Consider the following 230,184-nt stretch of genomic DNA (forward strand, 5'->3'; position numbering starts at 1 on the left):
GCGGCTGCAACGCTGGATCGAGGGCGGCGGCGTGCTGATCCGCTTCGCCGGCCCGCGCCTCGCCAACGGCTCGGACGACCTCGTCCCGGTGACGCTGCGCCGCGGCGGCCGCGTACTCGGCGGCTCGCTGTCCTGGGAGCAACCGCAGTCGCTGGGCGGCTTCAACCCCGACGGCCCGTTCCGCGACGTGCCGGTGCCGAACGACGTCACCGTCGGCCGGCAGGTGCTCGCCGAGCCCGACGGCCTGCTCGCCACCCGCACCTGGGCGACGCTCACCGACGGCACGCCGCTGGTCACCGGCGAGAAGCGCGGCGCCGGCATGGTGGTGCTGTTCCACGTCACCGCCGACACCTCCTGGTCGAACCTGCCGCTGTCCGGCGCCTTCGTCGACATGCTCAGGCGGGTGGTGGCGCTCGGCGGTTCCAGCGCGGCCGAGGCTGCGGCCGGCGACGGCGTCGCCATCGGTGATGCCGCGCCGACCGGCGAGACGGTGCCGCCAAGCCGGCTGCTCGACGGCTTCGGCGCCTTCCGGCCGGTCACGCCGACCGCCCGCGCCATTCCGGTCGGCTTCAACGGCCGCGCCAGCGCCGAGCACCCGCCCGGCTTCTACGGCCCGCCGGAAGGGCTGGTGGCGGTCAACGCGCTGCTGCCCGCCGACCGGCTGGCGCCGCTCGACCTCTCGGCCCTCGGCCGCGTCGAGCCCTATCGCGACGCCGCTCCGCGCGACCTGCGCGCGCCGCTGCTGCTCGCGTTGCTCGCTCTCCTGCTGGTGGATGCCATGATCGTGTTCCTGCTCGCCGGCGGCCTGTCCCGCCTGACGCCGCGCCGGACCTCCACCGCCGCGAGCCTTCTGCTGGCCGTCGCGCTGGCCGGATTGCTTGGCCTGCTCGCCGGCGCCCCGGCCCACGCCCAGACCGCGCCGGCGGCCAAGGCTCAGGCCCAAGCTCCGGCACAGGCTCAAGCCCCTGCCCAGGCGCAGGCTCCCGTCCCCGGCGCCGTACCCGCCGCCCGCCCGGACAAGCCGATGACGCCGGCGGAGATCGACTTCGCGGTGAAGGCGACCAACGCGACCCGCCTCGCCTATGTCGTCACCGGCGACGCCGAGACCGACGAGGTCAGCGCCTCCGGCCTCAAGGCGCTCACCGACTTCCTCGGCGAGCGCACCGCGCTGGAGGCCGGTGAGCCGATGGGCGTCGACCTCTCCCGCGACGAGCTGTCCTTCTTCCCGCTGCTCTACTGGCCGGTTTTGCCGACCGCCGCGAAGCCCTCGCCGGAGACGCTGGCGCGCGTCGACGCTTTCATGAAGCAGGGCGGCACCATCGTCTTCGACACCCGCGACGCCGAGACCACCATCCCCGGTGTCGGCGGCGCCACGCCGACCAATCCGGCGCTACGCCAGATCCTCGACGGGCTCGACATCCCCGAGCTGGAGCCGGTGCCGCGCGACCACGTGCTCACCAAGGCGTTCTATTTGCTGCGCGATTTCCCCGGCCGCTTCACCGGCGGCACCACCTGGGTGGAGGCGCTGCCCCCGGCCGAGGAGGGCGAGGAGCGTCCGGCCCGCGCCGGCGACGGCGTCTCGCCGGTGGTGATCACCTCCAACGACCTCGCCGGCGCCTGGGCGACCGCGCCGGATGGCGGCCCGCTGCTGCCGCTCTCGGAAGGCGGCGCCCGCCAGCGCGAGCTCGCCTTCCGCTCCGGCGCCAACCTGGTGATGTACGTGCTGACCGGCAACTACAAGGCCGACCAGGTGCATGTCCCGGCGCTGCTCGAAAGGCTGGGGCAATGACGATCCCGCATGATGGCCGCGCCCTTTCCCGGACAAGCTGCGCGCAGCGCGGTGCCGACCAAGAGCTCGATCGTGACCTGCGCACCCTCTTGCTCCCTCTCCCCGTGGGAGAGAGGCGTGGGGTGAGGGGGCGCGACGCGTCCCAATGTCATCCCCCCTCCCCCGGCGCTGCGCGCCGACCTCTCCCCCTCGGGGAGAGGTGGAAGTCCGCGCACCCCACACCTGACGGAGGCCCCGCACGATGAATCTCGGCCTCGCCTTCGATCCGCTGATCCCGCTGCCCTTCCTGATCGCCGCCGCCGCGATCACCGCCGCCGTCGCCATCCTGCTCATCGTCGCCCGCTCGCGCGGCGCGCTGCTGCGCAGCCTCGCCCTCGCGCTCGCGGTGCTGGCGCTGGCCAATCCCTCGCTTACCCGCGAGGAACGCGAGCCGCTCTCCACCGTGGTCGCCGTCGTCGTCGACAAGAGCGCCAGCCAGGATTTCGGTGATCGCCGCCAGATGACCGAGGCCGCCCGCGCCGAGCTGGAGACCCGCCTCGCCCGGCTGAAGGATCAGGGCGCCGAGATCCGCTTCGTCGATGCCGGCGCCGGTGCCGGCGAAGTCGACGGCACCCGCCTGTTCACCGCGCTGTCCGCCGCGCTGGCCGACGTGCCGCCCGAGCGGGTCGCCGGCGCCATCTTCCTCACCGACGGCCGCGTCCACGACATCCCCGCCTCGATGGCGGCGCTCGGCTTCCGCGCGCCCGTGCATGCCATCGTCTCCGGCCAGGCCGGCGAGCGCGACCGCCGGGTGGCGCTCACCGCCACGCCGCGTTTCGGCATCGTCGGCCAGAACCAGACCATCGGCTACCGGGTGGTGGACGAGGGCGCCCCGGCCGGGGCCCGCGTCGGCGTCACCGTGCGCCGCGACGGCGAGGTGGTGGCACGCCCCATCGTCACCGCCGGGCAGGAGGCGAAGGTCGATGTCGAGATCACCCATGCCGGCGCCAACATCGTCGAGATCGAGGCCGCCGGGCTCGAGGGCGAGCTCACCCCGGTGAACAACCGCGCCGCCGTCTCCATCGACGGGGTGCGCGACAAGCTGCGCGTGCTGCTGGTCTCCGGCGAGCCGCATGTCGGCGAGCGCACCTGGCGCAACCTGCTGAAGTCCGACGCCAACGTCGACCTCGTGCACTTCACCATCCTGCGCCCGCCGGAGAAGCAGGACGGCACGCCGATCAACGAACTCTCGCTGATCGCCTTCCCGACCCGTGAGCTGTTCCAGCAGAAGATCAAGGACTTCGACCTGATCATCTTCGACCGCTACTCCCAGCAGGGCGTGCTGCCGATGATCTATTTCGACAACATCGTGCGCTATGTCGAGGAAGGCGGCGCGCTCCTGGTCGCCGCCGGCACCGACTACATCTCGGACGGCTCAGTGTTCAACACCCCGCTGGAGGCGATCCTGCCGGCCGCTCCCGCCGGCCACATGACCGAGACGCCGTTCCGCGCCGCGCTCACCGATGCCGGCCGTCGCCATCCGGTGACGCGCGCCTTGCCCGGCTCGGAGAGCAATCCCCCGGCCTGGGCGCGCTTCTTCCGCATCGTCGACACGCAAGGAGCCCGCGGCACCAGCGTGATGGACGGGCCGGACGGCAAGCCGATCCTGTTGCTCGACCGCGTCGGCGAGGGCCGCGTGGCGCTGCTGCTGTCGGATCATTTCTGGTTGTGGGCGCGCGGCTTCGAGGGTGGCGGGCCCTATATCGACCTGCTCCGCCGCCTGTCCCACTGGCTGATGAAGGAACCGGACCTCGAGGAGGAGCGCCTGCGCCTGCTGGCTCACGGCCCCGATCTCGTGGTCGAGCGCCAGACCATGGGCGACAGCGCCCCCACCGTCGTCGTCACCAACCCGACCGGCCAGACCCGCACCCTGACGCTGGCCTCGGTCGAGCCCGGCCTGTTCCGTGCCACCTTCCCGGCCGACATGCTCGGCCTGTGGCGGGCGACCGACGGCACCCACACCGCGCTGGTCAATGTCGGCCCGCTCAATCCGCGCGAATTTTCCGAGGTGACCTCGACCACCGAGACGCTGCGCGCGCCGCTGGCGACCACCGGCGGCGGCGTCTGGCGCATGGCGGACCTTGCCGGCGGCGTGCCGCGCGTGGTGGCGGTGCGCTCGGGCGAGCGCTATGCCGGCGAGGACTGGATGGGCCTCGCTCTGCGCGACGTGTCGGTGGTGCGCGGGCTCGGCCTGTTCCCGCTGTTCGCCGGGCTGACCGGGCTGTTGATCCTGATGGCCGGCATCGCCGCCGCCTGGGCCCGCGAGGGGCGCTAGAGCCTTTCCGTTGAACTCCGGTTCGCCGGAAAGGCTTCAGGGTCTTGTTCGGCCGCGTTTTCTTCACGCGAACCGGATTCCACTTCGCTCGAAAACGCTCTAGGCGGCCGGCGTCCGCCTAGGCCCAGAAGGCCTTTATCTTGGGCGCTTCGGTTTGCGAGCGCTCATATCCGGCCTTGAGGGCGGGCTCGATTTGCTTGGGGTCGAGAAGATTGAGCCCGGGCGGCGTGCCGGCGATGATAAGCATCGCTTTCGTCCCAGTCGCTTCCAGCGCGGCGATCTCCTTGTGGATGTCGTGGGGTATCCCGCTGAGCAGGCTGCCCTCATAGCCATTGGTGAGCGTGATGACGATCGCGCGCTTGGAACCGGCGACGAGATCGGTGTGCGCCCAGGCCTTGGAAATACCGCCATCCATGCAGAAGCGCTGGCCCACCAGCGTCGGCCCCATCACGCCGGGCAAGGACGAGCTGGCCGCAGCCGCGCGCGCAAGGGGAATGCCGTTGCGGCGCGCGACGTCCTGGTGCACCACCAGACGCTCGCCGGTGTAGCAGTCATTGGCGGTGGTGAACATTTTTGCCGTCGGCCAGTCGGTCCGGCTGTCTCCGGTCAGCAGCCAGGCCAGGCGAGCCACGCCATCGCCGTTGAGATGGTTGTCGGCGGCAAGGGAGGCGTGGCCGATCGCCCGGATCGTCTCCGGCTCCCCGTCCTTGACGCTGAAATTGATCTCCTGCGCCCGCTTCTGGCTCGCATTGGGGGCCGTGACCGGCGCCAGCTTGGCGAACAGGCCGGGGAAATGACCGAAAAACGCGAACTCGGTGCGGAGCTGCTGAAACCGGCCGGACAGCAGCGACGAACCGGCATAGGAGCCGGCCGAGGTGCCGACGACCATCTCCGCGATGGTCGGATCGACGCCCTGTTCGAGCAGGCCGTGGAAGAAGCCGCAATACCAGGCCACGTAGTATTCGCCACCACCGCCGAGCACGAGCGTGCGATCGAGACCGCTCGCCAGGTTGGAAACGACCGGCTGGTCCGGCACCGGCCGGGCCAGACCGTCGTCATCGAACAGCTTGTCCGATATGGTGGCCGCGAGCTGCGCCACGCCGGTCGCGGGCACGTCGGCTTCGGCGGCCAAGGTGGGTTCGATTGCGGGAAGCATGGTGGCAGCGGCGATGCCGGTGGTGCCCTGGATCAGATGTCTGCGAGAAAGCATCGTGTTCCCGTCTTCTGAGTGGTACTCCGGGGGTAGGCATAGCGCTTGGGACTTTCGGTGTCGATCTCGCTCAAGCGGCCGTGATCGATACGTCCCGAGCTCTGGCGGCGCCGCTGCGTGAGGTTCATGCTCGCGCTGATTCCGCACGGTAGGACACACGCGATGGCGAGCATCTGCGGCTACATGGCCACCAGCCTCGACGGCTACATCGCCGATGCCGGCGGCGGCATTAGCTGGCTCAAACCCTTTGACAGCGTCGAGTTCGGCTATGAGCGCTTCATCGCCGGTATCGACACGGTGGTGATGGGGCGAGGAACCTTCGACCAGCTCCTGTCCTTCGATGCTGGCTGGCTCTATGCCGGCAAGCGCGGCCTCATCGTCACCTCGCGCCCGCTCGCGGCGGCGCCCGCCGGGGTCACGGCATGGCGGCACGGCGTCCCCGCGCTCATTGCCGAACTCCGTGCACGCGATGGCGCGGCCTGGGTGGTCGGCGGTGCCGGGCTTCAGGCCGATTTCCTCGCCGCCGGCGCCATCGACCGGCTCGAGCTGTTCATCATCCCGGTGCTGCTGGGAAATGGCGTTCGGCTGTTCCCGCCCGACAGCCTCGATCCCCTGCAGCTCGTGCTGCGTGAGAGCGAGGCGCTGCCGCTCGGCATGGTCCGCCTCGCCTATGAGGTCACCGGCCCGCTCACGCTTGCCGGCTGACCGGCCGCCTCACTCCGCCGCGATCGACGCCGGCATGCCGAAGGCCTTGCGCGCCGGGCCACGCACCGCTTCCGGCGGCGTGTCGTCGAGCGGGCACACCAGCACCCGCGCCGGATCGACCGGGCCCGGCAGGCTCACCTGTGCGGGCGGCACCCGCTTGAAGCCCATGCGGCCGTAATAGGGTTCGTCGCCGACCAGCAGCACCAGCCGCGCGGCGCCGGCCTCGTCGAGCGCCGCCTTCGACGCCAGCTCGGCCTTCGCCGCCTCCAGGCAGCGCTCCACCAGCCGCCGGCCGATGCCGTGCGAGCGGAACGGCGGCTCGACGGTGAGCGGGCCGAGCAGCAGCGCCGCGTCCTCGCCGATGAGGATCGGGGTGAGCCGCACCGAGCCGACCAGCATGGTGCCGATATAGGCGGTGAAGGAGAGGTCGCGCCGATGCGGGTTGCCCTCGCGCAGCCGGTAGGCGGTGCGGGCATATCGGCCGGGCCCGAAGGTGCGGGCCACCAGCCGCTCGATGGCGGCGTCGTCGGCGGGCGTCTCGGTGAGGACGGTGATGGAAAGTTCGGTCATGTCGCGCTCGGAAGGCTCAGGGTCGGCACATCGCCGCGCCGCGCGACCGTCTGTTCACGGCCGCCGGCACCGGCGAGCGAAATCGTCCGCGCACGGAAAGCTCTCCGCGCGGGTCGCCTCGTCTCGTCGTCGCTGCATCGGCCTCGGGGCCATCGCCGTCTTTCCCGAAAAAGGTCCGGCCGGATAGCACAGGCCGGGACGCAGGTCGAGGGGCAGATGGAGAGCGCGGCGAAAGGCTCATATGGGAGGCCCCGAAACCCTGCCCAAAAGCATGGCCGGAAAGAGCGCGCCGGAAGCGCCCGCCGGATATGGCGACCACCGCGCCCCGCCCACGCGCCATTGCTTGATCGCCTCACGCTCGTCTCCTATAAGAGACGTATGTCTAGTTTAATTGACGACACAGAGGCCCGCCTCGCCCGCCGCCTCAAGCTGGAGCGCGAGGCGCGAGGCTGGTCGCTGGCCGATCTCGCCGCCCGCGCCGAGGTCGGCAAGGCGACGATCAGCAAGATCGAGCGCGGCGAGATCAGCCCGACGGCGGTGACCCTGGTGCGTCTCGCCAATGCCTTCGGCCTCACCCTCGCCGGGCTGCTGTTGCGCGCCGAGGGCGGCGACCGGCTGGTGCGCGCCACCGACCAGCCGCTGTGGCGCGATCCCGCCACCGCCTATCTGCGCCGGCAGATCTTCGCCCGGCCGGACCATCCGGTCGAGCTGGTCGAGGTCGAGCTGCCGCCCGGCGCCCGCGTCACCCTGCCCGCCTCCTCCTATGCGCCGATCCGCCAGGTGCTGCAGCTGCGCCGGGGCGAGCTGACCCTGATCGAGGACGGCACCCGCCACGAGCTGAAGCCCGGCGACGCGCTCGGATTCGGCCCGCCGGCGGAGGTCACCTTCGCCAATGAGGGTGCCGCGCCCTGCCGCTACATCGTCGCTCTCACCCGTCTCTGAGAACCGCCATGAACGTCCCCGCGCCACGTCTTCCCGATCTCACCATCCGCCCGCTCGCCGACGACGAGCCGACCGTGACCGCCCTCGCGGCGCTGCTGGTCGACACCGTGGCCGGCGGCGGCTCGGTCAGCTTCATGCACCCGCTCGACGTCGAGAAGGCGGCCGACTTCTGGCGCGGTTCGCTGGCGGCGGCCGGGCGCGGCGAGCGCGTGGTGCTCGGCGCCTTCGTCGGCGACACGCTGGCCGGCACGGTGACGCTGCAGCTCGCTCTGCCGGAAAACCAGCCGCACCGCGCCGAGATCGCCAAGATGATGACCCTGCCCGCCTTGCGCGGTCGCGGCATCGCCAGCGCCCTGCTCGCCGCCGCCGAGGCCGTCGCCCGCGACAGGGGCCGCACGCATCTCGTCCTCGACACCGCCAGCGACGGCGGCGCCGCCGGCCTCTATGAGCGGCACGGCTTCGTGTTCTGCGGCGAGATCCCGGAATTCGCGCTGAAGCCGCATGGCGGCCTCACCGGCACGCGGCTCTACATTAAGCGGCTGTAGCGGCCGCGCCTCTGGTCACCCGGGCATTCCCGCAATCCGTCCTTCTCGCCGCCGCCCTCAAGGACGGCGTGCCATCGTCGCGGTTTCGTCCTAGCTTCGCGCTCGATCCAGAGGGAGAAACGCGATGGGACTGCTGGTCGACGGCAAATGGGCCGACACCTGGTACGATACCAAGAGCACCGGCGGGCGCTTCGAGCGCACCGTCACCCGCTTCCGCAACTGGATCACCCCGGACGGCGCCCCCGGCCCCACCGGCGAGGGCGACTTTGCCGCCGAGCCCGACCGCTACCATCTCTATGTCTCCTATGCCTGCCCGTGGGCGCATCGCACGCTGATCTTCCGCCAGCTGAAGCGGCTGCAGGACCTCATCGACGTCGACGTGGTCGATCCGCATATGGGCGAGGAAGGCTGGGTGTTCGCCGGCCACGCCGAGCGCCCCACCCTTGGCGCCACCGCTGACACGGTGCTCGGCAAGCAGCGTCTTTACGAGGTCTATCTCGAGGCCGACCCGCATTTCTCCGGCCGCGTCACCGTGCCGGTGCTGTGGGACAAGAAGCGCGGCACCATCGTCAGCAACGAATCGGCGGAGATCATCCGCATGTTCAATTCGGCCTTCGGCGCCTTCACGCAGGACCGGCACGACTATTATCCCGAGCCGCTGCGGGCGGAGATCGACGCGCTCAACGCCCGCATCTACGACGCGGTGAACAACGGCGTCTACAAGGCCGGCTTCGCCACGAAGCAGGAGGCGTATGAGGAGGCGGTGCGCGCCTTGTTCGCCATGCTGGACGAGTTGGAGGCGCGCCTCGCCGATGGCCCCTTTCTGTTCGGCGCGACGCAGACCGAGGCCGACTGGCGGCTGTTCACCACGCTGATCCGCTTCGACGCCGTCTATGTCGGCCACTTCAAGTGCAACATCCGCCGCATCGCCGACTACCCCAACCTGTCGCGCTACCTGAAGGCGCTCTACGAGACGCCCGGCGTCGCCGGCACGGTGAACCTCACCCATATCAAGCGGCACTATTACGAGAGCCACAAGACCATCAACCCGACCGGCATCGTCCCGGTGGGGCCGGATCTCGCCTGGGCCAAATGAGCGCGGGTGGCACGACGCCTCGCCGCATTGCCGGGCGCGCCGGGGAGGCCTAGCTTCCCGCGCCACGCCCTCTCCCAGGGCGACAGCAGGGGGCGACGATGGACCAGGCGCGACAGGACGACAGCGGCGGGCAGCCCCGTGCGCTGGACATCTCCGGCACCGAGCTCGCCGGCCTCCTCGACACCGCCGCCCGGCTCGCCGCCGAATACTGGGCCGGGCTCGACGCCCGCCCGGCCTGCCCGGACAGTCGCGCCGTCGAGACCACCAGCCTGTTCGCCCGGCCCTGGGCCGAGGCGGGGCGCGGCGCCGCCGTGCTGGACGACTTCACGACGATCGCCGCGCATTCCCGTCCCTCCGGCGGCCGGTTCTTCGGCTATGTGTTCGGCTCCGGCGAGCCGGTCGGCGCGCTCGGCGATCTGCTCGCCTCGGTGCTGAACCAGAATGTCGGCGCCTGGCGCTCCGCCCCGGCGGCGGTCGCCGTCGAGCAGGCGGTGATCGGCTGGCTCGGCGACGCCATCGGCTGCACCGGCTTCACCGGCTCGCTGTGCGGCGGCGGCTCCTCGGCCAATCTGATGGCGCTCGCCATGGCGCGCGAGGCCAAGTTGCCGGCCAATGAGGACGGCGCCCGCCCCGGCATCGTCTACGCTTCCGAGCAGGTGCACATGTCCGTGCCGAAAGCGGTGGCGCTGATCGGCCTCGGCCGCCGCAACCTGCGGCTCATCCCGGTCGATGCCGACAGGCGGATGCGCCTCGACGCGCTGGAGGCCGCCATTGCCGAGGACCGCGCCGCCGGCCGCACGCCCATCGCCATCGTCGCCACCGCCGGCACCGTGGCGACCGGCGCCATCGATCCGCTGCCCGCCATCGCGGAAATCGCCCGACGCGAGGAGCTGTGGATGCATGTCGACGGCGCCTTCGGCGTGCTGGCGGCACTCGCCGCGCCCGAGCTGTTCGAGGGCCTGTCGCTCGCCGATTCGGTCTCGCTCGACGCGCATAAATGGCTGTACCAGCCGGTCGATTGCGGCTGCCTGCTGCACCGCCACGCAGATGTCGCGCGAAAGACCTTCTCGCATAGCGGCGATTATGTGCGGGCGCTGAACACCGATCCCGGCGAAACCTTCGCCTATTTCGACGAGAGCCTGGAACTGTCCCGCCGCTTCCGCGCGCTCAAGCTGTGGATGTCGCTCGGCTATCATGGCCGGAGCGCCTTCCGCGCCTCCATCGCCCGCGACCTCGCCCATGCCCGGCTGCTGGAGCGCGCCGTCGCCGCGCGTCCGGAGCTGGAGCTGATGTCGTCCGGTTCGCTCAGCGCGGTGTGCTTCCGCCACCGGGAGCGGGACAACGAGGCGCTGCTGCGCCGGCTCCTCGCCCGCCGCCGGGTCTATCTGTCCAACGCCACGCTGGATGGCCGCTTCGCCCTGCGCGCCTGCTTCGTCAACCACCGCACCACGGAAGACGACGTGCACGAGATCGTCGCCGAGGTGATCGCGGCGGCGGGGGAAATCAACGACTGAGGAAGTAGGCCGGCGACGCCGGACCGGCGGGTTACCCCGCCAGCGCCACCTTGCCGGTCTCCGCCTGGGCCGCCTGCTCGGCGACGCTGCGCTTGCGGAAGCGCACCAGCGTGTACATGCCGAGCCCGACATCCTTGGCGACCGGCAGGTCGACCGTGCCGTTCTGCAGCGCCCAGTTGCGCAGCCGGGCGAACTGGAATTCCGGCCGCCAGCCGAGCTTGCGCGCCTTGCGGGCGAACCAGCGCTCGAACACCGCGCGCGGCCCGTCCTCGGCGCCGAGATGGTTGACCAGGATGATCTCGCCGCCCGGCTTCAGCACGCGGGCCATCTCGTCCAGTGTTTCCTCGGGATGCGGCACCACGGTGATGACGAACTGGGCGATCACCACGTCGAAGCTGTCGTCCTTGAAGCCGAGATGCGCGCCGTCCATCAGGCACAGCCCCTCGACATGGCGCAGATGCTCCTTCTTCACCCGCTCGCGGGCTTTGTGGAGCATGGGTTCGGAGATGTCGACGCCGACCATGCGGTTCGAGCGCTTATACAGGGGCAGCGCGATGCCGGTGCCGACGCCGAATTCGAGGATGCGCCCGCCGATCTTCTCCGCCGCCTTGATGGCCGCCTTGCGGCCGGCGTCGAACACCGCGCCGAACACCACGTCGTAAACCGGCGCCCAGCGGGCATAGGCTTCTTCAACGGTGGCGCGGTCGAGATCGGTCGTCATGCTTTCCCCCAACAAGTCCGGTCCGGCCTTTGCCGCCGGTCCCGGTGCGACGCCCGACTCACGCGGTACGGACGTTCGCCAACATCTCCTGACCGCGTGTCAGCGCTGTGAACGTATTCGGCGCGCGGCGAATCACCCCGCCGCCCAGCAGCCGCGCCCCCGACGCGGCATCGGCATAGAAGACGCAAGCCTGTCCCGGCGCCACCCCTTCCTCCGCGGCGGCGAGCCGCACCACCGGAGCCCCGTCGCCGGCGCGGCCGAGCTGGCCGGGCACCGGCGCGCGGGTCGAGCGCACCTTCACATAGATCTCGCGGCCGGCATCGAGCGCCGCGTCGAGGCTCTCATCGCCGAGCCAGTTTACCTCGTCGACGCGCACCTCGGTGACCCCGAGCGCCGCGCGCGGCCCCACCAGCACCCGGCGCTGGCGGGCATCGATGCCCACCACGTAGAGCGGCTCGGACGAAGCGATGCCGAGGCCCTTTCGTTGGCCGATCGTGTAGCGCATCACGCCGGAATGCTGCCCGAGCACCCTGCCGTCGAGATGCACGATCTCGCCCGGCTCGCCGGCCTCGGGGCGCAGCTTCTCGACGATGTCGGTGTAATGCCCGTTAGGCACGAAGCAGATGTCCTGGCTGTCCGGCTTGTCGGCCACCTTCAGCCCGAAGCCTTCCGCAAGCGCCCGCACTTCCGGCTTGGTGGTCTCGCCGAGCGGGAAGCGCAGCATGTCGATCTGCGCCTGCGTGGTCGCATAGAGGAAGTAGCTCTGGTCGCGGCTCTCGTCGAGCGGGCGGTAGAGCGCCCGCGTGCCGTCGGGCAGGCCGCGGCTGGTGACGTAGTGGCCGGTGGCGAGGATGTCGGCGCCGAGGTCCTTCGCCGTCTCCATCAGGTCGCGGAACTTGACGGTGCGGTTGCAGTCGACGCAGGGAATCGGCGTCTCGCCCGCCGCATAGGCGTCGGCGAAGCGCTCGATCACCGCGTCGCGGAACCGGCTTTCATAATCGAGCACGTAATGCGGGATGCCGAGCTTCTCGCACACCATGCGGGCGTCGTAGATGTCCTGCCCGGCGCAGCAGGCACCGGGGCGGTGGTGCATCGCCTCGCCATGGTCGTAGAGCTGCAGCGTGACGCCGATCACCTCGTAGCCGGCCTGCGCGTAGAGCGCGGCGACCACCGAGGAATCCACCCCGCCGGACATCGCCACCACCACGCGGATGTCCTTCGGAGCACGGCCTGTGTCGTCGAGGCGGATCATGGCGAACAGCGGGTCAGAGACATCAAAAGGTAACGACTGCGGAGTCCCTATATAGGGTGTCGGCGCCGTTCGGCGAACCCGTTTCTACGCAATCAGGCCCCTGCCGCGCAACCCGCCCCGTATCCGGCATTCCCGGCGTCTCTACCAGTCAAAACGGGCACGGCGAAGATTCCGCAAGGTAAACAAAAAGTTTCGTGGATGTTAAGAAGGCCTTAACCTTGGTGAACTCACCGGCTCGTGATTCGTTTAGGAAAATATTTATCGCTGTCAGGATACCATCATCTCATAAGTTCGGGTGTCATGAGTGAGCGTACAATGACCGAGGCCTACCGCCCCAGGGTGAAATACGTGATCGGACCGGACGGCAGTCCGCTGACCATTGCCGATCTTCCCCCGCCGGACACTCGCCGCTGGGTCATTCGCCGCAAGGCCGAGGTGGTCGCTGCCGTGCGCGGCGGACTGCTGAGCCTTGAGGAAGCCTGCAAGCGCTACACGCTCACCACCGAGGAATTCCTGTCCTGGCAGGCCTCGATCGACCGCCACGGCCTCGCCGGCCTGCGCACCACCCGCATCCAGCAATACCGGCAGTAGACGCCGCGCCGCATGACCTCACCGCTTCACGGCCGGGCCTCGTCCCGGCCGTTGTCATGTCGGGCGGTCGGCACCGCGCAGGCGCACCCACGCGGCGACGCCAGCCGGGGCATGCCCGACCAGCCGCCTGCGAAGGAGATCGCGGGGATCGTCCCCGTATATTGAAAGGCTTCGGAGGCTTCGGGCCGCCCCCCGATAAAGCGCGGCACGCTCCACGGGAGCGGCAGGCTTGCCTCTCGCTACGCTCCCGCCAGTCGCTCCAGGAAAGCCACCAGCCGTTCGCCTGCCACCTCGGGCGGGCCGTCATTGACGAGGGTGAGCGCCGGCGCCATCTCCAGCGCCGGCTCGCGCTTCAGCCGCCGCGCCGCGTCCTCGGCGCTCTCGCGTCCACGCGCTGCGATGCGCGTAGCCAGCACCTCGGGTGGCGCCGTCACCAGCACCAGCCGCACATCGGCGAAGCGCCGCCGCGCCTCGCGCACCGCCGCCCGCGAGCCGTTCGCCACCACGATGCGGCCGGCGCGGATCGCTTCCGCCACTTCCGGCCCCAGCCCGTAGGACAGCCCATTGGCCCGCCAATGCAGCGGGTAATCGCCGGCCGCCACCGCGCGCGCAAATGACGCGGCGTCGAGGCTGATATGGTCCTCGGTCGCGTCGGTCGGCCGGGTGATGCGGCGACGGGCGAAAGCGAGGCCCGCCCGTCCGTCAAGTTGCGCCCGCGCGAGGCCGATCAACGTATCCTTGCCGGCGCCGGAGGGGCCGACCACCAGCACCAGCGTGCCGGGGCCGAGACGGGCCGCGCCCGCTTCGGCATCCGCGCCGGCTCCCGGCAAGGTGTCCGCCTCGGTCTCGCCGCTCACGCCCGCAACTCCCGTCTCGTCCCTGCCACCGTCATAGGCCGCCCCGCCGCCTCACGCCACCCGCTCGCCCTGCCGCCACACCGTGCGCACCACCGGCGCCGGCCCGGCGAGCGAGACGCGCAGCACGTCAGCGCGCAGCCCCGGCTTCAGCCGCCCGCGATCGCTCATGCTGGCGGCGTCGGCGGGATTGGCGCTCACCATCGCCACCGCCTGCGGCAAGGTGATTCCCTCCACCAGCGTTGGCAGCGCGAAGGCGGCGAGCAGCAGGCTGCCCGGCACATAGTCGGAGCTCATGATGTCGAGCACGCCGCGCCCGGCGAGGTCGCCGGCAGCGACATTGCCGGTATGCGAACCGCCGCGCACCACATTCGGCGCGCCCATCAGCACGCGGATGCCGGCCTTGTGCGAGCCCTCCGCCGCCGCCACCGTGGTGGGGAATTCGGCGATGGCGACGCCGTCGGTCACCGCCTCGGCGACATGCGCCGGGGTGGCGTCGTCATGGCTCGCCAGCACGATGCCGCGCTGGCGGGCGATCGCCACCAGCCGCTCGCGATTGGCGCGGGCGTGCTTCTCATGGGCGAGCAGCCGGTCGGCGACGATCACGTCCATCTCGGCGTCGGTCAGCCCGCTCTTCTTCTTGTAGTAGCTGCGGAAATGCTCCTCGGTGAGGAATTGCCGCTGGCCGGGCGTGTGGTCCATCAGCGAGACGAGGCGCACGTCGCAGGCCTCCATCAGCGCCTGCGCGTCCTCCACTACGCCGTCGGCCGCCACCTCGCAGCGCAGATGCACATGGTGCTCGGCGCGCAGGAGCCCGGCCTCGGAGGCCTGGCGAATCGTCGCGGCGAGCAGCGGCGCGTCGCCGTCCATGCCCACCGCCTTCTTGTCCGGCCACACCCGCAGCGAATCGAACACCGTGGTGATGCCGGCGCTGGCGATCTGCGCGTCATAGGCGGTCACGGCGGCAAACGCGTTCCACATCACCCGCGGGCGCGGATAGAGATGGCCCTCGACATGGTCGGTGTGCAACTCGACGAAGCCGGGCAGCAAATGGTCGCCGCCGACATCGATGGCCCCGCGCGGCACGGTACCCTCGCCGATCTCGGCGATCTTCCCGTCGCGGATCACCAGGTGGCCGTGGCGCACCTCATCTTCCAGCACCAGCTGGGCATTCGCCAGAACAATCTCGTCCATCTCGTCCTCACGCGGCCGTCCGCCGCCCCGTCGCCTCGCCCGCGCCATCGCCGCTCTCACGCGGCTCATTCACGCGGCCCGGTCACGCTGCCTTTGCGAATTCCGTCACGTCGATCACCCGGTCGCACACCGCCTCGCGCACTTCCGCGTCGTGGAAGATGCCGAGAATGGCGACGCCGGCCCGCTTCTTCTCCTCGATCAGGCCAATCACCACCTGCCGGTTGGCGGCATCGAGCGAGGCGGTCGGCTCGTCCATCAGCAGCAGCGGGCGATGGGCGATCAGCCCGCGGGCAATGTTCACCCGCTGCTGCTCGCCGCCGGAGAAGGTGGCCGGCGGCAGGCTCCACAGCCGCTCCGGCAGGTTCAGCCTGGCGAGCAGCGCTCCGGCCCGGCCCGTCGCCTCCTCGCGCGGGATGCCGTCGCCGATGAGCGGCTCGGCCACCACGTCGAGCGCGCCGACGCGCGGGATCACCCGCAGGAACTGGCTGACATAGCCCATGGTGGTCGCCCGCAGCTTCATCAGCCGGCGCGGCGCGCAGCTGGCGACGTCGATGCTCTCGTCGCCGTCACGCACCACTATGTGCCCGGCATCGATGCGGTAATTGCCGTAGACCATCTTGAGCAGCGAGCTCTTGCCGGCGCCGGACGGCCCGCCCAGCGCCACGCATTCGCCGGGATGGAGCTCGAAGCCGGCGCCGGACACTACCGGCAGCCGCGCTCCGTCGCGCAGATGCAGCACGAAGCTCTTCTCGACGCTGGAAACGGAAAGGATGGGTTCGCTCATCATCATCCCCCTCACGCCGCCAGCACCGAGGAGACCAGCAGCTGGGTATAGGGCTCGCGCGGGTCGTCGAGCACCTGGTCGGTCAGCCCGGTCTCGATCACCCGTCCGTGGCGCATCACCACCATGCGGTGCGACAGCAGCCGCGCCACCGCGAGGTCATGGGTAACGATCACCACCGCCAGCCCCATCTCGCTGACCAGCGAGCGGATCAGGTCGAGCAGCCGCGCCTGCACGGAGACGTCGAGCCCGCCGGTCGGTTCGTCCATGAAGACGAGGCGCGGCTTGGTGACGAGGTTGCGGGCGATCTGCAGCCGCTGGCGCATGCCGCCGGAGAACGCGCGCGGATCATCGTCGATACGATCCGCCGCGATCTCGACCCGGCCGAGCCAGTCGGTGGCCTCCTCACGGATCTTGCCATAGTGGCGCCAGCCCACCGCCATCAGCCGCTCGCCGACATTGCCGCCGGCCGAAACCGCCATGCGCAGCCCGTCCGCCGGGTTCTGCCGCACGAAGCCCCAGTCGGTGCGCATCAAGAGCCGCCGTTCCGCCGGGCCGAGGCCGGCGAGGTCGCGCAACTCACCGTCGCGCATGCGGTAGCTGACGCGCCCGGCGCTGGCCGCCAGCTCGGTGGAGAGCAGGCCGAGCAGCGTCGACTTGCCCGAGCCGCTCTCCCCCACCACCGCCAGCACCTCGCCGGGGAACACCTCCAGCGACACGTCGCGGCAGCCGATGCGGGTGCCGTAATTCTTGCCGAGCCCCTCGGCGACGAGCAGCGGGGCGTCATCGGACGCAAGCCGGTCGCTCATATGTGCGTTCATGCCGCCTCCCCGGAAGCCGGGGCCTCCTGAAGATCGGTGTAGAAGCTGAAGCCGTGCCGGCGGAAGCCGAGGCTCTCATAGAAGGCGTGCGCCCGCTCGCGCGCCATGCGGGTGGAGAGCGCCGCCTTGTAGCAGCCCTTCTCGCGCGCCATGTCGAGCGCCACACCCATCATGGCGCGGCCGATGCCCTGCCCCTGCGCGGCACCGCTCACCGCCACCGCCTCGATGATGCCGGTGCGCGAGCCCCTATGGGCGATGTTCTCCATCACCAGCAGGGTGAAGGTGCCGAGCACGGCACCATCGACCTCGGCGACATAGAGCGCGTAGTCGGGATAGCGGGCCATGCGGTCGAACACGGCGCGCGCCTCGGCGAGGTCATGCACATCCTCGGCGTCGAGCTCGCGATAGAGCCCCAGCACCACCGGCAGGTCGGCCGGCCCGGCCGGGCGCACGGAGACGTCGGTCGCGCTCATGCCGCCTCTCCCGCCGGCGCCGCCATCTCGCCGCGATGCCCCTGTTCCTGTCGGTCGTTGCAGAAATCCGTGTCGGAGCAGACGAACATCCGCCCGCCCCGGTCGTCGAGGATCACCTCGTCGAGATAGACCCCGGTCGCCGCGCACAGCGCGCACGGCTTGGCGAAGCGCTGCACCTTAAACGGGTGGTCCTCGAAATCCAGCGAACGCACACTAGTGTAGGGCGGGATGGCGTAGATGCGCTTCTCGCGCCCGGCGCCGAATAGCTGCAACGCCGGGCAGTCGTCCATCTTCGGGTTGTCGAATTTGGGGATCGGCGAGGGATCCATCACATAGCGGCCGGCCACCTCCACCGGATAGGCATAGGTGGTGGCGATGTGCCCGTGCCGGGCGATGTCCTCATACAGCTTCACATGCATGAGGCCGTATTCGGCGAGCGCGTGCAGCTGCCGCGTCTCGGTCTCGCGCGGCTCCAGAAACCGCAGCGGCTCGGGGATCGGCACCTGGTAGACGAGGATCTGGTTCTCGGTGAGCGCCGTCTCCGGGATGCGGTGCCGGGTCTGGATGATGCTCGCCTCGGTGGTCGCGGTGGTGGTCGCCACCCCCGCCGTCTTCTCGAAGAAGCCGCGGATCGCCACCGCATTGGTGGTGTCGTCGGCGCCCTGGTCGATCACCTTGAGCACGTCGTCCGGGCCGAGCACGGCGGCGGTCACCTGCACGCCGCCGGTGCCCCAGCCATAGGGCATCGGCATTTCGCGCGCCGCGAACGGCACCTGATAGCCGGGAATGGCGATCGCCTTCAGGATCGCCCGGCGGATCATCCGCTTGGTCTGCTCGTCGAGATAGGCGAAGTTGTAGGAAATTTCCGGCATCGCGCTCATTCCGCCGCCTCCTTCATCTCGTCGGCAGCCGACTTTGCTGAAGCCTCGGCACGCATGCGCCGCACCAGGTCCAGCTCCGCCTGGAAGTCGACATAGTGCGGCAGCTTCAGATGCTCGACGAAGCCGGTCGCCTGCACGTTGTCGCAGTGGGAGAGCACGAATTCCTCGTCCTGCGCCGGCGCGCCCGGCTCCTCGCCGAGCTCGGCCCAGCGCAGCGCCCGCTCGACCAGCGCCATCGACATCGCCTTGCGCTCGCATTGCCCGAAGACGAGGCCATAGCCGCGAGTGAACTGCGGCGGCTCGGTGGCCGAGCCCTTGAACTGGTTCACCATCTGGCACTCAGTGACCTGCACCTCGCCGATGGAGACCGGAAAGCCCAGTTCCGGCACGTCGAGGATCACCTCGACATCGCCGAAGCGGATCTCGCCGACGAAGGGATGCGAGCGGGCATAGCCGCGCTGGGTGGAATAGCCGAGCGCGAGGAGATAGCCCTCGTCGCCGCGCGCCAGCGTCTGGAGCCGGGTGGCGCGGTCGACCGGGAAGCTCACCGGCGCGCGGGTGATGTCGAACGGCTCCTCGCCGAGATCGGCGGGAGAGGCCTCGATCAGCCCCTCGGCGCCGATCAGATCGGTCACGCGCGGCATTTTTGACGCCGCATCGACCGCATCGGACAGCGCCGGCGCGGCGTTGGCCTCATCGTCCACCTCACCGGCCTGATCGGCCACCGCCAGCGAGGTATCCAGCAACCGATGAGTATAGTCGAAGGTCGGCCCGAGCAGTTGCCCGCCCGGCAGGTCCTTGAAGGTCGCCGACACCCGCCGCCGCACCAGCATCTCGCCGGTATCGAGCGGCTGCGAAGCGCCGAAGCGCGGCAGCGTGGTGCGGAAAGCGCGGATCAGGAAGATCGCCTCGATCAAGTCGCCGCGCGCCTGCTTGATGGCCAGCGCCGCCAGATGCGTGTCGTAGAGCGAACCCTCCGCCATCACCCGGTCGACGGCAAGCGAGAGCTGGGAGGCGATCTGCTCCAGCGTGACCGAAGGCAAATTCTCGTTGCCGCGCCGCCGCTTAGCCAGCAGCTTGTGCGCGTTGCGGATGGCCTTCTCGCCACCTTTGGCCGCCACATACATCGCTCAAGCCCCCTTTATCGCGACCGAGCGCGGCAGCCCGGCGACCTGTCCGGCGCCGGCCAGCAGCAGGTCGATGCCGCGCGGAAACAGCGCCCGGTTCGCCGCCATCCATGCCGGGAAGTCGCCCGGCAGCGGCGTCGCCCCGAAGCCGATGCGCCCCTTGATGCCCGGCCCTTCCAGCATGAAGCCGTGATCGGCGAAGCCCGCGACCTGCAGGATCAGCGTCGTCGAGGCGTCGGGAAAGTCGGGGGAGCCCTGGGCGAACGCCGAAAATCCCCGCAATTCCATGGGACTGGCGATGATGGCGAAACGCGCCTCGCCCGGATCTTCCGTGATCGGCGCCCCGGTATGGAAGCGCAGAAAGTCCGCCACCGCCCGCTCCGCCGCCAGCGCCGCGTCGAGGAAAACCGGCGTCTCATAGTCGCAAAGCGCCAGCGCCAGCGCCGCCGCCTCCGGCGACAGCGGCGCCGGTGGCACGAGATCCACCGTCAGTTCCTGCGGCTGGCCGGGCCGGGAGAGCGCCCACATGGCGGCGCGAAACACCCCCTGCGCCTCGAGGACCGGATCGGCGAAGCCGCGTGCAAGTTCTTGCGTCTGCACGATTAATCCTCTCCGCGCACCAGAGTGAAGAAGTCGACCTTGGTCGCCGCCGTCTCAGCCCGCACCGTGCGCGCCTCGGCGGCGAGCCGCGCCCGCACCGGGGCGAGCGCCGCCTCCACCGCGCCCCGCCGCCCCGCGTCCTGCCACAGCGCATCGATCAGCGCCCCGTGACGGGCGGCGGCGACGTCGCGCCCGAGCCGGTAGCCGAACCCCGTCGCCCCGCCCTCGACGCGGATAGCGGCGCGGCTGACGGTCGCCTCGCCGAGGTTGAACGGCGCTCCGTCGCCCCCAGTCCGCCCCCGCAGCATCACCAGCCCGACCTCCGCCGGCCGCAGATCGCCGGCCACTGGCAGCGGCGCCAGGTGCGCGAGCATCGATTCCAGCTCGTCGCGCCGGGCACAGGCCAGCGTCGCCAGCGCGGCCTGGCGCGCTGCTATCTCGTTATGATCGTTTGAATTTTTTGAATCGTTCGGCATCGGTTCGATCCGGCCTCGCCTTCAGCATATGGTTTACAACCACGCCGACTTTGTATATTAATCTATACAAATGCGCAATAGCCGTTCGCGACGGAACACGCCCTTGATGACCGATACCGACGACACGCCGATGACGCCCCCCTCCGACGAGGCACCCTCCGATGTCGCGCGCGGCAGCGGCGTCGCCCTGTGGAAGCAGATCGCCGAGCGCATCGAGGCGGATATTTCCGAGGGCCGGCTGAAGCCCGGCGCCCGCCTGCCCACCGAGGCGGAACTCGCCGAGCGCTTCGGCGTCAACCGCCACACCCTGCGCCGGGCGCTGGCAACGCTGACGGATCAAGGGCTTGTCGAGGCGACCCCCGGTCGCGGCACCTTCGTGAAGGAGCCGCCGCTGCGCTATCCGATCAGCCCGCGCACCCGCTTCTCCGAGATCGTCTCCGGCGAGGGCCGCGCGCCCGGCGGACGGGTGATCGCCTCGCAGGTCGAAGCGGCCTCGTCCGACATCGCCGCCGCGCTGCGGGTTGCCCCCGGCACGCAGGTGCTGCGGCTCGACATGCTCCGCGAGGCCGACAATGTGCCGCTAACCATCGGCACGCATTGGTATATTGCCGATCGCTGCCGCGACCTCGACCTGATCGCCGCCGCGACCGGCTCGGTCACTCGCGCGCTGGAAGCGCTCGGCCTCGGCGATTACCGGCGGCTGGAGACCCGCATCACCGCCCGTCTCGCCGATGAGGAGGAGCGCAGCCTGCTCGCCCTCCCCCCCGGCCGCGCGGTGATGGTGGTGGAGAGTATCAATGGCGACCCGCAGCGCCGGCCGATCCAGTTCACCCGTGCCCGTTTTTCCGCCGACCGTGTACAGCTGATCGTCAAGAACTGAGCCAAGAACTGAAAGAGGAGACGCCGATGGCCCGCATCACCAGCCCCGAGGAACTGCGCGCCATCTATGGCGAGGCGCGTGAACGCAGCCGGCGCAAGGTATTGCCGGCGCTCGATATTCACTGCCGGCGCCTGATCGCCATCTCGCCGCTGGTGATGGTGGGCAGCTACGGCGCCGATGGCCGCGCCGACGTCACCCCGCGCGGCGACGCGCCCGGCTTCGTGGTGGCGGAAGACGAGACGACGCTGCTGATCCCCGACCGCCCCGGCAACAACCGACTGGATACGCTGACGAATCTCCTCACCAACCCGGCGATTGGCCTGCTTTTCCTGGTGCCGGGGGTCGACGAGACCCTGCGGGTGAACGGCCGCGCCGCGATCCATGACGATGCCGATCTGCGCGCCCGCTTCGAAGTGGACGGGCGCCAGCCGGCCACCGTGCTGCGCGTCGCGGTCGAGGAGGCCTATCTGCACTGCGCCAAGGCCTTCATGCGCTCGCATGCCTGGGACCCGGCGCATTTCGTTCCCCGCGACAGCCTGCCCAGTATGGGCGAGATGCTACGCGACCAGCTCCTCCTCGCCACCGCCGAGACCCAGGCGGAAATGCTCCGGCGCTACCACGAGACGCTCTACTAGAGCCCCCCGCTACATCGGCGGAAAGCGACGATAAATCATGTACCTGCGTCCCACAGCACCTGCGGGCCGATCTCGTCGAGCCGGCTGCAGCCTGTCATAACCATGGCGATCTCCAGCTCGCAGCGTAGGAGATGCAGCACATGGGCGACACCGGCCGGCCCGGCCACCGCCAGCCCGTAGAGCACCGGCCGGCCGACCATCACCGCGCTCGCCCCCAGCGCCAGCGCCTTCAGCACGTCGGTGCCGCGCCGGATGCCGCCATCCATCAGCACCGGCACCCGGCCGCCGACCGCCTTCGCCACCCGTGGCAGCGCCTCGATGCTGGCCGGCAGCGTGTCCAGCACCCGGCCGCCATGGTTGGAGACGACGAGGCCGTCCGCGCCGGCGCCGATCGCCCGCTCGGTATCCTCCTCGCAGAGTATCCCCTTGAGGATGATCGGCAATTTCGTAGCCGCGCGCAGCCGCTCAATGTCGGCCCAACCAGCCGCCACATCCATGAAGCCGCCGAACATCAGGCTCTCGCCGAGCTCGGCATGGGCGAAATAGCTGGTGTGCAGGTCGGCAAGGTTGGCATGCTGCGAGAGCTTGGGCGGCTTGTAGCCGGCCCGCTGCTCGGTGTTGCGCATGCCGAACACCGGCGCGTCCACCGTCACCACCAGCACGCCATAGCCGGCCGCCTCGGCGCGGCGCACCAGTTCCAGCGTGAAGCCGCGATCGTGCTGGATGTAGAGCTGGAACCATAGCGGGGTACGCGCCGCCGCCGCGATCTCCTCCAGTGTCACGTCGGCCTCGGTGCTCACCACCATGCCGGCCTTGGCGCCGCCGGCCCCCACCAGTGTGGCCAGTTCGCCCGCGGGATCGGCGAGCCGGTGATGCGCGGTCGGCGCGACGAGGATCGGATGCGCGAAATCCTGCCCGAACAGCCGCAGCCCGGTGCCGCCGCCGGCGATCTCCGGCAAGGCGCGGCTCTTCAGCCGCAGGCGCGCGAAGGCCTCGCGGTTCCAGCGCAGCGTCGTCTCGTCGGCGGCACCGCCGGAATAATAGCCCCAGGCCTCCCGCCCCAGCCGCTCGCGGGCGACCGGCTCGTAGTCCTCCACCGCCACCACGCCCTCGGGAATTTCGAACCGTGCCATATCCGCTCCGCTACCGCTCCCATCCGCCTTAATGCAGGCCATCTATTAACCCAAGAGGAGCATAGTCGGAGCCTGCGTATGGCAGGCGCCCGAGTTGCCGGCTAGTCTCGCAGGCGATGAGCGGGGGATCCATGGAAGAAGGCCGCCACCAGCGGGACGACGCGTCCGGTCTGTCGCTGCGCGAGGCGATCCGCGCCGCGCGGGTGGAGGCTGCCGAGCAGGCCGGCGTCATCGTCGAGCTGCGCGACGCCAGCCTCGCCCGCCTGTCCATGCTCAACGAGATTCTCGACCCGGTCTTCTCCGAGGTGCCGCTGGAACATGCCGACCTGTTCGATCGCGGGCTGATGCCGGGCGAGACCCCGCGCCTGTTCGTCGACATGGTCGCGCATGTGACGCTGGGACGCGACCGGCGCACCTTCCGCTTCCTGCAGGACACCCGCTCCGGCCGGCGGGTGCTGGCCGAAAGCACCAATCCGAACGACATCGCCGATGCGGTGACGCGCTATGTCGCCCGCCGGCTTATCGCCCGCGAGCAGGCTATCGCCACCAGCACGCCGCCCGAACCCGAGGCGCCGCGCCCGCTGCCGCACCATCCCCCGGCACCGTCCGCGGCCCCGGCCGGCGAGCCGCGGCGGGGCGGGGCCGGCGCCTTCCTCATCGGCCTGCTCGCCGGCATCGCCGCGACCGTCGCCGGCTGGCTGCTGCTGCAGGGGCACTGACCGGCGCGAGGCCCGCGCCGGCTGGTTCACGGTGCGTAGCGGGTGAAGACGTAGTCGTGGTCCTTCACCAATGCCTCATGGCAGGCGAAGCAGGTCTCGTGCTGGGCACGGTCGACCGGCTTGCCGTCGATGAAGCGCCCGAAGCCCCAGCCTCCCGTGTCGGGGTATTTCTTCGAATCCTTCACCATCACCTGCACCGTGGTGGCCATGCCCGGCACTGTCGCCGAGGCGAATTCCGGCGACGGCGTGCGCTTCCAGGCCAGCTTCACCAGCACCGTGCCGTCCGGGAACGGCAAGGTGCCGGCGCGATAGGCATCGACCGCCGTCTGGTTGCCGACCACCGCGCGTAGTTCGTTGAGCGGCACGTCCTCCAGCGCCGGGGCTATCAGCTCCCATTGCCGATAGCCCGGCGGGATGGTGACGCCGAAGATCGGCGAGGCGTTGTCCGGCACGGTGCCGCTGAACGAAACGCCGCTGGACGAGGCGCTACCTTGCGCCTCGCCATCCGCCCGGCTCACCGCCGCCAGCGCGCAGGAGGTCAGGATCGCGCCGACGCCGGCGAGCAGATAAAGCCGCTTCATCTGTCGTCTCCCGCGGCTCACAGCCTGTCGACGTCGATCACCGCCTTGGCGAAGGCTTCCGGCGCCTCCTGCGGCAGGTTGTGGCCGATGCCGCCGGTGACCAGCCGGAACTCGTATTTGCCGATGAAGCGCTTCGCATAGGCCTCGGGGGCGGGATGCGGCGCGCCATTGGCGTCGCCTTCCATGGTGATGGTCGGCACGCCGATGCTCGGCAGCGCGGCGAGCCGCTTCTCGAGCGCGTCATACTTCGCCTGCCCCGGCGCCAGACCCAGCCGCCAGCGATAATTGTCGATGCTGATGGCGACATGGTCGGGATTGTCGAAGGCGGCGGCGGAGCGGTTGAAGGTGGCGTCGTCGAACGCCCATTTCGGCGAGGCCAGTTCCCAGATCAGCCGGGCGAAGTCGTTCGTGTACTTGCGATAGCCGAGCTCGCCGCGCTCGGTGGCGAAATAGTACTGGTACCACCATTGCAGCTCTGCCTTGGGCGGCAGCGGCGCGCGGTTGGCCTCCTGGCTGCCGATCAGATAGCCGCTGACCGACACCATACCCTTGCAGCGCTCCGGCCACAGGGCGGCGACGATGTTGACCGTGCGCGCGCCCCAGTCGAAGCCGCCGAGCAGCGCCGTCTTGATGTTCAGCGCGTCCATGAAGGCGATGGTGTCGACCGCCAACGCCGCCTGCTGGGCATTGCGCGGTGCCTCCTCGGAGCGGAAGCGCGTCCCGCCATAGCCGCGAAGATAGGGAACGAGCACCCGATAGCCGGCGGCGGCGAGGATCGGCGCCACATCGACATAGGCGTGGATGTCATAGGGCCAGCCGTGCAGCAGCAGCACCGGCGGCCCGTCCGCCGGGCCGGCTTCGGCATAGGCGACGTTGAGCTCGCCGGCATCGACATGCTTGAGCGCGCCGAAGGAGGTGTGCGAGCCGCGCGCGCCACCGGCAGAAGAACTCGCCGGCACCGGGGTCGCGGCATCCGGGCTCGATTGCGCGGAGGCCACCGAGATGGTGGCGAAGGGAGAGGCGGCAAGCCCCAGCGCGGCCATGCCGAGCATGGTGCGGCGCTGCTGGTTGATCGGGTCTGACATGGGATGTTCTCGCCTGCTGAGGGACGGCCAAAGATGACGGCCGCCCTGTATCTGCGCTGTGTGGGATCGGACCGGATTTGAAAGCCCGTGTAGGATCCCGGCGAGGCGACACACTGCAATACAACGCGCGCGCCGGATGCCGGAAATGCACGTCCCGCCGCCGTCCCTTCCTCAATGCACGCCGGCGCGTGCCAGCTCCGCACACCCGCGTATCCGAATGTAACGAACCGGGGGCGGGACACGCCGGAAGACGCAGCGTGCCAATCCGCACACATGCCGGACATGCCTGCCTGCAATGTGCCGTCCATCCGCCGCCACCGTGCGGCGCGAACCAACGGAGCGTACCCATGACGACGATCGACAAGGTGCTGTACACCGGCAAGACCCACACGACGGGCGGCCGCGACGGCCTCTCGCGCAGCACCGACGGCCGGCTCGACATCAAGCTGTCGCCGCCCGGCAGCACCGGCGGCGGCACCAACCCCGAGCAGCTCTTCGCCGCCGGCTGGTCGGCCTGCTTCATCGGCGCCATCGGCATCGCCGCTGGCAAGCGCAAGGTCGCCCTGCCGGCGGATCTCGCCGTCGATGCCGAGGTCGATCTCGGCACCACGGACGGCGCCTATTTCCTGCGCGCGCGCCTCAACGTGCAGCTGCCGGGGCTCGATGCCGACCTCGCCCGCAGCCTGGTCGAAGAGGCGCACCAGACCTGCCCCTATTCGAAGGCGACGCGCGGCAATATCGACGTGACCCTCAATGTGATCTGACGCCGACCGCCACGACGTAAAGGGGGCCGGGATCCGACACGCCGTCGGGTCCCGGCCCTTATTTTGTCGGCCGCGGCGTCAGCGACCAGCCGGCGCGGCGAGAATGGCCAGCACCGGCGGCGCCTCGCGCGGATTGGTGTCCCACGCACAGGGAAAGGCGGCCAGCGCCAGCACGGTCGCGGCAATGACAAAGCTGCGCATCGGTTTCTTCCTTGGCTGCGGAACCCGGTTCATGCCGGCACCGGCATGAAGACCGCCTTGGTCTCGAGGAAGGCTTCCAGCCCCTCCGGGCCCCCCTCGCGGCCGAGGCCGGACGATTTGTAGCCGCCGAAGGGCACCGAGGGCGCCAGCTCCATGCCGTTGATGCCGACCTGCCCGGTGCGGATCCGGCAGGCGATCTCATAGGCATGCTCAACATCGCGGCCATAGACGCTGCCGCTGAGGCCGAGCTCGCTGTCATTGGCGATCTGAATCGCCTCCTCCTCGTCGGCATAGCCCTGCACGGTCACCACCGGGCCGAAGATCTCCTCGCGGGCAATCGCCATCTGCGGCGTCACATCGACGAAGACGGTCGGCTCGATGAAATAGCCCCGGTTGAAACCGGCGGGCTGGCCGCCGCCGAGCACGATGCGCGCGCCCTCGTCCCGGCCTTCGGCGATATAGCCGAGGACGCGGTCGCGCTGGCGGGCGTTCAGCACCGGGCCGACCTGCGTCTGTCGGTCCCACGGATCGCCGAGCCGGAGCGTGCCGACGATGCCGGCATAGGCCGCGACCACTTCGTCGAGACGCGACTGCGGCGCGAGGATGCGGGTCTGCGCGAAGCAGATCTGCCCGGCGAACGGCATGGTGAAGGGCGCGAGCGCCGGCAACGCCGCCGCGAGATCGACATCCTCCAAGAAGATGGCCGCCGACTTGCCGCCCAGTTCCAGCGTCACCCGTGCCATGCGGTCGGCGGCGCTGAGGCCGATCTGCCGGCCGGCGGCGACGCTGCCGGTGAAGCTGATCTTGTCGACCTCCGGCGAGGCGACGAGATAGGCGCTCTCCGGACGGTCGGCGGTCACCACATTGAGGACGCCCGGGGGCAACCCGGCCTCCATCGCGCATTCGGCGAGGATCAGCCCCTCGACCGGGCTTTCCACCGGCGATTTGACGATGCAGGTGCAGCCGGCCGCCAGCGCGGCACCCACCTTTTGCGCGGTGACCGGAAAGGCCGCGTTCCACGGCGCGATCAGCGCCGCCACGCCCACCGGCTCGCGCCGGACGCGGGCATGGCCGCGCGCCGTCGGGCGGCGATCCTCGAAGGCATAGCTGGCCGCGAGTTCGGCATAGTAGCGATAGCGGGCAAGGCCGGCCTGCACGAGGATCTCGGCGAAGCTGATGGGCATGCCGACCTGCGCGGTGGCGAGGCGCGCCAGCAGGTCGGAACGCAGCGCCAGCCGGTCGGCGAGCCGCGCCAGCAGCTGTGCCCGCTCGCCAGCGCTCATGGTCGGCCAGGGGCCGTGGTCGAAGGCGTGGCGGGCGGCGGCGATGGCACGATCCATGTCGGACGTATCCGCCAGCGCGACCTCGAAGACCGTCGCCTCGGTGGCAGGATGGATAACGGCGGCGCGGCGCCCGCTATGGCCGGCGACCCAGGCGCCGTTGATGAAGAAGCACTCGAGCAGTTTGGGGGTCAGTTCGTCGGTGATGTCAGGCATGGTCAGCCTCCTCTGGCATGCGGGAAGGCTGGCGGACCGGCGTATCGGCGATGTGTGCGGCAGGCGGCGGAATTGTTTGCGATTGTAACGGAAAGGCCGCCGGGGCATCCCGGCGACCTCGTCTGCGCGGATCATGCGGCCTAGCCGAAGGTGAAGGCGTAGGCCTCGGCGCCGGGATCGAGGAAGCGGATCTCGAAGCGCCGCTCCCGCACCGGCCCGCTCTGGCGCACCAGCTGGTAGAGCCGCGTCTCCGACACCGTGCCCTCGCCGTCGGGCCCGACATCCGCGCCGTGATCCGCGCCGGGCGCCGCGCCGTCGACGCTCACCCGGAAGCGCACCGGCCGCGACGCCTCGCCGGGACCGAGCACGAGGTTCAGGTCCCGCGCGCTGAATCGGTAGACGATCCCGCCATCGGGCGTGTCGAGCACCGCGCGCTCGGCGCCGACGGTCCAGTTGCCGGCAAGGCTCCATTGGTTGAGACGCGGCGCGCCAGGCGTGTAGTCGCGCGGCCGGTCGGCACCGACGCCTTCCGGCGACGCGAAGCCGGTGGCCTGTTCATAGCCGACATAAGTCTCGCGCGAGCCCATGCCGGCGAGATCGGGCGCCGCCTGAATGCCGGCCGCCCGCGGGGCGACCAGAGCGCCTTCGGCGCGCGGCTTGCCCGCCGCTTCGGCCAGCAAGTCCTGGATCACCCGCTCGGAACGCGCATAGCCGCCCTCGCCGAACTGGTGGTAGCGGATCCGCCCCTCGGCATCGACGACGTACAGCGCCGGCCAGTAATTGTTGCCGAAGGCGCGCCAGATGTTGAAATCGCTGTCGACCGCCACCGGATAGGTGATGCCGAAATCGCGCACCGCCTCCTTCACATTGTCGAGCTTCTTCTCGAAGGCGAATTCCGGCGAGTGCACGCCGATCACCACCAGCCCCTGGTCCTTGTACTTGTCGGCCCAGGCGCGGATGTAGGGCAGCGTGCGGATGCAGTTGATGCAGGAATAGGTCCAGAAATCGACCAGCACGACCTTGCCGCGCAACGCCTCGGCGCTGAGCGGCGCGCTGTTGAGCCAGCTCACCGCCCCACCCAGCGACGGCAGGGTGCCTTCGACCGGCAGGCTGCTACGATAGGGCTCCGTGCGTCCATCCGCGACGATGGTGGCGCCGGCGCTGGCAAGCCGGGACGGCTCGCCGGAAGGCGTGCGACCGAAGCGATCGAGCAGCGACTGCTCGATGCCGGCCGTGCTCGCATAGGACAGCCGCGCCAGCAGGGTGGTGTCGAGCCCGAGCGCGATCACCGCGACGCCGGCGAGGACGGCGATGCCGAGCCCCTGCCGGACGCGCTCGCCCACGCCGAGCGCACGCTTCATCAGCCCCAGCACGCGGCCGCCCGCCAGCATGGCGAGGCCGAGCGAGGTGGCGGCGCCGGCGGCATAGGCGGCGAGCAGCAGCGTCGTCTCGACGCTCGCGCCCTTGAGCGCCGCACCGGTGAGGATCACCCCGAGGATCGGCCCGGCGCAGGGCGCCCACAACAGCCCGGTCGCCATGCCCAGCAGCAGCGAGCCGCCGATGCCGGCACCGCCATCCTCGACGCCGCGCGACAGCCGGTCGCCGAGCGCGACGGCCGGCGCCGACACGCGCGCCGCCAGCGACGGCGACAGCAGCGTGAGACCGAACAGCGCGAGCAGCACCAGCGCGGCGGCGCGGCCGACATCATTGGCGTGGACGGCCCAGTTGCCGCCCACGGCGGCAAGCGTCGCCACCGCCGCGAAGGTCACCGCCATGCCGGCGAGCATCGGCAGCACGCCGCGCAGGAAGGAGGTCCCCGCCCGTGCGAACACGAAAGGCAGGATGGGCAGGATGCAGGGGCTGACGATGGTCAGCACGCCCGCCAGATAGGAAACGACGAGAAGGGTCATGGCCGATCCTTTCGGACGAGCCGGCACCGGGACGGCGCCAGCGCGTGGAATGGCGGCTCATGTCGCCGGCGCAGATGTCGCCGATGTTTTCAGTGCGGCGGGATTTGTAACGGCGTGTAGCAACGCCGCCCCCTGCCCCGGCCCAAAGGGCGACGGATGGCGGCGCCGGCTCCCGCAGCCGGCACGGCCCGCTACACGCGGGTACAATTCCAGGGAATCGCCGCCCGGCGGAAAATGCTAGGCAGGGGCGTCATCATCGGAGCCTGGGGCGGATGGATCATATCGACCACATCTTGATCGTCGACGACGACCGCGAGATCCGCGACCTGGTGTCCAGCTATCTGAAGAAGAACGGCCTGCGCGTGACCGTCGCGGCGGATGGCCGGCAGATGCGCCATTTCCTCGACGCCGACCGCGTCGACCTCGTCGTGCTCGACGTCATGATGCCCGGCGATGACGGGCTGGTGCTGTGCCGCGAGCTGCGCGCCGGCCGGCACAAGGCCACGCCGATCCTGATGCTCACCGCCCGCACCGATGAGACCGACCGCATCGTCGGCCTTGAAATGGGCGCCGACGACTACCTCGCCAAGCCCTTCGCGGCGCGCGAACTGCTCGCCCGCATCAAGGCGGTGCTCCGCCGCACCCGCATGCTGCCGCCGAATTTGCAGGTCACCGAGCTCGGCCAGTTGCTGACCTTCGGCGAGTGGCAGCTCGACACCGTCGCCCGTCATCTCCTCGACAGGGAGGGCACGGTGGTGGCGTTGAGCGGCGCCGAATACCGGCTGCTGCGGGTGTTTCTCGACCATCCGCAGCGCGTGCTGTCGCGCGACCAGTTGCTCAACCTCACTCAAGGCCGCGAGGCCGAGCTGTTCGAACGCTCCATCGACCTCTTGGTCAGCCGCCTGCGCCAGCGCCTGCGCGACGACGCCCGCGAGCCCGCCTACATCAAGACCGTGCGCAGCGAAGGCTATGTGCTCGCCATGCCGGTCGAGATCACGACGGCAAGGCAATGAACGGTCCGGCGATGAGCGGCCTCACCAGACTGCGCGCCGTCTTCCACCTGCCACGCACCCTGCGCTGGCGGCTGTTCCTCATCCTGTTCGCCGGCCTCGCCGCCGCGCATGCGCTGTCCTTCGCCGTGCTGTTCGCCGAGCGTAGTATGAGCGCCAAGGCGACGATGCTGACGACGCTGGAATACGACGTCGCCACCTCCATCGCCCTGCTCGACCGGCTGCCGGCGGCGGAGCGGCCGCAGTGGCTGCCGATGCTCGCCCGCCGCAACTACCGCTACGAGCTGGGATCCGGCCAGCCCGGCATGCCGGAGCTCAGCGCCCGCGCCACCGAGATCGCCGAGACCATCAACGCCGCGGCAGGCAGCCGCTTTCCCGTCCGGGTCGAGACCATTCCCGGGCAGCGCGAGCATCTCCAGGCGCATGTCACGCTGAGCGACGGCTCGCAGGTGACCATCGACATCCTGCCGCAGCTGATGCCGCTGGCGAGCTGGCTCCCCTATGTGCTGGCCCTCCAGCTGGGGTTGGTGCTGTTGTTCACCTGGCTCGCGGTGCGCCTCGCCATCCGGCCGCTGCTGCGCTTCGCCGGCGCCGCCGAGGCGCTGGAGCCCGGCAAGACCGCCGGCCGGCTGGATGAGAGCGGACCGGCGGAGGTGGCCTATGCCGCCAGCGCCTTCAACGCCATGCGCGACCGGATCGCCCATTATCTGCAGGAACGCGTGCAGATCCTCGCCGCCATCTCGCACGATCTCCAGACCCCCATCACCCGCATGAAGCTGCGGGCGGAAATGGCCGAGGACGGGCCGGAGAAGGACAAGCTGACCGCCGACCTCTCCGAGATCGAGCGGCTGGTACGCGAGGGGGTGGCCTATGCCCGCAGCGCCCATGGCGATGTCGAGAAGCCCGCCCGCATCGATATCGGCTCCTTCGTCGCCAGCCTCGCCTTCGACTATCAGGACACCGGCAAGCCGGTTTCCTACGCCGGCAACCTTGATGCAGTAGTGACCACGCGGCCGCACGCGCTGCGGCGCATCCTCACCAACCTCGTCGACAACGCGCTGAAATTCGCCGGCGCGGCCGAGATCGAGATCGACCGCACGGCGGAGGGCGTCGTCGCCATCGCCGTGCTGGACGATGGGCCGGGCATCCCGCCCGATCAGCTCGACGCGGTGCTGCAACCCTTCTACCGGCTGGAGCAGTCCCGCAGTCGCGATACCGGCGGCACCGGCCTCGGCCTCGCCATCGCCCAGCAGCTGGCGGGGGCGATCGGCGGCAAGCTGACGCTTTCCAACCGGCCGCAGGGCGGCCTGCGGGCCGAGGTCAGGCTCGGCTGATCCTCGCCGGGCGCGCCACCGTCGACAGCCGCCCGAGCCCCCCTGCCCGGTTGACCGTCGGACGCCCGCCTTACGGCAGCAGCAGCAGCTTGCCGGTGGTGGCGCGGCTCTCCATGTCGCGATGCGCGCCGGCGGCGGCGGCGAGCGGATAGGTGGCGCCGACCGTCACCTTCAGCGCCCCCGAGGCGATCCATTCGAACAACTGCCCGGCGCGGGCCCGCAGCAGGTCGGGCGTGTGGATGTGGTCGAAGAAGGCCGCGTAGCCGATCTTGATGCTCTTCGGCAGGCTCATGATGTCCAGCGGCCCCGGCCCGCCCAGCACCGGGCCGTACCAGCAGAAGGTGCCGGAGCGCCGCAGCGAATCGAGCGAGCCCTGGAACGTCGCCGGACCTGAGCCGTCATAGACGACATGCACCCCCTCCCCGCCGGACAGCCGCACCACCTCGGCGGCGAAGTCGCCCCCGGTCGCGACGATCACATGGTCGGCGCCGGCATTGCGGACGGCCGCGACCTTGTCCGGCGAGGAGACCCGGCCGATGACATGCCCGCCGCGCAGCCTGACGATCTGGGTGAGCAGCAGCCCGAGCCCGCCGGCCGCCGCATGCACCAGCGCGATGTCGCCCGGCTGCACCGGATAGAAATCGGTCGCGAAATGGCTGGCGGTCAGCCCCTGCATCATCACGGCAGCGGCGGTGCGGTCGTCGATGGCGTCCGGCACGGCGACGAGGGCATCGGCCGGCACCGCGAGGCGCTCGGCATAGCTCCCCGGCGCATAGACCCAGGCGACCCGGTCGCCCGGCCGGAAGCGGCTGACACCCTCGCCGACGGCCAACACCCGGCCCGCCCCCTCGACACCGAGCACCTTGGGATTGGGCTCGGGCGCCCAGGCGAGCCCCCGGCGCACGCCGGTATCCATGAAATTCACACCGGCAGCCGCCAGCTCCACCAGCACCTGCCCGGCGGCCGGCACGGGCTCGGGCCGCTCCACCACTTCCAGCACCTCCGGCCCGCCCGCGCGGGTCATCACCACCGTCTTCATGCCACTCTCCTTTATTGACTGATCATTCCATAATTCGGCAAAAAAAGCGCCGCCTCACCGCAGCGCGCGCAGAGCGAGCCGGCCGAGCGCCGCCAGATGGGCGTCGTCGGCGCCGCCGCGCGCCGCGAGGCGGATGGCGGCGACATTGCCGAGCAGGAAGCCGGCGGCCTCCTGCGGGTCGAGATCCGGCCGCACATCGCCGGCCGCCTGCGCCTCGCCCACCCGCCGGACGATGGCGGCCTGAAGCGAAGCGTGGGCGGCATCGTGAATGGCGGATAATTCGCCGCTGCGCCGGCCGAACTCGCAGATCGAGCCGATGCCGAGACAGGGACGCCGGGCCTCGACGACCACCCGCTGCATCATGTCGCCAAGACCGTCGATGGCGCGAGACGCGCCGCGCAAGGCGGAAAGATGCGCCCGCGTCTCCACCTCGACATAGCGCGCGACCGCCGCGCAATAGAGCCGCCACTTGTCGCCGAAGGTGTCGTAAAGGCTCTGCCGGCCGATCTTCATCGCCTCGGTCAGCATGCCCGCCGACGTGCCCTCGAAGCCGTGCTCGCGGAACACGCCGATCGCGGCATCCAGCGCCAGCTCCTTGTCGAATTCCTTGGGTCTCGCCATGGCCCAGCGATAGCCATTATGGAACGATCAGTCAATAATGGACGCGCCAGTTCCCAACACTGTGATCCGCACGCGCAAGCGAGCCGACGGATCCATGCCGGAGCACATACGCGGAATGCATGAAAACGAGATCGGCGCCGTCGTCAGCGCGGTCGGTCACGTGATGGGTGGGGACACATCGGCCGCCTCCCTTGGGAGGCGATGGTAGCGGAGGAGGGACTCGAACCCCCGACCCCAGGATTATGATTCCCGTGCTCTAACCAGCTGAGCTACTCCGCCATCGGAAGCGACCGTGTCGGGCCGCCTCGCGAGGTGCGCGGATATAAGGAAGCTCGCCGAAGGGTGTCAAGCGCCGCTGTGCATGCTTCGCACAGCCGAAACGCCTTCCGGCCTACCAAAGTGCGGCCGGCGGGCGTTTCTCGACGATCTCGGCGATGCGCCGCCGCGTCGCCGGCGTGGTCGCCGCGGGCATATCCTGCGGTGGGAAGAAGCCGGTCTCGGCGATTTCGCGATTGGGATGCACCGGCGGGCCGATGTCGAAGCCGCGCGAGACGAACACCGCGACATGATCGCGCGAGCCGAGATGGGCGTTGAGGAACAGCCCATGCAGCAGCGGCGGCTCGGTGAGACGGATCGCCGCTTCCTCCATCAATTCGCGGCGCGCCGCCTCCTCCGCCGTCTCGCCGGGATCGACGCCGCCGCCGGGCAGATGCCAGCCGGCGACATAAGTGTGACGCACCAGCAGGATATGCCCCTGTGGATCGATGACGGCGGCGCGCACGCCCAGCGTCACGCCGCGCGTCAGCCGGCCCCACAGATGCAGCAGGCGCGACAGGCGGAACGACGGCAGCCCGGTTCGACTTGGCGTGGACGCGATGTCCGGCCCCTCGGCCCGGCTTCCCATCCGCATGTCGGCGCTGCTATGGAGGGCCCCGTGTTCGTGCTCGCTCATCTCACCGACCCCCATCTCGGTCCGCTGCCGCGGGCGCGGCTCCTCGAGCTCGCCGGCAAGCGGGCGCTCGGCGTCATCAACTGGCGCCGCGGACGGCGGCGGCGCTTCTCGGAAGACACCATCGATCTCCTCCTCGCCGACATCAAGGCGACGGCGCCGGACCATATCGCGGTGACCGGCGATCTGGTGAATGTCGGCCTGCCGGCGGAATACCGCACCGGCCTCGACTTCCTGCAGGAACTCGGCCCCGGCCACTATGTGACGGTCGTGCCGGGCAATCACGACGCCTATGTGCGCTCCACCGCCCATCACGCGCTGCTCAACTGGGGCAACTACATGCGCGGCGACGGCGCCGAAGGAGGCGACGCGGAGGGCGTGGTCGCCGAATTCCCCTTCCCCTTCGTGCGCCGGCGTGGCGACGTCGCGCTGATCGGCGTCTCGACAGCGGTGCCTACCCAACCCTTCATGGCGACCGGCAAGGTCGGACGCGGGCAGATCGAGCGGCTGGCCGGGGTGCTGAAGGAACTCGGCGAGCAGAAACTGTTCCGAGTGGTGCTGATCCATCACCCGCCCTGCGGCCACCGTTCGGCGCATAAGCGGCTCCTCGATGCCGAGGCGGTGCGGGCCTGCCTCGCCGCCCATGGCGCCGAGCTGGTGATCTGCGGCCACGACCACCGGCCGATGGTGGAAATGCTGGCCGGCCCCTCCGGCGGGCTGGTGCCGGTCGTCGAGGCGCCGTCCTTCGCCGCCGGGCCGGAGGACAGCCATTGGCCGGGCGGCTACCACCTCTACCGGATCGAGCGCCTGCCCGGCGCCGAATTCCCCTGGCGCTGCACGCTGGAGGCCCGCGGCTTCGCCCGCGGCGAGGCCGCGACGGTCGCCACCCGCACCATGCGGGTGCTGATGGCGGCGAAAAGCGCCTAGCGCTTCCGTTCGTCAGCCCTTCCGGCCGTCCTTGCCGGCCTCCTTGCTGTCGTCCCGCTTCCGCGCCGCCTTCTGCTCCTCATTGGGCCGCGCGCGATTGGTGAAGCGCGCATTGCCGAGGCCGGTGCCGATGGTCAGCACGCCCCAGCGCGCGACGTCCTGCATGAAGGGGATTTCGCTCAAGCCCTGCACGACGGCGTCATTGTGCATCGTCACCGTCGTCTCGTGCCCGCCGATGGAAGGAATCGCCTCCCATAGCCTTGTCGGCAGGTTGAACCCCGCGCTTTCCCAATTGCCCGGCAGGTTCTGGGCGCCGGTCTCGATCGAGCCGTCGGCGGCGATCGAGCCGGGGCAGCCGACGCCGATGAAGGGCGCGAGCCGCAATCCCTCCTTATCGGCCTTGCGGATGAGCCCTTCCAGCATCCCGACCAGCCGGGCGACGGCGGCGTCGCGCCCGAGCTTCTCCTCCGCATGCTGCCACAGCTCGAGGTCGCGGACCCGCGCCTTGGACAGGTCGTCGGCCTTGTCGAGATTGAGCCTCACGATGCCGCAGCGGATGTTGGTGCCGCCGATGTCTATGGCGAGGATGTTGTCGTAGCTGGCGAACATCCAGCTCGGCGCCAGATGGGCGCTGCCGATCAGCCCCGCCTCGTCCGGGTCGTTGTGGATGGGGCGCAGCTCGATGTCGATCTTGTCCGCCCGAGCCAGCAGCTCTGTCCGGGCAATCGCGATCTCGGCGAAGCGGCTGGTCTTCAGCCCGCCACCAATCGCGATGCGCTGGGTGTCGTGCCATGTCTCGCTTCGTAGCAGGCGCCGGATCACGGCGAGCAATTCGCGGGCATAGTCCTCGATGGCGCTATGAACCAGCGCCTGCTCCTGCGGCCTGCCTTCCGCCAGCGCCTCGTCGACCCGCGATTTAGACAATTCGTCGGGTGCCACGTCGTCGAGCAGCGGCAACTTGCGCTCCGCCAGCTTACGCCAGCGCTCGAAAATCTCGAAGAACGCGGCACGGCGGGCGCGGTCGCCCACGAAGCCGTCGCCCTCGCGCAGCTGCGCGTTGAACCCGTCCACGGTCACCGCGGCGAGGGTAGCAGCACCATGGACGGTGACGTCGGGCGGCGTCGCGTTCGACTTTCTTGCAGTCTTTCTGGGCATTCGCTCCCCCTGAACCGAGACGTCGGCACCCCCTCGCGCACCGCGCGAACCGTGGCCGGTAGGATGCAACGGCTCCGGACGCGATGAAGTTCCGGCGGGCCGAACATGGAACGGCCGGCCGCGATGGAAGGAGGGCGTCGGCACGAGTTCGGCGGTCGCCATATGCGTCTCCGTCGAGCCCGCACGACGTTACGGAAATTGACGGCCAGCTGATTTTTGCCATTAACTGCAGGCGTATTGTCTATTCACGCCGATTTCATCGAAGTTTGGCAGTATCTGCGGATTGATCGAGATTGCGATACGATGCGCGTTTCAGTTGTAATTCCTGCCTATAACGAAGCCGGCAATATCGGTCGTCTCGTTACGGAAACCTTTAGCGTCCTGCCCGAGGACATTCTCGGCGAAGTGGTCGTCGTCGACGATTGCAGCGACGACGGCACGCGCGCCGAGATCCGTGGGCTCATGGCGCAGTATCCGCGCCTGCGCTACCTCCGGCATGCCCATAGGGCCGGCCAGAGCGCCGGCCTGCGCACCGGCATCTTCGCCGCTGGATTTCCCGTCATCGCCACCATGGACGGCGATGGCCAGAACGATCCCGCCGACATACCCGCCCTGCTCGCCCGCATCGCTCCGCCGGGAGGCGAAGGGCCCGCGCTGGTCGGCGGCCTGCGTGCGCGGCGGCTCGCCACCGGCTCGCGCCGCTGGGCGTCGCGTTTCGCCAACGGGTTGCGGGCCCGGCTGCTCAAGGACGAGTGCCCCGATACTGGCTGCGGCATCAAGGTCTATTGGCGCGAGGCCTTCCTCCGCCTGCCCTATTTCTCCAGCATGCATCGCTACTTGCCCGCGCTGTTCATCAGCTACGGGCATGCGGTCGCCTATGAGCCGGTCGGCGACCGGCCGCGCCTTGCCGGCAGCTCGAAATACACCAATTTCGGGCGCGCCCTTGTCGGCATCTACGATTTGTTCGGCGTGGTCTGGCTGAGACGTCGCACCATCGTGCCACCGATCGCCGAGGACAGTGGCGCTGCCATCCCGCTACGGCCGGTGGCGCCGGCTCACTCGGCCGGCAGGATCGACGCCGACACCGCCAGGCTCTGAGCCACCGGCCGACGGCCTTCGCCGCCGGAACGTGCCAGCCTTCCACGGATGAAGCCGGACATCGCCTCGAGATCGCCCCGCACCTTCGTCTGCGCGGCGAGGCCGAGCCGGGTCAGTTCCCCGTCGAGGCGTTCATCCTCGAACAATGCGGCGTGGCTGACATAGAAGACCTGCCGCAGCGCGACCGCGATCGTCAGCACCAGCGCGATGGCGACGGTGATGTCGGAGAGGAAATGCCCTCCGAAGGCCACGCGGTTCAACGACACCAGCGCAACGAGCATAGCAAGCATGGCCGCCACCCGCCCGCGCCAGGGGCGCGGCACGAACAGCGCCAGCGGCAGCAAGCAGGCGATGGTCGCCGCCTCGCCGGAGGCGAAGGAGCGGTGGGTGAAGCTCTCGCCCAGCGACCAGGCGTCGAGGAAGGGAACCGAGCCGCCGAACTCCTCCACCTTCACCGGACGCGGGCGCCCCCAGAAGGTCTTGAGCACCCCGTTCACCAGCAGCACCGGTCCGAGCAGGTAGAGACTGGCGAAATACAGCGCGAAGCGGGGCGGCAGGAGGCAGGGGCGCAGCGGGTGCAGCAGCTTGAGCACCAGCGCGGCGAACACCACCACCGCCACCGTGACGGGAATGTTGCTGCCGGCCATGCGGAAGTCCTGCAGCAGGCCGCTATGCGCCAGCGGGAAGCCGATGCCGGGCACATAGAATTGCCGGCTGATCGCCAGGTCGATGCCGGGAAACAGGATGAACGCCGACGACAGCAGCAAGGTGCCGAGAAGGCAGGCGATCACCCGGTTCTCCGCGCAGAATGCCTTGAATCGCCTCACCGTCCCGTCCCCCTCGCTGCGATGCGGGGGACTCAACAGGGGGTCGGTGTAGCCTCTATGAAGCCTCGGTGACGTGTTGGCGAAAGCTGGGGATAGTTGGCATTATGACACAGGCTCAAGCGGCCGTGTCGGAACCGCGTCCGCCCTCGGCAGGCACCACCACCGGGGTCCGCCCCAGCCGCTCGCGGATCACGAAATAGAGGTTGCGGGCATAGATGAGCAGCCCCGCCGCCTGTCCGAAGATGAAGACCGGGTCCTCGCGATAGATCGCATAGGCCAATAGCGTGACACCGCCGGCGATGGAGAACACCCAGAAGGTCAGCGGCACCACGCTGCGCCGCGCCCGTTCGCTGGCGATCCACTGCACCACGAAACGGCCGGTGAACAGCACCTGCCCGACGAAGCCAATGATCAGCCACGGCGTGATAGTCAGCGACATCATGCTCATGATCCCTTTGCCTCAGCCGCCGCGGGGGTGGTGAGGATTTGCAGCGTCATCGCGCGTCCATTGCCGAGATTGAAGCCGGACACGGTATCGATCAGGGTCGGCTTCAGCCCAAGTTCCGCCTGGCGCGCCTCGAAGGCGGCGCGCTGGCGATCCGTCACCGCTGCCACCCGGCAGCCCGGTCCATTGAGAAAATCGGCCGCCTCGGTACCGGTGCCGTGGCGGGTTTCGGTGCCCAGCACGAACAGCGTGCTGGCCTCGTCGAAGCCGGACACCAGGATCTGCGGATTGGCGCAGGAGACATGGGCGGCGATGGAGCGGGCGATCTGCGGCGAAACCCACAGCGCCTCGACGCGCGGCGCCGCCACCCCGAAGCCGAGGCCGTAGAGCACCACCGCCTGGGCGATCAGCGGGACATAGGTAGCCTCGAGCGTCGAGCGCAGCGCCCTGAAGGCCGCCCATCCGCCGAGGACGGTCGCGAGCGCGGCGAGAACCACCGCCTCGACCGGCAGTTGCCCCGCCAACAGGTGCAGCCCGACGACGAGGCCTATGCCGGCGAACACGCCCCCGGTCGCGGCGGCCAGCGCCAGCACGCGCGCCCACCCGGCCGGCGGGGTCAGCCGGCCGGAGGCCAGCGCCGCGCCGGCGAGCAGCGCGATGGCCGGATAGGCCGGCAGCGTGTAGTGCGGCAGCTTGGTGGCGAACAGTTCGAAGGCGATCCAGAACGGCACGATCCAGCACAGGGCGAAGCGCACCGCCGGCATCGACCGGTTCGACCACACCCACGGCGCCGCGATCGCCGCCAGCGCCGCTCCCGGCCAGAAGATGACGAAGAAGGCCAGCAGATGCGCGCCGGGCGGCGCACCATGCGATTCCTGCCCCGCCGCCACCTTGCCGAGCAGGTCGTTGCCGACCGCCTCGTGGAAGAAGGCCATGCCGGTGTTCATGAAGATGGCGATCAGCCAGGGCAGCACGATCAGCAGCATGAAGGGGACGCCGATCAGCGGCCGCAGCGGCTTCAGCCAGGCTGCCCGGCGTTCCCAGGCGAGCAGGCCGAGCACGGTGAAGCCGGCCAGCATCGGCACGATCGGCCCCTTGATCAAGATGCCGCCACCCATCGCGCCCCAGAACAGCAGCGCCCAGCCAAGCGGCACCGGCTCGTCCGCACGGGCAGTGTAGAGCCGGGCCAGCACCATCTGCCCGGTTACCGCGAAGGCGAGCAGCGTCGCGTCGGTCTTGGCCAGCCGGGCCTCGGCCCCGAGGATCAGCGAGGCCGCGAGCAGCGCCGCGCCAATGAAGGCCGCGCGCGGATTGAACAGCCGCAGCCCGACAGCATGCGTCACCAGCACCGCGATCAGCGCGGCGAACAGTGAGGGCAGCCGGTAGGCCCAGATGGGCGCTTCAGGCGCCAGACCGGTGAGCTTCACCGCCGCCGTCTGCAGCCAGTAGATGCCGATCGGCTTCTTGAAACGGTACTCGTCGCCCAGCCGAGGTGCGACATAGTCGCCGCTCGCCACCATCTGCCGCGACGCCTGCGCGAAACGCGCCTCGTCGCGGTCGATCACCGGCAAGGTGAAGAAGCCCGGCAGCACGCAGGCGAAGAACAGCAGCACCAGGGCGAGCCGCGCATGGCGCTCGGCGAGGCCGGCAAGGGAAAAAGCTCCGAGACGGCCGTCCGGCACGGTCCTCGCTGCATCACTCATCGTCGGCTCGATCCCTTCGGTCCGGCACAGCCGGCCACGCGGCCGCTTTCCTAGCTACTAGCACGTGACGTTCGTGTGATCGATTTAAGGCGGAACGGCCTTCGTCCCCCGCAAGCGCCGTGCCGCATTCCCGCCCGCATGGCTGGGCAAGACACGCAAACGAGACAAGAGCGGCAAACACGGCTATTGAGCGGCCGCGGCGCGGACACCGTCCTCCCGCCGGCCCGCCGTGCGCCGGCCGCGCAAATCGGATAGGAAGACGGGATGACCGTGAAACGCCTCATGGTGAGTCGATGCTGAACAGGACCCTTCCGGCCGAACGGACCGACAGCCCCGGCGTCGCCTCGTTGCGGCGCACCCTGCAAAAGGCTTCCGAGGCGGTCGAGGCCCTCACCGACCTCGCGCGCGGCGACGAGTCCCTGCGCGCCGCCTTCGACGCCGCGGTGGAACTGGTGGCGGGCCGCAAGGGCCGGCTGATCATCTCCGGCGTCGGCAAGAGCGGGCATATCGGCCGCAAGATCGCCGCCACCATGGCCTCCACCGGCACGCCGGCCTTCTTCGTGCACCCGACCGAGGCGAGCCATGGCGATCTCGGCATGATCGCCGCCGACGATACGCTGCTGCTGCTGTCCTGGTCCGGCGAGACCGCCGAGCTCGCCAATGTGCTGGCCTATGCCAAGCGCTTCGACATTCCGCTCATCGCCCTCACCTCACGCGAGGACAGCGCGCTCGGCCGCAACGCCAATGTGATGTTATGCCTGCCGCAGGTCGCGGAAGCCTGCCCGCACGGCCTCGCGCCGACCACCTCGACGCTGCTCCAGCTGCTCGTCGGCGATGCACTCGCCATCGCGCTGCTGGAACATCGTGGCTTCACCCCGCAGGATTTCGGCGTCTTCCATCCCGGCGGCAAGCTCGGCTCGCAGCTGCGCCCGGTCGGCGAAATCGCTCACATCGGCGAGGAGATGCCGATCATCCCCACCGGCACGCGGATGAGCGAAGCGCTGCTGGTGATGTCCAGCAAGGGCTTCGGCGTGATCGGCATCGTCGACGCTTCCGGCGCCCTTGTCGGCGTCATCACCGATGGCGACCTGCGCCGTCACATGGCGCCCGACCTGCTGCAGCAATCGGTCGAGACGGTGATGTCGAAGCGTCCCCGCGTGGTGGACGAGGCGATGCTGGCGGCACGGGTCCTGCTGCTCATGCAGTCGGAGAAAATCACCGTCGCCTTCGTGGTGGACTCCCGGCGCCGCCCGCAGGGCATCATCCACATCCACGACCTCCTGCGCGCAGGCGTCGCATGAAGAGCGAGACGCTGGTGCTCATTCCGGCGCGGATGGCCTCCACCCGCCTGCCGGGCAAGCCGCTCGCCGACATTGCTGGGGCGCCGATGATCGTGCAGGTCGCCCGCCGGGCGGCGGAGGCCGATATCGGCCGCGTCGTCGTCGCCGTCGACCATGCAGACACCTTCGCCGCCGTCACCGCCGCCGGCTTCGAGGCGGTGATGACCAAGGTCGAGCATCCCTCCGGCTCCGACCGCATCTTCGAGGCGCTGGAGCGCGTCGACCCGCAGGCCCGCGCGCGCTACGTGGTGAACGTGCAGGGCGACCTGCCGACCATCGAGCCGGACACGGTGCGCGCCGCCCTCGCCCCGCTCGAAGACGCCCGCGTCGACATCGCCACGCTGTGCGTCGAGATCGTCCGCGAGGAAGAGCGCACCAATCCGAACGTGGTGAAGGTGGTCGGCTCGCCCCTGTCGGACAGCCGCCTGCGCGCGCTGTACTTCACCCGCGCCACCGCCCCCCATGGCGACGGGCCGCTCTATCACCATATCGGGCTCTACGCCTATAAGCGCGCGGCGCTGGAACGCTTCGTGGCGCTGCCCCCGTCCCCGCTGGAGCAGCGCGAGAAGCTGGAACAGCTGCGGGCGCTGGAGGCCGGCATGCGCATCGATGTCGAGATCGTCGCCTCGGTGCCGCTTGGCGTCGACACGCCGGAAGACCTCGAACGCGCGCGCCACATGCTGGCCGCATCCGCCTGACGGCTGCGGGACGAAAAGCGCCGCCGGCCACTATCGCCGCAAGGCCAGGAGTTCACGACGTGAGCATCGAACCGACCACCAACGCCACCATTCAGGTCGGCTCCGGCGACCGGCAGGTCACCTTCGCCAACAAGGCGCCGCTGGCGCTGATCGCCGGCCCCTGCCAGATGGAGGGCCGCGACCACGCCTTCATGATGGCCGAGCGGCTGACCGAGATCTGCGACCGGGCGGGCATCCGCTTCGTCTACAAGTCGTCCTTCGACAAGGCGAACCGCACCTCGCTGTCCGGCAAGCGCGGCATTGGCCTGGAAAAGGCGATGGAGATCTTTGCCGAGCTGAAGCAGCAATTCGGTTTCCCGGTGCTCACCGACGTCCACACCGAGGAGCAATGCGCCCAGGTCGCGCCGGTGGTGGACGTGCTGCAGATCCCCGCCTTCCTCTCGCGCCAGACCGACCTGCTGATCGCCGCGGCGAAGACCGGACGGGCGATCAATGTAAAGAAGGGCCAGTTCCTCGCCCCCTGGGACATGCGCAACGTGCTGGCCAAGATCGCCGAGAGCGGCAACCCGAACACGCTGCTGTGCGAGCGCGGCACCAGCTTCGGCTACAACACCCTGGTCTCCGACATGCGCTCGCTGCCGATCATGGCTGATCTCGGCGCGCCGGTGATCTTCGACGCCACCCATTCGGTGCAGCAGCCCGGCGGCCAGGGCGGCTCCTCCGGCGGCCAGCGCGAATATGTCGAGACGCTAGCCCGCGCCGCGGTCGCCATCGGCGTCGCCGGGGTGTTCATCGAGACCCATGAGGATCCCGATCACGCGCCGTCGGACGGCCCCAACATGATCCAGATCGACAATATGCCGGCGCTTATCGCCCGGCTGCAGGCCTTCGACGCCGTCGCCAAATCCTGACGACCCGATCCCGACGAGCAAGTCCTCCCGGCGACGGCGCCCCCTGCCTGAACGGCGAGGATCAATCCTCGCCGGGATCGCCGACGAGACCGGCCGCCGCGATGCCGGCCAACGCCGCCGCCTCGTCATTGTCCGAGGTATCGCCGGAAATGCCGACGACGCCGACCAGCGCGCCGGCCGCATCGCGGATCAGCACGCCGCCGGGCACCGGCACCAGCGCACCATCAGCCACATGAGTCACCGAGGCGATGAAGTAGGGCTGCTCCTTGGCGCGCTTGAACAGCGTGCGCGAGCCGAGGCCGAGCGAAAGCGCGCCATAGGCCTTGCCATGCGCCACCCCGGCCCGCTTCAGGCTGGTGCCGTCCTCCGACGCCGCCGCCTTCAACGCCCCGCGCGCATCGAGCACGACGACGGACATCGGCTTGAAATTGCCCTTGCGGCAATGGTCGAGCGCCGTGGCGACGATGGTCTGGGCGGCAGCGAGGGTCAGTTCGGTCATGGACGCACCTTCATCGGAGATTTCAGCCGGAAAATCGGACATCTCCGATAGGCCCGCTCGGCGCGCCGCCGTCAAGCCAGCCCAAAAGCACGAAAGCCCGGCCGAGGCCGGGCTTTCGCTTTTCGAATGCAGGACGGTGTCAGTAGGGCGAGACGCACTGCTGGCGCGGCCCGTTATAGGGCTGGAACGTGTTGTCCGAGGCCCGGTAGGAGCGGTACTGGCTCGCGCACCACTGCACATGTCCGTTGCCGCCGCCGCTATAGCTCGGCTGTGCGGCAATGGCGCCGCCGATCAGCGCGCCGGTGGCGAAGGCGGCGGCAGGGTACCACCAGCCATTGTAGCTACGATAACCGGGCCGGTAGTAATTATAGCCGCGATGGCCATTGTAGTAGTGGCGACCACCCCGGTTGTAGTAACCGCGCGACGACCCAGCGTAATGGCGCGACTGGTAATTCGGCCGGGGGCCGACGCCGGGACGCGCCCCCATATTGGGACGTGGGCGCGGCTGGTATTGCACCTGCTCGATTTGCTGAGCCGGGGCCTGTAGGCCACTCGGGTTCCATGGCACGGCCGCAGCGGGAACAATGCCGGCGCTGGCAAAGGCGGCGATCGCCGCAACTGCGAAAGAAATCTTCTTTATCATCGGATTACTCCTGCTATGCCATTCCTGCTACGAACTTTACTTGTCACGCATGAATGCAGCCTGAACAAATTCGTCAGCATTCGGATAAACGGGTGAACGCGTGTTTTGTTCCGATTTCCGATGACCAATAAAAAACCGGCTCACCCTCTCGGGGAGCCGGCTCCGTTCGTTGGCGCTGCCGTCGAGGTCAGCGGATCGGCGGCGCGTACTGGATGCCGCCCTGGCTCCACAGCTGGTTGATGCCGCGGGGAATGCCGAGCTTGGAACCGGTGCCGACATTGCGCTCGAACACCTCGCCGTAATTGCCGACCGCCTTCACGATCCGCACCGCCCAGTCCTTGGAGAGGCCGAGATCCTCGCCATAAGTGCCGTCGGCGCCGACGAAGCGCTTCACGTCCGGCTTCTGCGAGGCCAGCGCCTTGTCGAGGGTGGTGGTGCCGATGCCGAGCTCCTCGGCATTGACCAGCGCGTAGAAGCTCCACTTCACCACGTTCAGCCACACGTCGTCGCCCTGGCGCACCACCGGGCCGAGCGGCTCCTTGGAGATGACGTCGGGCAGCACGATGCTGTCGGCCGGCTTGGCGAGCTTGAGGCGCAGCGCGTAGAGCTGGGACACGTCGGTCGTCAGCACGTCGCACTTGCCCTCGTCATAGGCCTTGACCAGCTCGTCGACGCCCGGCTGCTGGATCAGCTCCAGCTTCATGTTGTTCTGCTGGAAATAGTCCTGCGCGTTGAGCGCGCTCGTGGTGCCGCTCTGGACGCAGACCTTGGAGCCGTCGAGCTCCAGCGCGCTGGTCTTGTTCGCCGCCGCCGGGATCATGAAGCCCTGGCCGTCATAATAGGACACGCCGGCGAACAGCAGCTTCAGCCCCGCCTCGCGCGACAGGGTCCAGGTGGAGTTGCGCACGAGGACATCGACCTCGCCCTTGGAGAGAGCGGGAAAGCGCGCCTCCGCCGAGAGCGGGACATACTCGACCTTGGCGGGATCGTTGAAGATGGCGGCGGCGATGCCCTTGCACAGGTCGACGTCGAAGCCGCTCCACGTGCCGTCCGCGCCCTTCGCCGAGAAGCCGGCGAGCCCCTGATTGACGCCACATTTCAGCGTGCCGCGCGCCTTGACGTCGGCGAGCGTGTCGGCCTGCGCGAACCCGGTCGCGAACAGGACGCCGGCAGCCGCCAGCGCCATTCCCAGATGTTTCATGCGTTCCCCCTGCGGCCGCTGCCGCATGTCGCCTTGTTCAGAGAGCCGGCGTCTGCCGGATGATGACCTTGGTGCCGACCGGCACGCGGGTGAACAGGTCGTGCACGTCGCTGTTCACCAGCCGGAAGCAGCCGGAGGAGACGGCGTAGCCGATGGTCTGCGGCTGGTTGGTGCCGTGGATGCGATAGACGGTCTGGCCGAGATACAGCGCCGCCGCGCCCATCGGGTTGCCGGGGCCGCCGGCCATGAAGCGCGGCAGATAGGGCTGGCGCTGGATCATTTCCGGCGGCGGCGTCCAGTCCGGCCACTCGGCCTTGCGGGAGATCTTCTGCAGACCCGACCACTGGAAGCCGTCGCGGCCGACGCCGATGCCGTAGCGCATCGCCCGGTTGTCGCCGAGCACCAGATAGAGGAAGCGCTCATCGGTATGGATGATGATGGTGCCGGCGGGCTCGTTGGTGCGGAAATACACCGGCTGCCGGCGGAAGGTCGGATCGAGCTGCTCCTCGTCCGGCGAGGGCACCCGGCCGGGCTCCTCCTGCACGTCGAGCAGTATGCTGTTAAGGCCCGCGGGCGGCCGCGCCTGTGCCTGCGCCTCGCTGGCGGCTCCACCGGCAAGGGCGGCTGTCATGGCCAGCGCGCCCAGAATGCTCCAACGCATACTTATCCCTCCTCAGATCGCCACGCCTCTGAAGGGCGGGACATCGGCACGAGTCACGGTCGCTCCCGGATACCGATCGAAGGGATTTATTCACCACAAGTCAATGACGAGTGGTTAATTTCAAGGCTTGGAAGATCAAAAACGTAGCAGCTGAGACCCTGAGATTTCCTCATTTTTCAATGGGTTTGTCTCATGTTCGTCCGCCGCCAACTGGGCGGCCGCTGCGGCCCGGCAGACGGCCGCCAGCGCGCCGAGATCTTCCGGCGTTCCTACCACCCTGTTGGGCTCGCCCGCGCCGCGATGTCGCGGGCGGCGGCCGGGCGGCGGCAAAGAAAAAAGGGAGCGCGTCCTCGCGGGAGAGAGGACGCGCTCCCTTTACGTGCCCGGGCGCGGCCGGGCACGGAAGGAACCGTCTCAGCGCAGATAGCTGACCGCCAGCGCCTCCAGCCGCTCCTGCCGGCCGGAACGCGGCTGCGGGTCGAGCGCGTCGGCCTCCACCCGCGCCGCGATGGCGTCGAGCGAGGAACCGGGGGCGAGCATCGCCTTCGCCGCCGGCGACTGCCAGCCGGCATAGCGCTCGGATACCGCCCGCTGAAGCGCGCCGTCCTCCACCATGTCGGCGGCGATCAGCAAAGCGCGGGCGCACACGTCCATCGCCGACGCATGGGCGAGGACGAGGTCCTCCGGGTCGATCGACTGGCGGCGGATCTTGGCGTCGAAATTGGTACCGCCGGTGGTGTAGCCGCCCGCCTTCAGGATCTCGTACATGGCGAGCGCGGTGTCCTCGACATTGGTCGGGAACTGGTCGGTGTCCCAGCCGGACTGCGCGTCGCCCTTGTTCATGTCGATCGAGCCGAACACGCCGAGCGCCGCCGCCATGGCGATCTCGTGCTCGAAGCTGTGGCCGGCCAGCGTGGCGTGGTTGGCCTCGAGGTTGAGCTTCACCTCCTTCTCGAGGCCGGCGCGGCAGAGCAGGCCGTACACCGTGCCGACGTCGAAGTCGTACTGGTGCTTGGTCGGCTCCTGCGGCTTCGGCTCGATCAGGATGGTGCCCTTGAAGCCGATCTTGTGCTTGTGCTCGACCACCAGGTTGAGGAAGCGGCCCATCTGGTCGAGCTCGCTCTTGAGATCCGTGTTGAGCAGGGTCTCGTAGCCCTCGCGGCCGCCCCACAGCACATAGTTCTCGCCGCCGAGCTCATGGGTGACCTCCAGCACGTTCTTCACCTGCGCGGCGGCATAGGCGAACACGTCCGGATCCGGGTTGGTGGCGGCGCCCGCCATGAAGCGGCGGTTGGAGAACAGGTTCGCCGTGCCCCACAAGAGCTTCACCTTCGACGTCTCCATCTTCTTGGCGAAGATGTCGGCGATGGCGCGGACATTGGCGTTCGATTCCTTCAGGCTCTTGCCCTCGGGAGCGATGTCGCGGTCGTGGAAGGCGAAATACGGCACGTCGAGAATGCGGAACAGCTCGAAGGCGACGTCCGCCTTGGCGCGGGCGAGGTCCATCTCGTCGGCGCCGTGCATCCACGGGCGCAGGAAGGTCTCGCCGCCGAAGGGATCGCCGCCCGGCCAGGTGAAGCTGTGCCAGTACGCCACCGCGAAGCGCAGATGGTCTTCCATCCGCTTGCCCAGCACCACCCGGTCCTTGTCGTACCAGCGGAAGGCGAAGGGGTTCCGGCTCTCCGGCCCCTCATAGGCCAGCGGCGCGGTCGGCTCGAAGAAACGAGCGGGGGCATTCATGACATCACTCCCTTCAATGCGGGGTACAGCGCGCGGTAGCGGGCATGCTTTTCCGCATAGGCTTGTTGAAGCGCCGGGGTCGGCGCGATGGTCTCGATGCGGCGCGGCGGCAGGCAGATGGCGGTCGGGCTCTCGCCGGTCGCCGCCATGCGCGCCAGCCGGGCGGCGCCGAACGCCCCGCCCCGCTCGCCATCCTCGATGCGGTTGATCGGCAGGCCGAGCACGTTGGCGATGACCGCGGTCCAGTAGCGCGAGCGCGAGCCGCCGCCGATGATGTCGGCGCTGGCCAGCGTGGTGCCGGCGGCGTTCAGCGCGTCGAGGCAGTCCTTGAAGGCGAAGGCGACGCCTTCGAGCACGGCTTGGGTGAGCCCTTCGCGCGTGGTCTCGTGGTCGAGCCCGATGAAGGCGCCGCGAATGGTGGTGTCGTTGTGCGGCGTGCGCTCGCCGGAAAGGTAAGGCAGGAACACCGCCCGCGACGGCGCGACCGGCGCGTCGCCGAGCGGCTTCAGGAGGTCGCCGGGCGAGATGCCCTCGCTCTGCGCCCACCAGCCGAGCGCCGAGGCGGCCGAGAGGATCACCCCCATCTGGTGCCAGGTGGCGGGAATGGCGTGGCAGAAGGCGTGCACGCTCGACTGCGGGTTCGGCGCGAAGCGGTCGGTGGTCGCCCACAGCACGCCGGAAGTGCCGAGCGAGACGAAGGCGTCGCCGGCATGGATGGCGCCGAGGCCGACGGCGCCGGCGGCGTTGTCGCCCGCCCCGCCCGCCAGCACCGGCGGCGTCGCCATGCCCCAGCGGGCAGCAAGCTCCGGCTTGATGCGGGCCGCCACTTCGCTGCCCTCGACAAGGCGCGGCATGTGCGAGCGGTCGAGGCCGGTAGCGGCCAGCGCCGCGTCCGACCAGTCGCGCTTGCCGACGTCGAGCCACAGCGTGCCGGAGGCGTCGGACATCTCCTCGACCATCTCGCCGGTCAGGCGGTAGCCGACATAGGCCTTGGGCAGCAGCACCTTGGCGGTGCGGGCGAAGATGTCCGGCTCGTGCTTGCGCACCCAGATCAGTTTCGGCGCGGTGAAGCCGGGAAAAGCGAGATTGCCGGTCACCTGATGCAGGCTCGGAAAGGCGGCCTCAAGCTCCACACACTCGGCGGCCGAGCGGCCGTCGTTCCACAGGATCGCCGGCCGCAGCACCGTGCCGGAGGCGTCGAGCAGCACCGCGCCGTGCATCTGGCCGGACAGGCCGATACCCTTCACCGCCGCCAGTTCCGCCGGCCGCGCCGCCTTGAGCTGGTCGAGGCTGGCGAGCGTCGCCTGCCACCAGTCTTCCGGGTTCTGCTCGCTATGCCCGGGCTGCGGCCGGGACACCGACAGCGGCACTTCGGCAGTGGCCAGCACCGCCTGGTTCTCGTCGACGAGCACCGCCTTGATGGCGGACGTGCCTATATCGAGGCCGACAAACATGCCTCACTTCCTTTCATTCACCGTGATTCCACACCGCATTAGCGCGTTGGCGTATCACGGCAGATTATCCCGCACGAAGATGTCGATGCGGATGCGCTCCTGCTCGTCGAACAGCGGCTCGCCCGAGCAATGGGCGAGCAGCACCCGCGCCGCCGAGCGCGACTGGTGGCCGGCATCCTGGTTGATCACCGCGTCCATCACCCCGCGCAGCAGGAAGCGGCGGGTGTCGTCGGTGAGGTCGTGGCCGACGAAGATCAGCTCGCCGGCCTGCCCCGCCGCTGCCAGCGCGGCGGCGATGCCGCTATTGCCGGCCCCGACATTGTAGATCCCGACCAAATCGGGCACGTCGCGCAGCATCTGCTCGACGATCGCCTGCGTCCGGGCGTCCTCGTCGAGGCTCTCCTGCACCGCCAGCAGCTTCAGCGCCGGGTATTCGCCGGACAGCACCTGGGTGAAGCCGAATTGCCGCTCGGCATGGTCACGCAGCGCCGGCGTGCCGACGATCAGTCCGACCGAGCCCTGCCGGCCACCGGAGAAACGACCGATCAGCGTGCCCGCGGTGCGGCCGGCGGCAATGTTGTCGACACCGACATAATGGCGGCGATGCGAGGACGGCACGTCCGACACCAGCGTCACCACCACCGTGCCGGCGGCGGTGAGATCGTCGATGGCCGAGCGCACCCGCGGATGATCGAGCGCCACCACCGCCACGCCGTCATAGCGGCCGATCAGCCCTTCCAGCGCCGAGGCCAGCTCTTCCGGGGCGAAGACGTCGACGCGCGTGAGGTCGATGAAGGCATTGTGGGTCGACAGCCATTCGGCGGTGTTGGTCACCTGCTCGGCGAGCTGGCGCATGAAGACGTTCGGCCCCGAGGGCAGCACGAAGCAGAAGCGGTAGGTCTCCCCCCGCGCCAGCCGCGCCGCCGCGGCGTTCGGCCGGTAGCCGAGCCGGGCGACAACGTCGCGCACCCGTTCGGCCGTGACACCGCGCACGCCGGCGCGCCCGTTCAGCACGCGGTCGGCGGTCGCCAGCGACACGCCGGCCTCGCGGGCGACGTCCTGAAGGGTGATGCGTGAGGAAACTCTCGACATGGCGAAAGGTTGCCCTCAAAATCTGACGTGCGCAACTCATGAATGAGATGTCCACCAATTAGACAAGAGGTAAAAACTCGTGGTGGAATTGTTCAGCCATGGGGCGATGAAGGCTCGACGAAGGCCTTCAACCTGTGCAAAGTCGACGCCTGATTGCAGAGGAGGGTAAAACCCGTCATCTAGTTTGAGGTTCGAACATCAAAAAGAGGCCGCCGACGGCCCGCCCCTCAGCTGAGGTCCCTGCACCGATCACCACGCATCCTTTTGGGAGGAACGCATGAAGTCCAAGCTTACCGTCACCGTGGCGGCCTTCGCGATGCTCGTCGCGACCGGCGCCGCCCGCGCCGCCGACACCGTCGTCGGCGTCTCCTGGTCGAACTTCCAGGAAGAGCGCTGGAAGACCGACGAGGCGGCGATCAAGAAGGCGCTCGCCGCCGCCGGCGCCAAGTACATCTCGGCGGACGCGCAGTCCTCCGCCTCCAAGCAGCTCTCCGACGTCGAGGCGCTGATCGCGCAGGGCGCCAATGTGCTGATCATCCTCGCGCAGGATTCCGACGCCATCGCCCCGGCCATCACCAAGGCGCAGAGCGAGGGCATCCCGGTCGTCGGCTACGACCGGCTGATCGAGAACCCCTACGCCTACTACATCACCTTCGATAACAAGGAGGTGGGTCGCCTGCAGGCCGCCGAGGTGCAGAAGATCAAGCCGAAGGGCAACTACCTCTTCATCAAGGGCTCGGCCTCCGACCCGAACGCCGACTTCCTGTTCTCCGGCCAGATGGAAGTGCTGAAGCCCGCCATCGACAAGGGCGACATCAAGAATGTCGGCGAGGCCTATACCGACTCGTGGCTGCCGGCCAACGCCCAGCGCAACACCGAGCAGATGCTGACCGCCAACAACAACAAGGTCGACGCCGTCGTCGCCTCCAATGACGGCACCGCCGGCGGCGCCGTGGCCGCGCTCGCCGCCCAGGGCCTCGCCGGCACGGTGCCGGTCTCCGGCCAGGACGCCGATTTCGCCGCGCTGAACCGCGTCGCGCTCGGCACCCAGACCGTGTCGGTGTGGAAGGACAGCCGCGAGCTCGGCAAGCGCGCCGCGGAGATCGCCCTCGACCTCGCCAAGGGCACCGAGCCCGCCAAGGTCGCCGGCACCGCCACCTTCACCGGCGGCCCGAAGAAGGTGCCGATGAACTCCACCTTCCTGAAGCCGATCCCGATCACCAAGGACAATCTCGGCGTGATCATCGAGGCCGGCTGGGTGCCGAAGGCCACCGTGTGCCAGGGCGTGAAGGCCGGCACCGTGAAGGCCTGCGACTGAGCACCGTTCAACAGGGCGGCGAGGTTTGCGCCCCGCCGCCCGCCCGTCAACGGGTCGGCTGAGGAGTACGCCCCATGAGCCAGTCCACGAGCCATTCCACCATCGCACCCGCTCCCGCGCGCCCGGCCTCGCCGCCGCAGGCGCCCGCGCCGTCGCTCATCGGCGCGCTGGAGCTCGACGTGCGCTTCCTCGGCATGGTCGGCGCGCTGGCCGTCATCTGGATCGTCTTCGACTTCCTCGCCGACGGCACGTTCCTGACCCCGCGCAATCTCTGGAACCTCTCGGTCCAGACCGCCTCCATCGCGGTGATGTCGACCGGCATGGTCCTCGTCATCGTGATGCGCCACATCGATCTGTCGGTGGGTTCGATCCTCGGCGTCACCGGCATGATCATGGCGGTGTTCCAGGCCAGCACGCTGATGCCGACCTTCGGCTTCAACCACCCGGCCGTGGTGGTGCTCACCCTCGTCTCCGGCGTCGCCATCGGCGCGCTGATCGGCACGCTGCACGGCTTCGTCATCGCCTATCTCGGCGTGCCCGCCTTCATCGTCACCCTCGGTGGCCTGCTGGTGTGGCGCGGCGCCGCCTGGGCGGTGGCGGAAGGCAAGACCATCCCGCTCGTCGACGACCACTTCAAGCTGCTCGGCGGCGGTGCCGACGGCTCGATCGGCGCCTTCTGGAGCTGGGTGGTGGCGGCAATGGCCTGCATCGTCATCGTGCTCGCCACCGTGCAGGCCCGCCGCCAGCGCCAGCGCTTCCGCTTCCCGCTGAAGCCGGTCTGGGCCGAGCTGGTCACCGCCGGCGCCGGCTGCCTCGCGGTGATCGCCGCCACGCTGGTGGTCAATGCCTACACGCTGCCCGCCGCGCTCGCCCGCCGCTACGCCGAGGCCAACGGCCTGACCGTGCCGCCGGAGGGTCTCGCCATCTCCTTCGGCTTCGCGGTGCCGGTGCTGGTCGCGCTCGCCATCGGCGTGATCATGACCTTCGTCACCACCCGCACCCGCTTCGGCCGCTACGTGTTCGCCATCGGCGGCAATCCGGAGGCGGCCGAGCTGGCCGGCATCAACACCAAGCGGGTGACGCTGATGGTGTTCGCGCTGATGGGCGCCCTCGCCGCCATCGGCGCCGCCATTTCCACCGCCCGGCTGAATTCGGCGACCAACGCGCAGGGCACGTTGGATGAGCTCTACGTCATCGCCGCGGCGGTGATCGGCGGCACCTCGCTGGCCGGCGGCGCGGGCACCGTGGCCGGCGCCATGCTCGGCGCCCTCGTCATGCAGAGCCTGCAGTCGGGCATGGTGCTGATGCGGGTCGACACTCCCTACCAGAACATCGTGGTCGGCATCGTGCTGGTGGTCGCCGTCTGGGTCGACACCCTCTACCGCAAGCGCTTCAAGTGAGAGGAGGCGACATCATGGCAACCCAAGGTTCGACGTCCCCTACCGCCTCCGCCCCGCTCGTCGACATGCGCGACATCTCCATCGCCTTTGGCGGCATCCGTGCCGTCGACGGGGTGAATGTCGATCTCTATCCCGGCGAAGTGGTCGGCCTGCTCGGCCATAACGGCGCCGGCAAGTCGACGCTGATCAAGATCCTCGCCGGCGCCTACCGGCCGGATTCCGGCGAGATCCGCATCAATGGCGAGAAGGCCGAGATCGGCAATCCGCGCGATGCCAAGCGCTACGGCATCGAGACGATCTACCAGACGCTGGCGCTGGCCGATAATGTCGACGCCGCCGCCAATTTGTTCCTTGGCCGCGAGATCATGACGCCGTGGGGCACATTGGACGACGTCGCCATGGAGGCGGCGGCGCGCGAGGTGATGGGCCGGCTCAACCCGAACTTCCGCAAGTTCAAGGAACCGGTGCGCGGCCTCTCCGGCGGCCAGCGTCAGTCGGTCGCCATCGCCCGCGCCATCCACTTCAACGCCAAGATCCTGATCATGGACGAGCCGACCGCCGCGCTCGGCCCGCAGGAGACCGCGCAGGTGGCGGAGCTGATCAAGCAGTTGAAGGCCGAGGGCATCGGCATCTTCCTGATCAGCCACGACATCCACGATGTCTTCGATCTCGCCGACCGCGTCAGCGTGATGAAGAACGGCAAGCTGGTCGGCACCGCCCGCACCACCGACGTCACCAAGGACGAGGTGCTCGGCATGATCATCATGGGCAAGAGTCCGCCCGGCGCCATCGCCGGTCCGGGTGCCGTGCACTAGGGCCCTTTCCGATCAGGTGGAAACCTGATCGACAGGAAAGTGCTCTGGATTCAATAAGCTAGAGCCTGTTGCGCGAAGGCCTTTCAGCTCTCGCGGAACAGGCTCTAGCCCTCGCATCCGGGACGGGGCGAAGAAAACGCTGCCCCGTGCGCGAAGATCGGAAGCTTTTCCCGGCCGGCCGATGCTATCGCTACGTCAGGAGACGCTTCGGCGCCTAGGGCGGCATCCGGTCGCTTGGTCGTCCGCTCTCGGGCGTGCTACGTCCTGGGCTGAAGCAAGGCAGCGCGACGGACGGCATGAGCAACCGCGTACGACAGATGGGCCTGATGGCGGCGAGCCTCGTCGTCGCCTATCTGCTCGTCCTCAATGTCGTGCTCGGCGGCCTCGCCATGGGCACGCATGCCGGCATGGGCGTGGCGCTCGGCCCGTCCGGCGAGGTCATCTGTCTCGCCGCGCCGACGCAAGATGGCCCGGGCGACAAGGCCGGCCATCTGCTTGATTGCTGCACCGCCGGCTGCCGGGTCGGCATGCTGGCCTCGCTGCCGCCGCCGGATCTCTCCGCCCTCCCCGCGCCGCTCGTCCTGCCGGCGCTGGCGCTCGTCGCCGCTCCCGCCGACGACGCGCCGGCCGGCACCGGCCGTCTCCCGCACAATGCCCGCGCCCCTCCCCTGGCCTGACGCAGACCCGCCTCGTCGCCTCTGTCGTCATTCGGCCGGGATTCGTCCCGTGCCGGCCCACGGGAATTCAGCATGTCCGCCCTGCTTCACAGCTTCCGCGATTCCACCCAGCGCCTCGCCTTCGCCCTCATCGCCCTCGCGCTGCTGCTCTTTGCCTTCGATAGCGCCCATGCGCATGGCTACAAGGCCGGCGCGCTCGAGATCGGCCATCCCTGGGCGCGGATGACGCCGCCCGGCGCCAAGGTCGGCGGCGCCTATCTCTCCATCGAGAACACCGGTTCGACGCCCGACCGGCTCGTCTCGGTCACCGTCGCGCCCGACATCGCCGGCCGCGCCGAGATCCACGAGATGAGCGTCACCGATGGGGTGATGAAGATGCAGATGCTGCCCGACGGCGTCGCTATTCCCGCCGGCGGCAAGGTGGCGCTGGCGCCCGGCGGCTATCACCTGATGCTGCAGGACCTCAAGCAGCCGCTGAAGGAAGGCGCCAGCTTCAAGGGCACGCTGACCTTCGAGAAGGCCGGCACCATCGCCGTCGACTTCAAGGTCGAGGGCATGGCCGGCCCGAAGGGCGCCGCGCCGCAGGCGGGCGACCCGCATGCCGGCCACGACATGAGCACCATGCCGGCGGGCGCTGCCCCGTCGAACTGAAGCCGAGCCCGAGCCCACCCGCAACGGCCGGATGAACGCCGGCGCGGGAACGCTCCTGTCCTTCATCGCCTGACGCCTCGCCGCGAACCTCCCGACCGCCCCGGCTCTCACATCCGGTAGGGCGCAGGATTTTCGCGCGCCGTGTGTCGGCCCTTTCCGGATACGATCCGATGAACGCTACTCCCATGTCCAACGAAACGCCGTCCGCCGGCGACGTGCCCTCCTCCCGCGAGGCGGGCGGGATCGACCTGTACCGCGCCGTCTGGCGCTGGCACTTCTATGCCGGCCTGCTGGTGCTGCCCTTCCTGGTTTTGCTCGCCGTCACCGGCGGCGCCTTCCTGTTCCACACCGAGATCGACAATCTCTGGCATCGCGACCTCAAGGTCGTGGAGATCCGCCAGACCGCGCCGCTCCCCGCCAGCGCGCAAATCGAGGCGGCGCTCGCCGCCCGGCCCGGCACCGCGCTGAAGATCATCACCCCCGCGACGCCGGACGCCTCGACGGAGATCGTGGTGAAGGCCGCCGACGGCGCCCGCCGCTCGGTCTATGTCGATCCCTATGACGGCCGTGTGCTCGGCGAGCTCGCCGACAGGGGCACGCTGATGTGGACCATCCGCCGGCTGCACAGCCTCGTCGAGTTCGGCACCATCGCCAATGGCGTCATCGAGATCGTCGCCGGCTGGTCGATCCTGCTGGTCGGCACCGGCTTTTATCTGTGGTGGCCGCGCAAACAGCGTGGTGGCGTGGTGAGCGTGCGGGGCACGCCGGGCAAGCGCGTGTTCTGGCGCGACCTGCACGCCGTCACCGGCGCCTTCGCCGGCCTCGCCATCGCGGTGATGGCCCTGTCGGGCATGCCATGGTCGGTGTTCTGGGGCGAGCACGTCAACGAGTGGGCCAACAGCGCCAATTACGGCTACCCCGCCGGCATCTACGACAACGTGCCGATGTCGGACGAGCACCTCGCCCATGCCAACGGCCCGACCAGCTGGTCGCTGGAGCAGGCTAAGATGCCGCTCTCCGCTGCTCCCACCGGCCACCCCACTGACCAGCCCATCGGGATCGACGCCGCCAGGGCGATCGTCGACGGGCTCGGCGTCGCGTCCGGCTACACGCTGAGCCTGCCCGCCAGTGCAACCGGCGTCTATTCCGCCGCCGTCTACCCGGCCGACCTGTCGAAGCAGCGCGTCGTGCATCTCGACCAGTACAGCGGCAAGCCGTTGATCGACATGAGCTATGCCGATTACGGACCGGCCGCCAAGGCGATGGAATGGGGGATCAACGTCCATATGGGCCAGGAATACGGCCTCGCCAACCAGCTCGTGCTGCTGGCCGTCTGCCTCGCCATCGTGCTGATGGCGGTCGCCGCCGGGGTAATGTGGTGGAAGCGCCGCCCGGCCGGCTCGCTCGGCGTCCCTCCGGCGCCGGCTGATCCCCGCGCCATGCGAGGCCTCGTGCTGGTCATGGCCTTGTTCGGCCTCGTCTTTCCGCTGGTCGGCGCCTCGCTGCTGGCGATGCTGGCGCTCGATTTCGCCTTCGCGCGGCACCCACGCCGCCGGCCGCGTCCCGCCTGACGCCGCCGGGGATAGCGCCGGGCCGGATGCTTCCGGTTCGGCGCAGCTTCCCCTAGATTGCCGCTGAGGGCGCCGGCATCGTCACGGGAAAGCATGACCGACAACCGCGACCATGATCCAGAAGACGGCGGCAACGCCCGGCCGCGCGACGGGCTGTTCATCCGGGTCTATTTCGGCGATGGCCGCCATCTTGGCCCCGGCATGATCGAGCTGCTGGAGGCGATCCGCACCGAGCACTCCATCCTGTCGGCGGCGAAGAAGATGGGCATGAGCTATCGCCGCGCCTGGTTGCTGGTGGAGGAGCTCGACACGTCCTATGGCCAGCGGGTGGTGGTCACCCATCCCGGCCGGCGCGGCCACGGCACCGACCTCACCGAGTTCGGCGAGCGGCTGATCGCGCTCTACCGCACCATCGAGGAGAAGAGCGCCGCCGCCGCCGCCGCCGAGACCGCCGAGCTGCGCGCCGCCCTGGCGCCGGAACGGCTGCCGCGCGGCGAGGAAAAACCCGTCCCCGGAACGAAGCGGGCGACGAAGGCTAGGACGACGGCTCGCCCGGAACCGTGAAGTCCGGGCTGCGGCTGTCGACCGCCACGGTCTTGATCATCGCCCACACCGCCTGCCCCGGCACCAGCCCGAGCCGCAACACGCTCTCGCGCGTCACGCTTGAGATCAACCGGGTGGAGCCGGCCACCAACGCCACGTCGGCATAGGGCCCCTCGCCCGGCGTGATCGCCTCGACCACCACCGGCAGCAGATTGCTCACGGAGACGTCGACCGGCTGCGCCAAGGCGATGGCGACGTCGCGCGCGCGCACCCGCGCCCGCACCGCGCCGCCGAGCGGCGCCTCGACGCGCGGCACCCGGAGTTCGCCGCCGGGAAAGACGAGCGTCGAAAGATCGTACGCCGCGTCGTGCCGCGCCACCGTGCAGTCGAGCACCGTGCCGATGTCGAAGCGCCCGATCACCGGCTGCATGTCGGCCCGCGACATCACCTCGGTGACCGACCCTTCCGCGATCTGCTGGCCGTCCTTCAGCGCCACCACTCGGTCGGAGAGCCGCAGCACCTCCTCGAGCGAATGGCTGACATAGAGGATCGGCAGCTTCATCTCGTCGCGCAGGCGTTCGAGATAGGGCAGAATCTCCGCCTTGCGGGCGGCATCGAGCGCAGCCAGCGGCTCGTCCATCAGCAACAGGCGCGGTTGCGACAGCAGCGCCCGGCCGATAGCGACGCGCTGCTTCTCGCCGCCGGACAGCGTATGCGGCCGCCGGCCGAGCAGATGGCCGATGCCGAGCAACTCGACCACGGCGTCGAAGCCGATGCCGGCATCAGCGCCGCGCGCGCGGCGCTGGCCGTAGCGCAGATTGCGCTCCACCGACATATGCGGAAACAGCCGCGCGTCTTGGAACACGTAGCCGGCGCGGCGGCGCTCGATCGGCACGTCGATGCCAGCAGCGGAATCGAAATAGGTCTCGCCGTCGACGACGATGCGCCCGCGATCCGGCCGCACCACCCCGGCCACCGCCTGGATGATGGTGGTCTTGCCGGCGCCGGAGCGGCCGAACAGCGCCGTCACCCCGGCCCCCGGCGCGGTGAAGGCGGAGGCGAGCGAAAAGCCCGGACGGGCCAGCTGGATGTCGACCTCGATCATGCGCGCCCGATCAGCGTGCGAATGCGCCGGTCGGCGAGGTTGGCGAGCAGCAGCGCCGCCAGCGCCAGCACGATGGACACCACGGTGAGCCGCGCCGCCATGGCGTCGCCATCGGTCATGTGGGTGGCGCTGTAGATGGCGAGCGGGATGGTGCGGGTCTGCCCCTCGACATTGGAGACGAAGGTGATGGTGGCGCCGAACTCGCCCAGCGCCGAGGCAATGGAGAGCAGCGCGCCGGACAGGATGCCGGGCAGCATCAGCGGCAGGGTGATGGTGAGGAACACGTCGAGCCGGCTCGCCCCGAGCGTACGGGCGGCGGTCTCGAGGCCACGGTCCACCGCCTCCAGCGCGAGGCGGATGGCGTTCACCGTGAGCGGGAAGCTGATCACCGCCGCCGCCACGGTCGCGCCGGCGGTAGTGAAGATCAGCCGGATGTTGAACCACTCGGCGAGATACTGGCCGAGATAACCGCGCGCGCCCAGGGTGATGAGCAGGAGATAGCCCACCACCACCTTGGGCAGCACGAGGGGCAGATAGACGATGCCATCGAACAGGCTCTTACCGGGAAAGCTCGTGCGCGCCAGCACCATGGCTGTCGCCAGCGCGAAGGGCAGGCTCCAGAAGGTCGCCCAGAAGGCGACCTTCAGGCTCAGTTGGACCGCCGTCCATTCCTCAGGCGTCAGCATGGGCTCTCCCGGACGGACGGCGCGTCGACCTCGCAGGCGTCAATGCACCACGAAGCCGTACTTGGCGTAAACCGCCTTGGCTTCCGGGCCGACGAGGAAGTCGAACACCGCCTTGGTCTCGGCATTGTCCTGCCCCTTGACGATCTCATAGGGGTATTCGACCGGCGGGTGGCTGTCGGCCGGGAAGGTGGCGACCACCTTCACATTCTTGGCGATGGCAGCGTCGGTGGAATAGACGATGCCGGCGGCCGCCTCGCCGCGCTCGACCAGCGCCAGCGCCGCGCGCACGCTCTCGGCGCCGACCACGCGGTCCTTCACCTTGTCCCACTGGCCGAGATTGGTCAGCGCGGTCTTGGCATAGACGCCGATCGGCACGGAGTCAGTGAGGCCGGTGGCGATCTTGCCGTCGGCGCCGAGGAAGGCGAGCCAGTCGAAGCTCTTGTCGATCTTGACGTCCTTGGCCTTGTCGGCCGGCATGATCAGCACCAGGCTGTTGCCGATGGGGGTCACGCGGGTGGCCTTCAGGGTGAGGTCCTTCCCCTCGGTATAGTCCATCCACTTGTTGTCGGCGGAAATGAAGATGCCCGCCGGCGCGCCCTGCTCCAGCTGCTTGGCGAGCGCCGAGGAGGCGGCGAAGGAGAAGACGACGTCCTTGCCGGTCTTCTCCTTGTAGAGCTTGCCGACGTCCTGCAGCGCATTGGTCATCGAGGCGGCGGCGAATACCGTCGTCTGCGCTTGGGCCTGGGCGACGGGAGCGGCAATGTTGAGCAGCAGCGCGACGGCCGCGGCGGCGGCCAGCTTCACGGCCGGCCGGAACGAAAGGACGGAGGCATGGAACATGGAGCGTCTCCCGAGATCATATATTCGTCCATATACATGATCGAACGGACGACGCCAGTACCGATGCGGTGAAAGCCTTGTCGCCGCACCGGCAATCGCCGGCACGGCTCCGCATTCGCCCGCCGGCGACGGCTGGAGATGTCGAGAGGCCCGATGGCTCGGCACGGCTGCCGGCCCGTCGCGGCACAGCGATGGGCCCGACGGCCCGCTCGGGGCGGCCATCGGGAACGGCGCGCGCGAAATAGAAGTGCCCGTCCACCGGCGCGGGCGGCGCCGACGCTCAGTGCGGAAAGTTCGACCTGCCGTGGAAGTCCGCTGTCAGTCGATCATCCCGGTCCGTCGGGCGACCTCGGCAGCGACCCGCTCGGCCTCGGCAACCAGATGCCAGGCCGCGACGTGGTCGCTCTTGCCGAAATGGATGGACGGCCCCTGCGAGACGATACGCCGGCCGCAGCCGTCGTCGACCAGCGAAAACTCATAGATATGATGCGCCACCCGATGCATCACGCGCACCGTGGAAGGCGAGAGGGTGACGATGTCGAACTCGGCCTGCGGCATCATATTCTCCTCCCCATACGTCCCGCCGCCGGAGAAATGGCGAGAACCCGGCCGCTTGTGCGGCTCGCCCAATCATTCCTCGGCGGCGACCGAAGCCGGCCGCCGGGATGTCGAACTGGAACTTTCGTCGATCACGAACGTTGCGACAATGAAAAAATTAATCACGTAACGTAACATTATGCCGGAGAGTGGCATGAACCGTACGACAACTCTCATCGTCGCCGCCGTTCTTCTGATCGTGGCGCTGTACGCTGCGGTGCATTTTTCCGGTCGCACCACCCCGCAACCGACCGAATCACCGACCCCGCCGGCTTCGCAGAGCGCGCCAGCCCCGGCTACTCCGGCGCCCGCGGCTCCGTCGCCCGCCCCGGCAACGCCCGGCCCGGCATCGCCGGCACCCGCCAACCCGCCGGCGCCGTGATCGCGTCCGCCTAACGGGCGTCGCGCATCGCCTTGAGAGTCATGCGCGCCGCTTGTGTCTGCAGCACCGCATCCACCGGCTGCGACAGCCGGCGCCGCCAATTCGGCCGCTCGCGGTCGGTGCCCGGCAGGTTCACCGCCACCGTCTCGCCGGCGAGATCGTCGAGCTGTGCGAGCGCGATGAACGAAGGCGTCCGCGCCACATAGGCGTGGACGGCGGCGAGGAAGCCGCGGTCGAGCGGCGCGCCCTCCGCCGGCAGTTCGGCGATCAGCCCTTCCCGCTTGAGGGCCACGCCCAGCCGCGCCTTTTCCTGCGCCCGCTCCGCCAGCGCGGTCTGGAAGGCGTCGTCGTCGTCGAGCCCCAGCGCCCGCCGCTCGGCGAGGTCGACACCGTCCCACCAGCCGGCCAGCGTCGGCAAATCGTGCGTCGAGACGCAGGCCGCCGCCAGCGACGGATACTGCTCGGGCGGCGCGAAATCCTCGCCCTGCCGCTCGAACCACAGCACCTTGTAGGAGAGCATGCGCTCGCGATCCAGCTCGTCGCGCATCCCCTCCGGCACGGTGCCGAGATCCTCGCCCACCACCAGGCAGCGGGCGCGCCGGCTCTCCAGCGCCACCTGTCCGGCAAGATCGGCATAGGGATAGGCGAGATAGGCACCCTCGGCCGCGCTCGCGCCTTCCGGCAGCAGGAACAGCCGCCGCAGCCCCATCACATGGTCGATCCGCAGCGCGCCGGCATGGCGCATATTGGCGGCCAGCAGCCGGCCGTAGGAACGATAGCCGTCGCGCGCCATGGCAAGCGGATCGAGCGGCGGCAGGTTCCAGTTCTGCCCCTCCGGGCCGAGCGGATCCGGCGGTGCGCCGATCGTCACCCCCGCCATCAGCGCCTCCGCCTCGCCCCAGGCTTCCGCCCCATCCGGCGCGGTGCCGACCGCGAGGTCGCGATAGAAGCCGAACGACAGCCCCGCCGCCTCTGCCCGCTGCGCCGCCGCGGCGAGCTGGCGGTCGGCGATCCATTGCTGCCACAGCTCGAAGCGGATCCTGCGCGGCTCCTCGACGATGAGCGCCGCCACCGCCGGCCCATGCGCATCGGCGAAGCCGTCCGGCCAGTCGCGCCAGTTCACATTGGCGAACTGCCGCGCCAGCAGCTGGAACGCCGCGAAGCCCTGCAGCGCCGCGCCTCCCTCGGCGACGAACCGTTCGAAATCGGCATCCGGCAGGTCGGTGGTGGCGCGGAACGCCGCCTCCAGCACCGCCCGCTTGGCCGCCCAGACGCCGGCATAGTCGACATCCCCGCGAGCGGCGAGCGCCATGAACTCGCCCTGCCCGGCCGCCAGCGCGTCATTGACGCTCGCCGGGCCGGCGAGCGCGCCGACATCGATATAGATTGGGTCGAGGAAGCGCCGGTCGGAGGGATGATAGGGGCTGGCGCGCCGGCGATCCTGCGGAAACAGCGCGTGCAGCGGATTGAGCCCGAGGATCCGCGCGCCCTGCCCGCCCGCCGCCTCGGCGAGTTCCGCCAGCGCCGTGAAGTCGCCGATGCCGTGGTCGTGGCTGCCGCGCAGCGTGTAGAGATGGCCGGCGAGGCCGAACACCCGCTCGCCCCCCTCCAGCTCCGGCGGCAGATAGCTCGAGCGTGGCGCCACGGTGAGCGCACAGTCGCCGAGGCCGAGCCGCAGCACGTGCCGTCCCGGCGGCAGTTCCGGCAGGCTGATGCGTCGCTCGATGGCGGGCCGCCCGTCCGGCCGCTCCACCTCGCGCCGCGCGCCATCGTCGGGGCGGATGCGCAACGCCTGCTCGCTGCCGTCCTCCAGCACGATGACGAGGTCGAGGCTGCGCCCGCTCGTCGCCGCCGTGCCGCCGAGCACCAGCTCGGCCTCGCCGGGCCGCACCACCAGCGCCAGCGGCAGGTCGCGGCCGAAGCGCTCCTCCGACAGCACGGCGAGACTGTCGCGCACCTCGCCGCCGCTGCCGGCCGGCAGCTTCAGCGCCGTCAGCAGCGCCCGCTTGGTGTCGTCGCCGACCGGGTAGTGATGGCCATCGACGTCCCACCAGTCATGCGCGATGCCGGCCGCCGCCGCCAGACGCTCCAGCTGCGCCGGATCCGCGGCCCGCCTCGGCCGCTCGGGCGCCGCCACCTCGACGAGGACCAGCACCGACCGGCCGGCCAGCGGAAGCGGCGCGTCCCCGGCCTGCTCCTCCGGTTCGGCTTCCGGCCGCGACGTGTCGGCGTCGAGCCGCCAGACGAAACCGTCCCGCGCCTCCGGCAGCACCAGCGACACCGCGTCCTCCGCGGCGTTGAGCGCCACCGCAACTCGGTCCGCCGCCACCTCGCCGACCGCGACGGTATAGAACACCGCCACCAGCGCCCGCGTGCCCGGATCGTCCCAGCCGACTGCCCGGCCATCCGCGCCCCGCCACTCGACATCGGGGATACCGCTGGCGTCGAGCGGCCGTCCGATCAGCGGCGCCTCGCCGTCGAGCGCGGGATGCGCGCGCCGCAGCGCCACCAGCCGGGCGGTGAAGCGCGCCAGCCCGCCATCCACCTTGCTCCAGTCGAGCCAGGTCAGGAAATTGTCCTGCGCATAGGCATTGTTGTTGCCCAGCTGCGAACGGCCGCATTCGTCGCCCATGGTGAGCATCGGCGTGCCGCGCGCCGTAAGCAGCGTGGCCAGCAGCGCCCGGGCGTCGCCCCGCCGCCGTGCCGTCACCTCCAGGTCGGTGGTCGGTCCCTCGACGCCGTGGTTCCAGCTGTGATTGGCGTCGGTGCCGTCGCGATTGTCCTCGCCATTCGCCTCATTGTGCTTGGCCGAATAGGAGACGAGATCGGCCAGGGTGAAGCCGTCATGGGCGGTGACGAAGTTGATCGCCCGCGACAATGGCCGCCGCCGGGCGGCGAACACATCGGCCGAGCCGGCCAGCCGCGTCGCCAGCGCCCCCACCTGTCCGGCATCGCCGCGCCAGAACCGCCGCGCGGCGTCGCGGAAATGGTCGTTCCACTCCGCCCAATCGGCCGGGAAGCGGCCGACCTGGTAGCCGCCCGGCCCGACATCCCAGGGCTCGGCGATCAAGGCGAGGTCGCGCAGCACCGGGTCCTGCGCCATCGCCGCGAAGAACGGCGCCTCGGGGTCGAAGCCGTCCGCCCGCCGGCCCAGCGTCGCGCCGAGATCGAAGCGGAAGCCGTCGAGCCCGGTCGCCGCCCAGCGCCGCAGCATGTCCATGGCGAGCCGCAGCACCGGCGGGCGCTCCAGCGCCAGCGTGTTGCCGGTGCCGGCGTCGTTGAGCAGCAGGCCGGGATCGCCGGTCGCGTGGCGGTAATAGGTGGCGTGGTCGAGCCCGCGCAGGCTCACCGTCGGCCCGAACACGTCGCTCTCGCCGGTATGGTTGAGCACGACGTCGAGCACCACGCGAATGCCGGCCGCGTGCAGCGCCGCGATCGCCCGGCGGATCTCGTCGAAGCCGCCGGGCGCGAGGCCGGGATCCGGCGCGCCGAACACCACCGGGTTGTAGCCCCAGTAGTTGGTCAGCCCCAGCGGCGGCAGATGCCGCTCGTCGATCCACGCCATCGCCGGCATCAGCTCGACCGTGGTGACGCCGAGCTTCGCCAGATGCTCCACCGCCGCCGGCTCGCCGAGCCCGGCGAAGCTACCGCGCAGCTCGAGCGGCACATCGGGATGCAGCCGGGTGAAGCCGCGCACGTTCAGCTCGTAGAACACCTGCCCGGCCCAGTCGAAGCGCGGCCGGCGCACCGGCTCGGGCTCGCCGGGCAACACGATCGCCTTCGGCACAAAGGCGGCGCTGTCGGTCTCGTCCTCGGCGGCGCCGCGCGCGCGGGCATCGAACAGCGCCTCGTGCAGCTGGAAGCGCCGGTCGAGCAGTGCTGCATAGGGGTCGACCAGCAGCTTGGCCGGGTTGAAGCGGTGCCCCTGCGCCGGATCCCACGGCCCGAATGCCCGGAACCCGTAGCGCATGCCCGGCAGCACCCCTGAGAGGTGGCCATGGAACACGTCGCCGGTGCGCTCGGGCAGCGGGAAGCGGGCGATCTCCATGTCGGCGCTGTTGAACAGGCAGAACTCGATGCGGGTGGCGTTGGCGGAGAACACCGCCACATTGACCCCGGCCATCGCGCCCTGCCCGGCGGGCGTGACGCCCAGCGGCTCCGGTTGCCCGCCCGTCAGCCGCCAGTCGGTCACGCCGCGCGCTCCCTCGCGAGATTGCGGAACAGCTCGGCATAGGCGCGCGCGGCGCGGTCCCAGGACACGTCGGTGGCCATGGCGTTGCGCTGCAGCGTGCGCCACAGCGTCTTGTCCTGCCACAGCGCGTGGGTGCGGGTGAGCGCGTTCTGCAGCGCCGGCACCGTCACCGGCGAGAACTGCACGCCGGTGCCGACCCCGCTCGCCCGCGCCATCTCGTTGACGTCGATCACCGTGTCGGCGAGCCCGCCGACCCGCGCCACCACCGGCAGCGCGCCATAGCGCAGCGCCGCCAGCTGGGTGAGGCCGCAGGGCTCGAAGCGCGAGGGCACCAGCAGCGCGTCCGACCCGGCCTGGATCAGATGCGCCAGTTCCTCGTCATAGCCGAACTGCACCCCGACCCGACCGGGATTGACCCGCGCCGAGCCGGCATAGCGCTCGGTGAGCTGCGGATCGCCACTGCCCAGCACCACCAGCTGCGCGCCGATGTCGATCAGCGTCCCCAGCCCGTCCATCAGGAGGTCGAGCCCCTTCTGCCAGGACAGCCGGCTGACCACGCCGAACAGCAGCGTGTCCGGCTCCTGCGGCAGGCCGAAGCGCGCCTGCAAGGCCGCCTTGTTGGCCGCGCGGGCGTCCAGCCGCTTCGCGTCGAACGGCGACGGCAGCAGGCTGTCGGCCGCCGGGTCCCACGCCGCGGCGTCGAGCCCGTTGAGGATGCCGGAGAGCACGCCGCGCCGCTGGTTGAGCAGGCCTTCCAGGCCCATGCCGGCTTCCGGCTGCAGGATCTCGGCGGCGTAGCCGGGCGAGACGGTGGTGATGCGGTCGGCCAGTTGCAGGCCGGCCTTCAGATAGCCGACCGTGCCGTAATATTCGATGCCGCCCATCGAGAAGGCATGCGCCGGCAGCCCCAGCAGCGGCGCGACGCTGGCGGGGAACTGCCCCTGGAAGGCGATGTTGTGGATCGACATCACCGTACCGGGCCGCCGGCCACTAGCATAATGCAGATAGGCGGGCGCGAGGCCGGCCTGCCAGTCATGCGCGTGCACGACATCGGGCACGAAGCCCGGCACCAGGCCGAGGCCGATCCCCGACGCCACCGCTCCCAGCGCCGCGAAGCGCTGGGCATTGTCGACATAGTCGCGCCCGTCGGTGCCGGTATAGGGTCCGCCCGGCCGGTCATAAAGGTGCGGGGCGTCGATGACGAACAGGTCGAGCCCGGCGGCGGTCGCGGCATAGAGCCGCGCCGGCGCGCCGAACAGATGGTCGAAATAGAAGGCTTCCTCCCGCGCGCCGAGCGCCGCCATCACCGCCGGATAGCCGGGGACCAGCGTGCGCACCGCGACGCCCTGCGCCTTCAGCGCCGCCGGCAGCGCGCCGGCCACATCGGCAAGCCCGCCGGTCTTCACCAGCGGGTAGATCTCGGAGACCACCGAGAGAAGCTTCAGTTCCGACACGATGCTCGCCTGCCCCTGTTTCCCTGCCCCGGCCCGCTCTCCCGACCGATCCTAGCCTCGCTCCGCGACGCCTAGATATCGAGACGGTCGATCATCGACTGGGTGATGAGGCAGATGCCCTTCTCGGTGCGGCGGAAGCGCTTGGCGTCGAGCTCGGGGTCCTCGCCGACCACCAGCCCCTCGGGAATGCGCACATGCGCGTCGATCACCACGTTGCGCAGCTGCGCCGAGCGGCCGATCTCGACATAAGGCAGCACCACGGCGTTCTCGAGCGTGCCGTAGGAGTTCACCCGCACCCCGGTGAACAAGAGCGCCCGCCGCAGCGACGAACCCGAGACGATGCAGCCGCCGGACACCAGCGAGGAGATCGCCTGCCCGCGCCGCCCCTCGTCATCATGCACGAATTTCGCCGGCGGGGTGATCTCGCTATAGGTCCAGATCGGCCAGTCGCGGTCGTAGAGGTCGAGCTCGGGCACGATCCCGGTGAGATCGACATTGGCCTCCCAATAGGCGTCGACCGTGCCGACGTCGCGCCAATAGGGCGCCGTCTCCATGTCCGAGCGCACGCAGGAGCGCGAGAAATGGTGGGCACAGGCTTTGCCGTGCTTCACCAGATAGGGGATGAGGTCCTTGCCGAAATCATGCGTCGACAGCGGGTCGGCGGCGTCGCGCTTCAGCTGCTCGATCAGGAACTTGGTCTCGAAGACATAGATGCCCATCGAGGCCAGCGCCTTGTCCGGGTGGCCGGGCATCGCCGGCGGCTTCTTCGGCTTTTCGAGGAAGGAGATGATCTGGTCCTCGGAATCGACATGCATCACGCCGAAGGCGCTGGCCTCCTCAAGCGGCACTTCGAGACAGCCCACCGTCACGTCGGCGCCCTTGTCGACATGCTCCTGCAGCATCACCTCGTAGTCCTGCTTGTACACGTGGTCGCCGGCCAGGATGATGATGTGGCGGGTGTCGTAGGCCTCGATGATGTCGAGGTTCTGATAGACCGCGTCCGCCGTCCCCAGATACCACATGGTCTCCGAGACCCGCTGGCTGGCCGGCAACACATCGAAGCTCTCATTGCGCTCGTGGCGGAAGAAGTTCCAGCCGCGCTGCATGTGGCGGATCAGGCTGTGCGCCTGATACTGGGTCGCCACGCCGATGCGGCGGATGCCGGAGTTCAGCGCATTGGACAGCGCGAAGTCGATGATGCGCGACTTGCCGCCGAAATAGACCGCCGGCTTGGCGCGCCGGTCGGTCAGTTCCATCAGCCGGCTGCCGCGCCCGCCGGCGAGCACATAGGCCATGGCCGTTCGGGCGAGAGGTGCGTTCTGGAGCGTCGGCCTGGCCATGTCGGGGTTACTCCTTGCGCGTCGTAATGGACTTCGGCGTTTCCTCGGCCATCGCGGGCGCGGCCCGCTCCGGTTCCCATTTCAGGTAGAGCGTGGCGAGCGGCGGCAGCACCAGTTCGGCGCTCGCCGGCATGCCGTGAGCGGGCATGTCGACGGCGATGACGCCGCCGAGATTGCCCACCCCCGAGCCGCCATAATCTGCACTGTCGGTATTGACGATTTCACTCCATCGCCCGGCCTTCGGCAGGCCGAGCCGGTAGAAAGGTCGCGGTACCGGGGTGAAATTGGCGATCATCGCCACCGGCGCGTCATCCGCGCCGCCGGTGCGCAGCCAGGCGAACACCGATTGGGCGGCGTCGTCGACCACCAGCCAGCGGAATCCGCTCGGGTCGTTGTCGCCGGTGTGCAGCGCCGGCTCGTCGCGATAGGTGCGGTTGAGGTCGCGCACCAGCAATTGCACGCCGCGATGATGCGGGCCCATACCGGTCAGGTGCCAGTCGAGCGAGCGCTCCTCGCTCCATTCGCCGCGCTGGGCGAATTCCTGGCCCATGAACAGCAGCTTCTTGCCGGGATAGGCCCACATGAAGGCGTAGTAGGCTCGCACATTGGCGAAGCGCTGCCAGTCGTCGCCGGGCATGCGCGACAGCACCGTGCCCTTGCCGTGCACCACCTCGTCATGGGACAGCGGCAGCACGAAATTCTCGGAGAAGGCGTACATCAGCCCGAAGGTGATCTTGTCGTGGTGCCACGGCCGATAGACCGGATCGAGCGCCAGATAGTCCAGCGTGTCGTGCATCCAGCCCATGTTCCACTTGAAGCCGAAGCCGAGCCCGCCGGCATGCACCGGCGCCGACACCCCGGCCCAGGAGGTGGACTCCTCGGCGATGGTCACCGTGCCGGGATGCTCCGCATAGAGCGTGACATTGGCGCGCTGCAGGAAGGCGACGGCGTCCTTGTTGTCGTTGGAGCCGTCCGGGTTGGGCGACCACTCGCCCTCCTTGCGCGAATAGTTGAGGTAGAGCATCGAAGCCACCGCATCGACGCGCAGCCCGTCGACATGGAAGCGGTCGAGCCAGAACAGCGCATTGGCGGTGAGGAAGTTCGACACCTCGCGGCGGCCGAAATCGTAGATCGCGGTGTTCCAGTCGGGATGGAAGCCGCGCTGCGGGTCGGCGTGCTCGTAGAGCGGCCCGCCATCGAAATGCGCGAGGCCGTGAATGTCGGTCGGGAAATGCGCCGGCACCCAGTCGAGGATCACCGAGATGCCGGCCCGGTGCGCACGGTCGACGAGGCGCGCGAAGCCGGCCGGGTCGCCGAAACGGCTGGTCGGGGCGTAGAGCCCGATCGGCTGGTAGCCCCAGGAGGCGTCGAGCGGATGCTCGGAGATCGGCAGGAGCTCGATATGGGTAAAGCCCATCCACTCGACATACTCGATCAGCTGGTCGGCCAGCTCGTCATAGGTCAGGAAGCGGTTGTCCGCGCCGCGCCGCCACGAGCCGAGATGCACCTCGTAGATCGACATCGGCTTGTGCCGCGCCGCGCCGTCGCGACGGGCGGCGAGATGCGCCTCATCGCCCCATTGGAAATCGTCGATCCGCGCCACCACCGAGCCGGTGGCCGGGCGGAACTCGCCGCGGAAGCCGAACGGGTCGGCCTTCAGCGGCAGCAGCCGGCCGTCGGCGGCGATGATCTCGTATTTGTAGATCGTGCCCTCGCCGATGCCGGGGGCGAAGATCTCCCACAGCCCGCTGTCGATGCGCTTGCGCATCTGGTGCCGCCGCCCGTCCCAGGCGTTGAAGTCGCCGACCACCGAGACGCGCTGCGCATTCGGCGCCCACACCGCGAAGGCGACGCCTTCCACGCCCTGGTGCTGGGACAGATGCGCGCCGAGCCGCTCATAGAGTTCGGTGTGGGTGCCCTCGACCATGAGGTGGTCGTCGAGCGGGCCGAGCACCGGCTCGAAGGCATAGGGATCGTCGAGCCACCATTCGCCGCCTCGATTGCGCGCCTTCAGCGTGTAGCGCGCCCAGGCCGGGCGGCCGGCGACCCATCCCTCGAAGAAGCCGGCGGCGTGCCGGCGCGCGAGGGAGAGCACATGCGTGCCATCGATGTCGTAGGCGTCGAGCGTCTCGGCACCCGGCACGAAGGCCCGGATGACCAGACCATCCTCGGTCTCGTGCGGTCCCAGCAGCCCGAACGGGTCGTGGTGCCGGCCGCCGACGAGTTGGTCGACGTCCCGGTCCGGGGCCTGCCAGGCATGCATGCGCGACGACCTTTCCTCATCGGAATCTTCTGCTTCAAGACCCGATCGACGCGAAGGTTCCCTTACCGTCGGCAAGAAGTCCACCACCAAGCTTCAGGAAGCCAGCGGAGGGGCACCACCCGAGGCATGAAGCCGCAGGTAACGCCCCACCGACGGTCTCACCGCGTCTGCAGCACCGGCACGTGCCAGATGTCGCGGGCATATTCCGAGATGGTCCGGTCGGAGGAGAACCAGCCCATATTGGCGGTGTTGATGGCGCTGGAGGTCCACCAGGCCGGCCGGTTGTTCCACTTGGTGTCGACCAGGCGCTGGGCATCCCAGTAGCTGTCGAAATCCGGCGTCACCAGGAAGTAGTCGTGATGGCGCATGGCGTCGACCAGCGACTTGTAGCGGTCCGGCTCGTCCGGCGAGAACACACCGGCGCCCACCGCGTCCAACACCTCGCCGAGATGCGGCGAGGCCGAGATCGCCCCCGCCTCGTCGATGCCGGCGGCGCGGCGCTTCTCCACCTGCTCGGCGGTGAGGCCGAAGATGAAGATGTTGTCGTCGCCGACATGCTCCTTGATCTCGACATTGGCGCCGTCGAGCGTGCCGATGGTGAGCGCGCCGTTGAGCGCCATCTTCATGTTGCCGGTGCCGGAGGCTTCCATGCCGGCGGTGGAGATCTGCTCGGAAAGGTCGGCGGCGGGGATGATCACCTCGGCCAGCGACACATTGTAGTTCGGCAGGAACACCACCTTGAGCAGGTCGCGCACGGTCGGGTCGTCGTTCACCACCCGGGCGACGTCGTTGGCGAGCTTGATGATCAGCTTCGCCATGTGATAGCTCGCCGCCGCCTTGCCGGAGAAGATCTTCACCCGCGGCGCCCAATTCTTCGCCGGGTTGGCGCGCATGGCGTCGTAGAGGGCGATGGTCTCCAGCACGTTGAGCAGTTGGCGCTTGTACTCGTGGATGCGCTTGATCTGCACGTCGAACAGCGCGCCGGGATTGACCTTGATGTCCAGCCGGTCGCGGATCACCCGCGCCAGCGCCACCTTGTTCTGCCGCCGGATCGCCGCCAGCCGGTCGTGCAGCGAACTGTCGGCGGCGTGCGCCTCCAGCTTCTTCAGCGCCGACAGATCGTCCAGCACTTCCGGCCCGCACACCTCGACGAGGAGGTTGGTGAGGCCGGGATTGGCCTCATTCAGCCAGCGGCGGAAGGTGATGCCGTTGGTCTTGTTGTTCATCCGCTCCGGGTAGATGCGGTAGAAATCCTTGAAGACCGTGGTCTTCATCAGCTCCGAGTGCAGCGCGGCGACGCCGTTGATCGAGTGCGAGCCGAGGAAGGCGAGGTTGCCCATGCGCACCCGCCGGCCGTGATCCTCCTGGATCAGCGACACCGAGGACAGCAGCGCATCGTCGCCGGGGAACAGCTTGCGCACGTTCTCGATGTGCAGCGCGTTGATCAGGTAGATGATCTGCATGTGGCGCGGCAGCACCCGCTCCATCAGCGGCACCGGCCAGGTTTCCAGCGCCTCGGGCAGCAGCGTGTGGTTGGTGTAGGAGATGGTGCGCTGGGTGATGTCCCAGGCCTGCGCCCACTCGATGTCGTGCTCGTCGACCAGCACGCGCATCAGCTCCGCCACCGCGATGGCGGGATGGGTATCGTTGAGCTGGATCGACACCTTGTCGGGCAGCGAGCGCACGTCGCCGAAGGTGTCGACATGCCGGCGCATCAGGTCGTGCAGCGAGGCGGCGGTGAAGAAATATTCCTGCCGCAGGCGCAGTTCCTGGCCCGCCGGGGTGGCGTCGCTGGGATAGAGCACCTTGGAGATCGCCTCGGCCTTCACCTGATCGACCAGCGCGCCGACATGGTCGCCCTGGTTGAAGGCGTCGAGCCGCAGCGGATCGGTCGCCCGCGCCGACCACAGCCGCAGCGTGTTCACATGCCGGCCGCGCCAGCCGACGATCGGCGTATCATAGGCCACCGCCTCGACCTGCTCGGCCGGGTGCCAGACCTGCTTCTTGCGGTCGCCGCCCGTCGCCACCGCCTCGACCGAGCCGCCGAAGCCGACATCGTAGGTGACTTCCGGCCGCTCGAACTCCCAGGGATTGCCGAAGGACAGCCAGTCCTCGGGATATTCCTGCTGCCAGCCATTCTTGATCACCTGCCGGAACAGGCCGTGATCGTAGCGGATGCCGTAGCCATAGGCGGCGATGGAAAGCGTCGCCATGCTGTCCATGAAGCAGGCCGCCAGGCGGCCCAAGCCGCCATTGCCGAGCGCCGCGTCCGGCTCCACCTGCCGCAGCCGGTCGAGGTCGACGCCGAGATCGCCGAGCGCCGCGCGCACCGTCTCCAGCATTTCGAGATTGGTCAGCGCGTCGAACAGCAGCCGCCCGATCAGAAACTCCAGCGACAGGTAGTAGACCCGCTTGCGGCCTTCCGAATAGGTCTGCCGCGTCGAGGTCACCCAGCGGTCGACGATGCGGTCGCGGGTGGCGAAGGCGGTGGCGAGAAACCAGTCACGGTCGCTGGCCGCCGCCGGATTCTTGCCCACCGCATAGGTGAGCTTGGCGATGACCGCGGTGCGGAACTTGGCGACCTCGTCGCCAGCGGCGCCCGGTGCGCGCGGGGTCGTCTCCGGCTTGTCCAGCATCTTGCTCTCGACCTCGACTGTCATCTGCGACTAGCGCTCCTCATGGCGATCGACCGCCCCGGCCGGGCCGCTTTCGAAGCCGGCACAGGCCACAGGCTGCCATGCAACCTTTTGGCCAACTGCTTCGGCCCCTCGGCGGCTCCCCGGCAGTTCCTCATGCGTGCGACCGCGCCCTCTCGAAGGCCGCCAGACCGAGCGCGACCCAGCCGATCATCAGCATAGTCCCGCCGGTCGGGGCGGCCATAGGAAAAAGCACGGTATCCAGAAGCACCCGGCTGGCGATCGCGCCGCTGAACAGCGCAGTGCCGAGCGCGAGCAGTCCGGCGCCGAGATCGGCGAAGGACCAGCGCCGGCCCGTGGCCGCCCCCAGCGCCACGCAGCCCAGCAGCGACGCCGCGCCGATCATCAGGAAGCTGGCGGCGGTGGCGAGGCTGGCGTCGGGCACGGCATGCGCCGCCGCCGCCGCGAGGCCGACGCCCGCCACGCCGAACAAGCCGGCGAGAAGCACGATGAGGCGGCGATAGGGTGTCATCACTCTGCTCCTGCACGCTAATCTTGCGCGATCACATGGAAGAAAGCCCCGGAGACGAGGCCGCGCCGACTTCCCGCCGGCCCCAGCGGCTTACCCTGTCCGTCCGCCAATGTGACGAGCGGCGCATCGTCGCCGGGCTTTGTGACGCTGGCATAATGGAACTCGTGGCCGCGCAGGCTTGTCCCCACCGGGCCGAGCGGCCCCGCCGCCAGCGTGGTCGCCCGGCGGTAGCCGAGATTGAGCCGGCGCCGGGCAAAGCTGGTTTCATGGCCGAGCAGGCCGAGCATCGCATGGACGGCGCCATCGGCATCCTCCAGCGCCTCGCCGAGCACCATGTAGCCGCCGCACTCGCCATGCACCGGCCGCGTGCGCGCGAAATGCCGCACGCCGTCGAGGAAGCGCGAGCCGGCGGCGAGCCGCCCGGCATGCAGTTCGGGATAGCCGCCCGGCAGCCAGCACACGTCGCAATCCTGCCCCGGTGCCTCGTCGGCGAGCGGCGAGAACGGCACGATCTCCGCGCCCGCCGCGCGCCAGCCGGCGACGAGATGTGCATAGGCGAAGCCGAAGGCGACGTCCTGGGCGAGCGCGATGCGCTGCCCCGGCGGGACGATCGCCGGCCGCGAGGACGGCGCGAGGTCGAGCGGCGCCGCCAGCGCCACCAGTGCGTCGAGGTCGACATGCGCCTGCGCCATCTCCGCCAGCCGGTCGAGATGCGCGGCCAGCCCGGCATGCTCGGCGGCTTGCACCAGCCCGAGATGGCGTTCGGGCAGCCCGAGCGCCGCGTCGCGCGGCACCGCGCCGATCACCGGCAGGCCGAGGCCGGCCATCGCCTCCTCCACCTGCGCGCGATGGCGCGGGCTCGCCACCTTGTTGAGCAGCGCGGCGGCGATCCGCACGGCGGGATCGTGCGTCGCGAAGCCCCGCGCCACCGCCGCGGCGGATTGCGACTGGCCGGACACATCCATCACCAGCACCACCGGGATGCCGAAGCGCGCCGCGAGATCGGCCGCCGCGCCGCTCCGGCCCGCCTCGCCCGAAATGCCGTCGAACAGCCCCATCGAGGCCTCGATGATCACCAGCTCCGCCTCGCGCCCGGCCTCGGCGAGCAAGCCGGCCACCAGTTGCGGCGCCATGGCGAAGCTGTCGAGGTTCAGCCCCGGCTGGCCGCTGGCCACCGCATGGAAGGCGGGATCGATATAGTCCGGCCCCGACTTCACCGCTCGCACCGTGACGCCGCGCCGCGCCAGCGCCGCGACGACGCCGAGCGTCACCGTGGTCTTGCCGGAGCCCGAGCGCGGCGCCGCGAGGATGAGCGCGCGCGCCACTAGTCGCGCCCCCGGAAACGACGCTGGTAATGCGCGTCATAAAGCGCGCTCTCGCGGAACTCCTCGGCGCCGAGCGCCCACCCGACGAGGATCAGCGCCGCCCGCTCCGCCGGCGCCTCGCCATGCCGCGCGACGATGTCGCCCAGCGTGCCGCGGATCACCCGCTCGCCCGGCCGGCTCGCCTCCACCACCACCGCCACCGGGCAATCCGCCCCATGGGTCGGCAGCAGCCGCGCGACGATCGGCTCCAGGGCGTGGATGGCGAGATGCAGCACCAATGTCGCGCCGGTGGCGGCGAAGGCTTCCAGCGTCTCGGTGTCCGGCATCGCCGAGGCCCGGCCCGATATCCGCGTCAGCACCACGCTCTGCGCCACTCCCGGCACGGTCAGCTCGCGCCCCAGCAGCGCGCTCGCCGCCGCGAAGGCCGGCACGCCGGGGGTGAGCGTATAGGCGATGCCGAGCCGGTCGAGCCGGCGCAGTTGCTCGGCCACCGCCGAATAGATCGAGAGGTCGCCGGATTGCAGCCGCGCGACATCCTCGCCGGCGGCGCTCGCCCGCACGAACTCCGCTTCGATCTCGTCGAGCGACAGCGGCGCGGTGTCGACCCGCCGCGCGCCGGGCGGGCACCAATCGAGCATCTCCGCCGGCACCAGCGAACCCGCATAGAGGCACACCGGGCAGCGGCCGATCAGCTCGCGCCCGCGCAGGGTGATGAGGTCGGCCGCGCCCGGTCCCGCCCCGATGAAATGCACCGTCACGTCGTCTCGCCCGTCTCTTGGCCAATCCCTTGGCCGGCCGCCTGGTCCGTGCCGTGGTCCGCTTCCTTGTCGCGCTCCCGCGCCAGCGCGCAGGTCACCGGTCCCAGCACGAAGCGCGGCCCGAGCAGCGTCGAGCCGCGCCCGGCCGCCGCCAGCGCCGCCGCTTCCGCCACCGAGGGCACGCCCATCAGCGCCACCACCCGTTCCGAATGGGTGACGGCGCGCGCGCCCGCCGCCTCCATCTGGGTCTGCGGCACCATGACCAGCAGCAGGCCGAGATCGAGCGCGCCCTTCATGATGCCGGGCTCGGAGCCCTTCAGCGCCGGCGTCGCCATCAGCGAGATCTCGCCGAGCTTCACGCCATGGCGCGCCAGCGCGCCGCGCACGGCGTCGCACACTTCCTGCGCGCTCACGCCCCGCCGGCTGCCGACCCCCGCAACGATCATGGCTTTCTCCATGACCATTGCGTCACCGGCATTGCCGGCCGCCAGCCGGTCATGCCGGCGACCGGGGCGGCCTGCGCCACCGAAAGTCGCGTCAGCTCGCCGCCCAGCACAGCGTGCCGCGCCAGCAGCACCGCCTCGGTCTCCAGCGTCACCGCGTTGACGACGATCCGCCCGCCCGCCTTCAGCGCCTCCAGCGCCGTATCGAGCACACCGCTGTCGCTCGCCCCGCCGCCGACGAAGACGGCGTCCGGCGCCGGCAGGCCTTCCAGCGCCTCCGGCGCCCGTCCCTCGACGACACGCAGCCCGGGCACGCCGAGCGCCAGCGCGTTGCGCTTCACCCGCGCCGCCCGCTCGCCGCGTTCCTCGATGGCGATGGCCGACAAGGACGGATCGGCCAGCATCCATTCGATGCCGATCGACCCCGCCCCGGCGCCGATGTCCCACAGAAGCTCGCCCCGGCGCGGCGCCAGCGCCGCCAGCGTCGCCGCGCGGATGGTGCGCTTGGTCAGTTGCCCGTCATTCTCGTACCAGTCGTCCGGCAGGCCGGGCGTGAGCGGGATCGCCCGCGCATTCTCGCCCGCAACCACCTCGATGCCGACGAGGTTGAGCGGGTGGATGTCGCCCAGCGCGAAGCCTTCCGCCGTCGCCCGCCGCACCCGCTCGCGCGCGCCGCCCAGCGCCTCCAGCACATGCATAAGCGAGGGGCCGAACCCGGCCGCCACCAGCAGCGCCGCCAGCGCCGCCGGCCCGTCGGCATCGGAGGTCAGCACCAACAGCCGCCCGTCATGCAGATGCCGCCTTGTCCCCTCCACCGCCCGTCCATGCGCGGAGAGCAGCGTCGTGTCGTTGAGCGCCCAGCCAAGCCGCGCCGCCGCCAGGCTGAAGGCAGAGGGCGCCGGCACCACTTCCATTTCGTCGGCCGGCACGTGACGCGCCAGCACGGTGCCGACGCCGTAGAGGAACGGGTCGCCCGAGGCGAGCACGCAGACATCGCCGCCGGCAAGCGCCAGCACCTGCTTCACCCCGTCCTCGAACGGGCTCGGCCACGCCCGTGCCGCCCCATGGATCGCCTCACCGGCGAGGGCGAGATGCCGCGCGCCGCCGAACACTACGTCGGCCCCTTCGATCAGTTCACGCCCGCGCGCGGACAGCCCGTCGAGGCCGTCCTCGCCGATGCCGACGATGGACAACCACCGCCGCGCCGGCGCATTGTCCCGCGCCATGTCCCGCATCACGTCACGCATCACGGCTTCAGCTTCCGGCATCACCGCTCCTCATCACGCGTCCCGCCCGCTGCGCGTCCTGGTGCTCGGCGGCACCAGCGAAGCCCGCGCGCTCGTCGAGGCGCTGGCGAGCCGGGCCGATCTCGCGCCCAGCGTGTCGCTTGCCGGCCGCACGCGCAACCCGCTCCCCTATCCCGCGCCGACCCGCATCGGTGGCTTCGGCGGCGCGCAGGGGCTGGCTGATCATCTGCGGGCCGAGGGCATCGACCTCATGGTCGACGCCACCCACCCCTTCGCCGCCATCATGTCGATGAATGCCGTGGAGGCGGCACGGCTCGCCGACGTGCCGCTGCTGGCGCTGGCCCGCCCGGCCTGGACGCCGAAGCCCGGCGACGACTGGCAGGAAGAGCCGAGCCTGCCCGCCGCCCTCGCCGGCCTCGGCGCCGCGCCGCGCCGGGTGTTCGCCGCGCTCGGCCGCAACGAGGTGCGCGCGCTGGAGGCCGCGCCGCAGCACCATTACCTGATCCGCAGCGTCGATCCGGTGGAGCCGCCGCTCGCCGTGCCGGATGCCGGCTATATCCTCGACCGCGGCCCGTTCATCCTTGAGGCCGAGATCAATCTTTTCAAATCGCACGGCATCGAAGTGGTCCTCGCCAAGAACAGCGGGGGAACGGCCAGCGCCGCCAAGCTCGCCGCCGCCCGCGCGCTCGGCCTGAAGGTGGTGCTCGTCGCCCGCCCGCCGCGGCCGGACGTCGAGCCCGCCGCCAGCCTCAGTGAGGCCCTCGCCTGGATCGATGCTCGGCTTATTGACGCCCGGCTTCATGCCCGCTCCGCATCGGCGCGGCGCGGCGTGTAGACGAGGTCGGGCAATCCGTCCCGCGCGACGATCCTCGTCGCCGTCGTACCGACGAGGATGCAGGTCGCCATATCCGCCATGTCGCCCCGCGCGCCGGCAAGCGGCACGGTGACGATCTTCTCGTCCGCCCGCCCCGCCGCGCGGCCGAAGATCACCGGCACCGCGCCCGGCAGTTCCTCGCGCAGGAGGTCGAACGCCCGGTCGAGCTGCCAGGGCCGCGCCTTCGACACCGGGTTGTAGAACGCCATCGCGAATCCCGCCTGCGCCGCCAGCCGCAGCCGCCGCTCGACGGTCTCCCACGGCTTCAGATTGTCGGAGAGCGAGATGGCGCAGAAATCGTGCCCCAGCGGCGCGCCTGCCTTGGCCGCCACCATCAGCATGGCGGTGATGCCCGGCACCACCGCGACCTCCAGCCCCCGCCATTCCGCCGGCCCGGCCTCGATCGCCTCGATCACCGCCGCCGCCATGGCGAACACGCCGGGATCCCCACCCGACACCATCGCGACCTTCGCCCCCGTCGCGGCATGGGCGAGCGCGGAGCCGGCCCGCGCGATCTCCTCGCGATTGTCGGAGGCGTGGCGGCTCTGGCCGGCCCGCGCCGGCACCCGGTCGAGATAGGGGCCGTAGCCATAGACCGCCTCGGCGGCCTCGAGCTCCGCCGCCGCCTCCGGCGTGAGATAACGCGCCTCGCCGGGGCCGAGGCCGATCACCGCGATCCGCCCGCTCATTCGCCCGATCCCGCGCCCGCCGCTTCTGCCCGCGAGCGCCAGCCGGGCACCAGCACGATGGCGAAATACGGCGCCGGTTCCTCGCCGCGCGCGGCGAGCGGCATGGTGCCGCCGCCCGCCATGGTGCCGCGCTCGACATAGAGCGCCTGGCCCAGCCGTCCGGCGGTGGACAGCGCGCGGCGGATCTTCGGCAGGTTGCGCCCCACCTTCATGATCACCGCTGCGTCGGCCTCGGCGAGCCGGCGCGCCAGCTCCGCCTCGTCCAGCGTGCCGGGCAGCACGCTCAGCACGTCGTCGCCCTGAGCGATCGGTGTGCCCGCCTGCGCCCAGCAGCCGGACATGCCGGTGACGCCGGGGATGACCTCGGTGGGATAGCGCGCCGCGAGCCGCACATGCAGGTGCATGTAGGAGCCGTAGAACAGCGGGTCGCCCTCGGAGAGCACCGCCACCTTGCGCCCGGCGTCGAGATGCTCGGCCACGCGCCGCGCGCTGGCGTCGTAGAATTCGGTGATCTGCGCCCGGTAGCCGTCGTCGTGGCGGTGCAGCTCGGTGGTCACGGGATAGTCGAGCGGCAGTTCCACCGCCCCGGCGCGGAAATGCGGATGCGCGATGGCCCGCGCATGGCTGCCATTGCCGCGCTTGGCGAAATAGGCGACCACATCGGCTTCGCCGAGCGCCCGCACCGCCTTCAGCGTCATCAGTTCCGGGTCGCCCGGCCCGACGCCGACCCCGATCAGACAGCCGGTGGAAGTGGCGGGAGCGCTCATATCCCCGCCCTCGCCAGCGCATTCACCGCCGCGGCCGCCATGGCGCTGCCGCCCAGCCGCCCGCGCACCACCAGCCACGGCACGCCATGGTCGCCGGCCGCCAGCGCGTCCTTGGATTCCGCCGCGCCGACGAAGCCGACGGGAATGCCGAGGATCGCCGCCGGCTTCGGCGCCCCGGCGTCGAGCATTTCCAGGAGCTGGAACAGCGCGGTCGGCGCATTGCCGATGGCGACCACCGCGCCCTCCATCCGGTCGCGCCACAGTTCCAGCGCCGCCGCCGAGCGGGTGGTGCCGAGGCTTGAAGCCAGCGCCGGCACCTCGGGATCGCGCAGCGTGCAGATCACCTCGTTATTGGCCGGCAGCCGCGCCCGCGTCACTCCATGCGCCACCATCTGCGCGTCGCACAGGATCGGCGCGCCGGCGGCGAGCGCGGCCCGCGCCGCCCGCACCAGATCGGGCGCGAAGTCGATGGCGAGCGCCGCCTCGACGAGGCCGCAGGCATGGATCATCCGCACCGCCACCTCCGCCTCCTCCGGCGTGAAGCGGCCGAGCTCGGCCTCGTCGCGGATGATGGCGAAGGAACGCTCATAGATGGCGTTGCCGTCGCGAATATAGTCGTGGGCAGCTTCAGCCACGTGCGCTCTCCAGAATTCGGCACGCGGCGCCCGCCAGTTCGTCGAAGGGGACGATCCGGGTCGGCACGTCGCGCGGCGTGCCTTCGATCACGATCCCGGCCCCTTCGTCCAGCCCCACGATGGTGAGACCGGCCCGGCCGGGGCGCGCGCAGCCCTTCACGCAGCCCGAAACATGCACCGAGCGCCCCTTCGCCAGCCCGGCGAGCTGGCGCGCCAGTGCTCGCGTGGCGAATCGCGCCGAGCCGCAGGCCGGCGCGCCGGGGCAGGCCTCGACCCGCCGCAGCGGATCGCCGGGCTCGACGATCAGCCCCGCCGCCCCCGCCCATTGCGCCAGCCTCTCCGCCGCGGCCGCCGCGAGCGGCCCGATCAGCAGCGCCCGCCCGCCGACCGGCTCGATGAAGGAGGCGCCCAGCTCCGCCGCCTTGCCGGCCAGCGCCGCCAGTCCCTCGGCCTCGATCTGGCCGAAGGGCAGCGCCAGCCCGAGCGCCCATCCCTCGTCGAGCGCGTGCCGCCCCACCGGCTCGGCCGGCACCGGCGCGCGCGCCTCCACCGGCTCCAGTCCTTCGCTCAGCGCCGCCACGCCCTCATGGGCGATCAGGTCGCGCATCCGCGCCCGAGGACCGAAGGCGGCCAGCCGCTCCAGCAGTGCCAGCACCGCAGGCGCCGGCGCGCAGCTCCGCCCCAGCGCCACGCCGGCGGCCTCGATGCGGAATTCCCCAGCCTCCGGCGACACCGCGATGTCGAGATCGCGCCCGCCGAGCCCCAGCACGCCACCGCCATCGATGCCGACGCTCACCTTCGGCGCCAGCCGCGCCGCCAGCCCGGCGACATCGGCCGCCTGCGCCAGCGCCGCCGCCAGCGGGCGCGGATCGAAAGCGGCGGCGGGGTCGCGTCCGGCCAGCGCGCTCACCTCGATGCCCAGCCCCTCGCGCACCGCGATACCGAGCGCTCCCACTCCGTCGGCCAGACGCGCCGCCCCCGCCGCATCGAACCCGCGCAACTGTATTTTCCCGCGTGCGGTCACCTCGATGATGCCATTGCCGCAGTCCCGCGCCAGCGCCGCCAGCCCGATGGCCTGCGCCGGCGCCAGCGGTGCGGCGAGCGCGAGCCGCGCCAGCAGCCCGTCGCCGGTCGCCATCGGCGCCGGCAGGCTCGGGCAGGCGCCCCGGCGCAAGCCGTCCTCTATCGCGGCGGCACCACTCATTCCGCCGCCTCCCCGCCCCTTCCGGGCACGCGCAACCCGTCGAGGCCGGCATCGACATCATTGCGCCTCGGGTGCCACAGCCCACGCCGACGCGCGCCGTCCAGCCGCTCGGCGACGAAGCGCGCGCCCTCCGGCGACTGCGCCGCAAGGAAATCCCGCACCCGCTCGTCGGCGACATAGGCGACGTGGATCAGCTCAATCAGATGCGAGGGCACCGCCGGCGTCACCTCGGCGAAGCCGACCAGCCGGTCGACGGTCTCGACGATCTCCGCCGCGCCGCGCGGCCCGTGGCGCAGGAGCCCCTCGATATAGGCCGGCGCCACCCGCCGCCGCACGATCCGCGCCAGCGCCTGGTCGAGCGGCCGCGCCGTCGGCCGCGCCGGGTCGTTGGTGTCGAGCACCACGAGGTCCGGCACCCGCCCGAGCGAGGCCGCCGCCGCCGCGAAGCCACCGAGAAAGGCGAGGTCGGCATCGCCCTCCAGCAGGTCGCGCCCCGGATCGTCCTGCCCGTGCACGATGAGATCCGCCGCCGCCACCCGCGCCGCGAAGGCCGCCGCCGCCGGCCGCGCCGTGCCCTCGGCGCCGCCATAGGCGTGCGAGGCGCTGGCGAGATAGGCGGCGCCCACCGCATCGGTCTCCCGCTCACCGGTCAGCATGTCGAGCCCGGCGCCATAGGCCCCCGGCGCGGTGCCGAAAATGCGCGGCGCCCCCTCGCCCGCCGCCGCCAGCGGATTCTCCTCGGCCGGCTCGTCCCGCCGCGCCACCGCCTTCAGCGCCGCGTCCAGAAGGGCGATCTGCGCCGGGAACAGGTCGCGGAACAGGCCGGAAATGCGGAAGGTCACGTCGATGCGCGGCCGCCCCATCGCCGCCGGCGGCAGCACCTCGATGCCGGTCACGCGCCCGGTCGCCGGGTCCCATACTGGCCGGGCGCCGATCAGCGCGAGGCCCTGCGCGATCTCCTCGCCGCCGGTGCGCAGCGTGGCACTGCCCCACAAATCGAGCACCAGCGCGCGCGGCCAGTCGCCATGCGCCTGCATGTAGGCACGCACCACCTCGTCGGCGGCGAGCCGGCCGAGATCCATCGCGGTCGGCGTCGGCAGGCCGCGCGGATCGGCGGTGGAGAGGTTGCGCCCGGTGGGCAGCACATCGGAACGCCCCCGCGCCGGCGCGCCCGCCGGCCCGGCCTTCACCCGCCGCCCGTCGAGCGCCACCAGCAGCCCGTCGCGCTCGGCCTCCCCGCACGGCCCGCGCCCATAGACATGGAAGCCGTCCTTGAGCCGCAACTCCTTGAGGTCACACAGCCAGGCGTCGATGCGTCGGAGCGCCTCGCCATCATCCGCGCCGTCGATGCGCGCGTCCTTCGCCAGCCCGGTGCGCCCGGCCTCCTCGACGATCAGCCGCGCCAGCTTCTCGCGCCGGCGCCGGTCGAGCCCCTCGGCCTGCGCATATTCGTCGACCAGCCGCTCGAGGTCGCGGGCGTCGCCGTCGAGCTCGGCATCCTTCAGCGGCGGCGGCAGATGGCCGAGCGTTACCGCCGCGATGCGCCGCTTGGCCTGCGCCGCCTCGCCGGGATTGGAGACGATGAACGGGTAGACCACCGGCAGCGCGCCGACGACGAGGCTGGGGAAACAGGACGGCGTCAGCGCCACCTGCTTGCCCGGCAGCCATTCCAGCGTGCCATGCGCGCCCATATGTACGACGGCATCCACCTCGCGCCGCAGCCACAGCCCGAAGGCGACGAGCGCGTGGCGCGGCGGCAAGGCGGGGTCGTGATACTGCGCCCGCCGCTCAGTCGCCGAGCCGCGATCCGGTGCCAGCGCGACGAGGACATGGCCGCAGCGGATCGCCCGGAAGCGGAACGCCCCGTCAACGCAAGCCGGATCGTCCTCCGGCACGCCCCATGCGGCTTCGACGGCGGCGAGGGCTTCGGGCGGAAGGCCCGCGATGAGGCGGCGATAAGCGCTGAGAGACAGCGAGAGATCGTCGGCGGTGCCGAAATGGCGCCCGCCGGCCGCGGGCGTCGCAATCGCTCCGCCGTCCGGATGGCCGTCTTCGCGGCAGAAGCTTGGAGAGCCTTCTTCCAGAGCCTGAAAGGCCTCCTCGCCTGCGGCGATATGGCGACGCATTTCCAACGCGGAAAAGCCCTCTCCCTGCGAGGAAGAGGGTTGGGTAGGGGTGGAAGGCGATCGGGAGGCCATCGCCCCCCTCACGGCATCTCGTCTCTCCACCGGACTGGCTGCAACCGCAGCCGCCGCACCAAGCCCCTCGGCACGAGCGGCATCGCCCAGCGCCGCCACCAGCGCCCGCTCATCCTCGGGCACGTCCGCCACTTGGTAGCCGGCGGCCTTCATGTCCGCGAGCAAAGCCAGCACGCTGGCCGGCACGTCGAGCCCCACCGCCCAGCCGGTGCGTCCGGCGGCTCCCGCATAGTCCGGCAGGATCACCGCCACCCGGCGCGCGGCAGGCGCGAGGCGCCGCAGCCGCACCAGCGCCGCCACCCGGTCGGCCACCGCCGCCACCAGTTCCGGCTCCGGCCGGTTGACGAGATGCGTGGCACCCGCCTCCGCCATGTCCTTGAACGACACCGCCCCCACCAGCACCCGCCCGTCGAGCTCCGGCAGCACCACATGCATGGCGAGGTCGGCGCTGGCCAGCCCCCGCGCACCCTCGCGCCACGCCGCCCGCCGCGTGGTCGCCACCACCGCTTGCAGCACCGGCGCATCGGTGAGGTCGAGCAGCCCTTCCTCGCCCGGCTCGGCGGCGGCGAAGGCGGTCAGCGTCACCAGCGCCGCCGGCCGCAGCCCCGGCAATTCGCGACGCAGGAAGCCGGCGGCGTGCGGATCCTTGAGGCTGGCGACGAAGATCGGTCGCGGATCGAGCCCCCGTCCGGCCAGCGCCGCGCACAACGCATCCACCGGCGCGGTGTCGCCGGCCATCAGCAGCGAGCGGTAGAACAGGACGGGAATGGTGGGCGTCGCATCGTCCAGCGCGTGATCGGTATCACGGGACGGCGTATCCCCCGCAATGAGTGGGGTGCCTCGCGAATTGGCAGCGAACGGCTCGTCGCCGGATCGGGGGTTCACTTCCTCCGGCGAGGGCGGCACCACCCGAACCGGGCCACTCTCATCGCGGAACCGTGCTCTCCTCTCACCCCATCCCTCTCCACCAACATCGGATGCATCCGATGTTGGTCCCGACGAGTGCAGAACCTGACTACAGCCGGAATCTGTGCGGGGAGAGAGAGCAGGTCGCGCCGAGGGGGAAGCCCTCTCCCCGCGGGGGAGATGGTCGGGTGAAGGGGAACGCCGCTGGGAGGACAATCCGCCAGCGCCGGCCCAGTCATAGAACCCCGCCAGCGGGAGTGGTCGCGGCGGCGGCACCTCGGCCGCGCGCCCGGCATGGCGCCCCAGCAGGGCCAGCAGCGCCCGCATATTGTCCGGCCCGCCGGCGCGGAAATAGCCGAGCAGCGCCGCGAGTTCGTCCGCCGGCAGCGTCGAGGCCTCGGCGAGGCGCGGATCGTCGCGGTCTTCGCCCGGCAGCACGGCGAGCGCGAAGCCATGCGCCCGCGCTGCCGCCGCCAGCCGCTCGACGCCGTAGCGCCACCAGTCGAGCCCGCCGAGCAGCCGCACCACCACGATCCGGGCCTGCGGCGCCAGCCGGTCGACCCAGAGATCGACCGACATCGGGTGCTTCAGCTCGCGCAGATTGGCGAGGGCGAGAGTGGGCGGTGCAAGGTTCGGCTGCGGAAGCGACGACGGCGTTCCGCCCGGCACGCCCTCCCCGCCGCTATCCCCGAATGCCCGCGCCAGCGCCGCGAGGTCGCTGTCGGCGAAGGACGCCACCACGATGTCAGTCCGCGCCTGCGCGAGATCGACCGGCTCGGCGAGGTCGTCGAGCGAGCTGGAGCTGGTGGCGAGGATGTGCATGGCGCCGCTACCGAGCCGCGCCGGTGCGCATCCGCACCCCCGCGCTCACGACGACACCGCCCCCCCGCGCGCGCTCCCGGGACGCGCCGGTCCCGTCCGGGATCGCCGCCTGCATCGGATCAGCCGCGCGCCGCGCCATCGCCCCGCCTCAGGCCGCCACCGGCGCGCCGGCGAGGATGGCCTCCACCTTCGCCCGGTCGAGCCCCTTCAGCCCGATGGCGACCAGCCGGCCGCCGCGCTCGCCGGCGCCCCAGGGCCGGTCGAAATGGTGGTCGACGCGCGGCCCCACCGCCTGCACCAAAAGCCGCATCGGCTTGCCCGCCACCGCGAGGAAGCCCTTCACCCGCAGCACCTCCGCCTCCTCGGCGGCCCGCGCCACCCGCGCGGCGAACTCGGTAGGGTCGGCAATCTCCGGCACCTCGACGACGAAGCTGTCGAAATCGTCGTGGTCGTGCTCGGCCTCGTTGTCGTGATGGGTGCGGCGGTTCGCGATGTCGTCCTCGGTGCCCACGCCGAGGCCGAGCAGCACCGCCGGGTCGAGCCGGCCCTGCGTCACGTTCACCACCCGCACGCCCTTGGGTAGCTCGGCATCGAGCGCCGCGCGGGCCGTCGCCATCCCCGCGTCGTCGATCAGGTCGGCCTTGGTCAGCACCACCAGGTCGGCGCAGGCGATCTGGTCGTCGAACACCTCCTCGATCGGGTCGTCATGGTCGAGCGAGGCGTCGGCCGCCCGCTGCTCGGCCAGCGCATCATGGTCATGGGCGACGCGGCCGGACGCCAGCGCCTCGCCGTCCACCACCGCGACGACGCCGTCCACCGTCACCCGGCTCTTGATCGCCGGCCAGTGGAAGGCCTGCACCAGCGGCTTGGGCAGCGCAAGGCCGGAGGTCTCGATCAGGATGTGGTCGACCTTCGGCACGCGGGAGAGGATGGCGTCGAGCGCCGGCACGAAATCGTCGGCCACCGTGCAGCAGATGCAGCCATTGGCCAGCTCGACGACGTTCTCCTCCGGGCAGGTCTCGATGCCGCAGCCCTTCAGGATGTCGCCGTCAATGCCGACATCGCCGAACTCGTTGACGATCACCGCGAGGCGCTTGCCCTTGGCGTTCTCCAGCACGTGGCGGATCAGCGTGGTCTTTCCCGCGCCAAGGAAGCCGGTGACGATGGTGCAGGGAACACGGGCGAGCGAAGTGGAAGCAGTCATGAAGGCGTCTCCGGCGGCGTTGCATGTGTGAGGGCACGCCGGCCGCGGGAGGCTTCCCGCGCACGCCGCCGGCGCCTCGACGGGCCCGCGACGTCACCTGCCTGCCGGGCACCCCGCCGGCACGCACGACCGGACCGCCGGCAGGTCTCCTGGCTCGCGGGTCGCCGCCCTTGCCGCCTTCCCGGATCGCTCCAGTGGCTCTTCGGCTCGGGCTCGCCGCTCACAGTTGCGGGGGCAGCCGCGGAATTGCCGGCCAAGGGACTAAGCCCTGGGCCCGCGCACCGCATTCCCTCTTCGTCCCTCCCGGTGAAGGGAGGAAACCGTCGGTCGCGGCCACTAAAGGAGCGCGGCGGGGGAATGTCAACGCGGGGGCATTGCGGCGCACCCGCCCGGCGTTATAGTTGAAGCCAGTCGACGGTTCCCGTGATGGGCACGGGACGCAAGACGGGAACGCGGTGGGACCAGACTTCCTCGGAAGCTTGGTCGATTCCGTGGCTGCCCCCGCAACTGTAAGCGGCGAGCCTACCTCTACTGGCCACTGGCGTTCGCGCCGGGAAGGCGGAGGGACGGGCGACGACCCGCGAGCCAGGAGACCGGCCGTCGACATCACTCCGGCCATCGCGGTGGCCGGCCCTCGGGTGGAGGGCAGAAGGAGACGACCATGAATAGCCTGAACGCGCATCCGCATTCCGCCGCCGCCGCGACCGAGACCCCGGCCTCGCGCGCGCTCGCCATCACCTTCGCCGCGCTGCTCGGCGTGTTCGTGATCGGCGGGGTGGGCTTCTCCCACATCGCCGCCGCGCACAATGCGGCGCACGACGTACGCCACGTCAACGCCTTCCCCTGCCACTGACGGGGGTTTCCATGTCCCTGTTCCGGACGATCCTGCTCGTCGCGCTGGTGGCGGGCATCGCTACCGGCGTGGCTTCCGCCGCCGTGCATCTGTTCACCACCGTGCCGCTGATCCTCAAGGCCGAGACCTTCGAGGGCGGGGAAGCCGCCCCGGCGGCCGAGGCTCAGGCCGACGCGCACGTGCACGCCTCGACCGAGGCGCACAGCCATGCCGCCGGTGCCGCCGACGACCATCACCACGATCCCGAGGCGTGGTCCCCCGCCGACGGCTTCGAGCGCAACGCCTTCACCGTCGTCGCCAGCATCCTCACCGCCTTCGGTTTCGGCCTTCTCCTGGTCGCCGCCACCGAGCTGAAGGGCGGCCTGTCGGGCTGGCGCGAGGGCGTGCTGTGGGGCCTCGCCGGCTTCGCGGTGTTCACCCTCGCCCCCGGCCTCGGCCTGCCGCCGGAGTTGCCCGCCATGCCGGCGGCGGACCTGATGGCGCGCCAGCTGTGGTGGATCGGCACCGCGCTCGCCACCGCCGTCGGCCTCGCCTTGCTGGTCTATGGCCGCTCGCCGCTGCTGGCGGCGCTCGGCGTGCTGGTCATCCTGGCGCCGCATCTCATAGGCGCGCCGCAGCCCGACAGCCATGACAGCCCGATCCCGGAAGCGCTGCACCATAGCTTCGTCGTCGCCTCGGTGGCGGTGAGCTTCCTGTTCTGGGTGCTGCTCGGCGGCCTGTCCGGCTGGCTGCGTCCGCGCCTCGGCGCGGCGGCGGCCTGAACCGCCATGCCGTTCACCCTCGTCCTCGGCGGCGCGCGCTCCGGCAAGAGCCGCCACGCCGAGGCGCTGGTCGAGCGCTTCCCTGCGCCGTGGTACTACCTCGCCACGGCGCAGGCCTATGATGCCGAGATGGAAGAGCGCATCGCCCAGCATCGCGACCGACGCGGCGAGGGCTGGATCGGTGTCGAGGCGCCGCACGACCTCGCCGGCGCGCTCGGCGCCCTGCCCTCCGGCGCCCCGGTGCTCATCGACTGCCTGACCCTCTGGCTGTCCAACCGCATGCTGGCCGACGCCGATCCCGGCCTCGATTCGGCGATCCTCGAGGCCGAGCTGCTCGCCCATGACGGCCCGGTGGTGGCGGTGTCCAACGAGGTCGGGCTCGGCATCGTGCCGGACAACGCGCTGGCCCGCCGCTTCCGCGATGCCCAGGGTCGGCTCAACCAGCGCCTCGCCGAGGTCGCCGACGAGGTGATCCTGGTGGTCGCCGGCATTCCGTTGAAGGTGAAATGATGCCCGACATCTCCGCCGAGGAGGCGACGCGCCATCGCGAGAAGATGGCGAAGCGCAAGGCGGTGCAGGACGCCGAGGTGGCCGGCAAGACCGTCGAGAAGGGCCTGCTGATCGTCCATACGGGCGCCGGCAAGGGCAAGTCGACCGCCGCTTTCGGCCTCGCTTTGCGCATTCTCGGCCATGGTGGCCGGGTGGGCGTGGTGCAGTTCATCAAGGGCGCCTGGCACTCGGCCGAGCGCGACGCGCTCTCGGTCTTCGGCGACCGGGTCGAGTGGCACTCCATGGGCGAGGGCTTCACCTGGGAGACGCAGGACAAGGCCCGCGACATCGCCGCCTGCGCCCGCGCCTTCGAGAAGGCGCAAGAGCTGATGGAAGACCCGTCCATCGGCCTCGTCATCCTCGACGAGCTCAACATCGCCTTGCGCTACGACTACCTGCCGCTCGACGAGGTGATCGCAGTGCTCACGCAGCGCCGCCCGGATCTGCACGTCGTCGTCACCGGCCGCAACGCCAAGCCGGAGCTGGTCGAGGCCGCCGACCTCGTCACCGAGATGACGCTGGCGAAGCACCACTTCAAGGCGGGCGTGAAGGCGCAGAAGGGCATCGAGTTCTGATGCCGCCCCCTCGAAATCCCGCAGCGTCATCCCTATCTGCAGGGGGACGCCGGATGTCGCGGCGTGGTCATCAGATGGAGTTGCGCGTCCATGCGCTCGACGCCCGTTGCCTATCTCTTCTGGCTGTTCGGCCTCATCGGGGTCTGCGGCATTCACCGCTTCTATGCCGGCCGCTACTGGACCGGCGCGCTGTGGCTGCTGACGCTCGGCCTGCTCGGCATCGGCCAGATCGTCGACCTCTTCCTCATCCCTGGCATGGTGCGCGAGGCCAATCTGGAGCGCCGCGTCGACTATCTGGAAGCACGCCGCTCATAACGGTCTGCTCTAAGGTTCGGCGATGACCGCCGCCACGCGCGAAGGCCGTGCCCTGATGTTCCAGGGTACCGGCTCGGATGTCGGCAAGTCGCTGATCGTCGCCGGCCTCGCCCGCGCCTTCGCCCGGCAGGGTCTGCGGGTGCGTCCCTTCAAGCCGCAGAACATGTCGAACAATGCCGCCGTCACGCAGGACGGCGGCGAGATCGGCCGCGCGCAGGCGCTGCAGGCCCGCGCCGCCTTCGTGCCGCCCAGCGTGCACATGAACCCGGTGCTGCTGAAGCCGCAGAGCGAGACGGGATCGCAGATCGTCGTGCAGGGCAAGGCATGGCGGAGCGCCCGCGCCAGCGACTACCAGCGCCTCAAGCCCGAGCTGATGGCGCCAGTGCTGGAGAGCTTCGAGAAGCTCCGCGCGGAGGCCGACCTCATGCTGGTGGAAGGCGCCGGCTCGGCCTCGGAGATCAACCTGCGCGCCGCCGACATCGCCAACATGGGCTTCGCCCGCGCCGCCAATGTGCCGGTGATCCTGATCGGCGACATCGACCGCGGCGGTGTCATCGCCAGCCTGGTCGGCACCCGCGCGGTGATCGACCCGGCCGACGCGGCAATGATCAAGGGCTTCCTGGTCAACCGCTTCCGCGGCGACCCGGCGCTGTTCGCGAGCGGCATGGACGAGATCGCCCGCCGCACCGCGTGGGAAAATCTCGGCCTGATCCCGTTCTTTAAGAATGCCCACCGCCTGCCCGCCGAGGACGCGCTCGCCCTCGATGCCGTCCCGCAGGCCAAACCCGGCGCCCGCCTGCGCATCGCCGTGCCGCTCCTGCCGCGCATCTCCAATTTCGACGACCTCGACCCCTTGGAGGCCGAGCCGGCGGTCGAGCTGATCCGCCTGCGCCCCAGCCAGCCGCTGCCGGGCGACATCGACCTCGTCATCCTGCCCGGCTCGAAATCCACCATTGCCGATCTCGCCGAGCTGCGCGCCGCTGGCTGGGACATCGACATCGCCGCCCATGCGCGGCGCGGCGGCCGGGTGCTCGGCCTATGCGGCGGCTACCAGATGCTCGGCCGCTCCATCGACGATCCCATCGGTATCGAGGGCCCCGCCGGCAAGGTTCCCGGCCTCGGCCTGCTCGATGTCGACACCGTGCTGACGGCGGAAAAGCGCCTCGTGCCGATCACCGGCGTGAGCGCCGACGGCATCGCCTTCCATGGCTACGAGATGCATATGGGCGTGACGGAAGGCCCCGACCGCGCCCGCCCCTTTGCCCGCATCGACGGCGAGGGCGTCGAGGGTGCCGTCTCCGCCGATGGCCGCGTCGTCGGTACCTACGCGCATGGCCTGTTCGCCGACGACGCCCAGCGCTCGGCCTGGCTCACCCGCCTCGGCGCCCCGCCGAGCGCACTCGACTACGAGGCCGGCGTCGACGCCGCGCTCGACGAGCTGGCCGACCACCTCGCCCGCCATGTGAAGCTGGAGCGGCTCTTGGAGATCGCGCGGGGCTAGAACGCCCAGAACGCCGCCGCCCCGGCGCCGGCCAGCGCGATCAACAGCCCGTCGGTGATGCGGTACAGCGCCAGCGCCCGCCTGATATCCGCCGCGGTGCACTCCCGCCGCCCGCCGGTGCCCATATAGCCATCCGTCACCAGCTGGCCGTGATAGACGCGCGGCCCGGCGAGGGCGAGCCCCAATGCCCCCGCGAGCGCCGCCTCCGGCCAGCCGGCATTCGGCGATTTGTGGAACCGCGCGTCGCGCCGCACCGCCCGCCACGCGTCCCGCGCGGAGGCGCCCGGCATCAGGAAGGCCGCCGCGATCATCAGCCCGCCTGCCAGCCGCGAGGCCGGTAGGTTGATCAGGTCGTCGAAGCGCGCCGCCGCCCGGCCGAAATCGAGGAAGCGCGGCGTGCGGTGGCCGATCATGCTATCGGCGGTGTTGGCCGCCTTGTACAGGCAGATGCCCGGCAGCCCGCCGATCGCCATCCATAGCGCCGGCGCCACGATGCCGTCGGAGAAATTCTCCGCGAGGCTCTCGATCGCCGCCCGCGACACCCCGGCCTCGTCGAGCGCCTCCGGGTCGCGGCCGACGATCATCGACACCGCCGCCCGCCCCTCGGCGAGCCCCGCATCGAGCCCCTCCGCCACCCGTGCGACGTGCTCATAAAGGCTGCGCTGCGCCAGCAGCGCCGAGCCGAGCACCGCCACCGCGAGGAAGCCGAAGGGGATCGCCAGCAGCACCTTCTGCGCCATGAGCCCGGCCCCGACGCACACGGTCAGCAGCACCAGCAGCGCGACGAGGCCGGCGAACTGGCGCAGGCGTGGCGGGACACCCTCGCGGTTGAGATGGCGGTCGAGAAAGGCGATCAGCCGCCCCGCCCACATTACCGGATGGCCGATGCGCGCCACGAGCAATGCCGGATAGCCGAAAGCGGCCTCGAACAGCAGCGCGACAAGGGTTAAACCGAGGGTGAGCTCCGGCGCCATCCGCACTGATTCTCTCAAAACCGGCAGGAGGCCGCACCATGTCCATCGCCGCCACGGCCGTCCAGCGTTTGTCAGCCGTCCATAGCCAATCCGCCGGGCGTCGCGCGGCATGAACATGCATGCCGCCGCTTCCGCCGCCTCCGACGTGCTGCCGCGCGAAGTCGAGGCGCGCAAGACCGCCATCCTCAAGGAGGTCTTCGGCTTCGACCGCTTCCGCCCCGGCCAGCAGGAGGTGGTGGATGCCGTGCTCGCCGGCGTGCCGACGCTGGCGGTGATGCCGACCGGCGCCGGCAAGTCGCTGTGCTACCAGCTGCCGGCGCTCACACTCGGCGGCCTCTCCATCGTCATCTCGCCGCTGATCGCGCTGATGGACGACCAGGTGAACGCGCTGAAGCTTCAGGGCGTCGCCGCCGAGGCGCTGCACTCCGGCAAGCCGCGCGAGGACAATGTCGCGATCTGGCGCCGCGTCGCGGCCGGCGAGGTGCGCCTGCTCTACCTCGCCCCCGAGCGGCTGATGACCGATCGCATGCTCTCCGCCCTCTCCCGGCTGCCGCTCGGCCTCGTCGCGGTGGACGAGGCGCACTGCATCTCGCAATGGGGCCATTCCTTCCGCAACGAATATCTCCAGCTCGGCCGGCTGCGCGAGATCTTCCCCGGCGTGCCGCTGGTGGCGCTCACCGCCACCGCCGATAAGGCGACGCAGGGCGACATCGTCGAGCGGCTGTTCGGCGGGCAGGCGCGGGTGTTCGTCTCCGGCTTCGACCGGCCGAACATCTTCATCGGCATGGAGGAGAAGAAGGACCCGGCCCGGCAGATCGAAAGCTATGTGAAGGCGCGCCCGCGCGTGCCCGGCATCATCTACCGCATCTCGCGCAAGAAGGTGGAGGAGACCGCCGAGCGCCTGGTCGCCGCCGGCGTCCGCGCTTTGCCCTATCACGCCGGCCTGTCGCCGGAGCAGCGCGCCGCGCATCAGGAGGCCTTCCTCGCCGAGGACGGCATCGTGATGGTGGCGACCGTCGCCTTCGGCATGGGCATCGACAAGTCGAATGTCCGCTATGTGCTGCATGCCGACGCGCCGGGCAGCCTCGAGGCCTATTATCAGGAGATCGGCCGCGCCGGTCGCGACGGCCAGCCCTCCGAGGCGCACCTGCTCTATTCCGGCGGCGACATCGCCACCCGCCGCCGCTTCATCGACGAGGAACAGTCCTCGCCCGAGCGCAAGCTGGTGGAGGCGCGCCGGCTCGACGCCATGGTCGGCTTCTGCGAGGCGGTCACCTGCCGTCGCGCGGTGCTGCTCGGCTATTTCGGCGAGCGCGCCAAGGCCTGCGGCCATTGCGACGTCTGCCGCGATCCGCCCAAGGTGGTGGACGCCTCGAAGCAGGCGGAGCTGGTGCTGCGCCTCGCCCGCGCCACCGGCGAGCGCTACGGCGCCGCCTATCTCGCCAGCGTCGTCACCGGCCAGCGCTCCGATCAGGTGTGCGGGCGCGGCCATGACCGGCTCGCCGATTTCGGCGCCGGCGCCGACCGCCCGGCCACCGAGTGGCGCGCCCTGCTGCGCCAGCTGGTCGCCACCGGTGCGCTGCATGCCGATGTCGAGCGCTTCGGTGCGCTCCAGCTCACCGATAACGGCAAGGCGATCCTCGCCGGCACCCGCGCCTTCACCCTGCGCGCGCCCTCGAAGGTGAAGCGCGACCGCTCCAGCCGGCCCGAGGCCCCCGAACTCGCCCCCGCCGAGGCCTCGCTGCTGGCCAAGCTCAAGGCGCTGCGCCGCGAATTGGCCGCCGAGCGCGGCGTGCCGGCCTATGTCGTCTTCGCCGACCGCACGCTGGAGGAGATGGCGGTGGAGCACCCGCGCAACCGCTTGGAGCTTGGCGGTATCAAGGGCGTCGGCGCCGCCAAGCTGGAGGCGTTCGGCACCGCGTTTCTCAAGGTGCTGAAGGATTTTTCTTAGAATTCTCTTAGAATTACCGAAGAATTCGCCCGCGACATTTTCGCCGTTCAAAGGAGTTCACGACGGCCGATTCCGCTCCTAGACTGGTTGGCAACGGGCGAGAAACGTCCGCAACGTCAACTGTTCCGGGATGGAAACGATGAAGTTCGAACTCCTCACCATGGCCGTGGCCGCGGCCACCCTCGCCGTCGGCGCCTCCGGCGCGCAGGCGCACGGCCCCACCCGCCAGAAGGTCAGCGAGACCATCGTGATCAACGCTGCCCCGGCCAAGGTCTGGGAGGTGGTCAGCAACTTCCAGGATGGCGGCTGGATCCCGGTGGTCGACAAGACCGAGGGCACCGGCGGCAACGCGGCCGGCGCCAAGCGTACCCTGACGCTGAAGAACGGCGCGACGGTGGTCGAGGAGGTCGCCAAGCTCGAGCCCGAGAAGATGACCCTGATGTACCGCATCGATCAGGTCGACGTGAAGGTGCTGCCGGTCACCAACTACTCCTCCTGGCTCATCGTGACGCCGGCCGAGGGCGGGGCGAAGTCGCAGGTCGAGTGGCGCGGTGCCTTCTACCGCGGCTACCCCAACAACGATCCGCCGCCGGAGCTGAACGACGAGGCCGCCATCGCCGCCGTGACCGGGCTCTACAAGGCCGGCCTCGACGGGCTGAAGAAGAAGATCGAAGGCGGCAGCTGAGGCCGGCGGCGCGGCGGCCTCCCGAGAGGTCCGGTGCTGACACGACTCAAGGGCAACCTCATCCTGAGATGCCCGGCGACAGCCGGGCCTCGAAGGATGGTCGTCCGGCCCGGCACCGCGAGCATCCTTCGAGGCTCGCCGACGTTCGCACCTCAGGATGAGGGCGCTCGATGGATCGCCCCTCGGCTCTCCGGGATGACGAACCCGCCGCACCTGTCATTGCGCTCGAGCATCCACGCTTTTTCACGGCGCACCGGCGGAGAGGAAGACGTGGATGGCCGGGACAAGCCCGGTCACGACGATAATCCAAGGTCACTGGTATCCAAGGTCACTGACCTCCAGAGTCACTGGCATGCCCGGTCTCACGTCATGCCCGAGCGATACCGGCCGGCCACGCCGTCGGGCGGACGACTACACCGCGCACACCGTCATGCCCGGGCTTTGGCCCGGGCATCCACGACGTCTCCCTGTGCCCCGGCAGCACGTCATGACGGTGGGCGGTGCGGAAAGATCAAGCTGCTAGGAATGGATAGGCCACGGCACGCGCCCATCCCCTCACCCAACCCTCTCCCCATGGGAAAGGGCTTCCCGCCCCCTCTTCACAGAATGCTGCGCCTGCCGTCCGAGTACACCACTCCGCATCTGCTGCCTCTTCTGCTGTCACCTCGTCCCCCATTTGGGTACCCCCTCTCCCCGTCGGGGAGAGGGATGGAGTGAGGGATCTTCTGCGGCTCGGCAATGGTGCCGTCCCTCACCGGCCCGCGCAGCCTCCCTTGGGTTTTCCAGGAGCGGGACAACGGGGCCTCACACCTCGAGATAACGGCGCTCGACGGATTGGGCCTCGGCCCTCCACGACGCCACCCGCACCGGCCGTCATGCCCGGGCTTGGCCCGGACATTCACGACTTTTCGCTACGCCCAGAAGCACGTCATACCGGTAGGCCGTGCGGAAAGATCAAGCTGCTAGGAACGGATACGCCATGGCAACCGCCGATCCCCTCACCCAACCCTTTCCCAATGGAAGAGGGCTTCGTGCCCCTCTCCCGGCCATCGCGCTTCTGTTCGCCTCCCTCCTCGCACCCGTCCCCCTCCCCGCCCGCGCCGACGAGGCCTTCGTCACCTCGCAGCCGGCGGAGACCCTCTCCATCGTCGATCTGCCGACCGGCAAGGTCGTCGCCACGCTGAAGATCCCCGGCAAGCCGGCCGGCATCGCGGTGAGCCCGGACGGTGCCCGCGCCTTCGTCACCTCGCCGGACGGCAAGGCGCTCACCATCCTCGACGCCGCCAGCCGCACGGTGCAGCACCGAGTCGAGGTCGGCGGCGGCCCGCTCGGCGTCGCCGTGCACCCCTCCGGCAGCCCGGCCTATGTCGCCGACTGGTACCTGCACCGCATCGTCGCGGTGGACGCGGCCTCGGGCGCCATCGCCGGCGAGGTGCAGGTCGGCGAGTCCCCCTCCGGGCTCGCCGTCACCCCGGACGGCGCGCTGCTGCTCTCCGCCGACCGCGATTCCGACGCGGTGAGCTTCATCGATACCGCCCCCCTCGCCCGCACCGGCTCGGTGAAGGTCGGCACCCGGCCGTTCGGCGTCACCATCGACGCCGAGGGCCGACGCGCCTACACCGCCAATGTCGGCTCCGACGATGTCAGCATCATCGACATCGCCGCCCGCCAGGTGGTCGCCACGGTGAAGGTCGGCCAGCGGCCCTATGCGGTGGCGCTGGCGCAGGGCCGCGCCTTCGTCACCGACCAGTACGCCTCGACGGTTTCCGTCTTCGATACCGCGACGCTGCAATCCCTCGCCACCATCCCGGTCGGCGACTACCCGGAGGGCATCGCGGCGAGCCGCGACGGCGCCTTCGTCTATGTGGCGAACTGGGAAGCCAACACGCTGAGCGTCATCGACGTCGCCACGCTGAAGGTCATCGCCGATATCGACGTCGCCGACGGCCCGCGCGCCTTCGGCGCCTTCATCCGGCGAACTCCCTAGCGGGCCGCCCCGGGACGCTCCATGCGAGCAGAAGACGAGCCGGCTCCGCTCCGCCCCGAGGCGCGCCGACGATACATGTTGGCGGAAGCGTGGAGCCCGCATGATCGCGCTAGGCAACCGCATCGCCGGGACTATGATGCCCGCTGCCGGCGAAGCAAGGGTGTGTGACGATGGAAGAGGAATTCTGGCAGGGCAAATGGCGGCGCGGCGAGATCGCCTTCCACGAGGCCCAAGGCAACCCCTTGCTTCGGCGCTACCTTCCCGCCCTCGACCTGCCGGCCAGCACGCGCTTTCTTCTGCCGCTCTGCGGCAAGACCCGCGACATTGGCTGGCTGCTCGGACAGGGCCATCCCGTTGTCGGCGCCGAACTTAGCCGGCTTGCCATCGAGCAGCTCTTCGCCGAACTCGGCCTGGTGCCGCACGTGACCCCGGCCGGGCCGCTGGAGCGTTTCGAGGCCGGGCGGCTCACCGTCTTCGTCGGCAATTTCTTCGATCTCGACCGTGCGACCCTCGGCGAGGTCGGCGCGGTCTATGACCGGGCGGCGCTCGTGGCGCTGCCGGAGGCGATGCGCGCGCGCTATGCGGGCCATCTCGTCCACCTCACCCATGCCGCGCCACAGCTGTTGATCGCCTTCGACTACGACCAGTCGCAGCTGGTCGGCCCGCCCTTCGCGGTACCGGAGGCGGAGGTGCGGCGGCACTACGGCGCCGCCTATCATGTCACCCAGGCTGGCCGGCACGAATTGAAGGACGGGCTGAAGGGCCTGAAGCCGGTCGACGAGATCGTCTGGCTGATGCGCCCGCGCTGAGACCGGGACGCCCCCTGCCCTTCTCCGCGTCGGAGCCTCCTTCTCCCCGTCGACGAGCTATCCCCTCGCCACCGGCGGAGAGATCCACCAAGACGCCCGCGCTAAAGGATCGGAACGCCCCTTCCCCCTCTCCCCGTCGTGGAGAGGGTCGGGGTGATGGGTCTGTTTGGGTGAGAGATCGTCCCGGGCCGGCGTCTATGCGCCCGCGCTGAGGCGCCGGCCCGGCATGGCCGCCGCCCCGCGCCACCGCCGCGCTCAGAACACCAGCCAGTAGCCGATCAGCGCCACGGCCGCGAGCACCACCAGTCCCAGCGGGCCGTGCCACCAGCGCCGGCCCGGCTGGCGGCCACCGCATGTGGGGCACAACGGCGCGTTATCGGCGACCGGCTGGTAACCGCAGTGTCGGCAGGAGGTGGTGGCCATGGGCCGCTCTCGGCTCGCGAGGAAGAGGTACGGTTCATTTAACCCGATACCTGCCAGAGCGACAGCCGAGAAAGCGCGCCAGGCCTCGTTCAGATCGCGTAATCGCCGGTCTGGTGCGCCGAGGGGGCGCGGCAGTCGGTGCCCGGCGCGCCGTCGGCGAACAGCCGCGCCCGCTCCAGCCGCACCGCCACCTTCTCACCCACCGGCACCCGAACCGAGGGGGCGATGTCGGCCTCGAACAGCGCGCTGCCGACCTCCAGTTCCAGCCGGCGGATGGCGCCGTGGCGGCGGAAGCCGCGCACCACCCCCGGCAGGCCCGGCGTACCGGCGAGGCCGATGGCGATGTCGTGCGGCCGCACATAGAGCAGCGCCGGCCCGTCCGGTACCGGCGATTTCGGCGCGGCGATCGGGGTGTGGCCGGCAAAGGCGGTGCCGTCCTTCACCTGCACCTCGATGCGGCTGGATTCGCCCATGAAGCCGAAAACCGTCGCCGAGGCCGGGCGGTCATAGACGTCGTCCGGCGTGCCCACCTGCTCGATCTTGCCCTTGCCCATCACCACCACGCGGTCGGCGAGTTCCAGCGCCTCCTCCTGGTCGTGGGTGACGAACAGCGTGGTGTGGCCGGTGCGGTCGTGCAGCTCGCGCAGCCATTTGCGCAGCTCCTTGCGCACCAGCGCGTCGAGCGCGCCGAAAGGCTCGTCGAGCAGCAGCACCTTGGGCTCGATCGCCAGCGCCCGGGCCAGCGCCACGCGCTGGCGCTGGCCGCCGGACAGCTGCGCCGGGAAGCGGCCGCCAAAGGCCTCCAGCTGCACCAGCGCGAGCAGGTCGGCCACCCGCTTCTTGATCTCCGTCTCGCTCGGCCGCTCGGCGCGCGGGCGCGAGCGCAGGCCGAAGGCGACATTGTCGGCCACCGTCATGTGGCGGAACAGGGCGTAGTTCTGGAACACGAAGCCGATGCCGCGCCGGCGCACCGGCACCGACAGCGCGTCCTCGCCGTTGAACGTCACCCGGCCGCGGCTCGGCTGCTCCAGCCCGGCGACGATGCGCAGCAGCGTGGTCTTGCCGGAGCCCGAAGGGCCCAGCAGCGCCACCAGCTCGCTCGGCTTCACGTCGAGCGAGATGTCCGACAGCGCGGGCGTACCGCTGCCGAAATCCTTGCCCACATGCTCGATGTTCACCGCGACGGTCATCAATTCACTCGCTGTCGACGTGATTAGTATATTAATCCGCAACCTACCCGAAAAATTGGCGATGTGAAGCCTTTCCGGCAACCCTTCCCGGCCAGCCGCCGGCTGGCTTCTCCCGCAAGCCCCATAGGCGGCGCCGGGAGGCTCTGCTAAGCCGGAAGTTCCGGCGGCCCTCCGCGCCGCCGATCCGCAGCCGAGCCACCATGACGACCGAACCCACGCCCGACACCCTCCGCGCCACGCCGGCCGCCCCTGTTCTCGCTCTCGACGGCCTGACGCCGGTCCCGGCCGGCAAGGTCGCCGCCATCGTCACCTTCCTGGAGATGCGCGCCCGCCCGGCGCCGCTGGCCGAGCCGGAAGGCCACGGGCTTGAGATCCGCCGCGTCGAGCAGCCGGATCCCGGCTGGTACCGCGCGCTGTTCCGCCGCATCGGCGAGGAGTGGCTGTGGTTCTCGCGCCTGCGCCTGTCGGATGCCGCGCTGGCGGCGATCCTCGGCGATCCGGCGGTGGAGGTGCACGCGCTGGTGCGCGGCGAGGAGGAAATCGGCCTTCTGGAGCTCGACTGGCGGGTGCCCGGCGAGGTCGAGCTCGGCTTTTTCGGCCTGGTGCCGGGGGAAACCGGTGCCGGCGCCGGCCGCGTGCTGATGAACCGCGCCATCGAGCGGGCCTTCGCCCGCGCCGTCGATCGCTTCTTCGTGCACACCTGCACGCTCGATCATCCGGCGGCGGTCAGCTTCTACATGAAGTCGGGATTCGTGCCGGTCGGGCGGGCGGTGGAGATCGCCGACGACCCCCGGCTCGACGGCACGATACGCCGCGACGCCGCGCGTCACTTTCCGGTGATCGGGTAGATCCCGCCGCGCGGCGCCGGGGATCGGCGGGCGCTGTCGCTTAGGAAACGTGCGGGCGAAAGCCCTCAGGCCAGCGCGGCGGTGGAGCGCACGCGGCGGCCGCCGGTCGGGCGCGTCACCTCGACGCCTTCCATCCCGCGCTCGCGCTCGCCGAGCGCCTCGACCTTCTTCAGTTCGTCCAGCGCCGCGTCGAGCGCCGCGCGGGCCTCGTCCAGCTGGCCCTTCAGCTCGTCGGCCGAGCGGCGCAGGTTGTCGCGGCGGGTGGCGGCGGCGCGCGCATAGGTCGGGTAGGCGAAATGGCTGGTATCGCTGATGCCGGCGCGGTTTTCCTCCGCCAGGATCTCGCGGTCTAGGTCACGCGCCATACGGTCGAAATCGGCGATCATGCCGTCGATCTGCGCGAAATGGCGACGCTTTTCCTCGGCCTGGAACCGCTTCAGGCGAATGACGGTATCGAGCGACTTCATGCCGGCGTTACTCCGCTTGTCGGGCCGGAGCGGTCTGCCGGCGCCCATCGGCACCGACACCGGGCCGCCCGGGTCGAGCCGCCCTTTACGCGGCGGCACGGGCATCTTCGCGTGCAGAGGTTGCCGCTTCCTTACATTTTCGGGGGGAAAGCGGCCTGGCCGACCTATTCGGGCGACTTTCCAGGGGTTTGGAAACGATTTGTTTACCGGCTCCATTAATGATCGTTCACGTCCGGTGTGATCCGGTGCCTTGGCGCGAAAGCCGAGTCGCCAGATTCACTTAAGCGCACTTCTTAAGATTCGGCTTGAGACAGTCGGTCACAAAAATTCTGGTTCCTTGCCAGCCGCTTGTGGGAAGACTCGAAGAAAATTCGTGGCGACCCGCTTGTGCTAAGGAATCCGGTTTTGTTACCCATTGGATCGTAGTTGACGAATCGGTGTGCCGAGCCGGGCGCGGGGTTGGGGTGACGCTCGGAACGGGAGTTGTCCGATTGTGCGCTGAAACCCCGGGGGCCGTGGCGAGGGAAGGGGATTGGCATGCGCGTCTTGCTCATCGAGGACGACCGCGCGACCGCGCAGAGCATCGAATTGATGCTCAAGTCCGAGAGTTTCAACGTCTATACGACGGATCTCGGCGAAGAGGGTGTCGACCTCGGCAAGCTCTACGATTACGACATCATTCTGCTCGATCTGAACCTGCCGGACATGTCCGGCTATGACGTTCTGAAAGGGCTTCGCGTCGCGAAGGTGAAGACGCCGATCCTGATCCTCTCCGGCCTCGCCGGCATCGAGGACAAGGTGAAGGGCCTCGGCTTCGGCGCCGACGACTATCTCACCAAGCCGTTCCACAAGGACGAGTTGGTGGCGCGCATCCACGCCATTGTGCGCCGGTCGAAGGGCCATGCGCAGTCGGTCATCACCACCGGCGAGTTGGTGGTGAACCTCGACACCAAGACCGTCGAGGTCGGTGGCGCCCGCGTGCACCTCACCGGCAAGGAGTACCAGATGCTGGAGCTCCTCTCGCTGCGCAAAGGCACGACGCTGACCAAGGAGATGTTCCTCAACCATCTCTATGGCGGCATGGACGAGCCGGAGCTGAAGATCATCGACGTCTTCATCTGCAAGCTGCGCAAGAAGCTCGCCAACGCCTCCAGCGGCCACAACTTCATCGAGACGGTGTGGGGCCGCGGCTATGTGCTGCGCGAGGCCGGCGAGCAGGAACAGCGCATCCCGGCCTAAGCCGGCCGCCAACGCCGAAGACGGCCCCGCCGCGAGGCGGAACTGCGAAGACGGGTCCCTCGCCGCGAGGCCGGGCGCCAGGACACAGACCCCGCCGCGAGGCGGGGTTTTGCGTTGGTGCCCTCCCCTCGCCGATAGCGCCGGATCAGTGCCGCATGGCGCTCACCACGATGGCCCGCATCCGTCCCTCGATCGCTCCCGGCCCGAAGCGCGCCTTGAGCATCGGCGCCACCGCATTGGTCACCTCGTCGAGTCGGCCGGGCGCCCGCGCCTCGATCTCGCCGCGCAGCGGCGTTCCCTGGCAGAAGGCGACGGCGAGGTCGCGGGCCGAGGTCGCCCGCCCGACATGGTTCACCACCGTGGCGGTGAAGCCGACGAGCCCGGCCGCGCTCACATCCTCGTACAGCCGGTCGAGGCTGTGATAGCCGTGCGGCGTGCGCTCCAGGAACCGCGGCGGGTCCTCGGGAAACAGCGCCGCCAGCGCATCGGTCGCCGCCTGCCCGAAATCATGGGTCGCGAGACGGTCCCAGACGTTGAACATCAGCGTCCCGCCCGGCGCCAGCACGCGCCGCACCTCCCGGAACCCCTGCAGCTTGTCGGGAAGGAACATCATGCCGAACTGGCAGACGACCGCATCGAACAGGCCGTCGCCGAAGGGGAGCGCCATCGCGTCCGCCTGCCGCCAGTCGATGCGGGGATCGTGGATGCCGTGCGCGGCGATCTCCAGCATGGCCGGGTTGAGATCGGTGGCGACGAGACGCGCCTGCTCCGGCAGCCGCTCGGCGAGGGCGCGGGTCACCGCGCCGGTGCCCGCGGCGATTTCCAGCACGCGGTAGGGCTCCAGCGCCGCCACGCGCATGGCGAGGTCGGCGGCGAAGGGTGCGAAGAGGACCGGCACCAGCAGCCGTTCGTAGATCTCGGGAATGGCACCGGCGAAGACGCTGTCATTGCCAGGCATGGCGGCCTCCGTACCCCGCTCCCCTCACCGGAGGCATCATAGCACGGCCAGCCTTGCCCCGTCCGAGCCGCCCTCGGGCCTGTCGGGCCGGCAGCCCGGCTGGACCACCTGCCTGCCGCAAATGTGAATGGCCGGGCAATGCCCGGCCATTCGTTGCGGGGAGAGCGGAGGTGCTCGGGTAGAAACCGCCGGCACCACCGCCCCCCGGTCGTCCTGTCTCCCGGCGCTCGGGCGGCTCGCACCGCCCAACCGCCAAAGTCGCGGGAAGATCATCCCGCGAGGGTCGTCACGCCAAGCCCGTCACGCCAAGCCCGTCACTTGCCCTTCTTGGCCAGCCAGGCCTTGAGGAAGGCGATCTCGCTTTCCTGCGCCTTGATGATCTCCTCGGCGAGCTTGCGCAGTTCGGGATCCTTTCCGTACTGCAGCTCGATCTTCGCCATGTCGATCGCGCCCTGGTGGTGTGGGATCATGCCCTGCGCGAAGTCGACATCGGCATCGCCGGTCATCGGCACCGACATGCCCTGGTGCATGCGGGCATTGGCGGCCTCGAAGGCCTTGGAGGACGGGCTGTCGCTGCCGGCCATGTGCGCGCTGTGGTCCATGCCGGGCATCGTGCCCTGATTCATGGTGCCGTGGCTCATGCCCGGTATGGTGGAGGACTGCGCCAGCGCCGGCGCGGCGAGGACGAGAAGGCCGGCGGCGACGAGGCCACCCGTAAGCGTCTTGTTCATGAGAGAGTTCCTGAAAGGGATCGGAACGCCCCCCGGCATGGGGCCGGGCGGCGCGCGGACAGGTCGATCGGCGTTCAGGCGTGTCGCGGCGGCGGGTCCGGGCGGGCGAGGCCGGTGCCGGATAGTGGTAGCGCCGGGCCGGCGGCGAGCGGCGCCGCCACCGCCAGCGGCACGACGAGTTGGGAAGCCGCGAGCGGCGGCACCATCAGGCAGGTGAGCACGCAGCACAGATGCGACAGCGCCGCCCCACCGTCATGCGGCGCGACGGTGGCGACGGCATCGGCCGCGTAGGAAACCTTGGCGACCGGAACCTTGGCGAGCGCCGCCTCGGCCTGCGCCGCGGCCCCTTCGTGGCAGGGCATCGCCCCGGCCGCATTGTCGATCCGGCTCGTCATGCCGATCTGCGCGCCCATCGCCTGCGCGGCCGTCACCGGCCCCGTCAGGGTGAAGGCCAGCGCGATCAGCGCGGCGATCAATCTCGCAAGGGCAATCCGGCGCAGTGCCAAGAGGGGATGATCCACGTCCTGCTTCGGTCGATGGCGAGACTAGCACGGATGAACCCGCAGGGTCGCCTCCCGGCGGCCCCGCCGTTCACGAAGCCGCGCGCGGTCCCCAGCCGAGGCCGGCGGCGATCAGCCGGGGCGTGTCGCCCGGCGGCAGGTGGCCGGCGAAGCCTTCCAGCCGGCCCGGCCGGCCGGTCAGCGCCAGGCACAGCGTCGCCGGCGGCGGCGCACCGGTCGGCACGCCATAGGCGCCGACATCGTAGATCGCCACGTCGAAACGGCCGGCGGTGAGTTCCAGCGCCCGCGCGTGGTCGGCGAGCGACACGTGATGGCCGAGCGCCCGCACCAAGGCCTGCATCTGTGTCCGTGCCGGCCCGTCATGCATCACCAGCAGCACCCGCGCCACCGGGCGCTCGACCGCGCTGCGGCCGGGCTCCAGCAGCGGGTAGCTCTGGCCGTCGGCGACGAGGCGCTGCTTGAGGCCGGCTACGTCCACCCGCCCCTCCGGCGCCAGGCCGAGCACCGCCTCGACCGGCACCGGGGTGCCCTCGCGGCCAAGGCGCAGCAGGTAGGAGCGGCCGGCGATCTCGCCGGGGCAGCGGATCGCCTGCAGGGCGGAAAGGCTCACCGCTTCCGGCGCATGGCCGGGGCGGCGCACCAGGAGATGCGCTTCCGGCGCCGCCGGGGCGGCCTTGCGACCGAAAACGCCGATGGTCATGTCGAGGATCGCCGCCTGCCGCCCGTCGGCGAGGCGGGCGACGCCGCCGATCAGCTCGGCGCAGGAGGAAGAGAAGCGGCTGCGCCAGTCGTCCGACATCAGCTGGATCTCGGCGCGGGCCTGCACCGGCTCGTCGTCGATCAGGGCGGTCGCCCGCACCTTGCCCTCGGTGCCGAACAGCACCAGCGCGCCGCGCTCCGGCGCCGTCGCGGTGGCAAGGCCGAGGCGGGAGGACAGGCGGATCAGCGGCAGGCCGGAGGCGCCGAGCGTGCCCTTGCCGGCCATGCGGGCCAGTTGCTCGAAGCGGGCACGGCCCAGCGGCATCACATTGACGACGCGCGAGGACGGCAGGGCGAAGCGCATGCCGCCGAGGCGGAACACCAGCACGCCGATCGTGGCCTCCTCGCGCGCCGGCAACGGGCTTTGCGCGCCGGCGACGGCGCGAGCGGGAGAGGCGAGCGGGGCGAGGGATTCGATCGGCGACATGACGGAACCGGCCACTCTTACGGAACGCGGAAGCCCCTTGCGGGGTACCGCCGAGTGTGCGCCGGTCAACGTTAACGGCTTCTGAAGATCGCTGACCGAGGGGCAGCCCGGTCGCGCGGAGGCCTTGCTCAGGCCGCCACCGCCTCGATCAGCACCGCCTCGCCATCCATGGTGAAGGAGATGGCGACCCCGACCTCGCGGGCGAGCAGGCCGGTATAATGCGGCTGGATGGCATGGGCGTCGACCTGCCCGTCCTCCGGCACCTGGCCGGCGAGCAGGGTGGGCAGATGCGCGGGAATGCGCGCATGGCTGCCCTCGGTGCGCAGCCGGAAGCCGTCATCGCTGCCGGCGACATGGATGCGCCCGCCGCGCGGAATGGTCGCCCCGGCGACCAGCAGCAGGTTGAGCAGCAGCTTCACCCGGTTCTTCGGCAGCAGCGCGCGGGGCACCTGCCAGTCGAGGCTGGTGCGGTCGTCCTGGATGAAGCCGCGCGCGACGTTCTCGGCGTCGCCGGTGTCGATCTGCGCCCCCGCCGAGCCGGCGGCGCCGAAGGCGAGCCGGCAGAACTGCAGCCGGGCCGAGGCCTGGCGGGCGCTCTTGGCGATCAGCTCCAGCGCGAACTGCTTCATCGAGGGATCGTCCTCGTCCTCCAGCACCTCCAGCCCGTTGACGATGGCGCCCACCGGGCTGATCACGTCGTGGCACACGCGCGAGCACAGCAGCGCGGCAAGGTCGAGCTTGTCGAGGTCGATGGCGGTCGTCATCGCGGCTCCGTCACGGCAAGGCGAAGGGACAGGCCCGCCCGCGAATCGCAGGGCACGCGGGGCGGGCGGATCAGGAGGCGGTGATACACCGCACCCGCCGCCGCGCCAACCGCAAGCCCGGCGGCCGCCGCCGCTCATGGCTGCAAGCCAGCCACGCTGCGAGCTGCTCCCCCTTGGAAGCCGCCGGTTTCGGCCCGCTCAGGCGCCGGTGACCGGCCGGACCGCCGGCTTCCCGGCCCCCTGTCGCGGCTACTGCCTTCCTGTCGCCCTTCTGCGTGTTAATGATACGTTGGGATTCGCACGTCCACCGTCTCCCGCGAGCCGCACGATCCACACGCACGTCAGATTTCAACGCACGTCAGACGTCAGCCCGTCCTCAATGTGAGACCGCCAATGCCGACCTTGCGCGCCCTCCTCGCCTGCCTGTCGCTCCTGGTGCTGCCTGCCCTCGCCTCCCCGGCGGCGGCGCAATACCAGCAGCAGCCGCAACAGTCCGGCGGCACCTATTCCGCCGACGAGCTGGTGTCCCGCGGTCACGGCTTCTTCGGCGAGGTCTCGCGCGGGCTCGCTCTGTCCATCGAGAAGGCGGTCGGCCAGTGGGGCCAGCCCAATGGCTACATTCTCGGCCAGGAGGGCGGCGGCGCCTTCGTCGGCGGCCTGCGCTACGGCGAGGGCACGCTCTACACCCGCAATGCCGGCGACCTGAAGGTGTTCTGGCAGGGCCCCTCGCTGGGCTGGGATTTCGGCGGCGACGGCGCCCGCACCATGATCCTGGTGTACAACCTCAATTCCATCAACGACGTCTTCCGGCGCTTCGGCGGCATTTCCGGCTCGGCCTATTTCGTCGCCGGCTTCGGTATGACCGCGCTGGCGAGCGACAACATGGTGGTGGTGCCGATCCGCTCCGGCGTCGGCGTCCGCCTCGGCGCCAATATCGGCTATCTGAAGTTCACCCCCAACGCGACCTGGAACCCGTTCTGAACCGCCCGGCGGCCGCGTCGGCGGGACATGCGAGGCGCGTGCGGATCCCCTCGCATCCGCAAGAATTGACGGCGCGGCGACCCGCCGGGTGGTTCCGCGCGGCGGCAATCCCTCCTAGACTGATGGGGTCGAGCCGGGCAGCGGCGCGGCGGCGGCACGCGTGGGGAAGCGCCGGATCGCCGGGAACCGCACGGGTTTCAATGGGCTGGAGCATGGTCCCGCAAGGGTCTTTCAACGTTTGCGGAACATGCTCTAGTGTCGGCGCAGGGCATGCGCCCTTGTACAGCGTAGAGGATGAGGTCGCCGCATGATCGAAGCGGTCATGTATGCCGCCATCGGCTTCCTGACGGCGACCCTGCTCGCCCTGCTCATCCTGCCGGCCATCTGGCGGCGGGCGGTGCGGCTGACGCGCCGGCGGGTCGAGAACGCCATTCCGGTCACCCTCGCCGAGATCCAGGCCGACAAGGACCAGCTGCGCGCCGTCCACGCCGTCGAGATCCGCCGCCTCGAGCGTGAGGTCGACCGGCTCTATGCCCGCACCGCCGGGCAGTGGGAGCAACTCGTCGCCCAGGACGGCGAATTGCTCGCCCGCGCCGGCGCGCTCGCCGAGGTCACCGCCCGCCTCGAGGCGCTGCAAACCCGCGAGAGCGAGCTCGCCGCGCATGACAGCCAGCTCGCCGCCGATCTGTCCGAGCGCGCCAGCCAGCTGGACGAGACCCGCGTGGCGCTCGACACCGCGCAGACCGCGCTCGCCGCCACCCGCCGGACACTCGACGACACCGCCTCCCGCGCCGGCGGGCTCGAAGTCGACAACACCGCGCTCACCGAGCTGCGCGAGACGCTGAAGGGCCGGGTCGCCGATCTCGACCGCCACCTCGCCACCACCTCCGCCCATCTCGCCGACGACCGCGTCCGGCTGCGCGACAGCGAGGAGGCGCTCACCGCCGAACGCGCGCGCACGGCCGACCTCGCCACCCGCCTCGCGGCGCTGCAGGGCGAGTTCGAGGCCGCCTCCGCGCAAGCCGAGGTGCAGGCCACCGATTTCGCCGCGCTGCGCATCGAGGCCGACAGCCTGTCGGACCGCACCCGCAAGGCCGAGGCGCGCCGCGACGAGGCCCTCCTCGACGCCGAGCGCATCGCCACCGGCGCCCAGGCCGCGCAGGCGGATGCCGAGGCCGCCGCCCGGCAGTCCGGCGACCTGGCACGCATGCTGCGGGCGGAGATGGACATGCTGGAAGCCGCGCTCGCCAAGGCGCGGGCCGAGCGCGGCGAGGCGCAGGCGCGGCTCGACGAGCTGGCGCCGGGAGCCGGTGGTGCGGAAGCGCTCGACGCCGCCGCGCTGCGCAGCCGCATCAGCGAGATCGGCGCCGAGGTGGCCGCCATGGTGGCGACGCTGGAAGGCCCGGGCTCGCCGATCGAGACCATTCTCGCCGCCAACCCGCCGGCCGGCGGCGCGCCGCTGCTCGCCGACCGCATCCGCGCGCTGCAGCAGCAGGCGCATCAGCAGCGGCCGCCGGCGCCCCCGGTGTCGCTGGTGCCCCCGGATCGCGCGGTGGCGGAATAGGCCACGCGGGACGCGGCCTCAGGCGACCGGGGTGAGCACTGCCCGGCCGCCGAAATGCGCCTGTAGATTGTCGATGACGAGGCTAAGGGTCGCCCGCGCCGCCTCCGGCGCACGGCCGGCGATGTGCGGCGTCAGGACGATATTGTCGAGTTCGAGCAGTTCCGGCGGAATATCCGGCTCGCCTTCCACCACGTCGAGGGCCGCGCCGGCAAGGCGCCCCTGCCGAAGCGCCGCGATCAGCGCGTGGGTATCGACCACGCTGCCGCGGGCGATGTTGACGAGGAAGCCGTCCGGCCCGAGCGCGTCGAGCACGCCCTCATCCACCAGATGCCGCGTGGCGGCCCCGCCGGGCGTCGCCACGACCAGGAAATCCGCCCACGCCGCCAGATCCCGGACGGAGGGCAGATAGAGCCAGTCCGAACCCTCACGCGCCCTTCGGCTGTGATAGGCCACCGGCATGCCGAAGCCATGGGCGCCGCGCCGGGCGATCTGCTCGCCGATGGTGCCGAGGCCGAGAATGCCGAGTTTCTTGCCGGAGATCATCGGGCGAAGCTGGCGCGAGCCCGCCCAGCCGCCGCGCCGCACCGCCGTGTCGGCGCTCACCACGCCCCGCACCGCGGTCATCAGCAGCGCCATGGCATGGTCGGCGACGCAGGCCGCATTGGTGCCCGGACCATGGGTGACGACGATGCCGCGCTCGCGCGCCGCCGCGAGGTCGACCCGCTCATAGCCGGCGCCGAGCGCGCAGATGATTTCGAGGTTCGGCAGCGCGGCGATATCCTCGGCGCTGAGGCCGGTGGAACCATTGGTGAGCACGGCGCGCACATGCGGCGCCCCTTGCTGGAGGCGACGGGCGCCGGCCTCGGCATCCGGCTCGACGTCGACCTCGAAGCCCGCCTCCTCCAGGCGCAACCTCGCATCCGCGGCGAGTTCGATGACGACGAGAAGCGGGATCGGCATGGCAGGCTCCACAGACGGCGTCAGGCGACGCGGGGCGGCACTCTCGCACCGAACGCCATGAACGGGCCATGCGAAATCGTCATGGATGCTGCCGGAGTTTGCCTGCCGATTCTCGTTCGCCTCTTGCTCCGCACGCCCGGCAGCCGCCGGCACGCGCGCCGCATGACGCCGAGCCGGATGCCGGCGGGGGCGTCGCTCAGTCCAGCTTGCAACCCTTGATGATCTTTGCAATCGCGGCCTTTGAGCCGCGCACGTTGAACGTGGTCTCGTGGTAGTTCTTGCCAAGCAAGGTCACGACCACCGCGATCCCCCTACCGGATCGGCGCGCCCGTCACACGAATTCGCGTGTCAGCTCCACATAGGCGCGCGCCCGCGCTTCCGGGTGCTCGTTGAGCAGCACGTCGGTCACCACCGAGATGGCATCGGCGCCGGCGTCGAGCACGCCGCGGGCGCGGTCGAGATTGATGCCGCCGATCCCCACCAGCGGCAGCTCGCCCACCAGCTTCTTCCAGCCGCGCACGCGCTCCAGCCCCTGCGGCTCCCACTTCATCTTCTTCAGGATGGTCGGGTAGACCGGCCCCAGCGCCACATAGTCGGGCTTCGCCGCCAGCGCGGTGTCGAGCTCGGCCTCGTCATGGGTGCTGACCCCGAGCCGCAGCCCGGCGCGGCGGATCGCCGGCAGGTCGGCCTCGACGAGGTCCTCCTGGCCGAGATGGATGAAATCGCAGCCGAGATCGATGGCGAGCTGCCAGTAGTCGTTGACGATCAGCTGCGCGCCGTAGCGCGCGCACACCGCCTTGGCCTCGGCGATCTCCCGCCGCAGCTCGTCCGCCTCCATGTCCTTGGCGCGCAACTGCACCAGCTTCACGCCCTGCGGCAGTAGCCGGGGCAGCCAGCTGGCGCGATCGACGATGAGGTAGAACGGATCGAGCTTCATTTGGCGTCTTTCTTGGTTTTCGCGACGCCGGGGGCGGCGATGCGTCCCTCGGCTGTCATTGGCGCCTATCCATTACGGCGCTATTGCCTCACACGCCTAGCCGAAATGCGCCTGGCCCATCACCGGGGTCGAGGGAGCGGCCATGTCGCGCGCCTCCATCGGGTCGGCACGGAACCCCTCGCGGCCGGCCTCGATGGCAAGCGCGAAGGCGCGGGCCATCTTCACCGGGTCGCCGGCCTTGGCAACGGCGGTGTTCAGCAGCACCGCGTCATAGCCGAGTTCCATCGCCGCCGCCGCGTGCGAGGGCACGCCGACGCCGGCATCGACCACCAGCGGGATGCGCGGGAAATGCGCCCGCATCGAGCGCAGGCCATAGGGATTGTTCAGCCCCCGCCCCGAGCCGATCGGCGCGCCCCAGGGCATCAGCACCTCGCAGCCGGCGGCGATCAGCTTGTCGGCGACGATGAGGTCGTCCGTGGTGTAGGGGAACACCTGGAAGCCGTCGCGGCAGAGGATCCGCGCCGCCTCGACCAGGCCGAACACGTCGGGCTGCAGCGTGTCGTCCTCGCCGATCACCTCCAGCTTGATCCAGGGGGTGTCGAAGAGTTCGCGCGCCATCTCGGCGGTGGTCACCGCCTCCTTCACCGTCTTGCAGCCGGCGGTGTTGGGCAGCACCTTCACCCCGAGGTCGCGGATCAGCTGCCAGAAGCTCTGGCCGGCGAGCGGCTGCCCCGCCTTGGCCACCCCGGATTCACGACGCAGCGACACGGTGACGATCTCCGCCGCCGAGGCGCGGATCGCTTCGGCGAGGATCGCCGGCGAGGGATATTGCGCGGTGCCGAGCAGCAGCCGGGAATTGACCCGCGTGCCGTAGAACTCCACCGGGTCGGCGGCGGTCGTCGAAGTGGTCGGGCTCATGGAAGTGGTCGGGCTCATGGCATCCATCTCAGCCTCCCTGCATGGGCGCGAGGATTTCCACCCGGTCGCCGGCGACGATCGGGGTTGCGTCACGTTTCGCCTTGCGCACCATCGCCCCGTTCAAGGCTGTGGCGACGACGGCATCGGCATAGCCGAGCTCGGCGATGAGCCCGGCGAGGGTGGCGGCGCGGATCTCCGCCGCCTCACCATTGACGACGATCTTCATCCATCACCTCCGGGAAATGCGTCCCGTCGAAAGCCAGTTCCGCCGCGCGGCGCGCGAGCGCCGGCGCCAGCAGGAAGCCATGGCGGTAAAAGCCGTTCACGCGGATGGTCCGCCCGTGCCGGCGGATGCGCGGCAGGTTGTCGGGGAAGGCCGGGCGCACATCGGCGCCGATCTCCACCACTTCCGCCTCGCCGAAGGCGGGGTGCAGCGCATAGACCGCCGAGAGCAGCTCCAGCAGCGAGCGCCCGGTCACCCGCCCGCGCTCGTCATTCTCGATCGAGGTGGCGCCGATCATGAAATGCCCGTCGCCGCGCGGCACGATGTAGACGGGGATGCGCGGGTGCAGCATGCGCACCGGCCGCTTCAGCGTGATCTCGGTGGAGTACAGCACCAGCATCTCGCCCTTCACCCCCCGAAGGTCGGGAAGCACGTCGCGGGCGGCGAGACCACGGCAGTCCAGCACCACATCGGCCTCATCGTCCACTGCGGCGGAGGCGTCGGCCGCATCGTACACCGCACTGGTCACATCGGACTGGTAGCGGAAGGTAACTCCATACTCGTTCACCAGCCGCCCGGTGAGCGCGGCCAGCGCCTTGCGCGGCTCCAGATGCGCCTCGGTGGGGAAGAACAGGCCCTGCTCGAAACGCCCGGCGAGATCCGGCTCCAGCGCGCCGAGCCGGGCGCCGTCGATCCACTCATAGCCTTCGGTACGGCGGGAAAACCGTTTCAGATCAGGTAGATCGCGCGCCTGCGCCAGGACGAGGCTGCCTTCGGCCGGCACGTCCGGCACCTCGCGGCGCCAATAATCGAGCGACTCGAAGCCGAGTTCGGCGACCAGCGGCTCGGCGCTTTCGCGCTCGCACCACGGCGCCAGCATGCCGCCGGCGAACCAGGAGCAGCCCTGTCCCGATCCAGATTTCCGTTCCAGAACAGTGACTTGCGCACCCCGCTGCGCGAAGGCGTGCGCACAGGTCAGCCCCGCCACGCCGGCGCCGACAATGGTCACGCGCATCGCATTGGCGGGTCGAGCCGTCGCCGTTCCGTCATGATCGAGGATGATTGGGTCGCTCATGCAGCCTCCCTCCGCCAGTCCGAACTGGATCAGGTTCAAAGGGTCGCCATGCCGCAAGAACACTCGAATACCGCGTTCCGCGCCGATGGCCTCTCAGCCTCCTGACGAGGCTCCCCCGGATGCGGTTGATATAATCATTCACCGGCGCGCTGTCACGCGGCGGTCGACAATATTCCCTTACGCTTGATTTCCTTACGCTTGGCGCGAGGACAGCGGCACCACATTGTCAGCCGGCCGATGCAGCACCTCGCTCAACACCCGGTCGAGCATCTCCTGGCCGAACGGCTTGGCGAGGCGGCGCAAGCCGGTGTCCGCACCGTCCGGCAGTTGGGCGTATCCCGTGCCCAGTATGATCGGAAGTGCCGGAGATATCTCGCTTATCGCGGCAGCGAGCTGCAGGCCGGTCATGCCCGGCATCGCTTGGTCGGTCAGCACGACGTCGAAGTTCTCGCCCCTGGCCAACGCCGCCAGCGCCTCGCTTCCCGAGCTTGCCTCCACCACGTGATAACCGAGGTCCTCGATCATCGCCGCGGTCGCCGAGAGCACCAGCGGATCGTCATCGACCACCAGCACGCGGCGCGAGCCGCCGTCACGCCGCAATGGCGGCACCGGCAACGCGGCCGGCAAAGCGGCGGCCCCGCGCGGGCCGGGAGCGATGGGCAGATAGATCGACGCCGTGGTGCCCTGCCCCGGTTGGCTGGTCAGTGTCAGCCGCCCGCCGGATTGCGCTGCCAGCCCGTGCACCATGGCGAGACCGAGCCCCGTGCCCTTCCCCACTCCCTTGGTGGTGAAGAAGGGTTCCGTCGCCCGCACCAGCGTCGCGTCGTCCATGCCGACGCCGTCATCGGCGACGCTGAGAAAGAAGAAGCTCGCCTCGTCCTCCTCTGCCGGGCTCTCCACCCGGGTCTCGCCGGCGCTGATGACGATCGCGCCGCCTTGCGGCATCGCATCGCGGGCGTTCACCACCAGGTTCAGCAGCGCCAGTTCGAGCTGGTTGGCGTCGACCATCGCTTTGGGCAGACCGAGCGGGAAACGGGTCTCCACATTGATGGCAGGACCGATCGAGCGGCGCAGCAGATCGGCCATGCTGAGCACCAGCTCCGGCACGTCCACGGGTTCGGGCTTGAGATCCTGCCGCCGGGCAAAGGCGAGCATGCGCTGGGTCAACGCCGCGCCACGCTGCGCCGCCTGCATGGTGTTCTCCAGCAGCATCCGCAGGCGATCATCGTCCTGGGCGCGGCGGCGAGCGAGTTCGAGATTGCCGACGATCACGGCCAGAAGATTGTTGAAGTCATGGGCGATCCCGCCGGTCAGCTGCCCCACCGCTTCGAGCTTCTGCGCCTGGCGCAGTGCCGATTCGGTGCGGCGGCGTTCGGTGACATCGACGAGACCACACAGCGTCTTGGTGAGATGCCCGTCGGCATCCCGCTCGGCCACCGCCGACAAGACGCAGTCGATCTGGCGTCCGTCCTTGGCGATCATCGTGTACTCCGCCTCGTGCAGTTCTCCAGCGCTCAGGAGGCGCGGCCAATGCTCCTCATTGCGGCGGCGGGCGGATTCCGTGGTCATGAAATCGGTCAGCAGCCGCCCCATGACCTCCTCCTCGCGATAACCGAGAAGCTCAAGCCAGCTGTGGCTGACCTGCTGGATACGCCCGTCGGGGCCCAGCGAATGCAACGGCAGCGGTGTATGGCGATAGAGATGACGGAAGCGCTCATCGCTGGAGCGCACCATCGCCGCCGCGCGATCCGCCAGCACACCCGAGCGACGGTCATACATGACCGCCAGGATCGCCGTGAACAGGATCACCACGGTCGAGGCCGTCACGGCGGTCACCAGCTGGCCCGCCTCGACCGCCGTACCGGCCGCGGGGGCCGGGATCGACGCGTTCGGAACCAGAGAAAAGCCGGCCATGGCAATGTAGTGCATGCCGGAAATGCCGATGCCGAGCGCAACCGCCGCAACCAGCCTCTCTACGGTCGAGTGCAGCCGGAACGCGATCCACAAAGCGGCCGTGGAGGCAACGATGGCCACGAGAACGGCCGTCGCCATGTAGAGCGGCGCATAGCTTCCATCCGCCTGCATGCGCATGGCCGCCATGCCGGTGTAGTGCATGCCGACGATGCCGAGCCCCATGACGACGCCGCTCAGCAGCACCGGCCAGGTGCCCGCCTGCAAGCTGACGGCATAGAACGCCCCCCCCGTGGCGACCAGGGCGACAAGGAAGGAAGCAAGGGTCTGCAACGTGTCGTAGGTGACCGGCATGGGCAGGCGAAGCGCCAGCATGCCGATGAAATGCATGGACCATATGCCGCCGCCGAGAACCGCGGCGGCGGCGAACAGCCACCACCGTCGCGCGGCGCCTACAGCCGGCGGAATGCGTGTCGCCAGATCCAGCGCGGTATAGGAAGCCGCCATCGCGATGAAGACCGACAGGCCCATCAGCGCGACGTCATGCCCCTGGACGCCATGCATCTCCACTTTCGCCGAACTCCCACGAACTCCCCGGTGGCAGCGGCCGGCCACCTCGATCTCGTCGAACAGGTCTGCCCGCACCTATCTCGTTCAAGTGACACGGCCGTCGGCACGGAGAGGCCCGACGACAGCGGATAGCGTTCAGCTCAGATAGCCAAGCAGCCACAGGACAAGAATAATCGGCAACGGAATGCCAAGGAGCCACAACAGACCACCTTTGAACATGAATCTCTCCCGTCGTGAATGTGACGAAAAAACATTCGGGTCGGGCTTCAGTTCCCACTCGGCCGAAAATCCATCATCCTGAGCCCGACATGACCATCACTCGATCCAAGCCGGCCTCACGCCCCGCCGCCAACCCTGCCGAGATCGGCGGCCTCCTCATACTGGCCATCGCAGCCGCCGGCGTGCTGCTCTTCGCCTTCATCGCCGACAGCGTGCGAGAGGGACAGACCCACGCCTTCGACGAAGCCGTGCTCTTGGCGTTCCGTCAGGCGGGCAATCCCGCTCTGCCGATCGGGCCGAGCTGGCTGGGGATCGTGGTACGCGACTTTACCAGCCTGGGCAGTACCACCGTGCTCACTGTGGTCACGCTGCTGACGGCCGGCTACCTCGCGGTGGACGGCAAGCGCGGTGTCGCGCTGTTCGTGCTGTTTGCCACGTTCGGAGGCGCGCTGCTGAGCCTGGCGCTCAAGATCGGCTTCGATCGGCCCCGACCCGACATCGTCGACCATCTCGTCGACGTTCATACGCTGAGCTTTCCGAGTGGCCACGCCATGGGCGCCGCGGTGACCTATCTTACCCTCGGTGTGCTGATCGTCCGCACGGAGAGCCGGCGGCGCATCAAGGTCTATGTGCTCGGGGTTGCGGTGACGCTGACGCTGCTGGTCGGCCTCAGCCGCCTCTATCTCGGCGTGCATTGGCCGACGGACGTGCTGGCCGGCTGGTGCGTCGGCAGCGCCTGGGCGCTGCTGTGCTGGTTGGCGGCGAACTGGCTGCAGCGGCGCGGACGAATCGAGCCGGAAGATGCGGATTGAAACGACGCCGCGCAGGTAAAGCTCTTGGCGGTAGCTCCGTCCCGCGCCTATGCTGTCGGATCGGGCCACCAGAGCCCTATGAGGAACGCCAATCGAGGAGGAGCGCATGCCGTCCAGCACGCCCACCGGCAATCTGATCCACGAAATGGGGGTCGTCGAGACCACCCAGTCCGACAACATCCTGCGTTGGGATGGAGAAGAGCTTTATGTCGAGCAGGACATCTATCACAACGGCCAGCTCGTGCACCGCAAGTACAAGCGCCGGGTGACGCGCAACGTCGCACAGGCGCTCGCCACGCTCCTGCATCAGCATTGACCTGCCGCCCATCCGGGCCATCGCTTGGGCGACGGCCGATCGGAGGAGCCCGGCCGTAAACGACCGGGCTTCAAGACGATAGAGTGAGCGCTCAGGATGGGAGCAGGACGGCGATCAATATCAATCCCAGCCCCGCAATGCCGGTGAGCCAGACGAGCGAGCGCAGATAGGGCACGCCGAGCGCGTAAAGCGGCACATAGGCGAGACGGGACAGAAAATACAACCAGGCTCCCCAGAAGGTCGCGGTCCCGTTCCGGCCAGCGACGTGAGCGATCAGTATCGCCGCAGCAAAGAGCGGCAACGTCTCCAGAAGATTGTTCTGCGCACGCCGCAACCGGCCGGTAAGCTCGCCTTCGGGCGGTCCTGGGCGGTCGCGCGCGCCAGCGTTGTAGTCCAGCCCGGTCTCCCGGTTACGAAGCATCGCGACGAGAAATATCTGCACGAGCGCGACGACGAGCGTCCAGCCGAGAAGTAACAGTTCGATCGTCATCGCACCTCGCCCAAAGGTCAGAATGAGGGATCGAATATTTGCGAAACTTGTTTACATAAGGAATATGGACAAGGCCAAACAACGCCAGAAACGCGCGGCGCACGGGCATTCGCTGCAGCAGGTGGCGGCACTCGCTCATCGCTGGGTGGACGATAGCCGTCTGGAAGTGCTGGTGCTGTCCTCGCGCGAGACGCACCGCCCCGTGATCCCCAAGGGGTGGCCGATCAAAGGCCGCAAGGACTGGAAGTCCGCGGAGATCGAGGCGCGGCAGGAAGCAGGTGTGGTCGGGCGGATCGCCCGCAAGCCGGTTGGTCAATACCGCTACTGGAAGCGTATCAATCGGCAATTCGTGCTGGTTCAGGTCGCCGTCTACCCGCTCGAGGTGACCCGGCAGCTCGACGACTGGCCGGAGCGGAGCGAGCGCACCCTGATATGGCTGCCGCCCGAAGATGCCGCGTTGCTGGTCGATGAAACCGACCTCGGAACGCTCATCCTCGAATGTGCCCGCAATCTGAGGTCAGCACGGCATCGGAAGGCCGGCATCTCCAGCCAAGCGGAGAAGCCGGCCGACGCGGCGATCTGAAGATCGCATGCCGCGTTATTCCAAGATTTGGACCACGCGATGGGTGCGCGGATCGACGAGAACGGTCTGATCGTTCACGACCGTATACCGGTATTCGGGCACCCCGTATTCCGGCGGCACTTCGTAATAGCGGACGCCGCCAGCGGGCAACTCTGCCCCCACGACGACTTCCCGCTCATAGGCGTAGGAAGGCACGCGCTCTTCCACGACATAGTGGTGGAAGCGGGCGCGGTGGTCCTCTGCGATGCCGCCCACGACGGCGCCGGCTACACCGCCCACCACGACCCCTACCGGGCCGCCGACGATGGCGCCGCCGACGGCGCCGGACGTGGCACCGGCGGCAACGCCGGCCCCCTGTTGGGCAGTCGCGGCGAGAGGAACCGAAATCAGCAATGCGGTCGCAATAAGTGCGTGACGTATCATGATATACTCCCGTTACCCAGCGCCCGTTGCGAACACATGGACAACGCGGAAAATCGTCAGCCGTTCCAAAATCGGAGAGATGACGAAAATACCATCGGGAGGAATCGAATCTACAGAGCGGTCGAAATTCTACTTCTTCACGAGCAGCGAGACATTTTGCGAGTGTGCCCCGAACAACCGTCCGCGCTCCGCGAAAAGCACGAATCCGAGGGCGCCAATACCAAAAAGGGCGAAGCCCAAGGTGAGCGGAAGCGTGGTGCCGTCGAACATCTGGCCCAGGCTCGAGCCCATCACCGCCCCGCCGATGGTCGTGGTGAAGCCGAGTAGCGACGACGCCGTCCCCGCCACGTGACCGACCGGCTCCATCGCCATGGCATTGAAGTTCGACACCACGAGGCCGAAGAAGAACATCGTGACCGCCTGCAGCACCACGAAAAGCAGCAGCGATTCATGCCCCATCATCACCAGCACCGCATGGGTACAGGTGACGGCGAGGTAGCCGAGCAGGGCCGCATGCGACACCCGGCGCATACCCAGCCGCTCGACGATGCGGGCATTCAGAAACGACGACATGGCCATGAAGAGGGCGATGCCGGCGAAGATCATCGTGAACAGGCCGGCCGCATTGAAGACGTCGGCGAACACCTGCTGGGCACTGGTGATGAAGGCGAACAGCCCGCTCATGATCATCGTCATCGCGAACATGTAGCCGACGCTGATGCGACTGCGGAGCACCAGCCCGAAGGCATAGGCGATGCCACGGGAGGAAATCGGAATGCGATCGTCGGGATGCAGGGTTTCCGGCAGCCGCGCCACTATCCAGAAAATCAGGATCGTGCCGAAGATCAGCAGCATGCCGAAAATCGCCCGCCAGGGGGCGACCAGCACGATCAGCTGGCCGATCGACGGCGCGATGACCGGCACGGCGAGGAAGACGATGAAGGCAAGCGACATCACGCGGGCCATCTGCCGGCCCGAATAGCAGTCGCGCACGATGGCGACGGCCAGGATGCGGGTTGCCGCGGCACCGACGCCCTGCAGGGCCCGCGCCATCATCATCACCTCGAAGCTGGTGGCGAACGCCGCTCCCAGCGAGGCGATCGTGTAGATGACCATGCCCACCAGCAGCACGCTGCGACGCCCGAAGCGGTCGGCCAACGGGCCATAGACGATCTGCGCCGCACCGAAGCCCAGCAGATAGCTGGTGATGATGAGCTGCGTGTGGTTGGCGGTATCGATGTTCAGCGCCTGCCCGATCTCGGGCAGCGAAGGCAGCATCGAATCGATGGCGATGGCGTTGGTCGCCATCATCATGGCGATGAGGCCGACGAACTGCTTGAACCCCATGCCGGGATGGGGATTATCCGGCGTGGGAAGCGCAGAATTCATGCTTGAAATATCCAGGATGCGGCGGACTTTGGGCCGCCTTATCGCCCAATCGCGCCAGCGGCACAATTGAGCGGAAGAGGTAGAACGACGGAACGGCCATCGGCCTCCGGCGCAGCGAAGGCCTTGCAACACGTTCCAGGATAAGAAGATTAGACCGCTAGCGGGTCGTATTTATGACCGATAACATGATTGTGCAATCGCCGGCGAACCACCTTCGCCGCGATCCAGAGGGGGAGCACCATCATGTTCGATCCGACGACCTGGGTCGGTTTTCATACCTGGCTGAGCCTGATCGGCATCGCCACCGGCTTTTCCGTGCTTGCTGATCTCATTGCCAGCCGCGACCGGCCGATACTCGCCGCGATCTTTCTCGCGACCGCCTTCGCCACCAGCGCCACCGGCTTCGGCTTTCCCTTTTCGGGGATCCTGCCGTCCCACGTCGTCGGCGGCGTCGCCCTGCTGATCCTGGCGGTGACGATTCCGGCTCGCTACGCCTTCAACCGAACCGGCCATGCCCGCTGGATCTATGCCGCCGGATCGGTGGCCAGCCTCTATCTTCTGGTGTTCGTCGGCGTGGCGCAGGCCTTCGCCAAGATCCCGGCCCTGCGCGCGGCGGCGCCGACCCAGTCCGAGCCGCCCTTCGCCGTCGCAGAGGGCGCGGTGCTGCTGATCTTCGTGCTGCTCGGACTGGCGGCAGTCCGGGGTTCGGCGGGCCGGACGAAACCCGCCGTCTGACATTCAGTGGGTCGAGAAAACCGGGTGCCGGCCGCCATGGCGGCCGGCACCATCTGTCAGAACTTCGGCGGCGCCATGTCGAGCGCCGGCCCATCGAGGGGCTGGATGTTGAGCTCGATGGTCGACGGATCGACCCCCGTCCCGGCGTCGATCCAGTAGGTCACCGATTCCGGCCACATGATCACGATCACCACCAGGATCAGCTGCATCACCAGCCACGGAATCGCGCCCCAGTAGATCTGCGAGGTGCGGATCGAGGGCGGCGCGATGCCGCGCAGGTAGAACAGCGCGAAGCCGAAGGGCGGGTGCATGAACGCGGTCTGCATGTTCACGCACAGCAGCACACCGAACCAGATCAGGTTGATGTCGAGCTTCACCGCCACCGGCACCAAGAGCGGGATGATGATGAAGGCGATCTCGAAGAAGTCGAGGAAGAAGGCGATGAAGAACACGAAGATGTTGACGAAGATCAGGAAGCCGACCCGGCCGCCCGGCAGCTGCGACAGCAGGTGCTCGATCCAGCGCGAGCCGTCCATGCCCTGGAACACAAGGCTGAACACGGTGGCGCCGATGAGGATGAACACCACCATGGCGGTCAGCCGCATGGTCGAGGCCATCGCCTGACGGATAAGGGTCCAGGTGAGACGCCGGTGCAGCGCGGCGAGCACGATGGCACCCACGGCGCCCATGGCGCCGGCCTCTGTCGGCGTGGCCAGACCGAGCGCCAGCGTGCCGAGCACCAGCGCGATCAGCACGATGGAGGGGATCATGCCCCACAGCACCTGCTTGATCAGCGGCCAGCCGCCCTCCCCGATCGCCTCCGGCGGCAGCGGCGGCATGGTCTGCGGCTTGATGAACGACAGGATCAGCACATAGCCGAGGAACAGCAGCACCTGCAGGATCGAAGGCCCGATGGCGCCGAGATACATATCGCCGACCGGCTTGCCGAGCTGCTCGGCGAGCACGATCAGCACCAGCGAGGGCGGGATGAGCTGGGTGATGGTGCCGGACGCGGCGATCACGCCGGTGGCGAGCTTCTGGTCGTAGCCATAGCGCATCATCACCGGCAGCGAGATCACGCCCATGGCGATCACCGAGGCCGCCACCGTGCCGGTGATGGCACCGAGAATGGCGCCGACGATGATCACCGCATAGGCGAGACCGCCGGGAACCTTGCCGAACAGCTTTCCGGTGCCCTCGAGCAGGTCCTCGGCGAGGCCACAACGCTCGAGGATGGCGCCCATGAAGGTGAAGAACGGAATCGCCAGCAGCAGGTCGTTGGAGATGATGCCGTAGAAGCGCAGCGGCAGCGCCTGCAGGAAGCTGGGGTGGAAATGATCGGTCAGGATGCCGATCGTGCCGAAAAACAGGCCGACGGCGATCAGCGAAAAGGCGACCGGAAAGCCGATGATCATGAAGCAGATCATGCCGCCGAACATCAGCGGGGGCATCACGCCATGGGAGAACATGTCGGGCTCACTCGTGACGAGGAAGGAGAGAGGCGGCGGGAGGGCGCGGTGGGGCGCCGCATCACTGCAGCGGCTTCTCGTAATGGGTTTCGACGGTGATATCGCCGTGCAGCGCCGCGAGTCGCTTGATCAGCTCCGACGCACCCTGAAGCGTCAGGAGAAAGAAGCCGAGCGGCAGCAGCAGCTTGGCCGGCCAGAGGATCAGGCCGCCGGCATTCTGCGAGACCTCGTCGGAGACAAAGGCCTGCCAGAAAAAGGGAAAGCTCAGCCAGGCGAGATAGAGGCTGGCCGGGATCAGGATGACGACGAAGCCGATGGTGTCGATCCACAGCCGCCCCCGGTCGGAGAGCATCATGTAGACGAGGTCGACCCGCACATGCTCGTTCCGGTTCAGCGTGTAGGAGGCGCCGAGCAGCACCACCGCCCCGAACAGGTACCACTGGATCTCCAGCAGGCCGTTGGTGCTGTAGCTGAAGAGATAGCGCACGGTGGCATTGCCGGCGCTGATCAGACAGGAAAGGAGCACGCAGTAGTCGGCTAGGCGGCCGAAGCGCTCATTGATCCAGTCGATCGCGCGACTGAAGGCGAGAAGCCCACTCATTGCAACGTTTTCCCCTCGTTATCGGCAGCGTTTCTGGTTGTTCCGTTGCTTCCGCCGATTATAGCCACGCACGCAAGTTAGACGATCGTCTCACTTAGGTATTCCGGCACGCCGGGCGGCATCGCGCAGGACCCCTCCACGCACGTGCCGACCGCCTCAGGCAGAAAAGCTGAACCGTTGGGGAAAGCAAGCTGCATCGGCGCCTGCCGCTTCAAAACCGCAGACGCCGTAACGTAAGCGCCACGGCCGGCGGCAGTTCCCGCCAACGCCTTTCTCCGGACACCACTCCCCCGACGGAGCCGGCAGCATCCCGCGGTGCGAAGGTCCGGAGCGGGAGGCGATGGCGCACAGGTCGGGGAACGGCCGATCGAGGAGCTTCAAGGCCCCGCCCCTCGGCACTATGGCCGCGCCAAGCCGACCGATCGAAGCGGCCGATACCGACACGCCGCTTCCGTTCGATCGGCTATTCCTCCGGAACGAGGCTCAAACACCGATCCGGCCGGTCGCCAAGCCGTAAATGGCCAGCACCGCGCCGGCGGCGGCGGCGGCGAACAGCAGCGTCTCCGCCCGCGTGAATACCGGCTGGCCGCGCTCCCGCTGGGCCAGCACGAACAGCACCGTGCCCGGCACATAGATCACCAGCGACAGCAGCAGGAACTTCAGCCCGCCGGCATAGACAAGCCCGGCGGCATAGAGCGTCGCGAGCGCCGCCCGGACGAGGTCGGCGCCGCGTCCCCTCGGCTCCAGCACATAGATGCCGCCCTGCCAGGCCAGCTTCAGCGCATAGGCGGCGGTGAGCAAGTAGGGAAGCAGGATCATCGACGAGGTGAGCTTCAGCGCCAGCAGGAAGGCCTGTTCGGCGAACAGCGTCAGGATGAGGAAGAGCTGGATCAGGCTGTTGGTCAGCCACAGCGCGGCGAAGGGCACCTTGTTGCGGTTTTCCGCCGTGAGGAAGGCCGGCATGCTCTGCATCTTCGCCGCCGAGAACAGCACCTCCGCCGCCAGCAGCGACCAGGAGAGATAAGCGCCCAGGACCGACACGATGAGGCCGACGCTGATGAACACCGCGCCCCACCGCCCGACCACCGCCTGCAACACGCCGGCCATGGAGGGATTGCGCAGCTCGGCGAGGTCGGGGCGCAGCATCACGCCATAGGACAGCATCGTCACCAGCACCAGCAGGCACAGAACGCCGAGAAAGCCGAGCAGGGTGGCGAGGCCGACATCCTCGCGTCGCCGGGCGTAGCGGGAGTAGACGCTGGCGCCCTCGATGCCGACGAAGACGAACACCGTCACCAGCATGGTGCCGCGCACCTGGGTGAACAGGCCCTCGGCCTCCAGCCCCGGCCCGCCGTGGAAATTGACGGCGAAGATGTCCGCCTTGAAGCCGAGGCCGACGAAGACGAGGAAGATCAGGATCGGGATGATCTTCGCCACGGTGACGACGGTGTTGATGAACGCCGCCTCGCGCACGCCGCGCAGGATCAGGAAATGCACCACCCACACGCCGACCGAGGAGATCGCGACCGCCGCCACCGTGTTGCCGTCGCCGAAGATCGGGAACAGCGCGCCGAGCGTCGACTTGATCAGCACCCAGTAGGAGACGTTGCCGAGGCAGCAGACTGTCCAGTAGCCGAGCGCCGAGAGGAAGCCGAGATAATTGCCGAAGCCGGCCTTGGCATAGGCATAGACGCCGGCGTCGAGGTCCGGCTGGCGCCGCGACAGGGTCTGGAAAACGAAGGCCAGCATCAGCATGCCGCCGCCGGCGATCCCCCAGGCGATCAGCGCGCCGAGCCCGCCGGTGACGCGCCCGAAGGTCTGCGGCAGCGAGAAGATGCCGGCGCCGACCATCGAGCCGACCACCATGGCCGTCAGGGTCGGCAGCGCGAATTTCTGTTCCGTCGGCTGGCTCATTCCGGCTGGCACTCGCTTGCGGAGAACAATGTGCAAAGAAGAAGGGGACGATGCGGGCTGCCGCACCGTCCCCTTCGTCGAGGTCTCTTACGCTCAGAAATCCACGGCGTCGCGGATGATCGGGCAGGTCATGCAATGGCCGCCGCCACGCCCGCGCCCGAGCTCGGAGCCGTCGATGGTGATGACCTCGATGCCGGCCTTGCGCAGCAGGGTGTTGGCGTAGGTGTTGCGGTCATAGGCGAACACCACGCCCGGCGAGGCGCAGACGAGATTGGCGCCGGAATCCCACTGGGTGCGCTCGCGCATGTAATCGTTGCCGCCGGTCTCGACGACGCGGATTTCCTTGAGGCCGAGTGCCTCGCGCACCGTCTCGACCAGCCCCTTGTCCTTGGACAGCTCGACGCCGCCCTTGCCGTCCGGGCGGTAGGAGAAGCATTCGATCTTGTCGACGATATCGGGGTAGAGCAACACGCAGTCGCGGTCGGCGAAGGTGAACACGGTGTCGAGATGCATCGCCGCGCGCAGCTTCGGCATGGCGGCGATGATGACCCGCTCGGCGGCGCCCTGCGCGAACAGCGCCGCGGCAAGCTGGCTGATCGCCTGGCGCGAGGTGCGCTCGCTCATGCCGATCAGCACGTTGCCCTTGCCGATGGGCATGACGTCGCCGCCTTCCAGCGTGGCAAGGCCCCAGTCCTTGGTCGGGTCGCCCCACCAGACATTCACCTTGCCGGCGAAGTCGGGGTGGAACTTGTAGATCGACGATGTGAGGATGGTCTCCTCATGCCGCGCCGGCCAGTAGAGCGGGTTCTGCGTCACGCCGCCATAGATCCAGCAGGTGGTGTCGCGGGTGTAGAGCGTGTTGGGCAGCGGCGGCAGCAGGTACTCGTTGACGCCGGCGGCGTCGCGGATCAGCGCCAGCGTGTCGCCGCCGATGGTCTCGGGGAATTCATAGGTGGACAGGCCGCCGATCAGCGTCTCGGCGAGCTGGCGGTTGGGCAGTCCGTCGAGATAGGAGCGCACCTCGTCGACGAAGCCGAGGCCAATGGTGTTCGGCACCACCTGATGATCGAGAATCCATTTCCTGGCTTCCGGGATGGCGACCGTCTCGGTGAGCAAATTGTGCATCTCCACCACCTCGATGCCGCGCTCGCGCATCTTGTTGATGAAGTCGAAATGGTCGCGCTTGGCGACGTCGACCCACAGCACGTCGTCGAACAAGAGGGCGTCGCAATTGCTCGGGGTCAGGCGCTGATGCGCGCGCCCGGGCGCGCAGACCATCACCTTGCGCAGTTGGCCGACCTCGGAGTGAACGCCGAAGGGGGTTTCCATGGGGGGCTCCTTTGGTGCCTGTTCTTGTCAGGGAGTGATGAGGCCGGTGGCGAGGCCGTAGACGCCGACGAGGCCCGCGACCAGCGTGATGCCGAAGATGATCAGTTCGGCGGGCGTGAACAGCTGCGCCCGCTGCTCGCGCCGCGCCCAGAAATAGAGGATGGTGCCGGGGATATAGAGCACGGCCACCAGCAGCACGTATTTCAGGCCGGCGGCGAAGAACATGAACAGCGTGTAGACGACGGCGATCCAGGCGAAGATCTGGTCGCGCCCGCGCTTGTTCTCGGCCCCCTCATAGCCGACGCCGCTGCGCGCCAGCAGCACGCCGTAGCCCGCCACCAGGAGATAGGGCAGCAGCGCGGTCACGCTGGTCATGTCGAGCATGATGTTGAAGGCGTCGCGCGACCAGTAGGTCGAGATGACGAACAGCGAGACGACGATGTTGGTCAGCCACAACGCGTTGGCCGGCACCCGGTTGGGGTTCTGCGCGGCGAACAGCTTCGGCATGTCGTTCGACTTGGCGGCGGCGAACAGCACCTCCGCGCAGATCAGCGACCAGGCGAGATAGGCGCCGAGCACCGAGACAAGCACGCCGATGGAGATGAACACCGCCCCCCAATGCCCGACGACCAGTTCCAGCGCGCCGGCGAGCGAGGGGTTCGGCACCCCCGCGATCGCCGCGCGCGGCGCGGTGGCGAAGGGCAGCAGGGTCACCGCCACCATCAGCCCGGTGACGGCGACGAAGCCGAGAATGGTGGCCGAGCCGACATCCGAGCGCGTCTTGGCATAGCGCGAATAGACGCTGGCGCCCTCGATGCCGAGGAACACGAAGACGGTGATCAGCATGGTGTCGCGCACCTGCGCCACCAGCGTCTTTTCCGGCATGCCGATGCCGCCGAAGAAGTTCTCCGAGAACTGCGTGTAGTTGAAGAAGAACACGAAGGCCAGCACCGCGACGATCAGCGGCACGATCTTGGCGACGGTGACGACGGTGTTGATGAAGGTCGCCTGCTCGACGCCGCGCAGGATCATGAAATGGAACGCCCAGATGCCGACCAGCGACACGATGATGGCGATGGCGCTCGACCCGTCTCCGAAGAGTTCCGGAAAGAAGCGCCCCAGCGTCGAGCCGATCAGCACCCAGTAGAACACGTTGCCGAGGCAGCTGCCGAGCCAGTACCCGAAGGCCGACAGGAAGCCCATATAGTCGCCGAAGCCCGCCTTGGCGTAGGCGAACACGCCCGAATCGATGTCGGGCCGCCGCGCCGCCAGAGCCTGGAACACCCGTGCCAGCATGTACATGCCGGTGCCCGCGATGGCCCAGGCGATGATGGCGCCGAAGGGACCGGTGGCGGTGGCGAAACGGCCGGGCAGGTTGAAGATGCCGGCACCGACCATCGAGCCGATCACCATGGCGGTGAGCGAAAACAGAGAAAGTTTGCCAGCCGACTTCTCAGCCATGATGGGGCCTCATCAGAAAAGGGAAAGGTGAAGGGTCAATTTCGACGTGCAAAAGATATCGACTGCAATCACCTCACGCTCGACCGCACCAACGTACCGATGATAGGCATTTTTCTCACATACGCACCCGGAACCTATCCCGCACGTGCTAATAGAACTCGCAATTCTCTACCGCATTGCGAAAAATTACTGCCGCGCCAGGCCGGGTGTCATGTGTCCGAAACCGGACACGAAACCTTATCCTGCAATGAGCACGCGACGACGGAGCCTCGGAAGTCGACCCGCTCCACGTCGACCAGCGGAACCGCAACTTTTCTCATGTATAGCCGCCGACGTACCCGTCGTTTTCCGCGTCACCGGGTGAGGTTGGAAGCTGCTCCGGTGCGGAATTGCGGTTCCGACGGCATGGCGACGAGCGGAATCGACCGGCGGCACGGCGGCGAGGTGGAAGTGTCGCCTGCCAGCATGATCGGCCCGATGATGGCGCCGCGCGACCGCCATCGGCTAAGCCGAACTCGGCCTCCCGACCTGCAAGACCCTCGGCATGGGCTGTGCGGCCGTCACGAATAGCCGGCTCGCATCCGGTCGATGGTGGCTGGCAGCACGGGCGTCGCGCCGTCCTCGCCTCCATCCGTCTTCGGGCATCCATGCCGCCATCTGGCACGGGCTATGGCGCGTCTCTTGCCACTATCGGAAGGATGGCGAGGAGAGGCGGCAACAGGAAAGCCCACGTGTCGAGGCCGATGAAAAGCCCCGCGGCGACGAGACATCCAAGCGCAAAGGCAACGACCGAAGGGAACATCCGCCGAATGCGCGCCACGGCCTCCTGCCGATTGTTCGGCGCGACGTCCTGAAGAAGCGACGCGACATCCAACATGATCTGTGTCGTCGTCATGGTCATCACCGTCGTCGGCGGCGCACTGGCGAGATGAAGGCGATGAGTGGCGTTCTGCATGGCCATGGCTCCGACAAGCACCATGCCGGTCACAAGCGCTTGCCACGCATCGCCATCTGCGAACGGACCGAAATGGATGGCCATGGCCGCCGCCACCGCCAGCAGGCCCGCCTTCGAGCAAAGCAGTATCCGAAAGGCAGGCAGCGCCCGCTTCTCAAGCCCGCCCGCGAGGAGTTGCGTCGCCACCACGACGGCGCAGAAGACAGGCAGCGCCACCAATTTGGCTATGGCCCCCGACGTGCCGTGAGCCAGCGACGCCCCGAATGTGACGAAGTTGCCGGTGACATGCGTCGTGAACAGCCCATGCAAGGATAGAAAGCCGAGGGTATCGACGTAGCCGCCATTCAAGCTCAGCAGGAGAGATGTTCGTCTCGATTCCATGAGCCGAGCATAGCATGCACGGCAAAGGCTTGAAGCCTCATGGAGCCGGGAGACGTCGGCGCGCGTACCCGGAGACAGGCTGATCCGATCGCCGACACCGGACCGCTTCGAGGCAGTCTCCCTCGCGTCCCCGGCCCCTTGGCCGGGGGGAGCGGAAAACCCCGGCAGAAACGGCCGTCAGCGAACCTGACGGCAGGCGATCAGATCCGTCGCATCACATCGCCTGCATGGGTTACTATGTCGTCTTCACGGAGCTCGCCGCCGATGCCAGCCAGTGAAGTCCAGCCCGCCGCGCTCTCAGGCGAACGCCTGCAGGTGACGGCACTGTTCTACGACATCGTGGGATCGGTGGAGCTGATCACCCGCCTCGATCCGGAGATGGTCGCGACCATGCAGCGGGCGCTGCATAACGAGGCGATCGCGGCGATCCAGAAATTCGGCGGCACCGTCCAGCAATTGCAGGGCGATGGAGGGTGCGCCTATTTCGGGATTCCGACCCCGCAGGAAGATGCGGCCGAATGCGCCGTCAATGCCGCCCTGGAACTCGTCGCCCGGTGCAAGCTGCTGCAACATGAGCAGGGCGAGCGCCTGATGGTCCGGGTCGGCATCGCCACCAGCATGGTGGTCGTAGCCGCGACCCAGGGTACTCGCCTGCCAGGCCAGATCGAGGTGATCGGGATCGCGCCCGCCCTTGCCGCCCGTATCCAGTCCGATGCCGCGCCCAACAGCGTCGTCGTCGCCGATACGACCTTTCGCCTCACGCAGGGCGCATTCGAATTCGAGCCGCTCGGCGATCACCTGCCGAAAGGCTTCACCGAGCCGGTCAGCCTTTGGCGAGCCGCCACGCGTCGGCCGACCGCCGACCGCTTTTCGGCAAGCCGCCGCGTGAGCGCGCCGCTCATCGGCCGGGAAAAGGAGCTCGACCTCTGTCGCCGGCACTGGGCATCGGCGCTCGACGGCAAGGGGCAGCTCGTCGTCATTCATGGCGAGGCCGGCATCGGCAAGTCTCGGCTGGTGGCCGAACTTCGCAGCGACATGCCGGCAACTGCCCACGTCATCGTGCTGCAATGCAAGCCGCGCGGCGACACCCGTCCGCTTCACCCGTTTCTGGATCTGTTGGAACACGAGTTGGGAGGCGCGGCCGGCAGCACGGACTTGAACGCGCGCCTCCACGCCTATCTTCGAAGCCAGCAGCTCGATGTGCCGGAAGAAGACGCGGAGATCATCGCCTTTCTCTACCGGCAACATATTGGCATGCAGGCCCCGGCCTCCGTCGATCTCGATCCCGCGGCGGAGGACCGCCGGGTCCGGTGCCAGGACGCCATGCTGCGCCTCCTCTGCGGACGGGCGAACCCGTGCCTGATCGTCATCGAGGACCTCCATTGGGCCGACAGCCTGACCGCGGCAGTCGTCGAGCGGCTTCCGCTCGCCATCGGTGCCCTGCCCGTGCTGGTCGTGGTCACGGCGCGCGACGAGGTCGGGCTCGATGGTATCGACGGCGCCAACGTCGCCTCGCTGCAACTGTCCCACCTCGACGCCGACGCGACCTCGCAGTTGTGCCGGTCGATCTGGGGGAGCGACGCCCCCAGCGATCTCGTCGCCTTCGTCCATGAGCGCAGCGACGGCGTACCGCTGTTCGCCGAGCAGTTGACCTGCTTGCTCCTGGAAACATCGGACAAGCAGCCGCCCCCCTCATCTTCGACCGATTGGAGCCAGGCGCTCCCCTCCGGGGCCATCCTGTCGTTGCAGGACCTCGTCGCGGCACGTCTATCGACGCTTGGGCCGTTGCGCCGGCTCGCCCAGGTCGCCGGGGCCATCGGGCGCGAGTTCGACCTCGACCTCCTCGGCCACATGGTGAAGGCCGACGCATTGCCGCGTCCGCTCGACGACGCCATGCGGCAGCTGGTGCGGGCCGGCATCTTCACGGCCGGGGGCATCGAGGCGGAAGGGACCTACCGCTTCCGGCACGTGCTGATCCAGGAGGCGGCCTATGAGAGCCTGCTGAAGGCCGAGCGACGCCAGCTGCACGCACATATCGTCGAGCTCGTCACCTCGGGAGCGGTCCCGCCGCTCACCGACGACCTGCTCGCCTGGCATTACGAGCAGGCCGAGCGGCCGCTCGATGCGGCGCGCTGCGCGATACGGGCGGCGACGGGGTGCATGGCCCGCTCGGCGATGATCGAGGCGGACCGGCTGCTAAATTTCGCCCAGCGGCAGCTCGAGGAGATCGCTCCAGATACCGCCCAGGAACTGCAGCTGGAGCTGCTGTCGGCACGCGGCCCGGTGGCGGCGGCGCTGTTCGGCCGGGGCTCACCGCAGGCCGGTGCGGTGTACGATCAGGGTGTCGCGCTGTGCGGGACGTCGGCGACGCAGGACCGGGCGAGATGGTTCCCGCTCTACTGGGGCTGGTGGTTCACCGCTCCCAGCTACGAAGCCCAGAGGGCCCGCTCGGACATCATCGTCCGCGACCTCGAGGCGACCGCCGATCCGGAGGTGCGGCTGCAATCGCTCCACTGCGCCTGGGCGACGAATTTCGATGCCGGCCGTCACGCCTACTGCCTCGACTGCATCAAGGCCGGACTGGCTCTTTACAACGAGCACCGCGCCCGGCTGGGCAGCTTCCGCTATGGCGGCCACGACGCAAGAGTATGCGGCCTCGGCGAGCGCGCGCTGTCACTGTGGTTCACCGGAGACGAAGAAGGTTCGGCCCGCGCCATGAAGGAGGCGCTCGACTGGGCCGAGAAGCTCGCCCATCCCGACAGCCTGTTCCATGCGCTCGACTATGCCGTCGGGCTGTCGCGCTACCGGCACGACCTGCACGGCGCGATTTCGGTGGCCGAGCGCATGCGCGCCATCGCCGAGCAGCGGACGCTGCCGGGCGGGCGGGCCAAGGCGAAGCTGTTCGGCGGCTGGGCGCGCGCTTTGCTCGGCGACGAGAGGCAGGGTCTCGCCGAATTCGACGAAGGCTTTGCCCTGCAACGGGAAATCGGCACGGAGGAGAACCTGCCGATCTATCACGACATGCGGGCCGAACTTCTGGCGCAGGCCGGCCAGTTCGACGAGGCGCTGGCCATCGTCGACCGGGCGATCACCGGTAGCAGCCAGAGCGGGCAGGTGTTCTGGTTGCCGGAACTCCATCGCCGCCGCAGCCGCCTGCGCCACGCGCTGGGAGCGAGCGCCGAAGAGGCGGCCGCCGATCTCCATCGCGCCATCGAACTGGCGGAGGGCCACGCCGCCACGGCGCTCGTCGTGCGTGCCCGGGCCGACCTCGGGCAGCTCGGCCTTCGCGACATTCCGCCCACATGATCGCCGCCCACATGATCGCCGCCGATCCTCTCGTTCCGGCCGACCTGACCATCTCGCTGGCGCGCGAGCGCGAACGCCCCGTCCTGTCGCCGGCCGAGTTCGACGCCCGCACCGCCGCCCTCGTGCGCGGCGTGCTGGACCGGCGGCAGAGCTTCGGCATCACCCGCCTCGGCTCGGTCACCCGGCTCGATCGCGTCGGCCTCGTGGTGACGCAGGTGGTCCGGCCGCTCGCTTTGTCCAATGTGGTCTCCCAGGGCAAGGGCCTCGACCCCATGCGCGCCGCCGCCTCAGGATTGATGGAGGCGCTGGAGAGCTGGGCCGGCGAGCGGATCGAGCCTGCGCGGCTCACGACGCGGGCCGCCATCGACATGCCCGGCGAGCTGCGCCGGCTCTATGCCGGCAGCCTCCTCCATCGCGGCGACCTCGGCTGGGACCGGATCGCGCTGCGGTGGATCGACGGCTGGGACCTGTTCACCGACCGGTGCCTGCCGGTGCCTGCGGCGCTGGTGGACACCGCCTATACCTACCCCTCGCCGCATCCGGTGGCGTTTCCGCGCTCGACGACCGGGCTGGCCGCCGCCGCGACGCTGCACGGCGCCATCGTCCATGCTGGCCTCGAAGTGCTGGAACGGGCTGGCGTCGCGGCGGCTACCCACGAGCCGCATTTCTTCGACCGCGCGCAACTCGCTTCCGCCGCCATCGACTGGCCGCTGTCGGGGCAGATGCTCGCCCGCATCGGCGCGGCGGGGCTGATTGCCGGCATCTGGCGGGTGGGCGCGGAGCACGGCCTTCCCATTTATTGGTGCCACGTCGTCGAGAACGAGGGGACCGAGGAAGTCGCGCCACTGCCAGGCGAGGGGTTCGGCTGCGACTTCACCCATGACGCCGCGCTGGCAAAGGCGTTGATGGAGGCCTGCCAGGCGCGGGCGACGGCGATCGCCGGCGCGCGCGAGGACATTACGCGCCGTTTCTACCCCGACCGGCACGACCGCAGCCGGCTCGACGGATGGCGCCAGCAGATTCTCGGCAATAGCTGCCATTCGCCGCCGCCGGAGGTGGCGGCGCCCGGCTCCCCGCCCGAGGCGCTCGACCGCCTACTGCGGGCGCTCGAGAGCGCCGGCGCGAGGGCCGCGCTCGTCGTGCCGCTGTTCCACCTCGCCGACCCGGAGCTCCACGTCATCCGGCTGGTCGTGCCGCCGCTGCGCCATGTTCCGGCGGGGGTGGCCTCGTGACCTCGCGGGACGACATCGTGGTGTTCCTCGGCCCCACCCTGTCGCGGGAGCGAGCGATGGAGTGCCTGGAGGCGACCTATCTGCCGCCCGCCGAACAGGGCTCGCTGGTCCGGGCGGTGCGGGAGCTGAGGCCGCGAGCGGTGGTGCTGATCGACGGCAGCTTCTCCCGCGTGCCCGCCATCCGACACAAGGAAATCCTCTGGACGCTGGCGCAGGACATCCCGGTGTTCGGCGCGGCGAGCATCGGCGCGGTGCGCGCGGCGGAACTGGAGCCGTTTGGCATGCTCGGCCATGGGCTGATCTATCGCTGGTACCGCCGCACGCCCTTCGCTGATGATGACGAGGTGGCGGTGGCGATGATGCCGGCCGAACTCGGTGCCGCGCCGCTCAGCGACGCCCTCGTCAACATCCGCCTGACCCTGGCGGCCGCCCGCCGCGCCGGCGTTCTCTCCGAGGCGCTGCGGCGCGCCGTCGAGACCATCGCGCGGCGTACCTACTTCCTCGACCGCCTCTATGCGCCGATCCTCGCCTCGGCCCGGAGCGTGCTGCCGGCGGAAGCCCATGCCGAACTCGACCGCTTCGAGCACTGGTGGCCGGACCACGCCGTCGACCATAAGCGGGCCGACGCCCTCGGCCTGCTGCGGCTTCTGGCGACGACGCCGGACCTGCTGCGCCCGCCGGCGGTGCGGCCGGGCTTCCGCCTGACCGAGGCCTGGGCGCATGACCTCGACGCCGCCGGCCTTCTCGCGCCGGACATCGCCGACGTTACGTAAGTACAACCGCGATCATGACAGCGACGGTATAGCGTGACAGGCTGCGCAACGCTGGGTGGAGACCGACCATGTATGGCGGGAACGCAGGGCGAGCGACGACACGTGCGGACGCCGCGCGGCTCGGCACCCGCTTCCTTGTCTTTCCCCAGCCATCCTTCATTCCCGGCTATGAGCGGCCCGAGAGCGTATGGATCTCAACACCGCTCGGCGGCGTGACCGCCGGACCGGCCGACCGGCGCATGTATGTCGTCGATCCCGTCGGCGTGAAGCTCCCCTACCAGTACCCCTATCTCCCGCCCTATCGGGGCCCCGCCTGCCCGCCCGTCCCGCCCGGGCCGGACGGGCACTTCGACCAGCTGCCGGTCGGCACGCGGGAGTTCCAGGCTGCGCATGTCTTCGCCTGCGTGCGGCGCGTGCTCGACATTTGCGAAAGCTATTGGGGCGAGGAAATCCCCTGGTTCTTCCAGCCGACCCAGGAACGGCTGGAGATCGTGCCGCAGATCGACTGGGACAATGCGCAATCCGGCTTCGGGTTTCTCGAACTCGGCGAGGAGCGGGTCCGCAGCGATCCGCAACCTTTCGCCCTCAACTTCGACGCCGTGGCCCACGAGGTCGGGCATCTCGTGCTGTTCGGCGCCATGGGCGTGCCGCGTCGCGAGCCGCCGCGTGACTATTTCGCCTATCACGAGGCGGTCTCCGACTTCATCGCGCTGCTCAGCCTGCTGCATTTCGATATCGCGCTCGACCTGATCCTCCGGCGCACCCGCGGCAATCTGCTGCTCACCAACGAGTTCGATCGTTTCGCCGAATTGAGCGATGAGAAGGAGGTGCGGCGCTTCAACCATTCGCTGAAGATGGCGGATGTCGGCCCCGAAGTGCACGACCTCTCCAAGCCCTTCGCTGGCGCGCTGTTCGACACGCTGATCGAGATCTACCAGCTGCTGCTCTTCGAGCGCGGCCTCTCCGATCTCGATCCGCGCCGCTTCTGGAACCTGCGCAGCGAATTGTCGGAAGAACAGCTCGAACAGGAATTCTCCGCGTCGCTGGTCGACTATGAGCGGCGCCATTTCGCGGCAAAGGCGGCGCTGGAGGAAGCGCGGGATGTTCTCGGCGACACGCTGCTGGGGTCGTGGCGGCGGCTGGATCCCACGCAGCTGACCTATGCGGATGCCGCCGAGGCGCTGGTCCGCACCGCCGAGACGGGCGCGGCCCGCCGCTTTGCCGACCGCTTCGAAGCCTGCTTCGCCTGGCGCGGCGTGCTGCAGGCGCCGGAACAAATGCAGTGGCTCTCAACGCCTTGAAAGGAACGGATCGCACATCGGTTCGGGAACAACGAAGGAGCGACCACCATGCTGTCGGAAAACACGCCGGCCCCGCCGGAACCACCCGTCTACCGGCCCAACGAGATCCTGCTCTACGGCGTGCAGCTCAATGCCAACTACAATTTCGCCGACATACCGTTCGACCCGGTCGTCGCGATGGATCGGCCCGGCATCGTCCTGCGCCTCCAGGCCCACAAGGCGGAAGATCAGCTGGGTACCTTGCCGCTGGGCGGCGACCAGATGTCGATCATCATCGCCTATGGCTATGCCTATGAGGGGAGCTGCTATCGCTTCGACCGGCCCCGCCTGCTGCTGCTGGCGCCCGCCGTCGCCCACCTCAAGGCCGCGGGCTGCGGCTTCGACGAAAGCTACGACATGTGGCGCATCACCTCGAAGACCATGCTGCTCGACATCACCATCGCCGCCGGCTTGGCGGAAGAACTGATCCTCGCCGCGAACCTGCCGGGCAACCGCCTGCCGAACACCTATGGAAATCACATGGAGCTCGCCCATCGCGGGGGGCGGCTCAACCGAGGCGGCGGCGCCTAACCGAGGCATGGGCCGTGCGGGGGACGGTCAGCCGCCTTCGCGCTCGCGCTCGCGCATGGCGGCGAGATTGCCCTGGAGGCGCCGGGCCATGAGCCGCATCACCGACAGCGCCATGGGCGGGAACTCGGCCAGCAGCGCCAGGAACACCTCCTGGCGCAGCTGCAGCGCCTCGATCGAGGTGGTGGCGACGACCGTCGCCGAGCGGGGATCGCCGGTCACCAGCCCCATCTCGCCGATGATGGCGTGATGGGCGACCGCCGAGGTGTGCAGGGGCGGGCCGCCATCGGCCTCGATGAGGATTTCAGCCGCTCCCGACAGCAAGACATAGGCGACGTCGGGTTCGTCGCCCTGGCGGAACAGGACGTCGCCGGCCGCGAAGCCGACGCGCTCGCTGGTGAAGGCGAGCAGCTTCAGCTGCGCCGTGTCGAGATCGGCGAAGATCGACACCGAGCGCAGGGCGCGGATCTCCTCCTCGCGCTCGGGCGAGACGCCGGCGCCCGCGGCAACCTCTTCGGCGGACAGCGGAACCTCGGGGGGCACCACCGCGCCCGCCTTGTCCCGCAGGGTGGCCAGCCGCGCGCCCTCGAAGACCACATGCAGGTCATAGCCGGGATCGCCGCTCAGATCGCTGCCGGCTACGACCAGCGTGCGGCCGGCCATGGCGGCGCGGATGCGACTGAGTATCTGCTGCGCCTCGGTGCGGCTGAAGGCGCCGAAGGCATGGTTGAGGATCAGCAGCTCGGGCTGCTTGATGAGGCCGCGCGCCAGACCGAGCTGGGCCTTCATCGCCGGGAACAGCAGCCGGCCGGCATAGCCCGCCGGCTGTTCGAGGCCCCATTGATAGACATCGTCGTCGAGACCGAGCTCCTCCAGTGTTTCGCGGATCACCGCGTCGGCGACATCCGGCGCGCCCGCTCCGAACAGCAGATTGTCGCGCAACGGCGCGGTGGCGCAGTATTGCCGAGGGTCGTAGAAGGCGATCGACGTGTCCGACGCGGAATCGGCCCATGCGTGGAACGCCGCCCGCGCCGCCAGCAGGTGCCTCTCCATGTCGCCATCGAGTAGGCCGAGACGATGGCGCGGCTCGACATAGAGGAAGGCTAGGCCAAGAAGCCGCGTGGCATCGCCGTCGAGCGCGGCGTCGGCCTCGAGCCGGCCGAGCAGCTCGCGATAGCCGGGAAAATCCTCGGTATCGATGAAGGAAAACCGCTCGAACAGCACGTGGCCGGGCGGCAGGTCACGAAAGATCTCGACCATCGTCGCCGCCATCCGCCGGCCGATCGCGACCAGCGGCGCCATCAGGCCCAGCTCGGCGAGCAGGCGGCGGATCGGCGCGTGGCCGGCGAGGTCGGCGCCGACAAGGGCGGGGTCGTTCGGCACGCCGAACAGGATGTTCTCGCCGATGGTCGCGTTGCGGATGTAGCGCTCCGGCGCATAGGGCTCGATCGCCGCGCCAGCGCCTCGCGCGGCCAGCGCCTCGCGGATGCGCCCGCGCAGCTCGGAGATGCGCCGCACGATCTCGCCGGGCGTCTCGACATCCAGCTTGCGGGCGAGGCCGAGCCGGAACACCGGTTCGGCCAGCCCGACGATCCGCAGCACCGCCAGCAACTTGCCCGACAGCTCGGCGTCGTCGGCGGCCGCGGCGCGGGCGGGATCGACGTCCCAGCCGAGCCCGCCGCCCTCCCCGGCCGCCACGCGCCGCAGGCTGTAAAGGATGTTGTCGCGTAGGCTGCCGTCGAGCACCACCGGCTCGGGACCGACATAGGTGATGAGGCGCCCCCGCGCCTCGCGGGACAGGGACGTCAGCGGCACGCCGGCCAGCGTCAGCGTGCCGTCGCGGGCGGTCAGCCCGCCGCCCAGCAGCTGGGCGAGGATGCCGGCCCCCTCGCCGGCTTCTCCCGACAGGGCGATGTGCCGCTGCATCGGCAGGGACAGCGTGAGATGGTCCAGCACGCAATCGCCGGTCGGGGTCACCACGGTGAGCCCGCGCGCCACGATGGCCCCCTCCTGCACGGGCAGAGCGACCACCTCGCCGTGCGCCGCGGCCGGCGGGCGGGTGAAATCGTCCCCCTTCAGGCCGAAATGCTCCACCACCTGCTGGAACTTCGCCTCGACGTCGAGCCGCTGCTGGTCCCAGTCGATGAGGTCCTTCACCGGCGGCGGCAGATCGCGATAGGCGGCGATGACGGCGATGAGCTGGCCGAGATCGAGGCGCCCGGTCAGCGCGAAGAACCCGCCCACCGCGTAAAACAGGAAGGGCGTGATCTGCGCCAAGAGGTTGTTGAGCATCTTGACCGCGAATTTGCGCTCATAGAGCCGGTAGCGGATGCCAAAGAGATGATCCAGCCGCTGCGCCACCTGGCTCTTCTCGACGGCGGAAGTGCCGTGATTGGCGATCTCGCCGATGCTCTCCACCACCTCGCCGATCTTGCCGGCGAAGGCGCGCGACACGACCTGCCGCTGGCGCCCGAGGCGAATCTGCTCGCGTCGCAGCCGCGGAATGACCGTGCCCTGCACCAGGATCATGCCCAGCGCGATCAGGCCGAGCCAGAGATTCTGCACCAGGATGAACACCAGCGCGGTCAGCGCCTGCCCGCCGAGAAACACCGGCTGGACGAAGGCATCGCCGACGAAGCCGCCGATCGGCTCGACCTCGTCCTTGATGACGGTCGCCGCCTCGGAGGGCTTGATGCGCTGGAACGCCTCCGGCCGGAAGCCCAGCAGCGCCGAGAACAGGTCGAAGCGCAGGCGTTGCAGCAGCCGCTCGCCCAGCGCGCCCTTGCGCATGTTGACGACGTATTTGAAGGCGCCGTTGATCAGCACCAGCAGCAGGAAGATGCCGGACAGAGCGAAGAGATAGGAGATCCGGTCGAGCCACACGCCCTCGAAGAGCGTATGCGGGCCGCCAAGCGCCGCCGGCAGGTTCAGCGTGAGGTGGAACAGGCGGGCGGTTTCCTGCCCGGCGGGAAACGCCCTCCCCTGCAAGGCGTCGGAGATGATGTACTTGGGAAGATCGAGCGACAGATAATAGAACGGCAGCGACAGGCAGACGATGAGCAGGATCTTCACCTGCTCGCGCCGGCTGTTCCGCCAGATATAATCGAAAATGCCGATCATATCTTCGAGACGTAGGCAAAGAGGAACCGGCCGGCGCGCGCCCATCCCCGGCAGGGTGGACAGGCGGACACGCGGTCCGCCCAGGCAGCAAGGGCCGCTTTTGCCGGTCTTCCGGCGGGAGACTCTGCGAACGCAATACGGGACATGGCCTGCCCAGCGCAGCTTTTCCAGGGTCATCATAGCAGATCGGGCGGGCCGGTGGCAGCGTAGGGGTCGGCGACGGCCGGCACATTCGGCGATGTGACGCTACGTCGTGCGGACAGGCATCGACGTCTTCCGCCGCCGTGCCGGTGCGGCTACAATCCCCGGCGCCCGAATGAAGCTAGGTTCCGCTAAGCGCGGTGGCAGCCATGCCGGTCGCAGGCCCTGACGAGTTCGTATCGCAGCCCCTCGGCGTCCACCCAGCGCCGGCTACTCTGCGCCGCCGCGACGTCCTCACCTCGATGCTCGCCATCTGCGCCCTGCCGGCGGCGATGACTTCCGCGCGCGCGCAATCCTCCAGCCTGCCGGTGATCGGCTATCTCGGCTCCGAGAGCCCGGAGCGCTATGCCAGCCGCCTCGGCGCCTTCGCCCAGGGCCTCGCCGAGGCCGGCTATGTCGAGGGCCGCGACGTCTCGATGCTGTTTCGCTGGGCGGATGGGCAGTATCGCCAATTGCCGGCGCTGGCGAAGGAACTCGCGGCCGCAGGGGTGACGGTGATGGTGGCGCCGGGCGGCGCGGAAGTGGCGCTGGCGGCGAAGTCGGCCACCACCAGCATCCCGATCGTGTTCGAGCTCGGCGGCGACCCGGTGGCGCTCGGCCTGGTGGCCAGCCTCGCCCAGCCGGGCGGCAACATGACCGGGGTGACCAGCCTGAACGTCGAGGTCTCGCGCAAGCGGCTGGAATTCATGCGCGAACTGTTCCCGCAGGCGACGCTCTTCGCGATCGCGGCCAATCCGACCAGCCCGACGGTGAAATCCCAGCTGGCCAATCTCGATGCCGCCGCCGCCACGCTCGGCGTCGAGCTGCGGGTGCTGCACGCCAGTACGTCGGATGCCTTCGAGGAGCTGTTCACCGCGACCCGCGCCATCGGCGCCGGCGGGCTGGTCTTCACCTCCGATCCCTATTTCACCTATCGCAGCCGGCAGCTTGCCGAGCTCGCCGCCCAGCACGGCGTCGCGACCATCACCCAGTCGCGCGACTTTCCGCTGGCCGGCGGATTGATGAGCTATGGCGGCGACTTCCGGCAATCGCACCGCCATACCGGCATCTATGCCGGCCGCATCCTCAAGGGCGAGAAGCCGGGCGATCTGCCGGTGCAGCGCGTCACCAAGGTGGAGCTGTTCATCAATCTCAAGGCGGCGCAGGCACTGGGGCTGGCCGTTCCGCCGGCGCTGCTGGGCAGCGCCGACATGGTGATCGAATAGGCCGAACCGCCCGTCGCGCCCGCCGGCGAGGCGGCGGACCCGCCGGGAGGCCGACGGAAGGGGCCTGATGGTGACCGAACGACCCGCCTCCCCCCGTGCCTCGCTGTTCACGAAATACTTCCTCGCTTTGTTCGCGGCGGCGGTGGGGCCGCTGCTGGTCGCCGGCGGCAGCGAGGCCTGGTTCGGCTATCGCGACCAGCGCGACCGGCTGAGCGACCTGCTGGATTCCGAGGCGCGGCTCGCGGCCTTCAAGATCCAGTACTTCCTGCAGGGGATCGGCGACCAGCTGGAATGGATGGTGCAATTGCCGTGGTCGGCCGGTACCGACGAGCGGCGCCGGCTCGACGCGCTGCGCCTGCTGCGCCAGGTGCCGCCCGTCATGAGCCTGCGCCTCGTCGATGCCGCCGGCCGGGAGCGCCTGTTCGTCTCGCGCATCGGCCTGAACCGCGTCGAGAGCGGCGAGGACCATGCCGACGATCCGGCGGCGCTCGGGGCGACGGCCCAGGGGGCCTGGTACGGCCCGGTGATCTTTCAGGACGGCTCGGAACCGTTCATGACCGTCGCGGTGGCCGGCAACCGCTCGGCGGCGGGCGTGGCGATCGCCGAGGTGAACCTCAAATTCATCTGGGACATCATCTCCGCCATTCAGGTCGGCCGAACCGGGGAAGCCTTCGTGCTGGACGCGCCGGGGCGGCTGGTGGCGCATCCCGACATCAGCCTGGTGCTGCGCGCCGACGACGCCTCCGCCCGGCCGCTGCAGCTCTTGCGCTCCGCCATTCTGGCGCAGCCGGGCCAGGCCATCGCCGGCCGCGACACCAAGGGCGACGCGGTGATGGCGGCGATGGCGCCGATCCCCATGGTGGAATGGAGCGTCATCGTGAAACAGCCGGTGGCCGAGGCGTTCGGGCCGATCTATGCGGCGCTGTGGCGGACCGGCATCCTGCTGGTCGCCGGTACCCTGCTGGCCGCGCTGCTCGCCTACTGGCTGTCGCAGCGCATGATCGGGCCGATCCGCCTGCTGGAGGACGGCGTCGCCCGCATCGGCGCCGGCCAGTTCGACCATCGCATCGAAATCGCCACCGGCGACGAGCTCGAACGCCTCGCGGGACGCTTCAATCACATGGCCGGCGAGCTCGCCGTCTCGCAGGAGCGCTCGGAGAGGATCAGCCGGCTGAAACGCTTCCTCGCTCCGCAGGTCGCCGAACTGATCGAGCGGAGCGGCGACGAACGGGTGCTCGACGGGCGCCGCGTCGAGGTGGTGGCGGTGTTCTGCGACCTCAGGGGCTTCACCGCCTTCGCCGCGCAGGCGCAGCCGGAGGCCATCATCAGCGTGCTCGGCACCTATTATGACGCGATGGAACAGGTGATCGCCACGCATGAGGCGACGCTCACCAGCTTCTCGGGCGACGGCATCATGGCGCTGGTGAACGCGCCGGTCGCCTGCCCGGACCCGGCACTGCGCGCCGTCGCCATGGCGCGGGCCATGCAGGACTGCGTTCAGGCACTGCTGGTCGACTGGCGCGCGGCGGGGCACGAGCTCGGCTTCGGCGTCGGGCTGGCGATGGGGCCGGCGACGGTGGGGCGGATCGGCTCTGGCGGCCGCCTCGACTACACGGCGGTGGGCCATGTGGTGAACCTCGCCTCCCGGCTGTGCGCGAGCGCCAAGGACCGGGAAATCCTCGCCGACCGCATGGTGGCGCGCGCGGTCGGCACCGCCGTCGCCCTCACCGAACTGGAAGCGCGGCCGCTGAAGGGATTTGCCCGGCACGTTCCTGTCTTCGTCGTCGACGCACCGCGCCACGCGGCTCCGCAGGACGGGGCCTCCGTCGCGAATGGCGGGTGGGAAGGCCGGGCGGAAGCACAAACCGCCGGGAACGCTGCAACGCAAGCCGATGGCGGCGGCCTCGCCCGGCAAGCCGAGGCGGGCGAGCGCGGCACCAGGAAGAGCGTCTGAGGTGCGCATCGGCATCAGCCTGCCGATACGGCCGCCGTCCGGGTGTTCGCGGCTCTGCTCGGAAGCGGCGCGCGGGCCAAAGCGGAGCTACCAACGCCTCAAATCGTTGATATCGCTTTCAATCAAGGGAACGCGCCCCACGCTTCCGCGCGGGAATGACCGGCCGTCATCGCAGCGCCGCTGCCGGGGATTTTCATCAGCCCCCGAACGTCTTCTCGGCGATCCCCACGAAGCCCGTTTGCAGGGCGAAAAGCGAGCCGGAGAGCGGGGCCGCTTCCAACAGGGGAGTTGTAAGCTCCAGCCGCGCACTCGTCGCGAAAAGCACCGCCAGACCCTGCCCTCCGAAGGCCAGGCTGGTGAGGCGCGGCACCGGCAGCGGGATCACGAGCCCCCGTTCGCCATCCGGACCAAAGCGGGTGATCCGCCAGCCGTCCCAATGCGCCACCCAGACGCCGCCGTCGGCGTCGACGGTCAATCCGTCGGGATATCCCTCATCGATCGCCATTTCGGCGAAAACCCGGCGGTTGCTGAGCCCGACGATATCGGGCGCGAGGTCATAAGCGAGGATCCGCCGTCCAACACTGTCGCTGAGATAGAGCACGTCGCCAGCCGGCGAGAAGGCCGGTCCGTTGACCACGGTGAAGCCGCTATCCGCCAGCACGGGAGGCGATCCCGGCGCCCAGCACCACAGCGCGCCCCGTGGATCGCGCTCGGCGAGATCGCTGGTGCCGATCCACAGGCGTCCCCACCGGTCGAGCTTGGCATCGTTATAGCCGATGCCGCTGCGATGCACCTCGGGATGGCAGAGCGGTTCCATGCCGTCAGCCGCCCAGTCGTAACGCCACAGGCCGTCGGAGGCGCTCAGCACGAGGCGGCCGGCCCCCTCTCCGGCCACGATGGCCCCCAGCGGCGGCGGACGATCGATCCGGCGGGTCTCGACCTTCCCCTCGCTGTCCATGCGGTGCAGGCGGGCGAGAGCTAGGTCGAGCCAGTAGAGGTGGCCATCCGCAGGATGCCAGAGCGGGGACTCGCCGAGCGCGTCCCCGGTTTGGGCGGCGACCCGGAAGGTCGGGCGCGAGGAGGCCGGTTCGCTGGTCATCGTCCGCCCCTCCCCTTGCCTCAGGATGCCACAGGCATCGCAGATGCACCGGCCGTGCCGGCATCGTCCCCGGCGCGCGAGCGAAACAGGGTCCGGCCCCCGACGGAGATTTCCACGTCGACCCTGTATCGCTCCAGCGCGGCAGGGTCGATCTCGACCCCGAGACCCGGCGCCTCGGGCGCCGCGATCTCGCCATTGCCGTCGCGCTCGATATGGTTGGCCGTCAACTCCACCGCCAGCGGCTGCAGCGCCACCGGAAATTCGCAGAGCGTCGCCTCGGCGACGCCGGCGAAGGGCTGGAGCGAGGCGCTCAGCGCGAGGTTCGAGGTGAAGGTGTGGTTCACATAGGTGACACCCTTGGCACGCGCATGGTCGGCCACCCGCTTGGCCGGGCCGATGCCGCCGATGCGCCCGCAATCGATCTGCACATAACCGATGCCGCCGAAATCGATGAGGTTGCGGGCCATGTGGAAATTGTGGGCGCCTTCGCCGCCGGCCATCTTCACCGTGCTACGCGCGGCGAGCGCGGCATATTCACCATAGGCGCTGGCCGCGAACGGCTCCTCCAGCCAGGTGGCGCGTGCCGCCTCGAGGGCCGGAAGGCGCTCCGCCGCCCGCTCGACATCCTCGCCGAAGATCTGGCCGACATCGACGAGGAGGATTCCGTCCGTGCCCAGCCCCTCGCGAGCGGCGACGAAATGGTCGACATCCACCGCCAGCGCGCCGCGCCCGATCGGACCCCAGCCGAACTTCACGGCCCGGAATCCTTCGGCGCGCGAGCGCCGGCCGCGCTCCAGCGTCTCCTGCGGCGTGTCGCCGAAAAGCTGCGAGGCGTAAGGCGTCTTGCGGCAGGAACGGTCATAGTCGAGCAGCTTCCAGACCGGCTCGCCGCGTGCCTTGCCGAGCAGGTCCCACAGCGCCATTTCGATGCCCGACCAGGTGTGCGCGGCCTGCAGCAGGTCCATGCTGTCATATTCGACCTGCGCGGCCATGCGGGCGATGTCCTGCGGCCCGTCGAGCCTCTGGCCGAGCACGGCGTTTTGGACCGGCTGGCAGGCGCCATGCGACATCGGGCAGACGAACGCGGCGATGGAAGGCAACGGAGCCGCTTCGCACTCGCCCCAGCCGACATGGCCGCCGGCCGAGACGCGCACGACGAGCGCGTCCTGGCTGCCATCCGCCGCGGTGGTGATCTCGGGCATGGCCAGATAGAAAAAATCGACGGCTTCGATCTTCATGGGACGCGTCTTCTCTCAAAAGCAGGATGTTGGGGCGGGCGGCCGGCGTGGGGTGTCAGACCCGCTCGCCGGCGCGTTGCATCAGTCCGATGGCGAAGGTGATGGCGGCGGTGCACAGAAAGATCAGCGTCGCCAGGGCGTTGATCTCCGGGACGAAGCCGACCCGCATCATCGCCCACAGCCGGATCGGCAGCGTGGTCTGCGATCCCGCGACGAAGAGGGTGATCAGCGTCTCGTCGAAGGAGATGGCGAAGGCCAAGAGGACGCCGGAAATCAGTGCCGGCCGCATCTGCGGCAGGATCACGTAGCGCAGTGTCTGCACCCGCGACGCGCCGAGATCGAGCGAGGCCTCGGTGAGGCTGCTGCCCAGCAATTGCAGGCGCACCAGCACCGTGCGGTACACCACCGGCACGATGAAGACGACATGGGCGATGATGATGGTCACCAGCCCGCGACCGAGATCGATCTCGCGAAAGGCGATCAGCAGCGAGAGGCCGGTGATGATCGGCGGCAGCAGGAACGGCAGGAACACCATGGTCTGCATGGCGATGCCGAGGCCGCGCCGTGCCGAGACGAAGTAGAAGGCGAACATCAGCGCCAGCACCAGCGCCAGCAGGCTCGACACCGTCGCCACGACGAGCGAGGTCGAGAGCGCCGCGAGGATCTCGCCATTGGCGAGCAGGGCGACATAGGGATCGAGCGAGAAAGGCGCGAAGCCGAGCGTGCCGCGTACCCGCACGATCTGGAAGAAGGAGAGCGCCGCGGTGGCCAACAGCGGAGCGTAGAGCGCGATGAGGCCAATCCCGGCGACGAGGCCGAGCAGAGCGTCGAGGAACGGCGCCTTCTGCTTCATCGCACATGCTCCCGCCGGAGGCTCAGGCCGGCGAGTGCCACCGCGAGCAGCGTGGTGGCGAGCAGGATGACGGCGAGAGCGGAGCCGAGCGGCCAGTTGAGCGCAAGGCCGAACTGGCTGAACACGATGCGTCCGAAGGTGAAGCCCTGGGTGCCACCCACCATTTGCGGCGTGACGAAATCGCCGAAGGTGAGGATGAAGGTGAACACGGCGCCCGCCGCGATGCCCGGCCGCCCGAGCGGCAGGACGACGGCGCGCAGCGTCTGCATCGGCGTGGCGCCGAGGTCGGCGCTGGCGGCGAGATAGTTCGCCGGGATGCGATCCAGCGCCAGATAGATCGGCAGGATCGCATAGGGCAGGTACAGCACCGCCAGCGCGATGAAGATGGCGGTGCGCGAGAACAGCAGCGCCTCGATCGGCTGATCGATCAGCCCGAGCCCCAGCATGGCCTCGTTCAGCAACCCGCGCTGCCCCAGAATGGAGCGGATCGAATAGACCTTGATGATGTAGCTCATGAACAGTGGCAGCATGAAGCTCATCAGGATCAGGAAGCGCATGCGCGGGGTGCGGCGGAAGATGAACAGCGCGATGGCGGTGGAGAGCGCCACATTCACCAGCGTGACCTGAAGCGACAGCCCGACCGTCTGCAGATAGACGGGCAGGTAGCTGCCCTCGGTGAAGAAGGCGCGGTAGTTCGCGAGTGTCGGGATGAGAAGGATCTGCCCGTCCTGCAGCGTCCAGAAGCTCACCACCACGAAGGACAGGATCGGGATCACCACGAAGAGCAGCGGCAGGCCGAGATTGAGCGCATGGCCGAGGCCGGCGCGCAGGAGGTCCTGTCGGTCGCGTCGAAGGGAGGTGTTCATCGCGCCCGTCCTCACGGTGCCACCTGCAGCAGAGCAGCATCGTCGGCCGCCCAGCCGAGCCTGACGGATGCTCCCGGCCGAAGCCCGGCGACCGAACCATCGGCAAGGCGGCGCACCTTGATCACGGCTCCCGGCAGCGCGGGATTGAACAGCTCGATCATCACATTGGCCCCGAGGAAGCGCACATCCGCCACTTCGGCTGACATCCCGTGCGGGGCGGCCGGATCGGCGTCCAGCCGGACATGCTCGGGGCGCACCGCCACCAGCACGGCACTTCCCGGCGCCGGTGCCGGCCCGTCGACGGTCGCGTCGAGGCGCCCGGCGGCGGTATCGACCGTGCAGAGCCGGCCGTCGATCGCGGCCAGCGTTCCCGGAATCAGGTTGTTGTCGCCGAGAAAGGAGGCGGTGAAAGGCGTGCGGGGGCGGCGATAGAGTTCCTCGGGCGCGCCTTCCTGCTCGATGCGGCCGCGATTGACCACGATGATGCGGTCGGACAGCGCGATCGCCTCCTCCTGGTCGTGGGTGATGAAGACGAAGGCGATGCCGAGCCGGCGCTGCAACGATTTGAGGAAGCGCTGCATCTGCGCGCGCAATTCGACATCGAGGGCGGACAGCGGCTCGTCGAGGAGAATGAGCCGTGGTTCGCAGATGATGGCGCGGGCCAGTGCCACGCGCTGGCGCTGGCCGCCGGACATTTGCGCGGGATAGCGTCCGCCGAGGGTGCCCAGCCCCACCGTGTCCAGCACCTCGGCGACACGGGCGGCGATCTCCGCCTTCGGGCGCCCGCGCACCTTCAGGCCATAGCCGACATTCTCGGCGACCGTCATGTGGTGGAACAGCGCGTAGTCCTGGAAGACCGTATTGAAGGGGCGCCGGTTGATCGGCACGGCGGAGAGGTCGCGCCCCTCGAACATCAGGCTTCCGCCGTCGATCCCCTCGAAGCCGCCGATAATGCGCAGGATGGTGGTCTTGCCAGAGCCGGAAGGCCCGAGGATGGTGAGGAATTCGTTGTCGGCCACGGTGATGTCGATGCCGTCGAGCACGCGCACCGCGCCATAGCGTTTCGAGACGTTGTTGAGATGGAGGAGAGGCTGCACGCGTGTCGTTCCGTCATCCGGTCGAGGGAGGCGGCATCCGGATGCCGCCCGAGGTCACGGCCGGCCCGTCGGGCCGGCCCTGTCGGAGGCGGCGGCTATTCGGCCGCCTTGACCTCGTTCCAGATCGCCTGGCGGCGGGTGTAGTCCTCGGGATTGTCCGCCCAGATCAGGCGGCTGGCGTAATCCATCCCCTCGGGGGCGTCGGTGGTCGAGCCGTAGCCGAACTTCTTCGCCATGTCGGCGCCGATCTTCTTCTGCAGCACGAAGTTCATCCAGGCATAGGCGGCGTCGGGGTTAGACGTGCCCGCGCTGACCGTGAGATTGTCGAGCCAGCCGACGGCGCCCTCCTTCGGGATGGCGTAGCCGACATCGAAGCCCTTCTTCTGCAGGTTGATGGCCGCGAGCTCTCCCATGGAGAACATCAGCACCACGTCGTTTTCGGTCCAGATGGTGGTGCCTTCGTCGAAGCCGGCGAAATAGGTGAGCAGGTTGCGCTTGAGGGCGATCAGCTTGTCCTTCACCTGCGCGAACTGCGCGTCGGTGAGGTGGAACGGGTCCTTCATGCCCAGCACGATGGCGCCGAAATTGACGGCGTTGTTGGCGTCGTCGAGCGAGATGACCTTGCCCTTGTATTTCGGGTCCCACAGCACCTCCCAGCTTTCCGGCGCGGTGGGGAAGGTCTTCTTGTCATAGACCATGCCGAGCGAACCCCACGCCCACGGCACGCCATAGGTGGCGCCGTCGAAGGTGGCGTTCGCCATGTCCCGGAACTCGGGGAGAAGATTGCCGGCGCTGGTGAGCTTGGCCTTGTCGATCGGGGCGATGAGCTTCTGGTCGGCATAGGCCTTGAGGCTGGCCGTATCGATGGTGACGACGTCGTAGTCCTTGCCGTTCGACGCCTTCATCTTCGCGATCTGCTCGTCGACGCCACCGACATAGGTCACCTTCACGGTGATGCCGGTCTGCTTCTCGAATTCCTCGACCCAGGCCGGATCGGCATAGCCCTCATAGGCGAGCAGGCGCACCTCGCCCTTCGGCTGGGCGACGGCCGCCGCCGAGGAGAGAAGGGTAAGCGTGGTGAGCGACGCGGCCACTGCCCTCGACATCCAATTCATCGTCTGTTCTCCATCTGGCGCCGTTTGGCTTGAGGCAAAAAAATCATATTTAATTTTGCCGGTCAATTCGGCGCTTGAAGAAATCGGCCGAAAATCGTCATTCTCACGCGGCGAACCCTGGCTCTCCTCCGAGTGAGGATCGATTGACGTCACTAAATATCATATTTTATATCGACACTTCCCTGCCCGTCATTGCTGGAACCGCTCATGTCCACCGAGGTCCTGTCTGCCCTGCCCGCCGCCCGCCGCCTGGAGGGACGCGTCGCCCTCGTCACCGGCGGAGCACGCGGCATTGGCCGTTGCATTGCCGAGCGCTTCGCCGCCGAGGGCGCGCAGGTGGTCGTGGCCGATATCGACGAGGCGGAAGCGCTCCATGCCGCCGCCGAGCTCGGCCCGCAGGCGCTGGGGCTGCGCGTCGACATCGCCGATGCCGCCTCGATCGCGGCGCTGGCGCAGACCGTCGAGCAGCGCTATGGCCGCTGCGAAATCCTCGTCAACAATGCCGCCATCCTCGACGCCGCCGGCGTGGACGCCATGAGCTTCGACCATTACCGCACGGTGATGGACATCAACCAGGATGGCGCCGTCCGGGTGACGCTCGCCTTGCTGCCGCTCATGCGCAAGGCCGACGCAGGCCGGCGCATCCTCAATATCGTCTCGATCCAGGGCGTGCGCGGCACCCGCGATTCCCTCGCCTATGCAACCGCCAAGGGCGCGCTGGTCAACTTCACCCGCGCCCTTGCCTGCGACCTCGGCGCGGAAGGTATCGTCGTCAACGCGCTGGCTCCCGGCTTCATCGATACGCGGATGGCGCAACTGCCGGACGGCAGCGGCCATGAGCACGAGACCGACTGGTTCCGCGACATCTATATCCGCCACGGCCGCATTCCGCTGCGCCGACCCGGCACGCCGGTGGACATCGCCGGGCCGGCCTTCTTCCTCTGCTCGGACGATGCGCGGTACGTGACCGGCCAGATCCTGCTCGTCGACGGCGGCCTGTCCGCCACCTTCTAGGCGCGGGGAAGCGGACGCGCCGCGAGGCTGTAGCGAAGGATGGCGGGCCGCTCCAGCGTCGCCACCAGACAGGTCGGCGTGCCGGCGGACGCAATCGGGTTGTCGGCCAGCGACACCGCTTCGGCGAAATCGAAGCAGGCCGCTATCGGCTCGATGCCGAGACCACGGTAGCGCCCGTCCCAGGGCGCGCCGGCCAGCGCCCGGTCGCTGATCCACAGCAGGCACGAGGGCAGCAGATCCCGGTCCCAATCGAGGCTCAGCACCGCCCCGCGTTCCGCGAAAATCGCCTCCACCGCCCCCTCGACATCGCAGAGCTGAAGCACATCCTCCATGGGCTCGGCTTTTGGCAGGCGCGCCAGATCGACGACACCGCCCGCACGGGACGGCACGGCGGCAAGGGTCGCGAAATCGCGGCCGATGGCCGCCCGCATCGCCCCGCCCGGCACCATAGCCGGATAGGTGAGGCCACGGCGGAAACGGGCCTGGAGGTGCAGGCTTTCCGGTGGGACATCCAGCGACAGGATGGGATGCAGGCCAAGCGGAAGACGGGTCACGCGCCGCACCTCGATCGCGAGTTCGAGGTCCAGCGCCGGTGCGTCGGGCCGCACCGCGAGCGTGCGGGTGAGCCGCCGCACCGCATGATCAGCCGGGTAGTCGAGCGTCAGCCGGATGTGACCCGCGCCCTGCTCCTCCACGCGCCATGTGGCATTGGCGGCCAGGCCATGGGGAGGATCATTGCAGAGTTCGAGGCCGAATTCGCTCCAGCCCGGCGCGATCCCGTCGAGCGGCCCGCCGACGCCAAAGGGCAGGCACACGAACTCCGCGCCGAGATGACGCAAATGGGCGGGCAAGGCGCCCAACAAAGGATCGTCCGGCGACCAGTGTGGCCGGGCGAAGGGCGCGAAGGGCCCATCAGGCAGATGGAAGACAAGCTCGGTGAGCATCGCCCCCATCGGCGACACGCGCAGGGCGCCATGCGGCCAGTCGAGCGCGAGAAGATCGAGCGGCGCCACGCTCACTTCAGCGCCGCGAGCAGCGAATCCTTGCCGTCGAGGATCACGTCGCGCATGGCCCGCGCCGCCCCCTCCCCCTCGCCACCGGTAATCGCCTCGAACACCGCCCGATGCTGGCTGATGTCGTCCTCGACGCTTTTGTCCGCCTTCAGCGCCTGCTGCTGGATGGAAAAGCTCAGATGCAGGAAGTCGGCGACCAGATGGGCGAAGCTGCCGAGCAGCACGTTGTGGCTCGCGGCGAACACCGCCATGTGGAAGGCGACGTCGGCATGGGCATAGGCGGTCAGATCGCCGCTCGTCGCCTCCATGGCGTGAAGCGCCGCCCGGATGCGACGCAGGTCCTCGATCGTCGCCCGGCCGGTAGCGAGCTGGGCGGCCGCGGGCTCGATCATCAGGCGCAGCTCGATCAGATCGCGCATCATGGTGTCGCGCAGCGCGGCGGAGCCGTTCCCATCGCCGAAATGCCAGGCGAGCACGTCGCTGTCGAAGGTGTTCCACAGGTCGCGCGGGCGCACCCGCGTGCCGACTTTCTGGCGCATTTCGATCAACCCCTTGGCCGCCAGCACTTTCAGCGCCTCGCGCAGGGAGGGGCGGCTCGCCGCGAATTCCGCCATCAGGTCCGGCTCGCGCGGCAGCAATTCGCCGGGCGCGAAACGGCCGGAAACGATGGCGCGGCCGAGCTCGGTGATCACATGGCCCTGCACGCCGCTGATGCGATAGCCGGACGGGCGCACCGGACGGGGCGCGCGCGCCTCACCGGGCGCGGCTTCGGCCTCGGGGCGCTGGCGTGGCGTCGATGGGCGCTCCGTCACTGGCGCTCTCCGTCTTCTGTCGTTGCGGCCGCTTGGCGATAGGCAGGCTTGGGGCCATCCCTACCGGACACGATAGCCTACGCCGCGCATGGGGGCCTTGCCGCCCATCGGCCTGCGATCATGTCCACAGGATTCATTTAAATCATATTTTTTAGCCAAACAAGGCGGCGCATCTGGACAGGCGGCGCATATTAAATAATATTTTTTCGTCGGCACAGATCGACCCTTCCAGAGACCAGGAGAATGGCATGCTCAGGACCGTATTGGCGGCCGTGCTCGCGGCTGTCGTCAGCGTCAGCGCGAGCGCGCAGGAATTCCAGTTCGAGGCGCCGCCGCTGTTCGACAATTGCGGCGATAGCTCTCTCGCCCGCGCGAAGACCGAAGGCGTGACTCTCGGCTTCTCGCCCTCGCCGCCCTACTCCTCTCTCGATCCGGCGACCAAGAAGGCGGGCGGGCTCGACATCGAGCTGGTGGAGGCGGCGCTGAAATGGGCCGGTGTCACCACGTTCAAATATGAGGTGATGCCGTTCGGCCAGCTCATCCCGGCCTTGCTCGCCAAGCGTATCGACGTCGTCTCCGCCAATATCCACGTCACCCCGGACCGGCTCAAGGCGGTGTCCTTCTCCGGTCCGGCGTGGTGGTACGGCCCGGCCATCGTCGTGGCGAAGGGCAACCCGGCGGGCATTACCTCCTTCGAGGGCCTCAAGGGCAAGAAGGTCGGGGCCATCGCCGGCTCGGCGGCCGATGAATATCTGCGCAAGATCGGCGTTGCCGTGACGGCCTTCCAGACCGACGCCGAGGAATTCGCGGCGATTTCCACCGCCCGCGTCGACGCCATTCTCGACGACGACGTGAAGATCATCGAGTTCATGAAGGCCAACGGTTCGACGCCGATCGAGATCGTCGCCAACGTCGCGATCCCGGACGAGCTCATCTTCAAATACGGCTATGGCTATGCCCGCTACGCGCTACGCAAGGACGATTGCTCGTTGCGCGTCGCCTTCACTCAGGGCCTCGCCGAGGTGCGCGGCAATGGTCAGGCCACGGCGATCTTGAAGACGTACGGGCTCACCAACCGCAACCTGTTCTTCTTCCCGCTCTGACAGCCGCCGGGCTCGGTCAGCGGACGCGCGGGGCGTTGATCCCGCACGTCCCTTCCGGCTTCCGCAGCAGGTTGCGTCATGAACCTTCTCGATCTCTCGGTCGTCGACGAATACGGCTCGGTCTTCCTGCAAGGCCTTGCCATGACGACCTTCCTCACCCTCGTCGTCATCCTCCTGGCAGGGGGGCTCGCCGTTCCGCTGGCGCTGGCACGGCTTTCGCCGCGGCGCTGGATCCGCTGGCCGGCGGATTTCTATGTCGAGTTCATCCGGGCCACGCCGCTGATCCTGCAGCTCATCTATATCTACTACGTGCTGCCCAGCGCCGGCATCCGGCTGGAGCCGGTCACGGCGGCGATCATCGGCCTCACGGTGAATTACTCCGCCTTCATGAGCGAGGTCTATCGCTCAGGCATTCAGGCGGTGCCGAAAAGCCAGTATGAGGCGGCGCAAAGCCTGGGGCTCGGCCGCACCATCACCTTCATCAAGATCATCTTCCCGCAGGCGTTCCGCATGGTCCTGCCGGCGCTCGGCAACTATCTCATCGCCCTGTTCAAGGATACGGCGCTGGCATCGGTGGTCACGGTGCAGGAACTCATGTTCTCCGGGCAGATCGTTGCCGCGCGCAACTACCAATACTTCACCGTCTATACCGTCACCGCCATTCTCTATTTCTCCGTCGGCTTTCCTGCCGCCCTTCTCGTGCGCCGGCTGGAGCACTGGTCGCGGCGTGGCTGGTCGTCGCCTGATCGAAAGTCCTGAGTGATCTCCATGTCCGACATCGCCTTGCCGAAAGTGACCATCCGCTCCATCGCCGTCGCCCCCCTGTTCGGCGAAAGCCCGAAGGGCGGCTGGTCGGCCGAGATCAAACCGGAGGATTCCGTCCACGCGCTGATCGCCGTGCACACGGAAGAAGGCATCACCGGTCATGGCAGCGTGTTCACCGACGGGCGGCTCGTCCAGGCCGCCGTCGACGTGCTCGAGCCGCTCTGGCGCGGCGAGAACGCCCTCGAGCCTGAACGCGTCACCGAAAAGCTGCATCAGAACAGCTTCTGGATGGGGCGCGGCGGCAGCCTCACCCATGCGATCAGCGGTATCGACATCGCCCTGTGGGACATATTGGGCAAAAGCCTCGGCCAGCCCGTGGGGAGGCTGCTCGGCGGCACCTATCGCGACCGCGTCACGCCCTATTGCTCGCTGTTGATGGAGGAGCCCGAGCGCATGGCCGACGTCATCGGCCCGCATCGCGCGCGCGGCTTCAAGGCCTTCAAGATCGGCTGGGGGCCCTTCGGCCGGCGCGGCAGCACGAAGCTCGACGAGGCGATCGTGCGGGCCGCCCGCGAGGCGGCGGGGCCGGATGCCCAGCTCTTCGTCGACGCCGGAGCCTCCGACGCCTATTGGCCGCAAGGGCTGAAATGGGCGCTCAACACCGCGCAAATGCTACGCGACTACGATGTAGGCTGGTTCGAGGAGCCGCTGCGGCCGGATGCGCTGGAAGGGTTCCGGACGCTGCGCCGGGCGAGCCCGGTGCCGATCGCCGGCGGCGAGGTGCTCACCCGCCGGCAGAGTTTCGTCCCCTGGCTCTCCACCGGCGCCCTCGACATCGTGCAACCGGATGTGACCAAGGTTGGCGGCCTCAGCGAGCAGCGGCGCATCGCCTGGCTCGCCGACGATTTCGGCCTGCGCTATGTCGGCCATGGCTGGAACACCGCGCTGGGGCTGGCCGCCGATCTTCAACTCGCCGCCGCGCTGCCGCATTGCGACCTCGTCGAGTTCATCGGCGGCAGCGCCTATGTCGACGGCATCGTCGCCGAGCCGTTCATTCTCGACGACGAGGGCAAGCTGCATATTCCCGACCGGCCGGGCCTCGGCGTCGACCTCGATCCCGAGGCGCTGGCGCGCTTCACGCACGCGCCCGCGTCGCTCTTCGCCGCCGCATGAGGTTCGCCACCAATGGTCGGCCGTCCGGCAGGGCGGCCGACCATTCCGCCTGATCAGGCCTGGCGCCAGCTCCCATTCCAATGCTGGGGCGGTCTGCCGATCTTTCGCCCGTGCGGCGGCGAGAACTTCCGTGCAACAGGCTGGAGCGGGGCCTGATCCGGCCCCGCTCCCGAAGGATACCCTTCCCGCGGCTCAGTTACCCTTCGGCGGTGTAGCGGGCCAGGACTTGATGAGGGCGTCGTAGTCGACGGTCTCGCCCTTGGGCTTCTCATTGGCGAGCTTGGGCTGCGGCGCCAGGTTGCCTTCCTTCTTGGCGAGCTCCACCCAGTACTCCATCGGATGCTTCTCGTTCAGCTTCGGACCGCAGTCGCCCTGCACGCCCGACTTCTCCAGACGCGCCATCACCGATTCCTGCGCCTCGGCCAGCGAGTCCATCGCCGCCTGCGGCGTCTTGGCCCCCGAGGAGGCGTCACCGATGTTCTGCCACCACAGCTGCGCCAGCTTCGGATAATCCGGCACGTTGTTGCCGGTCGGCGACCACTGCACCCGCGCCGGCGAGCGGTAGAACTCGACCAGGCCGCCGAGCTTGGGCGCCCGCTCGGTCATCGACGGCGACCAGATGTCGCTCTCGCGGATGAAGGTCAGGCCGACATGGCTCTTCTTCAGCGACACCGTCTTGGAGGTGACGAACTGCGCATAGAGCCAGGCCGCCTTGCGACGCTCCACCGGGGTCGACTTCAGCAGCGTCCAGGAACCCACGTCCTGGTAGCCGAGCTTCATGCCGTCCTTCCAGTAGGCGCCCTTCGGCGAGGGGGCCATGCGCCATTTCGGCGTGCCGTCGGCGTTCATCACCGGCAGGCCGGGCTTCACCATGTCGGCGGTGAAGGCGGTGTACCAGAACATCTGCTGGGCGATATTGCCCTGCGCCGGCACCGGTCCGGCCTCGGAGAAGGTCATGCCCAGCGCCTGCGGCGGCGTGTATTTCTTCAGCCACTCGATGTACTTGACGATCGAGTACACCGCCGCCGGGCCGTTGGTGTCGCCGCCGCGCTCCACGGTGGAGCCGGTCGGGCGGCAGCCCTCCATGCGGATGCCCCATTCGTCGACCGGCTTGCCGTTGGGCAGGCCGCGATCACCATTGCCGGCCATGGACAGCCAGGCATCGGTGAAGCGCCAGCCAAGCGAGGGGTCCTTCTTGCCGTAGTCCATGTTGCCATAGACCTTGACGCCGTTGATCTCCTTCACGTCGTTGGTGAAGAACTCGGCGATGTCCTCATAGGCCGACCAGTTCACCGGCACGCCGAGCTCGTAGCCATACTTGGCCTTGAACTTGGCCTTGAGGTCCGGATTGGTGAACCAGTCGTAGCGGAACCAGTAGAGGTTGGCGAATTGCTGGTCGGGCAGCTGGTAGAGCTTGCCGTCCGGCGCGGTGGTGAAGGAGGTGCCGATGAAGTCCGGCAGGTCCAGCGTCGGCGAGGTGACGTCCTTGCCCTCGCCGGCCATCCAGTCGGTGAGCGGCACCGCCTGCTTGTAGCGGAAATGCGTGCCGATCAGGTCACTGTCGTTCACCCACGCATCGTAGATGTTCTTGCCCGACTGCATCTGCGTCTGGATCTTCTCCACCACGTCGCCCTCCTGGATGAGGTCGTGGGTGAGCTTGATGCCGGTGATTTCCGAGAACGCCTTGGCGAGGGTCTTGGCCTCGTATTCATGCGTGGTGATGGTCTCGGAGACGACGTTGATCTCCATGCCCTTGAAGGGCTCGGCTGCCTTGATGAACCACTGCAGTTCCTTCAGCTGGTCCTCCTTCGACAGCGTCGAGGGCTGGAACTCAGCGTCGATCCACTTCTTCGCAGCCGCCTCGTCAGCACGGACAGGCGCGGCGAGTGGCACGGTGAGGGCGATGGCGAGGGTCGCCATCGAAACGCGTGATAGGCCTTTCATGGTCGTTTCCTTCCTGCCGGATAACGCGCCGCTCTCTGTTCGGCTGGCACCGGGCGCACATGCCAGCCGCTTTCGTTCCGGGACCGGATGCCCTTCACACCAGGCGGAACACCGCCAGCGCCCAGATCAGCGACAGGCCGGAGGCCCAGCCGAGCTCTCCCCCGACCAGGGCGATCCAGGCGAGATGGATGAAGGCGGCGCCCAGCAGCGCCAGAAACAGCCGGTCGCCGCGTGTCGTCGGAAAATGCAGGACACCGACGCGCGGTGCTTCCGGCCGCGCCGCGGCCAGCCATGTCATCAGCGTCAGCGTCAGCGCCAGGGCGATGAAGAACAGGCCGGTCTGCCAGGTCCAGGCCATCCAGGCCGTGCCTTCCGACAGATGCGCGAGAAACCCTTCCATGCCGGCCTCCTCAAACCCGCCCGAGGGCGAAGCCCTTGGCGATGTGGTTGCGCACGAACCAGATGACGAGTGCCCCGGGGATCAGCGTCAGCACGCCGGCCGCCGCCAGCAGGCCCCAGTCGATGCCGGAGGCGGAGACCGACCGCGTCATGATCGACGAGATCGCTTTGCTGTTGGTCAAGGTGCGGGCGAGCAGCAGTTCGACCCAGGAGAACATGAAGCAGAAGAAGGCGGCGACGCCGATACCGTTGGCGATCAGCGGCATGAAGATCCGCACGAAGAAGCGCGGGAAGGAATAGCCGTCGATGCGCGCGGTCTCGTCGATCTCGCGCGGCACGCCGGAGATGAACCCCTCGAGGATCCACACCGCCAGCGGCACGTTGAAGATGCAATGCGCCAGCGCCACGGCCCACACGCTGTCGAACAGACCGATCGACGAGTAGAGGTTGAAATAGGGCAAGGCGAACACCGCCGCCGGCGCCATGCGGTTGGTCAGCAGCCAGAAGAACAGGTGCTTGTCGCCGAGAAAGCAGTAGCGCGAGAAGGCATAGGCCGCCGGAAGCGCCACGCTGATCGAGATGATGGTGTTCAGCGCCACATAGCTCAGCGAGAACAGGAAGCCGTCGAACCATTCGGGTGAGGTGAAGATGATGGCGTAGTTGCGCAGCGTCGGCTCGATCGGCCACAGGGTCATCGTCGTCGAGATCTCGACATTGCCCTTGAACGACAGGTTGATCAGCCAGTAAAGTGGCAGCATCAGGCAGACGAGATAGGCATAGAAGATGATCCGGCGGCTCATGGCTGGGCCTCCTGGCTGTCGCGGGTGACGAGCACGGTGTAGAAGACCCAGCACACCGTCAGGACGATGAGGGTGTAGACGATCGACATCGCCGCCGCCTTGCCGAGGTCGAACTGCCCGAGCGCGATCTTCACGAGGTCGATGGAGAGCACGGTCGTGGAATTGCCGGGACCACCGCCCGTCACCACGAAGGGCTCGGTGTAGATCATGAAACTGTCCATGAAGCGCAGCAGCACGCCGATCATCAGCACCCGGCCGAGCTTCGGCAGCTCGATGTAGCGGAAGATCGCCAGCCGCGAGGCGCCGTCGATGCGCGCCGCCTGGTAGTAGGCGTCCGGGATCGACTTGAGGCCGGCGAAGCACAGCAGCGCCACCAGGCTGGTCCAGTGCCACACATCCATCGCGATGAGCACGATCCACGCCTGCGCCGCGTTGCGGGTGGCGTTGAAGTCGATGCCGACCGCGTTGATGAGCCAGCCGAACAGGCCGATGTCGCTGCGGGTGTACAGCAGCCAGATGGTACCGACGACGTTCCACGGCACCAGCAGCGGCAGCGCCATGATGACGAGGCCGATGGCGAGTTGCGTCCCGCTGCGGGGCATGCACAGCGCCACGAGGATGCCGAGCGGCACCTCGATGGCGAGGATGGCCAGCGAGAAGGCCGCCGAGCGGCCGAGCGCCGCGAAGAAGCGTCCGCCCAGCTCGCTCGTCGGGTCCAGCAATTCCTGGTACCAGCCGATGCCGTTCCAGAAGAACTGGTTGTTGCCAAAAGAATCCTGGAACGAATAGTTCACCACCGTCATCAGCGGCAGGATGGCGTTGAAGGCCACCAGCGCGAACACCGGCAAGACGAGGAACCAGGCACGGTTGTCGACGGTTTTCGTCATGGCTCGCCCACCAGCAGGTTGTCGGCATAGACGTGGATGCGCGCGGCATCGAAGGCGAGGCGCACCTCCGGCCCGGTCGGCGGCGGCTCGCCCTCCGGCACCAGCGCTGACAGCCGGTGCCCTTCGAAGAGCAGGCGCGCATAGCGCACGCGGCCGAGATCCTCGATGCGTTCGAGCTTGGCCGCGTGCCCGCCCGAGGCGGCCAGCCGTAGATGATCCGGCCGGATGCCGATCTCGACCTTGGAACCCGCCTTGGGCGGCGCGTAGGGCCGCGCCAGCGATATGCGGGCGTCCCCTACCCTGGCGACGAGTCCGTCCACGGCGGCGGGCAGCACATTCATGCCGGGCGAGCCGATGAAATGGCCGACGAAGGTGTGCCGGGGCCGGTCGTAGAGCTCGTCCGGCCGCCCCGCCTGCACGATGCCACCGTCATGCATCAGCACCACCGTGTCGGCGAAGGTGAGCGCCTCGGTCTGGTCGTGCGTCACATAGATCATGGTGACGTCGAGCGCGCGATGCAGCGCCTTGAGCTTGGAGCGCAGCTCCCATTTCAGCGCCGGGTCGATGACGGTCAGCGGCTCGTCGAACAGCACCGCCGCCACATCCGGTCGCACCAGGCCACGGCCGAGCGAAATCTTCTGCTTGGCGTCGGCCCCGAGGCCCCGCGCGCGGCGATTGAGGTCGGGCGTGAGATCGAGAAGGCCGGCGATCTCCCTCACCCGCGCGTCCACGGCCCGGCTGTCCAGCCCGCGATTGCGCAGCGGGAAGGCGAGATTCTCGAACACGGTCATCGTGTCGTAGACGACCGGGAACTGGAACACCTGCGCGATGTTGCGGCGCTCGGTCGGCAGGTTGGTCACGTCGACGCCGTCGAACAGCACCTGCCCCTGCGACGGCGTCACCAGCCCCGAGATGATGTTGAGCAGGGTGGTCTTGCCGCAGCCGGAGGGGCCGAGCAGCGCATAGGCGCCGCCCTGCCGCCATGTGGTGGTCATCGGCTTCAACGCGTATTCGGCGGGGCGCGCATGGGTCCAGTAGGCGTGGGCGAGATCGACGAGTTCGATGCGTGCCATGTCAGCCCCTCGCGCGCTGCGGCGCGTGAGCCGCCGTGCTGCCCGGCGTGATGACCACACGCCCCTCCGGATCGAAGACGAACAGCCGCGCCGGATCGACATGCACGGCGATGGGAGAGCCCGGCTCGAGCTCGTGCACGCCGGCCACCAGCGCCACCCAGCGCAGGGGGCCGGCATGAACATGGATGTAGCTTTCCGAACCGGTAATCTCGGTCACGTCCACCGTGCCGGGCACGCGCAGGCTGCCCGGTCGGGGCGCGAGTTCGAGGTGATGCGCCCGCACGCCGAGCCGATACGGCCCATCGCCGAGCGCGGCGAGCGCGCCATCGGCGGCGATGGCGCCACCGCCCGGCAGCACCAGCTCGCGGCCCCGCTTCGTCACCTCCGCGATGTTCATCGGCGGATCGGAAAAGGTCTGCGCCGCCTCCAGGCTGTCCGGGCGGCGATAGACCCGCGCCGCCGGACCGAACTGCAGCAGGCGGCCTTCCGCGAGGCAGGCCGTGTTGCCGCCCAGCATGAGCGCCTCTGTCGGCTCGGTCGTCGCATAGACGAAGATGGCGTTGGTTTCGGCGAAGATGCGCGGCAGTTCCTCACGCAGTTCCTCGCGCAGCTTGTAGTCGAGATTTGCCAGCGGCTCGTCGAGCAGGACGAGATCGGCCTGCCGCACCACGGCGCGGGCGATGGCGCAGCGCTGCTGCTGGCCGCCGGACAGCTTGAGCGGCGTCTTCTCGAGCTGGTTGTCCAGCTTCAAGAGCGCGGCCGCGGCGCGAACCCGCCGGTCGATCTCCGCCCTCGGCGCGCCTCGGACGCGCAGCGGCGAGGCGATGTTCTCATACACCGTCAGCGCGGGGTAATTGATGAACTGCTGGTAGACCATCGCCACCGAACGCTTCTTCACCGGCTGGCCGGTAACATCGCGACCGTCCGCGATGATGCGCCCCGTCGTGGTGGGGTCGAGCCCGGCCATGACGCGCATCAGCGAGGTCTTGCCCGAGCGCGTCGGGCCGAGCAGCACGTTCACCGTGCCGCGTTCCAGAGTGAGGGCGATATCCCGCAGGTGGTGCTGTCCGCCCACCGTCAGCGAGATATCCTGAAGCGACAATGACATCGGGGCCTCATGGAGAGAGATGCCTGCGAAAGCGTCGGACGGGGCCGAGAGGCGGCGGGCGCGGGTTTCCCCGGCTCCCCACGGTGCGGCTCGACGAACGAAACGGCGCGCGACGGCTCAGGCTTTTTGCGGCCAGTCCCGCGCGAGGGCACGGGTCAGGCCGAGGAAGCGGGCATATTTGCGGGAATGGGCGGCGTGCTGCGCCAAGTTCGGTTCCCACCGCTCGCGGACGCGGACCATCTGGGCGATCGCCGTGTCGAAGTCGCTATAGGCCCCGATCGCCACCGCCGAGGCGATGGCGACGCCGCGGGCGCCGAGCTCGGTACCGTCGGTGACCTCGACCGGCAGCCCAAGGACGTCGGCGAAGATCTGCGCCCAGATGGCGCTGCGCGACGCGCCGCCCGCGAGGCGTATCGTCGTCGGCTTGGCCGCGTCATAGCCGGAGAGCAGGCGCTCGATATCCACCCGATGGGCGTAGGCGATGCCCTCGAAGATGCCGCGCAGCACGTCGCCCAGCTTGTCGGAGCGCTTCAGCCCCAACAGTCCCGCCGGCGCCCCGCCCGGCCCGCCGAACAGATAGGGCAGGAAGAGGATGTCGTTCTCCCGGTCCAGCGCGTCGCGCACATAGTCGTTGCAGACGTCGTAGACGGAGGCGCCGTTGGAGAGCGCCCTCGCCGCCTCGGCGTCGAGAATCTCCCGGCAGAACCACTCGAAATTGGAGGCCGAGGTCGCCGCCCCTTCGGTGGCCAGCACCTGCCCGCCCACCGGATAGGGCATCTGCAGGAAGGGCGGCACCGAGAGCCGGGGCGCATCGTGAAGCGTGGAATTGATGCTGAACGTGCCGGCGATCATCGACAGCCGGTCCGGGCTCACCACGCCCGAGGCCAGCGCAGCGGCGGCAACGTCGGCCACGCCCCGCACCACCGGCGTGCCCTCCTTGAGGCCCGTCTGCTGCGCGGCGGCCGGCGTCACCCGCCCGACCACCTCGGCCGAGGGGCCGATTTCCGGCATCACGTCGAGCCAGGAGGCGATGCCGAGATCGCGGAACACCTCGCGGGCATAGGCACCGGTCTCGACATCGATGGCGCCGGCGATGCCGGCATCGGTCGGGTCGGTGGAGAAATCGCCGCAGAGCCGGCCGCGCAGGAAATCCTTGCAGAACAGCACGCGCTCGGTGCGCGCCACCGTCTCCGGTTCGTGCTTGGAGAACCACGCCATGAGCGCGATGGCCTGGCCCGGCCAGACCCGCTGCTGGATGCGCCGGGCCGTGACGCCCGCGCGTCCGTTGCCCTCCCACTCCCCGACGAGGTCGGCGGTGCGGCTGTCGGTCGAGACCACGCCCGGGCGCACCGGATCGCCGTGGCGATCGGTCAGATAGATGCCGCTGCCATAGCCGGAGCACGAGACGCCCACCACATCGTCCGGCGACGTGCCCGTGACCTCCAGCACCGAAGCGATCGACTCGCAGGCGGCCCGCCACATGCGCTCGGGATCGCGCTCGGTATGGCCCGGCCCGGGAAACAGCATCTGGTTGGGTCGACGTTCACAGGCGAGCTCGCGGCCGTCCAGATCGAACAAGGCGGCCTTCGTCATCGTCCCGCCGGCATCGATGCCGATCAGGCGTTCCTTCATGGCGTCCTCCGGTACCGGACTTAGCCGGTATGGCTTCGTTTTCCGAAGCTCAACACGTAATTACATGTTTGATCATAACCACGATGCCTAGCGCGTCAATATCTTTCATTTCGCGATTTTTTGCTGCAATGCAGCGTCATTTCCGCCGTAAAATCACAAATTGACAGGCCGAATTGGATGTGGTGCTTCTTACTTGTAATTACGAGTATGCGCATTGACGCGAAGGCCAACGCCTTTCCGGTCGCGCGGTGACGGCCTTGGAAGCCGATCGGTATGGAGCCTGCCATGTTGTCCCGCGACGCCATTCTCGACGACCTGCGCGCCGGTCCGGGACCCGGGCATCCCGCGCCCCAGCCCCCGGCGCCCGAGGTGCTCATCATCGGCGCCGGCATCAACGGCGTCGGCGTCTTCCGGGATCTGGCCCTCCAGGGCGTGCCCGGGCTGCTGGTCGACCGGGGCGACATCTGCTCGGCGACCAGCGCCGCCTCCTCCCGCCTGATCCATGGCGGGCTGCGCTATCTGGAGATCGGCGAGTTCTCGCTGGTTCGGGAATCGGTGGAGGAGCGCAACCGCCTCCTCCTCGATGCGCCGCACCTTGTCCGGCCGCTCCGCGTGCGCGTGCCGATCGCCGACCGCTTCAGCGGCGCGCTCACCTCGCTGGGACGCTTTCTCGGATGGGTGCGCACGCCGGGGCCGAAGGGCGCCCTCGTCGTCGCGCTGGGGCTGCGTGCGTACGACCTGTTCAACCGCCGCGACCAGACCATGCCCAACCACCGGATGGTCCCCGCCCGCGAGTTTCGCGCGCAGATGCCGGCGCTGGCGTCCTCGACGCGCTATGTCGCCGAATTCCACGACGCCCGACTGACCGCGCCGGAGCGCCTCGGCCTCGAACTGGTCGCCCAGGCCGAGCAGATGTGCCCGGAGGCACGGGCGGCGACCTACCTCGCCGTGACCGGCCGCGAGGGCGGACGGATCCTGCTCGCCGACGTGCTGACCGGCGAGCGCTTCGCGGTGGCGCCGAAGCTGGTGGTGAACTGCGCCGGCGCGCGTGTCGACGAGGTGGATGGGCGTTTCGGTATCAATCAGAGGCTGATCGGCGGCACCAAGGGTTCGCATCTCGTGGTGCGCAACCGGGCGCTGGTCGAGAGCCTCGCCGACACCATGCTTTACTTCGAGACTCCCGACCATCGCATCTGCCTGGCCTATCCGCTCGACGAGCTGCACGCGCTGGTCGGCACCACGGATCTGCGCACCGACGACCCGGACGACACGATCTGCTCGGATGCGGAGATCGACTATCTGTTCGAGGTGATGGCAATGGCCATGCCGGCCATCGCGCTCAGCCGCGATGAGATCGTGCACACCTATGCCGGCATCCGGCCGCTGCCGGCGAGCGAGGGAGTGGCCGGCGCGATCAGCCGCGATCACTCGATCCGCGCCTTCGAGCCGCAGGGCGACCGCCCCTTCCCGGTGCTGTCGCTGGTCGGCGGCAAATGGACGACCTTTCGGGCCTGCGCCGAAGAGATCGCCGACGACATACTCGCGCGGACCGGCCGGGCGCGGCGGCGCTCCACCGCCGGCATCGCCATCGGCGGCGGCGCCGGCTGGCCCGTCGATCCCGCGCCCTACGTCGCCGAGCTCGCGCGACGCTTCGGACTTAGCCTCGAGCGGGCGCGCGTCCTGTTCGACCGTTACGGCACCGCGGCGGCCAGTCGCCTCGAAGGCTTCGCACCGCAGCGTGAAGTTCCGTTGACGACGCTTCCCGACTATTCGTATCAGGAGATCGTGGCGATCGCGCGCGAGGAACGGGTGGCCCGGCTGGAGGACATCGTGCTCCGCCGCACCCATATCGCGCTGCTCGGGCAAGCGACGTCCGAGGCGCTCGCCGAGTTGGGAACGGTGGTTGGCGAGGCGCTGGGCTGGCCGCCGGAACGCATCGCGCACGAAATCGCAGCGGCCGCGCAGGTGATCGGCACGCGGCATCTTGTGCCGGGAAGGACCTGATGAACGAAGGACATCGCCGCGCGCGGCGCGCCGAGACCAATCTGGTGCCAACCCTCAAGGCGCTGGCGGACCGGGACAATGGTCTGCGCGACAATGGCTCCGGCTTGCCGCTCTGGTCGCAGCTGAAGTCGGCGCTGCTGACGCTCATCGTCACCGAGAAGCTGCCGGAAAATGCCCGGCTGCCTTCCGAATCCGAGCTGTGCGAGAGTTTCGGCGTGTCCCGCACCGTGGTGCGCGAGGCGCTGAACCAGCTGGTCTCCGAGCGGGTCATCTACAAGCTGCAGGGCAAGGGCGCCTTCGTCGCCCCCAAGCGCGACGACCACGGCTTTCTCGGCTCGAATATCGGCTTCTCCGGCGAGCTGCACCACACCAATCATTCGGTGAGCCGGGCCATCCTCCGCCAGGAACTGGTGAAGCCCGACGAACGTGTCTGCCGGATGCTGGGGGTCGGCGCGCATGAATCCGTGGTGGCGCTGGACCGGGTGCTGAGCGTCGACGGGATGCCGCGCATCCTCGTCTATACCTTCATCAACCTGCGGCTGGCGCCCGGCTTCGAGCAGGTGCCGATGCAAAATCGCTCGCTCTACGACACGCTGTCGCGGCGCTACGGCATCACCATGAAGCGCGCCGAACGCTGGCTGGAGGCCGCCACCGCCACGCCCGAGCAGGCGGAATTGCTGGGCATTGCCGCCGGCGCGCCGGTGATCGCCATCGAGTCCGTCACCTACATGCAGACCGACGAGGCCGTCGAATACTACACCGCCGTGTACCGCACCGATCAGGCGCGGCTGCACTTCATCGTCAAGTGACGCTGCGGCCTCAGCCGATCCGCGCCAGAACGGCCCGCGCGGTGGTTTCGTCCGTCACCAGCACATTGGCATAGCCCCCGCGCAGCAGGGCGGTGAGCGCCGCGATCTTCGATGGCCCGCCTCCCACGCAGATCCGCGTGGGCACCGCGAGAAAATCCTCGCGCGGCATCGACAGATGACGGGCGTCGAGATCCGTCAGCACGGGCTGCCCATCCGCATCGAAGAAATAGCCGGAAACGAAGCCGACGGCGCCATGGGCACGGTAGTCCGCCAGCGTCGGCTGGGTCATGAAGCCGCTATGCATCAGCGAGGTGCCCTCCCCCAGATCGGTGACGCCGAACAGGGTGATGTCGCAATTGCGCAGCAGCGCGAAATGCTGCGCGACGATCGGCTCCGCCATCAGCAGCCGCTTCATCTCCGGGCTGGAGACGATGCCGGGCGCGAGCATGTTCACGCAGCGCCCGCCCACCTTCAGCGCGATGTTGGAGGTGCAGAGTTCCGGCGAGAAATCATAGGTGCCGATGGCGCTGCCGGTGATCTGCGCGATAGTGGTGCTGGGCAGATGGAGCGGAGCGAGCGCCTGTGAGAGCGCCATCACCGTGCGCCCCCAGGCGACGCCGAGCACGCTCTCGGCGGTGATGCGCGGCTCCAGCACACGGGCGCCGAGCCCGGCGATGCGCTCGGCCACCGGCCGGTCATTGCCGCTCGCCGGAACGACGTAGCACTCGGCAAGGCCGGAGGATCGGCTCAGCGCCTGGGCGAGGCGCAGCGCCCCGATGCGCGCGACGTCGATGGAGACGCTGACCGCCCCCTCGTCGCGCGCCTTCTGCAGCAGGTTGAACACGGTGGCGCGCGAGATGCCGAAGCGGGCGGCGATCTCGTCCTGCTTCAGCCCCTCCTCGTAATAGAGCCAGGCCGCGGTCAGGACGGGATCGAGCGCGAACTGCGTCGCATCCTGCGCCGAGGGCGCCGTTCCAGTGCGCTCCGTCCGCTTCGCCATGCCTTTCCCCGAAGTTCCGCCCGCTGGAAGGATCCTGCGAGCACGTCCGCGCTTTATGCATCATGGCGTATGCCAGTCAAACCTGAAACATGCCATTGACAAACGTCACGCACGATTGAATTATGCCATCCGTTGTTGCGCGACCTCCGCGCGACCCGCCTGACGGCCTTTCAATGGCTGCGGCACGACGACATCGTCGATCTCAAGGAGAGTTCCATGGCCCATATGGGTGATCTCGTCGCCGAGATGCTGGCGCGCTACGGCGTCGAACTGGTGTTCGGCATGCCCGGCGGGCAGACCACGGCGCTGCATGACGGCATTTCCCGGCGCACCGACCGCATCCGCCATGTGCTGATGCGCGACGAGCGCAACGCCGCCTACGCCGCCGACGCCTATGCGCGGCTCACCGGCAAGCCCGGCGTGTGCGATGTCACGGTCGGCCCCGGCGCCAACCTGCTGCCCGCCGGCTTCATCGAGGCGCTGAACGCCTCCGTCCCGATGATCGGCATCGTCGGCGAACTGCCGCTGGACTGGCTGACGCTGAAGGAAAAGGGCATCGCCAGCCAGGGCTTCGACCAGCTCTCCTTCTTCAAGACCATCACCAAGGACAGCTGGCTGGTCCCCTCGCGCGCGGCGCTGCCGGAGATGATCCGCACCGCCTTCCGCGTCGCCACCTCGCCGCGCCCCGGCCCGGTGGCGCTGATCATTCCGCACGACATCTTCGACGCCGAGTGGGACGAGGCCGAAATCCGCATCGGCATCGACGAACGCGCGATCCAGGCGCCGTTCCTGCGCTCGGCCCCCGTCGCGTCCGGCATCGCCGACGCCGTGGCGCTGATCGGCCGGGCGAAGCGTCCGGCCGTCGTGTTCGGTGGCGGCGTGCATGGCGCGCTGGCCTCCACGGAGGCCACCGAATTCGCCGGCAAGCTCGGCGGCCTCGCCGTGACCAGCCTCACCGGGCGCGGCGCGGTCCCGGAGACCGCCGACTATGCCGCCGGCGCGCTGAATCCGCTGGGGTCCTGGGCGGCGATCGAACTGATCAAGGAGGCGGACCTGGTGATCTGGTGCGGCTCCAAGGCCAGCCAGAACACCGCGATGAACTGGACCCTGCCGCTGCCGCATCAGGCGACGATCACCATCGACTGCGATCCCAACGAGCATGGCCGCACCTTCCTGCCGACGGTGGCGCTGCTGGGCGACGTGCGCGAGGCGCTCACCCTGCTGAACGCCGGGCTGGCCCCGCAGACCCGCCCGGAATGGGCCGCGCGCATCGCGGAGGTGAAGGCCGAGGGCGAACGCCAGAAGCGCGCGGAGATCGAGAGCGAACAGATTCCGCTCCACCCGGCCCGCGTCATGGCCGAGGTTGCCGCACGGCTGGAGCTGGACGACATCGTGGTGTCGGATGCCAGCTTCGCCGCCGGCTGGATCGCCAACTACATTCCGGCGCGCCGGTCCGGTCGTTCCTTTCTCTATGCGCGCGGCCAGGGCGGCCTCGGCTATGCCATCCCGGCGGCCATCGGCGCGGCCGAGACCCGGCCCGGCACGCGCATCGTCACCGTCGCCGGCGACGGGGCCTTCTCCTACACCGTGGGCGAACTGGCCACGCAGGCCCAGCGGAACCAGAAGGTGGTCAACGTCGTCCTGAACAATGGACGGCTGGGCTGGATCCAGCTCTGGCAGGACATCTTCTTCAAGAACGTGCAGTCCGCCCTGCTGGAAAGCCAGAGCTGCCACCCCAACTTCGCCGCGGCGGCCACGGGGCTGGGCCTGAAGGGCCTCTATGTGGAGAAGCCGGACGAGCTCGGCCCGGCGCTCGACGCCGCCTTCGCCCATGACGGACCGTCGGTCGTCGAGGTTCGGGTGGACGACCTCGCCACGCCGATCCACAGCTTCAAGCGGCGCCTGCGCGAAGGCGGCGACACGCCCCGGCCGCGCCCCGGCACGGTCTACAAGCTGCGCGACTGGAAGGTGAGCCCAGACTTGCCCTGAGCAACGGACCCCGGCCCCGCACAGAGCGGGCCGGGGTCACCGGTACCGGCGCTAAGCCCGGCAGGCGCCCGGAAACCAAAAGCACCGGCGCCCGCCATCGTCCAGCCGGACAAGCTAGAACGTCCGCTTCACTTAGCCGGCGGTGTAGCGGCGTTCGAGATCGTCGAACGCCTCCTTGCGGACCAGCCGCTGGCGCTCCTTGAAGGAGGCGACCGGCGCGCTCTCATCCATGATGCCGGCGTCCATCAGTCCCTTCAGCGCGTTCTGCATGCCATAGACCGCGCCCTGCAGCGCCACATTGGCATAGAGCACCAGCGCAAACCCGCCGGCCGCCAGCTCGGCGCGTGGCAGCGCCGGGGTACGGCCACCGACGACGATGTTGACCAGCTGCGGCACGTCGACCGCCTTCGGCAGAGCGAGGATTTCCTCGCGGCTCTCCGGCGCCTCGATGAACAGGATGTCGGCCCCGGCCTCGGCATAGGCGCCGGCGCGGTCGACCGCCGCCTGGAAGCCGTCCACCGCGCGGGCATCGGTGCGGGCGATGATCATCAGGTCGCCGTCATGGCGCGCATCCACGGCAGCCTTGATCTTCGACACCATCTCGCTCGCCGGCACCACGTCCTTGCCGGTGAAGTGGCCGCAACGCTTCGGCGACACCTGGTCCTCCAGTTGGATCGCGCTGGCGCCGGCCCGCTCCAGCACCCGCACCGTGTGCTGGACGTTCAGTGCGTTGCCGAAGCCGGTATCGGCGTCGACGACGATGGGAATGTCGACCACGTCGGCGATCGCGGCGGTGTGCTGGGCGATCTCCGGCAGGCTGACGAAGCCGAGATCCGGCAGGCCGAGGAAGGTGTTGGTCAGGCCTGCCCCCGACAGATACACCGCCTCATAGCCCATGTCGGCGATCACCCGCGCGGCAAGCGCATTGGCGGCGCCCGGCAGCAGCAGGCCGCGACGCTCGGCGACCTGGCGGCGGAAGCGGCGGTGGACGGTTTCTGTCATGGCAGCCTCGGACAAGGGGAAGGTACAGGACGGGTCAGGGTGTGGGTCGCGATGCGGCGTAGCGGTCATCGCCGGCCGGACGCCGGGCGAGGGTGCGCAGCAGCGGCGGCAGCACGACGATGCACAGAGCGAGGCCGAGCAGCGTGGCGGAGATCGGCGTCGAGACGAGCGCCACCGGATCGCCCTGGCTGATCGCGAGCGCCCGGCGCAGCTGTTGCTCGGCCATCGGCCCGAGGATGAGCCCGATGAGCACCGGCGCCGCCGGGAAGTCGTAGAGCCGCATCGCGTAGCCGAGCAGGCCCATGGAGAACATCAGCAGCAGGTCGAACCACGAGGTCGACAAGCCCCATACGCCGACCAGGGCGAAGATGACGATGCCGGCATAGAGCTGCGGGCGCGGGATCATCAAGAGCCGCACCCACATGCCGGCGAGCGGCAGGTTGAGCACGATCAGCATGAAATTGCCGATATAGAGCGAGGCGATCAGCCCCCACACCAGTTCGGCATTGTTCACGAACAGCAGCGGGCCGGGCTGCAACCCGTAGCCTTGGAAGGCGCTGAGCAGAATGGCCGAGGTCGCCGAGGTCGGCAGGCCGAGGGTGAGCAGCGGCACCAATATGCCGGCCGCCGCCGCGTTGTTCGCCGCCTCGGGCCCGGCCACGCCCTCGATAGCGCCGGAGCCGAATTCCTCCGGGTGCTTCGAGAGGCGCTTCTCCACCGCATAGGACAGGAAGGTCGGGATCTCCGAGCCGCCGGCCGGCAGCACGCCGATGGGAAAGCCGAGCGCGGTGCCGCGCAGCCATGGCTTCCAGGAGCGCTTCCAGTCCTCCTTGGTCATCCAGATGCCGCCGCTCAGCGGGTTCATGCCGCTGCTGCGCTCCGGCCCGCGGCTGGCGACATAGATGATCTCGCCCACGGCGAAGAGCGACACCAGCACGATGGTGAAGGGAATACCGTCGAGCAGGTCGAGGCTGCCGAAGGTCAGGCGCGACTGCCCGGTCTGCGCGTCGATGCCGATCACGCCGAGGCCCAGCCCGACCGCCACCGCGATGGCGCCGCGCAGCGGCGAATTGCCCAGCACCACCGAGATGGTGGTGAAGGACAGCACCATCAGCGCGAAATAGTCTTCCGGCCCGAAGATGAAGGCGAGTTCGGAGACGGCCGGCGCCACGAAGGACAGCGCCAGCGTGCCGATGGTGCCGGCGACGAAGGAGCCGATGGCGGCGGTGGCCAGCGCGGCGGCGCCCCGCCCGCGCCGGGCCATCTGGTTGCCCTCGAGCGCGGTCATCATCGACCCGCTCTCGCCCGGCGTGTTGAGCAGGATCGAGGTGGTCGAGCCGCCATACATCGCGCCGTAGAGGATGCCGGCGAACATGATGAAGGCGGAAGCCGGCTCCAGCGAGGTGGTCACCGGCATCAGCAGCGCGATGGTCAATGCCGGCCCGATTCCCGGCAGCACGCCGATGGCGGTGCCGAGCAGACTGCCGATGAAGGCCATCAGCAGGTTGATCGGCTGGAAGGCGACGCCGAAGCCGTGCAGCAGCAGGTCGAGGGTCGACATGGTCAGCGCTCCGACAGCAGCGGCAGGAACGGGCCGAGATTGACGCCGAGCCAGTTGAAGAAGAACCAGGCCACGGCGCCCAGCACCGCGCCGGTCAGAATGTCGACAACTGGCCGCCGGGAGCCGAAGGCACGGGCGACGCCGGCGAACACCACGGCGGCGGTGACGGGAAAGCCGGCGGCCTGCATCAGCACCAGCGGCGCCGCCAGCGAGGCGATGGCGAGGAGCAGCGGTCCACGGTGGGTTCTGTCCTCATCGTCCACCTCACCATACTCACCCTCGCCCTCCGGCGAGGTGAAGGCGACGCCCCGCGCGACCTGCACGCCGAGCGCCACTCCGAGGACGACGAGGGCGATGCCGATGATCGTCACGAACAGGCCGGGCCCCACGCCCGAATGGGCGTCGGACTGGCCGAGCTGCGCCGCCCCGTAGAGCATGATGCCCCCGAAGGCGATCACGCCTCCGGGTACCCACCAGGGCCGCGGCGATACGCCAGCGCTCATCGCCCTACCTCCCGCGCCGTCAGTTGACGAGGCCGGCTTCCTTCAGAAGCCCTTGCCAGTTCTGGTTTTCCGACGCGATGAAGGCCGAGAACGCCTCGCCGCCGAGATAGGCATTCTCCATGCCCTGCTTCTCCAGCGCCGCCGCCCATTCCGGCGACTTGGCCATGGTCTCGAACCGGCCGATCCACTCCTTGCGGGCCGCCGCGCTCATGCCGGGCGCCCCGACGACGCCGCGCCAGTTGCTGACGGAGACATCGAGGCCGGCTTCCTTCAGCGTGGGAATGTCCACGCCCGGCAGGCGGTTGTCCGAGGTCACCGCGATGAGGCGGATACGCCCGGCCTGCGCCAGCGGATAGAGCTCGGAAAGACCGGAGACCGCCGCCTTGATCTTGCCGCCGACCAGCGCGGGCACGATCTCGCCGCCGCTAAAAGCGATGAAATTCAACTTGTTAGCGGGAATTCCCTGCGTCTTGGCGATCAGCGCCATGGTCAGGTGATCGACGGTGCCGACCCCCGAACCGCCGACCGCGAACGCACCGGGATCCTTCTTGAGCTCGGCTACGAGGTCGGCCGGGGTCTTGATCGGCGAATCCGTCGGCACCGCGACGGCGTTGTATTCGCGGGTCAGCCGCGCCAGCGGCGCCACGTCGTCCATGGTGATCGCCGAGCGGTTGGTCAGGATGCTCGACAGCATGATCACGCCCATGAACATCAGGGCGTTGTCGTTGCCCTTGTTGTTACGGACGAAATCGGTGAGCCCGATGATGCCGACGCCGCCGCCCTTGTTGACGAACTGGATGCCGCCGCTGACCAGCTTCTCCTTCTGGAGGACCTGCATCGTCATGCGGGCCGTGTTGTCCCAGCCGCCGCCCGGCGACGCGGGGATGGTCACGGTGGTCTGCTGCGCCTGCGCGATACCCGCGCTGGCGAGCCCCGCGACCAACACGGCTCCTCCGATGCCGCGCCGTACGGCGTGCCCGAACGAAGCAAAGCGCGACGGCGCGCTCCGCTGCATGGAACGGATCATGACACTCTCCTGACGAACGTTTCCCGATAGTGCGAGATCTTTACCGTCTCGCATATTGTCGACATATGTTGGGATATATCCAACAATGTCAAGTTATTCTAAACTTTATATCGCAATTATGTCGACACAATTACGATCAAACCCGTTTCGAGCCTCGACGGCGCCCACGGCCGCTCTCGCCGCCGGCCTCCTGCACGCTCGCCACCAGCATCTGCCGCGAAGCCTGGATGTGCCGGCGCATGGCGAGTTCGGCCATGTCGGCATCGCGGTCGGCCAGCGCATCGACAATGCGGCCATGCTCGACGAAGGCGCGATAGGCGCGCTCGGGCACCTGGCGCAGATGCTTGCGGCACAGGCCGATCAGCGTCGCGTAGTCCTCGCAGAGGAACTTGATGAGGAATTCGTTGCGGCTGCACCGGGCGATGAAGGTGTGAAAGTCGCTGTCGAGCTCGCGCGTGAGAAAGGTGGAAAAGCCGATCTCCTCCGACCGCGCCTTCTGCCGCGCCAGGTTTTCCCTCAACTGGGCGATTTCGGAATCGGTGATGCGCGTGGCCGCCTCGCGCGCGATCATCCCCTCCACCGCCTCGCGCACGACGAAGATCTGCTCCACCTTGGCCGGAGACAGCACCACCACCCGCGCGCCGAGACGCGGCGCCCGGGTCAGCACGCTGCGCTCCTCAAGCCGGCGGATCGCCTCGCGCAAAGGCGCGCGGCTGATGCCGAAGCGCCGCGCCAGCTCCGGTTCGCTAACCTTGGCGCCGGGCTTCAGCTCCCCGTCGAGAATGACCTGAGTCAGGCGCGCCAGGGCGCTGTCCGCCACGGTCGTGGAATCATCCAGTTCGTCCAGCATGGCAGCCCTCCTCGCATGATGCGGCGGAGCCTGCCGGGGGCTCAGATTTTTGTCGACACATTTTCCGAGTTCTCCAGCACCTTGCGCGGCACCAGGACACTACCCTGCATCAACCGCCGGGCGGTCCGGTAGACCACGGCCTCGTCGGCATGCGGCTCGCCCTCACGGCTCAGTCGCGCGGCGACCGGCAACAGGCCGGACGGGTGCGCGACGACGAGATCCGCCTCGGGATCGGAGGGCAGATGCGCCAGCTCGGCGGCGATCGTCCCCGGCAGCCGCATGGCGATGGCGAGGCACATGGCACCGGTCAGCGGCGAGGCCTTGTGCGGCTGGCCGGCCGAGATCATGCGCACCAGAATGTGGAATGACGACGCAGGCAACACCTTACCGCTGAGCGTCGGGGCATCGACGGGCGCGGCGAGGATGCCCACCAGTGGCAGGTTGCGGATGCGGGTCCGCGCCTCCTCCTCGGTCGCCGCGATGCCCATGGCCACGGCAGCGGCGACGCGGATCGCCTCCAGCCGCGCGAGGAGCCCGGGACGCGCCTCGATCTCGTCCGGCAATTCAAGGCCGGTCATGTCGAGCGCTCGGGCGTCCACGAACACGGCCGGGTTGGCCGCATCGACCAGCGACACCGTCAAGGTCCCGATCCCCTCGACGGCGAGATCGTCCTGCACCCGTCCAGTCGGCAGCAGGCGACCGGTCGCGGCGCCGCCGGGTTCGAGGAACGACATGCGGATCGGCGCGCCCTTGCCCGCGACGCCCTGCAGCTCGAAATCGCCCTCCACCGCCGCCCGGCCGCCGCTCACCGGGAACCGCGCGATGATGACCTTGCCGGTATTGGTGTTGTGGATCCGCACCGTCGCGCTATCGCCGTCGGCCGCGACCAGCCCCTCGTCGATCGCAAACGGCCCGATCGCCGAGGAGATGTTGCCGCAATTGCCCTTGTACCCCACCAGCGGGGCATCGATGGCCACTTGCCCGAAGGTGTAGTCGACATCCGCATCCGGCCGGCTCGAAGGACCGATGATGGCGATCTTGGAGAGCGAGGAGATCGCGCCGCCCAGCCCGTCCAGCTGGCGTCGGTTCGGGTCGGGACTGCCGATCGCCGCGAGAATGATCGCGTCGCGCGCCGCCGGATCCGCGGGGAGATCCTTCGCATGGAAGATAATGGCCCGGCTCGTGCCGCCGCGCATATAGACGGCCGGTATGGCGATCTGCGGCGTCGGATCATGCGACATCGGCTCGTCCCTCCGGTTGCGCACCATTTTCCAGCAGGCGGCGGAAGACGAAGGGCAAGATGCCTCCGGCGCGCCACACCTTGAGCTCATTGGCAGTATCGAGCCGCCCCCGCATCTCGACCGTTTGCGCCGACCCATCTGCACGGGTGATGCGCGCCGTCAGCGTCTCGCCGGGCTTCGTCCAGGCATCGAACCCTTCGAGGTCGATACGCTCGGAGCCGTCGAGCCCGAGCGTGGCGCGGGTGACGCCTTCGGGGAATTGGAGCGGCAGAACGCCCATGGCGATGAGGTTCGAGCGGTGGATACGTTCGAAGCTTTCCGCCAGCACCGCACGCACGCCGAGCAGCCGCGTGCCTTTCGCTGCCCAGTCACGGGAGGAGCCGCAGCCATATTCACGGCCGGCGACGATCACCAGCGGCACGCCTTCGTCGGCATAGCGGGTGGCCGCATCGAAGATCGGGAGGATGTCGCCGCTCGGAACGTGCTGCGTGACGCCCCCTTCCACGCCGGCCACCATCTCGTTGCGCAGGCGGATATTGGCGAAGGTGCCGCGCACCATCACTTCATGGTTGGCGCGGCGCGAGCCATAGGCGTTGAAGTCGCGCTGCGCCACCTGATGGCTCGACAACAGCAGCCCCGCCGGCGAGGACGCCGCGATATCGCCGACCGGCGAGATGTGGTCGGTGGTTATGCTGTCGCCCAGCAGCAGCAGCGGGCGTGCACCTTCGATCGTCGAAACCGCATCCGGCCGATCGGTATAGTCGTCGAAATAGGGCGGGCGGCGGATATAGGTGCTGGCCGACTGCCAGGTGAACAGCTGGCCGCGCGAGGCTTCCAGCGCGTTCCACACCGCATCGCCCGCGAACAGGTCGGCGTAATATTTACGGAACAACTCCGGCGTCACTGCCTGCGAGAGCAGGTCCAGGATCTCCTGGGAGCTCGGCCAGATGTCCTTGAGGAACACCGGGCGTCCCTCCGGATCCGTCCCGACAGGGTCGTTCGTCAGGTCGATATCGACGGTGCCGGCAATCGCATAGGCGATGACCAGCGGCGGCGACATCAGGTAACTCGCCTTGGCGAGCGGGTGGATGCGCGCCTCGAAATTGCGGTTGCCCGACAGCACCGCGACCGCCACCGCCTGCCGGGAGACGATTTCGTCCTCGATCTTCGGATCGAGCTGGCCGGAATTGCCGCCGCAGGTCGCACAGCCATAGCCGGCCACCTGGAAGCCGAGGCGGTCGAGATCCGTCTGAAGCCCGGTCGCCTCGAGATAGCCGCTGACGACGCGCGAACCCGGCGTTAGCGAGGTCTTGACCCACGGCTTCGAGGTCAGGCCGCGCTGCACCGCCTTGCGCGCCAGCAGTCCGGCACCGATCATCACCGCCGGATTGGAAGTGTTGGTGCAACTGGTGATCGCCGCGATCACGACGGAGCCGTTGTCGATGCCGTCGCCAATGCCCTTAGGCTCCGACTTCATCTGCGAGCGGAAATTGTCCGCCACCTGCGGCAGCGCCACGCGGTCCTGCGGGCGTCGCGGGCCGGCAACGCTCGGCTCCACCGCACCGAGGTCGAACTCAACCACGCGGCTGTATTCGGGCTCGAGTGCCTCGTCGTCGCGCCAGAGGTTCTGCTGCTTCGCATAGGCCTCGACCAGCCGCACGTGATCGGACGACCGACCCGTCAGCTCGAGATAGTCGATGGTCGCGCGGTCGATGGGAAAGAAGCCGCAGGTCGAACCGAACTCCGGCGACATATTGGCGAGCGTCGCCCGGTCGGCAACGCTCAGTCGGCCGGCGGAAGGGCCGTAGAATTCGACGAAAGCGTCGACCACGCCGACCGCCCGCAGGCGCTGTGTCAGGGTGAGCACGATATCCGTCGCCGTCACGCCCTCGCGCACCATCCCGGTCAGCCGCACGCCGACGATGCGCCCGAGCGGCACCACCAGCGGCAGCCCGAGCATGGCCGCCTCGGCCTCGATGCCGCCGACGCCCCAGCCCAGCACGCCGATGCCATTGACCATCGTGCTGTGGCTGTCGGTGCCGACCATCGTGTCGGGATAGGCCAGCACCGTGCCGTCGGCCTGTCGCTGCGTCCGCACCAGCGTGGCGATGTGCTCGATATTCACCTGATGCAGGATGCCCTTGCCGGGCGGAACGACACGGATGCCCTCGAAAGCGGACTGCGCCCACTTCGCGAGTTGGTAGCGCTCGGAATTGCGGCGGAACTCGTGAACGAGATTGAGGCTCATCGCGCCCGCATGGCCGGCCTCGTCGACGATCAGCGAATGGTCGATGACGAGATCGACCGGGATCTGCGGATTGACGTCCCCGGCCTCTCGGCCTCGGGCCACCATGGCGTCGCGCATCGCCGCGAGATCGACCAGGGTCGGAATGCCCGTGTAGTCCTGCATGAGCACACGTGCCGGATGGAAGGGCACCGGGATGATGTCGTCGTTTTCCGGGGACCAGGCGATCAGGCGACGAACATCCTCCTCGCCGATGTCGTTAACGCCGACATTCCGCAGGACGTTCTCCAGCAACACCCTGAGGCAATAAGGGCGCGTCGCCAATGCGATGCCGTACCTTTCCTCGATCGCGGAAAGCGCATGACAGGCGAACACCTGGCCATGCGAGCTGAAAGTCCGCCGGGCACCTAGATCCAATGTCATGTCCGCACCTCCCGTACACGGCGTCATACATACGGCACGGAACTTTTTTGTCGACACTTTTTCAATTTAAAATACAGAAATGCGGAAAATTATCTGATTTTGTCGACAAATAAGGTGATTGGATCGGGATATTGCGGCCGCGCGAGCCGCCCGCGACCTGCGCGTCCCCGCAACGCGCAACGCTAATAGCGCCCTTGAAGCAAGGCAGATCCTGGGCATCTCTTTCGCGGCCATCGGCAGATAGGATCCGAGCCGCTTAAGACTGACCGCAGCCTAGGGAAGCGGCCGGACTGAAGTCGGAATGCGACGTCCTGAAAATGGCCCGGCGCACCGGCCAGCCATGCCCGGCAACGACGCCGCAGGTTGCACCAAGAAAAGCAGGCACGGCGTCGGCTCGAATCCCTCCGTCTCCGACCCTCGCCATACCGCTGTAGTCGGCGACCGTGGTGGTGCCGACTTTCGGAGTGCGCTGAAGGTGGTCCTTCAACGCCTCGGAAGTCGGCTCTCGACCCAGCACACGGCCCCCGAACGCACGCCAAGCGACACCAGCATCCCTACTCGCCTGCCAGGAGGTCCAAGCAGGGATCGCCCAGCCCCCTCCCCATCAAGAGCATTGACGGCGGCGGGCGGCGCTGCAGCTTTCAAGAGAACACGGAGAGCATCGGCGGCGGCCGAGTGATCTTCTTCGTTCCCAGCCGCGGCGCGCTTTTCGCGTTCCGCGTGCCCAGGAACATCATCGGCGACAAAGCCGGGCCACGAGCGACCAACCTGAGAACGATGTTTTCGCCACGGCACTATAACGCATGGCCCTATCCATACGTCCAGACTGTTCGCTTTTCGGTGCGGAACCAAGAATTCCTGTAAGTCGGCTGTGCTAAGAGCCCTGCGGAAATACGGTCCCATCTCCCCACGCAGCGTATAGGGAACGGGAGTGCGCGCGTATCAACGCGCGCCAAGTCGCTGAAGGTAGAGGTTATCTGAAGAAGGCCCCTTCGCCATGGAGAGAGGAAGCCACCAAGGCCCGGCTATTGGCAACATCTGTTGGCAATCCAAAACCTTTATCTACAAAGGATTTGGATTTCCGACCAAGGCGAAACTGCGAACATCTATGTCGTTGAAATCTATACAATATCGACATCCCGTAGGGCTCGGCCCTGAACGCCGGCGAACTGTTTATCCATCTCAGCCCAGCCTCTGAACCGAATTCCTTCAGGGCGCACCAGAGCATGGATGTCCAGTCGATATGGAAACAGGCGGAACATTCCTGCGAGCACTCGACGCGGGCGGCACCTATCGTCAATGAGAGCACTTGCCTACACCGAAGCAACACGGACCAGCCAAGTGCAGTCCGGAGACAGGAAAGGTCGAACGCCCCCCTCAACACGCCGATGAACTCCACGGCCAGGCGCGTCAGGCATATCGCTATTCACGGGCAAGCTCGCCCACTTGTTCTTTCAAGGCGACCCTCGACCAAGGAGAGATCGTTGATGCGAACAGAACATAAACAGACAACACACTACAAAAAATAAATATTATTATATAATACTATTATATCAATAAAATATACATTCAAAAAACTTGAAGCAAATGATTCACTGTCCCACCGACCCACCATTCGGCATGGCCTCGATCCAGCTTTCGGCGAAACCCATACCCTCCTGAAGGAGAGCCTCCGCCCCCTCGGGAGTTTCCGCCTCTACATAGACGCGCAACTCTGGAGCATTGCCAGAAGCGCGGTAATGCACACTCGTTCGATCATTGAGCGTAAGCCGGAGACCATCACATCCATCTCGCGCAACGATCCCTCCTCGCGTAGCGAAGGCGACCCGGCTGGCCTGCGATGCCTTGTCACCCAGCGCGGCGATAAAAATCGAACTCCGCTCCTGGGCCACATTCGGCAGCCGGCTCGACAGGGCGACAGCAAAGCCCTGCCTTGCAACCAGCGAAGCAAGCGTCTCGCCCGATCGAGCCACTGTCGCGAGGACGGCCAATATGGGAAGCATCGCGTCACGTGTCGGCAGCGCCGCCAATCGTCGCCCATGCCGCTCTACTGCCGAACCAAGCAGGGTGCCCCCATTGGCTTCGAAGCCGACGACGGTTTGCGCGCCCCCGGCCTGCGCCTCCGCCATGCCCGCAATGACAAAGGGCGAACCTACCTTGGTGCGAACGACGCTTTCGAAAAGGCCGCATCTCTCCAGCGCCGAATTTGACGTGACCGGCGTAACGACGGCATCCGCATCGAGGAAAGCAGCCGTCAAGGCCCCCACCAGATCGCCGCGAAGGAAACGCCCTTCGCCGTCGGCGATCAGGGGGCGGTCGGCGTCGCCATCCGCGGACACCAGAGCATCAAAGCGCCGCTCGGCCGCCCATCCGCGAACCAGTTCCTCATCTTCCGGCCGCAGGGCTTCGGTATCCACCGGGATGAAATGTTCGGCACGTCCCAGCCGCACGACTTCGGCGCCCAATGTGGCAAGCAGGTCGGCGATCACATCACGCCCGACCGTTGAATGCTGATAGACACCGATTGTGAGCCCCTCCAGCATCCCGGGCGCAAAAAATGCCTCATAGCGCGCGCAGTAGTCCGCGAGCGCGTCGACACGCCCAGCCTTCGCAGAAGCCACGGGCATTGCGGAAAGGGAAAGCCGGGCATGCCAACTGAGGATCCGCTCCTCGGCCGCCTTGTCGATCTCGCCGCACGGGAGATAGAATTTCAATCCATTTCGGTCTTCTGGAATATGACTTCCAGTGACCATGACGGCGGCAACACTTCGCGTCATCGCCGCCATGGCGAGAGCCGGCGTCGGCACCGCTCCGCAATCGATCGGATACAAGCCCGCATCGGCGACGGCGCACGCGCACTGGTCCGCGATCTCGGGGCTTGATACGCGCAGATCTCGCCCGATCAAAACCTCGCGTCCCGCCCCTTCGGCTCCGTCTTCGGCGATCATGGCGCAAAAGGCGCGCATGAAGCTGTAGGCGGGCAGGCCGGCCAGATCGGTCACGAGCCCCCGCAAACCAGATGTTCCAAATTTCAGACTGCTCACATCAAACCCGCCGATAAGCATCCTGGAGACGCACAATATCGTCCTCTCCGAGATAGGATCCCACCTGCACCTCAATGATCTCCAGCGGTATCTTTCCGGGATTGGACATGCGGTGCACACACCCAATAGGCAGATAGATACTTTCGTTCTCGTGGACGAGAACGATCTCGTCGTTGCGGGTAACCTCCGCGGTGCCGCGCACCACGACCCAATGCTCGGCGCGGTGATGATGCTTCTGCAATGACAGCACCCCGCCAGGCTTCACCGTAATGCGCTTGACCTGATGACGGACGCCGCGATCGATGGAAAGATACTTGCCCCACGGCCTATGGACCTCTTGATGGGTGGTCGCCTCCGTATCGCCCTTTGCCGCGAGCAGGCTAACCATTTCCTTCACCTTGCCGGCCCTGGACTTTGCGGTCACAAGCACGGCATCGCGCGTCGCAATGACGGCGACATCATCCAGTCCGATCACGGCAACGACGGCTTCGTTGGCCGCAACAAAATTGCGCCCGCCATCCAAGACATATCCTCGTCCCGTGATGGCATTGCCGCTCTCATCCTTTGGCGACATCTCCCACACGGCGGGCCAGCCTCCCACATCCGACCATCCGAAGCCGCCGGCGACGACGGCCGCCTTGTGGGTGCGCTCCATCACCGAATAGTCGATGGAGACCTTCTTGGCCTTTTCGAAGCTCTGAGGATCAAGCAGCAAGCAACCGAGATCTGACGTAGCTTTCTCCAGTGACGTTATCGCAACGTCCCAAATCGTCGGCTCGAAGGTTCGCAATTCTGAACGCATAGTGGCTGCATCAAAGATAAAATTTCCAGAATTCCACAAATAATTTTCCGCTACATACTGAGCCGCACGTTCGGAATCTGGTTTTTCGACAAACTCCGCAACTCGATAAGCCTTCGTACCGACCTCCTCACCAGCACGAATATATCCGAATCCCGTCTCAGGTCGCGTTGGTGAAATGCCAATCGTGACAATTCGTCCCTCCGCCGCTACAGCGGCGCCATGCCGACACGCTTCCAGGAACGCGCCCCCATCCTGCACGACATGATCAGCCGCGAAGACTCCGACAACCCGAGGCCCGATATGGGACAGCACGAACTGGGTGGCGACCGCAACGGCGGCGGACGAGTCCCGCCGGCAAGGCTCGAGAATGATCTGCGCCTTGACGCCGATCGCGGCGAGCTGCTCAGCTACAATGAATCGATATTCGACATTGGTAATTACGATTGCTTCTGAAAAAGCATCCGCGTCTGAAACCAACTCCATCGCGCCCTGAAATGTCGATTTCGCCCCTAACAGGGGGACGAACTGCTTGGGCATCGTATCGCGTGACACTGGCCACAATCGCGTGCCAGCTCCCCCACACATGATAACAGGAACTATTTTGTCAGAGCCACCGAAACGATCGGCCTCGACACGCGAGCCCTCGGCGAAAACGGACTGGTTTATGGAGTTCATATTCTCCTCCAACTTACATCATCGCCAAATTCATATAATTAGGTATTTCTGATATAAAATACAAATGATCATCAAGAATCATTACATAAGTCGCCACTTCTGCGACCAGCCATACTCAATACACGCCGCGATAAAAATTCCATCACGACGAATCCTGAAACAACTCCGGCAGCGCTCGCCAGGAAATCACTGAAATGCGGCGTTCTTCCCGGCGAAAATCTCTGCAAACATTCAAGCAAGCCAGCCAGAGCAACGAAACCCGCCGCTATCAATAGCCCCCGACGCCACCCGCCACGGAACGCAAACCCCATCAATAGGGCTGCCCCCAGATAGGCCACGAAGTGCTCTCCGCCTTTTGGGGCCCCGGTACGGTACATGTCTTGGGCCGGCAATAGTGACAAACCGATAATTGCGAATACTATGAAAAAAGACAGCACATACTTAAATATCTTCGGCATCGAATAAAAACTCCAACACGAAAATTCATCCATTCACTCGCCGTATCTACAAAAATTAATCAAGAAGTACCGATTTTCTCAAGTTCCAATGAGAGAAATTCGAGGCAAAAATTCATCACGCCACCATCATGAGGCGATCATTTTTTCCAAATGGCTATCCATAAGGATAATGATCATCCGACACATACCCTTATGGATATCCTCTCCGCATTGTAGCTTAATTTCAATTTTCTTTATTTCAATCACTTATATTCGTGGAAAACCCGTGCGCGCGGCATTGCCGGGTCAATAAAACAATTGCGAGCACCTTTGAATGTTCATTTCACCCTCCACTTCATTCAAGAAAAATCAGTCCACTGGCGATCCCTTGCCAGCCGACCCGTCGTCGCGTGACTATTTCAGCCTTGGCGACATCACTTCATTCATCAGGAGATATTGGATCACTATTATATTACCAATGGCAATTACACTTGTGGCTTGCATCACCTATCTGAAGGTCGCCACGCCGATATTCTCAGCTCGCGCGCAGATTATCATCGACCCGCGCGTACAGGAGCAGTGGAACGGACAAACGGGAAATGCCGTACTCGCCCTCGATACCGCACAAGTGGAAAGCCAGATAGCCGTATTGCGATCAGAACGCATCGCAAAGAGCGTCATCGCTGATCTCCACCTGACAGATGCGCAAGATTTTCAACCGCAACCATCTCTCCTCCGTCGCCTTCTCGCCCCGATCTGGCCGCCCCCCCAGATCGAGATGTCATCAGCGGCCAGATCCCGATTCATCATGGAAGCCTTCGCCGGCAATCTCGACGTACGCCGCTCGGGTATGTCTTATGCTATTGATATCACTTTCAGTTCCCCCAACCCAGATCGCGCTGCGCAAGTGGCGAATGCCACGGCAGAGGCTTATATCCGCTACCAGCTGGCAGCTCGCTCGGAGACCGCACGCGTCGGCGGCGACTGGCTCGAAGCTCGCACGTTCGAGTTACGCAACCAGATGAGTGCTGCCACGAGAGCCGTCCAAGAGTTCAAGGCCCGCAGGGATTATCGCATCGCACGCGCTGGCGACGGGCGCCTCGACGGAACCTCGGATGCAGCTGGCGAGACCGCCCCCGCCAGCAAAGTGCCAGCCAACACACTTGAGGAATTAGAGACGACAGCTCAAATTTACCAGCGTGTCTACGAAAGCTTTCTCCAAGGATTTACTGAGTCGGTACAACGCCAGTCATTCCCGGTCGCCGACGCTCACGTATTAACATCAGCGACAGCTCCTTTCTCAAAGACACAACCGCGCGGAGCAATGACCCTGATGCTGGGATTGCTCGTAAGCGGCCTAGCTGGTGGAGGCATCGCGCTACTCCGACACCAACTCGACCATACTATCCGCTCCACACGCCAAGTTCGCACAGAACTCGGCATCGAGTGTCTCGGCGCACTTCCTGTCATGAGATTTCGGAAGAAGCTTCACCTTCGTAAACGGTACTCATCGCCGGCGGCGCCACAATCATCTACGCAAGCAACAACGCGGCATCTCCGTCAAACAAATTTCGGGCACCTTACCATGGAGCCCGCCCTATTCGCGCCCCCAGCGCGCAACGCCATGGCCGCAATCATAGAACGCATAGAAATCTGCATGCGCCCGGCCGAGCGCTTCAGTTTTGGTATCACCTCACATAACGAAGGAAAATTAAAATCAGTTCTTGCGAGAAATATTTCTAGCATGTTTTCGTTTAATGGCCGCCGAACCTTATTAGTTGATACAAATGTTCAGAATTATATGACAAATAGTATTTTGAATTCCCCCCGTCCCGGCCTTATTGAGGCCGCGCTCGGACTTATCTCTCTCGAACAAGCCATCGAGACACCAGACAACTCATCGATCGAGATCATACATCTCGGAGATACAACGGCGCTTCCGGCAATTTTTCGCCAAGATGACACAGCGAGACTGAAAACAACCATCAGCAATATACTGAAAAACTACGATGTTGTAATATTTGACCTCCCTCCAATGAATCATATATGCAGGAATATCGCTACATATTTGTTATTTGATGGCATCATTGTAGAAATAGAATCAGAAAAGACAACAAAAAAAGACATTGAAGATAATATATATTGGCTCAGGACATTGAATTATAATATTATTGGCGCAATAATTACAAATATTAGCAAGTGAATATTTTATACTAAGTATTAAATTTGCTATTAAATATTAATTTAATATAAATATACATATATTGTCAACATCCTGACCGAGAATGTTGCGATCGGTCCGCGATACCATGGAAGCCGGCTGGTCGTGCCGCGGTTTAGGCGCAGGTTGGCGACGGCATCAAGCCAATGGCGTAGTTGCCCCGTCGAGATCGCGAAATTATCTGGCCAGAAAGAAGCCCTGCCGAATGTACCGGAACGGCCTGCCGACCCTGCTTTTCGCCCTCGAGTGATACGGCCTGCAGGCCGCCGGATGAGAGCCGAAGCAGCGAGCTCGACGAGACTGCAATTGCACACGATGCCCTCGGCCCCTCTCGCCGGTGGCCACGGCCTTCATCCGATCGCAGAGAATCTCGCGCGGCACGCTGCCAATTGCATCAAAAGTAACGCAACGGCCACACAGCACCATCGGCAGTTCCTGGTGCAGGACGAACCGTGCCAGGATCAGGCGGCTATAGCCGAGCACCATGGAGAACAGCCAGACGATCCGTAGTGCCGTCGGCTCTTCGGCGAATGCAACGTGAAGCTGGACGAGATCTACCTCAGCCTGCTCGCCGGGTTCCGTCTCGAACCGAACGTCGTACCCGGGCGCTGGCGCCCGCCGAACCTCCCGCAGGAAATCCGTGACGGCGGTATAGCTACCTTCGTAACCGCGATCCTTCAACTCCGGAACAGGCAGCGCCCGGTCAGATGGGGTGGCGAATGGTTCGATCACTCTCTGACGTGGCATACGAAGCCCATGGGTCGGCGCCTTCATGCCGCGCTCAATATATTGCGGACAGTCTTGCGATCGACGCTGATCCGCCGCGCAATCACCGACACCGACGGGTCTCGCCGGTGCGAATCCAGGATCATTATCAACTCCCTGAGCTTGATCACCGATGTCTCCTCCCGCCCATCGGAGGAGGATCAACGACGGCGTGCAGCCGGTCGTCCTGCGTGCGCCCGGTAGACCGGCGCAACGCCTCAGACTGGGGAGGATTCAAACAGCACCTCTCTGGGGAGAACTGAGCCAACAGCGACAACAACCGGCAAGATGGGCGGACATCGCAAGCCGTGCTGGAGCCCCACCGCGCCTTCCTGGTCGAGCGGACCGCGCCGTCGCCCACCCTTGACGCTACACCAGACGAAGGATGAGCCGGCGGCGCGCAGCATCGTCCTCTCACCCCTGCCGTGTGGCTGCTGCTCCGGCACAAGGGGCTGCGCCTCAACAAGCGCTGCGCGCCCCCTGAGCCGGCGTGGGCGGGCGTCGCGCGGCGCCGGTGCACGTGGCAAAGCCGTTTCGATCCCATCCGCCTGGTGTTAATCGATGAGACTTGGGTCAAGACTGACGTGGCCACGCTGCGCGGCCGGCAGCCCGGGGGACAGCGCCTGAGCGGCTTCTCCCCGCATGGCCAATGGTGCGCCCTGACATTCCTCGACGCGCTACGTGGCGGCGGGCTTACGGCTCCTTGCGTCTTCGACGGCCGGTCAATGCCCAATGCCTCCGCACTTATCCGCGCAGAACCTAGCCCAAGGTGCGGCATTGCGGATGGCGACAATGATGCCCCATCACTCTCCGGGATTAAACAACGACCACGGAAAAGCCGGCATTTCCTTCATCCGATTCCCGTTCGACGGTCTCGGCTCAGTCTCGGAGAGACACGGCACGCAAGTCGCCCCTCTCTGATCTCCGTTTCGATCGCTCACCGGGCAAAGATGCTGCGCCAATTCCTGCGCCAGCGCCCATGAGATTGCGACGAATAAAATCACACCCATCAAAATATTTAACGAATTTATTCAAATTAATCATCAGGAAACATTTGGCTCGCAAGAAGCGCGACCTCAGTTCTATTTTTTGCTTTTAGCTTTTTCATTATATTTCTTACATGAACCTTAACAGTGCTTTCGCACATATTCAGCTGGTAGGCTATAACTTTATTTGGTATCCCCTTACGCAGGGCCTTGGCGACCATTAATTGTCGCTGGGAGGTAAATATTTGACCATCACGCGATTGAGAAGATTCAGCCACCGACGACGAGCTGGCCATAATCATCAAGCTATTTAGAGGAACAAATGTCCCTCCGAATCTGAGTAGATGCAATATTTGCGCAATAACTTCGATTGAAATGCTTGTTGGAATGTAACCCTGAGCACCGCTTTGCATCGCGCTCAGCACATGCTTGGGCGCCTCCCGATCCGAAAGAATAGCAAATTTTACTGAAGGCTTGTGTAGATTTAATTCTGCAATTTCTTTCTTTATGTCCAGACCATCTCCGATATCGTTGGACTTATCAGAAACAGATATTATTATCAGAGAAGTAGCCGAAGCATCCTCCGAAAGCCTCCAATCTGAAATACTTCCATATACATTAAATTCTGTCGTCCTATCCACAGAATAGAGGGCGATGGATAGGCATTGACCAAGAAGCTTTCTTGATTCTATCAGTGCAACGACGTTCTTTTCTCGATAAACACCTCCCACCTCTTCATCAACTGGCGCCTCACTATCCATATCGCACCCAATCAAAGACCTTGGGTGCAGCTCCAAATACCTAGGCGCCTTCGCTATCGAAGCATTGAAGCTTCCTTTTTCCATGATTCACTTCCCTGACTGCGCATGAATTTGATCCATGCGCACCATTCCGAGCAAGCGGCACACTCAACCCGCAACAATCGAAACCCACACTCCACTACAACCTCTCGTAGGATACAAGGCAACCCCTAGGTGCGCATCTTATCCGAAAATAGATCTAGATTACAAACAAATGAACTGGGCCATGGCGACAAATCTTCCGGCTCCCAGACACCCCACCCCATAGCACCTCCCAAAAACCACCGCGGCACCCATCGCCGACAAGTCAGGGGCACAAAATCAGGGTAAAACGGCACCTCCAACGCATAAAGAAGACACAGAAATTTTAATTATTTCGATCAGATACCATTGATATTGTTAATATGTAAAAATACATATATATAATATATTCAAATAAAGATAAGTTATTATTTGAATATATCGTATGTTTTATCTTATTTCATGTTATATATATAGAACTACTGCTATTGCTATGAAAACTTTATCCTATTTTTATAGGAAATACCAATTTATGACAAGGATCAATCCGAATTGATAAACTCCATTCGACATTTATGATTATTCCCTTGCGTCAGATTCCAATGTGGCGGAAGGGCTATTGGATCGCCTGGGATCATCCGACACTCAGCACTTCGTTCTGCTGGAACGAGAGCCTGCCGTAACCGCCTCTTTGCAAGATCGGCGGACTCGGCTTTCCATGTTCATGAGGAAGCGACGTGAACAGCCAGATCACCGTCTGGATCTTCGAACTGGATCGTACAGCAGCGGATCTTACGGTATTCAACTCTTGGCTCTCCGGCGACGAAGCTCAGAGGCGCGTACGCCTGTTACGTACGCAGGACCGCGACCGCTTTACCACCGCACATGGCATAACGCGCCACGTTCTCGGCAAGATGACCGGCGAGCGTCCAGAAACCTTGGCGTTTGTTCGGAACCCGCATGGCAAGCCCTCGCTAAAGGGGCACGGGTACTTAGAATTCAACCTCAGTCATTCCGATGGCATCGGCGCGCTGGCAGTAGCAAATGGTTTTCCCGTGGGGGTCGATGTGGAAAGGATCGCACCAATTGAGCCCGCCGTGGCGGAGTTGGCCCTTTCCCCCTCCGAGCATGCTGAGTTCGTCCGTTGTGGGGCGCACGAGTCGCCAACGCATTTCTATCGGTGCTGGACGCGGAAGGAAGCTATGATCAAAGCGCTTGGCCTGGGGCTGGCTCAACCGCCTGACATCTGTGACGTCACGCCAGAGTTTGGTCGCGAGCCTCGCCTCTTACGGCCGGCTGGCGAGTCCGACATGTCAGTGATCTGGGAGCTTTTCCATTTTATTCCCGCGGCCGGCTATGTGGGAGCCCTCGCAGCTTGCGGACGTGGCCATTCAATGGTCCTGAACCGCTGGACGCCGTCGGCGATATAGGCCTCTTCGAGGCATCCCGCCGGAAGCCTCCCGCGTAGATGATGGTCAAAGAAACTCGCCAGGCAGGCTTCAATTATCGCCTTCGTCCGAACGGGATCCGCGCGCAGCCAACTCCGCCAAAAACTTAATCCCAACGCGAAGTCGGATAGATTTTCGTGAACTGCCCCCACTAGGCGGATTCCCAGGCTCCCCGGACGTTGAACGAGCTGGAACTCCTCTGTGAGATCTCGACGGGTGAGGCGAGCCTCGTAGCGACGTGCTGGAGTGGCATCATCCGCCTCGGCGTCGCTTGGAAATGGAAAATCGCTCAGCATGAGAAGGTAGGGCGCAGTCACCGCTCCATGGGCGGCCCGCCCGAAAAGCCAGCCATCGAGATTGGCGACAGCAATGATGCGGGGATCCAGCACGCTCGCTTCGGCCGCCGTCGAGCCTCCCAATGACCACCCAAATGCGCCGACGCGATCAAGCGACACCGACTCCAGCCACGATGGCCCATCCGGTCGTCGCCGGAGCTCTGCTAACCGGTCAAGAACCTCGACTAGCCGTAAGGCCTGCCGGTGAACTTTCTCGTCCGCGCTATCCAGCGTGATCTTGTAGGCCGCCTCGGAGGTGAAATCGAAGAGCAACGGCCTCACGCCGGCGGAGACCAGCTCCGGCACCTGCTCAACGTCGTCAAGCGCGACAACCACATAGCCGAGCCGAGCGAGCGCCGCCGCCGTCGTCGCATTGTCGGTCCGCTGCTTTCCCGAACCCGGCGTATAGAACAGCAGTGCCGTCCCGCTCCCTCCCACGTCGGAGAAATCGTCCTGCTCAACCCGAGCACGCCAAATGTCGATGGTTATCCGTTCAGCGGTATGGCCCCCTGCTCCCTCCGCAAGGACCAGTGTTTGATGGACGACGCCGGGCTCTGCCGCCGCCATGCTCCTGCGCAGCTGAGAGACAAGGGACGACGCCATGGTGGCGATCCGCCCACCGACGGATCTGCTCATCTCCTCGCCCACCATGGACAGCGCCACGGCAATGGCGACGGACAGCACCAGCGCGGCGCCGGCCCATCTCCAATACGAGGCTCGCATCCAGCCTCGCGCCCGCTCCCGTGGACAATCTTGCACGACACCGTCACTCGGCCGCTTGTTGCGACGGTGACAGCAAAGTCATCGAAATCTCCCTGAGCCGGGGGCGTAAATACCGCCCGATGACCTGCGCCCCCTCGCCCTGGAACATCCCAGCATGCCAACCGGGAATGGAATGGAAATCCGGATGCCGCCGGAGCACCGTGCTCCACCCCATGTCGTCGCCGAGCCCACCGCTGATCATTTCTTCGCTGCGCAGCAGTACCACGCGGCCACCGAAGGCTCCTGGCCGATAGGTATCTCGCGCGCGCTCCAGGACGGGAAGGAACCAACGATTTCCCCAATCCTCCTGATTGAACAAACGATCCTCGATCAACCCCAACCGCGCCGCGGCTCTCAGAATCCCACTCCGACGGATCTTCGGATAGCTGGCGAGCACATCCGCCAGTTCCGCCTGCCCGGCGAACCATTGGGCGTAATGATGCTTCAGAACGTGCCATCGATAGGCGCGCTGGAAGGTAGCCCGCTGACGAGCCGGCAGTTCGGCGAGATAGCCTGGCCGCCATGTGTCGGCCAGGATGACGAGAGGAACGACCTCACCCTCGGCTTCGAGTTGGCGGGCTGCCTCATAGGCGATCGCGCCGGCGACGCAGAGCCCGAACAACACATAGGGGCCTCTCGGACGAGCCGCGCGGATCAACCTCACATAATCGCTCGCCACATCGACCAAAGACCTCTCTTCCAACTCGTGAGGCGTATTTGGGTCGAACAGCTGAATGCCGATGAAGGGGTGATCGGCGCCGATCGCGCGCGCTACATTGTAGTAGGCCAATGTGTTGTTGATGGCGATGATCGGGGCCTCGCTCCCGTGAGGCTGGATCGGCACGACGTTCCATGGCCTGAGCCCTCCGCCGACCGACGGCGCTGCAGCTTTTGGGGTCACGCCGGTGCCCAGGCGGCGCGCCATCTGGCCGAGGGTCGGCGCATCGAACAGGACAAGCGGGTCGATGCGCTGCCCAAACCGCTCGCGCACCCGCGCAAGCATCCGCACGGCGAGCAATGAATGCCCTCCGAGCGCAAAAAAATCGGCGTCGGACGTGAGAGGACCGCTCTGCAGCAGATCCTCCCAGATCTCCGCCAAGGCGGCCTCGATGGCGGGATCGGCAGCTGGAGTGGGAGGCGCCAGCTCGACCTCCTGCGCCTTGGAGACCGTGGGTACCGGTGCGCTGCGTTCCGGCGGAACGAGCGCGTCCAGCGAAAAATCGGGCTCGGCGATGGCTCGCTCGAAGGAGGTACGCCAGAGCGACACGAAGGCCCGAGCGGTATCCTCGCGGAAAATATCGGGATTGTATTCCATGGCCATGCGCCAGCCATCCCGCCACTTCACCACGAAGAAATTCAGGTCATAAAGCGATCCCGCCGACAGCGACGGCACGCCCTGCAATCGGAACCGCCCGTATTGCCGATACTGAAGCACCTCCTTCAGCATGGTGAAATTGACGGAGATCAGTGGCGTACGGGCTGGATCACGCGGCGGATTGAGGAGTTCGACCAGCCGATGAAACGGCATCGCCTGGTGCACTAACGCCTCGCGCACCGTCTCGTTGGTCCGCGCCAGCAGATCCGAGAAGCTGCGAGCGTGGCGTGTATCGACCCGCAGCACCAGATTGTTGATGAAGACGCCGATCAACGGTTCGAGGTCGGTCTCATCGCGGCCGGCGATCTGAGTGCCGAGGATGATGTCGGTATGGCCGGTTAGTCTCTTGAGCAGCGCGACGGTCGCGGCACACCCCAGCGCGAACGGTGTAACACCGAGCTGCCGGGCCGCCTCCTCCATCCGTTCACTCGTTTCCTGCGAAAGCATTTCCGCGAGGATGATGCCGTGATGCGTCGCGCGGGCCGGCTTCTCGAAGTCCCCCGGAACCTCCAGATAGGGCGCTCCAACGAGCTGTTCGTGCCAATAGCGCTCATGCTTCACCGCTTCGACCGCGAGATACTCCCTCTGCCATCGAGCATAGTCGCCATACTGCAGGGGCAGTTCCGGGAGCGGATGCACCCGTCCCGCATCATAGGCCGCCGCGATCTCGCCGAACTCATTGGCAATGACCCTGATGGACCAGCCGTCGAATACGATCTGATGCACGGTCAAAAGAAGGCTTGCCCGCTCATCGGCCAGTCGCACCAGGGTAACGCGGATCAACGGCAGTTCGTGAATGTCGAAAGGCTTCTGGGCTTCGCCCTCGGCTAATTTACGGGCCTCTCCATCCCTCCGGTCTTCCGACAGATGCCGCAGATCGATGACCGACAGCTTCAGGCGCAATTCCGGCGCCACCTCCTGAACGGGCTCGCCGTCGATTTCGACGAAACGCGTTCGCAGGACTTCGTGACGTTCGACGATCGTATTGAATGCCTTTTCGACCGTGTCGTCGGCAACGATTCCGGTCAATTCCCAGCGAAGAGCGACGTTGAGTGCCGCGCTTCCGGGGTCCAGCGAGTCGATGAACCAACAGCGTTGCTGCGAGGAGGAACACGGAAAGCGGAGCGTCTCCGACCCGCTATCCACGATCATTGCAACCTGTTCCATGATGTTCCTCTCCACCACGCAGCTCAGCCGATCTCGGGCGCCGCATTCGCGGCGGTGCGGCGGAAGCTGCTCAGCTTCGGCGGAGCAGCCGATACGGGGCCGCTGCGTGCAATCTCGTCGGCAACCTGTGCGAGTTCCGCGATCGTGGGGTGCTGCATGAGGTGCCGGGCCTCGAGACGGAGCCCTCGCCCCAGCATGCGCGCAGCGATGCGAAACACCTGGATAGAGTCCGCCCCCAGCATGAACAGGTTGTCTTCGACACCGATGTCCTCCGTTTGCAGCACTTCGGCCCAGATCTCAGCCAAGGCCTGCTCGGTCGCGTTGCGGGGGCGCAGCACGGTGCGCTCGGCCGCCGGCACGCCCGCGTCTGGCTTCGGCAACGCCTTGCGGTCGAGCTTTCCATTCGGCGTGAGCGGCAGTGCATCGAGCCGGATCCAGTGCGCCGGCCGCATATAATCGGGCAGCAGCTGGCTCATCTGCGACTGCAGATCGGCAGACTGCAGGGTCTCACGCGGCTGCTCGACATAGTAACCGACCAGCCGCGCGCTCACGCCTTCGCCGACAAGGGCGACGGCTGCCGCCGCGACGCCCTGGCAGCAGCGAGCCGCACTCTCGATGTCTTCGAGCTCGATGCGGAATCCCCTCAGCTTGATCTGCAGGTCGCGCCGACCGAGATGTTGGATGCGCCCATCCGAGAGCCTCCGGGCCAAATCTCCGGTGTGATAGAAAATCGCCGGCACGCCACCCGCCGGGCTCTCCGAACGGAATGCGCTGGCGGTCAGCTCGGACTGCCCCAAATATCCCTTCGCCAGACCCTTGCCGCCGATTATCAGTTCGCCCGCGACACCAATCGGCGCGATGCGGCCACTGACGTCGACGACGTGCAACTGGGTGTTCAGCAGAGGCTCGCCGATGGTGATGGGCCCTTCGCCCGGCGTAACTTTACCAGCGCTGGACCAGATCGTGGTTTCGGTGGGTCCGTAGACGTTCCACAACGCGCCAGCACTACCCCCCAGCTGTTCGGCGAGGTCGCGCGGCAGCGGCTCGCCGCCGCAGAGCATGATCAGGCCGTCATAGGGCCGGAAACCCGCCTCCAGCAGCATACGCCAGAGCGATGGCGTCGCCTGGATGTGGGAAGGCCGCTCGATGTCGATCAGCTCCTTCAGGCCAAAGCCGCCCCGCACCTGCTCCCGGTCGGCGATCAGCACAGTGCCCCCCGTAACCAAGGGCAGGAACAATTCGAGAATGGCGATGTCGAAGGATACGGTGGTCACCGCCAGCAGCGTCTGCCCAGCGGAGAAGCCGGGACGACGGGCAAAGGACCACAGTACGTTGGCCAGCGCTTCGTGGCTGACCTCCACCCCCTTGGGTGTTCCGGTCGAGCCGGAGGTGAAAATCACATAAGCGCTGTCCTGCGGCCAGATCACCGGAAATAGGCCGACTTCCGCCTCTTCGACCGGGACGGCGACCGACAGGTCGATCAGCGGCAAACCGGAGACCAGCTCGGCCGCCCGCACGTCGTCGCTGAGTAGCGCATCGAGTTCGGCCTTGTCGGCGACGAGCCGGAGCCGTGCGTCCGGGTGCTCGGGATCGAGTGGCACGAACGCATGGCCGGCCTTCATGATGGCGAGCAGGCCGGCGACGAGATCGGGCGAGCGCTTCACCAGCAGACCAATTCGCCCGCCCGCCTGTGGCACGAGCCGTTGCAGCCGCTCCGCCAGGACGTCGGAAGCGCGATCGAGCTCCGCATAGGACAAGGCACGCTCGTGCCAGCGCACCGCGGTGGCGTCGGGTGTGCGAGCCACCTGCGCCCGGAACAGATCAGGCAGCGGGCGCAAATCGATATCGTCCTGCCGAGTGGCATTCAGCGTAGTGACGAGCCACTGCAGGCCGGCCGGATCGAGGATTGGTAGTTCGCTCACCGGCCGCGCCGAGTCCTCCGCCAGCGAGCGCAGCATCTGTTCGAAATGCGACAGCCAACGGGCGATGGTCCCTTCGTCGAACAGATCGGTATTGTAGTCGCAATCGAGACGCAGACCCTCCGGCCCCTCGATGACGTTGAGGAAAATGTCGAAATTGGTGAAGGCCTTGGCATTGGGCACCACGCGGGCTCCCAGCCCTCCGAAGTCCAATGCGTCACCCAATCTCTCCAGATTGAACTGCACCTGGGTCAATGGCAGCCGTGAGGAATTGCGCGGCAGATGCAGCTCGCGCACCAGCGTGCCGAAGGTGAAGTCCTGGTGCTCGTTGAGCTCCAGCATCTCCTTCTGCACCGACTTCAGGAGGTCGCTCGCGAGCGCACCGCCCTCGACCATCGTGCGCAGCGGCAGAAAGTTCACGCAGTGCCCCACGAGCGAGCCGCCTTCCACCAGGCTCTGGCCCGCGGTGGGGATGGCCACCACCTGATCCGCCTCGCCGGTCAGACGCCACATGACGATCTGGAAAGCGCTGGCGAGGGTGGTGAACAATGTTGCTCCCTGCCGGGCGCCGGCCTTCTTCACCGTGCGGCAGAGATCGGCGTCAATCGCCCCACGGTACGTGCTGCCTTTGAAGCTCTTCATCGCGGCGCGCGGCCGGTCGGACGGCAGTTCCACGTCCGGCGGCAGCGTGTCGAACCGGCGAAGCCAGTATGTTTCGTTGTCCTCGCGGCGTCGGCTGGGCATAGCCTGCCGCGCGGCATAACCCCGGAACGGCATTGGTGCCGGCAGGTCGCCCACGCCTTGATGGCCGTCATGCGTGTAATGCCGGGCGAGCTCGTCGAGAATGATGTTCATCGACCAGCCATCGCAGACGATGTGATGCGCGGTCAGCACCAGAACATGCGTCTCCGGTGCGAGCGTCACCACCCTGCCCCGCAGCAATGGACCGGCGACAAGATCGAACGGCGTCGCCGCATCGTCGGCAAGGACCAAAGTCAGCTCGGCCTCCGGGTTCGCGGCGGTGCTCACATCAATCCGCTGGAGCTGCACTGCCAGCACGTCATCGACGATGAAATGCTCGCCGCTCGCCTCGAAACGCCCCCGCAGGGCGTCATGGCGCGCCACGACCGCTTGCAGCGCCCTTTCGAGGCGATCCGCATCGAGCGCTCCGTCGAAACGCACACTCACGGATTCGTTGAACGCGCAGGAAGCCGCGTCGCCGGCCTGGGCGGCGAGCCAGACTTCGCGCTGGGGCTCGGTCGGCACGATGCGATCCGGCAGCGGCTCGGGCTGAGGGTCCGGCGGCGGCACGGCGGCAACCACCGCCGGATGGAGGGTATCGGCCGGCCGATCCTTGCCGGCGAGGATGCCGACCGATTGCAGCGCATCGAGGCTAGTCGAGAAGATGCGCTCGATCTCCTCGATCTCCGCCTGGCCGTGAGTGGTGGTGAGGAATTTCGGGAAACCGTCCTGGATGTGCAGGCCGATCGAGCGGGCATAGGGGAAGAAGAGTGCTCCGAACCGGTCCTCCTCATGGAAGTTCAGATAGAACCAGCTGCTGTAGGTTTCCGCCCGCGTCGCGATCCCACGCCGTTCGAGATCGGCGTTTATCCGCCCCGCCAGCGCCGCGGTTCGCTGGGTAAGCCCTTGCTGCAGGGCCGGCCCCGCCTCGCGTAGATGCAGCAGCACCGCGCGGGCCGCCGCCAACGCCAGTGGATGGCGCACGAAAGTGCCGGCGAAGAACGTCGGGGCTGTTTCGGGAACGGACTCGTCGCCATAACGCCATTGGCCTCCGTCGAGCGCGTCCATGAACCGCGCCGATCCGGCCAGCACGCCGATGGGCAGGCCACCACCAATCACTTTGCCATAGGTCACCATGTCGGCGCGGATGCCAAGCACCGCCTGCATGCCACCGGGATGGGTGCGAAAACCGGTCACCACCTCGTCGAGCACGAAGGCCGTACCGGATTTCTCGGTGATCTCGCGCAGCTCGCGCAGGAAATCGACCGGCACCAGCCCGGGATGCCGGCTTTGCACCGGCTCGGTGATCACCGCCGCTATCTGGTCGGCATTGGCCCTGATCCAGGAAACGCTATCGGGTGAAGCATAGGGCAGCACCACCATATTGCCGACCGAGCCGGTCGGGATACCCGGCGCAACGGGCAGCGCGCGCGGCGGAGCGGTGAGGCTTCCGCCCTTGATGAGAACCTCGTCGAACTGCCCATGATAGCCCCCGCTGAAGAGCACGACCCGGTTGCGTCCGGTGACGGTGCGCGCAACGCGCATCGCGGCCATCACAGCCTCCGAACCGGTATTGCAGAACGTCACGCGCTCGTTGTTGGTGAGCTCACGCACGAGGTCAGCCACCTCGCCGGCAAGCGGCGATTGCGGCCCGATGGCGAAGCCATCGGCCATCTGTCTGGCAACCGCCTCCAACACGAAATCCGGGGCGTGACCGAAGGCGGTCTGCCCATAGCCGTTGACGAGGTCGACATAGTCATTGCCGTCAACATCCCAGATATGGGAACCCTTGGAACGGGCGCAGACGATGGGAAAAACCGTCTCTTTCCACTCCGCCCGGAAGCCGGCCGCCGCACGCGGATCCGCGAGTCCCTCGCGATGCCGCTGGGTATAGGCCTTGGAGCCAGCGGCACGCTTGCTGAAGCGATCCGACAGCTCCGCGATGAAGTCCTTCTGCTCGGCGGTCAGTGCGGTCGGTGCCGGCTTCGCCGCACGATACACCTGGAAGCGCATGGGCTGCTCTTCCGAAGCGTCCTGCGCCGGGGAGGCCGACGCCAGGGCCGCGGGCGCCGGCTCCACGGGAACGGTGGAAGCCGCAGCGACAGGCGCGGAAGCCGTCGCAGCCTCCGTGACGTTCGCGGGAGCACCTTGCAGCGCCGTAATCTGCTGGTTGATCACCTTTTGCATGGCATCGAGCTGCTGGCGGAAAAGATCGGCCATGCTGCCGACTTCCGCCGCCGCACCGACGCCCGGCGCTGGAGGCGCCGGCGAAGCCACCGCGGCCGGCGGAGCGGCGGCCACGATGAGCGACAGTTGCGGTGCGGCGGCGGGTACCGCCATCGCCTTTGCTGACGCACATGCCGGGGGCGTAGTCGGCATGCTGGACGCAAGATGACGCGCCAGATCAGCGACGGTCGGAATATCGGCAAGCAGCTGCCGGAAGGTTACCGGCACCTTGAAGGTTTGCTGCACCCGAGTTGCCACCTGGGCGAGGAACAGTGAATCGAAGCCCAACTCCAGGAAGGAGGCATGGCGTTCCGAGGCAGGGATCTTTTCCCCGGACAGATCCTCGAGAACGGCGACAAGCTCGCTCTCCACCTCGGTGGCTCGGCTCATAGCGGAACGGAGCGGCTCGGCTGCATCGGCCATGGGCAGGTTTCCATTGTGAGGATCATCGACATGCTGGGATGACACGGTGTCGCTCTGTGGCGGCTCGTACGGCGTCGGTTGCGTCATGGTGGAGCCCGACGCAGGAGGATCGACCCAGTACCTTTCGCGCTGGAAACGATAGGTCGGCAGGGAGACCCGTCGGCAATCTGGCCCCGTCACAGCCTCCCAGTTCGGCTGCACACCACAGCTCCACAGGACTGCGACGACGTCACGAAGCGTGGCCGCCTCCTCGCCGGCGACACCGAAGGTGGTGAGCAGGGCGCCATAGCGCTCCTTATCGAGCGTCTGACGCGCGAAGGTCGTCAGCGTACGGCCGGGGCCGATTTCGATCAGGATAGGCTGCTTGAGCTCGGCGACCGCTTCCAGTGCGCGTGCGAACATCACCGGCGCGCGGCACTGGCGCCCCCAATATTCGGCGGCGACCGGGCGACCAGTGTCGACCCATGTACCCGTGACGCAGGAAACGTAGGGGATCTCGGGAGCGCGGGCCGACATGGCGCTGAACCGTCGCACCAACGGCTGCATCACCGGTTCCATCATCGATGAATGGAAGGCGTGCGTGGTCCTCAGTCGCTGGAAGGCGATGCCTCGCCCCTGCAGCGTCGCCTGCAATGCATCCATTGCCTCGGGGCGGCCGGAGGCAACGCTCTGCCGCGGTCCGTTCGCAGCCGCGATCAACACGCCCTCGGGAAGCAGCGGCTCGAGTTCCTCGACTGGCAACCGGACCGACAGCATGGCGCCGGGCGGCTGAGCGTAGGTGAGGCGTCCGCGTTCCGCGATGGCGCGCGCCGCATCCTCGAACTCATAGACGCCGGCAAGCACCGCACTCACCAGTTCGCCGAGGCTATGGCCGACCATCGCGTCGGGTTTGATGCCCCAACTCATCAGCAACTGGGCGGTCGCATACTGTATGAGGAACAGTGCCGGCTGGGTGTTGATCGTCGCATCGAGCGGGTTCGGATCGCCCGGCTCGACCTCGGCGAACAGCAGGTCGCGGATATCGGTGCCGGTGATCTCCTGTACGCAGGCGGCTCCGCGATCGACCAGCTCACGGAAGAGCGGCTCGGTCTCATACAGGCCCCGCCCCATGTTCCAGGCCTGCGAGCCTTGTCCGGGGAACATGAAGACGATCGGCCGCTTTTCGGCAGCCTTGCCAATGGTGGCGCCGCCGCGCAGCTTCTTGACCAGTTCGTCGCGAGAGCTGGCCACGACGGCCCAGCGGCGCTCGAAGGCGCGGCGCCCCGCCTGCAGGGTGTAGGCGGCATCATCGAGCCGCAATGCCGGCATGCGCTCGATATGATCAGCCAGCGCCGCCCCGGCCTGTGCCACCGCCAGATCGCTACGCGCCGAGAGCGGAAAGACAAAGGCTTTGCCCTCGATGGCGTCAGAACGGGCTCGAAGCCGTGGCGCCTCTTCCATCACGACATGCACATTGGTGCCACCCACGCCGAAGGCGCTGGTGCCGGTGCGGCGCGGCGCCGCTCCCGCAGGCCAACTCCTCGGCTCCCGATCGACGACGAACGGACTGGAGTCCAGATCGATTTCGGGATTGGGTCGCTCGAAATGCAGCAGAGGTGGAATTTCTTCGTTCCGCAGCACCAATGCTGTCTTAATCAGTCCCGTCACGCCGGCGGCGGCATCGAGATGGCCGACATTCGCCTTGACCGAGCCAAGGGCACAGTAACCGCGGCGATCCGTCGTGGCGCGGAACGCCTTTGTGAGGCCGGAGAATTCGATCGGGTCGCCGAGCGGGGTGGCGGTGCCATGCGCCTCGACATAGCCGATGCTGTCGGCGGTGATCCCCGCCTGCTGATGCGCCGAGGCGATGGCACGGGCCTGCCATTCCGGGCTCGGCGACGTGAAGCCGACCTTGTCGGCTCCATCGTTGTTCATGCCGTAGCCACGTATGACGGCATAGACTTGATCGCCGTCGGCCAACGCGTCCTCCAGCCGCCGCAGCACCACAAGCGCGGCGCCGCTGCCGAATACCGTGCCGCCGGCGGCCACGTCGAACGGACGGCACCGTCCATCCGGTGAGACCATCCCTCCGGCCTGATGCATGTAACCGCGCTGCTGCGGGAGCGAGATCGACACGCCTCCCGCCAGTGCCATGTCGCACTGGTAGGTCTGCAGGCTTTGCACAGCCTGCGTCACGGCCAGCAGCGACGTCGAACAGGCGCTGGCGACGGTCATGGCGGGACCATGCAGCCCCAGTTTGTAGGCAATGCGCGTGGCGAGGAAATCGTGGCCCGCACCGACCAGCAACGGGTACTGCCCGACCTGGAACTCGTCGGTAAAGGTTTCGATCACCCGTCGGTCGGCGCAGACATTGCGCAGGAAGTAAGTGTTGAGCGAGCAGCCGGCGAACACCCCGATTGCGCCGGCAAAGGCTGCCGGATCGTGGCCGGCGTCCTCGAGGCCCTCCCAGGCGCACTCCAGCAGCACGCGATGCTGGGGATCGGTCAGGGCCGTTTCCCGCGCGTGCATGCCGAAGAACGGCGCATCGAACTTGTCTATGTCCGAAAGGATCGGCCGGGCCGCCACATAGTTCGGATCCCGGTGCGTCTCATCGCCGAAGGTATCGTCGATCTGCTCCAGCCCGAAATGGGTAATGCTGTCGACGCCCTGGCGCAGATTTTCCCAGAACGCCTCGACCGAGCCCGCACCGGGGAAGCGGCCGGCCACACCGACAATCGCGATGGCGCCAAGATCAAGGAGTTCGCGCAGGGCGTCATCATTTGAGGCATCGAAAGCATGCAAGTTCATGACGCCCTCCCCAGCCGGCCTTCCCGGATGCGCCTGAGCGCGGCCTGCCGGGAGCCCGCGCGTGCGGCCGCCTCGACCTCCAGCCGCACACCCAACACGGGACCTGCCTCCAACCGGGCGGCAAGGCTGGCGACGGTTGGGTGATCGAACAAGTCAACGAGGGGCAGTGGCGCCCGACCAAGGCTGGGCAGACGAGCGTGCACGTTCATCAATCTCAGCGAGGTGCCGCCGAGCTCAAAGAAGCTGACGTCGCGCGGCACATGACTGAGATCCAGGACCTCGCCCCAGATCCGGGCCACCGCCTCCTCCAGTCCCGCCCTCGGCGTGGCCGTAGCGGCCGATGTGGCATCCTCCGGTATGGTCGTGAGCTGCGTGCGGTCGATCTTGCCATTCGCCGTCAAAGGCAGGGCTTCGACCACCCGGAAACCTGACGGCACCATGTAGGCTGGGAGAGCCCGGCGCAGCCGATCGCCGATCGTGTGGATGAGAGCCTCGCGCGACGCCTGCGGAGCCTGTTTTATGAAAGCGATGAGGCGCTTGGCGCCGGCATCGCCGCAGGCTACCACCGCCACGTCGGCAACGTCGGGCTCGTTGCGCAGCGCGGTCTCGATCTCTTCGATCTCGATCCGCTTGCCGTCGATCTTCACCTGCTGATCGGCACGCCCGAAAAACTCGTACACTCCATCTGGCCGCCGGCGTACCACATCGCCCGTCAAATAGAGACGCTCGCCAACCGACGGGACGAAGCGGAACTTTTCCTCCGTCATCTCCGGCGCGTTCAGATAGCCTAGGGCAAGCCCTTCCCCGCCGACGCAAAGCTGCCCCTTCTTGCCTTCGGGCAGTGGACGCAATTCGTCGTCGAGGACATAGGCCGTGCTATGGGCGATCGGTCGGCCTATCGGCAGTGGCGCGACCTCATCCCTCTCGATCAGATGGCAACAGGAGAAGGTCGTGTTCTCCGTCGGACCATAGCCGTTGATGAATCGGCAGTCCGCCAGCGCCTGTTGCGCCCGCCGCACATGAATGGGGGACACGACATCGCCGCCCGTCAGTATCTGGCGAAGAGGCCGCAACCCTTCCAGCCTCTGATCAACGAGGAGGTGGAACAACCCGGCTGTGAACCAGGCGGTCGTCACGCCATAGGCCGAGATGGCCGCCACAATATCGTCCAGAGAAGGCTGGGCACCGGGTACAACGGCGAGCCGGGCACCGTTAAGCAATGCTCCCCAAATCTCGAAGGTGCTGGCATCAAAGGCGAGCGGCGCGAGATGGAGGACCACCTCGTCCGGCGCAAAACGCGCATAACTCTGCCCGCGGACCAGCCGCACGATAGCGCGATGCGGCACCACCACGCCTTTTGGGCGTCCGGTGGAACCCGACGTGTACATCACATAGGCGGGATTTCCGGCGTCAGCGCGCTCCGACAGCGGCTCGGCCGAGAACTGTTCAGCCGCTGCGAGAGCCAACGCCTGATCGATAAAACCATCGCCAGCCGCGTCCGCTATGTCATGCGCCAGCGACGCGCGCCCGATGACCAGAACCGGTGCCGCGTCGCGAAGCATTCCGGCGAGGCGCGATACGGGATACGCCGGATCGAGCGGAACAAATGCGGCGCCTGCCTTCAATATGGCAAGCATGGCCACAATCGTGTCGGCGGAACGCTCCGTCAGAAGCGCGACACGATCACCGACTTGGACATGGCGAGTTTCCAGATAGCGCGCCAGCCGGTTCGATCGGCTTTCGAGATCCTCATAACTGTAGGTAGTGCCTGCCTCGCTTATCGCGACGGCGGAAGGCGACGCGGAAGCCTGTCGCCCAAAGACACCATGAACCGTGAATTCGCGATTGAAAACGGACATTGGAAACCTATGACGGCAATGAAATATTCCGAATGGCCAGATTAAACCCGCCCGGATGCTTGAAGGCGGCGGACAGACGTCAAGTCTTCCCGGTACGCTGCGAAGTGACACCGTCGCAAACGACGATATCGCTACCTCTTTTGAGGCGGGATCCTGCTACGAAATGATTATCTATCGCACTCCGGCGCCGTCAGGCCGGCCCCCCTCACTGGTCACGACATCCGGAAAGATAGGTAACCCTCAAATGTATATTGCTCGCCTGAACATATATGAGTCTTAACATCGAACACACACCACAACAGTCAAAGCACATATCAAAAATCCACCGCGCAATAATTTCCAGAATTGAATAATTTATATAAAAATTGATAATCAAATATCGTATTTTTACGCCACGCATAAAATCATGGCGCGACGATATTGAAATTTAGATAAATAGAATAATTCATATAAATTAATCGGAATAAATATGATGAAAAATATACTTGTAACTGGCGGTGCCGGATACATCGGGTCTCATTGCTGCAAGGCATTAAAATTGGCGGGATACAACCCAATAACTTATGACAATCTCTCCACAGGCTGGGCGAAATCCGTCAAGTACGGCCCACTTGAAAGGGGAGACCTGCGTGATCGAGCGAGACTGGACGAGGTATTCGCCCGTTGGGAGCCGAAGGCCGTCATGCACTTTGCCGCGCTTAGCCAGGTCGGCGAGGCCGTCAAAAATCCCGGAAAATATTGGAGAGATAATATTACTTCTTCATTGACGCTTATCGAAGCCGCCATTCACGCAAAATGTTTCGATTTCATATTTTCTTCCACATGCGCCACCTATGGCGATCAAGACGGCGTACTTCTGGCGGAAGACTCCCCACAAACTCCGATAAATGCTTATGGTTCCTCAAAGCGTGCCATTGAGGACATGCTTCGTGATTTCGGAAATGCTTACGGCCTACGATCTGTTATCTTTCGTTACTTCAATGTCGCGGGCGCCGACCCGGATGCCGAATGCGGGGAGTTTCACGATCCCGAGACGCATCTGATCCCGATCATTCTGGAAGTCGCCTCAGGCGAGCGCTCCGCGCTGACAGTATTCGGCGAAGACTACCCGACTCCCGACGGCACCTGCATCCGGGATTTCGTCCATGTAAGCGACCTGGTCGACGCCCATATATTGGGCCTGAAATGGCTGGAGGCCGGAAAAGGCAACCGCATTTTCTGCCTGGGGAGCGGCAAGGGCTTTTCAGTACGCGAAGTCATCGAGCGGGCGAGGCGCCTTACCAATCGCCCAATCCCCGTCGAGATCGGGCCGCGCAGGCGCGGAGACGCTGCCAAACTGGTGTTGGGAAGCGCCCGCGCGGCGGTCGAACTTGGATGGACACCAAAGCGTTCCTCACTGGAACTCATGATCTCCGATGCCTGGCTGGCTTATTCCAGCCTCGAATGGCCGGTGGCCAATGCCGAATGACCCTCAGCGCATGTCAGAAGGCGGGCCCCGATCATCTCGACCTTACAAACTTGCGAGACACTCAGCCCTCGCACATTGATCGGCTCGACATTCCGCCTGAAGACGCCGCAAGTATCCCCGCCCAACCATTGGCCACGGGCGCGCACCCCTACCCCGGCAAGAATGTCCATCTCGCTCTGCGCCAGCTTGCGGGCAGCAAGAGACGGCGCGTGACGGGCCCAAAGGGCATCCATCCAAGATGGCGATGGGCAACTCTCTCCGCCGACATCTGTGCGCCCGACGGCAGGATCCACATCGCCGTCGGTCAGGCCTCGCGACGCATCCGTCGGCAACGCGCGACAAATGGTCGACATCGCTCATGCCGACTGCCCCAATGGTGATCTTGACGCAATGCGCATAAGATGATCCTGGCACGCTCGCCTGAGCGAAGCGCACAAGTACAGTCTTCCAAAATTGAGTTTACGCATACCGTATCTCCATGATCGAAACGATATGGAGACCACGCATGTCCGGGGCTGGCGCCGCTTATCGGATACTACTAACCCTTCTTGCATCCATCAGCCTATGCTCCCCCTGCTGGGCGGAGATAGATTGGGGGGTCAACGGACACCCCGTCGTCTCCTATTCCGGCGTCACCATCGACGAGCAACTCGATTTGGTCGAAAAACTCGGCATGCGCTCGTACCGCGTCGACATCTATTCGACCGAACAGATGGATCGCCTCAGCGCCCTCATCGAAGCGGGCAGAAAGCGCCGGATCACGATACTTCCGGCGCTCATACTGCCCGCCAGGCTCGACGAACAGGATGTGGAGGAGCTGTACAAGGCAGCCTATGAACTGGCCTCGGCATTCGCCATGCGCTTCGACGGCACGGTGCCTGTGTGGGAGCTAGGCAATGAGATGGAAAACTACGCGCTGATCCGACCGTGCGAGATGCGTGACGACGGTACCAAATATCCCTGCGAGTGGGGAATTGCCGGGGGGGTCGGCCCCCTTGACTATTTCGGGCCCCGCTACGTGAAAGTGGCCGCGGTTCTCCGTGGCCTATCCGATGGAGTCAAGGCGTCAAACCCGTCAGCCCGCCGCGCGATCGGGACCGCGGGCTGGGGCCACCTCGGCATATTTGACCGGCTGCATCAGGACGGCATCGCCTGGGATATCTCGGTCTGGCACATGTATGGAGAGGATCCCGAGCCGGGGTTCAAACATCTCGCGACATTCGGCAAGCCGATCTGGGTCACCGAATTCAACCACCCCTATGGCAGTCAGGGTGGAGCAGCCGAACAGGCGCAGGGCCTCATCAAGTGGATGAAGCGACTGGAAGAACTGAGCGGCCCCTACAAGGTCGAAGCGGCCCACATTTACGAACTGTTCGACGAACCCTACTGGGCCCCCAGCTACGAAGCGTTCATGGGACTGTACACGCTTACCCCAAGGCCGGACGGCGGCTGGCAGCCGGCGGAGCCCAAGCCAGCATTCCTAGCGGTGCAGGAATTCATCGCCGACGCTCACAGGTAGGCACCCGTCCCACTGTGCAACTCCAAAAGGATAAAATCGATCCGCCTCCACACCTCCCTCTACGTCTTAATAGCTCATTTACGAACACTTCACTTCAGGAGTAATTTTAGTCAGAAAATATAAAACTTAAATACAACTAAAAAATACATTAATAAAAACATGAATAATTATGTAGTATTTAAATTTACTCATATAACGAAAATATTATGAACTATAAAGCAAATGATGTTGAGGAAATAAAGATCATGAATGTACAGATCAACCTCGATACGCTTGCGCTCATAAAGCACGATCTGCCTGCCGCAGAGGTCACACCCAGCCATCCAGCAACTCGGCAAAACGACGACACATGCACGGGAGGATGGCCCAAACGGGCCGCCGACATCGCCCTCGCCTCCCTCGGCATAGCGGCGCTTGCCGTACCGATGCTCGCGGTAGCCGTCCTGGTACGGATCACGATGGGGGGCCCGGTCATCTTCAGACACGCCCGTGTCGGCCTCGGCGGCACCCCCTTCGAATGCCTGAAATTTCGAAGCATGATCGTCGGCAGCGAAGCCGCGCTGGCACGTTACCTTGCAGAGAACCCGGACGCGGCAGAAGAATGGAAGCAATCCCGCAAGCTCAGACACGACCCGCGCATTACGTGGCTCGGCCGAGCTCTGCGCATGTCGAGCCTCGATGAACTCCCCCAATTACTCAACGTCCTTAAGGGCGACATGAGTTGCGTCGGCCCCCGCCCTATCGTTTTGGAAGAGCTCGAACTCTACGGCACAGAGGCTGAAAAGTACCTCCAATCCCGACCTGGCCTGACCGGTCTCTGGCAGGTTAGCGGACGCAGCAGCCTGACCTATGCGGAGCGCGTGGCCCTGGACGCCGCCTACGTAAACGACTGGTCGATGTGGAAGGATCTGAAAATCATCGCCCGCACTGTTCCAGCAATGCTGAAGTCGCATCAAACATCCTGAATCAGGCACCGCCGCCGTGAAACACCTATTCGCGCCGAAGCAATGAGTCAGCAACTACTCCCGAAAAATAGGACAGCTGATAGACAGCGACCAACACCAGGCTGGACCACATCGCTCCCAACACACCAAAACCGCTCGACACCCAAAATACAAATCCAGAAATTAATATAAACAAACTAAACGGAATCAATAAGTACACCCTTATTAAAAATCCAGAAATTACACCGAATATAAATATATAAAATAGCAGTGAGAATTTCAACATATCGCATATCCGCATTTAAAATGGCGCGAAATCATAAATTTATACCTCAAAACTATATATAAAACCATCAAGGATTCACAAATTGTGCAGATATTCATTATAGGATCAGCAATTTGTGTCCTATTATTGGTCGTTGGGCGAACTCGCCCTGGATCGCTGATCGTCGCACTGATTGCCTCTGTTGCATTCGGAAGCACCTCGATCGCGTCCCTTGGCGGCCTGGGTACACCCTTGATCTATGTCGCCCTCGAAATGGTACTTATCATTACCATCTTGGTGAGGCGCCGCTTCCCGGACGAGTTCGCACGCATATTTCATGAATGCCCGACGGCCTGGATCGTGCTCGCCCTGCTCGTCTACGCCTCAGGATCGGCCGTCATTCTGCCACGGCTTTTCGCCGGTATGACGGGAGCATTCGTTCCTGTGGATGGGCTCGTCTCGGAAGTGCCGCTCGCGCCCGTGTCGGGCAACATCGCGCAGAGTGGATATTTCGTTCTGGGCGGCTTTGTATTCTTTGGACTCACCCTCCTGCTGCAGGCGCGATCCAGCGCGCCGCGGGTAAAAACCCTTCCGCAGTCCCCGGAGAGGACGAGCGACGAGTACCTGCTTCTTCGAGCCATCGGGAAGGGCTTCTTTTTCTGGACATGGCTCAACGCCGCAACGGGCGCCCTCGATCTCGCAGGCAAGCTGGCAGGCGGAGGAGATCTTCTGCTTCCACTCCGCACGGCGGGCTACGCCCTGCTTACGGAAACCGAACATGCCGGCTTCTGGAGAATTACCGGCCTTCATCCCGAGGCCTCGGCGTTCGGAGCCGCCGCACTGGCGGGACTGGCCTTCTCCTTCACCTATTGGAGAGCTACGCGATCCGGCAACGCACTCATCCTGGCCATCGTGCTGCTATCGCTTACTCTACTGTCGACCTCCAGCACCGCTTACGCGGGCCTTACGGTGCTTGTACTGGTCGCGTTTCTGGCGGCCATGCGTTCGCTGCTGCGCGGGCGCCTGCTGCACACGGATGCAACCTGGCTCGGGGCGGTGTTGATTGCCGTCACGGTCATCCTCGCCATCGTGCTGATTAACGACGACGCCTTCGCGAAAGTGGAGACGTTGCTGCGCGCCACCATCCTCGAGAAATCGAGCTCAGCATCGGGCATTGAACGCGCCTACTGGAATCAGCGCAGCCTGGATTCCTTCTTCACGACGTCGATGTTCGGCATCGGACTGGGCAGTTCGCGCGCCTCTAGCTGGGCCATTGCCGTATTGTCGCAACTCGGGCTGATCGGCTCGGTGCTGCTCGGCTTTTTGATGGCGACAATCGCATGGCCGCCACGTCGCAGAGAGTGGGGAGATCCTCCGCTCGGCTCCGAGCGCCGCCAGGTCATTGCCCTTCATGACGGCGTGCGCGCCGCCGCCCTGACCCTGCTGCTTGCCGCAACCATAGGCGGTGGAGCCGCCGATCCGGGCGTCCTGTTCTTCATCTCTTTGGCGACGCTGTGTGGCTGTCGCCGCTACCTGCAACGCTGCCGACGCCCCTCGATAGGCTTACCGTCCACCGAGCCCACTCTCAGCGGTTTCATCCCCCAAGGACAACCGACATGATTTCTGCCCGGGCGCAGAACCCCTCCAGCGAGCAACGGCTGGGTGAGATCGACGGCCTGAGGGCAATCGCCATGACGATGGTGATTGCACAGCACTGTGGCATCGCCCCCTTCGGCTGGACCGGCGTATGGCTGTTTTACTGCATCTCCGGCTTCGTAATCACGCGAAGACTGGTTCAAGATGATCGGGCGCGCGCGCCCATATCTGGAGGAAGCCGATACCTAGCATTCGTCTATAGACGATTCTTTCGTATCATTCCGGTCTATCTCCTGTATCTCGGACTTGCATCGAGCCTACTTCTCCTCTCCAGACAGACGGAAAGCATCCAGAACATCCCGTTTCTCTTGACATTCACCTTCAACTGGCAGGCGATATTCCAATTCCGGCCGGCACCCGACGGTCCCTTCGGACCGCTATGGACGCTCAGTGTCGAGGAGCAGTTCTATCTGGTATTTCCAGCATTGTTCCTGCTCCTTCCGCGTCGTCAATTTCTTTCCGTGGCCACTATACTGATTGCCGCCGGCCCGCTGATCCGCCACCTGATGTCGGGAATTCTCTATCGGATGTCTCCCGACCCGGGTTTCGTGGCGTTCGGAGTCTATGCGAGTTCCTTCACCCAGTTCGACGCCTTTCTCATGGGCGCGCTAGTTGCCTGCCGTGAGTCATGGCTCCGGACGCATCCAAAAATGGTGCGGTATTTTTCCGTGATCGCCGCCGTGGCGATGCTGACATATGTCGCCGCTTACGTTGGCATCAACATTTCCAATGGCGCCAGGGGCATCGATATCATGCGCAATATCGTCTCGGGCGTCCTCTGGGGGAATGGCCGAGAGACCGTACTCTACACGGTCCTCGATCTCATCTGGATCAGTGCCATCATGTGGACGCTGATCAGGCCGAAATTTTTGCGCCCACTTGCATGGCCAGCCTTGGTGTTTGTGGGACGCGTCTCTTATGGCGGCTACCTTTATCATGCGCTCGTCCTCTGGGTACTGTTCACCACTGTGATCCCTGCCGATCCGACGCTGGCCATACCATCAAGATTGCTGCTGTTCGTCGTCGTCTGGTGCATCACAGTGACGTTTGCCAGCATCTCCTATCACTGGTTCGAGATGCCGATCATGGCCTGGGCGAACCGGCGCTTGCGACAGGCCCCTCGTCGAATGGGCGACGCCACCTAAGGCACTTGGGCACCGCAAACCACCCAAAGGCGTAGCCGCTCATCTCTTGGAACGCTCCGGCTACTGTCGATGCGAGGCGGCACAAAGGCCGTCAGTGCTAGGTTTTCTCCACGGCTTCCGCCGCCGATCCGCGGCGCATATGGCTCTACGTTTTCTCCGGCGCGGCAAGTGAGGATTTCATGGTCGGACTTCGACGGGCGCTGCTCTTCTCCGTGACCGAACGCTACATCTCCATCGCGCTGAACTTCGTCATGGTTGCGACGCTTGCCCGCCTTCTGACGCCCGAGGAATTTGGCTATTCGGTCATCGGAGCGGCAGCGATCGGGTTTGCCGAATGCCTGAGGGACTTTGGTACCAGCGGATATCTTATCCAGGCCCGGTCGGCCACGCGCCTTACCGCGCGCACAGCGTTCACGGTCATGCTGACATTGACACTGGCCGTGGCGGCGACCTTGTGGGTAGCTGCAGGCCCGATTGCCCAGTTCTATGGAAAGGCGGGCTTGGAGTTCTACCTTCACATTACGGCGCTCGGGCTACTAATGGGACCCTTTGCAGCACCACCGCTGGCGCTCCTGCGCCGTGACATGCAGTTCCAGCTAGTCGCAATCATCAACGTTGCCAGTGCGGTGACAATCGCCCTCGTAACGGTTTCGCTCGCGGTGATGGGCGCCAGCTATATGAGCTTCGCCTGGGGCATATGGGCCGGCGCCAGCGTAACGGCAGTACTGGCCGTTCTGGTGCATGGCGATATGCGGATTTTCCGTCCCAGCCTCGCGGAGTGGCGGGAGATATTGTCCTTCGGCGGATATTCGAGCGCGGCCGGCGTGTTCTGGAAGCTTCAGGACTTCGTGCCGTCACTGATCATCGGTCGCCTCATCGACTTTAATGCGGTCGGATTGTTCAGCCGCGCGGTCATGGTCTGCCAGTTGCCCGACAAGTGCCTCTTGAACGGCCTCATGCCGGTCGCACTGCCCGCCCTTGCGGCTGAAGCGCGGGCCGGTCGCAATCTGGCGAGTGCCTATCTCAAGGCGACGGCCTACATCACGGCGATCCAGTGGCCATCCCTGCTTCTATTGACCTGCCTCGCCCATCCCGCCGTGCTGATATTGCTCGGCGCGCAATGGGTGAGCATTGTCCCGCTGATCCAGATCATCTCGCTCGGCCTGCTCCTGTGTTTTCCGACGGTACTCTCCTATCCACTACTGGCTGCGGCCGGAGGAATCCGCCACGCGATGATCGGCTCGCTGGTCGGCCTCCTGTCCAGTATCATCATTGCATTGCTCGTCTCCCGATGGGGACTGACCGCCCTGGCACTCGGCGTCGTTCTGACCGTCAGTATCCAGTCGTGCTTTTCGCTGTATCTCATCCGCCTGTATGCGCCGTTCAGCCTCAGCGAACTGGCCCGCGCGTTACGCAAGAGCGCAGCAACGGCAGCCATGACCGCGCTGGTACCGCTCCTGGCGGTTGCACTGAATGGATTTGACTTCGCCTTCTCCATCGCCGAGGGCATTATGGTCGGCATAGGCTCGGTAATCGCCTGGATCGCAGCTATCCGCTGGACCGGACATGCCCTTGAGGCTGAGGTCGACCTGCTCTTCGAGATCATGAGAAAAGTCTGTCGGACCATTCACCACGAGATCCGCACGCGCAATACGAGCGCCCGCGGTTCACGCACGGGGGAAACCTAGAGCCTGCGGGCAGGCGTCCATCGTCATAGATTTGCTATGGTGAGGCTCAAGAAGACTCTGAGGGATTCTGCGGCCCGTCAGCGCGTGGCAACGTGCCGGAGCTCCAGAGCCGTGCAGGCTCGCCGTATCGACACCTGCCACTTGCGACACATCATGCCGGCCAGCCCGCGCTTGCAACCAGGCCTCTTTGCGACCAGGCCCCCGACCTTTCGGCAAGCCACATCCTGTAGCAACTCACGGTCGAGGGACGGACCTGTGACGAGCTTCCTCAGCTTCGTATTGTCATCCTCGAGCTGCTTCCGCCCTCGCATGTCGAGCGGGACGAAGACTCATATTTCTTTTCCAGTCGAAGTAGGTTGCCTGGCAGATCCCAGACGCCGGCAGCTGTCCGCCGCCCTGCCGCAGGATGAACGCCTTCCGCGTATCCGAAAACATCGCGGCCTTCCTCGTCTTCCGCTCCTCCCAGTTCAGGGATTCTGGCGCGGAAAACTCCCGCTTCAAACGATCCGATTTTCCGGGACCAGATCAATCACGACCAGCACCCAAAAACTCGCCCGCGGCGCGTCACTCCGCCGCCATCCGCATCCGGGTCGATGCAAGACACTCTTATATCCCGGAAATGTCCCTGAAATATTCCGAACAATCTTACTCGCCATTCCCGTCAGGAATCATTTGGGAAATGAGCAGGGCAACTTCAGTTCGGTTCTTCGCCTTGAGCTTTTTCATGATATTTCGCACATGAACCTTAACCGTGCTTTCGCACATGCTTAGCTGGTAGGCGATAACCTTGTTCGGCGCGCCTTTGCTTAGGGCCCGCGCGACCAGCATCTGGCGGTGCGATCCGAATATGGAGCCTCCATCGGCAGGCTGACCGAAATCTCCTTTTGGAGCAGCCACCATACCCATAAGGCTGGAGGTCGGCACATAAGTGCCACCTGCTTTCAACAATTGGAGAACTTGAGCGAGCACTTCGATCGACAGACTCGTCGGAAGATACCCCTGCGCGCCCCCCTGCATGGCCTTCAGGACGAGGCTGGGTGCTTCATGATCCGAGAGGACCGCGAACTTGACGGAAGGCCTGCGTGCCTTGAGCTGTGCGATGTCACGCTCCAGGCTCGTCGCGCCCCCCTCTCCGCTGGACACGGAGGTCATAGACAACAGCACCAGCACCGTATCGCCGCTGTCCTCTGCCTGCATCCACTCAGACAGACTTACGTAACGTTCCATCTCAACAGAGAACTCGGCCGCACGAAGCGACTGCAGCATACACTGAGCATGGAGCGTGCGAGGCTCGATCAAAACAATCTCTGCCCTGCCCCGCTCTGGTCGAACAACATCCTTGCTCGAAACCAAATCGACATCGCCATACAATTCAGCACGGGATGTCGAATGACGATTTTTTTGTGAAGATGCGGAAGAATATACGCTTGAACACTCGAAGTTCATCAAATAGCCCTCCCTATTTACACGTGCGTCCCCTTCGATGACCAGAAATGCACTTCATATCCTTGCGGACAAGGAGAATGTATCAGTTTGGGAGCACGACTGTTGAGGCGTATTTTGCGACGCACACAACCCAAGGGAATACTACGAATTTTGAACCGTTAATGAGACTGTCCAAAAGGCGTACGCAGAGTCACGTTCGGATGCACTCCCCGCCGCCACCTCCTCCCCGAGAGACGGTATCGGCCAGTGTCGGCACCGATCTGGCTCACCAGAGGCAGGACGTCGCTTTGCATTGATCCTGATGCGGATAGCAGCAAGCCCGAGTATTGCGAGGAAGTTGTCGGGGTGCCGGTCGTAGCGAAAGCTAACGATGCGCGAAAGATTGATACGGCTGATCAAGCGCTCGACGGGGCCACGCTGACGATAGCCCGGAGCCGAAGGCGCCCGGCCATCCGACTCGGCTGACGGCGGCGGCGTAAAGCTGGCCTGCCATTATTGAGCGATCCGCTTGGCGGACCACCGCATTGTCAACCCTGAGGCCAGAGGATGCTGCCAGCCGGAGCGGCTCAGTGCCCGCTAGGGCGAGAAACCTCGAGCCGGGCGAGAAGCAGGGCTGCTGTTATCGCAGTGCCAGCGCTGGCTCTCGACAACGCCACTGATCCCGGCCGCAACACGCCAGCCCCTATCAACCTGGCGATGAACACCGGCCGCCGTCGGAACGGCAATGGGACGCCCCCGCGAAGCCGGAACGTCTAGCCGGCGCGTTGGGCGACGGCCTGTTCAGGCTTGCACTTCTTCTGCACCATTGCGCCATCCCCAAAAGGCCCGAACTCCTCCTTGAGGGGGCCCCTTCTTCAGACGGAAGGCCAAGCAGGCCGATCCACACCGGCTAGATTGGAGTTTGCTGCCGAGCGAGAACATACGCAATCAACGCTCGCAACTGATCCTGATCTATATGGATGTCGGATTGATCGTGCACGACGACGTCGTACAGTGCCGGCAACGTTGCGGCACATATCGCCGTAATGGCGGCAGGCAGTGATGAGTAGTGATAGCTCGTTTTCCAGCTAGCCAATGTTTCCGGCGGAGGAGATACCCCGACCGTTGTCTCGTGATGAGCATGCTTTTCCAGCATTACTCCGGGATCGAATCCGTCCTCGGCCATGATCAGTCCCCCAGTGCCGATCTTTGAACGCACGTCCATAGCGCGGTTCTCCTCAACCACCCCGCTCTCTTCGGGGTAGGCCAGCATGTACCTTTTGAGGTGGCCGCCGAATACTGCGTTAGATGCCAGACTTCAGCGCGACGACTGAGTGGGAGCTGACCTGACCTCCTATTGGAGGCACCGATTCCATCACCGAGCGGGACTCGCCCCAATCGTCATATCCGAATTGCCAATCACTCGACCGATTTGGAGGCGCCCCGTTTCATGTTTCGCCGGCCCACAATCTCGAAGCATTTTAGCTCGAGTTTCTTCGGTTAGGCTGGGGAACAGGCAATGAACAAGAAAACCTTCTACGTCGTCCAGGCCTACGAGACCGGTAGGCGTGGCGTGATCAGCGTTGGCATTCCAATCGAGGCCCGCACCTCAGAGGACGCGGCACGGATTGCTAAGCGGCTGAGCATTATCAGGCTGGGAGCCATCGCCTTCTCGCGCGATACGGGTTCCGACGAGAAGGGTTTGGGCAAGCCGGTGATCATCGCTTCATTCGGCCGGGTGCCAGAAACCGTTACTGTAAGGGATGAGCTTCCCTAGCTTCCCCTGCGATTAACATTGGTCGATCATCGCTTCCACCAGCGTTCTAGCCCGATCAAGAACGCCATTAGATGCCTCACTTTGTTCCTGCAATGCGTCGATCGCCAACAGGACGCGGTCATAAAGGTCGATGGCGTCCTGTCGGGTGATAACATCTTTCGATCTGAGAAGGGCGACGGCTTGATTTCCCGACAGGAATGCAATCAAAGCCATAGCCCTCAACATTTCACGGTCCATGTTCACTGCTTCCCCTGCGCGTCCGCTATCATCGTTGAGCCGCGCTGCAAGGAAGTCGACTATGATAAATGGATGGCGACCAGCAAAAATGTGTCATCCATCAAACCGTAATGACCCTGTTCGAACAAAATGTGAGGAGATCTCAAAGCTCTGGACATTTCCCAGAGCCGATATCTTTTGTATCTGACAGGCTACCAGCCACAATGCCCCGAGCCTGCATTACGGACACGGCAACAACCCGCTCCGATTGAGTGCCCCTGACTTCAGTCTACTGCATAGTCGGTCCGGCGTTCGGAGCTGACGCCACCGCGCAACACGGCACGATTGTGGCTGCGACCGAAGACGAGTGGCCCTCCGAAGAGTGGCGCGCCTCAAAACTCCACCGCTTCCGCTCGGGCTCCACAACAATACCCGCCTGACGCTGGCGGTAGAATATCTCACCCCTCCAGCAGGCGAGCGCTGGCTGGAACTGAATCTCTCGCAACAGCCACTTGCCCCCAACCAGACACTCGGCGAAGGCAGTCGACCGACGTGGCTCCGCAACAGCTTCCATCGAGCCCGCGCGCCTTCCGTGCCATCACGCCACTCCCCAAAAGCGGCCAGCCTCGCGGAAACCGCCCTCAGGAAACAGCTCAGCAAGCTTAAGTTGCCATTTGAGACGCGGTGCTCCCCAGGCTGTGTCTCACCATCCGCAATGATGCCCGGCTCTTCGTCTGTGATGAGAATTTTCGTAAGCCTGATGGCCTCAAGTATGTATGGATCCTTGTCCTAGCCGACGAAGATCCCGATGATCTCCAGCATCCGGTCCGTATCACCGTTTGCAAGTACAATCGCCGAAAGAATACCAGCTAGTCGTTTCGGCCTCATTTGGCAGCCTCCTGAGCTTGATGAAGACACGAAATTGTCGCTGCATTTAAATCTCGCGCGACATGCGGCATCATGTCACCCTCTAACCAGAGGAGGCTGAGGCGGTGACGTGAGAGGTCGGCGCGACGAGATATTTCTGGGGCCGAATAATACCAGCGCCTAATGACGATCAATGACTCTATGTTGATCACTCCGTTGTCTCCCGCGTTCAACGCGTGAGATGTGGTGAGAACATGGGCCGCTTCTCGATGGAAAAATCCTTATCTAGCCACTCATCCCTCAATGGAAATCAACACCTGCGCACTTTCTTGAATTCACGCCTCTCAGTCTCGAGGCGAGAAATCGTTGCGGCGCCGACACCTGCGGCATAATCTGGTGGCACTTCCGAGACGTCGGAGTTCATGCCAAGGAACGGCGTTCATGCGCGTCAAAGATGTAATGACCACCACGATTATTAGCGTTTCACCTGAGCATGGCGTGAAGAAGGCGACCAAGCTCATGTTAGATCATAGCGTTAGTGGACTTCCAGTTGTCGATGATGATGGTCGGATCGTTGGAATAATTACCGAGGGAGATCTGATTCGGCGAACGGAACTTGTCTCCAACTCTCTGGCGGTATCTGAAGAAACGGAGAATTCCGCCGATGAGATAGCTGGCGCTTATCTCAAGCGCACTTCTTGGCGCGTCGGTGACGTGATGACGGGTGATGTCATCACCGTTAGTGAAGATACGTCGCTGATGGACGTTGCGAGGCTCATGCATGAGAGAAGCATCAAGCGAATCCCTGTGACACGAGAAGACAAAGTCATCGGGATCGTAAGCCGCATCGACTTGCTTCATGTAATATTGATGACGAAGGCCGACCAGACCGCTACAGGTGACGAGGCCATTCAACGCAGTATCGTTCATCGGTTGAGAGAAAATACCGGCCTGGACGATTTGAATCTGACGGTGACGGTTCTCGATGGGACCGTGCATCTTTGGGGCAACATTGACACGGCGGAGCGCCGAAGAGCGGCGCGGGTCGTTGTGGAAGGAGTTCAAGGCGTCAGGGGAATAGTCGAGCATTTTACAGCGCCGTAGCGGTGACGTGCCGCATCAAGAAGTACACTCTGGCCTCGCGATTAGAGGTCGGCGACGGGCTATGTGGGTGAAAGTTGTGCTTGGCTGAGCCGGGGCTTTCGACGCCTTATTCCGGGTCGAGCAGGGCCTCGGTTTGTAGTTTCGGATCCATAGAGTCACGTGCCGCTTTCCGCGACCTGGAATGTGGGTGGCGGCACTCAACAAAACCCCGCTCATTTTGTAGAATGGCGTGATCAAGCCTCAGTTCGCGGCTGGCCTGCGGAGGGAGCGACGATGTTGAACTGGTTGCTCGTGCTGGTTCCGATCGCGATAGCGCTTGAGTATCTCGTTCCGACAAACCATCTGCTCGTTTTCGCTACGGCTGCGGTTGCGATACTGCCGCTCGCGGGATGGATGGGACGGGCTACCGAGCAATTGGCCGATCGGGCGGGAGAAGGCGTCGGTGGATTGCTGAACGCGACCTTCGGCAACGCCGCCGAACTGATCATCGCGCTCGCAGCGTTGCGCGCTGGACTGCATGACGTTGTGAAGGCCTCGATCGCTGGATCGATTGTAGGCAACATCCTGCTGGTGTTGGGCGCCGCCATGCTGGCCGGCGGTTTGCGGTACAAGGAGCAGCACTTCAATGTGGTCGGGGTACGATCGCAGGCGACCATGCTGACGCTTGCCGCGATCGCGCTCATAACCCCCGCTGCCTACAATGCGGTTACAGACGATGTTGCTGCGGATTACCAAGGAATCCTCAGCGTTTCCATTTCCGTGATCCTGCTCGCGGTATACGCCTCGTTCCTCCTGTTTTCGCTGCGGACCCATTCAGCACTTTTCGCAGGATCTTCAACGCCAGACGATGGCGAGCATATCGAGCCCTGGCCAGTCGGACGAGCGATCTCAGTGCTTGCAGGAGCGACGGTGGCCGTTGCCTGGCTCAGCGAGATCCTGGTCGGCGCCATCGAGCCGACGGCTCACGAGTTGGGCCTGAGCGACATCTTCGTCGGCGTCTTTGTCGTCGCCATCCTCGGAAACGCTGCCGAGCACGCGTCGGCGATCACCGCCGCACGGAAGAACCGCATGGATCTGTCACTGTCGATCGCTATCGGCTCCAGCGTACAGGTCGCCCTGTTCGTCGCGCCGCTGTTGGTGTTGGCGAGTCTCGTCATCGGGCCGGCGCCGATGGATCTGCTTTTTACGACTGGCCTGGTCCTCCTGGTGCTGCTGGCGGTTCTGATAACCGGGCAGGTCGCCGGGGATGGCCGGTCGGACTGGCTGAAGGGAGTTCAGTTGCTGGCCGTCTATCTGATCCTTGGCTTTGCCTTCTTTCTGATGCCGCAATCCTGATCGTCGAAAGGCGTTTTGGTACCGTTCTCGCCGACACGGCCGGCGAGGCGTGGAAAGCCACAGCACGAGGCGGCAGTCACTGGCGGGGAATGTGAACCGGCGGCGCCTTCCAGATGCGCTCGGCGTACTCCATGATCGCCCTGTCGGAGGAGAACTTGCCGGCGCAGGCACTGTTCAGGATCGACATGCGCGTCCAGCGCCGCTGATCGCGCCAGGCGACGTCGACGCGATCTTGGCAGGCGAGATAGTCGGGATAGTCGGCAACCACCAGGAATGGGTCGGAGAAGCGCAGATTATCGACGATCGGCCTGAACACATCGCGGTCGCCGCGGGAGAACGTACCGTCGGCGATCAGCGCGAGGGCGGCTGAGAGATCGGCATGGGCCTCGACCAGTCCTTCCGGGTGGTATCCCTCGCGCCAGAGCCGATCGACTTCATCCACCGTCAACCCGAAACGGAAGAAATTGTCCGCCCCCACTTCCTCGATCATCTCGACATTAGCGCCGTCGAGCGTGCCGATGGTGAGTGCGCCATTGAGCATGAACTTCATATTGCCGGTGCCGGAGGCTTCCTTGCCGGCGGTCGAGATTTGCTCGGAGAGGTCGGCCGCAGGATAGATCGCCTGCGCGTTCTTGACGTTGAAGTCGGGAAAGAAGATCATTTTCAACCGCCCGGCAACAACCGGGTCGGCATTGACGACCTCAGCGACGCCATTGATCAGGCGAATGATGAGCTTTGCCATGAAATAGCCGGGCGCCGCCTTTCCGCCGAAGACGATGCAGCGAGGCGCAATCTCCCGCTCCGGGTTGCGGCGTATCCGATCGTAGAGCGTGATGACGTGCAGCAGGTTCAGGTGCTGGCGCTTATATTCATGGATGCGCTTGACCTGGATGTCGAAGAGCGCCGATGGGTCGACCACGACGCCGGTCCGCTCGCGGAAGCGCTGCGCCAGCACTTGCTTGTTGGTGTGCTTGACCGCACGCCAGCGCTCCTGGAACGAAGCATCATCCGCGAGTGCTTCAAGTGCCCGGAGTTTTGACAGATCAGTGATCCAGCTTTCACCGATCGTCGCGTCAAGCAGCTGCGCGAGGCTGGGACTGCTGAGGGCGAGGAACCGCCGCGGGGTGATGCCGTTCGTCACATTGGTGAAACGGTCCGGCCAGAGATCCGCGAAATCGCGGAGAACGGTTTTCCGCAACAGGTCTGAATGCAGGGCGGCAACACCGTTTATCGTGTGGCTTCCCACCACCGCGAGATTTGCCATCCGGACGCGTTTCTCGCCGGCGTCGTCGATCAGCGAAACCCGCGCGACGAGGCGGTCGTCACCGGGATGTGTTGCCCTAACCTCGTCGAGGAACCGGTTGTTGATCTCGTAGATGATCTCGAGCGGTCGAGGCAGGAGACTGGCGAATAGCGGCAGTCCCCAGGTCTCGAGGGCCTCGGGCAGGAGCGTGTGATTGGTGTAGGCGAGGGTCTGACGGGTGATCGCCCAGGCGTCATCCCAGGGCACCTGCCGCTCATCGACCAGCAATCGCATCATCTCGGCGACAGCGATGGACGGATGGGTGTCGTTCATCTGCATCGCGCAGACCTCCGGCAGCCGGTCTACCGGATCGCCACGCCGGTCGAGCAGGCGCAGGACATGCTGCAATGAGCAGGAGACGAAGAAGTATTGCTGAGCCAGCCGAAGCCGCTGGCCGATCTCCGGCTCGTCGTTGGGATAGAGCACCTTGCAGAGCGTTTCCGACAGCACCTTGTCGTGGACCGCGCCGTAATAGTCGCCGCTGTTGAAGTCCCCCAGATCGAAGGACTCGACCGCTTCGCTCTTCCAGAGCCGCAGCGTGTTGCAGGTGCCGACACCGTAGCCGAGGATCGGCGTGTCATAGGGAACGCCCTTGACCTGGTTTGCCGGAACCCAGCGCACGCGGTAACGGCCTGCTTCGTCGGTATAGTTTTCGGTGTGGCCGCCAAAGCTGACATATGCGCTCTCATCGGGGTGCGCGATTTCCCAGGGATTGCCATGCTGTAGCCACTTGTCCGTCACCTCGATTTGAGCGCCATCTCGTATGACTTGGTCGAAAATGCCGAACTCATATCGAATGCCATAACCGATTGCCGGAATCTGGAGTGTCGCCAGCGAGTCGAGATAGCAGGCAGCCAGACGGCCAAGGCCGCCATTGCCGAGCCCCGGCTCTTCTTCCAGCGCCACCAGCACGTCGAGATCCTGGCCAAGCGCCGCCATCGCTTCGCGCGCTTCCGACTGGATGCCCAGGGAAAGCAGGTTGCTGCCGAGCTGAGGGCCGATCAGAAACTCGGCAGATAGGTAGCAGACGACCTTGACGTCTTGGGCGGCGTAGGTCCGTACCGTGCTGGCCCAACGCTCGAGCATCCGGCCACGAACGGTATAGGCCAGCGCCATATACCAGTCATGCGGATCCGCAATGTCGGGAAATCGCCCCTGCAGGCGGACCAGGTTGTCGAGCACCGCCTGGCGCAGCGTGTCAGCCTCCAGCCCGCTCCAGGTGACCTCGGGCGATGACTGTCGTTCAGCCTGCTTTTTCACGGCGCACCTTTTTAGCCGGGCCAAACCCAGTTGGTGATCTCGTCCCGGTCGATGCCGTTGGTATGGGCATAGTCGAGACTGTCGATGATGGCGCCTCGCATCTCCTCCTTCAGATGGGCGGCACGCGCCGCGAGACCGGGAACGCGGTCGATGACATCGACGACCAGAGTGAAGCGATCAGCCTCGTTGAGGATCGCCAGCTCCAGAGGCGTGTTGATGTTGCCGCGCTCCTTATAGCCATGCACGTGGAAATTGTACTGATTGTGGAACTTGTAGGCCAGCTTGTGTATCAGCCACGGATAGCCGTGGAAGTTGAATATCACCGGCTTATCGCGCGTGAACAGGCTGTCGAAGTCGCGAGGAGCCAAGCCATGCGGATGCATGTCCGAGCGCTGCATCCGGAAAAGATCGACGACATTGACAAAGCGCGTCTTCAACTCTGGCAGCCGCTCGCGCAGGATGGCCGTCGCCGCCAGCGCCTCCTGGGTCGCCACGTCGCCGCATGAGGCGATCACCACGTCTGGCTCGCACCCTTCGTCATTGCTGGCCTTCGCCCAGATACCGGCGCCCTTGGCGCAGTGCACGACCGCCTCGTCAATGGTGGTGAACTGCAGGTGCTTCTGCTTGTCGGCGACGATCACGTTGATGCAGTCGGTCGACCGCAGGCAGCGATCGGCAATCACCAGAAGCGTGTTGGCGTCGGGTGGCAGATAGACGCGCGTGACGCTCGGGCTCTTATTGGTAACGAGGTCGATGAAACCCGGATCCTGATGGGAGAAGCCATTGTGATCCTGTCGCCAGACCGTCGAGCTTAGCAGGATGTTCTGCGACGCGACCGATGCCCGCCACGGCACATGGTTCTTGCTGACATCGAGCCACTTGGCGTGCTGGTTGAACATCGAGTCAACGACGTGGGCGAACGCCTCATAGGTGTGGAAGAAGCCATGTCTGCCGGTGAGCAAATAGCCCTCCAGCCAGCCGACCAGCGTGTGCTCGGAAAGGATTTCCATCACCCGGCCGTCGCGCGCCAGCTCGCCGCCATCCGAGTCTTCCGGCAGCATGTCGGCCATCCAGACCTTCTTGCTGGCCTCATAGACCGCCTGCAGACGGTTCGAAGCGGTCTCGTCCGGACCGAACACGCGGAAGGTTCCCATGTTCGCCCGCATTGTGTCGCGCAGGAATTCGCCCAGAGGCCGGGTGTTCTCGTACAGGACTTTGCCGGCCTCCTCGAACTTGACCGCGTAGTCGCGGAAGTCCGGCAACTTCAGCTCCCGGCGCAGCAAGCCGCCATTGGCGTTCGGATTGGCGCTCATGCGGCGCGGACCCAGGGGAGAGAGCGCCCGAAGCTCGGGCGCCAGACGGCCAGCCGTATCGAAGAGATCGTCGGGCTTGTAGCTCCTCAGCCAGTCTTCGAGCAGCTTCAGGCGCGCCGGATCGCCGCGAACGTCCGAGAACGGCACCTGATGGGCGCGCCACGATCCCTCGACCTTGTGACCGCCGATCTCCTTTGGCCCGGTCCAGCCCTTCGGCGACCTGAGCACGATCATCGGCCAGCGCGGCCGCTCCGTTTCGCCGTTCGTGCGGGCCTGACGCTGAATCGTTCGAATCGCATTGATCGCGGCATCGAGCGTCGCCGCCATCTTCTCGTGCATCTCGGCAGGGTCGTCACCCTCGACGAAATACGGCGTGTACCCATAGCCGCGGAACAGCGCATCGAGTTCGTCGTGGCTGATCCGGGCAAGCACGGTCGGGTTGGCGATCTTGTAGCCATTCAGGTTCAGGACCGGCAGCACCGCCCCGTCCCGCGCCGGGTTGATGAACTTGTTCGAATGCCAGGCGGTGGCCAGTGGCCCGGTTTCGGCTTCGCCATCACCAACCACGCAGGCGACGATAAGGTCGGGATTGTCGAGTGCCGCACCGTAAGCATGCGACAGGCTGTATCCCAGCTCTCCGCCCTCGTGGATCGAGCCCGGTGTCTCGGGTGTGACGTGCGAACCGATGTGGCCGGGAAAAGAGAACTGTTTGAAGAACCGGCGCAGCCCCTCGAGATCCTCGCTCTTGTCGGGATAGACCTCCGAATAGGTCCCTTCGAGATAAGCTGGCCCGAGCACGCCCGGAGCGCCGTGGCCGGGGCCTGCCACGAAGATCACGTCGAGATCATCGCGGCGGATGACACGGTTGAGATGAGCCCAGACGAAGGAAAGCGCGGGGCTTGCTCCCCAGTGGCCGAGCAGGCGCCGCTTGACATGATCGGGCTTCAACGGCTCGCGTAGCAGTGGGTTGTCCGCCAGATAGATCATGCCGACCGACAGGTAATTGCAGGCCCGCCACCAGCGATCGAGGAGTTCCAGCTCATTGCTGGCGGATAGCTGCGCGATGGAATCTGCGGCTTTGACCTCGGGCATATCTGCCTCCTTCGCGGGAACGACGGCGATGCCGACCCCTGACTTCGCTCCAATTCATTCAGCGCTAGATGAGAGAGATGCCACGATACATCGTCTGTCTCCCGGTGCCGTCGGCTTGTCCGAAGCGCCCTTTCTTGCCGCCGTCCAAGGTGGCTATGGCTATCCGATTAGCATCTCTCTTCTGGCAGCCATTGTCGACTGACGCCGGTGGCATGGCACCATCAGATCCATCGCCGCTCGAACTCCGTTGCCTCGGCGAGTCCATGACCGCATGAGCTGCCCGAAGCGGGCAAGCTTGTCCGGATCAAGCCGGCTTGCGGCTGTACCTTGATTCTCGATCCGCTCCAGCGCCGAATGTGCACGGTCCCTATCTGCCTTGAGCTTGGCAATCTGCTCCTTGAGCATCTCGTCGGGCTCAGCGATGCCATCGGCAACAAGCTGGTAGAGCCGCCGAAGCTTGTCTTCCGCCGTCGTTCTTTCGCGCGAGAGTTCATCGATCCGCGCCTGAACCTCGGCATCGGCTTTCACTCGCCTGTCAGCGACGGACTGCAGCAGCGCCGCCAACCGCTCGGGCATCAGGACGCGTTCAGCGACGTGGCGTGTGACCAGATGGTCGAGCTTCTCCATCGGCACCGTTCGCCCTTTGCAGGCGGACTTGCCGACCCGGCCAGAGGTGGAGCAGCTGTAATAGCGATAGACCCTGCCGCTCTTCGAGGTGCCGGTGCGCAGCGTCATGGCGCTGCCGCAACAGGCGCAATAGGCCAAGCCGGTCAGAAGGATCGGACCTGAGATGACCCGGGGCGGACTATTGTGCGGGCTCTTCGCCCTGAGAGCCTTCTGCACCTTGTCGAAAGCTCGGCGATCGAGGATGGCCGGCACGGAGATCGGGATAACCTCGTGCTGCGGCTTCACCTGCCCCGTCTTGGAACTGCGCTTGTTGAAGCTCCACTCCCCGACATAAACGGGATTGGTCAGAATGCCATGGATGGTGCCGACACCGTAGCGGGCACCGAGGCGGGTGCGGTAGCCCTTCGCATTGAGGTGCTTGGTAATCTCCTTGATGCCCATGGGACCCGATGTGCCATCCCCCTGCAGGTAGAGAGCAAACATCAGCCGCACCAGCTCGGCCTCAACCGGATCGACGACGATCCGCTTCTTCGTGCGATGGCCGCGCTTCTCGACCTCTTCAAGGGTGAAACCGAGCGGCAGGCGGGAGCCGTTATAGAAGCCCTGCCGGGCATTCTCCTTCATGGCTCTCAGCACGTGCTTGGCGTTCTCGCGGGACTGGTACTCGTCAAACAGGGCGATGACCTGTCGCATCATGACCTGGGCCGGATCGTCCCCGAGCTCCTGGGTGATGGAGACGAGCCGCACGCCGTGCTTCGCGAGGCGGCGGATGTACATCTCCAGCCCAAAGGCATCGCGGAAGAACCGGCTGAAGCTATGGACGACGATAACGTCGAATGGGCGATCGTCATCGGATGCCCGTTCGATCATCCGCTGGAATTCGTGCCGGCTGTCGTCCATCGCCGACGCACCCGGCTCCACATACTCCGCCACAACGGACCAGCCCTGCCGCTCGCAATAGGCAGCGGTCTGGAGGCGCTGGTCCGGGATGGACAGGTCAACGTCGGCCTGCCGCGTGGTAGAAACGCGGAGATAGAGGGCTGCCCGGCTGGTGATCGGCAAGGTTACGTTCATGGCCCAGTCGCCTCCCTCAGGTCCCTTCGGCAGCGCCGTCACCTCAGCAGCGCGTCAATCTCCCGCCTGAGGAAGGCTTCGACAACATCGACCTCGTCAGGTGTGATCGGAACGTTCGACGGCCAGTCGTCGGTGACATGCGCGACCTTGGAATCATGCTCGACGGAGTCAGCGGGCGCAAGGTTTTACCGAGCGGTTTAACGGGACCATTGCCGAGCGATCGCTTGCCGCAATCGAAGAGACCGACAATCAGGGGCTTATTCGCCGGACGATGGGGTTCGACTTCACGGCTTATGGTGAGACGCTCGCGTCGCTGGGCTATCCGCCGCTCAACGACGAGAACGACTTCCGGCGCATGTTCGAGGTGTATCTCGGTGAACTGAAGCCGAGGCTGCTTGATCGCGTCCGTCGCCGTTTCGCCGGTGTATGGGCCGCAGGCGAGGACCTGGCCCCCTATGTTGCCGCGCGGCGCCTCCAATTCGTGACATTCGATCCAGGGTGGCTGCGGGCTCTGGAAGCGCTCACCCGTGAGATAGTGGCCTCACGCGCGGCCGACGCCGCCGCAGAGCTCTTGGGTCCGGATAATCCGGAGGTCGATCTCCTGCCGCTCGACCGTGTCGTCGCCGACAATCGCAAGCTCGTGTTCGCCCGTCATCCGGAGCTCGCGGGGCTGGTGCGCGCTTGGTGCCGCAAGAGCGAGGCAGCGGTGCCGGCGTTGATCGAAGCGTCCGACCCGCAAATGTTGGTCCGCACGTTCGACGACGGCGGGTTGCTCGACTTCGAGAAGCTCGACCCGGCACGGCTTCCGGAATTGTACGCGCGTGCGGGAGCGTGGCCCGCCGGTATGCCTCTTACTGCCGATATCGCGCGTCTGGGGCTCGTTCCTTACGATCTTCAACGCGATGCAATCGACGCGCGCGAGGCGAAGCGGAAAGCCGAAGTGGCACGGCGCACGATTCCGTTCGCGGGAGAGAATCTCGATGCAGGCGATGGAGATTTCGTCAGGCGGTTCGAGGTGCTTGCCGCCGCCGCGATCGAGAACGGCGATGACTGGTTCATGCGTAGCCGCGCCCCACGGTTGCGTTCTCAGGCTCAGCATGTTCCATCGATGCCCGGTGGTGGCGGCTGGGGAGGTGGTGGGCAGTCTTGGCGCACCCAGCCTCCCGAGGCGGTGAGGACAGCGATGGGGATCGCGAGCGAGTGGCTCGCTCGGGAATACTTGCGCAGGCGACATCCCAAGGAAATGTCCGACGCCTGCTGGGTCTCGTCTAACCGCGCGGCTTTCTGCACTGGTGCCGCCGGAGACGATAGCCTCGGTTATGATTTCCGCGTCGTTACCGAGCGCAACGAATGGCTCTATGAGGTGAAGTCTGCAACGGACGCGGGCGGGGAGTTCGAATTGACTGCCCGCGAGCTCGAAGCCGCAGGCAGTGCAAGCCTCGAGCGCAAGCGGCGCTACCGTATCCTCTACGTGCCGTTCGTGTTCGATCCCGCCCAATGGCGGGTGCTGCCGCTGTCGAACCCGGCTGATCCGAATACTCGCGATCGGTTCCGTGTGCTGCGGGGCGGCTCGGTGCGGTACCGCTTCGAGAGGCAATGAGGCTCGGGCGGCGACCCAAGACCCAGCGATGTTATGAATGGGGACAAATCGGGCGCAAGGTCATTGGGGATACTGGCAAGTTCTAAGGGGCAGCTAAATACCCGGAATCTCAATCATATAAGTGTTCGCAGTTTCACTTTGGTCGGCGCGCCAAGCTTCAATCATTTCAATACCTTATCACAGGGTTAGCCAGTACGGCTCTCTCCAGCACTGTCCTTGATCCGTGGATCCGCACGGCGTGCTGATCCACTCCCACGGCAAGGGTGAAACCAAGCGGCAGGCGGGAGCCATTGTAGAAGCCCTGCCGGGCGTTCTCTTTCATGGCCCGCAGCACATGCTTGGCGTTCTCGCGGGACTGGTACTCGTCTAATAGCGCGATGACCTGCCGCATCATGACCTGGGCAGGATCGCCCTCGAGCTCCTGGGTCATGGAGACGAGGCGCACGCCGTGCTTGGCGAGACGGCGGATATACATCTCCAGCCCAAAGGCATCGCGGAAGAAGCGGCTGAAGCGATGGATCACGAGAACGTCGAACGGGCGATCGTCGTCGCAGGCCCGCTCGATCATCCGTTGGAATTCGTGCCGGCTGTCATCCATCGCCGAGGCGCCCGGCTCCACATGCACTCCGACGACCGACCAGCCTTGCCGTTGGCAATAAGCGACGGTCTGAAAGCGCTGGTCTGGGATGGAGAGGTCGACGTCAGCTTGCCGCGTGGTGGAGACCCGAAGTTACAGGGTGGCCCGGCTGATGATTGGCAAGGTGACGTTCATGGCTTGAGACGTCCTCCTTCGGGCGGTGTGGCGGGCACCCTCATCTCAGCAGCGCGTCGATCTCCCCTCGAGAAAGGCCTCGATCACATCGACTTCTTCGGCGGTGATCGGCACGGTCGATGGCCAGTCGTCTATGACATGCTTCGTATTCGAATCGTGCTTGCCAGAGGCAGCGGACGCAAGACAAAGCTCCGCGTGTTGGTCCGAAGCGCCTATACGGTGAGCTGCATCGTAAGGTGATGTGCTGGCCGTGGCCGTAGTCGGTCGCAATGGGTCACGATCCACGTGGGCGCATGCCTTCTTCGAACGAGACTTCTGTACGTGGCGCATGTGCGCACGATCGCAGTAATCTCCGAAAGGGCGAGTATCCCAAGTCTACGCCGTATTACTGCCTCGTACCGCGGCGTGTAGAAACCTGCCGCAGTACCAAGCGACGCAGCTCCAATTCCGGAGATGAACCGATGCGGCCCCTTCGAGCGTCTGCTTCGCAACCCTCTCCAGCTACGAGCCGCGTAGCGCGCGTCCCACTACACCGACGGGTAGATCGAGGGTCATCGCCGATGCCGGGAGCTCCAGCATTGGCTTGTGGTGCCTCCTGTCACTCTGTCGACACAGCTGATGACCCGGTTGCCGCTGAGCCCGCGCGAGGCGCTTGCAGATCGTAACTGCTCTGATCTCTCTTTGCATGACGGCTTCCAGATCCGGGGTGTGCAATACAATCGGAAGAATTCTAAATATCGATCGCTACGAGCAAGATAAACTTGACGAAAATTTGTATATGCTGAAGAGTCGTGGGCCCAATCTTGGCAGACAGGAATCACAATTTAGGCGCGATATGTCATTCTGCATGTGAGAGACGTTCTAAGGTGCTGCCGTGAACAAGCCGATACCTCAGCATTTGTTTGTAGGGACCGTTGATGGGGAGCCAAATTGCGCTCCCGACTCCGATGTGTATGAAATCTGGCCGAAATTCATCGTGATGGTGTTGCTGCGCGGCGCGCAGCACTTCGTCATCGACGATCGCGATTTCCGGATCGATGCGGGATCGGGCGAGGACATGCGTCCCCTGGTTTTCATGCTCAATGTCGCACGCTTCTCGCGTCTGCATTTCGTCAATGACAGCAATGTCCCGCTGCGCAAGATCATGATCTCCGCGCCGCATCCCTGGATGGAATGGCTGATGCGCACGCAGGGGGCGCAAAGCTCGGTGCTGCGTCCGTTCCTGGCTCGTCATCTGTCGCAGTTCAGCTTCCCGGCGAGCGGGCAAGTCCGCCAGCTCGCGGAGCAGATCATGGCGCCGCCGCCGTCGCTGGAAGGCGAGCTGCGCTCGCTCCACCGGAATTCGCGCGCGCTCGACATCATGTGTCTCGCCTGCCTCGCGCTGGCCGGCGACGAGGAGGAGCGTCGTCGGCCACTGCTCGCCAGCCGGCGGCAAAGCGAGCGGGTGCGGGATTTCGTGCTGAAGCACCTCGACCGCAGCCTCACCATCGAGGAGATCGCCTTCGCGGTCGGGGCGAGCGTGTCTTCCGTGCAGCGGCACTTCAAGGAACACTTCCAGATGACGGTGTTCGAGTTCATCCGCAAGGAGCGGCTGGAGCGCGCCTGCCTCGCGCTGGAGCGGGATGGCATCACCATCGCCCAGGCGGCCTATGCGGCCGGTTACACCGATCCGTCGAACTTCTCCGTCGCCTTCAAGAAGGTTTATGGCGTGCCGCCCAAATATAAGCGGCGTTGAGGGCGGCTGGCATCGAGACGCGGATAGCGCAGCGTGATGAGCCGCGCCGGAAGCGTTGCCAGCGCCAGCGCGGCGGCGAAGCCGGCGAGGGCGGGCAGCGGCGGGATGTGCCAGCGCCGGCTGCAATCTCCCGGCTCGGCGACGGGGGCGGTGCGGACGTCGAGAGCGCGGAAGTCCATATCGAGGCCGCAACCGATTCCCTTGGCTACGGCCTCCTTGCGCGTCCATAGCCGATAGAAGGCGTGGCGGCGTTCTTCCTCCGGCAGCCCGGCGAGCAAGGCGAGTTCCCCCCAGGAGAAGATGTCCGGCGCGATCTCATAGGGCGGAGCGGTCCGCATCGCCTCGATGTCGACGCCGACCGGACCGCCGCGGCTGACGGCGATCAAGGCGAGATTGCCGCTATGCGACAGGTTGAAGTCGAGGTCGCCGCCGTCGAGGCCGGGGCGGCCCCATCGGCCGATCGAGAAGGCAAGGTCTGCCGGCGGCAAGCCGAGCTCGGCGGCGAGCACCCGGCGCAGGGCGGCGTGCGCCGTGACGTAGGCGGCGCGCAGCGGGCGGGTGCGGAACGCCTCCGCGCGCCTGTTCTCGCCGGGATCCAGCAGCGCGACATCTTCCGGATCCTCGTGCGGACCGCTTTCGACCAGCCAGAGCCGGACCTCTCCGGGGTCGAGACGGCGGAGGGTTTCCGGCGTCGCCGGCTTCCACGGCTGTCCGAAGTCTGTGCGCTGGATGTTGAGGTAGTTCATGGCCGGTGCCGATCCGTTGCAGCGCCGCATGTCTCTTCCACCTGGCCCGTCGTCAGTGGCACGCCGCAGACGTTCGCGACGTAGGAAACGGCCATGTCGTGCTTCACGCGGGAGAAGTCGCCGACCGCATCGGCGACGAAGAACGGCTCGATGTCGCGCATGAAGGCATCGGCCGCCGTAAGCAGGCAGCCGATATGGGCGTAGACCCCGCAGATGACGAGCTGGTCGCGACCGCGCACGCGCATCAGCGTCTCGAGATTGGAGCGCTGGAAGGCGCTGTAGCGGTGCTTCACCAGCACGAGGTCGCCCCCTGCCGGGGCGAGCGCGTCGAGGATGGGGCGGTGCTCGGCCGGATCGCTCATGCCGGCACCCCAGAGATCGGCCTGCAGGCCGCGGTCGCGGCGGTTCTGTCGCACCTCCTGCGCAGTGTAGAAGACCGGCATGCCGACCACGCGCGCGGCGGCGATGAGCCGGGCGATGTTGGCGACCAGCGGTGTCAGCGGAGCGGCGTCGGCTGCGAACGGCCGGAGGAAATAGCGCTGCATGTCGTGCACCAGCAGCGCCGCTCGCCGGGGCGCGAGCCGCCAGCTTGCCCTTGCCGGCGGCAGTTCGGCGGCTTCCGGCAACGTGTAGGCGGCGATGCGCGGCAAGGCGGGCGTCCCGGCGGGCGGGGCGTCGGCGGGCGGCTGCTGCGGCGCCGGGGAGAGGACGGCGGTCACCGGCGCACCTCATGGTCGAGCGGGATATCGAGGGCGTTGAGCAGCGCGGCGAACTTGGCGCCGGTCTCCTCCGCTTCGGCGAGGGGATCGGAGCCCGGCACGATGCCGGCCCCGGCGAATAGCCGCGCCTGCCTGCCGGCGATCTCGGCGCAGCGTATGGTGACGTACCAGGCGCCATCGCCGCGGCCGTCGCACCAGCCGACCGTGCCGGCATAGAAGTCGCGGCCATACTCCTCGAGCGCGGCGATGTGGCGGGCCGCCTTCTCGCGCGGCACGCCGCACACCGCCGGGGTCGGATGCAGCGCGGCGGCGAGCACGGCGGCGGAGACGTCCGGGTCCTTCAGCTCGCCCTCGATGCCGGTGCCGAGATGCCACATGCTGGCGGTCGAGGTGAGCGCCAGACCCTGCGGCCGGAACAGTCGGCGGCACCAGGGGGCGAGCGTGTCGAGGATGAACTCCACCACGATGGCATGCTCGCGCCGGTCCTTCCGCGAACGCAGCAAGCCGGCGCCGGCCGCCGCGTCGGCCGCGAGGTCGCCGGGACGACGGCGGGCGGAGCCGGCGAGCGGATGCGAGGAGATGCGCGCGCCGTTCTTGGCGAGCAGCAGTTCCGGCGTCGCACCCGCCATCACCCGGCTCGCCCCATCGCGTGG

Annotated in this window: 192 protein-coding genes, 1 tRNA gene, 1 pseudogene and 3 riboswitches (2 of these 197 running past the window's edge); of the genes and pseudogenes, 72 read left to right on the forward strand and 122 right to left on the reverse strand. The window is 67.1% G+C overall.

All coding sequences use genetic code 11. The features are described from left to right. Nucleotides 1-1,789: the 3' portion of a DUF4159 domain-containing protein gene (locus LGR54_RS12480; protein WP_230362499.1), read on the forward strand. Its footprint begins 1,169 nt before the window's first position; the window shows 1,789 of its 2,958 coding nt (coding positions 1,170-2,958); its start codon lies beyond the left edge, outside the window; the stop codon is at nt 1,787-1,789. A 241-nt stretch (nt 1,790-2,030) separates the two neighbouring features. Next, the gene (locus tag LGR54_RS12485) at nt 2,031-4,103 is read left to right on the forward strand and encodes a hypothetical protein (RefSeq protein ID WP_230362289.1); all 2,073 of its coding nucleotides are present in this window, start codon (nt 2,031-2,033) and stop codon (nt 4,101-4,103) included. A gap of 118 nt (nt 4,104-4,221) precedes the next feature. On the opposite strand, the gene LGR54_RS12490 is transcribed toward LGR54_RS12485, so the two are convergent. Beyond that, nucleotides 4,222-5,313, reverse strand: coding sequence for a patatin-like phospholipase family protein (locus LGR54_RS12490; protein WP_230362290.1), 1,092 nt, complete (start codon nt 5,311-5,313; stop codon nt 4,222-4,224). A gap of 162 nt (nt 5,314-5,475) precedes the next feature. On the opposite strand from LGR54_RS12490, the gene LGR54_RS12495 reads away from it, so the two are divergent. After that, a complete protein-coding gene (locus LGR54_RS12495) occupies nt 5,476-6,018 on the forward strand; it encodes a dihydrofolate reductase family protein (protein ID WP_230362291.1) in 543 nt (180 codons plus the stop codon). A 9-nt stretch (nt 6,019-6,027) separates the two neighbouring features. Here the strand turns inward: LGR54_RS12495 and LGR54_RS12500 are convergent, their stop codons facing one another. Beyond that, complete coding sequence (locus LGR54_RS12500; protein ID WP_230362292.1) at nt 6,028-6,588, reverse strand: GNAT family N-acetyltransferase; 561 nt, start codon at nt 6,586-6,588, stop codon at nt 6,028-6,030. Between the two features lie 378 nt (nt 6,589-6,966). Between LGR54_RS12500 and LGR54_RS12505 the strand changes: the two genes are divergently transcribed. From LGR54_RS12505 to LGR54_RS12520, 4 genes are all read left to right on the forward strand, one after another. Beyond that, nucleotides 6,967-7,530 carry an XRE family transcriptional regulator gene (locus LGR54_RS12505; protein WP_230362293.1) on the forward strand — a complete coding sequence of 188 codons (564 nt, stop codon included), beginning with the start codon at nt 6,967-6,969 and terminating at the stop codon, nt 7,528-7,530. 8 nt (nt 7,531-7,538) lie between these two features. After that, a complete protein-coding gene (locus LGR54_RS12510; RefSeq protein WP_230362294.1) occupies nt 7,539-8,075 on the forward strand; it encodes a GNAT family N-acetyltransferase in 537 nt (178 codons plus the stop codon). 124 nt (nt 8,076-8,199) lie between these two features. Then, nucleotides 8,200-9,171 (forward strand): glutathione S-transferase family protein, encoded by a 972-nt coding sequence (locus LGR54_RS12515; protein ID WP_230362295.1) that lies wholly within the window; start codon nt 8,200-8,202, stop codon nt 9,169-9,171. A gap of 98 nt (nt 9,172-9,269) precedes the next feature. Further along, the gene (locus LGR54_RS12520; RefSeq protein WP_230362296.1) at nt 9,270-10,685 is read left to right on the forward strand and encodes an aminotransferase class V-fold PLP-dependent enzyme; all 1,416 of its coding nucleotides are present in this window, start codon (nt 9,270-9,272) and stop codon (nt 10,683-10,685) included. Between the two features lie 31 nt (nt 10,686-10,716). Here LGR54_RS12520 and LGR54_RS12525 read toward each other — a convergent pair whose 3' ends face one another. Continuing rightward, on the reverse strand, nt 10,717-11,406 hold the full coding sequence (locus LGR54_RS12525) for a class I SAM-dependent methyltransferase (RefSeq protein WP_230362297.1): 690 nt from the start codon (nt 11,404-11,406) through the stop codon (nt 10,717-10,719). Between the two features lie 58 nt (nt 11,407-11,464). Next, nucleotides 11,465-12,658, reverse strand: coding sequence for a tRNA 2-thiouridine(34) synthase MnmA (gene mnmA, locus LGR54_RS12530; protein WP_230362298.1), 1,194 nt, complete (start codon nt 12,656-12,658; stop codon nt 11,465-11,467). 315 nt (nt 12,659-12,973) lie between these two features. On the opposite strand from mnmA, the gene LGR54_RS12535 reads away from it, so the two are divergent. Beyond that, a complete protein-coding gene (locus LGR54_RS12535) occupies nt 12,974-13,249 on the forward strand; it encodes a DUF1153 domain-containing protein (protein WP_213356345.1) in 276 nt (91 codons plus the stop codon). A 239-nt stretch (nt 13,250-13,488) separates the two neighbouring features. On the opposite strand, the gene phnN is transcribed toward LGR54_RS12535, so the two are convergent. The 9 genes from phnN to phnG all read right to left on the reverse strand — a co-directional run bounded on the left by phnN (nt 13,489) and on the right by phnG (nt 20,456). Continuing rightward, on the reverse strand, nt 13,489-14,106 hold the full coding sequence (phnN, locus tag LGR54_RS12540; protein ID WP_230362299.1) for a phosphonate metabolism protein/1,5-bisphosphokinase (PRPP-forming) PhnN: 618 nt from the start codon (nt 14,104-14,106) through the stop codon (nt 13,489-13,491). A 51-nt stretch (nt 14,107-14,157) separates the two neighbouring features. Next, complete coding sequence (locus LGR54_RS12545) at nt 14,158-15,297, reverse strand: alpha-D-ribose 1-methylphosphonate 5-triphosphate diphosphatase (RefSeq protein WP_230362300.1); 1,140 nt, start codon at nt 15,295-15,297, stop codon at nt 14,158-14,160. A gap of 82 nt (nt 15,298-15,379) precedes the next feature. Continuing rightward, a complete protein-coding gene (gene phnL / locus LGR54_RS12550) occupies nt 15,380-16,081 on the reverse strand; it encodes a phosphonate C-P lyase system protein PhnL (protein ID WP_230362301.1) in 702 nt (233 codons plus the stop codon). Nucleotides 16,082-16,092: 11 nt separating this feature from the next. Further along, on the reverse strand, nt 16,093-16,899 hold the full coding sequence (gene phnK / locus LGR54_RS12555; RefSeq protein ID WP_370638194.1) for a phosphonate C-P lyase system protein PhnK: 807 nt from the start codon (nt 16,897-16,899) through the stop codon (nt 16,093-16,095). After that, nucleotides 16,896-17,372 carry a GNAT family N-acetyltransferase gene (locus LGR54_RS12560; protein ID WP_230362302.1) on the reverse strand — a complete coding sequence of 159 codons (477 nt, stop codon included), beginning with the start codon at nt 17,370-17,372 and terminating at the stop codon, nt 16,896-16,898. Before LGR54_RS12560 ends, phnK begins: the two co-directional genes overlap by 4 nt. After that, the gene (locus LGR54_RS12565) at nt 17,369-18,253 is read right to left on the reverse strand and encodes an alpha-D-ribose 1-methylphosphonate 5-phosphate C-P-lyase PhnJ (RefSeq protein ID WP_370638195.1); all 885 of its coding nucleotides are present in this window, start codon (nt 18,251-18,253) and stop codon (nt 17,369-17,371) included. Before LGR54_RS12565 ends, LGR54_RS12560 begins: the two co-directional genes overlap by 4 nt. After that, nucleotides 18,250-19,380, reverse strand: a complete 1,131-nt coding sequence (locus LGR54_RS12570; RefSeq protein ID WP_230362303.1) for a carbon-phosphorus lyase complex subunit PhnI — start codon at nt 19,378-19,380, stop codon at nt 18,250-18,252. The genes LGR54_RS12565 and LGR54_RS12570 overlap by 4 nt, the downstream gene beginning before the upstream one ends. Before the next feature lie 3 nt (nt 19,381-19,383). Then, nucleotides 19,384-19,980 (reverse strand): phosphonate C-P lyase system protein PhnH, encoded by a 597-nt coding sequence (gene phnH / locus LGR54_RS12575; RefSeq protein ID WP_230362304.1) that lies wholly within the window; start codon nt 19,978-19,980, stop codon nt 19,384-19,386. Nucleotides 19,981-19,982: 2 nt separating this feature from the next. Next, the gene (phnG, locus tag LGR54_RS12580) at nt 19,983-20,456 is read right to left on the reverse strand and encodes a phosphonate C-P lyase system protein PhnG (protein WP_230362305.1); all 474 of its coding nucleotides are present in this window, start codon (nt 20,454-20,456) and stop codon (nt 19,983-19,985) included. Between the two features lie 106 nt (nt 20,457-20,562). On the opposite strand from phnG, the gene phnF reads away from it, so the two are divergent. Then, nucleotides 20,563-21,336: a phosphonate metabolism transcriptional regulator PhnF gene (phnF, locus tag LGR54_RS12585; protein WP_230362306.1), complete on the forward strand. Its 774-nt coding sequence runs from the start codon at nt 20,563-20,565 to the stop codon at nt 21,334-21,336. Nucleotides 21,337-21,362: 26 nt separating this feature from the next. Beyond that, nucleotides 21,363-21,971, forward strand: coding sequence for a pyridoxamine 5'-phosphate oxidase family protein (locus tag LGR54_RS12590; RefSeq protein WP_230362307.1), 609 nt, complete (start codon nt 21,363-21,365; stop codon nt 21,969-21,971). Between the two features lie 35 nt (nt 21,972-22,006). On the opposite strand, the gene LGR54_RS12595 is transcribed toward LGR54_RS12590, so the two are convergent. Then, nucleotides 22,007-23,104: an alpha-hydroxy acid oxidase gene (locus tag LGR54_RS12595; RefSeq protein WP_230362308.1), complete on the reverse strand. Its 1,098-nt coding sequence runs from the start codon at nt 23,102-23,104 to the stop codon at nt 22,007-22,009. 131 nt (nt 23,105-23,235) lie between these two features. On the opposite strand from LGR54_RS12595, the gene LGR54_RS12600 reads away from it, so the two are divergent. Next, entirely contained in the window at nt 23,236-23,823 is a 588-nt protein-coding gene (locus LGR54_RS12600) for a hypothetical protein (protein ID WP_230362309.1), read from the forward strand. A 26-nt stretch (nt 23,824-23,849) separates the two neighbouring features. Here LGR54_RS12600 and LGR54_RS12605 read toward each other — a convergent pair whose 3' ends face one another. Together LGR54_RS12605 and LGR54_RS12610 are read right to left on the reverse strand one after the other, a co-directional pair. After that, nucleotides 23,850-24,404, reverse strand: a complete 555-nt coding sequence (locus LGR54_RS12605) for a cytochrome P460 family protein (protein ID WP_230362310.1) — start codon at nt 24,402-24,404, stop codon at nt 23,850-23,852. A 17-nt stretch (nt 24,405-24,421) separates the two neighbouring features. Then, a complete protein-coding gene (locus LGR54_RS12610; RefSeq protein WP_230362311.1) occupies nt 24,422-25,489 on the reverse strand; it encodes an alpha/beta fold hydrolase in 1,068 nt (355 codons plus the stop codon). A 347-nt stretch (nt 25,490-25,836) separates the two neighbouring features. Between LGR54_RS12610 and LGR54_RS12615 the strand changes: the two genes are divergently transcribed. Then, nucleotides 25,837-26,253 carry an organic hydroperoxide resistance protein gene (locus tag LGR54_RS12615; RefSeq protein ID WP_230362312.1) on the forward strand — a complete coding sequence of 139 codons (417 nt, stop codon included), beginning with the start codon at nt 25,837-25,839 and terminating at the stop codon, nt 26,251-26,253. A 78-nt stretch (nt 26,254-26,331) separates the two neighbouring features. On the opposite strand, the gene LGR54_RS25735 is transcribed toward LGR54_RS12615, so the two are convergent. The 3 genes from LGR54_RS25735 to LGR54_RS12625 form a co-directional block, all read right to left on the reverse strand. Next, a complete protein-coding gene (locus tag LGR54_RS25735) occupies nt 26,332-26,454 on the reverse strand; it encodes a hypothetical protein (RefSeq protein ID WP_255607574.1) in 123 nt (40 codons plus the stop codon). A 29-nt stretch (nt 26,455-26,483) separates the two neighbouring features. Beyond that, on the reverse strand, nt 26,484-27,950 hold the full coding sequence (locus LGR54_RS12620; protein ID WP_230362313.1) for an aldehyde dehydrogenase: 1,467 nt from the start codon (nt 27,948-27,950) through the stop codon (nt 26,484-26,486). A 140-nt stretch (nt 27,951-28,090) separates the two neighbouring features. Continuing rightward, complete coding sequence (locus tag LGR54_RS12625; RefSeq protein ID WP_230362314.1) at nt 28,091-29,860, reverse strand: cytochrome c biogenesis protein DipZ; 1,770 nt, start codon at nt 29,858-29,860, stop codon at nt 28,091-28,093. Between the two features lie 272 nt (nt 29,861-30,132). On the opposite strand from LGR54_RS12625, the gene LGR54_RS12630 reads away from it, so the two are divergent. Both LGR54_RS12630 and LGR54_RS12635 read left to right on the forward strand, forming a co-directional pair. Next, nucleotides 30,133-30,873, forward strand: a complete 741-nt coding sequence (locus tag LGR54_RS12630; RefSeq protein WP_230362315.1) for a response regulator — start codon at nt 30,133-30,135, stop codon at nt 30,871-30,873. 11 nt (nt 30,874-30,884) lie between these two features. Next, a complete protein-coding gene (locus LGR54_RS12635) occupies nt 30,885-32,204 on the forward strand; it encodes an ATP-binding protein (RefSeq protein WP_230362316.1) in 1,320 nt (439 codons plus the stop codon). A 70-nt stretch (nt 32,205-32,274) separates the two neighbouring features. Here LGR54_RS12635 and LGR54_RS12640 read toward each other — a convergent pair whose 3' ends face one another. The 4 genes from LGR54_RS12640 to LGR54_RS12655 all read right to left on the reverse strand — a co-directional run bounded on the left by LGR54_RS12640 (nt 32,275) and on the right by LGR54_RS12655 (nt 34,768). After that, nucleotides 32,275-33,243 (reverse strand): quinone oxidoreductase, encoded by a 969-nt coding sequence (locus LGR54_RS12640; protein WP_230362317.1) that lies wholly within the window; start codon nt 33,241-33,243, stop codon nt 32,275-32,277. Between the two features lie 54 nt (nt 33,244-33,297). Beyond that, nucleotides 33,298-33,864, reverse strand: a complete 567-nt coding sequence (locus LGR54_RS12645; RefSeq protein WP_230362318.1) for a TetR/AcrR family transcriptional regulator — start codon at nt 33,862-33,864, stop codon at nt 33,298-33,300. Between the two features lie 202 nt (nt 33,865-34,066). Continuing rightward, nucleotides 34,067-34,143, reverse strand: a tRNA-Met gene (locus LGR54_RS12650). A 112-nt stretch (nt 34,144-34,255) separates the two neighbouring features. Beyond that, a complete protein-coding gene (locus LGR54_RS12655) occupies nt 34,256-34,768 on the reverse strand; it encodes an NUDIX domain-containing protein (protein WP_230362319.1) in 513 nt (170 codons plus the stop codon). Nucleotides 34,769-34,798: 30 nt separating this feature from the next. Here LGR54_RS12655 and LGR54_RS12660 point away from each other — a divergent pair, with 30 nt between their 5' ends. After that, a complete protein-coding gene (locus tag LGR54_RS12660) occupies nt 34,799-35,740 on the forward strand; it encodes a metallophosphoesterase (protein ID WP_230362320.1) in 942 nt (313 codons plus the stop codon). A gap of 12 nt (nt 35,741-35,752) precedes the next feature. Here LGR54_RS12660 and LGR54_RS12665 read toward each other — a convergent pair whose 3' ends face one another. After that, on the reverse strand, nt 35,753-36,895 hold the full coding sequence (locus LGR54_RS12665) for an ROK family protein (RefSeq protein ID WP_230362321.1): 1,143 nt from the start codon (nt 36,893-36,895) through the stop codon (nt 35,753-35,755). Between the two features lie 303 nt (nt 36,896-37,198). On the opposite strand from LGR54_RS12665, the gene LGR54_RS12670 reads away from it, so the two are divergent. After that, nucleotides 37,199-37,993: a glycosyltransferase family 2 protein gene (locus LGR54_RS12670; protein WP_230362322.1), complete on the forward strand. Its 795-nt coding sequence runs from the start codon at nt 37,199-37,201 to the stop codon at nt 37,991-37,993. Here the strand turns inward: LGR54_RS12670 and LGR54_RS12675 are convergent. The 3 genes from LGR54_RS12675 to LGR54_RS12685 form a co-directional block, all read right to left on the reverse strand. After that, complete coding sequence (locus tag LGR54_RS12675; protein WP_230362323.1) at nt 37,951-38,784, reverse strand: phosphatase PAP2 family protein; 834 nt, start codon at nt 38,782-38,784, stop codon at nt 37,951-37,953. The two genes, LGR54_RS12670 and LGR54_RS12675, sit on opposite strands and share 43 nt — an antisense overlap. 151 nt (nt 38,785-38,935) lie before the next feature. Then, on the reverse strand, nt 38,936-39,262 hold the full coding sequence (locus LGR54_RS12680) for a lipid-A-disaccharide synthase N-terminal domain-containing protein (RefSeq protein ID WP_230362324.1): 327 nt from the start codon (nt 39,260-39,262) through the stop codon (nt 38,936-38,938). A gap of 2 nt (nt 39,263-39,264) precedes the next feature. Next, nucleotides 39,265-40,968 (reverse strand): glycosyltransferase family 39 protein, encoded by a 1,704-nt coding sequence (locus LGR54_RS12685; protein WP_230362325.1) that lies wholly within the window; start codon nt 40,966-40,968, stop codon nt 39,265-39,267. 293 nt (nt 40,969-41,261) lie between these two features. Here LGR54_RS12685 and LGR54_RS12690 point away from each other — a divergent pair, with 293 nt between their 5' ends. The 3 genes from LGR54_RS12690 to kdsA all read left to right on the forward strand — a co-directional run bounded on the left by LGR54_RS12690 (nt 41,262) and on the right by kdsA (nt 43,917). Further along, on the forward strand, nt 41,262-42,269 hold the full coding sequence (locus tag LGR54_RS12690) for an SIS domain-containing protein (protein WP_230362326.1): 1,008 nt from the start codon (nt 41,262-41,264) through the stop codon (nt 42,267-42,269). Beyond that, a complete protein-coding gene (locus tag LGR54_RS12695) occupies nt 42,266-43,006 on the forward strand; it encodes a 3-deoxy-manno-octulosonate cytidylyltransferase (RefSeq protein WP_230362327.1) in 741 nt (246 codons plus the stop codon). The genes LGR54_RS12690 and LGR54_RS12695 overlap by 4 nt, the downstream gene beginning before the upstream one ends. A 65-nt stretch (nt 43,007-43,071) precedes the next feature. Next, nucleotides 43,072-43,917, forward strand: a complete 846-nt coding sequence (kdsA, locus tag LGR54_RS12700) for a 3-deoxy-8-phosphooctulonate synthase (RefSeq protein ID WP_230362502.1) — start codon at nt 43,072-43,074, stop codon at nt 43,915-43,917. A gap of 61 nt (nt 43,918-43,978) precedes the next feature. Here the strand turns inward: kdsA and LGR54_RS12705 are convergent, their stop codons facing one another. The 7 genes from LGR54_RS12705 to LGR54_RS12735 form a co-directional block, all read right to left on the reverse strand. Further along, complete coding sequence (locus tag LGR54_RS12705; RefSeq protein ID WP_230362328.1) at nt 43,979-44,416, reverse strand: heme-binding protein; 438 nt, start codon at nt 44,414-44,416, stop codon at nt 43,979-43,981. A 139-nt stretch (nt 44,417-44,555) separates the two neighbouring features. Then, nucleotides 44,556-45,059 carry a BA14K family protein gene (locus LGR54_RS12710; protein WP_230362329.1) on the reverse strand — a complete coding sequence of 168 codons (504 nt, stop codon included), beginning with the start codon at nt 45,057-45,059 and terminating at the stop codon, nt 44,556-44,558. A gap of 187 nt (nt 45,060-45,246) precedes the next feature. Then, nucleotides 45,247-46,260 carry an amino acid ABC transporter substrate-binding protein gene (locus LGR54_RS12715; protein ID WP_230362330.1) on the reverse strand — a complete coding sequence of 338 codons (1,014 nt, stop codon included), beginning with the start codon at nt 46,258-46,260 and terminating at the stop codon, nt 45,247-45,249. Between the two features lie 37 nt (nt 46,261-46,297). Beyond that, nucleotides 46,298-46,921, reverse strand: coding sequence for a L,D-transpeptidase (locus LGR54_RS12720; RefSeq protein ID WP_230362331.1), 624 nt, complete (start codon nt 46,919-46,921; stop codon nt 46,298-46,300). Between the two features lie 414 nt (nt 46,922-47,335). Continuing rightward, nucleotides 47,336-48,661, reverse strand: coding sequence for a xylose isomerase (xylA, locus tag LGR54_RS12725; RefSeq protein ID WP_230362332.1), 1,326 nt, complete (start codon nt 48,659-48,661; stop codon nt 47,336-47,338). Continuing rightward, a complete protein-coding gene (xylB, locus tag LGR54_RS12730; RefSeq protein ID WP_230362333.1) occupies nt 48,658-50,115 on the reverse strand; it encodes a xylulokinase in 1,458 nt (485 codons plus the stop codon). Before xylB ends, xylA begins: the two co-directional genes overlap by 4 nt. A gap of 54 nt (nt 50,116-50,169) precedes the next feature. Then, nucleotides 50,170-51,207, reverse strand: coding sequence for a LacI family DNA-binding transcriptional regulator (locus tag LGR54_RS12735; protein WP_230362334.1), 1,038 nt, complete (start codon nt 51,205-51,207; stop codon nt 50,170-50,172). A 277-nt stretch (nt 51,208-51,484) separates the two neighbouring features. Here LGR54_RS12735 and xylF point away from each other — a divergent pair, with 277 nt between their 5' ends. From xylF to LGR54_RS12770, 7 genes are all read left to right on the forward strand, one after another. Beyond that, entirely contained in the window at nt 51,485-52,525 is a 1,041-nt protein-coding gene (xylF, locus tag LGR54_RS12740) for a D-xylose ABC transporter substrate-binding protein (RefSeq protein ID WP_370638196.1), read from the forward strand. A 74-nt stretch (nt 52,526-52,599) separates the two neighbouring features. Further along, on the forward strand, nt 52,600-53,925 hold the full coding sequence (locus LGR54_RS12745; RefSeq protein WP_230362335.1) for a sugar ABC transporter permease: 1,326 nt from the start codon (nt 52,600-52,602) through the stop codon (nt 53,923-53,925). Between the two features lie 14 nt (nt 53,926-53,939). Further along, nucleotides 53,940-54,740, forward strand: a complete 801-nt coding sequence (locus tag LGR54_RS12750; protein ID WP_230362336.1) for an ATP-binding cassette domain-containing protein — start codon at nt 53,940-53,942, stop codon at nt 54,738-54,740. Between the two features lie 296 nt (nt 54,741-55,036). Next, nucleotides 55,037-55,417: a hypothetical protein gene (locus tag LGR54_RS12755; protein ID WP_230362337.1), complete on the forward strand. Its 381-nt coding sequence runs from the start codon at nt 55,037-55,039 to the stop codon at nt 55,415-55,417. A 72-nt stretch (nt 55,418-55,489) separates the two neighbouring features. After that, nucleotides 55,490-56,068, forward strand: coding sequence for a copper chaperone PCu(A)C (locus LGR54_RS12760; protein ID WP_230362338.1), 579 nt, complete (start codon nt 55,490-55,492; stop codon nt 56,066-56,068). Between the two features lie 185 nt (nt 56,069-56,253). Then, on the forward strand, nt 56,254-57,639 hold the full coding sequence (locus LGR54_RS12765; protein WP_230362504.1) for a PepSY domain-containing protein: 1,386 nt from the start codon (nt 56,254-56,256) through the stop codon (nt 57,637-57,639). 93 nt (nt 57,640-57,732) lie between these two features. Further along, nucleotides 57,733-58,203 carry a winged helix-turn-helix domain-containing protein gene (locus tag LGR54_RS12770; RefSeq protein ID WP_230362339.1) on the forward strand — a complete coding sequence of 157 codons (471 nt, stop codon included), beginning with the start codon at nt 57,733-57,735 and terminating at the stop codon, nt 58,201-58,203. On the opposite strand, the gene modC is transcribed toward LGR54_RS12770, so the two are convergent. From modC to cbiE, 14 genes are all read right to left on the reverse strand, one after another. Next, on the reverse strand, nt 58,175-59,287 hold the full coding sequence (modC, locus tag LGR54_RS12775) for a molybdenum ABC transporter ATP-binding protein (RefSeq protein WP_230362340.1): 1,113 nt from the start codon (nt 59,285-59,287) through the stop codon (nt 58,175-58,177). The two genes, LGR54_RS12770 and modC, sit on opposite strands and share 29 nt — an antisense overlap. Continuing rightward, on the reverse strand, nt 59,284-59,973 hold the full coding sequence (gene modB / locus LGR54_RS12780) for a molybdate ABC transporter permease subunit (RefSeq protein WP_230362341.1): 690 nt from the start codon (nt 59,971-59,973) through the stop codon (nt 59,284-59,286). Before modB ends, modC begins: the two co-directional genes overlap by 4 nt. A gap of 39 nt (nt 59,974-60,012) precedes the next feature. Then, a complete protein-coding gene (gene modA / locus LGR54_RS12785) occupies nt 60,013-60,813 on the reverse strand; it encodes a molybdate ABC transporter substrate-binding protein (protein ID WP_230362342.1) in 801 nt (266 codons plus the stop codon). Nucleotides 60,814-61,131: 318 nt separating this feature from the next. Next, nucleotides 61,132-61,374, reverse strand: a complete 243-nt coding sequence (locus tag LGR54_RS12790; protein ID WP_230362343.1) for a hypothetical protein — start codon at nt 61,372-61,374, stop codon at nt 61,132-61,134. Between the two features lie 428 nt (nt 61,375-61,802). Then, nucleotides 61,803-65,984, reverse strand: coding sequence for a glycogen debranching protein GlgX (gene glgX / locus LGR54_RS12795; RefSeq protein ID WP_230362344.1), 4,182 nt, complete (start codon nt 65,982-65,984; stop codon nt 61,803-61,805). Further along, on the reverse strand, nt 65,981-67,438 hold the full coding sequence (gene glgA, locus LGR54_RS12800; protein ID WP_230362345.1) for a glycogen synthase GlgA: 1,458 nt from the start codon (nt 67,436-67,438) through the stop codon (nt 65,981-65,983). The genes glgX and glgA overlap by 4 nt, the downstream gene beginning before the upstream one ends. A gap of 71 nt (nt 67,439-67,509) precedes the next feature. Continuing rightward, a complete protein-coding gene (glgC, locus tag LGR54_RS12805; protein ID WP_230362346.1) occupies nt 67,510-68,778 on the reverse strand; it encodes a glucose-1-phosphate adenylyltransferase in 1,269 nt (422 codons plus the stop codon). A 7-nt stretch (nt 68,779-68,785) separates the two neighbouring features. Then, on the reverse strand, nt 68,786-71,041 hold the full coding sequence (gene glgB, locus LGR54_RS12810) for a 1,4-alpha-glucan branching protein GlgB (protein WP_230362347.1): 2,256 nt from the start codon (nt 71,039-71,041) through the stop codon (nt 68,786-68,788). A 158-nt stretch (nt 71,042-71,199) separates the two neighbouring features. Continuing rightward, on the reverse strand, nt 71,200-73,701 hold the full coding sequence (locus LGR54_RS12815) for a glycogen/starch/alpha-glucan phosphorylase (RefSeq protein ID WP_230362348.1): 2,502 nt from the start codon (nt 73,699-73,701) through the stop codon (nt 71,200-71,202). A gap of 130 nt (nt 73,702-73,831) precedes the next feature. Then, nucleotides 73,832-74,209 (reverse strand): DUF423 domain-containing protein, encoded by a 378-nt coding sequence (locus LGR54_RS12820; RefSeq protein ID WP_230362349.1) that lies wholly within the window; start codon nt 74,207-74,209, stop codon nt 73,832-73,834. 17 nt (nt 74,210-74,226) lie between these two features. Continuing rightward, nucleotides 74,227-75,534, reverse strand: a complete 1,308-nt coding sequence (locus tag LGR54_RS12825) for a cobyrinate a,c-diamide synthase (RefSeq protein WP_230362350.1) — start codon at nt 75,532-75,534, stop codon at nt 74,227-74,229. Beyond that, nucleotides 75,534-76,292, reverse strand: coding sequence for a precorrin-4 C(11)-methyltransferase (gene cobM / locus LGR54_RS12830; protein ID WP_230362351.1), 759 nt, complete (start codon nt 76,290-76,292; stop codon nt 75,534-75,536). Before cobM ends, LGR54_RS12825 begins: the two co-directional genes overlap by 1 nt. Then, on the reverse strand, nt 76,289-76,738 hold the full coding sequence (locus LGR54_RS12835) for a cobalamin biosynthesis protein (RefSeq protein ID WP_230362352.1): 450 nt from the start codon (nt 76,736-76,738) through the stop codon (nt 76,289-76,291). Before LGR54_RS12835 ends, cobM begins: the two co-directional genes overlap by 4 nt. After that, a complete protein-coding gene (cbiE, locus tag LGR54_RS12840) occupies nt 76,735-77,982 on the reverse strand; it encodes a precorrin-6y C5,15-methyltransferase (decarboxylating) subunit CbiE (RefSeq protein WP_230362505.1) in 1,248 nt (415 codons plus the stop codon). The genes LGR54_RS12835 and cbiE overlap by 4 nt, the downstream gene beginning before the upstream one ends. On the opposite strand from cbiE, the gene LGR54_RS12845 reads away from it, so the two are divergent. Beyond that, nucleotides 77,960-78,817 carry a cobalt-precorrin-6A reductase gene (locus tag LGR54_RS12845; RefSeq protein WP_230362353.1) on the forward strand — a complete coding sequence of 286 codons (858 nt, stop codon included), beginning with the start codon at nt 77,960-77,962 and terminating at the stop codon, nt 78,815-78,817. The two genes, cbiE and LGR54_RS12845, sit on opposite strands and share 23 nt — an antisense overlap. On the opposite strand, the gene LGR54_RS12850 is transcribed toward LGR54_RS12845, so the two are convergent. The 6 genes from LGR54_RS12850 to cobW all read right to left on the reverse strand — a co-directional run bounded on the left by LGR54_RS12850 (nt 78,781) and on the right by cobW (nt 87,281). Further along, nucleotides 78,781-79,545 carry a precorrin-3B C(17)-methyltransferase gene (locus LGR54_RS12850; protein ID WP_230362354.1) on the reverse strand — a complete coding sequence of 255 codons (765 nt, stop codon included), beginning with the start codon at nt 79,543-79,545 and terminating at the stop codon, nt 78,781-78,783. The two genes, LGR54_RS12845 and LGR54_RS12850, sit on opposite strands and share 37 nt — an antisense overlap. After that, nucleotides 79,542-80,312, reverse strand: a complete 771-nt coding sequence (locus LGR54_RS12855) for a precorrin-2 C(20)-methyltransferase (protein WP_230362355.1) — start codon at nt 80,310-80,312, stop codon at nt 79,542-79,544. The genes LGR54_RS12850 and LGR54_RS12855 overlap by 4 nt, the downstream gene beginning before the upstream one ends. After that, nucleotides 80,309-80,947 (reverse strand): precorrin-8X methylmutase, encoded by a 639-nt coding sequence (locus LGR54_RS12860; protein WP_230362356.1) that lies wholly within the window; start codon nt 80,945-80,947, stop codon nt 80,309-80,311. Before LGR54_RS12860 ends, LGR54_RS12855 begins: the two co-directional genes overlap by 4 nt. Continuing rightward, nucleotides 80,940-82,151, reverse strand: a complete 1,212-nt coding sequence (cobG, locus tag LGR54_RS12865) for a precorrin-3B synthase (RefSeq protein WP_230362357.1) — start codon at nt 82,149-82,151, stop codon at nt 80,940-80,942. Before cobG ends, LGR54_RS12860 begins: the two co-directional genes overlap by 8 nt. Continuing rightward, on the reverse strand, nt 82,148-86,077 hold the full coding sequence (gene cobN, locus LGR54_RS12870; RefSeq protein WP_230362358.1) for a cobaltochelatase subunit CobN: 3,930 nt from the start codon (nt 86,075-86,077) through the stop codon (nt 82,148-82,150). Before cobN ends, cobG begins: the two co-directional genes overlap by 4 nt. A gap of 148 nt (nt 86,078-86,225) precedes the next feature. Next, nucleotides 86,226-87,281, reverse strand: coding sequence for a cobalamin biosynthesis protein CobW (gene cobW / locus LGR54_RS12875; protein WP_230362359.1), 1,056 nt, complete (start codon nt 87,279-87,281; stop codon nt 86,226-86,228). A 121-nt stretch (nt 87,282-87,402) separates the two neighbouring features. Next, nucleotides 87,403-87,621, reverse strand: a riboswitch (cobalamin riboswitch). 58 nt (nt 87,622-87,679) lie between these two features. Then, nucleotides 87,680-87,898: riboswitch (cobalamin riboswitch) on the forward strand. 44 nt (nt 87,899-87,942) lie between these two features. On the opposite strand from cobW, the gene LGR54_RS12880 reads away from it, so the two are divergent. The 6 genes from LGR54_RS12880 (at nt 87,943) to LGR54_RS12905 (ending at nt 91,835) form a co-directional block, all read left to right on the forward strand. After that, nucleotides 87,943-88,134 carry a CbtB-domain containing protein gene (locus LGR54_RS12880; RefSeq protein WP_230362360.1) on the forward strand — a complete coding sequence of 64 codons (192 nt, stop codon included), beginning with the start codon at nt 87,943-87,945 and terminating at the stop codon, nt 88,132-88,134. Nucleotides 88,135-88,145: 11 nt separating this feature from the next. Next, nucleotides 88,146-88,895 (forward strand): CbtA family protein, encoded by a 750-nt coding sequence (locus LGR54_RS12885; protein ID WP_230362361.1) that lies wholly within the window; start codon nt 88,146-88,148, stop codon nt 88,893-88,895. Nucleotides 88,896-88,901: 6 nt separating this feature from the next. After that, entirely contained in the window at nt 88,902-89,405 is a 504-nt protein-coding gene (gene cobU, locus LGR54_RS12890) for a bifunctional adenosylcobinamide kinase/adenosylcobinamide-phosphate guanylyltransferase (RefSeq protein WP_230362362.1), read from the forward strand. Then, nucleotides 89,405-90,019, forward strand: coding sequence for a cob(I)yrinic acid a,c-diamide adenosyltransferase (cobO, locus tag LGR54_RS12895; protein ID WP_230362363.1), 615 nt, complete (start codon nt 89,405-89,407; stop codon nt 90,017-90,019). Before cobU ends, cobO begins: the two co-directional genes overlap by 1 nt. A 90-nt stretch (nt 90,020-90,109) precedes the next feature. Further along, nucleotides 90,110-90,334, forward strand: a complete 225-nt coding sequence (locus LGR54_RS12900) for an NINE protein (RefSeq protein WP_230362364.1) — start codon at nt 90,110-90,112, stop codon at nt 90,332-90,334. 22 nt (nt 90,335-90,356) lie between these two features. Then, nucleotides 90,357-91,835 carry a cobyric acid synthase gene (locus LGR54_RS12905; RefSeq protein WP_230362365.1) on the forward strand — a complete coding sequence of 493 codons (1,479 nt, stop codon included), beginning with the start codon at nt 90,357-90,359 and terminating at the stop codon, nt 91,833-91,835. Here the strand turns inward: LGR54_RS12905 and cbiB are convergent. Continuing rightward, nucleotides 91,832-92,809 (reverse strand): adenosylcobinamide-phosphate synthase CbiB, encoded by a 978-nt coding sequence (gene cbiB, locus LGR54_RS12910; protein ID WP_230362366.1) that lies wholly within the window; start codon nt 92,807-92,809, stop codon nt 91,832-91,834. The two genes, LGR54_RS12905 and cbiB, sit on opposite strands and share 4 nt — an antisense overlap. 109 nt (nt 92,810-92,918) lie before the next feature. Here cbiB and recQ point away from each other — a divergent pair, with 109 nt between their 5' ends. The 4 genes from recQ to tmpT all read left to right on the forward strand — a co-directional run bounded on the left by recQ (nt 92,919) and on the right by tmpT (nt 98,241). Beyond that, nucleotides 92,919-94,760, forward strand: coding sequence for a DNA helicase RecQ (gene recQ / locus LGR54_RS12915; RefSeq protein WP_370638197.1), 1,842 nt, complete (start codon nt 92,919-92,921; stop codon nt 94,758-94,760). 139 nt (nt 94,761-94,899) lie between these two features. Further along, on the forward strand, nt 94,900-95,445 hold the full coding sequence (locus tag LGR54_RS12920; RefSeq protein WP_370638198.1) for an SRPBCC family protein: 546 nt from the start codon (nt 94,900-94,902) through the stop codon (nt 95,443-95,445). Between the two features lie 979 nt (nt 95,446-96,424). Further along, nucleotides 96,425-97,432 (forward strand): beta-propeller fold lactonase family protein, encoded by a 1,008-nt coding sequence (locus tag LGR54_RS12925; RefSeq protein ID WP_230362367.1) that lies wholly within the window; start codon nt 96,425-96,427, stop codon nt 97,430-97,432. A 170-nt stretch (nt 97,433-97,602) separates the two neighbouring features. Continuing rightward, the gene (gene tmpT / locus LGR54_RS12930; RefSeq protein ID WP_230362368.1) at nt 97,603-98,241 is read left to right on the forward strand and encodes a thiopurine S-methyltransferase; all 639 of its coding nucleotides are present in this window, start codon (nt 97,603-97,605) and stop codon (nt 98,239-98,241) included. 255 nt (nt 98,242-98,496) lie between these two features. Here tmpT and LGR54_RS12935 read toward each other — a convergent pair whose 3' ends face one another. Then, nucleotides 98,497-98,664, reverse strand: coding sequence for a hypothetical protein (locus tag LGR54_RS12935; protein WP_230362369.1), 168 nt, complete (start codon nt 98,662-98,664; stop codon nt 98,497-98,499). Nucleotides 98,665-98,753: 89 nt separating this feature from the next. Further along, nucleotides 98,754-99,854 carry a sulfate/molybdate ABC transporter ATP-binding protein gene (locus LGR54_RS12940; RefSeq protein WP_230362370.1) on the reverse strand — a complete coding sequence of 367 codons (1,101 nt, stop codon included), beginning with the start codon at nt 99,852-99,854 and terminating at the stop codon, nt 98,754-98,756. A gap of 200 nt (nt 99,855-100,054) precedes the next feature. On the opposite strand from LGR54_RS12940, the gene LGR54_RS12945 reads away from it, so the two are divergent. Continuing rightward, nucleotides 100,055-100,702, forward strand: a complete 648-nt coding sequence (locus LGR54_RS12945; RefSeq protein WP_230362371.1) for an N-acetyltransferase — start codon at nt 100,055-100,057, stop codon at nt 100,700-100,702. Between the two features lie 65 nt (nt 100,703-100,767). Here the strand turns inward: LGR54_RS12945 and LGR54_RS12950 are convergent, their stop codons facing one another. Continuing rightward, nucleotides 100,768-101,169: a flagellar export protein FliJ gene (locus LGR54_RS12950; RefSeq protein ID WP_230362508.1), complete on the reverse strand. Its 402-nt coding sequence runs from the start codon at nt 101,167-101,169 to the stop codon at nt 100,768-100,770. A 537-nt stretch (nt 101,170-101,706) separates the two neighbouring features. Here LGR54_RS12950 and ctrA point away from each other — a divergent pair. Further along, entirely contained in the window at nt 101,707-102,408 is a 702-nt protein-coding gene (ctrA, locus tag LGR54_RS12955) for a response regulator transcription factor CtrA (RefSeq protein WP_213355350.1), read from the forward strand. Between the two features lie 145 nt (nt 102,409-102,553). Here ctrA and LGR54_RS12960 read toward each other — a convergent pair whose 3' ends face one another. The 5 genes from LGR54_RS12960 to chpT all read right to left on the reverse strand — a co-directional run bounded on the left by LGR54_RS12960 (nt 102,554) and on the right by chpT (nt 106,568). Further along, nucleotides 102,554-103,366, reverse strand: coding sequence for a class I SAM-dependent methyltransferase (locus tag LGR54_RS12960; RefSeq protein ID WP_230362372.1), 813 nt, complete (start codon nt 103,364-103,366; stop codon nt 102,554-102,556). Between the two features lie 314 nt (nt 103,367-103,680). After that, nucleotides 103,681-104,097, reverse strand: a complete 417-nt coding sequence (locus LGR54_RS12965) for a DUF305 domain-containing protein (protein WP_255607576.1) — start codon at nt 104,095-104,097, stop codon at nt 103,681-103,683. Between the two features lie 74 nt (nt 104,098-104,171). After that, the gene (locus LGR54_RS12970; protein WP_230362373.1) at nt 104,172-104,618 is read right to left on the reverse strand and encodes a hypothetical protein; all 447 of its coding nucleotides are present in this window, start codon (nt 104,616-104,618) and stop codon (nt 104,172-104,174) included. Between the two features lie 70 nt (nt 104,619-104,688). Next, nucleotides 104,689-105,804, reverse strand: a complete 1,116-nt coding sequence (locus tag LGR54_RS12975; protein ID WP_230362374.1) for a chemotaxis protein CheW — start codon at nt 105,802-105,804, stop codon at nt 104,689-104,691. A 128-nt stretch (nt 105,805-105,932) separates the two neighbouring features. Next, nucleotides 105,933-106,568, reverse strand: a complete 636-nt coding sequence (gene chpT, locus LGR54_RS12980; protein ID WP_230362375.1) for a histidine phosphotransferase ChpT — start codon at nt 106,566-106,568, stop codon at nt 105,933-105,935. 393 nt (nt 106,569-106,961) lie between these two features. On the opposite strand from chpT, the gene LGR54_RS12985 reads away from it, so the two are divergent. Together LGR54_RS12985 and LGR54_RS12990 are read left to right on the forward strand one after the other, a co-directional pair. Next, entirely contained in the window at nt 106,962-107,549 is a 588-nt protein-coding gene (locus tag LGR54_RS12985; protein ID WP_230362376.1) for a DUF1134 domain-containing protein, read from the forward strand. A gap of 307 nt (nt 107,550-107,856) precedes the next feature. Further along, on the forward strand, nt 107,857-109,113 hold the full coding sequence (locus LGR54_RS12990) for a hypothetical protein (protein ID WP_230362377.1): 1,257 nt from the start codon (nt 107,857-107,859) through the stop codon (nt 109,111-109,113). 18 nt (nt 109,114-109,131) lie between these two features. Here the strand turns inward: LGR54_RS12990 and LGR54_RS12995 are convergent, their stop codons facing one another. From LGR54_RS12995 to LGR54_RS13020, 6 genes are all read right to left on the reverse strand, one after another. Continuing rightward, nucleotides 109,132-110,073, reverse strand: a complete 942-nt coding sequence (locus LGR54_RS12995; RefSeq protein ID WP_230362378.1) for a 2-hydroxyacid dehydrogenase — start codon at nt 110,071-110,073, stop codon at nt 109,132-109,134. Between the two features lie 331 nt (nt 110,074-110,404). Next, entirely contained in the window at nt 110,405-111,010 is a 606-nt protein-coding gene (locus LGR54_RS13000; RefSeq protein WP_230362379.1) for a thiamine phosphate synthase, read from the reverse strand. 96 nt (nt 111,011-111,106) lie between these two features. Next, the gene (locus LGR54_RS13005) at nt 111,107-111,928 is read right to left on the reverse strand and encodes a thiazole synthase (RefSeq protein ID WP_230362510.1); all 822 of its coding nucleotides are present in this window, start codon (nt 111,926-111,928) and stop codon (nt 111,107-111,109) included. Between the two features lie 28 nt (nt 111,929-111,956). Then, nucleotides 111,957-112,154: a sulfur carrier protein ThiS gene (gene thiS / locus LGR54_RS13010; protein WP_230362380.1), complete on the reverse strand. Its 198-nt coding sequence runs from the start codon at nt 112,152-112,154 to the stop codon at nt 111,957-111,959. Next, nucleotides 112,132-113,166, reverse strand: a complete 1,035-nt coding sequence (gene thiO / locus LGR54_RS13015; RefSeq protein WP_230362511.1) for a glycine oxidase ThiO — start codon at nt 113,164-113,166, stop codon at nt 112,132-112,134. The genes thiS and thiO overlap by 23 nt, the downstream gene beginning before the upstream one ends. Before the next feature lie 49 nt (nt 113,167-113,215). Further along, nucleotides 113,216-113,353, reverse strand: a riboswitch (TPP riboswitch). A 65-nt stretch (nt 113,354-113,418) separates the two neighbouring features. Next, a complete protein-coding gene (locus LGR54_RS13020) occupies nt 113,419-115,701 on the reverse strand; it encodes an MHYT domain-containing protein (RefSeq protein ID WP_255607606.1) in 2,283 nt (760 codons plus the stop codon). A 314-nt stretch (nt 115,702-116,015) separates the two neighbouring features. On the opposite strand from LGR54_RS13020, the gene LGR54_RS13025 reads away from it, so the two are divergent. Both LGR54_RS13025 and LGR54_RS13030 read left to right on the forward strand, forming a co-directional pair. Further along, the gene (locus LGR54_RS13025; RefSeq protein WP_230362382.1) at nt 116,016-116,738 is read left to right on the forward strand and encodes a phosphatase PAP2 family protein; all 723 of its coding nucleotides are present in this window, start codon (nt 116,016-116,018) and stop codon (nt 116,736-116,738) included. A 106-nt stretch (nt 116,739-116,844) separates the two neighbouring features. Beyond that, a complete protein-coding gene (locus LGR54_RS13030) occupies nt 116,845-117,054 on the forward strand; it encodes a hypothetical protein (protein ID WP_230362383.1) in 210 nt (69 codons plus the stop codon). Between the two features lie 91 nt (nt 117,055-117,145). Here the strand turns inward: LGR54_RS13030 and LGR54_RS13035 are convergent, their stop codons facing one another. Further along, the gene (locus LGR54_RS13035; protein ID WP_230362384.1) at nt 117,146-117,544 is read right to left on the reverse strand and encodes an MAPEG family protein; all 399 of its coding nucleotides are present in this window, start codon (nt 117,542-117,544) and stop codon (nt 117,146-117,148) included. Between the two features lie 64 nt (nt 117,545-117,608). Here LGR54_RS13035 and LGR54_RS13040 point away from each other — a divergent pair, with 64 nt between their 5' ends. Beyond that, a complete protein-coding gene (locus LGR54_RS13040; RefSeq protein ID WP_230362385.1) occupies nt 117,609-118,127 on the forward strand; it encodes an NUDIX hydrolase in 519 nt (172 codons plus the stop codon). 15 nt (nt 118,128-118,142) lie between these two features. Here LGR54_RS13040 and LGR54_RS13045 read toward each other — a convergent pair whose 3' ends face one another. Then, nucleotides 118,143-118,550 carry a DUF1236 domain-containing protein gene (locus LGR54_RS13045; RefSeq protein ID WP_230362386.1) on the reverse strand — a complete coding sequence of 136 codons (408 nt, stop codon included), beginning with the start codon at nt 118,548-118,550 and terminating at the stop codon, nt 118,143-118,145. Nucleotides 118,551-118,679: 129 nt separating this feature from the next. Continuing rightward, on the reverse strand, nt 118,680-119,939 hold the full coding sequence (locus tag LGR54_RS13050; protein ID WP_230362387.1) for a multidrug effflux MFS transporter: 1,260 nt from the start codon (nt 119,937-119,939) through the stop codon (nt 118,680-118,682). Nucleotides 119,940-120,182: 243 nt separating this feature from the next. On the opposite strand from LGR54_RS13050, the gene LGR54_RS13055 reads away from it, so the two are divergent. Further along, nucleotides 120,183-120,674 (forward strand): hypothetical protein, encoded by a 492-nt coding sequence (locus tag LGR54_RS13055; RefSeq protein ID WP_230362388.1) that lies wholly within the window; start codon nt 120,183-120,185, stop codon nt 120,672-120,674. Nucleotides 120,675-120,730: 56 nt separating this feature from the next. Here the strand turns inward: LGR54_RS13055 and LGR54_RS13060 are convergent, their stop codons facing one another. The 6 genes from LGR54_RS13060 to LGR54_RS13085 form a co-directional block, all read right to left on the reverse strand. Continuing rightward, entirely contained in the window at nt 120,731-122,143 is a 1,413-nt protein-coding gene (locus LGR54_RS13060) for a TRAP transporter large permease subunit (protein ID WP_230362389.1), read from the reverse strand. Between the two features lie 61 nt (nt 122,144-122,204). Continuing rightward, complete coding sequence (locus tag LGR54_RS13065; protein ID WP_230362390.1) at nt 122,205-122,744, reverse strand: TRAP transporter small permease subunit; 540 nt, start codon at nt 122,742-122,744, stop codon at nt 122,205-122,207. Between the two features lie 483 nt (nt 122,745-123,227). Then, nucleotides 123,228-124,658, reverse strand: coding sequence for a basic amino acid/polyamine antiporter (locus LGR54_RS13070; RefSeq protein WP_230362391.1), 1,431 nt, complete (start codon nt 124,656-124,658; stop codon nt 123,228-123,230). 93 nt (nt 124,659-124,751) lie between these two features. Continuing rightward, nucleotides 124,752-125,987 carry an arginine deiminase gene (locus LGR54_RS13075; protein ID WP_230362392.1) on the reverse strand — a complete coding sequence of 412 codons (1,236 nt, stop codon included), beginning with the start codon at nt 125,985-125,987 and terminating at the stop codon, nt 124,752-124,754. Between the two features lie 27 nt (nt 125,988-126,014). Further along, nucleotides 126,015-127,448, reverse strand: coding sequence for a basic amino acid/polyamine antiporter (locus LGR54_RS13080; RefSeq protein ID WP_230362393.1), 1,434 nt, complete (start codon nt 127,446-127,448; stop codon nt 126,015-126,017). A gap of 667 nt (nt 127,449-128,115) precedes the next feature. After that, on the reverse strand, nt 128,116-128,784 hold the full coding sequence (locus tag LGR54_RS13085; RefSeq protein ID WP_230362394.1) for a YoaK family protein: 669 nt from the start codon (nt 128,782-128,784) through the stop codon (nt 128,116-128,118). A 39-nt stretch (nt 128,785-128,823) separates the two neighbouring features. On the opposite strand from LGR54_RS13085, the gene LGR54_RS13090 reads away from it, so the two are divergent. The 5 genes from LGR54_RS13090 to LGR54_RS13110 all read left to right on the forward strand — a co-directional run bounded on the left by LGR54_RS13090 (nt 128,824) and on the right by LGR54_RS13110 (nt 135,966). Then, a complete protein-coding gene (locus tag LGR54_RS13090; RefSeq protein ID WP_230362395.1) occupies nt 128,824-132,090 on the forward strand; it encodes an AAA family ATPase in 3,267 nt (1,088 codons plus the stop codon). Beyond that, nucleotides 132,087-133,322 carry a YcaO-like family protein gene (locus LGR54_RS13095; RefSeq protein WP_230362396.1) on the forward strand — a complete coding sequence of 412 codons (1,236 nt, stop codon included), beginning with the start codon at nt 132,087-132,089 and terminating at the stop codon, nt 133,320-133,322. The genes LGR54_RS13090 and LGR54_RS13095 overlap by 4 nt, the downstream gene beginning before the upstream one ends. Continuing rightward, nucleotides 133,319-134,095, forward strand: coding sequence for a TfuA-like protein (locus LGR54_RS13100; protein ID WP_230362397.1), 777 nt, complete (start codon nt 133,319-133,321; stop codon nt 134,093-134,095). The genes LGR54_RS13095 and LGR54_RS13100 overlap by 4 nt, the downstream gene beginning before the upstream one ends. Nucleotides 134,096-134,163: 68 nt before the next feature. Next, nucleotides 134,164-135,396 carry a hypothetical protein gene (locus LGR54_RS13105; protein WP_230362398.1) on the forward strand — a complete coding sequence of 411 codons (1,233 nt, stop codon included), beginning with the start codon at nt 134,164-134,166 and terminating at the stop codon, nt 135,394-135,396. Nucleotides 135,397-135,444: 48 nt separating this feature from the next. Beyond that, complete coding sequence (locus LGR54_RS13110; RefSeq protein ID WP_230362399.1) at nt 135,445-135,966, forward strand: hypothetical protein; 522 nt, start codon at nt 135,445-135,447, stop codon at nt 135,964-135,966. A gap of 27 nt (nt 135,967-135,993) precedes the next feature. On the opposite strand, the gene LGR54_RS13115 is transcribed toward LGR54_RS13110, so the two are convergent. Further along, the gene (locus LGR54_RS13115; protein ID WP_230362400.1) at nt 135,994-139,083 is read right to left on the reverse strand and encodes a cyclic nucleotide-binding domain-containing protein; all 3,090 of its coding nucleotides are present in this window, start codon (nt 139,081-139,083) and stop codon (nt 135,994-135,996) included. A gap of 416 nt (nt 139,084-139,499) precedes the next feature. On the opposite strand from LGR54_RS13115, the gene LGR54_RS13120 reads away from it, so the two are divergent. Next, nucleotides 139,500-140,489 (forward strand): ABC transporter substrate-binding protein, encoded by a 990-nt coding sequence (locus LGR54_RS13120; RefSeq protein ID WP_370638202.1) that lies wholly within the window; start codon nt 139,500-139,502, stop codon nt 140,487-140,489. Nucleotides 140,490-140,556: 67 nt separating this feature from the next. Next, nucleotides 140,557-142,443: an adenylate/guanylate cyclase domain-containing protein gene (locus LGR54_RS13125; RefSeq protein WP_230362401.1), complete on the forward strand. Its 1,887-nt coding sequence runs from the start codon at nt 140,557-140,559 to the stop codon at nt 142,441-142,443. Nucleotides 142,444-142,639: 196 nt separating this feature from the next. Here the strand turns inward: LGR54_RS13125 and LGR54_RS13130 are convergent, their stop codons facing one another. The 6 genes from LGR54_RS13130 to LGR54_RS13155 form a co-directional block, all read right to left on the reverse strand. Further along, the gene (locus LGR54_RS13130) at nt 142,640-143,542 is read right to left on the reverse strand and encodes an SMP-30/gluconolactonase/LRE family protein (RefSeq protein ID WP_230362402.1); all 903 of its coding nucleotides are present in this window, start codon (nt 143,540-143,542) and stop codon (nt 142,640-142,642) included. Nucleotides 143,543-143,562: 20 nt separating this feature from the next. After that, a complete protein-coding gene (locus LGR54_RS13135) occupies nt 143,563-144,780 on the reverse strand; it encodes a mandelate racemase/muconate lactonizing enzyme family protein (protein WP_230362403.1) in 1,218 nt (405 codons plus the stop codon). Nucleotides 144,781-144,835: 55 nt separating this feature from the next. Beyond that, on the reverse strand, nt 144,836-145,633 hold the full coding sequence (locus tag LGR54_RS13140) for an ABC transporter permease (protein ID WP_230362404.1): 798 nt from the start codon (nt 145,631-145,633) through the stop codon (nt 144,836-144,838). Further along, nucleotides 145,630-146,499 carry an ABC transporter permease gene (locus LGR54_RS13145; protein WP_230362405.1) on the reverse strand — a complete coding sequence of 290 codons (870 nt, stop codon included), beginning with the start codon at nt 146,497-146,499 and terminating at the stop codon, nt 145,630-145,632. The genes LGR54_RS13140 and LGR54_RS13145 overlap by 4 nt, the downstream gene beginning before the upstream one ends. 11 nt (nt 146,500-146,510) lie before the next feature. Continuing rightward, nucleotides 146,511-147,596 (reverse strand): ABC transporter ATP-binding protein, encoded by a 1,086-nt coding sequence (locus tag LGR54_RS26030; RefSeq protein ID WP_230362406.1) that lies wholly within the window; start codon nt 147,594-147,596, stop codon nt 146,511-146,513. 95 nt (nt 147,597-147,691) lie between these two features. Next, nucleotides 147,692-148,711 (reverse strand): PotD/PotF family extracellular solute-binding protein, encoded by a 1,020-nt coding sequence (locus LGR54_RS13155; protein ID WP_230362407.1) that lies wholly within the window; start codon nt 148,709-148,711, stop codon nt 147,692-147,694. A gap of 207 nt (nt 148,712-148,918) precedes the next feature. Here LGR54_RS13155 and LGR54_RS13160 point away from each other — a divergent pair, with 207 nt between their 5' ends. Further along, nucleotides 148,919-149,725, forward strand: a complete 807-nt coding sequence (locus tag LGR54_RS13160; RefSeq protein ID WP_230362408.1) for an SDR family NAD(P)-dependent oxidoreductase — start codon at nt 148,919-148,921, stop codon at nt 149,723-149,725. Here the strand turns inward: LGR54_RS13160 and LGR54_RS13165 are convergent. Together LGR54_RS13165 and LGR54_RS26035 are read right to left on the reverse strand one after the other, a co-directional pair. Continuing rightward, complete coding sequence (locus tag LGR54_RS13165; protein ID WP_230362409.1) at nt 149,722-150,738, reverse strand: hypothetical protein; 1,017 nt, start codon at nt 150,736-150,738, stop codon at nt 149,722-149,724. The genes LGR54_RS13160 and LGR54_RS13165 overlap by 4 nt on opposite strands. Nucleotides 150,739-150,740: 2 nt before the next feature. Next, nucleotides 150,741-151,550, reverse strand: a complete 810-nt coding sequence (locus LGR54_RS26035; RefSeq protein WP_230362410.1) for a FadR/GntR family transcriptional regulator — start codon at nt 151,548-151,550, stop codon at nt 150,741-150,743. A 248-nt stretch (nt 151,551-151,798) separates the two neighbouring features. On the opposite strand from LGR54_RS26035, the gene LGR54_RS13175 reads away from it, so the two are divergent. From LGR54_RS13175 to LGR54_RS13185, 3 genes are all read left to right on the forward strand, one after another. Beyond that, a complete protein-coding gene (locus LGR54_RS13175) occupies nt 151,799-152,653 on the forward strand; it encodes a transporter substrate-binding domain-containing protein (RefSeq protein ID WP_230362411.1) in 855 nt (284 codons plus the stop codon). A gap of 78 nt (nt 152,654-152,731) precedes the next feature. Beyond that, nucleotides 152,732-153,412: an amino acid ABC transporter permease gene (locus LGR54_RS13180; RefSeq protein WP_214007489.1), complete on the forward strand. Its 681-nt coding sequence runs from the start codon at nt 152,732-152,734 to the stop codon at nt 153,410-153,412. A 9-nt stretch (nt 153,413-153,421) separates the two neighbouring features. Next, entirely contained in the window at nt 153,422-154,591 is a 1,170-nt protein-coding gene (locus LGR54_RS13185) for a mandelate racemase/muconate lactonizing enzyme family protein (protein ID WP_230362412.1), read from the forward strand. 192 nt (nt 154,592-154,783) lie between these two features. Here the strand turns inward: LGR54_RS13185 and LGR54_RS13190 are convergent, their stop codons facing one another. The 7 genes from LGR54_RS13190 to LGR54_RS13220 all read right to left on the reverse strand — a co-directional run bounded on the left by LGR54_RS13190 (nt 154,784) and on the right by LGR54_RS13220 (nt 162,434). Continuing rightward, nucleotides 154,784-156,511 (reverse strand): ABC transporter substrate-binding protein, encoded by a 1,728-nt coding sequence (locus LGR54_RS13190; protein WP_230362513.1) that lies wholly within the window; start codon nt 156,509-156,511, stop codon nt 154,784-154,786. Nucleotides 156,512-156,629: 118 nt separating this feature from the next. Next, on the reverse strand, nt 156,630-156,935 hold the full coding sequence (locus tag LGR54_RS13195; protein ID WP_230362413.1) for a DUF2160 domain-containing protein: 306 nt from the start codon (nt 156,933-156,935) through the stop codon (nt 156,630-156,632). 10 nt (nt 156,936-156,945) lie between these two features. Continuing rightward, on the reverse strand, nt 156,946-157,734 hold the full coding sequence (locus LGR54_RS13200; protein ID WP_230362414.1) for a carbohydrate ABC transporter permease: 789 nt from the start codon (nt 157,732-157,734) through the stop codon (nt 156,946-156,948). Further along, complete coding sequence (locus tag LGR54_RS13205) at nt 157,731-158,621, reverse strand: carbohydrate ABC transporter permease (protein ID WP_230362415.1); 891 nt, start codon at nt 158,619-158,621, stop codon at nt 157,731-157,733. Before LGR54_RS13205 ends, LGR54_RS13200 begins: the two co-directional genes overlap by 4 nt. Next, a complete protein-coding gene (locus LGR54_RS13210; protein ID WP_230362416.1) occupies nt 158,618-159,694 on the reverse strand; it encodes an ABC transporter ATP-binding protein in 1,077 nt (358 codons plus the stop codon). The genes LGR54_RS13205 and LGR54_RS13210 overlap by 4 nt, the downstream gene beginning before the upstream one ends. Nucleotide 159,695: 1 nt before the next feature. Beyond that, nucleotides 159,696-160,802 (reverse strand): ABC transporter ATP-binding protein, encoded by a 1,107-nt coding sequence (locus LGR54_RS13215; RefSeq protein WP_230362417.1) that lies wholly within the window; start codon nt 160,800-160,802, stop codon nt 159,696-159,698. A 117-nt stretch (nt 160,803-160,919) separates the two neighbouring features. Next, a complete protein-coding gene (locus tag LGR54_RS13220; RefSeq protein ID WP_230362418.1) occupies nt 160,920-162,434 on the reverse strand; it encodes an FGGY-family carbohydrate kinase in 1,515 nt (504 codons plus the stop codon). A gap of 285 nt (nt 162,435-162,719) precedes the next feature. Between LGR54_RS13220 and LGR54_RS13225 the strand changes: the two genes are divergently transcribed. Further along, nucleotides 162,720-164,438 carry a glycerol-3-phosphate dehydrogenase/oxidase gene (locus LGR54_RS13225; protein WP_230362419.1) on the forward strand — a complete coding sequence of 573 codons (1,719 nt, stop codon included), beginning with the start codon at nt 162,720-162,722 and terminating at the stop codon, nt 164,436-164,438. Next, nucleotides 164,438-165,247 carry a GntR family transcriptional regulator gene (locus LGR54_RS13230; RefSeq protein ID WP_230362420.1) on the forward strand — a complete coding sequence of 270 codons (810 nt, stop codon included), beginning with the start codon at nt 164,438-164,440 and terminating at the stop codon, nt 165,245-165,247. Before LGR54_RS13225 ends, LGR54_RS13230 begins: the two co-directional genes overlap by 1 nt. 10 nt (nt 165,248-165,257) lie before the next feature. Here LGR54_RS13230 and LGR54_RS13235 read toward each other — a convergent pair whose 3' ends face one another. After that, nucleotides 165,258-166,247 (reverse strand): sugar-binding transcriptional regulator, encoded by a 990-nt coding sequence (locus LGR54_RS13235; RefSeq protein ID WP_230362421.1) that lies wholly within the window; start codon nt 166,245-166,247, stop codon nt 165,258-165,260. Nucleotides 166,248-166,463: 216 nt separating this feature from the next. Between LGR54_RS13235 and LGR54_RS13240 the strand changes: the two genes are divergently transcribed. Continuing rightward, nucleotides 166,464-168,236 (forward strand): thiamine pyrophosphate-binding protein, encoded by a 1,773-nt coding sequence (locus LGR54_RS13240; protein WP_230362422.1) that lies wholly within the window; start codon nt 166,464-166,466, stop codon nt 168,234-168,236. A gap of 132 nt (nt 168,237-168,368) precedes the next feature. On the opposite strand, the gene LGR54_RS13245 is transcribed toward LGR54_RS13240, so the two are convergent. The 10 genes from LGR54_RS13245 to LGR54_RS13290 form a co-directional block, all read right to left on the reverse strand. After that, nucleotides 168,369-169,238 (reverse strand): oxaloacetate decarboxylase, encoded by an 870-nt coding sequence (locus LGR54_RS13245; protein ID WP_230362423.1) that lies wholly within the window; start codon nt 169,236-169,238, stop codon nt 168,369-168,371. A 34-nt stretch (nt 169,239-169,272) separates the two neighbouring features. Then, the gene (locus LGR54_RS13250; protein WP_230362424.1) at nt 169,273-170,799 is read right to left on the reverse strand and encodes a tripartite tricarboxylate transporter permease; all 1,527 of its coding nucleotides are present in this window, start codon (nt 170,797-170,799) and stop codon (nt 169,273-169,275) included. Between the two features lie 2 nt (nt 170,800-170,801). After that, a complete protein-coding gene (locus tag LGR54_RS13255; protein WP_230362425.1) occupies nt 170,802-171,302 on the reverse strand; it encodes a tripartite tricarboxylate transporter TctB family protein in 501 nt (166 codons plus the stop codon). Nucleotides 171,303-171,321: 19 nt separating this feature from the next. Further along, the gene (locus tag LGR54_RS13260; RefSeq protein ID WP_230362426.1) at nt 171,322-172,329 is read right to left on the reverse strand and encodes a tripartite tricarboxylate transporter substrate binding protein; all 1,008 of its coding nucleotides are present in this window, start codon (nt 172,327-172,329) and stop codon (nt 171,322-171,324) included. Between the two features lie 136 nt (nt 172,330-172,465). After that, nucleotides 172,466-173,179: a GntR family transcriptional regulator gene (locus tag LGR54_RS13265; RefSeq protein ID WP_230362427.1), complete on the reverse strand. Its 714-nt coding sequence runs from the start codon at nt 173,177-173,179 to the stop codon at nt 172,466-172,468. A 41-nt stretch (nt 173,180-173,220) separates the two neighbouring features. Further along, complete coding sequence (locus LGR54_RS13270; RefSeq protein ID WP_230362428.1) at nt 173,221-174,420, reverse strand: 2-methylaconitate cis-trans isomerase PrpF family protein; 1,200 nt, start codon at nt 174,418-174,420, stop codon at nt 173,221-173,223. Beyond that, nucleotides 174,410-177,088: an aconitate hydratase AcnA gene (gene acnA, locus LGR54_RS13275; protein WP_230362429.1), complete on the reverse strand. Its 2,679-nt coding sequence runs from the start codon at nt 177,086-177,088 to the stop codon at nt 174,410-174,412. Before acnA ends, LGR54_RS13270 begins: the two co-directional genes overlap by 11 nt. A gap of 1,592 nt (nt 177,089-178,680) precedes the next feature. Continuing rightward, nucleotides 178,681-180,153, reverse strand: coding sequence for a phosphomannomutase (locus LGR54_RS13280; RefSeq protein WP_255607580.1), 1,473 nt, complete (start codon nt 180,151-180,153; stop codon nt 178,681-178,683). Continuing rightward, nucleotides 180,134-181,609, reverse strand: a complete 1,476-nt coding sequence (locus tag LGR54_RS13285; protein ID WP_255607581.1) for a mannose-1-phosphate guanylyltransferase/mannose-6-phosphate isomerase — start codon at nt 181,607-181,609, stop codon at nt 180,134-180,136. The genes LGR54_RS13280 and LGR54_RS13285 overlap by 20 nt, the downstream gene beginning before the upstream one ends. A gap of 71 nt (nt 181,610-181,680) precedes the next feature. Further along, nucleotides 181,681-182,100, reverse strand: a complete 420-nt coding sequence (locus LGR54_RS13290; RefSeq protein WP_230362431.1) for a VanZ family protein — start codon at nt 182,098-182,100, stop codon at nt 181,681-181,683. 280 nt (nt 182,101-182,380) lie between these two features. Here LGR54_RS13290 and LGR54_RS13295 point away from each other — a divergent pair, with 280 nt between their 5' ends. Continuing rightward, entirely contained in the window at nt 182,381-184,249 is a 1,869-nt protein-coding gene (locus LGR54_RS13295; RefSeq protein WP_230362432.1) for an exopolysaccharide transport family protein, read from the forward strand. 195 nt (nt 184,250-184,444) lie between these two features. Here the strand turns inward: LGR54_RS13295 and LGR54_RS13300 are convergent, their stop codons facing one another. The 3 genes from LGR54_RS13300 to LGR54_RS13310 form a co-directional block, all read right to left on the reverse strand. After that, complete coding sequence (locus tag LGR54_RS13300; RefSeq protein ID WP_230362433.1) at nt 184,445-185,041, reverse strand: hypothetical protein; 597 nt, start codon at nt 185,039-185,041, stop codon at nt 184,445-184,447. Continuing rightward, nucleotides 185,038-185,163 carry a hypothetical protein gene (locus LGR54_RS25760; RefSeq protein WP_255607582.1) on the reverse strand — a complete coding sequence of 42 codons (126 nt, stop codon included), beginning with the start codon at nt 185,161-185,163 and terminating at the stop codon, nt 185,038-185,040. Before LGR54_RS25760 ends, LGR54_RS13300 begins: the two co-directional genes overlap by 4 nt. Before the next feature lie 905 nt (nt 185,164-186,068). After that, a complete protein-coding gene (locus tag LGR54_RS13310; protein ID WP_230362434.1) occupies nt 186,069-186,863 on the reverse strand; it encodes a response regulator transcription factor in 795 nt (264 codons plus the stop codon). Nucleotides 186,864-187,576: 713 nt separating this feature from the next. Here LGR54_RS13310 and LGR54_RS13315 point away from each other — a divergent pair. Further along, nucleotides 187,577-188,269 (forward strand): 4'-phosphopantetheinyl transferase superfamily protein, encoded by a 693-nt coding sequence (locus tag LGR54_RS13315; RefSeq protein ID WP_230362435.1) that lies wholly within the window; start codon nt 187,577-187,579, stop codon nt 188,267-188,269. Here LGR54_RS13315 and LGR54_RS13320 read toward each other — a convergent pair. The 4 genes from LGR54_RS13320 to LGR54_RS13335 all read right to left on the reverse strand — a co-directional run bounded on the left by LGR54_RS13320 (nt 188,194) and on the right by LGR54_RS13335 (nt 201,881). Further along, nucleotides 188,194-189,306, reverse strand: a complete 1,113-nt coding sequence (locus tag LGR54_RS13320) for a hypothetical protein (protein WP_230362436.1) — start codon at nt 189,304-189,306, stop codon at nt 188,194-188,196. The two genes, LGR54_RS13315 and LGR54_RS13320, sit on opposite strands and share 76 nt — an antisense overlap. Before the next feature lie 82 nt (nt 189,307-189,388). Further along, entirely contained in the window at nt 189,389-191,926 is a 2,538-nt protein-coding gene (locus LGR54_RS13325; protein ID WP_230362437.1) for a condensation domain-containing protein, read from the reverse strand. A gap of 23 nt (nt 191,927-191,949) precedes the next feature. Continuing rightward, entirely contained in the window at nt 191,950-200,022 is an 8,073-nt protein-coding gene (locus LGR54_RS13330; protein ID WP_230362438.1) for a non-ribosomal peptide synthetase/type I polyketide synthase, read from the reverse strand. Then, nucleotides 200,019-201,881 (reverse strand): amino acid adenylation domain-containing protein, encoded by a 1,863-nt coding sequence (locus LGR54_RS13335; protein ID WP_230362439.1) that lies wholly within the window; start codon nt 201,879-201,881, stop codon nt 200,019-200,021. The genes LGR54_RS13330 and LGR54_RS13335 overlap by 4 nt, the downstream gene beginning before the upstream one ends. A 472-nt stretch (nt 201,882-202,353) precedes the next feature. Here LGR54_RS13335 and galE point away from each other — a divergent pair, with 472 nt between their 5' ends. From galE to LGR54_RS13365, 6 genes are all read left to right on the forward strand, one after another. Continuing rightward, on the forward strand, nt 202,354-203,349 hold the full coding sequence (galE, locus tag LGR54_RS13340) for a UDP-glucose 4-epimerase GalE (RefSeq protein WP_230362440.1): 996 nt from the start codon (nt 202,354-202,356) through the stop codon (nt 203,347-203,349). Nucleotides 203,350-203,854: 505 nt separating this feature from the next. Further along, entirely contained in the window at nt 203,855-204,868 is a 1,014-nt protein-coding gene (locus tag LGR54_RS13345) for a glycosyl hydrolase (protein ID WP_230362441.1), read from the forward strand. A gap of 206 nt (nt 204,869-205,074) precedes the next feature. After that, nucleotides 205,075-205,833 carry a sugar transferase gene (locus LGR54_RS13350; protein ID WP_230362442.1) on the forward strand — a complete coding sequence of 253 codons (759 nt, stop codon included), beginning with the start codon at nt 205,075-205,077 and terminating at the stop codon, nt 205,831-205,833. 349 nt (nt 205,834-206,182) lie between these two features. Continuing rightward, complete coding sequence (locus LGR54_RS13355) at nt 206,183-207,697, forward strand: hypothetical protein (RefSeq protein WP_230362443.1); 1,515 nt, start codon at nt 206,183-206,185, stop codon at nt 207,695-207,697. Then, entirely contained in the window at nt 207,694-208,878 is a 1,185-nt protein-coding gene (locus LGR54_RS13360) for an acyltransferase (RefSeq protein ID WP_230362444.1), read from the forward strand. The genes LGR54_RS13355 and LGR54_RS13360 overlap by 4 nt, the downstream gene beginning before the upstream one ends. A gap of 179 nt (nt 208,879-209,057) precedes the next feature. Further along, entirely contained in the window at nt 209,058-210,566 is a 1,509-nt protein-coding gene (locus tag LGR54_RS13365) for a lipopolysaccharide biosynthesis protein (RefSeq protein WP_230362445.1), read from the forward strand. Nucleotides 210,567-211,211: 645 nt separating this feature from the next. Here LGR54_RS13365 and LGR54_RS13370 read toward each other — a convergent pair. Next, nucleotides 211,212-212,012: a response regulator transcription factor gene (locus LGR54_RS13370; protein ID WP_230362446.1), complete on the reverse strand. Its 801-nt coding sequence runs from the start codon at nt 212,010-212,012 to the stop codon at nt 211,212-211,214. 889 nt (nt 212,013-212,901) lie between these two features. Continuing rightward, nucleotides 212,902-213,264 (reverse strand): hypothetical protein, encoded by a 363-nt coding sequence (locus tag LGR54_RS13375; protein WP_230362447.1) that lies wholly within the window; start codon nt 213,262-213,264, stop codon nt 212,902-212,904. A 246-nt stretch (nt 213,265-213,510) separates the two neighbouring features. Here LGR54_RS13375 and LGR54_RS13380 point away from each other — a divergent pair, with 246 nt between their 5' ends. Beyond that, nucleotides 213,511-213,768 carry a hypothetical protein gene (locus LGR54_RS13380; protein WP_230362448.1) on the forward strand — a complete coding sequence of 86 codons (258 nt, stop codon included), beginning with the start codon at nt 213,511-213,513 and terminating at the stop codon, nt 213,766-213,768. Between the two features lie 12 nt (nt 213,769-213,780). Here the strand turns inward: LGR54_RS13380 and LGR54_RS13385 are convergent, their stop codons facing one another. Further along, nucleotides 213,781-214,005 (reverse strand): hypothetical protein, encoded by a 225-nt coding sequence (locus tag LGR54_RS13385; protein ID WP_230362449.1) that lies wholly within the window; start codon nt 214,003-214,005, stop codon nt 213,781-213,783. Nucleotides 214,006-215,292: 1,287 nt separating this feature from the next. On the opposite strand from LGR54_RS13385, the gene LGR54_RS13390 reads away from it, so the two are divergent. Beyond that, nucleotides 215,293-215,955 carry a CBS domain-containing protein gene (locus LGR54_RS13390; protein WP_230362450.1) on the forward strand — a complete coding sequence of 221 codons (663 nt, stop codon included), beginning with the start codon at nt 215,293-215,295 and terminating at the stop codon, nt 215,953-215,955. A 273-nt stretch (nt 215,956-216,228) separates the two neighbouring features. Further along, a complete protein-coding gene (gene cax, locus LGR54_RS13395; protein WP_230362451.1) occupies nt 216,229-217,290 on the forward strand; it encodes a calcium/proton exchanger in 1,062 nt (353 codons plus the stop codon). Between the two features lie 76 nt (nt 217,291-217,366). On the opposite strand, the gene LGR54_RS13400 is transcribed toward cax, so the two are convergent. The 3 genes from LGR54_RS13400 to LGR54_RS13410 all read right to left on the reverse strand — a co-directional run bounded on the left by LGR54_RS13400 (nt 217,367) and on the right by LGR54_RS13410 (nt 223,959). Next, nucleotides 217,367-219,853, reverse strand: a complete 2,487-nt coding sequence (locus tag LGR54_RS13400; protein ID WP_230362452.1) for a glycogen/starch/alpha-glucan phosphorylase — start codon at nt 219,851-219,853, stop codon at nt 217,367-217,369. An 11-nt stretch (nt 219,854-219,864) separates the two neighbouring features. Next, nucleotides 219,865-222,258, reverse strand: coding sequence for a phosphoketolase (locus LGR54_RS13405; RefSeq protein ID WP_230362453.1), 2,394 nt, complete (start codon nt 222,256-222,258; stop codon nt 219,865-219,867). A 159-nt stretch (nt 222,259-222,417) separates the two neighbouring features. Then, entirely contained in the window at nt 222,418-223,959 is a 1,542-nt protein-coding gene (locus LGR54_RS13410; protein ID WP_230362454.1) for a recombinase family protein, read from the reverse strand. Between the two features lie 271 nt (nt 223,960-224,230). Between LGR54_RS13410 and LGR54_RS13415 the strand changes: the two genes are divergently transcribed. Next, nucleotides 224,231-225,559, forward strand: a complete 1,329-nt coding sequence (locus LGR54_RS13415; protein WP_230362455.1) for a protein NO VEIN domain-containing protein — start codon at nt 224,231-224,233, stop codon at nt 225,557-225,559. Between the two features lie 166 nt (nt 225,560-225,725). On the opposite strand, the pseudogene LGR54_RS13420 reads toward LGR54_RS13415, so the two are convergent. Next, a pseudogene (locus LGR54_RS13420) lies at nt 225,726-226,277 on the reverse strand (recombinase family protein); the annotation flags it as partial. Nucleotides 226,278-227,280: 1,003 nt separating this feature from the next. On the opposite strand from LGR54_RS13420, the gene LGR54_RS13425 reads away from it, so the two are divergent. Beyond that, nucleotides 227,281-228,066, forward strand: coding sequence for an AraC family transcriptional regulator (locus LGR54_RS13425; RefSeq protein WP_230362456.1), 786 nt, complete (start codon nt 227,281-227,283; stop codon nt 228,064-228,066). Here the strand turns inward: LGR54_RS13425 and LGR54_RS13430 are convergent. The 3 genes in view from LGR54_RS13430 to LGR54_RS13440 are tightly spaced (each overlapping or abutting the next) and all read right to left on the reverse strand, a layout consistent with a single transcriptional unit that may run on beyond the window. Next, on the reverse strand, nt 228,033-228,812 hold the full coding sequence (locus LGR54_RS13430) for a 4'-phosphopantetheinyl transferase superfamily protein (RefSeq protein ID WP_230362457.1): 780 nt from the start codon (nt 228,810-228,812) through the stop codon (nt 228,033-228,035). The genes LGR54_RS13425 and LGR54_RS13430 overlap by 34 nt on opposite strands. Next, the gene (locus LGR54_RS13435; protein ID WP_230362458.1) at nt 228,809-229,531 is read right to left on the reverse strand and encodes an isochorismatase family protein; all 723 of its coding nucleotides are present in this window, start codon (nt 229,529-229,531) and stop codon (nt 228,809-228,811) included. The genes LGR54_RS13430 and LGR54_RS13435 overlap by 4 nt, the downstream gene beginning before the upstream one ends. After that, on the reverse strand, nt 229,528-230,184 hold the 3' portion of the coding sequence (locus tag LGR54_RS13440; RefSeq protein ID WP_230362459.1) for an isochorismate synthase MenF. Its footprint extends 552 nt past the window's final position; the window shows 657 of its 1,209 coding nt (coding positions 553-1,209); its start codon lies beyond the right edge, outside the window — the gene reads right to left on this strand; the stop codon is at nt 229,528-229,530. The genes LGR54_RS13435 and LGR54_RS13440 overlap by 4 nt, the downstream gene beginning before the upstream one ends.

This window comes from Ancylobacter sp. Lp-2 (assembly GCF_020523795.1).
Taxonomy (GTDB): Bacteria; Pseudomonadota; Alphaproteobacteria; order Rhizobiales; family Xanthobacteraceae; genus Ancylobacter.

What these genes read in the sequence shown, in the direction of transcription:
- LGR54_RS13050 (WP_230362387.1), bottom strand. Translation starts at nt 119,939, where the DNA reads ATGAATTCTGCGCTTCCCACGCCGGATAATCCCCATCCCGGCATGGGG.
- LGR54_RS12845 (WP_230362353.1), top strand. Translation starts at nt 77,960, where the DNA reads ATGTCCCGCATCACGTCACGCATCACGGCTTCAGCTTCCGGCATCACC.
- ctrA (WP_213355350.1), top strand. Translation starts at nt 101,707, where the DNA reads ATGCGCGTCTTGCTCATCGAGGACGACCGCGCGACCGCGCAGAGCATC.
- LGR54_RS12735 (WP_230362334.1), bottom strand. Translation starts at nt 51,207, where the DNA reads ATGTCGAGAGTTTCCTCACGCATCACCCTTCAGGACGTCGCCCGCGAG.
- LGR54_RS12635 (WP_230362316.1), top strand. Translation starts at nt 30,885, where the DNA reads ATGAGCGGCCTCACCAGACTGCGCGCCGTCTTCCACCTGCCACGCACC.
- LGR54_RS13215 (WP_230362417.1), bottom strand. Translation starts at nt 160,802, where the DNA reads ATGTCATTGTCGCTTCAGGATATCTCGCTGACGGTGGGCGGACAGCAC.
- LGR54_RS12745 (WP_230362335.1), top strand. Translation starts at nt 52,600, where the DNA reads ATGAGCCAGTCCACGAGCCATTCCACCATCGCACCCGCTCCCGCGCGC.
- LGR54_RS12590 (WP_230362307.1), top strand. Translation starts at nt 21,363, where the DNA reads ATGGCCCGCATCACCAGCCCCGAGGAACTGCGCGCCATCTATGGCGAG.
- LGR54_RS13160 (WP_230362408.1), top strand. Translation starts at nt 148,919, where the DNA reads ATGTCCACCGAGGTCCTGTCTGCCCTGCCCGCCGCCCGCCGCCTGGAG.
- phnF (WP_230362306.1), top strand. Translation starts at nt 20,563, where the DNA reads ATGACCGATACCGACGACACGCCGATGACGCCCCCCTCCGACGAGGCA.
- LGR54_RS13210 (WP_230362416.1), bottom strand. Translation starts at nt 159,694, where the DNA reads ATGGCACGCATCGAACTCGTCGATCTCGCCCACGCCTACTGGACCCAT.
- LGR54_RS12495 (WP_230362291.1), top strand. Translation starts at nt 5,476, where the DNA reads ATGGCGAGCATCTGCGGCTACATGGCCACCAGCCTCGACGGCTACATC.
- LGR54_RS12625 (WP_230362314.1), bottom strand. Translation starts at nt 29,860, where the DNA reads ATGACCCTTCTCGTCGTTTCCTATCTGGCGGGCGTGCTGACCATCGTC.
- recQ (WP_370638197.1), top strand. Translation starts at nt 92,919, where the DNA reads ATGAACATGCATGCCGCCGCTTCCGCCGCCTCCGACGTGCTGCCGCGC.
- LGR54_RS12770 (WP_230362339.1), top strand. Translation starts at nt 57,733, where the DNA reads ATGACCGACAACCGCGACCATGATCCAGAAGACGGCGGCAACGCCCGG.
- LGR54_RS13060 (WP_230362389.1), bottom strand. Translation starts at nt 122,143, where the DNA reads ATGTTCTCCCATGGCGTGATGCCCCCGCTGATGTTCGGCGGCATGATC.
- LGR54_RS13020 (WP_255607606.1), bottom strand. Translation starts at nt 115,701, where the DNA reads ATGCATGGCGTCCAGGGGCATGACGTCGCGCTGATGGGCCTGTCGGTC.
- LGR54_RS13065 (WP_230362390.1), bottom strand. Translation starts at nt 122,744, where the DNA reads ATGAGTGGGCTTCTCGCCTTCAGTCGCGCGATCGACTGGATCAATGAG.
- LGR54_RS13345 (WP_230362441.1), top strand. Translation starts at nt 203,855, where the DNA reads ATGTCCGGGGCTGGCGCCGCTTATCGGATACTACTAACCCTTCTTGCA.
- LGR54_RS12610 (WP_230362311.1), bottom strand. Translation starts at nt 25,489, where the DNA reads ATGTCAGACCCGATCAACCAGCAGCGCCGCACCATGCTCGGCATGGCC.
- LGR54_RS12925 (WP_230362367.1), top strand. Translation starts at nt 96,425, where the DNA reads ATGGCAACCGCCGATCCCCTCACCCAACCCTTTCCCAATGGAAGAGGG.
- LGR54_RS12525 (WP_230362297.1), bottom strand. Translation starts at nt 11,406, where the DNA reads ATGACGACCGATCTCGACCGCGCCACCGTTGAAGAAGCCTATGCCCGC.
- LGR54_RS13240 (WP_230362422.1), top strand. Translation starts at nt 166,464, where the DNA reads ATGGCCCATATGGGTGATCTCGTCGCCGAGATGCTGGCGCGCTACGGC.
- LGR54_RS13405 (WP_230362453.1), bottom strand. Translation starts at nt 222,258, where the DNA reads ATGCCCGAGGTCAAAGCCGCAGATTCCATCGCGCAGCTATCCGCCAGC.
- LGR54_RS13370 (WP_230362446.1), bottom strand. Translation starts at nt 212,012, where the DNA reads ATGAACTTCGAGTGTTCAAGCGTATATTCTTCCGCATCTTCACAAAAA.
- LGR54_RS13110 (WP_230362399.1), top strand. Translation starts at nt 135,445, where the DNA reads ATGCTGTCGGAAAACACGCCGGCCCCGCCGGAACCACCCGTCTACCGG.
- LGR54_RS12500 (WP_230362292.1), bottom strand. Translation starts at nt 6,588, where the DNA reads ATGACCGAACTTTCCATCACCGTCCTCACCGAGACGCCCGCCGACGAC.
- LGR54_RS12640 (WP_230362317.1), bottom strand. Translation starts at nt 33,243, where the DNA reads ATGAAGACGGTGGTGATGACCCGCGCGGGCGGGCCGGAGGTGCTGGAA.
- modB (WP_230362341.1), bottom strand. Translation starts at nt 59,973, where the DNA reads ATGCTGACGCCTGAGGAATGGACGGCGGTCCAACTGAGCCTGAAGGTC.
- LGR54_RS12685 (WP_230362325.1), bottom strand. Translation starts at nt 40,968, where the DNA reads ATGAGTGATGCAGCGAGGACCGTGCCGGACGGCCGTCTCGGAGCTTTT.
- mnmA (WP_230362298.1), bottom strand. Translation starts at nt 12,658, where the DNA reads ATGATCCGCCTCGACGACACAGGCCGTGCTCCGAAGGACATCCGCGTG.
- LGR54_RS12565 (WP_370638195.1), bottom strand. Translation starts at nt 18,253, where the DNA reads ATGAGCGCGATGCCGGAAATTTCCTACAACTTCGCCTATCTCGACGAG.
- cobN (WP_230362358.1), bottom strand. Translation starts at nt 86,077, where the DNA reads ATGCACATCCTCGCCACCAGCTCCAGCTCGCTCGACGACCTCGCCGAG.
- LGR54_RS13185 (WP_230362412.1), top strand. Translation starts at nt 153,422, where the DNA reads ATGTCCGACATCGCCTTGCCGAAAGTGACCATCCGCTCCATCGCCGTC.
- LGR54_RS13035 (WP_230362384.1), bottom strand. Translation starts at nt 117,544, where the DNA reads ATGACGATCGAACTGTTACTTCTCGGCTGGACGCTCGTCGTCGCGCTC.
- LGR54_RS12510 (WP_230362294.1), top strand. Translation starts at nt 7,539, where the DNA reads ATGAACGTCCCCGCGCCACGTCTTCCCGATCTCACCATCCGCCCGCTC.
- LGR54_RS12545 (WP_230362300.1), bottom strand. Translation starts at nt 15,297, where the DNA reads ATGGACGAGATTGTTCTGGCGAATGCCCAGCTGGTGCTGGAAGATGAG.
- LGR54_RS12665 (WP_230362321.1), bottom strand. Translation starts at nt 36,895, where the DNA reads ATGCCCAGAAAGACTGCAAGAAAGTCGAACGCGACGCCGCCCGACGTC.
- modC (WP_230362340.1), bottom strand. Translation starts at nt 59,287, where the DNA reads ATGATCGAGGTCGACATCCAGCTGGCCCGTCCGGGCTTTTCGCTCGCC.
- cbiE (WP_230362505.1), bottom strand. Translation starts at nt 77,982, where the DNA reads ATGCGTGACGTGATGCGGGACATGGCGCGGGACAATGCGCCGGCGCGG.
- LGR54_RS13030 (WP_230362383.1), top strand. Translation starts at nt 116,845, where the DNA reads ATGCCGTCCAGCACGCCCACCGGCAATCTGATCCACGAAATGGGGGTC.
- LGR54_RS13265 (WP_230362427.1), bottom strand. Translation starts at nt 173,179, where the DNA reads ATGCTGGACGAACTGGATGATTCCACGACCGTGGCGGACAGCGCCCTG.
- LGR54_RS13135 (WP_230362403.1), bottom strand. Translation starts at nt 144,780, where the DNA reads ATGAAGATCGAAGCCGTCGATTTTTTCTATCTGGCCATGCCCGAGATC.
- LGR54_RS12630 (WP_230362315.1), top strand. Translation starts at nt 30,133, where the DNA reads ATGGATCATATCGACCACATCTTGATCGTCGACGACGACCGCGAGATC.
- LGR54_RS12850 (WP_230362354.1), bottom strand. Translation starts at nt 79,545, where the DNA reads ATGAGCGGGCGGATCGCGGTGATCGGCCTCGGCCCCGGCGAGGCGCGT.
- LGR54_RS13095 (WP_230362396.1), top strand. Translation starts at nt 132,087, where the DNA reads ATGATCGCCGCCCACATGATCGCCGCCGATCCTCTCGTTCCGGCCGAC.
- phnK (WP_370638194.1), bottom strand. Translation starts at nt 16,899, where the DNA reads ATGAACGCACATATGAGCGACCGGCTTGCGTCCGATGACGCCCCGCTG.
- LGR54_RS12855 (WP_230362355.1), bottom strand. Translation starts at nt 80,312, where the DNA reads ATGAGCGCTCCCGCCACTTCCACCGGCTGTCTGATCGGGGTCGGCGTC.
- LGR54_RS13175 (WP_230362411.1), top strand. Translation starts at nt 151,799, where the DNA reads ATGCTCAGGACCGTATTGGCGGCCGTGCTCGCGGCTGTCGTCAGCGTC.
- LGR54_RS13125 (WP_230362401.1), top strand. Translation starts at nt 140,557, where the DNA reads ATGGTGACCGAACGACCCGCCTCCCCCCGTGCCTCGCTGTTCACGAAA.
- glgC (WP_230362346.1), bottom strand. Translation starts at nt 68,778, where the DNA reads ATGGCCAGGCCGACGCTCCAGAACGCACCTCTCGCCCGAACGGCCATG.
- LGR54_RS13040 (WP_230362385.1), top strand. Translation starts at nt 117,609, where the DNA reads ATGGACAAGGCCAAACAACGCCAGAAACGCGCGGCGCACGGGCATTCG.
- LGR54_RS12490 (WP_230362290.1), bottom strand. Translation starts at nt 5,313, where the DNA reads ATGCTTTCTCGCAGACATCTGATCCAGGGCACCACCGGCATCGCCGCT.
- LGR54_RS13090 (WP_230362395.1), top strand. Translation starts at nt 128,824, where the DNA reads ATGGAGCCGGGAGACGTCGGCGCGCGTACCCGGAGACAGGCTGATCCG.
- xylA (WP_230362332.1), bottom strand. Translation starts at nt 48,661, where the DNA reads ATGAATGCCCCCGCTCGTTTCTTCGAGCCGACCGCGCCGCTGGCCTAT.
- tmpT (WP_230362368.1), top strand. Translation starts at nt 97,603, where the DNA reads ATGGAAGAGGAATTCTGGCAGGGCAAATGGCGGCGCGGCGAGATCGCC.
- LGR54_RS13260 (WP_230362426.1), bottom strand. Translation starts at nt 172,329, where the DNA reads ATGATCCGTTCCATGCAGCGGAGCGCGCCGTCGCGCTTTGCTTCGTTC.
- LGR54_RS12765 (WP_230362504.1), top strand. Translation starts at nt 56,254, where the DNA reads ATGTCCAACGAAACGCCGTCCGCCGGCGACGTGCCCTCCTCCCGCGAG.
- LGR54_RS13025 (WP_230362382.1), top strand. Translation starts at nt 116,016, where the DNA reads ATGACCATCACTCGATCCAAGCCGGCCTCACGCCCCGCCGCCAACCCT.
- LGR54_RS13200 (WP_230362414.1), bottom strand. Translation starts at nt 157,734, where the DNA reads ATGAGCCGCCGGATCATCTTCTATGCCTATCTCGTCTGCCTGATGCTG.
- LGR54_RS12515 (WP_230362295.1), top strand. Translation starts at nt 8,200, where the DNA reads ATGGGACTGCTGGTCGACGGCAAATGGGCCGACACCTGGTACGATACC.
- LGR54_RS12835 (WP_230362352.1), bottom strand. Translation starts at nt 76,738, where the DNA reads ATGATCGTTGCGGGGGTCGGCAGCCGGCGGGGCGTGAGCGCGCAGGAA.
- LGR54_RS13140 (WP_230362404.1), bottom strand. Translation starts at nt 145,633, where the DNA reads ATGAAGCAGAAGGCGCCGTTCCTCGACGCTCTGCTCGGCCTCGTCGCC.
- LGR54_RS12750 (WP_230362336.1), top strand. Translation starts at nt 53,940, where the DNA reads ATGGCAACCCAAGGTTCGACGTCCCCTACCGCCTCCGCCCCGCTCGTC.
- LGR54_RS12705 (WP_230362328.1), bottom strand. Translation starts at nt 44,416, where the DNA reads ATGACCGAACTGACCCTCGCTGCCGCCCAGACCATCGTCGCCACGGCG.
- LGR54_RS12600 (WP_230362309.1), top strand. Translation starts at nt 23,236, where the DNA reads ATGGAAGAAGGCCGCCACCAGCGGGACGACGCGTCCGGTCTGTCGCTG.
- LGR54_RS12620 (WP_230362313.1), bottom strand. Translation starts at nt 27,950, where the DNA reads ATGCCTGACATCACCGACGAACTGACCCCCAAACTGCTCGAGTGCTTC.
- LGR54_RS13380 (WP_230362448.1), top strand. Translation starts at nt 213,511, where the DNA reads ATGAACAAGAAAACCTTCTACGTCGTCCAGGCCTACGAGACCGGTAGG.
- glgB (WP_230362347.1), bottom strand. Translation starts at nt 71,041, where the DNA reads ATGCATGCCTGGCAGGCCCCGGACCGGGACGTCGACCAACTCGTCGGC.
- cobO (WP_230362363.1), top strand. Translation starts at nt 89,405, where the DNA reads ATGCCCGACATCTCCGCCGAGGAGGCGACGCGCCATCGCGAGAAGATG.
- LGR54_RS13225 (WP_230362419.1), top strand. Translation starts at nt 162,720, where the DNA reads ATGTTGTCCCGCGACGCCATTCTCGACGACCTGCGCGCCGGTCCGGGA.
- LGR54_RS12710 (WP_230362329.1), bottom strand. Translation starts at nt 45,059, where the DNA reads ATGATAAAGAAGATTTCTTTCGCAGTTGCGGCGATCGCCGCCTTTGCC.
- LGR54_RS13205 (WP_230362415.1), bottom strand. Translation starts at nt 158,621, where the DNA reads ATGACGAAAACCGTCGACAACCGTGCCTGGTTCCTCGTCTTGCCGGTG.
- LGR54_RS12690 (WP_230362326.1), top strand. Translation starts at nt 41,262, where the DNA reads ATGCTGAACAGGACCCTTCCGGCCGAACGGACCGACAGCCCCGGCGTC.
- LGR54_RS13385 (WP_230362449.1), bottom strand. Translation starts at nt 214,005, where the DNA reads ATGGACCGTGAAATGTTGAGGGCTATGGCTTTGATTGCATTCCTGTCG.
- LGR54_RS13300 (WP_230362433.1), bottom strand. Translation starts at nt 185,041, where the DNA reads ATGAAGGCGCCGACCCATGGGCTTCGTATGCCACGTCAGAGAGTGATC.
- LGR54_RS12595 (WP_230362308.1), bottom strand. Translation starts at nt 23,104, where the DNA reads ATGGCACGGTTCGAAATTCCCGAGGGCGTGGTGGCGGTGGAGGACTAC.
- LGR54_RS13220 (WP_230362418.1), bottom strand. Translation starts at nt 162,434, where the DNA reads ATGAAGGAACGCCTGATCGGCATCGATGCCGGCGGGACGATGACGAAG.
- thiS (WP_230362380.1), bottom strand. Translation starts at nt 112,154, where the DNA reads ATGAAGATCGTCGTCAATGGTGAGGCGGCGGAGATCCGCGCCGCCACC.
- LGR54_RS13245 (WP_230362423.1), bottom strand. Translation starts at nt 169,238, where the DNA reads ATGACAGAAACCGTCCACCGCCGCTTCCGCCGCCAGGTCGCCGAGCGT.
- LGR54_RS12615 (WP_230362312.1), top strand. Translation starts at nt 25,837, where the DNA reads ATGACGACGATCGACAAGGTGCTGTACACCGGCAAGACCCACACGACG.
- LGR54_RS12885 (WP_230362361.1), top strand. Translation starts at nt 88,146, where the DNA reads ATGTCCCTGTTCCGGACGATCCTGCTCGTCGCGCTGGTGGCGGGCATC.
- LGR54_RS13155 (WP_230362407.1), bottom strand. Translation starts at nt 148,711, where the DNA reads ATGAATTGGATGTCGAGGGCAGTGGCCGCGTCGCTCACCACGCTTACC.
- LGR54_RS12815 (WP_230362348.1), bottom strand. Translation starts at nt 73,701, where the DNA reads ATGACAGTCGAGGTCGAGAGCAAGATGCTGGACAAGCCGGAGACGACC.
- LGR54_RS12645 (WP_230362318.1), bottom strand. Translation starts at nt 33,864, where the DNA reads ATGGCGAGACCCAAGGAATTCGACAAGGAGCTGGCGCTGGATGCCGCG.
- thiO (WP_230362511.1), bottom strand. Translation starts at nt 113,166, where the DNA reads ATGCGCGTGACCATTGTCGGCGCCGGCGTGGCGGGGCTGACCTGTGCG.
- LGR54_RS13285 (WP_255607581.1), bottom strand. Translation starts at nt 181,609, where the DNA reads ATGAACTCCATAAACCAGTCCGTTTTCGCCGAGGGCTCGCGTGTCGAG.
- LGR54_RS13130 (WP_230362402.1), bottom strand. Translation starts at nt 143,542, where the DNA reads ATGACCAGCGAACCGGCCTCCTCGCGCCCGACCTTCCGGGTCGCCGCC.
- LGR54_RS12485 (WP_230362289.1), top strand. Translation starts at nt 2,031, where the DNA reads ATGAATCTCGGCCTCGCCTTCGATCCGCTGATCCCGCTGCCCTTCCTG.
- LGR54_RS13295 (WP_230362432.1), top strand. Translation starts at nt 182,381, where the DNA reads ATGTTCATTTCACCCTCCACTTCATTCAAGAAAAATCAGTCCACTGGC.
- LGR54_RS12880 (WP_230362360.1), top strand. Translation starts at nt 87,943, where the DNA reads ATGAATAGCCTGAACGCGCATCCGCATTCCGCCGCCGCCGCGACCGAG.
- LGR54_RS13375 (WP_230362447.1), bottom strand. Translation starts at nt 213,264, where the DNA reads ATGCTGGCCTACCCCGAAGAGAGCGGGGTGGTTGAGGAGAACCGCGCT.
- LGR54_RS13045 (WP_230362386.1), bottom strand. Translation starts at nt 118,550, where the DNA reads ATGATACGTCACGCACTTATTGCGACCGCATTGCTGATTTCGGTTCCT.
- LGR54_RS13080 (WP_230362393.1), bottom strand. Translation starts at nt 127,448, where the DNA reads ATGGCTGAGAAGTCGGCTGGCAAACTTTCTCTGTTTTCGCTCACCGCC.
- LGR54_RS13180 (WP_214007489.1), top strand. Translation starts at nt 152,732, where the DNA reads ATGAACCTTCTCGATCTCTCGGTCGTCGACGAATACGGCTCGGTCTTC.
- LGR54_RS13270 (WP_230362428.1), bottom strand. Translation starts at nt 174,420, where the DNA reads ATGTCGCATGATCCGACGCCGCAGATCGCCATACCGGCCGTCTATATG.
- LGR54_RS13365 (WP_230362445.1), top strand. Translation starts at nt 209,058, where the DNA reads ATGGTCGGACTTCGACGGGCGCTGCTCTTCTCCGTGACCGAACGCTAC.
- acnA (WP_230362429.1), bottom strand. Translation starts at nt 177,088, where the DNA reads ATGACATTGGATCTAGGTGCCCGGCGGACTTTCAGCTCGCATGGCCAG.
- LGR54_RS12990 (WP_230362377.1), top strand. Translation starts at nt 107,857, where the DNA reads ATGATCGAAGCGGTCATGTATGCCGCCATCGGCTTCCTGACGGCGACC.
- LGR54_RS25735 (WP_255607574.1), bottom strand. Translation starts at nt 26,454, where the DNA reads ATGCGCAGCTTTGTCATTGCCGCGACCGTGCTGGCGCTGGCCGCCTTT.
- LGR54_RS13145 (WP_230362405.1), bottom strand. Translation starts at nt 146,499, where the DNA reads ATGAACACCTCCCTTCGACGCGACCGACAGGACCTCCTGCGCGCCGGC.
- LGR54_RS12950 (WP_230362508.1), bottom strand. Translation starts at nt 101,169, where the DNA reads ATGAAGTCGCTCGATACCGTCATTCGCCTGAAGCGGTTCCAGGCCGAG.
- LGR54_RS13075 (WP_230362392.1), bottom strand. Translation starts at nt 125,987, where the DNA reads ATGGAAACCCCCTTCGGCGTTCACTCCGAGGTCGGCCAACTGCGCAAG.
- LGR54_RS13410 (WP_230362454.1), bottom strand. Translation starts at nt 223,959, where the DNA reads ATGAACGTAACCTTGCCGATCACCAGCCGGGCAGCCCTCTATCTCCGC.
- LGR54_RS12520 (WP_230362296.1), top strand. Translation starts at nt 9,270, where the DNA reads ATGGACCAGGCGCGACAGGACGACAGCGGCGGGCAGCCCCGTGCGCTG.
- LGR54_RS13335 (WP_230362439.1), bottom strand. Translation starts at nt 201,881, where the DNA reads ATGTCCGTTTTCAATCGCGAATTCACGGTTCATGGTGTCTTTGGGCGA.
- cax (WP_230362451.1), top strand. Translation starts at nt 216,229, where the DNA reads ATGTTGAACTGGTTGCTCGTGCTGGTTCCGATCGCGATAGCGCTTGAG.
- cobW (WP_230362359.1), bottom strand. Translation starts at nt 87,281, where the DNA reads ATGACTGCTTCCACTTCGCTCGCCCGTGTTCCCTGCACCATCGTCACC.
- LGR54_RS13430 (WP_230362457.1), bottom strand. Translation starts at nt 228,812, where the DNA reads ATGAACTACCTCAACATCCAGCGCACAGACTTCGGACAGCCGTGGAAG.
- LGR54_RS13085 (WP_230362394.1), bottom strand. Translation starts at nt 128,784, where the DNA reads ATGGAATCGAGACGAACATCTCTCCTGCTGAGCTTGAATGGCGGCTAC.
- LGR54_RS12900 (WP_230362364.1), top strand. Translation starts at nt 90,110, where the DNA reads ATGCGCTCGACGCCCGTTGCCTATCTCTTCTGGCTGTTCGGCCTCATC.
- LGR54_RS13190 (WP_230362513.1), bottom strand. Translation starts at nt 156,511, where the DNA reads ATGGCGACCCTCGCCATCGCCCTCACCGTGCCACTCGCCGCGCCTGTC.
- LGR54_RS12935 (WP_230362369.1), bottom strand. Translation starts at nt 98,664, where the DNA reads ATGGCCACCACCTCCTGCCGACACTGCGGTTACCAGCCGGTCGCCGAT.
- modA (WP_230362342.1), bottom strand. Translation starts at nt 60,813, where the DNA reads ATGTTCCATGCCTCCGTCCTTTCGTTCCGGCCGGCCGTGAAGCTGGCC.
- LGR54_RS12535 (WP_213356345.1), top strand. Translation starts at nt 12,974, where the DNA reads ATGACCGAGGCCTACCGCCCCAGGGTGAAATACGTGATCGGACCGGAC.
- LGR54_RS13280 (WP_255607580.1), bottom strand. Translation starts at nt 180,153, where the DNA reads ATGCTTATCGGCGGGTTTGATGTGAGCAGTCTGAAATTTGGAACATCT.
- LGR54_RS12670 (WP_230362322.1), top strand. Translation starts at nt 37,199, where the DNA reads ATGCGCGTTTCAGTTGTAATTCCTGCCTATAACGAAGCCGGCAATATC.
- LGR54_RS12905 (WP_230362365.1), top strand. Translation starts at nt 90,357, where the DNA reads ATGACCGCCGCCACGCGCGAAGGCCGTGCCCTGATGTTCCAGGGTACC.
- LGR54_RS13055 (WP_230362388.1), top strand. Translation starts at nt 120,183, where the DNA reads ATGTTCGATCCGACGACCTGGGTCGGTTTTCATACCTGGCTGAGCCTG.
- LGR54_RS13115 (WP_230362400.1), bottom strand. Translation starts at nt 139,083, where the DNA reads ATGATCGGCATTTTCGATTATATCTGGCGGAACAGCCGGCGCGAGCAG.
- LGR54_RS12655 (WP_230362319.1), bottom strand. Translation starts at nt 34,768, where the DNA reads ATGGGAAGCCGGGCCGAGGGGCCGGACATCGCGTCCACGCCAAGTCGA.
- LGR54_RS12715 (WP_230362330.1), bottom strand. Translation starts at nt 46,260, where the DNA reads ATGAAACATCTGGGAATGGCGCTGGCGGCTGCCGGCGTCCTGTTCGCG.
- LGR54_RS13255 (WP_230362425.1), bottom strand. Translation starts at nt 171,302, where the DNA reads ATGAGCGCTGGCGTATCGCCGCGGCCCTGGTGGGTACCCGGAGGCGTG.
- LGR54_RS12920 (WP_370638198.1), top strand. Translation starts at nt 94,900, where the DNA reads ATGAAGTTCGAACTCCTCACCATGGCCGTGGCCGCGGCCACCCTCGCC.
- LGR54_RS13330 (WP_230362438.1), bottom strand. Translation starts at nt 200,022, where the DNA reads ATGAACTTGCATGCTTTCGATGCCTCAAATGATGACGCCCTGCGCGAA.
- LGR54_RS13350 (WP_230362442.1), top strand. Translation starts at nt 205,075, where the DNA reads ATGAACTATAAAGCAAATGATGTTGAGGAAATAAAGATCATGAATGTA.
- LGR54_RS13360 (WP_230362444.1), top strand. Translation starts at nt 207,694, where the DNA reads ATGATTTCTGCCCGGGCGCAGAACCCCTCCAGCGAGCAACGGCTGGGT.
- LGR54_RS13105 (WP_230362398.1), top strand. Translation starts at nt 134,164, where the DNA reads ATGTATGGCGGGAACGCAGGGCGAGCGACGACACGTGCGGACGCCGCG.
- cobU (WP_230362362.1), top strand. Translation starts at nt 88,902, where the DNA reads ATGCCGTTCACCCTCGTCCTCGGCGGCGCGCGCTCCGGCAAGAGCCGC.
- LGR54_RS12985 (WP_230362376.1), top strand. Translation starts at nt 106,962, where the DNA reads ATGCCGACCTTGCGCGCCCTCCTCGCCTGCCTGTCGCTCCTGGTGCTG.
- LGR54_RS12820 (WP_230362349.1), bottom strand. Translation starts at nt 74,209, where the DNA reads ATGACACCCTATCGCCGCCTCATCGTGCTTCTCGCCGGCTTGTTCGGC.
- LGR54_RS13250 (WP_230362424.1), bottom strand. Translation starts at nt 170,799, where the DNA reads ATGTCGACCCTCGACCTGCTGCTGCACGGCTTCGGCGTCGCCTTCCAG.
- LGR54_RS13195 (WP_230362413.1), bottom strand. Translation starts at nt 156,935, where the DNA reads ATGGAAGGGTTTCTCGCGCATCTGTCGGAAGGCACGGCCTGGATGGCC.
- xylB (WP_230362333.1), bottom strand. Translation starts at nt 50,115, where the DNA reads ATGTTTGTCGGCCTCGATATAGGCACGTCCGCCATCAAGGCGGTGCTC.
- LGR54_RS12760 (WP_230362338.1), top strand. Translation starts at nt 55,490, where the DNA reads ATGTCCGCCCTGCTTCACAGCTTCCGCGATTCCACCCAGCGCCTCGCC.
- LGR54_RS12945 (WP_230362371.1), top strand. Translation starts at nt 100,055, where the DNA reads ATGACGACCGAACCCACGCCCGACACCCTCCGCGCCACGCCGGCCGCC.
- LGR54_RS13325 (WP_230362437.1), bottom strand. Translation starts at nt 191,926, where the DNA reads ATGGAACAGGTTGCAATGATCGTGGATAGCGGGTCGGAGACGCTCCGC.
- LGR54_RS13230 (WP_230362420.1), top strand. Translation starts at nt 164,438, where the DNA reads ATGAACGAAGGACATCGCCGCGCGCGGCGCGCCGAGACCAATCTGGTG.
- chpT (WP_230362375.1), bottom strand. Translation starts at nt 106,568, where the DNA reads ATGACGACCGCCATCGACCTCGACAAGCTCGACCTTGCCGCGCTGCTG.
- LGR54_RS13290 (WP_230362431.1), bottom strand. Translation starts at nt 182,100, where the DNA reads ATGGATGAATTTTCGTGTTGGAGTTTTTATTCGATGCCGAAGATATTT.
- cobG (WP_230362357.1), bottom strand. Translation starts at nt 82,151, where the DNA reads ATGAGTGGTGCCGCCGCGATAGAGGACGGCTTGCGCCGGGGCGCCTGC.
- LGR54_RS12965 (WP_255607576.1), bottom strand. Translation starts at nt 104,097, where the DNA reads ATGAACAAGACGCTTACGGGTGGCCTCGTCGCCGCCGGCCTTCTCGTC.
- LGR54_RS12995 (WP_230362378.1), bottom strand. Translation starts at nt 110,073, where the DNA reads ATGCCGATCCCGCTTCTCGTCGTCATCGAACTCGCCGCGGATGCGAGG.
- LGR54_RS12680 (WP_230362324.1), bottom strand. Translation starts at nt 39,262, where the DNA reads ATGATGTCGCTGACTATCACGCCGTGGCTGATCATTGGCTTCGTCGGG.
- LGR54_RS13310 (WP_230362434.1), bottom strand. Translation starts at nt 186,863, where the DNA reads ATGGAAAAAGGAAGCTTCAATGCTTCGATAGCGAAGGCGCCTAGGTAT.
- LGR54_RS13000 (WP_230362379.1), bottom strand. Translation starts at nt 111,010, where the DNA reads ATGAAGCTCGATCCGTTCTACCTCATCGTCGATCGCGCCAGCTGGCTG.
- LGR54_RS13005 (WP_230362510.1), bottom strand. Translation starts at nt 111,928, where the DNA reads ATGAGCCCGACCACTTCGACGACCGCCGCCGACCCGGTGGAGTTCTAC.
- LGR54_RS12790 (WP_230362343.1), bottom strand. Translation starts at nt 61,374, where the DNA reads ATGATGCCGCAGGCCGAGTTCGACATCGTCACCCTCTCGCCTTCCACG.
- LGR54_RS13390 (WP_230362450.1), top strand. Translation starts at nt 215,293, where the DNA reads ATGCGCGTCAAAGATGTAATGACCACCACGATTATTAGCGTTTCACCT.
- LGR54_RS12560 (WP_230362302.1), bottom strand. Translation starts at nt 17,372, where the DNA reads ATGAGCGCGACCGACGTCTCCGTGCGCCCGGCCGGGCCGGCCGACCTG.
- xylF (WP_370638196.1), top strand. Translation starts at nt 51,485, where the DNA reads ATGAAGTCCAAGCTTACCGTCACCGTGGCGGCCTTCGCGATGCTCGTC.
- LGR54_RS13235 (WP_230362421.1), bottom strand. Translation starts at nt 166,247, where the DNA reads ATGGCGAAGCGGACGGAGCGCACTGGAACGGCGCCCTCGGCGCAGGAT.
- LGR54_RS12960 (WP_230362372.1), bottom strand. Translation starts at nt 103,366, where the DNA reads ATGCCTGGCAATGACAGCGTCTTCGCCGGTGCCATTCCCGAGATCTAC.
- LGR54_RS12940 (WP_230362370.1), bottom strand. Translation starts at nt 99,854, where the DNA reads ATGACCGTCGCGGTGAACATCGAGCATGTGGGCAAGGATTTCGGCAGC.
- LGR54_RS12975 (WP_230362374.1), bottom strand. Translation starts at nt 105,804, where the DNA reads ATGTCGCCGATCGAATCCCTCGCCCCGCTCGCCTCTCCCGCTCGCGCC.
- LGR54_RS12755 (WP_230362337.1), top strand. Translation starts at nt 55,037, where the DNA reads ATGAGCAACCGCGTACGACAGATGGGCCTGATGGCGGCGAGCCTCGTC.
- cbiB (WP_230362366.1), bottom strand. Translation starts at nt 92,809, where the DNA reads ATGGCGCCGGAGCTCACCCTCGGTTTAACCCTTGTCGCGCTGCTGTTC.
- LGR54_RS13415 (WP_230362455.1), top strand. Translation starts at nt 224,231, where the DNA reads ATGGGGTTCGACTTCACGGCTTATGGTGAGACGCTCGCGTCGCTGGGC.
- LGR54_RS12720 (WP_230362331.1), bottom strand. Translation starts at nt 46,921, where the DNA reads ATGCGTTGGAGCATTCTGGGCGCGCTGGCCATGACAGCCGCCCTTGCC.
- LGR54_RS12570 (WP_230362303.1), bottom strand. Translation starts at nt 19,380, where the DNA reads ATGTATGTGGCGGCCAAAGGTGGCGAGAAGGCCATCCGCAACGCGCAC.
- LGR54_RS12695 (WP_230362327.1), top strand. Translation starts at nt 42,266, where the DNA reads ATGAAGAGCGAGACGCTGGTGCTCATTCCGGCGCGGATGGCCTCCACC.
- phnG (WP_230362305.1), bottom strand. Translation starts at nt 20,456, where the DNA reads ATGCCGAACGATTCAAAAAATTCAAACGATCATAACGAGATAGCAGCG.
- LGR54_RS12505 (WP_230362293.1), top strand. Translation starts at nt 6,967, where the DNA reads ATGTCTAGTTTAATTGACGACACAGAGGCCCGCCTCGCCCGCCGCCTC.
- LGR54_RS13070 (WP_230362391.1), bottom strand. Translation starts at nt 124,658, where the DNA reads ATGAGCCAGCCGACGGAACAGAAATTCGCGCTGCCGACCCTGACGGCC.
- LGR54_RS12605 (WP_230362310.1), bottom strand. Translation starts at nt 24,404, where the DNA reads ATGAAGCGGCTTTATCTGCTCGCCGGCGTCGGCGCGATCCTGACCTCC.
- galE (WP_230362440.1), top strand. Translation starts at nt 202,354, where the DNA reads ATGAAAAATATACTTGTAACTGGCGGTGCCGGATACATCGGGTCTCAT.
- phnL (WP_230362301.1), bottom strand. Translation starts at nt 16,081, where the DNA reads ATGAGCGAACCCATCCTTTCCGTTTCCAGCGTCGAGAAGAGCTTCGTG.